The organism is Nostoc sp. DSM 114159 (genome assembly GCF_053470285.1).
In genome coordinates this window covers 2,886,070-3,116,755 of record NZ_JBPFEH010000001.1, presented here as the reverse complement: position 1 = coordinate 3,116,755, position 230,686 = coordinate 2,886,070, and the positions used below count along the sequence as shown (strand labels likewise).

Genomic DNA, 230,686 nt, shown 5'->3' with positions numbered 1-230,686 from the left:
GCGTTAATCAACAGCATGACTCCTCAAGAAGCGATCAACAACCTCAAGTCTCTCCAGACTAGAGGTGCAATGGATCATCCAGAAGTCAAGAAGCTGATTGATTCCAAGCTGGAAGCAGCTTCTAAGAGTGGGCGTGTCTCAGCATTTAAAGCACAGGTTGCCACAGATGCAGGAGATTTTGACGCAGACACCGTTGCCCAACTGGAAAAGGTGACTAACGAACAGGTAAAGCGGCGTGGTGCGATCGCTCGTCCAACTGCTTTATTGGTGGACAAATCTGGTTCAATGGAAAATGCGATCGCGACGGGTTTGCAACTCGCTGCCCTCATCTCTGGTATCACAAAAGCAGAACTGTTTGTCTACGCCTTCGATACCATTCCTTACGCTATTACAGCAAAAGGCAAGGAGTTGAGCGACTGGGAACGCGCCTTCCAGCACATCAAAGCAGGCGGTGGTACTAGTATCGGCTGTGCATTGGAAGCAATGCGGAAAAAGAAGCAGGTAGTTGACCAGATTATCCTGGTGACGGATGAGGGCGAAAATGCTGCTCCTTATTTCGGTGAAGTCTACAAGAACTACTGCCGGGAGTTGGCGATAATGCCCAATGTGGTGATTGTCCGTGTGGGTACTTATTACAACTGGGTGGAGAGCCAACTGAAGCAGCAGCAAGCACCTGTAGATACGTTCACCTTTGCAGGTGACTACTACAGCTTGCCGAACATCGTCCCACTCCTGACGCGCCCCTCTCGTCTGGATTTGCTAATGGAGATTCTGGATATGCCGTTGCCTGTGCGAGATGATAAATAGAGTGTATCAGGGTGTGTCATAGTTATTTCTAACGCATCCTGATAAAGATATTAAAACTAAGCTTTGAGACAATATGTCAGAAAATACTAGCTTCGCTTTTGTAGCTAACCTACTTGATGTAAACTGCAATCTACCTTTTGAAGTTATTGAAGACTGCTACTTTCAAAAAGCTGATTCTATCCAAATTGGTCAGATTAGAAAATCTTTGTTAGACTCAGGATATTTTTATGAACTTTCTAGATTTAATTTATCTCCTTATGAATTAGTGTATGTTGAAGATTTGAATACACCCAACAAAAGAATTAAAAGTCAGCAGCTTGAACCACAAAATTGGAAATACTATATACTAACTTTTAAGGAAAATAATTCTATAATTCATGATTTAGCACAGATAGCAAATTTAGCAAAAATAGAGCTAGAATTCGGATTACAGTTTTTATATCATAAAGAATCAAAAGGGGTTGGAATTCTGAAAAATCCAATACATACCTTCAATTATTTTAATGAAATGAATAGTGGTTTATTTTTAACTCAATCTATTGATGATATAATATTACAAGATATAGGAGCAATATACTTAGATTATAAGCAATTAAATGAGACTAAATATCCAGAGATAAAACAAGCTGTTAATATGCTACACGAACTGAAGAATATTCCTCATAATTCTAAATTCAAGATTCTTGGGCTATTTACTATTATTGAATTTTTGATTACACATAAGCCAATTGATACAGGAGACTCCATTACGCGACAAGTTACAAATAAAATCAATTTATTATCAAAGCGTTTTAGTCATCAATTGGATTACTCTCAGTTTTTTGTAAATACATCTGAAAGTGCAATTTGGAAAAAACTTTATGCTTATAGAAGTAATATAACACACGGTAGTCAACCAGATTTTGCAAAAGAGTTATTAGTGTTAAAAGATGATTTCACTGCCCAAAATTTTCTAAAATTAGTTGTAAAAATGCTTTTGCGACACTCTCTAATCGAACCCCAACTATACACTGATTTGAAAGAATGTTAAATGAATGTTGTTTGCATATCAAACTTGAAACCTTTGATTCCTATCTGACTAAGAAGGATTCTAGCTTAATTTCCTTTATGGCAATGACAACAGCGATCGCTGTTCCATTTGTTTTGTAGCATATTGTATTATATAAATATCCTGCGTGCCCCAACTCTTGGAGCCTACATACTAGTACGAGAGGAAAAGTAACACTGCCAAATGCAGTGGGCGTGTGTGAACGGGGAGTACGAAGAACCTGGGAGGTAGGCTTAAAAGTAGCCATCCTTAAAAGAGTGTGTAACAACTCACCAGCGGAGTCCCTTTAGTAACTGAGAACACGCAATGCTCCACCAACTTGCACGCAGGAATTTTACTACTTTCTAAGTAGGAGGCTATTGATTAACAAAATTAAAATTAACTTCAAGTTTTTGACTTTAATACTTCTATAGCTTTAAATCCTCCTATAGTCTGACCTAAAAATATCATGGGAATAGCCAAGCCAAACGGTTTACCAGTTTGAATCATATTAAAAATGCCTGTTAACACATTTAGCGACATCAATCCTACTGCAATACCGAGTGCAATTTTTGATTTACGTTGTACAAAAAAACCTAGAACTAAATACAGTAAACCAATAAATAAAGAACAAAAAACCAATATTAGATGATCGGGCAATCGACTACCAGCAACAAAGAATATTATGCTTAGAAAAATACTCAAAACTCCAATTGCGTAAACTGCACGGTAAGCAGATGCTAACTTTTTTCGGGACTCTGATATTTGTTGTATTTGGGTAGTCATTATTTTTCTATTTATTGGGTTTACTGTCAGACAATTATGTTTTTTTATATACTCTAGTTTTAGGAATATCTTGAGTAATTATGCGTAAATAGAGATAATGATGACTGACATCCGTAAGCTAATCAACCAAATTGCGATCGCACAAGCACAGTTACATACCACCCAATTTCTCGCACCCTGTGTCAAAGGCGGACGAGTTCGCACACGGGTAGCTGGGATGATCTACACCTTCAGTCCAAAGCCTAGTAAATTTCAAGGTTGGGGCATCTTTCAGGCTGTGGATGAGAAAACAGCAACGGTTGTAAAAGAAGCAGATTTACCCCAAATTGCAGAATACCTGCAACACTTTCCCCAAATACGACTGCGGTTAGCACATCAACTGCAAAAACAAACTTGGTTAGCATACCCCGTGAATGAAGCAGATATGCGTCAACGGTTGAAGGTAGTTAAACCGATCGCAGTTCATTTAGTTACCGAGGGTATCGCCTTTGAGCAAATCATTACCCGATGGAATGGACAGTCATGCTGGTTCGAGGAAGTAGATCGCCGTACCGATCCGGTAATTGTTGAAACACTGCAATCTGCCGTTAAGCAAATCATTCCAGTTGAGGAATTACAGTTTAAAGGCATTACTCCAGAAATCCGCACAGTGTATGAATTAGCAACTCGGCGTATTGAGGGATTTACTCAACCCCAACAGGATGAAAAGCGATTGAGAAAGGCGTTGCAAATGGGTGGCGGTACCTTAAATCAATTCCACGATCGCAGCGACTACTGGACAGTCGATTGGACAACTGCTGATGGTGTTCGCCATAGTAGTGCGATCACTAAAACTGACTTGACTGTTGTCAGTTCTGGCATTTGCTTAAGTGGACGCGATCGCGATTTTGACTTGCAATCCTTAGTAGGTGTGATGGAACAACAAGAGTATTAATTACGAATTACGAATTATTATGAGTGTCTTTTTTCACGAACAGCTTTACCGCACTAATGCTGTGATGGCAAAGCTGAAAAACTATCCTGTAACCATTTGTGGCGCGGGAGCATTAGGAGCTAACATTGCGGAAAACTTAGCTCGGTCTGGTTTTGATAAACTTACAGTAATAGATCGCGATCGCATTGAGGAGCGTAATCTTTCAACTCAGCCTTACTACCGTTCCGATGTGGGAGCGTTCAAGGCGAAAATCTTGGCGAACAATTTATATCGAGCAATTGGTACTAAAGTTGATGCCAAAACAAAGGAGTTAACACCAGCAAATACAAATCAATTACTTCAAGACAGCCAGCTAATTATCGATGTCTTTGACAATAGCGTGGCACGTCAAGCAGTGAAAGATTATGCTGATCAATTAAGCGTACCCTGTCTTCATGCTGGACTATCAGCAGATTATGCAGAGGTGATTTGGAATGACGTTTATCGCGTTCCTTCCGATGTGAATGATGATGTCTGTGATTATCCATTAGCACGAAACCTGGTGATGTTAACCGTTGCTGTGACGTGTGAAGCGATCGTTTCATTCATTGCCACAGCAGAACAGCGTAACTTCAGTATCACTCAGAAGGATCTGACTGTTCAACCTCTGTTTTTGTAGATTGCATAGACGTTTGTGATTTTAACGCAACTCTTGGAGACGCTGCGCGAACGTTGATGGTTGAAAATTCGGTTTCAGGTGGAGAGGGGTATTAGTGAAGTAGAATAATACCAATTTGAAAAAAGAATGGGACAAATAAACCATTTGTAGAGACGCGATTCATCGCGTCTTTACCCAAAGATGTGTCGCAAAATTGAATTGGTATAAGTAGCGATCGCTCTCAAACTCTTTCCCACTGTTAACACCGCGCTGTTTCTACCATTCCGTTATCTCCCTACTCCCCTATATTCAGCAATTTCGCCATCGTTAACCGTTGCAGTTTACCGGTAGCACCACGAGGTAGTCGATCTAAAATGTGAATTTGCCTGGGAACTTTGAAGTCTGCCAGCATAGTTGCACAGTGAGCTAAAAGTTCTTTTTCGCCAGCTTCTGCTTTCAGAACCACAGCCGCGTGGATATCTTCTCCTAAAGATTTGTGGGGGACGGCAAAAGCTAGAGCTTCAGCGACGGCAGGATGGCGTAGCAAGACATCATCCACTTCTAAAGGAGAAATTTTTTCCCCACCCCGATTAATCAATTCTTTAATCCGTCCAGTCAAGCGGAGGTAGCCGTCTGCATCCACAGTACCTTGATCCCCTGTACGGAACCAACCATTCACAAAAGCAGTGGCGTTAGCTTCTGGATTGTTTTCGTAGCCATCTATAACATTGGGTGCTTTTATCGCCACTTCCCCCAAGCTTCCTTTAGATAATAGGTTGCCTTCAGAGTCCATAATGCCCACTTCTACACCGAAGCCATAACCGACAGTACCTGGTTTCCTGACTTTTGGCGGTAGGGGATTGGTAGTCATTAAGTGAGATGCTTCAGTCATGCTGTAAGATTCCACCACAGGAGCATTCAGAGTTGCCTCTAGCTGTTCAATGATAATCGGCGGCAAAGAAGCGCTACTAGAGCGAATGAAACGAAAGCGGTTTGCTTTGACAATTTCTGGGTTACGGCTAGCACGCGCCAAAATTGTCTGGTGCATGGTTGGCGCTGCGGAGTACCAGGTGGGTTTGTAGGTATCTACCAACTTCCAAAACTCCAAGGCATTAAAACCATTGGGACAAACTAATGTACCACCCGAAGCCAGAGTTGCCAGCAAACAGCCCACCAATCCGTGAACATGGAACAAGGGCATTAGACAAAGTGTAGTATCGGCTGCTGTGAGTGAGTAAGCACTAATCAGGTTGCCGGCTGAAGCGATTAAGTTGCGATGACGAATCGGCACACGCTTGGGACGACTGGTAGTGCCGCTAGTGTGGAGAATCATCGCTATATCATCAGCGTTGGGGGCTGTGGGATTCGCGGATTCTCCTGGTTCTGAACCTGTTTTGACTAATTCAAAGCTTAATGTGCCGTCAGTGTTTACCTTGGCATTAATCAGCGCCATATCAGGTGTGACACTAGCAATGGCTGCTTCTGACCCCTCAGACAACGTAATCAGTGCCTTTGCTTGGGTATCTTGGTAGTAAAAGGCAAATTCTTCTTGTTTGTATTTGGGATTTAAGGGTGCAGCAGTGCCACATAAAGCAGCAGCCAAAAAGGTAATCGCCATTGGTGAACCGTTAGTCATGGCAATGGCAATACGTTCTCCCCGTTTCAATCCAAAGCTGTTGAGTTGAGATACCAGTTCAATAACATTCTCGCGTAATTGCTTATAAGTTAGCGATCGCCCTTCAGGGGTAACTAAGGCTGGATGATTGTCTTCCCCTACTAAAAGCTCAAATAAATTCATTGTTTTTCCGACCTGTAAATATATGATTTAGCTTAAACAAAAAATTGTTACTTAGCTTTTAGTTATGAGACAGTGCTAGAATGCTGTTATTAACAACAATGTTTTAAATAACCCTCATAACAATTTCTCTGAAAGAATTTTGTTATGGAGATCATCCTGTAAAATCATAAAAGTGTACATTAAATAAATTTAAGGATCTGCGCTCAAGCAGATAAAGTTATTAGCATTAATTCTCAAGATCCCTTGGGAGTAGTCCTTTGGATATAAATAGAAGAAATTAGTTCAATAGTTTATAAAAATAGCCGTATACTCAATTTCCAAAACATATTAATTTAATAGCAATTATGAGTTTCATAAAAATTACTATGTTGGGCGAAAGCTTAGAGCGCCAAGGCGGAATAGTTTCAGTGGAAAAGCTGATTCTTGAAGAAACTACCTCTGATATTCAAATTGAACACATTACGACTTTACCAAATGGTTCTACTGTCTATAAAGTGTTAGTTTTTTTGCAGGCAATAGGTGAGTTATTTTGGAACTTATTAAACCAAAGAACTGACCTAATTCACATCCATGTTTCAGATAGAGGTAGCGCTTTTCGTCATTCAATTACTACTCTTATTGGTTGGCTATTTCAAAAACCAGTAATTATTCATACTCATAGTGCTGATTTTCATTTGTTTTACTCTAAACTACCCCAATGGCTTAAGCAGTGGCTAAGTTGGTCGTTTTGTAAATGTACGCGTTTCATTGTTTTATCAGATAGCTGGAAAAAATTCTATATTGAGAATCTTGGCTTGAAATCTGAGCAAGTTATTGTTCTGCCTAACCCAGTAAAAATTCCCGCACAAATTCCACAGCGAATAGATTCCAAACAGATATTTTTCTTATTTTTAGGGCGCATTGGTGAGCGCAAAGGCACTTTTGATTTAATTAAAGCATTTGCTGCTATGCCTGTTGCTCAACAAAGCCAAGCCAAGTTAGTTATAGCGGGGGATGGAGATGTAGAAAAAGCTCGTAGTTTGCTCCCAACTTTAAATCTTACTGACTATATCACTATTCTTGATTGGGTAGATCGAGAAAAACGTGACGATCTTTTCACTAAGGCTGATGTCTTTGTGTTACCTTCCTACAACGAAGGTCTGCCTATGGCACTATTAGAAGCAATGAGTTGGGGTTTGGCAGTTATCACTACCGCAGTAGGAGGAATACCCGAAATAGTTACTCAAAATCAGAATGGTTTATTAGTTAATCCGGGGGATATTCAACAATTGTCAGAGGCAATGCAATCTTTAATTGCAGACGAAAATCTGAGAATATCTTTGGGAAATAATGCCCGAGTCAAAGTCAAGCACTTGGACATCAACAAATATCTTACATCTTTAAGAGAGATTTATACAGCAGTTATCAATTGATAACCATCTTGATGAAAGTAGGTTTAAGTTACTTGCCCTATGTATTAAACACCAAATTCAAAAACGACGTAATTTATTCTGTATGCAAAGATGATAGGTGTTACCAAGTAGAGATTTAATTTAAAATTAGGAAAGTTTAAGGTAGCGATAAAGGGATTATTATTTTGTTGTTTTAATTCTTCTAAACTTGGTATACTGACTAATAAGTAAAGGAGTGCAGAAATGAAAAATTTCCCGGAAGTTAAATTGTTTGATACAAGATTCCATAAAGTTAAAGTACAAGAATTAGTTGATTATTTAATAGAAGCAGCAAAAAATAAAAAAAAGACAGTTGTAGGACATGTCAATATCAGAGCAATGAATTTCGCTTATGAAAAGTCTTGGTATCGAGATTTTTTGAATAAGGCTGATTTAGTATTTTGTGACGGATTTGGTGTAATGGTAGGAGCTAGAATCAATGGTTATTCAATGCAATCTGCACATCGAATGACAGCACCAGATTACATAGAAGATTTAGCATTAAAGTGCGATCGAGAAAACATTTCTTTATTTTTGTTAGCTGGAAAACCTGGCGTAGTAGATAAGGCAATTACTAAGTTAGGATCTATTGCGCCTAATTTACGCGTACAGGGACATCATGGTTATTTTGATAAATCAGGAAAAGAGAATGATTTGGTAATAGAAAAAATTAATAAATTCCAACCAGATATTTTATATATTGGTTTTGGTATGCCATTACAGGAACGCTGGATTTTAGATAACTTCAATAAAATTGAAACTACTGTATTTTTACCTTTGGGTGCTTGTCTAGATTTTTATACTGACTCTATATATCGCGGCCCGCGTTGGCTGACTGATAATGGTCTGGAGTGGTTAACACGCTTAATTACTGAACCTACTCGTCTAGCAGACCGTTATCTTGTAGGCATTCCATTATTTTTTTATCGCTTAGTTAAACAGCGAATCGCTCAAGGAATGATAACAAATCGCTAAATAAATTTTTTCTAAATTTCGCATTTGTTATAACCATGACTGCCCAAAAGAGGCAAATTGTTTCCCCTACCTCTGCTGCCAAGACTAGAATTAGAATTGATGTGACATTCTTCTAGTAGCCAAAGTGCCAGACTCTCTGCCATTAAGCGATCGCTATCTTGCCTTAATCGATGAAATTGTAGAAACCACCCTCAAGGGCAAAATTAGCTCTGTAGAACAGGTGTATCAAATGCTGCTTAAAGGAATTACTTCCGGTACAGGGGAAGTGTTTGAGCTAGCTTTGAGCGATCGCCTGAATTCCCTCCAAAGTCAAGTAGATAGCGAAAAAGACGAACTCAAGAAAGCCAAGGCGACTCGCTCTTTGAGAGCTGTTAAGACGATTCAAAATCAATGGCAACGCTGGCAAGAGCAAAACAAAGCAACAGAAGCGATCGCCTCCGCAGTTACAGAAATCACCAGAGCCAGCGCTGCCGAGCGTCTAGCGACATTTATCCGAGTTACTGACCCGAATCAGAAGTATCCGCTAAATTTACAACAGTTACAGCAGTTGTCCAAAGCATTACTGCAATTTGCTCAGGCAGATGCTGATTTACAACAATTTTCCGAAGGGATTACCCGTGGTTTAGCTTCTTGGCAGCGATTGCAAGACAACTTGCTCAGTTGGATGTACGAGCAAAAAGAATCTCTGGGGTTTGGCGGTGTACCGGGAGAACGCGGCCCTTGGGCAAGTTGGGCGAAACAACTTAATAGTGAATTACCCCAAGCACTCCTTCGCACCTTAGCTAGGGAAGAATCCGCAATTGAGTTTGCCGAACGACAGCGTGGTATTACCCTCAGAGATTGGGTGGAAATGGCATTAATTTTACAGTTCTTGCAACGGGGACTAATTAGCTGGTTTGACCAACAAGCTTACGATATTAAGGCTGGGCCAAAGTTATCCATTTCCACTTTTTTGACCTTTGCGGTGATTTGGAGTCAGTTAGCAAGTGGTTTTAGGAGCATTGGGACAATATACAGCGATGCCTGTTCTCAAATCATGCTCCAGATTTTACGAACCTTTGCCCAGCGTCCGTATTTTCCTTTTTACGGCGGAATTTTTGCCTCTTTTACTGGCACTTATTTACGAGATGCCCTAGATTATTTAGATGAACCACTGCGGCGAGGCGAAGGAACCCAGGAAAAGGCGCGGATTTTGACCCTTTTAGGCTATTCTCAACGTGCTTTGGGACAATACCAGCGCTCAATTGATTTTCATCAGCAGGCGCTAGAGATAGCCAGAAATGCAGGCGATCGCACCTGTGAAATTGCCAATCTCAACCACCTCAGCCGTACCTACGTACAACAGCAAAATTACGCTGAGGCAATTAACTACAGTCAACGAGCATTAATACTGAGTCGGCAAGCAGGCGATAGGACAGGAGAGGCAAACGCGCTGGTAAATTTAGGTTACAGCGAAGTCATGCAAGCTCAGGAATTGGAAAACCTAGAACCCGAAATATATGAAGCCGCAATTAATTATTTGGAACAAGGTTTAAAATTATCAGAAAAATTAGGCGATCTTCAAAGTAAAGCTTTATGTGTCAGTAGCTTAGGAATTGCCTATCTAGTAATCGGAGAATACCAAACGGCAATTAAGTATCTGGAAGATGGTTTTAAAACAGCGCAAGTTTCCGGTGATTTGTATCTCCAAGGGCGGAACTTAGCTTATTTAGCAGAAGCTTATTATCATCTGCAAAATTCTGAAAAAACTGTTTACACAGGTTCTTTGGGAATGTATCTTTTAGAGCAAATTGCTTCTAATGAGTGGCGTCAACCAGCAGGTTTACTGACAATTTTACAAGGACAAATCGGGGCAGAAGCTTTCCAAATGTTCTTACAGCAACATCGCCCGAAAATTATTGCGATTATCGGTGTAGATGGGTACGATCACATTCCGCAATTGTTAGAAGAATATCAGCAAGATATGTAAAAAAAATAAGGATTCAGACTTAATTGTTTTCAAGTTTGAGAAGAAAAGCAACAAATGCGATCGCACTTCCGACCGCCACATCATCAAAGAAGCGAGAGTCAATATCGTCTCATCAACGGCTTTGGGTTGTAACCGGAGGTCAAACAGGAGTTGATAGGGCTGCGCTCGATACAGCTTTATCACTTTTGTTACCAGTTCGTGGATGGTGTCCAAAGGGGCGGCTTGCAGAGGATGGAAAGATACCATCTGTATACCCGCTTCAAGAGACGACGAGTACAGACTATGCGTTACGTACCGAGTGGAACGTTCGAGATTCAGATGGGACGCTCGTCCTAGCGTATGGATCGCTTGAAGGAGGAACAAAGTTTACGGCTGACCTAGCGCATAAGTACGATCGCCCCGTCCTGATTATTAACGCGCTGTCGTTCAGTGGAAATGACGCTGCTCGTTTCTGGAGTTGGATTCAGAAGCACAACATTCGCATTTTGAATGTTGCTGGTCCACGAGAAAGCTCACAACCGGGTGTTATTTATAACCGTGCCCGATATGTTCTTAAGCAGCTCTTGGAGTCGTAAAAAGAAAGAGATAAAACTTTCCCCGGTATATTTTTTTAGCATAAATCCATATTGAGCTTGCTTATTTAAATGAATTGTGGTAGCTTCATTGTAATTTAAATACTTTAAGTCGATTGACTTACCGTAGTTTACTTGATAGTATCATTACTCTAGTTAAGAAATTTGTTTTCACTAGGTAGTTTAAAAACCGTAAATAGTAAGGTATTCATGGCTATCAGCCAAAAATTATTTATAATATTTTATACTGAATTAAATGAAATGATACGTATTTGCAGCGATAAAAACTGCGTAGTTTACCGCCGTAGGCATCGCCCACCGAGCCATAATCCTTTATTGCGATCGCTAATTTAATGGTGAAGCAGTGTTTATCGATAAACCTTGAGGCTTTCAGCAGCAGTGATGCAGCATAGGTCTACTTAATCCATACGTAGGAGTTGGAAATTATGGTGCAAACTTCTCTCGTCCGCCCCAGCAATCCCTTTCAACCACCGACTTTTGTTTCTATTGAATCAGAGCGTCGCCATCGTCAAGAACGCTTGGCAGCAGCCTTTCGGGTATTTGCGCGTTTGGGTTTTGCTCAAGGATTGGCAGGACACATCACTGCCCGCGATCCCGAACTTACCGATCATTTTTGGGTAAATCCCTTTGGGATACACTTCAGTCGCATTCGGGTATCAGACCTGATATTAGTGAATAGTGAAGGTCAGGTAGTCCAAGGTGAAGGCAAAGTTAGTCAAGCAGCATTTGCCATTCACTCTCAAATCCACGAAGCCCGCCCCGATGTCATTGCAGCGGCTCACGCCCATTCTTTCTATGGTAAAACTTGGTCATCTTTGGGTAGGTTGCTCGATCCGATTACCCAAGATTCCTGTGCTTTTTACCAAGATCATGCTCTATTTGATGATTTTACAGGCATTGTTTTAGAGACAAGCGAAGGAAAACGCATTGCTCAGGCACTAGGCAAGAGCAAAGCGGCGATTTTACGCAACCACGGAATATTGACCGTAGGGCATAGTGTGGATGAAGCAGCTTGGTGGTACATCAGGTTAGAGGATACTGCTAAAGCGCAATTGCTAGCAGAAGCCGTAGGAAAACCCATCCTGATTGACCACGACATCGCCTTAAAGATCCAACAACGCGGTGGTACTCACCAAGCAGGCTGGGGTGGATTCCAGTATTTATGGGATGAAATTACCCACGACCAACCAGATTTGTTTGATTGATTAGGGAATGGGGCATTGGGCATTGAGAAGAGACAAGGTAGACAAGGAAGAGGGGGGAGATAAGCGAGAGAGTTGTTGAATAATTGCCCCTTGTCCCCCTTGTCCCCCTTGTCTCCCCTGCTCGCCAACATTTTTAGGAGAATTAATTATGCCCATTGAATTTATTGGATTGATTCGGACAAAACGGACTTCGGAATTAAATAGTGCATCAGGTGGTCTGGGCGATGACATCATCGATCCAGCTTATGTTCGTGAATTTGCCAAAGCTCATGAAGAAGGAGGCTTTGACAAAGTATTGATTGGCTATAGTTCTAGTAGCCCTGATGGTTTGACTGTTGCAAGTTTTGCTGCTTCAGCAACCGAACGATTGGGCTTTTTAATTGCTCATCGTCCGGGTTTTGTCGCACCAACTCTGGCAGCTCGCAAGGCAGCTACCCTTGACCATTTTACCAACGGTCGGATTGCAATACATATTATTACTGGTGGTAGTGATGTTGACCAACAAAAAGATGGTGACTGGCTAGATCATGACAGCCGTTACCGTCGCACCGATGAATATTTAGAAATTGTTCGTCGCGTCTGGACAAGCGACACTCCCTTTGATTACGAAGGTGAATTTTACCGCATCAAGGATGCTTTCTCTGCGATCAAGCCGCTGCAAAAGCCCTATATCCCGCTTTACTTTGGTGGTGCATCTGGCCCAGCCGTACAGGTAGGAGCCAAACACAGTAATGTCTATGCTTTGTGGGGTGAGCCAATTGCCGCAGTTAAAGAACGAATTGCAGAGGTACGTGCTGCCTTACCACCCGATCGCTCCATTCGCTTCAGTGTCTCTCTGCGACCGATTCTTGGTGCTACAGAACAAGAGGCTTGGGAGAAAGCACATAGTATTTTAGCACGAATTCAAGAGTTGCGAGGAGGCGCAAAATTAGCTGCCCCAGCTAGACCCCAGGCGGTAGGATCGCAACGTCTGCTAGATTTTGCTGCCAAAAATGAGATTTATGATAAGCGTTTATGGACACCGATCGCCGCAGCTACTGGTGCGGCAGGTAACACTACTGCTCTAGTGGGTACACCAGAACAAGTAGCAGAGGCTTTGGTTGATTATTACGATGCAGGTGTGACTACCTTGTTAATCCGGGGCTTTGATCCTTTAGAGGATGCGATCGCTTATGGGCGTGATGTTATACCTTTAGTACGTGCAGAAGTCGCACGACGAGAACGGCAAACAGTTGGAGTAAGGAGTTAATACCCCGGTAAACAAAGATAAACTAGGCTAAAACCCTCTTGCTTCTTGCTTGATTCCAACTACAAATTTTGACGCTAACCTACTTGGAATAATTTACTCAATACTTAAAGAAGTCCTGCTGATTCATATAATCGTTTAAGCATTGCTGAAATCTTTGTACCATAATCTAAATCTGCTGACCATCGCCCTGATAGCTGATCGATTAATGGCGCAATCCCGCGTGTGACAAAACGAAACCTGGGATCTACTACTTCCTGTACCAAAGGTTCTAAACTAGCGTAAGCTTTCAAATGTTGAACGTGCGCTCTAACTCCAATTCTTGCACTTGGGAAAGACGCAGCCTCCGAACCGCCACCGATCGCACCTAAGCCTGCAAAGTTATTTTGCTCAGGTTTAATATCACCACCAAACCGTAAAAATCCCGTTTCTACACACATTTGGCAAAAGGCAATATCATAGTTCACTCCCTCTATACCTGCTTCTTCGCGATAAAGTTTGGGGATATCAGGAAACTTTGTTATCGCATTTTCATTATTATTTCTCAGGAATAATTGTAACTGGACTTCGGAAGTATTACCGTTCGACATTACGCGCGAAAATTGACCAGGGCAAACCACCAAATTCGAGCGCAAGCTAACAGTACGCGTCGCCGCATCCCAATTAACTGCAATATTAAAATCTCGGAGTTCGATTGCTTTGACATAAACTACTTTGTGATAGGTAATGCGATTGACATTAGCCGCTTTTGAAAGGTCAATTCGGAGAAGGTCTACTAAATCAATAGGGATGTAAGCATTCCCATTAACTAAAATTCCTTGCTCGGTGTAACTTTGTCCATTAATATTAATATTAATCGGTGGATAATTTGCTTCAGCTGGAGTTCCGGGAGTGGGGTCAATTACACGACTCCAAGTCACCAATCCATCGACAATTCCTAAAGCAAAATCGCGGCGACGAGTTTGCAGCAAAGCCCGATCCTCTGGATTGCTGAGAAACCCCACTTGCATCACCAAAGCTGGCAGCGTTGTCTGACGACAGAATGCTAAACTACCCAATCCACTATCTGTATCTGGCTTGACTCCCCGATTCGGTAATTGGGGTACGCGGCGTAATAACCCCACCAGCAATTGTTCGGCATTACTCTTGCGATCGCTATTATTAGCTATGTAGAAAACGCTAGCCCCACGCACAGAAGGACTGTTAGCCGCATTAGCTGCAATTTCTAGGGCGACATCACCCCGACGGCCGCGGGAATTGATCCAAGAGATAGTTTGGGCGGCGCTCAAGTCATCAGGAACCGCTAAAATTTCCAAACTCCGCGCCCTCAGTTCCGTGACAATCAAATCCCGCAGCAAAATCATTTCTTTTGCTTCAGTTGTACCACCTGCGATCGCACCCCAATCTATTCCTCCCGCTTCTTTGCCTCCATGAGCCGCTGATATAAAAATACGCCCCATTTTCAGTATTTCCTCTGATAAAATTAAGTCTAAGCAATTCTATACATCATTCTTGGTCTAGCAACAAGAATATAATAGCTATCAGAAGTCATTTGTCCTTTGTCCTTTGTCCTTTTTTCAAAGTTAATGCCCAATGACTAATAGACTTCTTGCAGAAGTAGTGAAAAGGGTAAGGGGGAAAGGGAAAAGGAATAAAAAAACCTTTCCCCTTTGACCTTTCTCCTTTTCCCGCCTCTTGCAAAAGTAACTTTTGCAAGAGGTCTAATGACTAATGACCAATACTTCGACTACGCTCAGTACAAGTGACTAACGACTAATATATGCAAATCCCCCGCTTGCACCCAGACACAATTGAGGAAGTTAAACTACGGGCTGATATTGTAGATGTCGTCTCGGAATACGTAGTTTTACGCAAACGAGGAAAGGATTTTGTCGGTTTATGCCCCTTCCATGATGAGAAATCTCCCAGTTTCACCGTTAGTCAAACCAAGCAAATGTATTATTGCTTTGGCTGTCAAGCTGGGGGAAATGCCATTAAGTTTGTCATGGAGTTGGGAAAGCGTTCTTTTGCTGATGTGGTGCTGGATTTAGCACGGCGTTACCAAGTACCCGTGCAAACTCTTGAACCCGAACAACGTCAAGAATTACAGCGTCAGCTATCTTTGCGCGAGCAGTTGTATGAAGTTCTCGCTTCTTCAGCACAGTTTTATCAACACGCCTTGAGACAATCCCAAGGACAAAAGGCACTTCAATATTTGCAATCTAACCGCCAACTCAAAGAAGAAACTATACAGCAATTTGGTTTAGGTTATGCCCCCGCAGGTTGGGAAACTCTTTATCGTTATTTAGTGGATGATAAACATTATCCAGTGCAAATACTGGAAAAAGCGGGATTGATTAAGCCACGCCGGGAAGGTGGTGGGTATTATGATGTATTTCGCGATCGCTTGATGATTCCCATCCGTGATGTCCAAGGGCGTGTTATTGCCTTTGGTGGCAGAACTTTGACTGATGAACAGCCTAAATATCTGAATTCACCCGAAACCGAACTTTTTAGTAAAGGTAAAACCTTATTCGCCCTCGATCGAGCCAAAGATGGTATTTCTAAACTCGATCGAGCCGTGGTGGTAGAGGGATATTTTGATGCGATCGCTCTCCACGCTGCTGGTATTAATAATGCCGTAGCCTCACTCGGTACAGCTTTAAGCTTAGAACAAGTCCGGTTAATATTACGCTACACCGAATCGAAACAATTAGTACTCAACTTTGATGCTGATAAAGCTGGAACCAATGCCGCAGAACGAGCGATTGGTGAAATTGCCGAACTGGCATACAAGGGCGAAGTTCAGCTAAAAATTCTCAATTTACCCGATGGCAAAGATGCTGATGAATATTTGCATAGCCACACTCCAGAAGATTATGGAGAACTGCTAAAAAATGCGCCACTTTGGCTAGACTGGCAGATTCAGCAGATTATTCAAGACCGTGATTTAAAACAGGCTACTGATTTTCAGCAAGTAACTCAGCAAATAGTCAAATTACTTAAAAATATCGCTAACAGCGATACACGCAACTATTACGTTTCTTACTGTGCAGAAATACTCAGTTTAGGAAATACCAGACTTATACCCCTAAGAGTCGAAAATCTGTTAACTCAAATTGCTCCGGTTGCGGCGACATATTCTAAGCCTGTGTTAGCGAAGAAAGCATGGGGAGGTGGCAAATCCCCACTGTCCATTACTTCGGCGTCGCTCAGTACAAGTCCCAACTCCTCACTCCCGACAGAACGCAGTCTTTTAGAACATGCAGAGGCATTATTATTGCGAATTTACTTGCATTGTCCCGAACAGCGTCAAATGATTGTTGACGAACTAGAGAAGCGAGATTTGCAATTTAGTCTTTCCCACCACCGATTTTTATGGCAACAGATTTTAGAAATTTCATCCGATGATGGAGAGACGAAAAACTTTGCGTCTTTACCAAATTTAATTTCCCGCCTGCAAGATCGGTTCTTAGAATTTGACAGCGAAATCGGGTTAATTTCTCATTTATTTCATGTGGATGAAAAAAACCAAAAAGAAATACTGCGGACTGGGCAAGTAGTTCAAGCTGCGATCGCTTGTATGGATTTAGTGATGCTTGAAAAACGCTATCGTCACTTTTTGGAACTATGGCAACAAACCGATCCAGAAGCGGAACCAGAGCGCTATGAATATTATTATCAGGCTTTCTACGCTGAAAAAATCAAGCTTCAACAAATAGACCGACAACGGTTATTTTCCATCACCGAGCTTTTGTAGGCTTGCACTCACGCTCAACCTAAATCTTGATTAGACCTCAAGATAGTTCAGTAGACTTCTTGGCATTGTGGGGAAAAGGTTAAAAGTTAAAGGGTAAAGGTGGGCACTAATAAAAGCCCAAAGGCTTGTGTCGTCTTGTTCCCAGCCTCCAGGCTGGGAATATATTTAAAGTGGGCTTCTGCCTCTTGTCAAGCTACCTCTAAAGCAATACGGTTCGGTTAAAGGGGAAAGGGGAATAAAAAACCTTTAACCCTTACCCATTTCCCTTTTCCCCAAACCCTATTTTGAGTTCAAAATGCTTATCTGAACCGTATTGACCTCTAAAGTGGTTGTATCCCCAGCAAACCTGGTAAATCCAGAGAGGCGAGGTGTTGATAAGCTCGATCTATAACTCGCTTACCTCTAAGAAAGCCTGTATTAGCTCCAGGACAAATATACTGGAGAGTTTCTGGTGTAAAACGTTCTAACAATAATCGAATGCTCTGAATTTGCCTTGGCCAGTGAAAGGTTTTAGCTGTCCGTAATGGTACTGGTTGACCGTGCTGATTAGGGAGTAAATGGCGACCAGAAAATAATATACCCCCAAATTCGCTGTAGTAGAGACAAGATGAGCCAGGAGAATGCCCTGGTGTCCAAATCACTTGCATAGCTGCATCAAGAGTAAATTCTTGTCTAAAGGTAGTTACGGTTAAGCCTGGTAATAAATACGCTTCTTGCTCTTGAATCAGCACCTCGCAGCCAAAAGCTTGCTGAAATTCAGCAGTCTTGCCAATAGCACCGCGATGGGTGAGAAATAACCAACGCACGCCTCCATGCGCTGCTAAAAAATCTTGATTTGTTTTTTCTAGTGCAGGGCAATCTATGAGGATATTGCCTTCATTTCTTACAATAAAATAAGAGGTTCCCCCTAATGTGTCCCGATTGGGTGGAAAGGCAAAAATGCTCTCTTGTGCGAAGTCCGATTGCAGAGAACCTCCGCTGAATACTTCGTTAGGGAAGACAGCCCGTGGTGGCTTAGTTGTATGACTTGGCTGTTGAGGTAAAGGGCACATAATCAAAGAACCGAAACTGAGGAGTTGTGGACAATTTGATGACAGTGCGGAAATTCTCAAGAATTGCAACTTGAGCGTTAACCAGCACTGTTAACCGTTGTGAAAAAAAATTGAGATTTGAGGTCTGCCTTGTAGTTAATGCTATGGTGCTGAAGCTACTGGTGGGGCGTTTTGTCAAAATTACTGAAGAGAACATGGCATTTTGGTTTCTGTTTATCCTCCTGCTGGGGCTTGCTACTTATCTAATGGTGCAGCGCAGCGTTGCTCTCATTACCCGCACACCAGTATGGTTGTTGTGGCTGGTTTTAATGACACCAGCATTTCTGTTGAGTGGATGGACGCTAATCTACGGAGCGAAACAACCTCCACCGCCAGAGCTGATCCTCTGGTCGGTATTTTTCTGCACAGTCTTGTACTGGGTGTTGTTTCAATGGGGGCGTCAAGTACCAAGAGATACACAGACTGACGAAGCCCAAACCCCAGCCTCAGAATCACAACCGACTATCCAGCCTACCCCAGAACCAATAGTGCGTCCCATTGAACCAACGGAAGAAACCCAACTACGAAATTGTTTTCCTTGGTCTGTATATTACATTCAAAATATTGAGTATCGACCCCAATCTGTGATTTGCCGGGGTCAGTTGCGAACTAAAGCCAGCAACGCTTACCAGCAGATTAAAACTAATATTGAAGCACAATTTGGCGATCGCTTCTTGCTGATTTTTCAAGAAGGCTTTAATGGCAAACCTTTCTTTGTCCTTGTTCCCAATACTCAAGCTGCTGCTAAACAGACAGATACACCACGACGCAACCAAGAACGATTAACTCGACCAGGATTAGCGCTGATGCTGCTAGTAGCTACTTTGATCACTACTACCTTGGTGGGAGTGCAAAATGCTGGTGTGACTCTGCCGCCTATCTGGCAAATTGGATCTTTGTTCAAACTTCTATCTAACCCAGATGTCCTATTCAAGGGATTGCCTTATGCTTTAGGACTGATGGCTATTTTGGGCACTCACGAACTTGGGCATTATTTAACAGCTAAATTTTACAAGATTCGCTCGACATTGCCTTACTTTATTCCCGTACCTTTCTTTTTGGGAACTTTTGGCGCATTTATTCAGATGCGTAGTCCTATTCCCAACCGCAAAGCTTTATTTGATATTAGTATCGCTGGGCCAATTGCAGGTTTTGTTGTCACCTTGCCACTACTAATATGGGGTTTGGCTCATTCTGATATAGTTTCCCTGACTGAAAAAACCCGACTTTTAAATCCTGATGCGCTCAATCCCAAGTATTCAATTTTACTGGCTATACTCTCGAAGTTAGCTTTGGGAAGTCAGTTAACGGCAAAATCAGCCCTCGATCTGCATCCAGTTGCAGTAGCAGGTTTTTTAGGACTAGTTGTCACAGCGTTAAATTTAATGCCTGTGGGACAATTAGATGGAGGTCACATTATCCATGCGATGTTTGGACAACGAACTGCGATCGTAATTGGTCAAATTGCTCGCGTGTTGTTGCTATTACTTTCTTTAGTTAGGGAAGAATTTTTGGTGTGGGCGATTATCTTATTATTTATGCCGTTGATTGATGAACCTGCACTGAATGATGTCACTGAATTGGATAACAAACGTGACGTTTGGGGGTTACTGGCAATGGCTTTGTTGATTGTAATTATTCTGCCATTACCACAGGCGATCGCTAACTTTTTGCAAATTTAAAAAGATTCAGGAGTCAGAATTCTGAAGTAAAACAGGCTTTATACCTGGATTTGAGGCGAATCGTTGTGTACTTTACTTCCCCTGAAATTGGCTGTATCAAAGATCGCGATCGTTATCTCTCAGCAGCCCATAGATTTGTCTATGAGGTTTTCCCCTTGTCCCCTTGTCTCCTTGTCCCCCTTGTCCCCTTGTCCCCCTTGTCCCCCTTGTCCCCCTTGTCCCCTTGTCCTCTTCCATGCTAATTCTGGAGTCCGTCCCTTTAAGCCAATCATCAATTTCAGCATAAATACTTTTAATACAGGTACTCGCTGCAAAAACCATAAACCCAAACGACGAACCACCACCACAGGGAAGAAATTATTAGAGAACATCCGATCTAACAAATCGGTGAAACCTAAAATTGTCAGATTCTCTAGCTTGCGCCAGCGTTCATAACCTTTGAGAATCTGAATGTCACCAATATCTTTACCCGTTTTGTGCGCTGCTTGAATTACTTGCGCCAAAGCTGCTGCATCCCGAATGCCCAAATTTAAACCTTGTCCGCCGACGGGATGGCAATTGTGCGCCGCATCACCAATTAATGCCAGTCGCGGGAGAACGTAGCGATCGCTTTGCATAAGTTGTACCTGAAAAACAAAGCGATCGCCGAGTAATTCCAGTTTGCCCATTTGATCGCCATAGCGGCGGCTGAGTTCTGCCAAAAATTCCTCATCATTTAAAGCACATAAAGCTTTTGCTTCTTCGTGGGGGGCTGTCCAGACAATGCGGCAACGGTTTCCCGGTAAAGGTAAAATCGCAAGGGGGCCGCTAGACCAAAATCTTTCGTAAGCGGTGTTATTGTGGGGTTTTTCTGGTTTGACAAATGCCACAATGCAAGATTGCCAATACTTCCAGCCCGAAGTTTTGATGCCAGCAGCTTGCCGAATTGGCGATCGCGATCCATCTGCGGCTACAACTAATTTGCTCTTGACTGTCTTTAGGCGATCGGCAATTTTTATCTCGATGGTGACTATATTCTGCTGGTATTGCGTATTTACCACTTCCGCCGGACACAAATAAGTCACGTTGGGGCAATTTTGGACGAAATCTTGCAATGGCTGCAACAAAGCTTGGTGTTCCGCCACATAACCCAACTCTGGGGTATTTATATCATCTGTGGTAAATTCCACTACATCGGGATAATCGGCATCCGAAAGACGGACTCGGCAATATTTAGCGATTTGCGGCAACATTTTGTCCCAAACGCCAATTCCTTGATAAATTAGCGACGAAAGCTGATGAACTGCATAAGCTTGTCCTTTGGCTACCGCCGCAGATGCTACTTTCGCCTCAATCAGCAAGATACTCAAACCAGAATCTTTTAAAGCAGAGGCTAGAGTTAATCCAATAATCCCACCGCCGACAATTACCAAATCATATTCATATCCTTGCTCATTTGGCGGTGTTAGTTGAGGGGAAATTTGCTCAAGCTGCGTTATGGTCATTGTTAAGTTAGATTACAGCGTTTTAACTCTTATTTTGACGCGATCGCGCCTTCTTGAGCAAGTTAACAATTCAAAATTGTATCCATAACCCTTGTAGAGAGGCGAATTTTCGCGTCTTTACGAATTATTTGCTGACTCGATAGACTGGTCTAATCTGACGATAAGTATTAAGCAAGCTGAGAAATTTAGGACCATCAAAATTTATCGGGTCAACTTTTTTACCAGAACGATCTACTAAATGATGCGTAGTGATGCGATCGTCTGGGACTTGACTTTGAGCAATTAACCAAGCAAGAGAATGATATTGAGCTTCCGTATAGCCGCTATGGGTTTGTTGACTATTACTGTCATAACTATCTGGTGGTGTTTCCAAAGAGACGTGATAAGCAAAATTATTCACAGACGCGGGTAAAGTCGGATTAGTCTGTACAGTTTCCACTCCCTGCGAACCATCAAACACAGAGTTAGCTGCACCAAAAGCCCGCTTGTCTGGCGGTACTAGATAAACCACTGTGCCGTCTAACTTGATTAAGGCGTGGTAACTTGCTTGCACACCTTCATCGCTATGGGCTACTTGAAAGAAATTAATGGCGCTAGAAGCAGAATAACCAGTTTCATGGATGACGATAATTGGTTGATTGTTGACAGGAATGCCGTTAACATCTTGGGTGTAACGTTCACCATAGTTACTTGGATCGACTGAAGCAACTTGATAATTAGGTCTGTACTGTGCAAAAGCTTGAGTGGTTATGTACCTTGCTACAGGCTGGTTAGTCTTGACTGGGGACTTGATAACATTTTGAAATTTCTTCTCTGGCTCTTTGGCTGATTGAAATTGCGCCTGGGGATATTTACTGAAAGTTGTAACCTGTGGATTGGATGTACGGGATATTGTCGGATTGTTGTGTAATTTTGTTGCTCGTCCAATTAGCAGTACTACAGTTAGAGTGGCGAACATTAGCCAGATTAGTAGTACTCTAGTCACCCAGTCTGTAAACTTCATTTTTCTAATACCCGTAAAACCGTAGATATTAATTTATAGCTAAACTGGCGTGTCAGTTGTAGAGGCGCACTTCTGTAAACCACTACCGCTTATGGTATCCAAATAATAATCGCTATAATACCTTAATTCTAGTCAAATATACCTTGATAATCCCTGCAATGGTGCTGTTAAAAGCTATTTAATTTCAATGCCGTGGGTAGTGGATTCGTGGGTGTGAAAGTCTTCATCGTGTAGCGCTCTTAATGATGTTTTACCCACATCCTCTTCACCAACTACTAGCAGTTTAGAAAAATATTATCCTTTAGCTTCTAACCTGGCTCGAAGATAGGTCAAAATTACCTCCGTTCCCTGCTCAACAATTTCAGGCGGCGGCGATTTTAATTGTGGATTATTATTTACGGATAGCTCAGTCAAGTTGGAGAGTCGACAGATTTCTAGCGGCAGGCTGCTGAGTTGATTGTAAGAGAGGTCTAGCCATATTAAGTTTGAGAGTTGGCTGATTTCTGGCGGTAGACTGCTGAGTTGATTGCCAGAGAGGTCTAGCCATTCCAAGTTTGAGAGTTGGCTGATTTCTGGCGGTAGACTGCTAAGTTGATTACAAGAGAGGTCTAGCCATGTCAAGTTTGAGAGTTGGCTGATTTCTGGCGGTAGGCTGCTGAGTTGATTACCAGAGAGGAATAGCTCAGTCAAGTTAGAAAGTTGGCTGATTTCTGGCGGTAGGCTGCTGAATTGGTTACCACAGAGGAATAGCTCAGTCAAGTTAGAAAGTTGGCTAAATTCTGGCGGCAGGTTGCTGAGTTGATTGTTATCGAGGTTTAGCCATGTCAAGTTGTAGAGTTGGCTGATTCCTGGCGGCAGGCTGCTGAATTCATTACCAGAGAGGGATAGCTCAGTCAAGTTGGAGAGTTGGCTGATTCCTGGCGGTAGACTGCTAAGTTGATTGTTCTCAAGGGATAGCTCAGTCAAGTTGGAGAGTTGGCTGATTTCTGGCGGGAGGCTGCTGAGTTGATTTTTATCGAGGTATAGGTGAGTCAAGTTGGAGAGTTGGCTGATTTCTGGTGGCAGACTGCTAAGTTGATTTTTATCGAGGTATAGGTGAGTCAAGTTGGAGAGTTGGCTGATTTCTTGCGGCAGGCTGCTGAGTTGATTGTTATCGAGGTCTAGATGCGTTGCTTTTTCCCTGGCAGCTTTTTCAATAATTTGCAACAGTTCTTCGTTTGTCATCAGCAAATCTCACCAACTCTGTAGCGATATTTACTCAAGTAGTATATCGTAACTAAGCATTACAGATTGGATTTGTGTGTTCATGTCCATAAAAACGGCTGTAATGTTTAAATTAGTAGGGTGCCGCAGCTACGCCCGTCGTAGACATCGCTACCCTTGCAATAACATTCACTTATTCATGAGTATCAAAGACTCGCTCACAAGTATAAAAGACTCGTCCGCGAATATCAAAGACTCGTCCGCGAATATCAAAGACTCGTCCACGAGTATCAAAGACTCGTCCACGAGTATCAAAGACTCGTCCGCGAGTATCAAAGACTCGTCCACGAGTATCAAAGACTCGTCCACGAGTATCAAAGACTCGTCCGCGAGTATAAAAGACTCATTAATGGAGTTCAAAGGGTGCGCTACGCTTTCGCGCTAACACACCCGAAAACTGCGATCGCCTTATAATAAGGATGTCTACGACGGGCGTAGCTGCGGCACCTATAAAACAAATCCATAACTACTTACCCCAATTCTCTTGATGGAGAGACGGTTTCATTAGTTTGAGAAGATGGTTTATTCAAGAAGAAATTCCAAATTCTTTGAATAGCTATTATTAGAAAACCAATCACGATCGTTCCTGCTACCACTGGTAAAGCTAGCGCCAGCACAGAAAGTCCGATGGCAACGAGCAATTCAATGGTTGACACAACTGGATTGGTTAATCCACCGGAAACGCCAGTAGAACTTATCCGCAATAAATTCGTTAATCCCTGAGTTAATCCTGCGGTTCCACCACCAGCAACTAAAGCTAACGTCCATTGCACCAGTGGATTCATCTCTGGAGCAACAGATGCTGTGACGATTGTCCCGGCGATAAATGCCGCAGGAGTGGCTACAATATCCAGCAGATGATCCAACCAAGGAATGTAATAACCGATAATTTCTAGGGAACAAGCGACTGCAAATACAATTACAGCTTGAGGTGTTTCCACCCAATCAAAGTTAGTCGGCAAATCTAAATGTCCAAAAACTGAAGCCACACTCAATGCTAGCAGTGGTACAAATACTCGAAAGCCAGCCGCCGCGCTCAAACTAATCCCCAGTAATAATTCAATAAATGTATTGAGATTGAACAAAGAATTTAGATCCATAGTAGGACTCAAGTTATACTCCTGTGTTTTTTGCATCTTTGAGCTGAACGGAGTAACAACTCTCAGCTGTAATCCCAAGATAAGAAACTTGATGAAAATATTTCATCTGACTATGTGTAGAATCAGTGAAACCCTACCTATGTCAATACTGCGTAAGTTTTGCCTAAAAAATAACTCCAATGTAGGTTGCGTTTCGTTCATCAACCCAACATTTTCAGGGCTTTGTTTGTGAGCCAGCGACCTCTAGAGTAATATCATGTCCGCATAATTAGTTATGCTAACCACAGTCATTACACCCTACCCGCCGATGCTTTGGCTACGGTGTACACACAAGTCACCAGTTTTATCCCAATACGCTTGGGATAAGTCAGAAACCCCTCATGTAGAGACGCGATTTATCGCGTCTAAAAGACTGACACGTTAGAGAGACGCGATAAATCGCCGTCTCTACAAAGAATGGACTCGTCAATTATTCCTTGACAGCTTTTGCATAATTCTTTCCTCGCCAACCTTGAGAAATCAGGCCAAAATGAGCGAATAGTAAGTTTCAGCAAAACAGACTTTATTAAAAGGATGCCGAAAATATCACAATCTTGGAAAATAATAAAGTAAGTCGAGTATCACATGACTCACTTGATATCCTCATTTATTCTAGGAAAATATGACTCATTCTTTCCTTGAACGCCTGCGTAGTCCAGATAGCCCAGTCCTCGTCTTCGACGGGGCGATGGGAACCAACTTACAAACCCAAAACCTGACTGCTGAAGACTTCGGCGGCCCGCAGTATGAAGGTTGTAATGAATATTTAGTCCACACGAAACCGGAAGCTGTCGCTAAGGTTCACCGCGACTTCCTCGCTGCTGGTGCAGATGTCATTGAAACCGATACCTTTGGCAGCACGTCTCTGGTGCTGGCAGAATATGACTTGGCAGACCAAGCCTATTACCTCAGCAAGACAGCCGCAGAATTAGCCAAGCGTGTGGCTGCGGAATTTTCCACGCCAGAAAAACCCCGGTTTGTGGCAGGTTCCATCGGCCCGACAACGAAACTTCCTACCTTGGGACATATTGACTTTGACACCATGAAAGCAACTTTTGTCGAACAAGCAGAGGCGCTGTGGGATGGTGGTGTTGATTTATTTTTGGTAGAAACTTGCCAAGATGTGCTGCAAATTAAAGCGGCGCTGAATGCCATTGAAGAAGTGTTTGCCAAAAAAGGCGATCGCCGTCCGTTGATGGTGTCTGTGACAATGGAAAGCATGGGCACAATGTTGGTAGGTTCAGAAATCAGTGCTGTGCTGACAATTTTGGAACCTTACCCAATTGACATTCTCGGTCTAAATTGTGCCACTGGCCCAGACTTGATGAAACCACATATCAAGTATCTATCAGAACATTCACCTTTTATAGTTTCTTGTATTCCCAACGCGGGTTTACCTGAAAACGTTGGCGGTCAAGCGCACTACCGCCTGACACCGTTGGAATTACGGATGGCGCTGATGCATTTTGTTGAAGATTTGGGTGTCCAAGTGATTGGGGGTTGCTGTGGGACGCGTCCAGAACACATTCAACAATTGGCAGAAGTCGCTAAAGGTTTGAAGCCAAAAGTTAGACAGCCAAGTTTAGAACCAGCAGCAGCATCAATTTACACTACTCAGCCTTACGAGCAAGATAATTCTTTCTTGATTGTTGGCGAACGTCTCAACGCCAGTGGTTCCAAGAAGTGCCGCGATTTGCTTAATGCCGAAGATTGGGATGGACTGGTGTCAATGGCGAGGGCGCAAGTCAAAGAAGGCGCACACATCCTTGATGTTAACGTCGATTATGTCGGACGCGACGGCGTGCGAGATATGCACGAATTAGTTTCGCGCATTGTTAATAATGTGACATTACCTTTAATGCTTGACTCCACCGAATGGGAAAAGATGGAGGCGGGTTTAAAGATTGCCGGTGGTAAGTGTTTGCTGAACTCCACCAACTACGAAGATGGGGAACCGCGCTTTTTGAAGGTGCTGGAGTTAGCGAAAAAGTACGGTGCTGGTGTAGTCATTGGTACTATTGATGAAGACGGGATGGCACGGACAGCCGAGAAAAAGTTTGCGATCGCCCAACGTGCATACCGTCAAGCTGTAGAATATGGCATACCACCCACAGAAATATTCTTTGATACCCTAGCGTTACCCATTTCCACCGGAATTGAAGAAGACCGAGAAAACGGTAAAGCCACAATTGAAGCGATTCGGCGGATTCATCAAGAATTGCCTGGATGTCATGTGATTTTGGGTGTTTCCAATATTTCCTTTGGTTTGAATCCAGCAGCGCGGATGGTGCTGAACTCGGTGTTTTTGCACGAGGCGACGACGGCGGGAATGGATGCAGCCATTGTCAGCGCTAACAAAATTTTACCGCTCTCGAAGATTGACGAACGCCATCAAGAAATTTGTCGTCAGTTGATTTATGATGAGCGGAAGTTTGAGGGTGATGTTTGCGTTTACGATCCCTTGGGAGAGCTTACCACAGTATTTGCTGGGGTGACAACTAAGCGCGATCGCTCTTTAGATGAAAGTCTCCCTATCCCAGAACGTCTCAAGCGTCATATCATCGACGGCGAACGCATTGGCTTAGAAGAACATCTCAAAAAAGCCTTAGAAGAATATCCCCCCTTGGAAATTATCAACACCTTCCTGCTAGATGGGATGAAAGTTGTCGGGGAATTATTCGGTTCTGGACAAATGCAGCTACCCTTCGTCTTGCAATCAGCAGAAACCATGAAAGCGGCGGTAGCGTTTCTCGAACCGTTCATGGAAAAATCCGAATCAGGTAACAATGCCAAAGGAACCTTTATCATTGCCACAGTCAAAGGCGATGTCCATGACATTGGTAAAAACTTGGTAGATATCATCTTGTCCAACAACGGCTACAAAGTGATTAACCTGGGAATTAAGCAGCCAGTAGAAAACATTATCAACGCTTACGAACAGCACAAAGCTGATTGTATAGCCATGAGTGGTTTGCTGGTAAAATCCACCGCCTTTATGAAAGAGAACTTGGAGGTATTCAACGAAAAGGGAATTAGTGTCCCCGTGATATTAGGTGGTGCAGCATTGACTCCCAAGTTTGTCTATGAAGATTGCCAAAATACCTATAAAGGTAAAGTTGTTTATGGCAAAGATGCTTTTTCAGACTTGCACTTCATGGATAAATTAATGCCAGCAAAGGCTACTGGTAACTGGGAAGATTTGCAAGGATTTTTGAATGAAGTCGAAACGGCTGAATCGACTAATGGTCACAAAGAAGCAAAAGCTAAGACTGCTGAAGAAACATCTGCTGAACCAAAAGAAGTAGATACGCGGCGTTCTGATGCTGTGGCGATAGATATTGAACGTCCCACACCGCCTTTCTGGGGAACGAAATTATTGCAGCCGAGTGATATTCCCATCGAGGAAATATTCTGGCATTTAGATTTACAAGCTTTAATTGCTGGACAATGGCAATTCCGCAAACCAAAGGAACAATCTAAGGAAGAATATCAGGCTTTCTTGGCTGAGAAAGTGTACCCAGTTTTAGAAAGTTGGAAACAGCGAATTATTGAAGAAAATCTGTTGCATCCCCAAGTGATTTACGGGTATTTCCCTTGTCAAGCCGAGGGGAATTCTCTACATATATATGACTCAGAGAACCAATCACAACAGATTGCAACTTTCGAGTTTCCCAGACAGAAGTCATTAAGGCGGCTGTGCATAGCAGATTTCTTTGCACCAAAAGAATCGGGAATTATTGATGTCTTCCCGATGCAGGCGGTAACTGTAGGGGAAATTGCCACAGAGTTCGCTCAAAAGCTGTTTGCTGCCAATCAATACACCGATTATCTGTATTTCCACGGCATGGCAGTGCAGGTGGCTGAGGCTGTAGCTGAATGGACACACGCTAGAATTCGCCGGGAGTTAGGCTTTGCTGCTGAAGAACCCGACAATATTCGGGATATATTGGCACAACGCTATCGTGGTTCGCGGTATAGTTTTGGTTATCCAGCTTGTCCAAACATCCAAGACCAATACAAGCAACTGGAGTTATTGCAGACTGACAGGATTAACTTGTATATGGATGAAAGCGAACAACTTTATCCAGAACAGTCTACCACTGCGATTATTACCTATCACCCGTTAGCGAAATACTTTAGCGCGTAGAATCCTACTCGTTAACTCAATACGCTTGATGTTAGTGATATTTTACCCTTAAAGATCCCCTTTTAAGGACTCTCTCCTTCTAGGCTAGGGTGTGCATACAAGTCCTTCTCACCCCCTCTAACTCCCCCTTGCTAAGGGGGAGAACCGGATATTTCCCCCCTTAGCAAAGGGGAGAACCGAATATTTCCTCCCTTAGCAAAGGGGAGAACCGAATATTTTCTCCCTTAGCAAAGGGGAGAACCGAATATTTCCTCCCTTAGCAAATGGGAGAACCAAATATTTCCCCCCTTTACAAGGGGGGATTAAGGGGGGTAAATCCAGAGTTTGGCCTTCATTACCAAGATGTGTGTACACCGTAGCCATCTAGGAGATGTAGTGTATACAAACGAAACAAGGTACTGTTACTTTGATGATTGTTCCGGGAATCCTGTAGTTGTATACCCACCAAATTTATTAATCTCTCAGCTTAGGTAGGCAAGTTTTATGCAACTCATCACCTCCTTAGATATTAGAAATTCAGAATATTTATCAAAAAATCGCCTCATCAGTTACCATCACCAGTTGCGTCTAATTTTTTCGCTGGGTAATCAGGTAAAAAACGTTCTGGAAATTGGGATTTTTAATTCTCTGCTAACAGACATCTTGAAGAATAATGGATACAACGTCTCCACTGCTGATGTTGACCCCAGCCTCAAACCAGAAATCATTTTGGATTTGACTACAGATTTTTCATTACCAAAAGATAAATTTGATGCGATTGTCCTGTTTCAAGTTCTGGAACACTTCCCCTACGAACAGTCAGAAGAAGCATTGAGAAAACTTGCTATTGCAACCAAGAAATTTTTGGTGATTTCGATTCCCTATTGCACTCAATACCTCTCGTTTCAGGTGAAAACCTCTTTCTCAGGTAGACCAAGGCATTTACTATTCAATGTCCCCAAATTCTGGAGTACAACGCCAGTCTGTGACGAACACTGCTGGGAAATGGGTTTGAAAGGTTATCCGAAAACGCGGATTTTAAACTCTGTTGCCAAAGCTGGGTTAACTGTTAAGCAAGAATTTATCGATCCTACTTATCCATACCATTATTTTTTGGTGCTGGAAAAGAATTCTAGTAATACTTAAACAGCAATCTGTGGGGAGTGGCGAGTCGGAAGTAGGGGAATCCGAATCAGAAAATGGCGGCAAACAATGCTCAAAAAAGGTGCGATCGCCTAAGCTATGCTTTTAAAATCCTAATTGGTATCATGCCCTTCTGTGTTCTCCGGGTTTATCCTGGAAAGCAGAGGGCTAGGTTGTATTACCTACTATCATCATTTCAGATACTAACATCGAAAATTACCAATTATGCTAGAACAAGGCACTATCAGTATTCATACTGAGAATATTTTCCCGATCATTAAGAAGTCGCTTTACTCAGACCACCAAATCTTCTTACGGGAACTGGTATCCAACGCTGTAGACGCCATCCAAAAGCTAAAAATGGTATCCCGCGCCGGCGATTATGCTGGTGACATCGGCGAACCAGAAATTGAAATCGCCATTGACAAAGATAAGAAAACTCTATCCATCTCCGATAACGGTATCGGAATGACCGCAGATGAAGTTAAGAAATATATCAATCAAGTTGCCTTCTCTAGTGCGGAAGAATTTATTCATAAATATGAAGGCAAATCAGACCAACCGATAATCGGTCACTTCGGTCTTGGTTTCTACTCTTCCTTCATGGTGGCGCAAAAGGTAGAAATTGATACCCTATCCTATCAAGAAGGGGCACAGGCGGTTCACTGGACTTGCGATGGTTCCCCAGCTTTCACTCTCGAAGAATCTTCTCGGACAACTCGCGGTACTACTATTACTCTCAGCCTAGAAGGAGAAGAAGAGGAATTTCTCGAATCAGCACGAATTAAAAATCTTGTCAAGACATACTGCGACTTTTTGCCAGTCCCGATTAAACTAGATGGCGAAGTAATAAATAAGCAAAAAGCACCGTGGCGAGAGTCTCCAAATAACCTAACTAAAGAAGATTATTTAGAGTTTTACCGCTACCTGTATCCTTTTCAGGAAGAACCTTTGTTATGGGTACATCTAAATACAGACTATCCCTTCATCATCAACGGGATTCTGTATTTCCCGAAAATGCGACCGGATGTAGATGTTACCAAAGGGCAGATCAAGCTATTTTGCAATCAAGTTTTTGTCAGCGACAACTGCGAAGAAATTATCCCGCAGTTTCTGATGCCGATGCGGGGTGTGATTGATAGTACCGATATTCCCTTGAACGTATCGCGGAGTGCCTTGCAAGGCGATCGCACCGTGAAGCGAATTGGTGATTACATTGCCAAAAAAGTAGGCGATCGCCTCAAAGAACTTTTCCGCGATAACCGCGAACAATACATCAGCGCCTGGAAGGATCTTGGTACTTTCGTCAAATTCGGCGTTCTCAACGACGAGAAATTCAAAAAACAAATCGAAGATATCATCGTCTTCCGCACCACCGCCAAGTTGACAGAAAAACCTGCTGCTGAAACGCCAGTGGTTGAAGTCCAATCTTCAGACGGCGATGCTTGGCAAGATGTCACTCCTTCATCCAGTTCTGACTCAGCACCCAGCGCTCCCTATACTACGCTGAAAGAGTATCTAGAACGCAACAAAGAACGCCACGAAAACCGAGTTTTCTACAGCACCGATGAAGCAACCCAATCTACATACATAGAATTGCACAAAAATCAAGGCTTGGAAGTCCTGTTTATGGACTCCTTCATCGACACTCACTTTATCAACTTCCTAGAGCGGGAATATCAGGATGTCAAGTTTACGCGGGTAGACTCAGATTTAGATAATACTCTGCTAGAACAAGATAAAGATAAGGAAATTGTCGATCCCAAGACGAATAAAACTCGCAGTGAGACAATCAAAGAATTATTTGAGAAATCCCTCAACAAACCCAAACTCAACATCCGTACCGAAGCTTTGAAATCAGACGATCCTCAAGGAACACCACCTGCGATCGTGCTTTTACCAGAAATTCTCCGCCGCCTGCGGGAAATGAACGCCATGATGCAGCAGCAGTCAGCAGAGTTTCCCGAAGATCACATTTTACTGGTGAATACTGCTCACCCACTGATTCAAAATCTGGCTAATTTGAACCAAGGTAGTATCATTCAAAGTAACGGTGAATCGTCTACAGATCAGTTAGTCAACTTGATTTGCCAACACGTTTACGATTTAGCGCTGATGTCTCAGAAAGGATTTGACGCTGAGGGAATGAAATCCTTCGTCGAGCGATCGAATGAGGTACTCACTAAGCTGACGGAACAAGCGAGTAAATAGTGCTGAGTGGGAAGTTAGGAGTTAGGAATTAGGAGTTAGGAGTTATTTCTCCCCTGCTTCCCCTGCTCCCTGCCCCCTGCCCCCTGCTCCCTGCCCTCATCTCTCCACTTCTGCTGCCTAAGACCTAAAATGGAAAGGCTCTATTAAAATAACAATCTGGAGATAGTAGCTATGTCCCGTCGCTGTGAACTAACTGGTAAGAAGGCAAATAACGCTTATTCTGTTTCCCACTCCCACCGCCGTACTAAACGCCTTCAGCACGCTAATTTGCAAGACAAGCGGGTTTGGTGGGAAGCTGGAAATCGCTGGGTAAGACTAAAGTTGTCTACCAAAGCAATTAAAACCCTACAAATTAATGGGTTAGAAGCAATGGCAAAAAAAGCTGGCATTAACCTAAATCATTACTAAGTAATCTGGATTTCATAACCTGAAACTTTTGTAGTAGCGTGGCAAGCCTTAAATGTTGTAATAAATTTTCTTGTGGGACGGGTGTCCTCAACCGTCTGGGCGGGCAAGATGCCCACCCCACAAGAGCTAAATTTTATGCACTATTTTAACGTGAGTTCGACAAGCCCTTTTTTGACCTCTCTCCCAACCCCTCTTGGACACCCAGAGGGGAGCCAAAACCCTAATTTCTCGTTGCTCCTCCCTTTCCCTGTGGGAGAGGGAGGTTGTCCGGGAGAGGTTCATCGAACTCACGTTATTTTAGCCTTGCCACGCCAGTAGGTTGCAATATAGGTCAATACAGTTCAGTTAGCGCCAAAAAACTTAAGTTGTGTAGGTTGGGGAGCCACTGCGTTGGGCGGCTATGCCGACTTGTAGCACGTGGCGTTTGAGGAACGAAACCCAACATTTTCATAGCTTTGTTGGGTTGCGCTTTGCTTCACCCAACCTACAATTTTTCTTAACTGAACTGTATTGGCTTATCTGTTGGCTTCCATGCCCACCCGGCAATAAATTTTCTGGCTTTTAGCTTAAGTCTACTTCAGTAGACTGGAGATTTTTGGCGATATTTAGTCATCTTCAGATGACTTTAGCGATGAGACGGGAATTTCAATTCCCGGCGGACAAGCGGTTTGGCGTTAAGTTCACACCTATGAGCATTGGCATTGCTGTGCCCCTACCGCGTGGTCTATTTACCTGAAAATAGCTGTAACCCAAGCGTATTGCTCTATATTTTGAATTATGTTGCTAGTAAGAGAGAAATATAGGAATCCATTTTGATTTGGAGAACTAACTTGATTTTTTAGGCAAAAGGCAAGAGCAAAAAGACTCTTTGAATTATACTGAGCTTTTTGACGCAATCAAGATGAGTTCTTTATGTAATTTTTACACTACGGATAAATTCCAGTGTTTCTGAATAAAAATACTTATCATTTTTCTATTTTTCATAATTGAAGTTAGACGGCTCTCCACCCAAAATTAATGATGAATTGATTTTGTAATTGCTCGACACTCTTAACAAGAGGCCGAAATAGAGATTAACTGAATAAATAGAAAAACTGCCTGACCTCAAACAACTATCAACGAGGCAAAAGAAGCCTTGATAGTAAAGCTATGAAAGAAAATCCAGAAACTAAAAAACGCACAGTAAACTAAAAGTAATCAAGACTCTCCAATAACTAAGACTAGTTGAGCAATTACAAATAAACAAGGGAATACTGAAAATAGGTAGTCTATTTTATTTATAATTTATGACAACGAACAGTTATGAAGCGTCGAACCACTTAGATCGGCAAGAGTGTCACAAACAGCTACAGCTAACGGTTCAATATCAAAAAATATTGGCGAGGATTCTGGCTAAGATTCGCGCATCTGTAAATATAGAATCTCTCTGTTCGACTTCTTGTCAAGATATTTGTCGGCAATTGAAGATTGAGCGAGTTGCAATCTACCGTTTCAATGAAGATTGGAGCGGTAGTTTTCTCAATCGTTTTGGCTTTGCAGAACATCCTTGGGATGCATTGACTGCCTTTGGACAGGATTTAGTTTGGGAAGATTCACATTTGCAAGAAACTCAGGGAGGGCGATATCGCAAAAATGAGCCGTTTGCTGTAGCTGATATTTACGATGCAGGGCACGCTCGTTGTCATATTGAAGTATTAGAACAGTTTCAGATTCGGGCGTATGCGATCGCACCCATCTTCATCGGGCCAAAATTGTGGGGAATGCTGGCAGCCTATCAACACTCCGCTCCTCGGCAATGGTATCCTCACGAAGTTGAATTTTTCGCTCAAGCTGCCAGCCATCTTGGTGTGGCAATGCAGCAGACAGAAACCCTAGAACAAACCAAACAACGCACAGCAGAACTGCAAGATGCGATCGCGCGGCAACGGGCTTTGACGGAAGTGGTAGGAAATATTCGCTCCTCTGTAAATACCGAAATTATTCTAGATACTGCCTGTCAAGAACTTTGCAAACTCCTGAAGTTAGAGCGGGCAGCAATTTACCGCTTTAATGAAGATTGGAGCGGTGAATTTGTCAGCCAATTCGGGATGGTAGAGGCGCAGTGGGATAGAATCAATCCTTTTGGCAAAAATCTCGTTTGGGAAGATACCCACCTCCAAGAAACGAAAGGTGGACGCTACCGCAATAACGAGAGTTTTGTTGTCAACGACATCTACCAAGCCGGACACTCGCGTTGTCATATCGATATTTTGGAGCAATTTAAGATTCGGGCATATACCTTAGCACCCATCTTCATCGGCCCAAAACTGTGGGGACTGATAGCAGCCTATCAACACTCCGGGCCGCGCCAATGGGCAAATTACGAAGTGGAGTTTCTCGGACAAGTAGGGGCACAATTGGGAGTCGCGATTCAGCAAGCCGAGAATTTAGCTCAGTCGAAACAACAGGCTTCTGCCCTACAAGATTCGCTTGCTCGACAACGAGCATTAACTGAAGTAGTCGGTAAAATTCGCTCCTCTTTAAATATTGATTTAATTCTAAAAACTACTTGCCAAGAAGTATGTAAACTGCTACGAGTTGAGCGGGTTGGCGTTTATCGCTTCAATCAAGACTGGAGTGGCGAATTCGTCAGTAATTTCGGTATGGTTGAGGCACACTGGGACAGTATCAATCCCTTTGGCAAAAATCTCGTTTGGGAAGATACTCACCTTCAAGAAACCAAAGGCGGACGCTACCGCAACAACGAAAATTTTGCTGTAGAGGATATTTATCAAGCTGGACACTCGCGCTGTCATCTCGATATTTTGGAGCAGTTCAAAATTCGCGCTTATGCGTTAACCCCAATTTTTGTAGGACGGAATTTGTGGGGATTGTTAGCTGCCTATCAGCATTCCGCACCGCGCCAGTGGGATAGTGTGGAAGTGGAATTTTTGGGACAGGTTGCTAGCCAACTAGGAGTGGCACTGCAAAGTTCTCAAATGGTGACTCAAATTCAAACTCGCGCTGATGAACTGCAACAATCGGCTGAACAGCGCCGAATTTTATTTGATTTAGTCGTCAAAATTCGGGAATCTTTGGATTTAGAGACGATCCTTAAGACTACAGTACAGGAAGTTAGGCGATCGCTAAATACAGATCGAGTTGGCATTTTCCGCTTCGATCCGAATGTCGGTTTTTGCAGCGGTGAATTTATTGCTGAAGATGTCTTACCCAAGTTCGATTCTGCCCTCGCCGTGAAGGTGCAAGACTATTGCTTTGGCGATCAATATGCACCGCAATATCGCCAAGGGCAAGTGCAAGTAATATCTGATGTCAACAGCGTTGGCTCCAAAGTACCTCATCTGGATATAATTGAGCGATTCCAAGTCAAAGCACAGATTATTGTGCCATTGATGGAAGGGGATGAACTGTGGGGGTTGTTGTGCATTCACCAATGCACCCATACACGTCATTGGGAAGAAGCGGAATTGGAATTTGTCACCCAAGTGGCGGCTCAACTCAGCGTAGCACTGCGTCAAGCCAATTTATTTCAACAATCCAGTTTGCTGGGTCAAACTCGTGAAGAAGCGAATCAACTCGCCCAAGCACTGAATGAACTGCGTACTGCCCAAATGCAAATTATCCACGCTGAAAAAATGGCCAGTTTGGGGCAATTGGTGGCGGGAGTTGCCCATGAAATTAATAACCCGATTAATTTTATCCACGGCAACTTAGAACACGCTCATCAATACACGCAAGAATTGCTTCGCTATGTGCAACTTTATTGGCATCATTATCCTGATGCCGCACCAGAAATCCAAGAGTTCTTCAAAAAAGCCGAAATAGCGTATTTGGTCGAGGATTTACCTCAATTATTCCAGTCCATGCAGGTCGGCACTGAACGCATTCGGGAAATTGTCACATCTTTGCGGAACTTCTCGCGCCTAGACGAAGCTGACTTCAAACCAGCAAATATTCACGAAGGCATCGACAGTACATTAATGATTTTACAAAACCGTTTGAAGTCCTCAGCTGATAGTCTCACCATTCATGTGAGCAAAGATTATGGTACTTTACCTCTAATAGAATGCTATCCCGGTCAGTTGAATCAGGTATTTATGAATTTGCTTTCCAATGCCATTGATGCTCTAGAAGAACGAACCACAAAGGAATCTTCTGAAGCACTGGCAAAAAACCCGTGCAAAATCCGAATTTCTACCTCCTTGCTCAATAAAGATTGGATTGTCATTCGCATCGCCGACAACGGACTTGGCATAGATGAAAAAGTCCTCTCTCGACTGTTCGATCCATTTTTTACTACTAAGGTTGTCGGTAAAGGTACAGGTTTGGGACTGTCTATCAGCTATCAAATAGTTACAGAAAAACACAACGGTAAAATATACTGTCAATCTGAACTTGGCAAAGGTACAGACTTTGTGATTGAGTTGCCGATCCGTCAGGTAACAAATAAAAAACAGTAGCTAAAGTCAACGGATCAAACCAGGAATAAGTATAGAGGCAAAGTGATGATTTTTACGCATTCATCTGAAAAATTATCACTTTTTTACTCGGCACTCACTACTGTTTTAGTAACAGCATTATTACATAATTGTTTTACCTTTTCTGTTACCCAATCAACACGATCCTTTCCCCAAAACCTCTCACCTTCGACTACCCAAGTCGGCACTCCGGGACAGCCAAACTGTTCGTATTCTGCCAAAGCTGCCACTGCTGCAAGTTTTGCTGCTTCGCCGTGGATTAATTCAAGAATGCGATCGCCATTCAACCCAACATCATTTGCAACTTTCTTAATCACAGACTCATCGTTGACATCAAGTTGATCGATGTACGTCGCTCGAAAGAATGCGGCATCAAGCAGATGCTCCTTCCCTGTTCCACAAGCAGCGTAATAGGCTCTCGCGGGAAGTTCTTCACGACCAAACTTCATTTTCTCCCAGCGCTTGACCCATCTACCAAATTCTTCAAACTCCTTGAGCCGAATTTCAATGCCGTACTTTTTCGCCCACCGCAGACAATCTTCTTTGTGATAGGACGATAACACGGCGGTTTCACTTCGTCCTTGGAGATCGGCTACCTTTATCCCGCGCTCCTTCGGTATGTAAATTGGTCGTCGTTCAATATCAACAGGTAAACCCTGCAAAGCTTTTTCGGCAAGAGCAATACCAATATATGAATTTGACGAGTGGTATATCGAGTATGAGTATACTTTGATTCGCTGCGACATCTTGGCTACCGTAGCTACCTAACTCATAAATAATTTTTGAATTTATTTTTGCTGAAGCTTGTCAATTATACCTAAAATCAAGTCAAAGAGAAAGACTTTCCCAGTAATTTAATGCCCATTCAAATGAACGCTTATCAAACCTTTTACTAATTTGATATATCTCTTCCCAAGAATATACTTTTTTTGAAACTCTCTCTTGTGTGCCTGCTAAGTTGGAGATTACTATGTAGTATTTACCTCGTCCATGAACCTGCTTTTTGACTGTATCTACTACTCTACCTGCTGGTCTAAAAGTTATTTGAACATCATCAAGTGCTGGTTGCTTGCTCAGTGTTACTGCGGGATGACCTTCTGAGCATACACAGTCTCCTTCATCTTCAGGGTCTTGTTTATCCTTGAAAAGAGTCCACTGATGCCCAAAATCACACATATATGCTCTATATTCTTTCATATATTTTTGCTCTCCTACACTTTCTTAACTATTCACACTAAAGTACTTACTTCATCTGTAGTGTTGGCATTTTCCCTTTGAAAAAATCAAAATTTCCACCTAAAGGACAGTTTGCCAGTTCAATAAAGGAAGGTATCTGATTGCTACAGTCGCGGTGAAAAATACTAAGCTGGTAGATAGCACGTTAAAACTTTAGCGGAAATTCGCGATCGCATTCATCGGCGGTTTAGAGTTCCACATTGGCGAACTACCTGTAATTACATTATGTTTGATGCATTATCTGACCGTTTAGAAGCCGCCTGGAAAAAACTGCGGGGACAGGACAAAATTTCTCAATCCAACATTCAAGATGCATTGCGCGAAGTGCGCCGCGCCCTGTTGGAAGCAGATGTCAATCTCCAGGTAGTCAAAGATTTTATTAGCGAAGTCGAAGCCAAGGCACAAGGAGCCGAGGTGATTACCGGCGTGCGACCTGACCAACAGTTCATCAAAATTGTTCATGATGAGCTGGTGCAGGTGATGGGAGAAGAAAATGTTCCCATCGCAGAAGCCCAGGAACAGCCTACCATCGTGTTAATGGCTGGGTTGCAAGGTACTGGTAAAACCACAGCTACCGCTAAGTTAGCCTTACATTTGAGAAAATTAGAGCGTAGCTGCTTGTTGGTGGCGACAGACGTATATCGCCCAGCAGCGATCGATCAGTTGATAACGTTGGGTAAGCAAATTGACGTACCAGTATTTGAACTAGGAAGCGACGCCGATCCCGTAGAAATTGCAAGGCAAGGTGTAGAACGCGCCAGGGCAGAAGGTGTCAACACAGTAATTATTGATACTGCTGGACGCCTGCAAATTGACGAGGATATGATGGCGGAATTAGCCCGCATCAAAGCAACCGTCCAACCCGATGAAACTCTGTTGGTGGTGGACGCGATGACTGGTCAAGAAGCAGCCAATCTTACCCGCACCTTCCACGAACAGATTGGAATTACTGGAGCGATTCTCACCAAATTAGATGGTGATAGCCGTGGCGGTGCAGCGCTTTCAGTGCGAAAGATTTCGGGAGCGCCGATTAAATTTGTGGGTGTGGGTGAAAAAGTCGAGGCACTGCAACCGTTTTATCCCGATCGCATGGCATCGCGGATTCTCGGTATGGGCGATGTTCTCACTTTGGTAGAAAAAGCCCAAGAAGAGTTTGACTTAGCCGACGCTGAGAAAATGCAGGAGAAAATTTTGTCAGCGAAGTTTGACTTTACTGACTTTCTCAAGCAGTTGCGGATGCTAAAGAACATGGGTTCTCTGGGAGGCTTGATCAAGATGATTCCAGGGATGAACAAGCTTTCAGACGATCAACTCAAGCAGGGAGAAACCCAGTTAAAGCGCTGTGAGGCGATGATTAACTCCATGACTCGCCAAGAACGCCACGACCCCGATTTATTAGCCAGTTCTCCCAGTCGGCGGCGGCGGATTGCTGCTGGCTCAGGCTATAGAGAGTCAGATGTCAGCAAACTGGTGGGTGATTTCCAAAAAATGCGATCGCTCATGCAGCAAATGGGTCAAGGTAGCTTCCCTGGAATGCCGGGAATGTTCGGCGGTGGCGGCATAGGCAACGCCTTCGCTGGTGCTGGTAATCGTCCCGCAGCCCCCGGATGGCGAGGGTATGATGGTGCCTCAGCCACAAAAAAGAAAAAACCCAAAGATAAAAAGAAAAAAGGCTTTGGCAATCTTTAGTCATTCGTCATTAATAACCAATAACAAAGGACAAATGACAAAGGACTAATGACAAATAGCAGCAAATGCTAGGCAGTGCTAAAATTAGCATTTCGACCTCAGAATTTATTAGCAGAGGAAACTAACCCTTAATTTCTCGGCAGCAGCCAAATTTAGGTTACTTCCTCACCAATTAGTTGCTAACTAATATCTAACTACAGGAGAATGATTCTTCAACCATGATCAAACTGCGCTTGAAACGATTCGGTAAAAAGCGGGAAGCAAGTTACCGCATTGTCGCTATTAACAACCTTGCTCGCCGCGATGGCCGTCCCTTAGAAGAATTGGGATTTTATAACCCCAGAACTGATGAAGTGCGACTAGACGTTCCCGCCATCGTCAAGCGACTACAACAAGGCGCTCAACCTACTGACACCGTTCGTCGCATTCTAGTAAAAGCTAATGTTTTTGAGCAGGTCAGTGCAACAGCCGCATCATAATTTGAAAACAAAACTCCCAACAGCTAGCCCCAACTATGTTGAGCTGGTTCGGTTTTTGGTACAACCGTTTTTGGAATCTCCAGAAACATTAAGCGTCGATTGTGAAATTTCTCAGACCCTCAATCGGGTTTGGGTTCGCATCGCCTTTGAAAGCACAGATAAAGGAAAAGTGTTTGGTCGAGGGGGACGCAATATTCAGGCGATTCGTACAGTAATTGCCGCAGCCGCAGCCGCAGCTGGGCAATCAATATACCTGGATATCTACGGCAGCACCACGCCGGGCCGCGAGGGTATGTCTTTTGATGAAGAGACAGAAGAGCGATCGCCACCGCCGACTAAGAGAGAACCGCGAAATGATGGGCCTAAACCCATTGTTAAACCACGCCTCCGCTAGGTTGAAACCAGAGAGTAAATCTGAGCGGTTGTTGTTACCTCCGCTCAGAATTTTTATAAAAATGGAAAGTAACAAAAAGATTTTTAAATCTTTTTTTGAACTCTTCACCAGTAGGGGCTATGCCCTCACCCCCAGCCCCTCTCCCATGTTGGAAGAGGGGAGTAAATTCTCCAGTTCCCCTTCTCCCAACATGGGAGAAGGGGTTAGGGGATGCGGGCAAGCTGTACGCCCCTACGGACGATTAATCTGTTGCAAATCTTTTTCACAATGTAGGTAATAAAAGCATAATTTCGCCGTTAGCGAGAAAAATTAACCTTTGTCAAATACAGATCCTCACCAATTAAGAAATACTATGGCAGGTGCCTTAACAATTCAGCTGCCGAATATTACCAGTGCGATCGCTCTCGCTGGAGATGGAGAAGAAAATCTCAAAATCCTATCTCGGCAAACAGGAGCCGCTTTAGTACTACGCGGACAGGAATTAGTGATTTCTGGTACTGAAAAGCAAATTGATTTGGCCTCTCGATTAGTGCGATCGCTTGAAGACCTCTGGATTAAAGGCAATACTATTTCCAGTGCGGATATTTTAACAGCCCGTCAAGCCATAGATAGCGATCGGCAAGGGGAACTGCAAGATTTACAGCGAAATGTCCTCGCCAAAAGTCGCCGGGGTGAAGAAGTCCGTGCCAAAACCTTCCGCCAGCGCCAATATATTGACGCACTCCGCAAACGCGATCTCACCTTTGGCATTGGCCCTGCTGGTACCGGCAAGACTTATCTCGCTGTTGTTGTTGCTGTCCAAGCACTCCTTGCTAACCAATTTGAAAAGCTAATCTTAACTCGCCCTGCCGTCGAAGCTGGTGAAAAACTCGGTTTTTTGCCTGGAGACTTACAACAGAAAGTTAATCCCTATCTTCGCCCACTTTACGATGCTATTTATGAATTCATCGATCCAGAAAAAGTACCTAGTTTAATGGAACGCGGTGTGATTGAAGTCGCACCACTGGCCTATATGCGGGGACGCACCCTCAATAACGCCTTTGTAATTGTAGATGAAGCTCAAAATACTACACCTGCCCAGATGAAAATGGTTTTGACTCGTTTGGGTTTCCGTTCGCGGATGGTGATTACAGGCGACATGACACAAACTGATTTACCACTTCACCAACAATCAGGTTTAGGAGTGGCTTTACAAATTTTAAAACACGTTGAAGGTATTGCCTTTTGTGAATTTTCCCAAAGAGATGTTGTACGCCATCCTCTAGTTCAGCGTATTGTTGCTGCTTATGAACAATATGAAAAATAGTCATTAGTCATTGGTCATTGGTCATTAGTAAAAAAATTAAGAAATGACAAATGACAAATACTTCTCTACGAGAGGCTGCGCCAACGACTTCGCTCAGTACAAGTGACAAATGACAAATGACAAATGACAAATACTTCGACTTCGACTTCGCTCAGTACAAGTGACAAATGACAAATGACTACAACATTAAAAGAATTTTTAGAAGCTTGCGAGACTTTGGGAACTTTGCGTTTAATTGTGACTAGCAGCGCTGCTGTATTAGAAGCACGAGGCAAAATAGAAAAATTATTTTATGCAGAATTACCTAAAGGTAAGTATGCGAATATGCACACCGAAGGCTTTGAGTTTCACTTGAATATGGATAAAATCACTCAGGTGAAATTTGAAACAGGTGAAGCGAAAAGAGGTAACTTTACAACCTATGCCATTCGGTTTTTAGATGATAAACAGGAGTATGCTTTAAGCCTCTTTTTACAATGGGGTAAACCAGGAGAATATGAACTAGGACAAGTGGAAGCTTGGGAAACTTTAAAAGAGAAGTATGGGGAAGTTTGGCAACCTTTACCAGCAGAAATTTAATACAGCTAAACTGATAGGGGTGGAGGAAATCGGATATCTGCACTGAACTGCTCGATATTAACGCTGCGATGAATCGGTAAAACATATTCTAAATTTTCGTGAGGGCTGGGAATAATGTGATTAGAAAGTACCTCGCCACCGTTAACTCGCAGCACCGCCTTTAATCCTGCTGTCACTGCTACATTCACCTCGCCTATAGCTCCTCGAATTAAAACAGTAATTCGTCCCAAATCAGTGTTTTCATAACCAACAAGGGTTACACGGGCAGCTTTACACATAGCATCTCCCACTTCCACTGCTGTGGGAACGCCATAAACTTCAATCATGCCTAATGCCAATGTCATGCTATCACTATAAATTCGGGATAGGGCTAATTATCTCACTACAAAGTTTTAATTTATTACAGAAAATTATTTAATTTTTAATCGATAAACAATAACCATTAAATACAAAACTGCTAATGCTTGTAATGAAGGTAATTTGGAGTTTTTGCTTGCTGTTTTTATTCCTTCTGTGGGGTGGTGAAGCTTTTGCAGGAGAGTTGTCTCAAAGGTTAGCAAATTTTCCCCAATGGGAAAAACTAACTTCAGTGCAACCGGCTTCAGGTGATTTAGTTTACCCTGAATGGATGGCTGGAACTTGGAAAGTTACAAGTACCTTAGTAGATTTAGCTGCGCCTTTAGCACCAGAGATTGTAACTCCAGGATTTGAAGGTAATCGCCGACAATTAAATCAACCTGTGAGTTTTGTAGTAAGATTTGTGAAACAGCAACCATCTATTTCTGGATTAAAAATACTTCCTCAGATAGGTTACAAATCCCCAATTTTAGTAGCGGATAGAGCGTTTAATAGCTTGAATTTGGCAAGAGCTTATTTAGGGGATAAAGCAGTGTTATCAGTCAAAGTAGATCCAGATTCACCTAATCGTCAAATTACGTTCTTGCGTAGCAGTCGCCAACTAGTTTCTATTGTGACTGCACGTGCTACAGAAACTACTCCTGATGGCAAGTTCATCACCACAGAAGTGTTTCAACAACTATTTAAAGGCGGTTCGCGCCCCTATTTAAACTCTGTAGAATCGACTACGGCTTATCATCAAGTTTCAACATCTAATCCGGCGATTGAAGCAGATCAAGTTACTGCTGTCTATCTTTCACCCCAAGATCCAGATTACTTTAAAGCTGGTTCTCGACCAGTTGCTCTCTATCGCTATCGCCTCGAATTTTTCCCTCAAGAGCTACCAACTACTCCCAAAGAGTGATTTGTCATCTATCTCTTGATCGCTTTGTAATACAGTTGTAGTATATAAATTCCAAGTTTTCGATCGCGCTCTTGGACGGTGTGCATCATGGCCAAATTTCAAGATATTGTCAATTACTTTCGCTCTTACTGGAAAGTGAGTGTTTTCAGTATTACAGCATCCAGCGTTTACGAAATTATTGATTTGGTTGTTCCTTATGCGATCGGGCAGATATTAAACGTTTTGTCTGCTCAACCCTTGGACAAACCACTTCAAAGTGCGATCGCAACTTTTTCGGACATTACCAATTACCCAGTTAATAAAACTCTATCTTTGGGTGTATTACTGGGTTTAATTTTCGTTGTCACTGTAGTGAGAGCGCCAACACAACCCTGGTTAACCAATTGGTTTCATTGGGATATAGCTTTCAGGTCGCGTCGAGAAAAAAACGAAACAGCGATCGCTAAAGTTCTGACTCTGCCACTAGAATTTTATGATGAAAATAACCCTGGACGCATTGCCGGCAGAGTAGCTAGAGGTGTTGCTAACCACACTTGGGTATATCCCGAAGTTACCGGACAGTTGATTCCTAAATTGGCTCGTGTGCTGGGTATTTTTGTGTTTATCTTGTTCATTGAGTGGCGGATTGCAATTTTATATCTAATTTCCTTTGTAATTATTCTCAGCTTCAGCTTGAGGAGTTTACAACAGCTCATTAGGTACGAAAGTCGTCTGGATAAGTATGCAGAGGACACCGAAAGTCGCACTTCCGAATTAATCACCAATATCAAAACGGTAAAAGCATTTGCTACAGAAGCTAGGGAACTGAAGCGGCAAAAGCAACGTTTGGATCGAGAATTAACGGTGCTTGATTATCGCATCCACAAAGGTTATACGATATTGGGTACTTGGCAAAGAACCGTAATTCAGTTTTGTGTGTTTACAATTCTGGGTTTGACTTTAGCAGCAACAGTAAATGGGAAAATTTCTCTCGGTCACTTTGTCATGACCTTAACTCTTTCTAGCATGGCTTATGCCGAATTAGAACCTATTGGTAGCTTGGCAGAAGTTTTTGCCCGTCGTTATTCTTCTATGCTGCGGTTTCACGAATTTCTCCAAGAGCCAACTGCATCCGATTCAGCTAGTCTTTTAGAAGAAAGCTACCAGACAGAATCACCTTATAAATTTACTGGAAAAGTTGAGTTATCTCATATTAGTTTTGGATATGATGCCAACCGTCAAGTTTTGCAAGATATTAACTTGTTGATTGAGCCATACCAAACAGTAGCATTAGTGGGGCGTTCCGGTTCTGGTAAGTCTACTTTAGTGAAATTGCTGTTGCGATATTTTGAACCTCAAGCAGGTCAAATTCTGATTGATGGTCAAGATATTCGCACTTTGGATGTGGGTAAGTATAGACGAAGGCTAGCGATCGTTCACCAAGAAGTAGACGTTTTCAACGGTACTATCTTGGATAACCTCACCTACGGCAGACCAAATGCCACTTTCGAGCAGGTTCAGGAAGCCTGTAGAATTGCCAGAGTCGATGAAGTAGTGCAGCACTTACCCAAAGGTTATTACACTGTCGTGGGAGAACGAGGTGTCAGGTTATCTGGAGGACAAAGACAACGTTTGGGAATTGCTAGAGCGTTGTTAGTGGAACCAGACGTGCTGGTTTTTGACGAAGCTACCTCTAGTTTAGATTATGAGTCTGAGCGTTCAATTCAGCTAGCGATGCGATCGATTCAAGGCACTTGCACCACCATTGTTATTGCCCACCGTTTAAGCACAGTCCGGGAAGCTGATAAAATTGTCGTTCTAGAGCAAGGAAAGATTGTAGAAATGGGTAGCCACGATGAACTCTTGCGTCACGAGGGTATTTACCGCCGCTTGCACTCCCTACAAGAAACAGGAGAACTCCTGAGTTAGGGGACATACACATTTTGGATTTTTGATTGGCCCCACAAATGAATCTGCCTGATTAAATCGACTTTATTCACAATAAGGTCGATTTTTTATAGATATCTTCAGAAATTAAATATGTGTTATCTAAAACTCTTTCGCGCTTATTCGGTGGTATAACTAATATTATCAAGTGGGGAATTTGCTCCTATTCCCCAAGAAAAGCGTTAGCCATTGAAATTAGTTTTACGCCCTTTCGTGAAGCGTGATAAGTAAAGTAAATAATCCATTCCCTACTGCTGGAATACTAATCACTAATCGAAGTCTTCCAATCAGAAAAAACTAAGATTTGCTCTTATCTGCTTCTTTCTGTGCCGCCTCACTGTATTTTTTATAAAGTTGAGTACGAATTTTAGCTTCTTGATAACGGCTGTGGGTTTGTGGTACAGTACTCATTAAATCTGAAGCCCGTTGCCACTTAGCAGCAATCTCTAACCACTGAGTTGAGGTTGTAGCTGTTTTTCCAGATGCAGAAGCTTGGTTGGCAATTCGCACAGATATTTGAAATGGATCGTCAGAAGGCTCAGAAAAGCTATTGTTAGGAGCGCGAGATGATGTTTGGGCTTTGCTATCGTTAGTGTTTTCTGTAGTTAAAGATTTGGAAGTTTCTGGTTGTATTAGGTTTTTCAATTTATTACCTAGCTGGGCATAAACAACCCAACTAAGCAATAACAGCGAGCATAAACCAGCTGCTGCTAATATCTTTGTTTTAGGTTTATTTTTGTATTTTTCTTTGTTGATGAGTACTAAAGGACGAGAAACTTGAGTTTTCGGATAATTTGGTTTTCCTAGTTCAGCTTGAGCTTCTGTGAAATCTTTAATTAATTGCTTTACAACATTTGGCTGAATTAATGTAATTTCCTGTGACCAAAGCAATTGATTTTCGCGATCGCTATCTATTTCTTTTAACCATAGCAATTGTTGTTCTCGAACAATCCGACTGTTGATTTTAACACGGCGAATGTGACGCGGGGCGATAGACTCAAGAATTTGCTGGATTTGTTCTACCAGGGGAGATTGCTCAAGTTGCTCTACTTTAGCTGCCTCACACAGAATTTGTAAGACACCATCAGAAAAAATGGCTCTAGTTCTGACACAAGACTGAGCTAGCTTTTCGTTCAATAGCTGAATAATCGCCGCAACGCTGCCTTGGTGAGCTTGCCAAGCGATATCGTTTATCCGGTCTACCACCTGAAATTTAGTGATAGCTCTTCCACCCTGAGTGATTAACGTATTCATTAATTTAGGGACTCTTTTTTACTGACCTCGATCTTGTCTTCGATTTTACGAGTAAAAAGATGAGTTGCCAAATAATATCATAAATATGGAAATCTGGAGCCTTCCTTTTTGGTTTGCTAAGGACGCTTGCTGATGCTCAGTTAATTTGTACGCTTCTGAGCCTTGAAAACGTGCAATTCTCCGGCTGAAACTCTGCTTTTCAGGTAAGGGCCATGCTGACGGAGGAGTTACCTGTTTGACATAATACACGATCGCGTCTTTTTGGGTAGGCATCGCCTTTAATCAGAATATACTCTGTTCCCAATGCGAAGCGCCGACGAGCAAGCGATCGCAAAGTTCATAAACTAAACAAAATAGTCGTATCGGGATACTTTTGTGAGGAATTATCGTTTTTTTTAGCTTTTTGCCACAATGGCAATACCAAATAGCACAGCGATCGTTACATTAGAAGATATATAAATAAAAATCAACAATGATTTTTTTTCGTTCGCAGTTCACACAAAATCATGAGTGCAAGTACCATTATTTCCGATAATCCCTTACTCCAAGGCACTGGTTTACCTCAATTTACAGAGATTAAACCAGAACGAGTAGTACCCGCCTTCAATCAGCTGCTAGCAGAACTTGACCAGCAACTTGCCACTTTAGAAGCTAATGTACAGCCGACTTGGAGTGGTTTAGTAGAACCCTTAGAAAAGCTGACGGAACGGCTTACCTGGAGTTGGGGGGTGGTAAATCATTTAATGGGTGTTAAAAATAGCCCGGAACTGCGCGAAGCTCATGAAATCGTACAGCCACTAGTCGTACAATTTATCAACAAACTCGGTCAAAGCCAACCCATCTACAATGCTTTTAAGGCACTCCGTAGCAGTGATAATTGGGCAACTTTAGAATTAGCTCAACAGCGCATTGTGGAAGCCGCCATTCGAGATGCAGAACTTTCTGGTGTTGGCTTAAAAGGAGAGATCAGAGACCGTTTCAACGCCATTCAGATGGAGTTGGCAGAACTTTCTACTAAATTCTCTAACCATGTACTTGATGCTACGAAAGCCTTTAGCTTAACCCTGACAACAAAAGCGGAAATTGACGGTTTACCACCAAGTTTGGTGAGTTTAGCTGCTCAAGCTGCACGTGCGGCAAAAGAAGAGAACGCCACACCAGAAAATGGCCCTTGGCGCATTACTTTAGACTTTCCCAGTTACGGCCCTTTCATGCAGCACAGCACCCGTCGAGATTTGCGCGAACAGCTCTACAAAGCTCATATCACTCGCGCTTCTAGTGGCGATTTAGATAATAACCCGTTAATTGTGCGTATTTTGGAGTTACGGCAAGAACTCGCAGAGATACTTGGCTTTAAAAGTTTTGCCGAGTTGAGCCTTGCAAGTAAAATGGCTCCTAATGTTGAGGCAGTCGAAGCACTATTAGAAGAACTACGCCAAGCCAGTTATGATGCTGCTGTCAAAGACTTAAAAGAACTTCAAGCTTTTGCTGCATCTTATGGAGAAGAATATCAAGATTTAAAACATTGGGACATCAGCTTTTGGGCAGAACGCCAACGAGAAGCAAAATTTGCCTTTACCGCTGAAGAATTACGTCCCTATTTTCCCCTTCCCCAAGTGCTAGATGGCTTGTTTGGACTTGTTAAGCGGCTATTTGGTGTTACAGTAACCTCTGCCGATGGTCAAGCCCCAGTATGGCATGAAGATGTCCGTTATTTCCAAATAGCCGATGAAACTGGTTCTCCTATTGCTTATTTCTACTTAGATCCCTATAGCCGTCCAGCAGAAAAACGTGGTGGTGCTTGGATGGATGTATGCATCAATCGTGGCAAAACTGAAAATGGTGCAACTGCCATCCGGTTGCCTGTGGCTTATTTGATATGTAACCAAACTCCCCCAGTAGATGGCAAGCCGAGTTTGATGACTTTCTATGAAGTAGAGACTTTGTTCCACGAGTTTGGTCACGGATTGCACCACATGCTTACCAAGGTTGACTATGCTGGAGCCGCAGGTATCAATAATGTGGAATGGGATGCAGTGGAACTACCCAGTCAGTTTATGGAGAACTGGTGTTATGAGCGACCGACTTTGTTTGGTATGGCTAAACATTACGAAACTGGAGAAGCCCTACCAGAGCATTATTATCAAAAGCTGCTAGCGGCGCGTAATTATATGAGTGGTACTGGTATGTTACGGCAAATTCACCTTAGCAGTGTTGATTTAGAACTACACTACCGCTATCGTTCCGGCAGCAATGAAACTCCAGCAGATGTGCGTCATCGCATAGCTAAGACTACTACTGTTTTACCACCACTTCCAGAAGATTCAATATTGTGTTCTTTTGGGCACATTTTTGAGGGTGGCTATGCAGCAGGTTACTACAGTTATAAATGGGCTGAAGTCCTTAGTGCTGATGCTTTTGCCGCTTTTGAAGAAGCTGGGCTAGAAAATGAAGAAGCTATAAAAGCTACAGGTCGGCGTTATCGGGATACGGTATTAGCACTCGGTGGTAGCAAGCATCCAATGGAGGTGTTTAAAACTTTCCGGGGTCGTGAACCAAGTACGATCGCTTTGCTCAGGCACAATGGTTTAGTAAGTGCTGCTGCAAACTAAGTAACACATCTGTGGAGATGTTGTATTGCAACGTCTCTACACCAAAATTTTTGCTTATACCAATTCAATTAATGATTGCAACACATCTGGCGTCAAGTAAAGACGCGATGAATCGCGTCTCTACAAGTGGTCTATTTCTTGCATTCTTTTTTCCTCGTTTAAGGTGTTCCTGGAACAATGGGTTCTCCGGCAACATCATCTAAGCGGATGCTGCCTAACAAATTTCGCCACTCTGCTTTCAGGGCTGCATCTTGAGGATTTTTTTGACGCAGTTCAGCTAACGTCGTCAGTGCCTCGTACCATATCCCATTTTGGGCGTAGATAGCATAGCGCTTTAGAGGTTCTGCCGTTTCTAGTTGTTTGACTGTTGCTTGACTAAGGTTAACTCGTTTTATTACCCCTTCAACAAAACTTGGGGGAGCATTCTTTTCTTTGTCACAGTTAATGGTGAAAAACCAACGGTATTGTTGGCCTACTGCTAAAGTGGGGGCAGTGCTAGGCAAAGAAACGCGGATGATTCCGGGCTTATCCGGTAGAGCGATCGCTTTTTTGTATACCTCGTTAGCGTCTGGATCTTGCAGGACAAATTCAACTGTATAGGGCGAATCTTTGGTATATGGCACATAGAAAAACCAACTTGGATGTTCTACTGTTGTTTGTCCCCAGACATTAATCACTGAGTTAGCTTCCTGAGTAAAGGGTACTAAAGCAGTCAAGTCAATTTCAGGTGAAGGACATCCACTAGGCCCCCCGCGCTTTGCTCCACCACGAACGCGACCTCCCGGAGGTGAGCCAGCTGGAATTGGAGGTTGAGTAAAAGTTGTGGCTTGAGCAAGGGTTGTTTTAGCGTCAGAGCGATTAGGAGTTGTTTTTGCCAGTATTGGAGTCAGACTAACTAATAAGCTTGTACAACTAAAAGCTACTACTAAAAACAGTTTTATCGGTTGTGAATTTAAATTCATAGAAACCTGACCTCATAGGATTTTAGATTTTAGATTTTAGATTTTAGATTTTAGATTTTATATTGGGCACAAGAGGCACAGGGGCAAAGGGAAAAAACTTACTGCAACTTCTCCCCTGCTCCCTTGCCCCCTGCCCCCTGCTCCCTTGCTTCTTCCCCATTCCCCGCCCGGACTTTTGTTTTTGAATTATTATAAATTGACATCAAAACCCCCATAGCTACTAACGATAAAGCCGACGGTACGAAAGGCACCCAAGCACCCGAAATGAACAGACCAAAGCAAAGTACATACAAAACGCTAGAAGCAACACCCATTGCCAACGCCAACCAGGGTAATGAAAGTCTGCGCCAAGCTAACACTCCCCCAATCAAAGACCATCCCCAAATCCAGACGACCTCAGCCCACAATGACCAAGCGCGCAGCAACGGCCGTCCATCCTGAACTGCACCAAGGATCTGGCTGACCATGTGAGCTTGTACTAGTACTCCTGGCATTTGCTCATCTAAAGGAATGCCATAAGGTGTAGACCAAGTGTCTGGAGAATCCCCCTTTGCAGTCACACCAATCAAAACAATCCGGTTTTTGATGGCGTTAGGGTTAACCGGACCAGATAAAAATTGCGTTAGCGTTACCTGTTCGGCTATTTCTTTTGAAGAACGATAGTTGAGTAAGATTTGACCGCCATTAGCATCGATACCTTGATAGCCACCAGTACGAGACTTCAGATTCTCAAAAATAGTCTTACCCAACTGCAAATTTCCTTCAGGGGTGAACTTTGTTTGAATTCCTAAAGGGCGCAGATAAAGGGATGCTAGTTGTAAACTGAAGGAATATGGAGTAAAACACGATGATGTCGTCTCTTGATTCATGAACAGAAGATGCCGACGAATAACTCCATCGCGATCGTGAATAAAGTCACTGAATCCCAGATTTGCTGGAGGGATTTCTGGTGGCGGCTTAATGCCTTTGATATTTCCTGTGCGATCGCTTCCCTTGCATACGCCAACCAAGTTCTGAGTTTGCTGGAGACGAGTAATTAAATCTGGCTCTTTGGCCTGAAAATCACGGTAGACATCCAAGCCGATCGCGCGGGGTTGGTATTGATTCAGTTTTGCTAAGAGTTTATTCAGAGATTTTTCAGAAATAGAAGCTCCAATTAAGGACTCGCCATTTTGTCTTTGAATTGCTAAATCCTCATCGTCAATTGTAATAATTAACAGTCGGGGATCGAGTCCTTCGGCGGGGCGCGATCGCATCATTAGGTCATAGGCTTGAATCTCTGGATTTTCTAGCAATCCCACCAATCTCACGCCAAAAACCAAAGCTGTAACTGCCAAGCTGGATAATACAATTCTCTTAAATTTGCGTCTGTTAGACAAAGGTAAATTTGCTGGCTCTTCATCTTCAGATTTTGTAGACCTTAATTCATCCCAAGTCGGTGGTATCTGCGCCGGATTTTGGCAAATTACTGGTAGCCAAGTCGCACAAGGAAATCTATCTTCAAGTCCTTGCAAGCGTTCCCGCGCTTGGCGTACCGCTTGATATAAAGACTCGCCACCGGCAAAGCCTTGGAGAAAATATTTTAAAAACTCCTTGGCAACCTGGTCTGGGACGGGTTCGCGCATGACAATTATTTGAGGAATTTGCAAATCAGCTAATTCTCGCGCCAATCCCAATCCATCACAGGAGTTGAATATAGCTAATTGCAAACCATTTTCAATGGCTTTTTTGAGAGCGTACTTTAACTCGCCAATGGTAAGACTATCAGTTCTATTCAGATAAATTCGTCCGCTTTCGCCATTTCCTTGACTGGAACTGTGTCCGGCAAAGAAGAGAATATCCCAGTTTTTTCCCCAGAGATGCTCAGTCAAGTCCTTACGTTGTGGTTCTACCAAAAAGCTCACCTTTGCGTTACTACACTGTTGCAGTAAAGCTCGATCGGCTTGGGTGTCAATCCCTTTACTATTGCCGACAATTGCCAAAATATTGACTAATTGATTGAGAGTGCGTGGCTTGTGAATGCGATCGTAGGATGGTGAAGAAAGGGCAATTTCAGCTTTGGGATAGCGTTCTAACAAGTCCCAAAGATGCCAAGGTAATAGCTGCAATTGGCTATTTTCTGTTTGCAGAATTACCCGTACTTCGTCGCTGGATGATAATTTTTCTAACCATTTTTCCCTCAACGGGCGAAACTCCTCTGCTCGCAGCCAGGTATTAAAGCGTGCGCGCAAAATATGAGAAGCGTTTTCGCAGTCTTGCACCATTGATACATTCGTCACCTGCATTTTGTCAGCATGGAGGCGATAACGATTGCCTATTTGCCGATAACTAGACTGCCAATGACTATAATAGAGCGGCATTTCCGGGAATGAAGGGAGCCTCCCGGTGATTTCGGTTGTAGCACGCTCGTGTTCTTCACCAATTTGGAGGGTGACAGCAAACCCCTGCTCAAAACTACCCTCTCCAAATTTGATCGCCACTAATTTACCCATAACCGTCGCTATTTCCCCATGCAAGATCGTGCCCTGTTCTCATGTCCGATCGCAAGCTTCACAAGTCTCCAAAAGCTAGCTTGGATTTTTAATTTTTAATTTTCAATTAATGAATTATCACTTAATAAATTACCGACAAACAAGGAAGATAGTTACATATTTCAAATTCGGAAATATTCGGTAATACTGGTATTATCCAAGGCTACCCTAACACTAAATTGCTCTCTAGGTTCACCACGAAACTGCAATTGAATGTAGTTGTCTGATTTTCTAGATTGAGCGTCAAGAAATATTGCTCCTGAACTATCTATAACAGTGAGATGAACTCCTGGTGGCAAGTAAATTTGATTTCCAGTGGCGTGCAATTGGAGATGAATACTAGTTTGTCGATCTTTTTCGGGACTGATTTCCACAATCAACATCACAGGTTGGTTGTAGATTTGGATACCTAAATCAATCACTTTTGCCCGTTTAGTAATTGATTCTGGTTGTTTGAGGGTATCTAATTCCAAAGTTTCAATACTGCGAAAGGCATAAGTTGGCATGAGTTCCGGCACGTTCCACAGCGATTCAATAGTTTCCCAACCAGTCTCAAATATACCAGCAAACCATTGACTCAAATTTACTAATGAATTAAGTGGGGATTGACGCAGTTCCCAGATGTGGTCAATAAACGCTTCCAATGGTTGCAGTTGCGCTAAAGGAACTGTTTCAGTTGCCACACTAGGGACAAAACCAAGCAGCCTTGCTTCTTCGAGCGATTCATCAAATTGAACTATTAAATAACCCACCCGTTCTTCCCAAGTTTCTGGAGGAATAAAACATATTTGCTGATGCAAACGGACAGGGCGACACTCCAGACGGCCAATTGAGGGCAGTTCTAAATCAGCGACATCCCCACAAAGGCGCACAATTGGGTTCCAACTGTCACTAGCATGAAGATCGGTAGGAATATCCATCATCTGCAAGTAGTCATTCACCACCCATACAGCTAAAGTATTCAGCCGGACTTGCTCTGCTTTTTCAAGATTTGGTTGCTGGTTAGCAAATTGCTGGGCAGTTATGCGAGCTGTTTGGGAAATCGGCAATGTTAAAGCGAAATCATCTAGCTGATAGGTGGAGTTATTCATAAGTCAATTTCTAGGGTTCAATGCTGCTATGTATATATCACCCGCATTCAATAAATTTATGCCACAAAACTGAACACTGGAAAAAAAAACTGAATACTGGAAAAAGAGAATTGGGGACTGGGGATTAGGTAAAAATATCCCATACGATTAAAAGATTGTATATTGAAATCATCTGAGAGATAGATATTTTGAGTATTTATACCTCGATAAAATAGCTTAAAGCTGCTAAAAGCGGCTTATCAACTAGCAGATAGTTTGCCAAATTTTGAGCGGACAATTTGAGCGATCGCTTACAAAGATCGGCCCCTCAAATCACAACCAATTGCCAATCAAAACATAGGCAGACCAAAAGCTTGGCGCTCTGTAATTGGGATGTTTCAGCAGTTGTAGTTGGGCACGATGGACTGCTTCGGCTTTGGTGATTTTGCCACTTTTGAGTTCTCGATAGAAGGCACTAACAAACATCGCTGTTGATTCATCATCAATTTGCCACAGGGAAGCGATGGTACTACGCGCCCCAGCTCGGACAGCTGCTCCTGCTAGACCGAGTGCTGCACGGCTGTCTCCTGTTGCTGTCTGGCAAGCACTCAAAACCAATAATTCTACTACGGTTTTATTCTGGCTGTGGAAGAGAGTATCAAAATCTTTGACATTGATCTGACCATCGAAATCTAAAATAAAAGTGTCTTCGAGGCGGGAACTAAACTGACCGTGGGTTGCCAAATGCACTATGTTGAATGAAGCAGCGTCAATTTCACTTTCCAAATTCTTTTTCTTAAAATCTCCATCCAATAGGCTGGTTGTCGAAACTCCTGCTTTGGCAATACCGTCAAATTCAGATTTGATCGCCAGCAATGGTGCAAACTTGGGAAATCCTGGCGGCGGCATAGTCAGTCCTGCGGTTAGCGCTCTGAGCTGCTGTTTAATTAGCGGTTTCGGGTCGAGAAGTTGTAGACCAACGCTGAGGGCGATCGCATATTTCTCTACTAAATATTGTTTACCATCGTAGAGAGCTGCCATTGGTAAATTGCGTAATGGCCCATCTAGGACGAACACTAACGTATCGACGCCACTTTGTTGCAATTGTGACTCAATGGGTTTAAGCAGCCAGCTGTAAACTTCTTGCGATTGGGTTTGGACGATCTTAGTAGCAGTTGGATCGACAAGATTTCTTCGCAGTTTTATTAAGAGTTGCTCTACTTCTCTTTGGGAAATTTTGGTACTGTAGCTTTCCAAAGGTTGTTGAGGAATTTTGACAATTACCTGGAGTTCGTCACGAAGAATAATTGGATAAAGAATGGCAGCCTTGGAATTATCTTTATCTACTACTCGATCGAGGGCTACTTTCTGACCTTGCAGACAAGCTTCCTGAAAGAAGTCGTCTAATTCTGCTAGTTGGAGTGCTTCAATTCGCTGGCGTGCTTTATCCAATATTTCTTCATTTGGTTTTCCTTTTTGAGATTGCAGCAGTAACTCTACTGACTGGCGGTAGACAGGTTCTACACTGTCCCGGAAATCAAATTGCACATCCTGGTTCACTACATCTTTATTGACTACTAAATCTCTCCGCAGAGACTCAAGAGTGTTTACAGCAGCATCATAAGCCGCGATCGCACCATTAATATCTTTTTGTGCCCAAAGCAATCTACCTAACTGCCACTCCAAGCTATAGGTAATTTCTGGTGCATTGCTACTCTGTGCCAAAGCTAATCCTTGCCGAGTCAGGTCTTGCGCTTCTGACAACTGTCTGGTTTCTTCGTACAAGCTGCCTAAACTCTTTAGAGCATAAGCCTCTGCCCGCTTGTCACCTAAACTACGGGATTGCTGAATGGCACTAGCGAGTAATTTTGCTGAATCTTTTGTACTCGATCCTGAGTAAAAACTCTGACTCGATGCTTGTAATACACCACTCTTGACTTTTGCCAAACTTTGTGAAAAGTTAACCTGAGCGTAAATACTCGCACGGCTGAGGGGAAGTTGCTTGAGGTGGGACTCAATCAACGGCAAAAGAGTTTGAACCTTTGCCCATTCTTTATCTTTAATCAGTAGTCCCAGGTGATTGAGTTGTGCTTGAACTTTTGTGAGGGGTGAGGGAGATACTGCGACTGTTTTTTGATAATAGGCGATCGCCTGTTCCTTTTGATTTTGTTTGCGGGCATTATTCCCCAAGCTGAACAGACTAGCCCCAATATCAGCGCTTGATTGGAGATTTTGAGCAATTATCAGACTTTCTTCTAGCGCTTGGCGTGACTTTTTCAAATCGCCCAATACCAAAAGGGCATCACCGAGCGATCGCAAACTCACTGTCTTTTCTAGAGAATCTGGTTGAGATTTTAACGTCTGACTGATTCGATCGAGGGTTTTGATCGCTCGCGGGTAAAATCCTTGGGTGCGCCACGCTTGTGCTTGATTGATTAGCGATCGCACCACGCCACTTTGATTATCTGCTTGTTTGTAAATTTCTTCTGTCTGCTGCCAAGTTGCCAAAGCCGCCTCGGACTTTCCCATTGTCAATTGCAGACGACCTTGAATATCTAATGATTGGGCAAATATTTGCAAATTTTGGTTTTTATCCGGTTCTTGGAGTAAATTTAAGCTTTCTGTAATTGCCTGCTGCGCCTGACTCCATGCACCAAGTTGCTGGTAAGCTAGGGAAAGATTACCCAATGTGACTGCTAGTCCAAGGCTCTCCCCTTGCTGTTTATATATTTGGACAGCCTGTTGTAAAACTTCTACAGCTTTGGTAAAGTTGCCATTAATGTATAAAACTTCGCCCTGCTGTAAGAGTGAGGCGGCATCAGTGGGCACAGCCTGCGATATTGTACTATTTATTGGCAGTTGGGATAAAGAATTGATAGAGCCAGGAACTTTTGCTAGCACTGGTGAACCGACAATGCATAGCAAAGCGACCAGGAAGTACAAAGGCAAACGTAAAAAGTGAATTAGAGGAGTGAGCCAGCGCCTCCTTGCCGTTTCTCGACCCCTGCTTTTAAACTTTAGAGAATTTGCGCTAAAAATCCTAGTTGTTTTAGCCATAAGCATGACGAGAGGTAGGTGATAACCACGAACACATAGGATGAACTATTAAGCTAACAGGCTAATGTTACCATCCCCATTCCTCATCCTTTGAGCTTCCACAATTTTCTTATTTATGGCGATCGCTGTGAAACTTGATTAGCAAAGTAAATGAAGTACGCGGGTAGGGGCACAACATATTGTGCCCCGACGATTATCTCTACCTCATCATGCAATCTGTTGTAGTTAAAAAGCGATCGCTAACCTTAATCAAACACTCACTGAAATCGCCTTCTCCAATAATCAGGTCTGCGCTTGCTATGTGCTATTGCAACAATCCAGATAAACTCTTCAAATTCTGCATAGAAAATGAGATAAGGAAAATGCTGAATCACATAACGACGCAGCCCTACAATTTTATACGGCGCTCCTATGTTCGAGTTTTGCTGAATCTTGCTAATAGACTGTTCCACTTCAGATAAAAAATCTAGCCCTAGACCTGCTTTTTGCTTCTCGTAGTAGCCGACTGAATTATCTAACTCTTCTCGTGCTTTGGTGTGGATAACGATCGGCTTCACGAATACTTGTCTCGCAGTTCAGTGAATACCTTATCTGACTGTTCACCAGAAACTATTCCACTACTAATATCTTCCAACCTTTGTGTTAACTCAATATCCCAAGCAAGGTCTATATCTTTATCCACTTCTTTGTCTAAAGAATGGATCAAAAAGTAAGCAAGCTCTGCACGCTCTTCTATGGATAGCTGAGAAAGTTCAAGCCTAAGTTTCTCTACCGTTTCAGTCATAGTGTATGATCTCCTTGCGGTCTATAAGCGTGTTCCCAGTTCTCGAATGGGTGCTGAGTCAGCAGATTAAGTGCTATACCAGCAGTATCTTTTACGCACAATGCTAACGCATCGGTTTAAAATGCTGAACCTATCTGACGTTTTCACGATTTGATTTTAAGTATTGTATCTTTTCAGTCATAGACTGCCCAACACCAATCAATACCCCGTGACGATTTTCACCCAGTAGCCACTCAAACTTTTTCGAGACTATGTAATATTCAAATCCATACATTTCTCCTATTAAGTCGGCAATTACCTCGATCTCACCCTCATAGAGCCAAAAATTACCATGCTGTTTAGTTCTTTTCCAGTCTTCAGCCACAAACCACACTGTCTCTTCTAAAGGTACAAGTTCTTTCAAAACATCGGGTGCATATTCGAGATGAATTGAGCAAGATGGTTCTTTGAATGAACCCCACCACCAGGGATAATTTAGTCCTTTTTTACCCAAGCTTGTGAATCGCTCAAGAATTGACACCAATATCTGTTCGTATTCATGAAGGCTAACTAACCTGAAATCATTACAAGAAAGGTTTAGCGTTTTTATGGCTTCTTCAATATCTACTCTGAAATCTAAGCGTTGAGTCATAAAATCTACATTGCTCTAATACCAATTCTCTATAAATGATGACGATCCGTTTCCTTGGCGTTCTTAGCAAGTTCGCTTCTATTTATTAATATGAGTATTTTACACTTTTGACTTCACTACTGGCTGTGATGCTTGTAAAAGCTGAGGCAAACTCCAGTCGGGACGCAAGCTAGCGACGTTGCGTAAATAGATATGATGAATTGAGGCAAAAGCTGGCAGATAGGCGTGGATTAAGAACCGAATGCAGGGCTTTAAGCTACCTTCTACGTGTATTTGCTGCACATCCAAACATTACTACATTATCCCAACAGGCAGGACGCGCTCTAGCAATCGCATCTGGAAAAATAGCATCCAAATCGCGTGTCACTAAAAAGTACTTTTTGTGCCATTCCCAATGCCCAGAATTTAAAATCCAGCCAAATGATGTGAAGGGTTCAAACTCAGGGATGATGAGTAATTAGCAATTAAATTGACAAAATCACACTATAAAGAGTGATATTAACCGATAAATAGCGCTTGTAAAGGACTAACGGGCATGATTAAATCTTGGATGGTGATTGGGGGCGTGGCTTTCTTGGTTGCTTTAGCCGCGAACGTGATTACGCCTAGCGATCGCCAATGGTTCAAGCGTTTACAACGACCGAGATGGCTAACTTTTGAGGGCGCAATTCCGATTATTTGGACTGTAATATTTATTTGCGGTGCTTGGTCAGCTTATATTGTCTGGGAAAAAGACCCAGGAAGCACCTCAACTTGGTTAATCATGGGTTTATATCTGCTATTAGAAATTGTTACCATTGCCTATACGCCTGTAATGTTTAAGCTTCGCAGTCTGAAAGTGGGTACAATTCTCGGTGGCACAGGTTTGATTATTGATGTTTTATTGATACTTGCAGTCTTAGGTTTTTCTGGTTGGGCAGCCCTATTACTAGTTCCTTATTTACTCTGGAGTCCCATTGGTACTTATACCACTTGGCAGATGATGAGTCTCAATCCTCAAGATGCCTAAGAATCGCACCAGAGAATGATTAAACATATAGCCTAAATTGTCACACTTGCAGTGTATGAATTGACAAAATACACAAAGCTTGAGTGCATTATGATTCCATCTTGGATAATAATTGGGGCTGTAACTTTCTTAGTCGCCCTTGGTAGTTTCTTCATCACGCCGCGTGATGTTAAATGGTTTGCAAATCTAAGTCGCCCTCGCTGGTTAGTTTTTGAGCCGCTGATTCCGGTTATCTGGACTGTGATTTTTATTTGCGGTGCGGCTTCAGCTTATATTGTCTGGGAAAAAAATCCCGGAAGCCTAATTACTTGGCTAATAATGGCTTTGTACCTTTTGGTGGAAATTATCACCGTCGCCTATATACCTACAATGTTGAGGTTTCGCAGCCTCAAAATTGGGGAAGTTCTTGGGCTAATCGGTTTGATTTCAGGCGTTGTTTTGGCAATCTGCGTTTTGCCGATTTCTCTAGTGGCGGCGCTGTTACTCCTTCCTTATCTAGTTTGGACTCCCATTGGTACTTACACCACTGATGAGTTAAAAGAATTGAATCCTCAAGATGCATGAAGAAGTATTCAGTAGTCTGAATTCAGTAGTCAGAAGAAGAAAGTGTAGGATGAACGCTTATTTATTCCTTATGGATTCCGTAAGAAAGATTTCGCATTTAGTATCACCATTTATTCAGCATTAGATTGAGCAAGTCTGCCAGTTAGACTCCAATTCAATTCTGAATTCTGAATTCTGACTCCTGAATTCTTTTGTAATAACGCATCTATACAAGCCGACCATAACGTGCTGTGGTAGGATTGGCTGGATTAGATTGATTCTTCAGCCAAGCCCACATTTGATCGCCGACAGAAAAATGCCACCATTCTCTAGGATTGCGTTGAAAGCCGGCTTTTAACATTACATCTCGCAATAGTTGACGATGAGTATGATACTTTTGCGTTTCTGAGCGATCGCTATTGGCATAATAATCGGGATGCGATCGCTCTGACATTTCATCAATCGGCGAACCCATATTCACTATTTCGCCAGTATCATCTACCAGCGTCACATCCACCGCCGCACCTGTACTGTGAGGAGGCGGAGTTTTTTCATCTAAACTCGGTGCAGCCCAAATTGCATAAACCGCTTCCCAAATCTCTTGGCGCTGGTTTGCTGATAAGTCTACTTCAATCAGTCCTCTTTCTCGTACTGCTTGGGCGAAGCTGTAATCTACCATAAACTGTTGGACTGCTACTGGGCGATAGGCATCAAAAATTTGAATTCGCCATTTCGGACGCAACAATTCCAGGTAATTTTGCGCTTGAATCAAATTTTCAATGACGCTTTGACGGAGATAATAAGGAGAGCGATCGCCATAAGGCGCACCTAACTTTTCATAAGGATGGGGAGATTCCACCGCAAACAATTCTAAAGGAATCTTGATTAGCGGTTCACCACACTCAAAAATCGGGATTTGATGATAAGGTCTCATCTAGTCAGCTACATAGGACTTACGGATTTTAACGCAAGCATAGCATTGTGCGTAACGATTCTCTTCTTCCTCTGTGTTCTTTGCGGCTCTGCGTGCAATACCAATTTTTCTCAACCCTGAACAATTTGTTATTTCGGGGTACTCATTTGTTATTTCGGAGTACTCATTTGTTATTTTGGCGTTCGCATTTGTTATTTTGGCGTTCGCATTTGTTATTTCGGAGTACTCATTTGCTATTTCGGAGTACTCATTTGCTATTTCGGAGTACTCATTTGTTATTAGGACTTACGCACACTCTACGAATTCTTGGCGTTCTTGGCGTCTTGGCGGTTCGATAAATTAAGCTTTTCGGCAATTTTTGCGTAAGTCCTGGTTATTTTGGAGTGCTCAATATGCCCTAGCAGACTTAAGATTCTATCATTAACGGTTTGTTTTCTCAAAAATGCTCAATCAAAACCAAATACCTTTATTAGATGCCTTAAAAGCTAATGCAGCAAGACCTCATGCACCTTTTTACACTCCAGGACATAAACTAGGTGAGGGAATTTCTCAACCTTTGGCCGATTTACTTGGTAAAGCCGTCTTTCGCGCTGATTTAACAGAATTAGCAGATTTAGATAATCTCTTTGCACCCCAAGGCGTTATTCAAGAAGCACAACAACTGGCGGCTGAGGCGTTTGGTGCTTCGCAAACATGGTTCCTTGTCAATGGTTCTACCTGTGGAATTGAAGCGGCAATTCTCGCTACCTGTGGCACAGGCGATAAAATCATTCTGCCTCGTAATGTGCATTCTTCGGCGATCGCAGGTTTAATTCTCTCTGGTGCAATACCAATTTTTCTTAATCCTGAATACGATCCAGTTTTAGATATTGCCCACAGCATCACGCCCAATGCTGTACAATCTGCACTCCAACAACATCCAGATGCGAAAGCAGTGTTGGTAGTTTATCCAACATATTACGGTGTTTGTGGAGATTTGAGTGCGATCGCCAATATTACACATCAATATAATGTCCCTCTACTTGTAGATGAGGCCCACGGCGCACACTTTGCCTTTCATCCCGAATTACCCACTCCAGCTTTAGCCGCAGGTGCTGATTTAACTGTACAATCCATCCACAAGGTACTCGGTGCGATGACACAGGCATCGATGCTGCATATCCAGGGTGATAGGATAAATGGCGATCGCATCAGTAAAGCTTTGCAACTCTTACAATCTACTAGTCCTAGTTATTTACTTTTAGCTTCTTTAGATGCAGCGCGTCAGCAAATGGCACTCCACGGAAAAATGCTGATGTCTCGCACTTTGCAACTTGGTGAGGAAGCTAGAACAAAAATCAGTCAAGTTCCGGGATTATCAGTTTTGGAAATGCCTCAGTTGGGGGAATCTCCTGGCTTTGTAGCTTTAGACAAAACGCGACTAACTGTCACTGTTTCTAGTTTAGGTTTAACTGGATTTGAAGCAGATGAAATTTTGGATGAAAAATTTGCCGTTACTGCTGAATTCGCCTCATTACAACATCTCACCTTTATCATTAGTTTGGGCAACACCTCAGCCGATATTGAACAATTAGTGCAAGGTTTCACCACCCTCGCCAAAGAATATTGCCGAAGCAACTTGACTGTTAAAAACCAGGTTTGGCTAAATCTAGACAGAACCCTAGATTATGCTTTACAACTTTCTCCCCGCGAAGCTTTTTTTGCTGTCAGTGAAATACTACCTTTGACACAAACCAATAAACGCATCTGTGCTGAAATCGTCTGTCCCTATCCCCCAGGAATTCCTGTGTTAATGCCAGGAGAAGCCATCACCAAATCTGTTCTTGAATACCTACAACAAATCCAGGCTATGGGTGGATTTATCAGTGGTTGTAATGACATTAGCCTCAAAACTTTGAAAGTTGTGAAATAACTTTATAACTCCTGAATTCTGATTCATAGACATTTAATTCATGAAGTCAATAGTAAATGTGCGGCTTTTCAAATAGATTTAGGGAAAAATATACAGTAGTTTTACCAGTGTGAAACTTCAATAAAATAGCTAGCTAACTAGTGCAATCTTTGATTTATACTCATAGGATCATCTTGATGATTCCTAAACTAGAAGATGAAATCAAAAACCTATTATATTTGGGGGCAAGTAGCAGCTCCGATTGTAGTCACTTTAGCGCTGGGTTTTTCAGCAAGAGCGAATGCAGTTGAGTTAGGCGCTGCCTCTGATTACAATGTATTTGTTTTGGGAGATATCTTTCAAAAATATACAGATATCGAAGGAAAAGTTGCTGCTGGCGGTAACATCAATTTCGTCGGCGGACTTGGAAGCAGACTTTCTGGCAATAGCGGCAACGTAGTAGTCGCTGGACAGAATTTAACTTTAAGCAACGGTCAAGTCTACCACGGAAATGCTGTCTATGGAGGCAGCGCCAATGTATCCAGCAATGTGGGATTTCCCCAAGGAACTCTCAGCCAGGGTAATCCCATCGACTTCAATGAAGCAGGGAAACAACTGCGAGGGTTATCTGAATATTTGGCAACCTTGACTCCTACTGGTAACACAACAGTTCAACCTTGGGGTGCTATTAACCTTAGTGGCAGTGGTACCGCTTTCAATGTTTTTAATCTTGCAGGCTCATCTGTCTCCAAGACCAACTATTTTGAAATTAAAGGAGACGCAAATTCAACTATCGTTGTCAATATCAGCGGTAAGGATGTGTCACTGCAAAACTTTGGGTTTAATATCATTGGCGCAGATAAACAAAAGGTAATCTACAACTTTTATGAAGCGACAAATATAACTGCTAGTGGAATTGGCATCCAAGGTAGTATCCTTGCGCCTTTGGCGAATTTCAATTTCAATAATGGTCAAATTAACGGCAATGTAGTAGTAGCTTCTTTGACAGGAAATGGCGAGTCTCACAACTATCTATTTAATGGCGATCTGCCAGATGTCCCAATTAGGTACTACACTCCGCCTAAGCCTCCCATTCGTAGGGTTCCAGAGCCTGCAAATCTTCCAGGTTTAGGATTAGTTTCTGTAGTATTTGGTTTGTTTCGCTACAAACGCAATCGAGCAATTTGTTTAGAATAATTAAAAATTTTTGGCAGCATAGCGCATGAAGCGAATTTGTTTACAGATTTTCGCTCATGCGCTATTTCCTTGCTCTCTACCTTCTACAATAAGGATAGACTTTATTGAGATTTGTATAGTTGGGGATCGGCTGTCATGGCTCCCGCCGTTTTCATTCAAAATTTGCAAAAGCGCTACGGTACAGTGGTTGCCGTTCAGGATGTTTCTTTTCAGGTAGAACAAGGAGAAATTTTTGGTTTGCTTGGCCCCAACGGTGCTGGGAAAACTACTACCTTACGTGCTTTGTGTACGCTGACCACACCGGATGCAGGCATTATCGAAGTATCTGGCATCTCTGTGTTAGATAATCCCAGAGTCGCAAGACAACGACTAGGCTACGTAGCTCAAGAAGTCGCTATAGATAAGGTGTTGACTGGAAAAGAACTGCTGCAATTGCAAGCAGCACTTTATCACCTTCCAGGCGCAGTAGCCAAACAGCGAATTGAGACAGTATTAGATTTACTCGGTTTGCAAGAATACGCCAATAAAAAGACAGGTACATACTCAGGCGGTTTACGCAAGCGCCTAGACTTGGCTGCTGGATTGCTCCATGCACCGGATGTTCTGGTATTGGACGAGCCAACTGTAGGGCTTGACATAGAAACCCGTTTTGTGGTATGGGATTTCCTGAGAAAATTACGCGCTTCTGGGACGACGGTAGTAATTACCAGCCATTACTTAGAAGAAATTGACGCTTTAGCCGATCGCGTGGCAATTATAGATCGCGGCGTTGTCATTGCTAGTGATACACCTTCGCAATTGAAAGATCGAGTAGGGGGCGATCGCATCACCTTGCGAATCCGCGAGTTTTCCCCGATTGAGGAAGCTGAAAAAGCCAAAAACCTCCTGAAACCTTTGCCTTTTGTCCAAGAAATCATCATCAACAGCGCTCAAGGTAATTCACTCAACTTGGTAGTGACACCTCAAAATGATGTTCTCATTAACATACAGCAAGCGCTGAATACCGCTGGCTTGCCCATATTTGGCATCGCCCAATCTCGCCCCAGCCTCGATGACGTTTATCTCGCTGCCACAGGACGCACCTTGTTGGATGCAGAACTCGCAGCCGTAGCTACCCGCGATCCCAAAGCTGAGAAGAAGCAGAATATGAGATAGAGAATGGGGAGTGAAGAAGGGAATAGGTGACAGGTTACAGGGTACAGATTATTCCTTGTCACCTGTAACCTCTCCCCTAATCCCAATCCCCAATCTAAAATCCAAAATCAAAAATCCAAAATTGCTATGAGTGTTACTCCTAAGTCTGATATCAATTGGCAGCAATTAGCATCGCCGCAAGCTGATGCTAATACTGCACCTAACTTTTTCGGTGAATTGGTACAAGAGACGTTGGCTTTAACTCGTCGCTTGTTTATTCAGTTGCAACGCCGTCCCTCATCTTTGGTTGCTGGAATTATTCAACCAGTAATGTGGTTAGTGCTATTTGGTGCTTTGTTCCAAAATGCTCCCAAGGGTATATTTGGCAATACAACAAATTACGGTCAATTTTTGGCGGCTGGCATTATTGTGTTTACAGCCTTTGCTGGGGCGCTGAATGCTGGTTTACCTGTAATGTTTGACCGCGAGTTCGGCTTTTTGAATCGTTTGCTGGTAGCACCGTTGGCATCGCGGTTTTCCATTGTCTTTGCCTCAGCCATTTTCATCATCAGCCAAAGTTTGTTGCAAGCAGCCGTAATTGTTGCAGCAGCAGCATTTTTGGGCGCAGGACTACCCAATATAGCTGGTTTAAGTGCGATCGCTTTAATTGTCTTACTCTTAGCTTTGGGTGTAACAGCCATCTCCCTCGGTTTAGCTTTTGCTTTACCCGGACATATTGAATTGATTGCAGTGATTTTTGTCACTAACCTACCACTATTGTTTGCGAGTACTGCTTTAGCACCCCTATCCTTCATGCCTCAGTGGTTGCAGGTTGTAGCTACTCTAAATCCTCTCAGTTATGCGATCGAACCAATTCGCTATCTCTATTTCCACAATAATTGGGGACTAGGTAGTGTAGTGATGCAGGCTCCTTGGGGCGATGTTACCTTTGGGGGAGCGTTGCTGGTGTTGTTTGGCTTTGCCTTAGTCGCCTTGCTGAGTATTCAACCCCAACTGCGGCGTACTCTGGCTTAAAAAGATAAAATAGATCAATTTTAGGTAGGGTCAAAACCCATGAAAAAACCATTTTTACAAATTACTAGACTCTTTGTAGCTACGGCAGCAGGAATTAGCTTTGCTTCCTTGCTCGCGGCTCAACCAAGTTCTGCTCAAATCAGCAGCCCAACGGATGCTTTCCCCAGTAATAGTACAACAGACCAAAATACCGATCCTTTCGCCCGTTCCAATTCAGACAATTTCAACATGTTCGATCTGATTCATCGGGCAAATTTCGGGACTCTCAACTGGGATTCTAACCAACAGAACGAAGAACTAAACTCAGCAGCAGCAGCCTTTAAAGCAAGGCAGCAAAAACTAATTCAAGGTCAACAACAGCAACCAACCCTCAGTTTGCCAACGGTTAGACAACCATCAGTGACGCCACCATTGATTACACCACCATCAGGTAACTGAATCAAACAAAGAACCCCAAGTCTCTAGAGGCTTGGGGCTGAAACTATTAAAAAAAACCTGAATTATCAGGTAAAAAACTACAGCCCAAGTGCAGCTAAAATATCGTTAGCATGGTTGCTGGTATTTACATTGGCGTCAACATGGGTAATTTTGCCGCTGGGGTCAATTACGTAAGTGACGCGCTTGGCATAACCACCGCCATCCACATCGAAAGCTTTGATGAGGGATTTGTCGGTGTCAGCCAGTAGGGGAAAATTCAAATTATATTTTTGGGTGAATGCTTGATGGGAGACTTCATCATCTGCACTCACTCCCAAGATGACAATATCTTTACCTTGATATTCAGACTGGGCATCCCGGAAACTACAGGCTTGTTTGGTGCAGCCTGGCGTGTCATCTTTGGGGTAAAAATATAAAACAACCGTCTTCCCTCTCAAATCAGATAGCGAGACTGTGTTGCCGTTTGTATCTTTGGCGGTAAATGCAGGTGCATCCGTACCAACTGCTAGAGGCATAATTAACCTTTCCTGTTTCAGATTGTTGATGCACTTGAAATTTTACATTAATTTATAATGTTTAAATATAATTACTAAAAAATAGGATAAATACACTTTAGGTAACTAATTTTGGTTTAATGGGGTATTTGGTACAAGAAAAAATATATTCTTAAATTAATCTTTGTTAGAAGAAAAATTTATACCAATACACAATGGCTGCTGTTGATTCCCAAAACCCAAATATTTTTGTCTATCCTCAAAGCACAGTAGAAAGAGCCGAGCGATCGCTAGTGTGTTCGCCTTTTAATGTATCTTTATTTGAAGTGATGAGACACCAGAGTGTGTCATTAACTGCGATCGCCCTGGAAAATGGACTCAAGCAGGGCTATACTAAACGCCCTTTATCAGAATTAGCCTGTAATGACGCTTTGGGGTGGTTGATTCAAGTAGGTGTATTGCGCCGAGAAGTTGATGGTCAGGGAATTACAGATAGTTTTCGCCTCACTCCCTTGGGACGCCAGTTAGTAGAACAGTACCAGGGAAAAAATTGGCGTACTCCTTCATGGCGCGATCGTTTGTATGATTCTGTAATTCGTTGGTTACGGATACCTTTTTAGAATAAAAAATCCAAGAGTTAGGATTAGGGAATCAAAGGGAACAATATATACGGAAACATCACATCTATTCATGAAGTCTTTACCATAACCATCTAATTGCAATTTGTGATGGTTATGGTGAGCATTGGGCACTTGTACTGAGCAGTTCGGCAGGTTTTTACAGGTAGCTCTGTCGAACTGTTTACTGTGAGATGTTGCCATTGGCGCAGCCTCTCGTAGAAAAGTGTTGGGCATGGTGTATTATTTCTTCTCCCCTGCTCCCCTGTTGTTCGCTCTCAAAATTAACCCTGTATCTTGAAAAACTAAATGATAGCAACTATGAAATCAATTATGGTGGTGGGGACAACATCCCATGCAGGGAAATCACTTTTAACTACAGCTATTTGTCGCATTCTGTCGCGGCGTGGTTGGCGAGTGGCTCCCTTTAAAGGTCAAAATATGGCTTTAAATGCTTATGTCACTGCCAGTGGTGGAGAAATTGGCTATGCCCAAGCAGTGCAAGCTTGGGCTGCGGGAGTCGTGCCTTGGGTAGAAATGAACCCAATTCTACTCAAACCGCAAGGGGATATGACTTCTCAAGTAATTATTAAAGGTAGGTCTGTAGGTAAAGTCAGTGCTTCAGATTACTACGAGCAATATTTTGAACTGGGGTGGCGGACAATTGAAGAATCGCTACAGCATTTAGGAACAGAATTTGACATGGTGGTTTGTGAAGGTGCCGGTAGCCCTGCGGAAATTAACCTCAAGCACCGCGACTTAACTAATATGCGGGTAGCAAAACATTTAAATGCACCAACCATATTAGTAGTTGATATTGACCGGGGTGGTGCTTTTGCCCATGTCGTTGGAACCCTAGAGTTATTAGAACCAGATGAACGCGCTTTAATTAAAGGTATAGTAATTAATAAGTTTCGAGGGCAGCGATCGCTCTTAGATCCGGGGATAAAATGGCTAGAAGAACGCACAGGTATCCCCGTTATCGGTGTTATACCCTACTTGCAAGAAATGTTTCCAGCAGAGGATTCTCTTGACCTGCTAGAACGTCAATCGTCCACGAATAAAGCCCAAACTGACCTCACCATTGCCGTCATCCGCTTACCAAGAATTGCCAATTTCACCGACTTTGACCCACTGGAATCAGAAAGTACAGTTTCAATTAAATACTTAAGCCCTAAGCAAGATTTGGGACATCCTGATGCCGTAATTATCCCAGGTACAAAGACTACAATTGCTGACTTGCTATTGCTGCAAAAGAGCGGTATGGCAGAAGCGATCCAAAACTACGCTGCTTCTGGGGGAACGGTTTTAGGTATCTGCGGTGGCTATCAAATGCTCGGTCAAATCATCGCTGACCCAGAAGGGATAGAGGGACAAGCTGGCAGATTTCAAGGGTTAAATCTTTTACCAATCAGAACTGTAATTACAGGGCAAAAAATCGCCCGTCAGCGCCAAGTTAGCTCAAATTATCCCCAACAAGGCTTGCCAGTTAATGGCTTTGAAATCCACCAAGGGCGATCGCGTATCGAACAGCAAGGCATAGATCCCCAATCGTACCATGCCCTATTTGACGATATTAATTTAGGGTTAGTAGATAGTTGTCAATCGGTGTGGGGTAGTTACCTCCACGGGCTTTTTGACAATGGGCCTTGGCGACGGGCTTGGTTAAATCGCCTCCGTCAACAGCGCGGTTTAAAATCTTTGCCTACCGGTGTTGCGAACTATCGAGAACAGCGAGAGCAGATTTTGGACTCTCTAGCCATTGAAGTTGAAAGCCATTTAGACTTAAGTCTGTTTTTGTCTTAAGCTAAAATCCCTTGAAATGTCATTAGTCATTGGTCACTTGTACTGAGCTTGTCCTGAGCGTAGCCGAAGGGCGTAGTCGAAGTATTAGTCATTTGCAAAGGACAAAGGACAACTGACAAATGACAACTCTATTAAAAGCGTAATATTGATGATTGTTCGTGTCCGTTTTTTACCAGATGATGTCACAGTAGATGCCGAAGTGGGAGAAGCCCTCTTAGATGTAGCAGACCGGGCTGGGGTATTTATTCCCACCGGTTGTCTCATGGGGTCTTGTCACGCTTGCACTGTCGAATTAGAGGATGGAGAGATTGTTCGCGCTTGTATCACCGGAGTACCGCCACGCGAAAAATTGACGATTAATTTGTTTAGCGATCCTACTTGGTAATTTTTTAATCCTCTAAGTTCAAAATGTCAGATGAGGAAGTAGAGGAGAAGAAACAAGATGAGTAAGGAAAATTGTAGGTTGGGTTAAGCAAAGCGCAACCCAACAAAGCCCCGAAAATGTTGAGTTTCGTTCCTCAACTCAACCTACATATTTCAAAGTTTTTGGCACTAACCCAATCTTGGTAGTTTTTTAACCTCTAAGTTCAAAATATCAGATGAGGAAGTAGAGAAAAAGAAACAAGACAAGATGAGTAAACTTAAATACCAAATGCTTATTCAATGGTCTGATGAAGATGATTGCTTTTTAGTAGGATTCCCTGATTTTCCAGGACAACGCTGGCGGACTCATGGAGATACTTACGAGTTAGCTGTAGCAAATGGAATTGAAGCTTTAGAGTCTCTAATTATTGCTTACGAAGCTGTAGGCGAGTTACTTCCAGAACCATCTTATGAGGCTGGATTATAAGGAATTGAACTACCAAAAAGACTTGCACTAAAAAGATTGTGCAAATTCACAATTTCTATATCACCATTATCAAACTGAGCAACAACGTCATGAGATGAAGTCTCTTTCAGAATTGTTGCAATCCTACCGAGTGGATAAACTATGCATTTACCACCAATATAAAAATCGTAAGTTCCTGTATCAGCTTTAAAGCAAAGTGCTCCTTTTGAAAAAAGTGTCTTTACTTCACCAGATTCATTGATGACGTTCAAATTAATGTGACGCATTTAATTCTCCAAAAATTTACAATAAACTCATAAAAAATTATAACCTTTTCTAAGAAGTGTCATATACACATTGTTTTCTACTGCCTGTTTTTACTATGTATATCAATTAGCTTTAACATTCAGCGCGTATTCTTTAAACCTTTCCAAATCAGCTTGAATTGTTGATTCAACTATCCGCCCCAAAAACAAATTATCCATAATTTTGCCAAGAATGCCAGGGATAGCGTAGGAAATAGTCATTTTCACAATGCTACTATTGTGGCGATCGTAAAAGCGAATCGCTCCCTGATTCGGCAAACCATCAACCGATTCCCATTGGATAATTTGGTTAGGAATAACTTTGAGAATTCGGGATTGCCAATTAAATTCTAGACTGCCAGTTTTTAATTTCCAAAGAGATATATCTGGATTATCTGGCGGAATTTTCACCGAATCAATCCACTTCATCCACCGGGGCATTTGCTCTAAATCAGACCAGAGGCTCCATACTAAATCTATGGGAGCCTCTACTTCTACCTGCACAGTATGCTCTAACCAGTCTGACATTTCTTTTGTTCCTTCTCTACGAGATGCTTTGCGATCGCGTTCTTTGCACTCTTTGAAGTAGCCTGCGGCAAGCCAGTGCGTGTCTACGTTATTTCTTTAAACTCTCCAAAATCACTTTTGCCGCACGTCGTCCAGAAATAGTAGCACCTTCCATGCTGTCGATGTAGTCTTGCTGAGTATAACTGCCGGCAAGGAAGAAATTATCTACTGGTGTTTTTTGGTTGGGACGGTACGCATCCATCCCTGGCGCTTCTCGGTAAAGAGACTGAGCAAGTTTTACCACACTGTACCAAGTCATATTTAGCTCCCGCGACGAGGGAAACAGTTCATGGACTTGCTTGAGAACATGCTGGGCGATCGCTTCATTACTTTGGGTAATAAACGGATCTCCCGGTGTCAGCACTAACTGTAACAATGACCCCTGTCCTGGGCGATAATAATCAGCAGGACTAGTTAATGCTAAATCGGCAAAACAAGAAAAGTCAGCATCGGCTGTGTAAAGTAAATTATCAATTCCAGCCGCCTGATTTAGCTGTTTACGTTGCTCTCCATCGTTCAGTTCTGTTACCCAACCGTCAAAGCGTAACTGCACTGTAGCTACTGGCACTGCATCCAGTTTGTAAATATTGTCAAATTCTGACCACTTACGCCACTCTTGGGGTAGGATGCGTTGAATTCCTGGAACATCACAGGCAAAAACGTAAGCATCAGCTGCGATCGTTTCGACTGCATCACCTTGGGCAACTACTATACCAGTGACACGGGTTTGTTCGGCTGACTCAGCAAACTGAATTTCCCGAACTTGGCGGCGCGTGTAAATTTTGGTGCCTCTAGCTTCTAGATATTCCAGAATTGGTTTGTGTAAATATTCAGATGGAGAACCTTCCAGCATTCGCAAAACTGAAGCTTCAGTTTTAACTGCAAATAGCTGAAATATGGTTAACATACAACGGGCAGACATATTTTCGCAATCAATAAATCCCAATGCGTAAGCAATGGGGTTCCACATCCGCTTGATGCTGCCATTACTGCCACCATGACTGCGAAACCAATCGGCAAAGCTAACTTTATCTAAATTGCGGATAGTTTTCATCGCCCCATTAAAGTCTACCAATCCGCGAACTACCGGACTAGTACCCAAAGCGATCGCATTTTGCAATTTATCCTGCAACGATAGTTGGGAAGTAGTGAAAAATGCCTTTAACCCATTGAAAGGCGCACCTGTAAGAAAGCGAAAATCCAAAGCACCAGTGCGCCCCCCTTTATTGATAAAAGTGTGAGTATGTTCCTTGAGGCGTAAGTTTTCTAACACCCCCACTTTTTTCATTAAGTCAAATAGTTGGTAGTAGCACCCGAAAAATACATGCAACCCCATTTCTAGATGGTTGCCATCTCCATCAACCCAACTGCCAACTTTACCACCGACAAACGGACGAGATTCAAAAATCTCTATTTCACAACCAGCATCAGCTAGATCCACTGCGGTTGCTAGCCCAGCCAGTCCCGCACCTACGATTGCAACACGCATTCCGTCGTTCCTTTTCAGTTTCTTTACAGATTGTAACTGGGTTGGTGTCGGAATTTGCTACTTAATATCAACTCCAGCAGCATATTAATGCTTGCCAATATTGATACTAAAAACTCTTTGATTACTTCTTTTAGTTCCGGTAAATGACCAGACGCGATCAAAACGCGTCTGTATCATCTAGACAAACTTTTGTCCATAGCAGCGGACTCTCAAAAGTATCAGAGATATTTTTTTGGTGGCAAAGCAGTTTTCTGGATAAGTTGTGAAAGTCACTTCTTAGTTGTTTGCATCTTTACTGTCGTCGGAGACAGGCAAACTTCTAATCAGTTCGCGAATCACATCAGTTGCAGGTCTACCTGTTTGTTGGCAATATTTTTCTAGTTTTTCCGCTTCCTGCGTTGCAAGATTAACTGTTATGCGTTTAACTGCCCATTTTTTATTTGTCATTATCATGCTATCTGCTGTATATTTAGATGGTCGAAAGGGTCTAAATTAAAGAGGGAACCGATAAGATTATCAGAGTTTGTCTCACGAAACAAGTAATACCATTAATATTAAGAATGTTTGTTTTGTCAAAGGATCGATCATTTTCTAAAAAAATCAAAATACTACACTTTATTTGTTACTATTGTGACAGCATAAATAGCACATCGTTGCTTTTGAAGATAATAACCCTACTAACAGCATGAGTAAACCCTAACAATTAAATTTTATAAAGGAATTCAAGATACCTACTGTTGACTCAATGAAGATTTCCAAAGTTATTCTCCATTGAAAGCATTTGACCTTCACTCTTAACTAAGTTCGTCAAACCCAGTTAGAGAGAACATCTGTTAGAACATCAAAAAATAAAGCTTCAAAATCATTATCATACTGAAATGCTGCTTTACAGGAGGGTTGAAGTGGTGTGTGTAGAGCGTTAATAGTGACTTAGAAAGTAGACAAATAAGCGATCGCCTTAAAACAAACACCTATATCTAACCAGACTGTAACCAAGAACTTAAGAGCTACTTGAACTGTTATCAATTTTGGCTTACTTCGATCAAGCTGATTGCTTTTCACTGTCAATATAGTAGCCCGAAAAAAAAAGGACAACGCTCAGTCTACTGAGTCTAAATTGCCAATTATCTTGGTAATTTTTGACAACAACATCTGTAATTTCACACAGACGAATTCATCCAGAATATATGTGATGTTATTTGACTGTTGCCGATAAGATTTTAGTTTTGTTTCATATTTTTACAATAAATCATCGTCAGAATGTTATAAAATATTCCATCTTTTTTATCTTCTTTCTAGCGATATAGTTTGCTTTGAAAGCAGCAAGATTTTTACGATTTATCGTCTTCATTTATCTAGAGGTTATATAAATCCTTTTTAGCCAAGTAGGGCGTTAGAAGTTTGACATAAAAATTTTTCCTCATCTGTAAGCTAAGATATAAATTCCTGCAAAGAAAATTTTTGTCACAACTATTTTTATCTGGTAAGTATACCCGTAAAAAGAATCGTATATTTTATTTTTTTTAGCATTGTGTTTATTATAGCTATTATTTACGCACTTTAAATAATCTTCATTTAGACACTAGCAAACCTATTTTTTATCCTTTATAAAAAAATTACAAAGAAAAACATATTATCTGAACTTTTGCTTAATGATATTGATATATAACAGTTAAAAAAAAGATTTTAATATCTCAATGCATCAGTTAGGTTTGATTCAAGCAGTGTTTGGAGATAAAATTTTAGTGTGTTGTAGTTATTTATACTTAGCTAACTTAGATAAAATAACTAGAAAACTATGAAAATATAGGTACTTCATGAAATTTAGGTAAAGTTAGCTTCTTAAGATTGGTCGCGTATTCGTATTGACATATACGTGAATATTCATGAAAAAGTGCCGCATGCTGATAGGTACGCAGATCGCCAAGACTGAGTAGAACCGGAAATACTCTGCCTCTACTTAAAAGACTACCTACCAGGGATGGGTTGCATACTAATAGGATTTAGTTAAGGGTTAGTGGTGTAGACAATTGGTCTTTCAAGACGCGACAAAACGCCTGTCTACATCTGGGTTTTGTTGCTCATTCTGAATTGTATTGGGGTATATACAAAAGTGAAAATCCTGAACCTGTTTACTTCCCTGAAACAGTTACTCCTGAATTCAGAATTCTGAATTCAGGAGTAAAACACGCTTGATATTTAGGTAACAGACTTAGCTTGTCTAATTCACTTTCCTGGAAATCTGCTGTCAATGATGCGCCCTTACTTTCATCCCCACGTTTTGCTATGGGGTAAGACAGTACTCAGCACTGGTGAATCAACACTCTGTTGGTAAAAAGAACAGGGGTAAACGTTAAAAGGTAAAGCCTTCCCTTTTTCCCTCTCAAATGCAGTTTTAATCAATCAAATACACATCAACTTAATTTCTCATACCGATAATTTGAGATTGAGGATTGCGGCAATTCGTACAATTACTCAAATTTAAGTTGGGGCATCAGTTGGAGAGTGCCAATACCTAAATCTTTAGGTGAAAGCGATCGCCCTTCAAACAAAGCCATCATATCTCGTAACTGAGGATTGCCACGGGAGGCTCCCGTTAGTCCTTTGGCAATGATTAAGCCACAGTAGCCCTTAGTATTTTTACACCGCTGATTCCATTTTTTTCGGGCTTCGACATGAATCGGATCTTCATCTAAAAATTCCCCGAATAGGAACAATTCGCCATTTTGAGTTTGCAATAAACCTAAGTCGTAGCGATCGCCATCAAAAGGATCGGCACCTGGATTAAAGCAAATTGCTCTTAGTCCGCCCGCTGCTTCAATTCTTTCAATTACAGTCTTCGCCTTGGGCCGGGAAGTTTGAATTAGAATCACCGGCAAACCGTCACCCACTTGTTTGATTTCACTAGCCTGGTGGTAGCTGACCCCCTTTCGTAGAGAATCCAACATTTCCCAGGACACTACACCTAAGCTGAGGAAGGAATCTTCTGGTATCAAGTCATCTCGCAATGATTGGAAATCAGGGTTGTTAATCTCCTCGTCATCAATACCAAAGCCTGCCATTTCCTCTAATTCTGCTGCTAACTGCGGCATGGTAGAGACTGTTACCGACACTGATTTAGTTGATTCTTCCGACTGCGGTAGAGAAATGCGATAGCGACGGCTCAGAGTTGGGAAAATGTGTTCGTGAAGTTGGCGACGGTGATCGCGAATAAAGCGGCTCAGGCTTTCGATCGCAACCAAGATTACCAATGCTTCTTCGTCATACAAAACAGACCGTAGCCCTTCTAAAGGATGAATGTTACCAAAAGTAGGGTCAATTTCTGATAATGGCAGATCCGCCAAATCATCTTCTTCATTCTCATCTTCATCGGTTTCGTCAACGCTCTCGAAAGTGAGAAACAGGCAATCTTGCTTAAGGAACGCTTCTTCTAGATGCTCTGTTGATTCTTCATCCGTTAAAACTGCGGCGCGAAACTGTTTTAAAGACTCTTCTGAGCGATAAAACAAAATCCCATACTCCATTCCCAGCATTCCCATAACTGAGGCGTAGAGTGTGCCAACATCCCACCGATTAATCTCGATTGACAAAATTTGCTGTTCTTCCAAAAATTCCCAAGGTGCTGCTTGCCAAATTGCAAATGCTTTCTCTCGCAAGATTTGCGCATACTGTGGGGGTAAATCGGGGGTTTGACTATCGAGGATGTCGGCGAATCCCCGAAATAGTTCGTCAATTAAAGGCAGTTCTGGTGCGTAGTCAATAGCGATATCCAAATCTTGCAGCACTCCCCGCAGGTAAAATTGGATCTCGCGGTCTTTGACTACAATTCTTTGGGGTCTAGCAGGTCTTGCCGGACTTTGGGGATGCTCCATTGCTTGCATTAAGGTGCGAACTATTGCTTCTGGGCCGGTATCAGAAGCTACCACGTCCATTCCTCGAACAACACCTTGAGAGTAATCTACCCAAAGAATGCATTCTCCCTTTGCCTCTGAGTCTGAGTGCTGGTTTGGTGATGACAACGGACGGCGATCGCCCTCCCATACAGAAGGAATTTGAGTTAATTTCTTCAACCGACGACTGGTAGAGCGATTAAAACTTGTCATAGAAATCAAAAGAAGCAATTTGGAAGTAAACTTTGGGGGCTAGCTAGCCTCGGATTAAATTTTTATGGCTGCACCTGAAGGGTGGTTGCTTCTGTTGCTGCCGTAAGGCTTGAATTTTAAGAATACCGAATGTATAAACACATTGAGTCTCTCAATTCTAGAATAAAAATCTTTGGCTACTTTTGACGGAGTGTTTACAATTTGGTATCTAGCAACATCTAAGCCGCTAGAATGAATACAAAAACACTTAACGAGCAACCCAGAAGCATTACAAGCCGATATAGGGTAACGCTTATACTAATTAAGGAGTTGAAAAGCAGATGACACAAGCAATTGAAGCTCAACAACGCGGAATTCTGTTGAGCGAAGCCGCATTGCACCAGGTAAAATCCCTCCGGGACAAGCAAGGCACAGACTTGTGCTTACGGGTAGGAGTGCGTCAGGGTGGGTGTTCTGGGATGTCTTACATGATGGACTTTGAAGATACCAGCAAGATCGCTCCTGATGATGAAGTTTTTGATTATGATGGCTTCAAAATTGTCAGCGATCGCAAGAGTCTGTTATATCTCTACGGTTTAATGCTTGATTACAGCGATGCTATGATTGGCGGTGGTTTCCAATTTACTAACCCCAATGCTAATCAAACTTGTGGTTGCGGCAAATCATTTGGGGTGTAATATTGTCAGTTGTCATTTGTCATTTGTCTTTTACAAATGACCAATGACTAATGACTAATGACTAATGACCAATGACTAATGACCAATGACTAATACAGTTGAATCCCTGTTTGATACAGGTTTAGAACGCTATAAAGCAGGAGAATCAGCAGAATCTTTAATCCCTGTATTTAAAGAAGTGTGCGATCGCGCTCCTAAAACTAGTGCAGCTTGGGTTTGTTTAGCGTGGTTGTATCTACTCGATAACAAACCCAATTTGGCTTACAAAGCCGGACAGAAGGCAGTCAAGCTAAATCCACAAGATCCCCAAGCTAGAATCAATCTCGCCTTAGCAATGTTGGAAACAAAGCAAAAAGGTTTGCGGGAACATATTGACATAGCACAACATTTGATTTTTGTCAACGAAGAATGGAGTGATGAAATAAAAAATAGTATTGAGGACGGTTTAAGTAGAAAACCAGATTGGCAAAGTTTAACAAAAGTCAAAAGTTGGCTGTTTGAAAAATAAAAGATGGGGAGTGGGGACTTTTAAGAGGCAGGGGGGCAGGGGGAGATGTGGTTCGACTGCGCTCACCAACCGGGAGATGAGGGAGATGAGGGGACAAGGAGATAAACAAAACTCCTAACTCTTAACTCCTAACTCCTAACTCCTAACTCAGCACTCTTAACGCCCAATTCCCAATGCCCAGTACCCAATCCAATCATGAAAGATAAATTGTTAAATTGGCTAAACATGGTTTTAGTCGCCGATGTTTTTTTGGTTTTATTTGGCTTTGGCTGGTTAGCGATCGCTGCGATCGGTGATGCCGCAGGAGTAAACCTGGGTTTGGATTTGTGGCATCAACTGTGGCAACCCTTGTTTAACCCCGCAATTGGCATTCTCATGGGCGGTGCAATTCTCAGCGGTATTATCAGTTGGGTTTCCAAAAAATTTCTTTCTAGCCAATAGTCAAAAAATCAGGTATGGGGCAATTCAATTTTGGATTTTGGATTTGAGATTTTGGATTAAATTTCAATCTAAAATCCAAAATCTCAAATCTAAAATTCTTACTCCCCACTCCCTTTTAATTAAGAATTTGTGTTAATGCCGATTGCAAATTAGGATATTTGTACTCAAAGCCTGTTTGCACAGTGCGTTTTGGGATAACTTGTTGACCTTCTAAAACTACTATTGCCCCGTCTCCTAAAAGAGCTTCAATCGCAAAAGCAGGAACAGGCAACCAAGAAGGGCGATTCATCACTTGTCCCAAAGTTTGGCTTAAATCTGCCATCCTAACTGGGTTGGGAGCAGTGGCATTATATACGCCTTCTATTTCCGGTTTAGTTAAAGCTTGCAAAATCAGGTTAACTAAATCGTCTACGTGAATCCATGAGAACCACTGCCGACCACTGCCAATAGGCCCGCCAGCAAAGAGTTTGAAAGGCGGAATCATTTTACCTAAAGCACCACCATTACCCAAGACAATCCCAAAACGCAGAATTACTAGTCGCACACCAGCATCTTTTACTTTTCTCGCTTCAGCTTCCCAGGCTTGGCAGACTTGGGCAAGAAAATCGTTACCAGATGGACTGGTTTCATCAAAGGTAGCCGTTTCACTGGTGCCGTAGTAGCCAATAGCTGAAGCGTTAATTAACACTGATGGTTTAGGATTAGCGTTGGCTATTGCTTCAACTATTTTTTGTGTACCTAACTTTCGGCTATTGAAAATTTCTTGTTTCCGTTCTGGTGTCCAGCGTCCTTCACCAATAGGTTCTCCTGCCAAATTAACTACGCTATCACAACTAGCAATGACACTTTGCCAAGAACCAGATGCATTTGGTGTATGGGCAACAATTTCTACATTAGGAAAAGCCTCAGATGGAAAAACCTTTTGAGCAAAAGTGGTATTCCGAGTTAATGCTACTATCTTATGACCTTCTTTGTGTAATCGTTGTACCAAACGACTACCGACAAATCCTGTTGCTCCGGTAATTGCGACTTTCATTTTCTACCTCAGCCAAACCTTTATTGTAAAGTTTTCGATCGAACTTTCAGCTTACCAAAGAAGGCAGGAGGCAGAGGAGCAGAGGAGCAGAGGAGCACTTCGGCTACGCTCAGTGACCGAGGAGCGGGGGAGCAGAGGAGATATGTTTTAGAATGCAATGTTAGTGTCACTATACATTAATGAGGCTTTGAACTCCTTTAATGAGCTTTTGATACTCATTAATGAGGCTTTGATACTCATTAATCAGCCTTTGAACTCCTTTAATGAGGCTTTGATACTCATTAATGAGGCTTTGAACTCCTTTAATCAGCCTTTGAACTCCTTTAATGAGGCTTTGATACTCATTAATGAGGCTTTGAACTCCTTTAATCAGCCTTTGAACTCCTTTAATGAGGCTTTGATACTCATTAATGAGGCTTTGAACTCCTTTAATCAGCCTTTGATACTTGCAGACGTAGCTTGGAACTTTTCCCCCTGCTCCTCTGCTCCTCTGCCCCCTGCCCCCTGCCCCCTGCCCCCTGCTTCCTCACTGACTGTATATCTGGTAATACCTGCTCTCAAAAACTTTGATTTTTTAATGACTTTATATTTAGATACTTCGGTATTATAGGATGGACGGAGTGTTGCAAGGCTTGGGGCTATTATGGCTCGCTATACCTGTTCATTTATTATTTCTGTTCCTAGTGACCATCTGGTGCCGTTACTTGTAGAACTTCTACAGGACTGTCAGTTGGATATTCAGTATCACACAGCCGAATATATTATCGGTCGTGAGGTTCCTGGAAATGTTCCTTTTCCTAAATTAATAACAGTAGAAGTACTGATTGACAAATCAAAATCTACTGAAACAGAAACCCGGATGAGTATTGTGATTAAAAATGAAGAACTACCAATTCACCTAGATAATTACTGCCGACAAATGTTTGAGTTAATCAAGCAAGCTATTGAAAGTAGCCGCCATTGGCATTTGATTGAAAGTATTGCAGGATAGTTTTGGTGATTGAATTGATACTTCCACGGACTCAAACCGTGGGAGTACCAGACTGTGATTGGTAATTATAATTCACTCTCCTAGTCCTCTAAATCCTCGGCCATACCGGGGTTTATCAGTGTAATGTCGTACTCGCTCGAATCCGTTTGTCCTAAACGCTGAGTGTTTCTTAAAAGGTAATAAATGGCACGTACTTGAGGCCCAAAAACGATCTCGTCTTCATTTTTGAGATCGTGGGCTGGTATCTTGCGTCCATTAATCATCAAACCATTGGAACTAGGCTTACCTTTGGCATCGCCATCTACAATCCGGTAATAGTAGCTATGACTATTATGCTCTCGTGGCAATCTCACTAATGTGGCATGGCGGCGGGAGACAAACTGCGACATCAAACGGATATTACATTCGCGGTCTCTACCAATAGAGTAGACAGGGTGCTCCAGAGAAAATTCTTTGCGACCTTGATCGTCTTCAATAATTAGTAGATGGTTTTCATTGGTTTCTGCTGCCATTGACAAATCGTGGAACTGTAATTGATTAAACTTTGTTTAGTATCGTATCTTGCCATTTTTGCGCACCATAAGTTTGTGGTGCTAATCTAAATAAGCTTTAAAATTGCATAATACCTTGAAAGAGTAGAACATGGCCGTTCTACTCCAGTAGCTATGATAGCTTTGGTAAGTGTTTTAATTTGACGACTGACTCCTGAATTGTGCTTTGATAACCAAGATTTGTGGTGGCAAATTGAATATGTAAAGGAGTATTCTACGGGCGATGAGCAAATCGCCGTAATAATATTGAGTTGGTGACGACGCTAACAGAGCTAAAAGCCATTAATGCAGCAGCACCAGATGGGTTAAGCACAAAACCCAGACTAGGAAATAAAACACCTGCTGCTAAAGGAATGCCAAGTGTATTATATGCAAAAGCCCAGAATAAATTTTGGCGGATTTTGTTGAATGTGGCGCGACTAAGCTGAATAGATTCGACGACATCGTTTAGGCGATCGCGCATTAAAATAATTTCAGCAGTTTCCATTGCCACATCTGTCCCGGAGTGTAAAGCAATTCCGACATCAGCTTGAGATAAAGCTGGAGCATCGTTGATTCCATCTCCTACCATTGCAATTATTGAGTGTGTAGAGACGCGATTAATCGCGTCTCTACGAAGTGAGGAGTTAAGAGTTTTCTTTGCCTCCTTGTCTCCTTGTCCCTCTTGTCCCCTTGTCCCTTCTAACTGGAGTGCTTGTATTGCCGCCGCTTTTTTAGCTGGGGGAACACCTGCGATTACATCAGCGCTATCTAATCCTAATTGTTTGGCTATGGCGCTAGCTGCTTCTTGGCGATCGCCACTGAGCAACATTACCCGTAGGCCCATCTGACGCAATTTGTCTACAGTGGATCGAGCATCCGATCTAAGGGTATCAGAAACACCAATTAGTCCGGCGAAAGTTCCGCCAATTGCGACACAAACGACTGTTTTACCATCTGTTGCCAAATCCTGTGCTAACTGTTGTGCGGTTTCGTTAATGGCAATGCCGTGCCAACTCAACCATTCCCAGTTACCTAACAATACAACTGTGCCTTCTACCACAGCAGATACCCCTAGCCCTGGTTCCGTGTGAAAGTCTACAGCCTCTGGAATAGATAACTGTTGCCGTTGTGCTTCTTGTTGAATCGCTTTTGCTAGAGGATGGTAAGTACCGCTTTCTACGGCGGCTGCTAGTTGGATTAGGGAGTAGGCTTGCCGTGAGCGTAGCCGAACGGGAGTAGGCTTGCCGTGAGCGTAGCCGAACGGGAGTAGTGAGTGAGGTTGACTACTCCTTATTCCCCACTCACCATTCCCCATTTCCTCAATTAGCAGACAATCTGTAACTATGGGATTACCTGTGGTAAGAGTGCCAGTTTTATCAAATACTACGGTGTTTAACTGGTGTATTTTTTCTAAAACATCGCCACCTTTGATTAACAAACCTCTTTCTGCGCCCATAGCAGTTCCAACCAGAATGGCTGTTGGTGTGGCAAGTCCCAAGGCACAGGGACAAGCGACTACCATAACTGCGATCGCTAGTTTTAAACTGATTAGGAGTGATGAGTGCTGAGTGCTGAGTGCTGTTAGCGGTAGCGGGGCGTTTAGCCCGTGGTGGGCTTCATGTGTAGCGTGGCTCATCATTTCCATATCACCAGACATGGTGATATTAGCCCAGATGTGAGTACCGAAAAAATACCAAAAGAAAAATGTTAAGACAGATGCTGTTAGTACTCCGTAGGTAAAGTAACCAGCTACTGTATCTGCTAATTTCTGTACTGGTGCTTTCCGAGTTTGAGCGGCTTCTACTAAGGCGACAATTCGAGCTAGAGTTGTATCACTTCCAATCCGGGTTGCCCGAATAGCGATCGCTCCTGACTGGTTTAGTGTTCCCCCTGTCACCATATCTCCTGGTTTTTTGATTATTGGCACTGCTTCCCCGGTTAGCATTGATTCATCAACCGTTGTTTGACCAACCACCACTTCACCATCAACGGGGATTTTATCACCTGGCAGCACTTGTAAGCATTCACCGACACGCACCTGTTCAGCAGGAATCTCAACACTAGAAGAATCCATTCCGGCTTTCTCTGGATTGGCTATCAATCGCGCTAAGAGTGGCTGGAGTGCTAGCAATTTCCTAAATGCAGCCGCCGCACGACCTCTAGCTTGTTGCTCTAATGTCCTTCCTAAGAGAATAAAGCCCAGCATCATTACTGGCTCGTCAAAGAAGCACTCCCAACCCAATTGGGGAAAAAGCAGTGCTACTAAACTAGCAATGTAGGCTGTCAGCGTTCCCAATCCTACTAGGGTGTTCATGTTAGGCGCATTTCGCCGCCAGCCCAGCCAGCCATCTACTAAAATTGGACGACCGGGAATTAACAGTGCTACTGTCGCTAGTCCACAGTGAAACCAGATGTTATTTAGGACTGGCAGCACTGAGCTACCAAGATTACCAAAATGTCCACTTCCCGACAATATCAGCAATACTGCTGCGATCGCTAACTGCCATAGAGAAGAACGCATTTCTCGGCGTTGTCGTTCTGCTGGATCTGGTAAGGTTGATATTTCGCCTGCTACTGTGCCATTAGCTTTTCGGGGTTGAGTCGGGAATCCAACGGCTGTTAATCGCTGTGCCAGTGCATCTGCATCTATTGCACCAACTTCTGACTCTACAACTGCTACCTCTGTGGCCAGGTTCACACAGGCACTCTTGACTCCTGGATGTTGGGTCAGCTGTCGCTCTACTGCGTTCACACACCCAGCACACTTCATACCCCCAACATCTAAAATAATCTTCTCTAGGATTGGGTCAGGTTCTAGGGCTGGCTTAGTTTTCGGGACAAGTTGCATGGCTTGTGTTTAGATTCGCTACAGAAATTCAACGCCTGACTAAAAGCGTCTCTAATTCGAGCGTAGGCTAAATATGGAACTATGACTCAATGTCAACCATATTAAAATTATTAATTTATCGTACTTCGTTGAGCATCAAGACTATCGCTGCATTTTAATTCAACGTTCCAAGTTCTCAGATTTTTCTGTAGGGTTCTGAATTTGAAATTTGAAATTACCCTACAGGGGGTTGACATTTCCAACGTCTATAAGTGATATAAATAATTGCTGCCACCTGTATTGGCGCGATCGCAATCAGGTTTTTGAAGAAATAGTTGATTTCTAAATGAGATATAACGCTGAAATATCCTAAGCCTAACAAGAAGAAGATTGCCCAGTTAAGCTGTTTAGGTTTGAAATTGAGCATATTAATAAAAATAAATATAGAAGGTAAAAGTGCTGTATAACTTTTGTTAAAGGTAAAAGGTGAAGCGAAAGGGAAAAAGGATGTTTTTTTTGGTTGCTAACCTTTATCCCTGCGCTTTTGCTGCAATCCTAAACTTGGTAGCGGTTATCATCCTCAGCTTTCAGTAAGAAAGCTATTCTTGCACTAGAACCAGCCCTGCTTATTCACAAAATAAGTATTTACAAATCCTTCAGGGGATTTATTTAAGTAGATCATGCCTTCAATTAGACCTACAAGTTGCATAACTAACAAAGCAACGCCGTAGGTAAAAGAACCCCCAACGACAGAAATCACTAACATGATAAAGCCTTCCGAAGCGTATCCTAGAATAAACTTATGAACCCCAAACGCTCCCAGAATAATGCCACAGTAACCAGCTAGAAGTTGTTTGGTAGGGTGACTGGGGTTAAGATTTGCCATATAAGTGCTGCTCCTTGATAAGTGAGTATAAAAATAAAGTCTTTATTGTAATGGAAGCAAATACATTTACTTGCTTAATAAATAGATTTTTAATTTTTTCAGTCTGAGTAAGTCTCAAGATGAATAATTAAAATCAGCGTGCTTTTATTCCAGAGGAGACGCCAAGATGTCTTGCGCTATAGGCCGAACTGGCGCTCCTTGATAACTTTTGCTGGATTTGACGATCGCAAACCCTGATGCAGCAGTTTTGCAGATTTTTCGCTCAGGCGTTTATCTTGAGCAGAATCAATCTTAAATAATCAGCAAAAGCTGCTACATACACCACTTTTTACAAGTCCATCAGTATTATTTCCGGATTTTTTTGCGATGCTTCCAGCGAATGTGAAATACCATCGCACCAATGGCAAGACAACTGTGTGGCTAGTGAGAGTCTAGAAGCGCAAAAGGCATCTTCTATATCTTTGCTAACCGTTTTTTAGTTACCGATCCCCACTTCCATGAGCGCAAACCGGAATTGCATTCCAATTTATGACAGCTAAAAATGGTTCAAGAAGACAATTAACATCTCGAAAAATGGCTAAAATCTACCTGAATCAGAATAAATGCTTAACTAGATAGTTTGTTGTCTATGTTAATAGCATTCTTTAATTTGCTTTTGCCATTATCCTAATTGGGTTTTCAGCTAGTATTTATGCTTATAACCAATTGTTACTAGTAAATTGTCTCTATCTATGGAGATAAAATCAGATATTTCTGTTTTTGGCAACAGTACTATACTTGTATTAATTGCTTCCCAAAATAAACAGACTTAACAGTGTACCACTATTCCAAAGGCTGTGGAGAAGCATAGGAGCGAGGAGATTGCGCGATCGCGTGTAGACCACTCCCAACACAATGCCCAATGCGGTCAGGGGGAGAATTTCCGATAAGCTGAGGTGAGCGATCGCAAACAACAAACTACTAATCAGAATCGATCCCCACACGGGTAAGTAACGAGTTAGAGAGGGTAACAAAAAACCGCGAAATAGGATTTCTTCAAAAAATGGAGCTGCGATCGCCGCTGTGGAGAAAAATATACCAAGTGCGATACCATCTTGGCTTTCCAGGGCTAATTGCAACAGAGGATTACTCCCACCCTGTCCTTGCCATAGCTGCTGATTAATCAAAGATACCACCACAACTACTGGTAAAGCCGTGCAATAACCTCCCAGTCCCCACAAAAACCAGTTATCTTGAAAACGGAAGCGAAACCAGAATTCTGGTAGTGGAAAAAAGCGTTTGAGAGAGAAATACAGTACTAACAGCGCACCTAATGCTACCAAGAAGTAACTAACCAACACAGAAAATGCCTGAAGTCGCACATCCACAATGGGACGCGGAATGGGTAGCAACGATATTACTAAGGGCACAAAAATTTGCCCCATGAAGAAAAAGCCGATGATAAAAACCTGCAAAACCGTTTCACCTCCCCAAGGCGTTGACCAAGGGATATCAGCATTTTGAGCTAATAACGAGGCTTTTCCTTTCAACAAGCGTTGAGCAAATAATAAAATCAGCAGTATTAGACCAATTAAAGCTGCCAAGGTGGGAATAGTGCCAATAACTGCCAATTTAATCACTGCTTGAGCAGAAGATTCTTGTTGTGCGGCTTTTACTGCTGATAACGCATCTTGTCGTTGCTGGAGTTGGTATAACTTAACCAAAGCAGTAGAGCGAAACCAACCTTCTAAATTCTTTTGAATTGGTTCTTGAGCATTTGGGAGGATACGCGGAGGATTGCTCCATAGTCCAGTCAATACAGCGGCGGTTTCCCCAAACCCTGGATTAATATCTGAGCGTTGTTGTAATTCGCTCCAAGTCTTGAAGGCTGTATCCGTCTGTCCCTGCTGTGCTTGTAAGATTCCCAAGCGCAGGTCTAATTCAGCCAGTAATTTTTGTAATTGCTCAAAAGACTGCTGTAACTGTTGCTGTCCCTGTTTAGAAGTTTTAATAGTGGGAGGAGCGTCCGGTAGAGGTTTCGGAGGTGTGGGAGTTATTTCCGCTTGAGAGCGTAATTGTGCAAGTTTATTGTTAACTTTGTCTAAATTAGCTTGAACTGATTGACGCGCCTCCTGATACTGCTTTGTAGCGCTTTCTAGGGGTTGTTCGCCAAGTATTGCTTCCCGAATCGCCTGGAGTTTGTCATCACCGCTATCTTCTGATTGCCAAGCTTGAGCTTGTAAAGCAATATTTGTTTGGTATAGTTCCAAACGACTTTGAAATTGAGGTTCTTGCCAACTACCGAATAAAGCCGAAACTGCTAACAGAACTGCTATCGGCGTCATCACAAAAAATAAAACCAACCGCTTGAGTGTCATCTATCCCCCTTTAACTGACCAGTGGAGAGCGCGTCCCCCTTGGGAATTATCGCAATAAAAAGTCAGAGGTGGATAGATATCATCAATATTATAAGTTTGCGATGCCTGCGGTAAATGCTCGCCTATGCACCCACGATGTTAAATATACAGTTAATGCGTGCCCCTACAATGCCATTGCATCCCGATACAATGTTAATGCGTGTCCCTACAATGCCATTGCATCCCGATACAATGTTAATGCGTGCCCTTACAATGCCATTGCATCCCGATACAATGTTAATGCGTGCCCTTACAATGCCATTGCATCCCGATACAATGTTATTGCATCCCCCTGCATTAAAAACGCTACGCTTTTTAGCAAAATTGTACTTAGAGGAATTCAGAATCGAGAAGTTGTTCCATAGTGAAAGGACACTCAAGGGGAAAAGTTTCTATTGGCTTTTGAGTCTCATTTACTGCGTCTCTACGAGCGCGGCGATAATATTTCTGTATCCACTCCCAGTTTTCTAGAAGGCGCTGCAAGCTGGGAGTATCTTCCAAGCAATCTTGAATTTGGTTTTGGCAGTTTGAGATTGTGTTAACCCAACTTTTAGTTTTTCGTGGTTGATATTGGCATTTGAGTAAGTACATCAAAAGCACTTGTAAATAACTTCCAAGTTCCTTTTGTTCACTCCGACCCAAAGCCTCTAGTTCCTCTACCAAATGTTCAACATCTAATTCAGCCCAGCGTCCTTTCTTCAGACACTCAGCTTGTTGCTGCGTCCACACCAGAAAGTCCTGATTGTAGAGTGTAGTTTTACTCATCAACAGTTACCCCTTTGTTTTCAGCAGCATTTTGCCTATTTTTGCTCAATGCAGTGCTTTACTAGACATTTTACAAACAAAGTAGGGCGAAAGCGCTGACTACAAACCTTTAATTATTTATGCTGTCCTATTTAATCCTCCAAAAGGAATCTAGCAATTACTCCTTTGATTAATTTCAAGTTGTGTATTTTTTAGTACTCAAAATTCAAAAATAATGAAGAGTGAAGAATCAAAATTTTAATCCTTCACTCTACCTCATTGCATATTTCTACGATTCTCTTCCCGATGCCCAAGTATCACGCCATTTGACAGTACCTTCTTTTGCAATCACCCAGCGGCGATTTACGAGATTTTCGCGTAGAGGCGATCGCCCTTCCCGCCACATGGCATATTTGTAAGCTATGAGATTTCCGGCACTCTCATTAAAGGGAATTTCAGCAAACCAAGTATTGGTGTTGATGTACTCTAAGGGATAGGCTTTGCCGATATCCCAGTTACCTAACTCTGGGCAATCTCCTGTCACCACAATGATTTCACCAGGTTTGGTCTCCACACCATTGAGTTGGACGCGGACAATTGTTTGTCCTTTTATCCGTTCGCCAACGTGGCTGAAAACAATCACTCCCCGTTCTTCTAGTACTAGGTCATAAATCTTGCCATCTTTCACTTCATACTTGTTGCGAGTCACCACGCAGGTATGTTCGCCATCGGGCAATTCTGTTTCTACTTCTGGTAAAGTAACTTCTCCTCCCCGATTTAAAGCGACAAAACACACAGAGTCACGATAGCGGCGTACATAGCAGTAAACATCAGCTGTTAAGTATTTTTGCCAGTGGCTACCCATTGAAACGGCTGGATTCAATCGTCGTAAGCCAGACAGCAGCCTGATGCAACGATAAATCTCACTCTCAGTATCCCAATTTTCCATCATTGGGCGGTTATATGGGTCGTTACCGCCATCAGTATCGTTATGCAGATATTGTTCTGTGCCGTAGTAAATGCAGGGAATGCCGCGACAGGTCATAATTAAGGCGATCGCCACCTTCAGCATCGCTGGATCGGGATTCAGCGATTGGAAACGGCACATATCATGGTTATCAATGAAAGTAATTAGCTCTGTTGCCCCCTTGTAGCGATAATCCTGATCGAAAATATATTGAATTGTTTGGAATCCGTTTTCTGAACCTTGCCCTAGTGCAGCTCGAATTGCCACGCACAACCCAAAGTCTAGAAGTGTCATGCCTGAGTGATTGGCAAATTCCACTGAGCGATCGTCACTGGGATTACTATAAATCCATTCACCAAAAATAAATACATCTGGTTTGTGATTGGTCATCTCGCCAGTGAATTCTTGCCAAAACCAAATCGGCATGTGCTTGACAGTATCCACCCGCAGTGCATCCACACCCCGGTCTAGCCATTGTTTAATTGCTGACTTAATATACTGCCGATATTCAGTATTATTTTCATTAAAGGTTGCTAGACCAGCTAGTTCGCAGTTTTGTACTTGCCAATCGTCTTCCCAATTTTGCACTTCGCCATAGTGGTGATACCAATTATTGACATCATTATTGAAATCAGCAATTTTGACACCATCATCATACAATTCACCTTTACTACCGCTAGTATCAGGTGTACTATGGTTGCAGACAATATCTAGCACTAGCTTCATATTGCGCTTGTGCATTTCTGTAATTAACCGATCGAAGGTTGTATTTTTTTCTTCTTGAGTGGCGTTTAAAGAAGGGTTCTCTCCCTCCGCAATGAATCGAGGATTAAGCCGTTTAAAGTCTTTTGTCCAATAACCATGTATCGCTGCATTGCCAACAAATAATTCTTCAACCTGCTCGAACAGGGGAGTTAACCAAAGAGCGGTAACTCCCATATTTTTGAGATAATCTAATTTATCGATGACACCTTGCAAATCGCCACCCCAGTACTTACCCCAATCTTGTCTAGTTGGATCGTACAGTTCTGAGTTTGCACCTTCGCTGTTATCTGGATCGCCATCATAAAAGCGATCGACTACGAGAAAATAAATTGTTTCCTGACGAAATTCAATATCTCTGGTGTAAAGGAACTCTAGAGCAATCTCAATATCTAACTGCGGTTCTTGTATAAGAGCTTCTACATTTTCCTTTGCAGGATCTACTTTATATTGATCCGGTGAAAACTGAGATGGTGGGGTTTGTACCATAAAAAACTCAAAATTTCATCTAATTCACACTTGCAGAACCAACAGTACAACGTTTCGAGTATTGTGTGTCGCTACAAACTTCGGTATTGTGACATCCTGCCTACGGTGTAAGTATCTATCGCTAGCTAGTTTATAATTCTATCGGTAGATATAATTCATTTGCTAGAGGATAAAAATAAAAGAATATAGCGGTTATTAAAGATAATTGCTGGGTTACAAAAATTTACAAGATTTAATTAAACTAACCTGTAGTAAATACTGAGTTTATCTCGTACTTAGGTGTATATTCGAGAAAAGATTTTAGAACACCTCAACTCCTTGGAGATTAGTTGTCAATAAGGTTTAGTTACACCTGAGTAATACTGACTCGACCACTATCAGCCAACTTTTTCTCTAGAAGATTCGCTCCATTGGTAAACTGACCATTGTCACTTTCAATCTGTTATTACTATCAAGGAATTAATTTAGGTAGCAATTATGACTAAATATGACAAGGTTTTTAATTCACCAAAGACATCAGAGGAATCACTAAGTCCAGAAGAAGCGGTGGCGGCGATCGCAACTGTGACTGCGATCGCTGATTCATTTATTGAAGAGGTAGATGCAGAAAGCTTGGCGGGTATCCTCTGGGAATTCGAGGTTTTCGAGGAATACTCAGAAGATGATATTGCAGAAATAGTTGATAGACTCATCTCCATTGCCGAAGAAGAGGGAATTGGGCCTTTGTTTAATGCCGCCAAAGTATCTCTCTCAGATGAATTAGTGCTAGATGGTTTTGCCGCTGGGGTAATAGTGCTTTTAGACGATGACCTCGCCATCCCCAAATCGAAACAAATCTACCTGAAAAAGCTACAAGCAGCCTTAGAACTGGAAGATGAAGAAGCAGAGGAAATCATCAAGGAAGTAATTGCAGCTTTTAAAGAAGCAGAAGATGAAGAATATGCAGACGATGAAGATGAGACAGTAGTCATCGAAGATTTTAGCGAACAGACATATCAATCTCCTTTAGGTAATTTTACCGTACCGATTCCGGTCGATCCGCAGCAGGGTGGTAGAATTCAAAGCCAAGAAGGAGTAGTTGGCTTTTCTGATGACATTGGTACTTTACTGAGAATCGATTATTATCCTTTTCCCCTAGAACAGTTAGAGGAATTGGAGTCTGTTGGTCAAGAAGAATATTTACAAACAATTTTAGTAGACAAGTATGTACCCCAAGCGATTTTTGCCAATGTACCAGATGCTTCTGTGGAATATACCGAATATCTGGAAAATACTTTGCGAGGCGCTTACTACGTGTTAATTGATATGCCCAAAGGTTCCACAATTTCTAAGCAAGAAAATAATGGAACTGCAATCAGATTAGATGCGTACCGGGGTTTGCTCACCTTTATCAGTGGTGAATTTTTGTATATAGTTAGTAGTCAGCACAGTTTTATTAATGGTGAAACTCCCGATTCTCTTGAAGAAGAGGCTGAAGACATCAAAGAAAGTATTTTAGAGTTTGTTGAGACTATAGAGTTCACTTAGTAGAGTATTTCATAAAGTAGCGAAGTAAATTTGGCAGGATTCTGCGATATCAATGCATCGGCTGGCATTAGACATCAGAATGGAGAGACGTAGCAGTACTACGTCTCTTCTACAAGAATTCTGGATAACGCATATTTAATTTCACCAGAGTATATTCGCCCTAGCTTCGCTTATGTGATGTACATTTGGAAAGGGCAATGTCTGACGACAAGTTTGGAGAAGACAAGAAGTCTCCGGCTTTGCACTGGGTGTCTACGCTTATAATTTTTCATGACAATAACCCTGCTGAACAATCGCTATCAAGTTATCCAGGTAATCGGCGCTGGTGGGTTTGGCGAAACCTTTCTAGCAGAAGATGTCCACATGCCTTCTCGCCGCCGCTGTGTAATCAAGCAACTAAAACCGATAACCAATAATGACCCGCAAACCTACCAACTTATCCAACAACGGTTTGAACGGGAAGCCGCAACCTTGGAGTATTTGGGTGAAAGTAGTTACCAAATTCCCAAACTCTACGCCTACTTTTCTGAGAATGGACAATTTTATCTCGTCCAAGAATGGATTCACGGTCAAACCCTGACAAAAATTGTCGAAGCCAAAGGATTTGAGAGTGAAACTGCTGTTCGGCAAATTCTTTTGAGTCTGCTTTCAGTTTTAGATTATGTTCACAGTAAAGGCATTATTCACCGGGATATCAAGCCAGATAACATTATTCTGCGTTCTGTTGATAACGCGCCAGTTTTGATTGATTTTGGTGCAGTCAAGGAAACAATCCGTTCAGTGGTGAATTCTCCAGGATACCCCACGCGATCGCTTGTCATTGGTACGCCGGGATATATGCCTAGCGAACAAGCCGTTGGCCGCCCAGTTTATGCCACTGATATCTACAGTTTAGGTTTAACGGCAATTTATCTACTGACTGGCAAACACCCGCAAGAATTAGTAACCGATCTAAAAACTGGGGAAATACTTTGGCAGCAGCACGCCCGTAACGTCTCTTCTCAATTGGCCGCGGTACTCAATCAGGCAATTAAACCTCATGCTGGCGATCGCTACAGCACTGCCAGTAAAATGCTATATGCCTTGCAATCTGGTAGTAATATACCTCCTGAGTTAGCTGCAAATACTTCTACAGTTAGTTTTTCTCCCACCGCATCGACTCGGCAAACTCAGCCATTATATTCTCCACAAAATAATTCTACGATTCCAGGGTCTTCCAATCCTAGAAACTGGCAAAAACCTGCTGTGATTGTTGGTAGTTTGTTGATAGGCGGCTTGATTGGTGCAGTAGCAATTCCTAGCATCATTCGTCAGCAACAACCAGAAACAACCATTAGCACAAATCCCACGCCATCGCCAGAATCTTTTCCAACTTCTGCATCTACCGAACCGCCCGTTTCTTCTCAAACGTCTCCAGTTCCAGTTATTCCTAGCTCACCACCACAACGGCGACCAACCTCTAATTCTCCAGTTGTACCCATACCACAGCCAGACAAAGAGCCTGTCACTTTAGATACTCCAGCACCGATAGCAGTATCCACACCACAGCCAGAACCAAAGGATAAGGAAAGCGCAATTCCCAAACCAGAAGTTCGTTCCACACCACAAAACAGCGATCGCTCGCCTAGTAAATTAGCTACCACTCGCCAAAGCGTTCCCGCATTTCCTACAGGTACATCAAGAAGTGACGTAGAAGCTACCCTCGGCAAGCCAAATCAAGATTTAAGAGGCGCATGGGGCAAGACTCGTGCTGTCGTTTACAAACTAGTGCCAAACAAAATTGACCTTGGCTACTTATTCGATCGTAATTCTAAAACGCTGCGTCAAACTGAGGTATCTTTTGCTCAATCGGTAGATCCACAAGTAATGGAGACTACCTTAAATGGAATGTTAGCAGGGCAAGCCACTGAAGAAATTAAGCAGGGACTCAAACAGGTACAACAGCGCCAATCTGATAATTTTAGTTTTAAAAATGGCTCAGTCAAGGGTCAAATTATCCGCCAACAATGTGATTTTATTTACATCAGCATTTGGGATGCAGATTTACATGATTTTGTAAATCCATCTACAGCCAAACAGTGTTAACTTTCTGGCAAACACTGTTCTCAAAAGTTAGATTTTTGTATCCTCCAAGACAGACTTAGTATTCAACATAGTGATTCAAAAACTAACTTTATTCAGGTACGATCGAAATAATTTCAGTCTTCCCAAACACAAAAAGCCAATTTTTAGAATTAGTGCATTTGTTTTCTAGATTTTGCAACTAAATCCCTAAAAACCTGTTTTTCCCATTCCCTATTTCCGATTTTCAATTCTTAATCTTCATAAAGTTATAAATACCATTATTAAGTTTTTAATAATACTTGTCTCAGCTTCTACATTCATGTCGTAAATTGCGATCGGAATTGTGTAATCTGAAGACAGCAAAGCTAAATTATTCAATCGAGGTCTGATGACTCCTACAATCATACGTCAGCTTTGGTCAGTGGTTGAAACCGCCCAAGCCAAGCTCCTCTTACAACTGGATGATGCTAGCTTGGTACAGTGGTTAGTAAAACAAACCGAAACGCAAGTGTTGTTAGATTCTAACGAAACTGATTTTCTTAGCCACTACATTCAATCTCGGCTAGCCCTCATACGCGATCTTGCCCATGAACGCCAATGTTCATGATGCCTACGGCGGTCACTGAGCTTCTTGCCTTGAGTTTCGACTGCGCTCAACTACCGCGAAGCCGAAAGGTGTCGAAGTGCGAGCTACGCCAACGCAAAATCAAGATAAATAGATCGCTCGTCAAGCGTTATTACTGTTGACTATTAGCTTTTGGGGAAAAATAACCTTCTACTAAGCAGTCAGAGCCTACTACACGCCAACGAACACGTTCTAAAGACAACGCCTCAGTCATGGTAGTAAAACCTAAATCGCCCACTGGTGTGGGAGCAATACTACCACCAATGATCTTTGGGGCAATAAATGCCAAAACTTTTTGCACTGCTCCTTGAGCGATCGCACTAGCAGCTAAAGTGCCACCACATTCCCACAGCACGCTACAAAAACCTCGTTCATATAAGTACGCCATTGCCTTATCCGGTGTCAGCGATGCTAATTCCACCACCTCCACACCCTGGTTGAGCAACAGGTTTTGAAAATCGGGGTTAGCACCCTTCTGTGTCAACACCAAAGTTGGAGCATCCGCGGTTTGCCACAGATGGGCACTGGCCGGTAAGTTAAGATGGCGACTCATCACCACTCGTAGGGGATTATGTGCCCCCACCTGATGGCTGGTTAAGTAAGGATTATCTTGTCGGACTGTATTACCGCCGACAATTATGGCATCACAAGCCGCCCGCACTAGATGTACTTCACTGCGGGCTTCTTGACTTGTTACCCAAGCGCTATGACCAGAGGTAGTAGCAATTTTGCCATCTAAAGTCATGGCATATTTTAAAATTCCCAAAGGTCGCTTATAGAGAATGCGATGCACAAAAGCTTCATTTAGCTGACGACAGGCTTCCTCTTCTACTCCAACCAATACTTCAATTCCTGCCGCTCGTAAACGGGCGATGCCACCTCCAGCCACCAGTGGATTGGGGTCAACCATACCCACTACTACTTTTGCCACCCCTGCTTCAATCAATCCTTCCGAACAAGGGGGAGTACGTCCGTAGTGATTGCAAGGTTCGAGTGACACATAGATTGTTGCACCACGCGCGCGATCGCCTGCTTCCCTCAAGGCAAACACTTCTGCATGAGGCTCACCTGCGCGAGGATGAAATCCTTCGCCTACAATTTCGCCATCCTTGACAATCACCGCTCCCACTAGCGGATTTGGCGAAGTCCGCCCTAAAGCGCGACGGGCAAGTTCTAAACACCGCAGCATCATGCGAGAGTCAAAGTCAGTTCCTACCTTTGGCTTCGGTGGTGAATTCGAGCCAGCTGCTGACTCCACTATTGATGTATTTTCCTGAGTGAAATTTGGTAAGGATGCATCTGCTTGAGCGACCACTGGGGAATTATCCATAATTTTAGGCAACACTGTAAATATTCTGCACGCGATCGCGCAGCCTCTCCACAAGAGAATCGCGCTTTGCTCCTGATAATTAAACAGTAATATCTAGGCGCTATTATTGGCTGTCTCAACTTACATGAGTCTGTAATATTCACACTTACAGTTCACTGTAGCTTGAATCCATATTGCCAGAGGTTGCCCAAATTCCATAAAGATTTAGGTTACAGGGTACAAAAGATAATTTTCTTGACTCTCCACCTGTAACCCTTCTTAACTCCTAACTCTTGTACAGACAAGGGTTAACCCTTGTCTCTACTCCTAGTTTTTGTACAGACAAGGGTTAATCGCGCTTCTAACTTTACTATTGCTCCAATAATTTCATCCGCTGCCACCAAAGATTCAACGGATAATAGACGACAGGCGCCCACAGACTACTCAGAATGGCAGAGGCCAGAGCGACGCGCTGATAATATGTCCAAATATCTGTCACCTTACGCTCATTGCCCAGCAAAGTTAATTGCAACCCAAAGATAGTTTCTGCCAAAACTGCTAAAACAAAGACAATTACAGCAATCGAAATAAAATCTTCTTCGATAAAACGCTGTTTCTGGAGCAGACCAGTTAAAGCCCCCACTATACCTAAACTGATGGCATGAGTCGGGCTAGGTGATGTCATCGAATCTTGAAGTAGCCCCAGAACTATACCAGCTAATGCTCCGGCAAACACCGTGCGCTTCACACTCCAAGCTACCACCCAAATTAACAGCCAGTTAGGGCCAATTCCTAACAATTCCATACCTGGAAATCGGGTTGGCAATAATAGCAAACATAACAGTACAGAACTAGCCGTCACTATCCAACCAAACAACTGACGTATACCCGGATGCCAACGAGCCAGCGGCTGAATTCGGAATTTCGATTTTTGCTGTGACGATTTTGGCTTTTTCTGCCTGCTACCACCAAATGCAGGAATCTTCATTTTTCTATTTTTTCAAAGAATTTACTTAGACTTTTGCGGCACTTGATTTGCCGACTCCTGGTTTTCTGGTTTGGGATAAACAGCTACCCAATCGAGAGAGCGGATTGGCGGAAAAAGCTCAATTTTTGCCACTGATGCCGGGAGTTTCTTTAAATCCAGCGACTTAATTCGTCCTACTGCCAAACCGGAGGGAAATTTCTGACTATAAGTAGATGTGGAAACTAAATCTCCTACTTTGACATTTGGAACTTTTTCATAAAACTCCAATACAGCTTCAGCAGAAGAATCTCCTCGTAAAACGCCTTTAGCTGCTGTGCGGCTAACCGATACACCCACTTGACTCTTGAGGTCACTGATTAACAACACGCGGCTAGTATTGGGAGTTACACTCTCCACCAAACCCACTAATCCGCCTTCTGCCTTGACTACGAAGCCTTCCTGAATCCCCGCATTTGCACCACGATTCAGCGTCACTTGTTGCCACCACTGGTCAGCACTACGTCCTACCACCCGTGCTGGAATTGGTCGCGATGCCAGCGGCTCTTTTTCTACATAGCCTAATAAATCTTGTAACTTTGTCTTTTGACTTTCCAAATCTACTATACGGGTTTGCAATTCCATTATCCGGGCGTCTCTAAGACGTTCTTCTGGAGTTGGCCCTGACTGCAACATCTCTAATGGACGCGTAATTGCCTGGTATGTCTCAAGCACTAGTTCACCTTGAGTCTGTCGCAATATCCAAGCACTACCAACTACTAAAGCTAATAACCCAATTTGCAACCCTTTACGATCCCACCAACGCCGTATTGTCACCATATATACCTGTATGTACTTATATAAATTAAGTTCTACTTGGATTCTATGTATATAGAACCCAAATAGAACTCAAATAGAACTCAAGTCTGATATTTTTTTTGTTACATATTGCGAGAGCTTTCGATAACAACTCGTTCCAACTGTTTAAAGTTTTCTAACACACGACCTGTTCCCAGCACAACACAGCTCAAAGGATCGGCAGCAATATGGGTAATAATCCCTGTTTCATGACTAACGAGGGTATCTATGCCTTTGAGCAAAGCACCGCCACCAGCTAACATAATACCTCTGTCAATAATGTCTGCCGCCAGTTCTGGCGGTGTGCGTTCTAGTGTCCGCTTCACAGCTTCGATAATTACTGATAGCGGTTCCATCATACTTTCACGGATTTCCGGCCCTTTGATTGTCACAGTTCGCGGTAGACCAGAAAGTAGGTGTAAGCCTCGAACTTCCATCATCGCGTCATTATCATCATTAGTTGGATAGGCAGAACCCATCCGAATCTTGATTTCCTCGGCAGTACGTTCGCCAATGACTAAATTATGAACTTTCTTAATATACTGAACGATCGCATCAGTCAGTTCATCTCCAGCAATGCGTACTGATTCGCTGATTACCGTACCTTGAAGACTCAGCACTGCAACTTCTGTTGTCCCACCACCAATATCGATGATCATGTTGCCAGTTGCTTCAGCAACAGGTAGTCCTGCACCAATGGCCGCAGCTACAGGTTCATCGATTAAATAGACTTTTCTGGCTCCTGCTTGGTGAGCTGCATCCATCACCGCTCGTCTTTCTACTCCTGTGACACCACTGGGAATACCAATGACAATCCGGGGTAGGATTAGAGATTTACCTTCATTTACACGCTGAATAAAGCTTTTGAGCATCAGCTCGGCGATATCAAAGTCAGCGATTACACCATCCCGCAAAGGACGCAGAGCAATCACATTCCCCGGCGTGCGACCGAGCATTTTTTTGGCTTCTTCTCCTACTGCTAGTGCCACCTTTTCGTTGACATCGATAGCAACTACAGAAGGTTCTTGTAGTACAATACCTTTACCAGATACATAAACCAGGGTGTTTGCAGTACCAAGGTCGATACCCATATCCCATGAAGTGCGAAAGTTCCTAAAAATACCCACGCGTCTGTAAGCCCCCTATGTGCGATACTTCTTGACTACAACGGTAAGAGTTAATCGTGCTTGATTCGATTATGTTTGTATCCTAAGTTGAGTAAATTAGACAATATTTTTATATGATTCCCAGAAATATTTAGTATGTCTCAAGCCGCGTACTTTTTGATATTCTCTGGTTAGATTAGTATATCCGTATATTTTTATGTGTTTCTCCAAATAATGTGTATAAATTTTCAAGTCAATTATATTGTTAACTGTTTAACACATTATTTTCAAGTCTTTCACAATTCGCTATGATGAAAGTCGAAATTGCTAAGTACGTTTGTACTGAAAGGTAACGCACATGAGTATTAATATTGTCACCCTTGTGGGTCGTGTAGGTGGCGACCCTGATATAAAGTATTTTGAGTCTGGTAGTGTGAAGTGTAGATTGACACTCGCGGTAAAAAGGCGATCGCGCAACAGCGATGAACCTGACTGGTTCACGCTGGAGTTATGGGATAAGACGGCTGAGGTAGCAGGTAATTATGTGCGTAAGGGAAGCTTAATCGGCATCAAAGGTTCCTTAAAGTTTGACACATGGAGCGATCGCCAAACAGGAGCAAACCGTTCTACACCAATTATTAGAGTAGACCAACTAGATTTATTAGGCTCTAAGCGTGATGGAGAAGGCGGTACAGGAGATATGTCTTCAGAACATTTTTAATTGGGCATCCCTTCTCTGCGAGACGCTACGCGAACGGCTCCGCCCTTCGACTACGCTCAGGACAAGCTCAGGGCAAGTGGGAATTGATTATTAGTCCTTTGCCTTTACAAATGACAAAGGACAAAGGACTAATGACAAATGACAAATGACAAATGACAAATGACAAATGACAAATGACAAATGACTAATAACTAATTTGCAACGTCACCGATGCTTCTACTTGCTGTTCACCACCAACAATCGGGGTGGAAGCATCAGCTGATTTCGCAGCCTCAGCCCGTAAAAACATTGGTGGTGGTGGAGGCGTATTAGCATTATTAACTTGAATGCTGACTATTTCTTTGGATTTAAAACCCAAAGCACTAAAAACGGCATCAGCTTGCTGTCGCGCGTCTTGAGTAGCTTCTTTTAATGCTTGCTTTTGAGCCGCGGCGATCGCTTCATCATTCGCAACAAAACTAATGCCGTTAATTTGTGTTGCACCGGCTTTGACTGCATCATCCAATAATGTCCCAGCTTGTTCAACAGGAATACTAAAACTTACAGTGTTAGTGGCAGCATAGCCTGTAATCCGTTGCACATTATTGGTGTAGCTGTAAACCGGATTGAGACGAATACCGGTAGTTTGTAATTTTTCAACATTTTTGCTCTTGAGAAACGCAACCACCGCCGATGACCTCTGAGCGGCTTCTTGCTGTACCTCTTGAGCTGTTTTCCCTTGAATCTCCACTCCTAAATTGACTTGTGCCAGAGTTGTCGGAATTGTTTCCACTCCGCGACCACTGACACTAAGGGTTCGCCACAATTTATCTTTTTCTTGTGCGAATGCAGGTAGTGCAAAAGTTGCACATACAAGAATTGCTAAAGGCAGTATTTTCCACAAGTTTCCAGACGGAAATTGAGAACCGGGTAAAGCGGCTCTAGTCATCATATTTGCACTCCTCAAAGTATCCACAGATGTTTTAAATAAAGGTATGTAGCAATCTGCTGGTGGTCGTTGAGAGCCAACAGCCACCACAAGTTTTTCACAACTTAAGTGCGATCGCTAAATACGATTTGTATGTTCTTACTTTGACACTGCGATCGTCAAAAGCGGAAATGGTTACATTTTTTGAAACTAAAAAAATTACACTAGTACTGCACAGGGTAAATGAAACGTTTACGCTGTATTCCTTTTGAATTCGGATTGCTTCACCATAGGATGTTTTTCAGAAACGCGTCAGAATCAAAGAGAAGGATTTTCAGAGAACCTAATGCATTTGTTAGAACCAATCAACTTCTCTTTTCCTCTGCTGGCTAGCGCAACACAAGCCGCAGACAGTTCAATGGTAGTAGCAGCAGTGCTACTAAGCTTAGTAGTTATTTATCTCGCCAGCAAAGTTGGTGGAGAGTTATCAAACCAAGTGGGTTTGCCGCCTGTTTTAGGCGAACTCGTTGGCGGTGTGGTAGTTGGCATCTCTGTTTTCCATCTTTTAGTCTTTCCAGAAGGCGGCACAGACAGTTCTAATTCTTTGATTGTGTCCTTTCTTCAAACCACTGCTGGTTTAACGCCTGAAGCTGCTCCAGCGGTGTTTGCAGCCCAGTCCGAGGTCGTTTCCGTTCTGGCAGAATTGGGTGTGATTATTCTGCTGTTTGAAATCGGCTTGGAGTCGAATTTAAAAGATTTAATGGCAGTTGGTATCCAAGCCACTGTCGTTGCAGTCGTGGGGGTAGCAGTACCCTTTGCCGCTGGGACTGTGGGACTGATGACTTTGTTTGGTATTAGCGCTGTACCTGCAATTTTTGCAGGGGCGGCTTTGACTGCTACTAGTATTGGTATTACTTCCAAAGTGCTGTCAGAACTGGGGCGACTCAATTCTAAAGAAGGGCAGATTATTTTGGGTGCTGCTGTAATTGATGACGTACTAGGAATCATCGTTTTAGCGGTAGTTGCCAGTTTAGCTAAAGACGGCGTGGTGGATGTCAGTAAAGTCATTTATTTGATTATCAGCGCCACTGGTTTTATTTTGGGAGCAATCCTACTAGGCAATGTTTTCAATAAGTCCTTTGTAGCGATCGCCGATCAACTCAAAACACGCGGTGGACTAGTTATCCCAGCATTCATTTTCGCCTTTGCTATGGCATACCTGGCCGCCGTCATCCACTTAGAAGCAATTTTGGGAGCTTTTGCAGCTGGTTTAGTCTTAGAAGAGACAGATAAGCGTAAAGAACTGCAAAGGCAAGTCTGTCCCATTGCCGATATGTTAGTGCCAATTTTCTTTGTGACTGTTGGGGCAAAAACCGATTTGGGAGTGTTAAACCCAGCAATTCCCGACAATCGAGAAGGTCTAATTATGGCAACTTTCCTGATTGTAGTAGCCATTCTCGGTAAAGTAATCACAGGTTTAAGCGTGTTTGGTCAACCGGAAATCAACCGTTTAGCGATCGGTGTGGGGATGATTCCTAGAGGCGAGGTTGGGTTAGTGTTTGCTGGCGTCGGCGCTGCTAGTGGCGCTCTCTCGAAACCATTAGGGGCAGCAATTATTATGATGGTTATCTTGACAACCTTTTTAGCTCCTCCATTGTTACGATTTGTGTTTCCAGATCCAAAAACCGTGGACGGAAATTCAGAGCAACTAATTTTAGACGGTTCCTCTGGGACTTCATTAGTAATTGAACCACCTCAATCGAGGGTGCCAGCATCAAATGACAGCAGCAATTTGGGAGTAACTCCAGATTCTGGCGATCGTTAATTATTGGGAATGGGGCATTGGGCGTTAGGAGTGCTGTTAGCGATAGCGGGGCGTTTAGCCCGTGCTGAGTTAGGAGTTAGGAGTTAGGAGTTAAGAGTTAGGAGTTAGGAGTTTTGTTTATCTCCTTGTCCCCTCATCTCCCTCATCTCCCCCATCTCCCCCATCTCCCCCTGCTCCCCTGCCCTGCTCCCAATTGTGCAGTGGAAACTTCTATCCTCAAATCTCCGTCCCGTGTGATTGTAGAATAATCATTTGTTTATAATTTCTACCAGCATTCAGAATGTTACTTAATTTCTAGTCTCCCCTAGCTTGTGAGCCTTTATATGAATATTTTCCACATAATTGGGGAGTAACACCCATAAATCTTGCTAGATCGTTTGACAGTAATGGGAATTATTTAATCAGTGCATCGATGGCAGCAAAGAACAAACACTAATCAGTAAACAGCTATCAATTATCAGTTTTGTAGCCTTATTGGGAGTCAGAGTTTTCCACCTGTAAAGGTGGAATGTTTCGCATGGGGATTTAAACTTAATTTGAAACCCGATCGATGATTTTAAGTGTGTCTAAATACTAGTTTAAAAATCAAACAAGGGATTCAGAAGTCAAGTTTAGGTGGTGATAGTGTGATGATGATTTACCAATGAGTTGAGATATTGACGGCTCCCATGAATGTGAATTAGGAGAAAGGACTGTGAAATTACATTGGTTACTAGCCAGCACTATTGGAACTATCTTCATGCTATCGTCGCCAGCAATGGCCGCGAGACTTGAATCTTGGCGCTTTGATGCCAATCAAAACAGGCTGGAAATTAATACTGTGGGAGCAGTTCAACCCCAAGCACAACTAATTTTCAACCCAACTCGGTTGGTAATTGATTTGCCGGGAACTACATTTGGTCGTCCACAGTTAACCCAACAGGTGGGTGGTGGAATTCGCTCAATTCGTGTTGGACAGTTTGATGCAGATACAACACGCATAGTTGTCGAATTGACTCCTGGTTACAGTTTAGATCCGAAACGAGTGAAATTTGTTGGTACAACTGGCGATCGCTGGACGGTGCAATTACCGAAACCAGAAGTCGAAAAAGTAGCTTCATCTCCTAGAAGTGCTTACAGTGTAGTTACCCCAGACTCCGAACGTCAATCTAATATTTCAAGAGTTGCTACTACTACACGAGGGGCAACTCAAATTGAGAGCTTACAGGTAACAGGTGATGGGTTGTTCATTCGTACCAGTGGTGGTAATCCTCCGATTCAGGTAATTCGTAGCCGCGATCGCGCTACCATCTTCGTTGATATTTCTGGTGCATCTTTATCATCACGTCTGATGCAGCAGAGGAATATACCCGTTAACAAATATGGTATTAGCCGCGTCGAATTCACCTCATTGCAAAGCCAACCTCCTAGTGTCCGCCTCACATTGCGGGTAGATAAAAATAGCCCAGATTGGCGAGCAAGTAATAGTAGCGATGGTGGTTTGATAGTTCTACCTAGTCGAGTTGTCAGATTGCCTGGAAGTAATAATTCGGACAATCAGTCAGAAGCCGTTTCCTTTCCCAATAGAGCATCTACCAATAACTCGTCAGCAACAATTGAGTCTGTGCAACTTGCTGATAATGGCAAACAACTGCTAATTAGAGGCAACCAACCTTTATCTGCTACGGGAACCTGGGATAGATCCTTAGGTATTTTCCGCGTCACAATTACCAATGCTAAGTTAGCTCCCAGAGTTATCGGGCCTACTTTTGCTCCCAATAGCCCCATTCTTCGGGTACGTCTCCAACCCCAAGCATCCAATACAGTGGTTGTTTTAGTTCAACCCGCAGGAGGAGTGCAACTTGGGCAACCCCAGCAAATCGGCGAGCAGCTTTTGGTACCAATCCAAGGTTCTCGGCGAGTTGTCACCCTTCCTGGAAGACCACCCTTTGCTTTACCTGGGCTACCACCACCGAACCGCGGGCCATTCCCAGACCCAAACAATCCAAACCCTCGACCCCTAATACAACCACAACGCCGAGTTACCAATGGGCGAGTGGTAGTTATTATTGACCCCGGACATGGTGGTAAAGACTCAGGAGCGCTTGGCATTGGGGGAGCGCGCGAAAAAGATGTGATCTTGCCTATTGGTAAAAGGTTGGGTGAGATTTTGCAACAACATGGTGTACAAGTGATTCTGACGCGGGATTCTGACTATTTTGTTACTCTTCCGGGACGGGTGCAATTAGCAGAGCGAGCTAATGCTGATGTGTTTGTGAGCATCCACGCTAATTCCGCAGGTGCGAGTCGTCCCGATGTTAATGGCTTGGAAGTCTATTATTACGACAGCGGACTGGATCTAGCTCGTATTGTCCGTAGTAGTATTCTTCAAAGTATTAGTACTATCAAAGACAGGGGAGTGCGGCGAGCCAGATTTTATGTCCTCAGAAAAAGTTCTATGCCTTCCATTCTCGTGGAAACAGGTTATATGACTGGTCGACAGGATATGGCTAGGCTCAGAACTTCAGCTTACCAAAATCAAATGGCAGAAGCGATCGCTCGTGGCGTTCTTCAGTATCTAAAGAGAAGATAAGTAATTTAGTCTAAATTTCTAAATTGTTGAGTAAGTACATCTAATCTTTACCATTTTTATCCAATTTAGTAGTAAAACAATTTAAGTATTCTTGCGGCGGAATAAGAGCAGCTTCTTTGTTATTGTCATTTGATACTTTGCAAGTCAACAAATTTTGAATTTTAGACTGTCCTGCGGAATGCTACGCGTAGCTTGCTTCTTTGGAGGATACGGCTACGCTCAGTCGAAGGATTTTAGATTTTGGATTTGTATCACTTACAACAGGTGTTAGTGTAGCAAGACCCTAGTCTGGCAGAAAACTAAAATCGGGAATCTAAAATCTAAAATTGGCAGTCAAATTTATATAGGCTAATGGCATGGCAAAATCAGAGGAGCGTGCTATATTTTACGCCATTAGCTGTGTCTTAATAACAGCGCAAAACTCAAGTGTGCGCGGTGACGGTGTGAGGATTGCCAATATGTTGAGATGTTGACGGCTCCCATAAATGTGAATCAGGAGAAAAGACTGTGAAATTACGCTGGTTACTATCCAGTACTATTGGAACCATCTTCATGCTATCGTCGCCGGCAATGGCCGCGAGACTTGAATCTTGGCGTTTTGATGCCAATCAAAACAAGTTGGAAATTAATACTCAAGGGGATGTTCAACCCCAAGCACAATTAATTTTTAACCCGACTCGTCTAGTTATTGATTTACCAGGAACCTCATTTGGTCGTCCGCAGCTAACCCAACAGGTGGGCGGTGCAATTCGTTCAATCCGTGTTGGGCAGTTTGACGAACAAACAACGCGCATAGTGGTTGAACTAACTCCTGGTTATAGTTTAGACCCCAAACGAGTGCAATTTGTGAGTACAACTGGCGATCGCTGGACAGTGCAATTACCTAGGCCAGAAGCCGACAATGTACCCGCAAGAAACACTGAAGGGCAACCAGAACAAGCTATAGCCTCTGATACTTCACCCAGAACATCTACACCAACATTCCCCCCAAGGAATATTTATAATGTGGTGACAAGTGGCTCTGTAAATCCACAGAACACCAGATCGCTGAACAACAGAATGATTGTCGCCAAAGTTACTCAAATTGAGAACTTACAAGTCACTGGTGATGGTTTTTTTGTCCGTACCAATGGTGGTAATCCTCAGATTCAGGTAAATCGTAGCAACGATCAAAAGGCAATTAACATCGATATTACTGGCGCAACTCTATCACCAAGTTTAGAGCAGCGAGATTTGTCAATTAATCGCTATGGTGTTAGCCGTATCCAGTTCAGCCAGCTGCAAACTAGTCCATCTGTTGTTCGCCTGACTTTACAAGTAGATGAAAATAGTCCAAATTGGCGAGCAACCACTAGCAGTGTTGGTGGTTTTGTGGTTCTACCCAGTCGTGGAGTTGCCCAGTTGCCTGGAAGTAAAAGTCCACGTCCCATACCACCAAGTAATACACCTGCTAGCATTCAGTCTGTACAACTGGCTAATAATGGTACACAACTGCTGATTCGAGCCGACCAAACTTTGTCTGCTACAGGAGGATGGGATAGAACCTCTGGTCTGTTCCGCATCACTATCAACAATGCTAAGTTAGCCCCCAAAGTCACAGGCCCGACTTTTAATCCTAATAGCCCAATTTTGCGGGTACGCCTGCAACCACAAGAATCCAATACTGTCACCGTCTTGGTTCAACCAGCCGCTGGAGTACAAATTGGGGAACTCAACCAAGTTGGCGACCAGCTTTTAGCTTTAGAATTACGGCGTAGTAGCAGCATCACACCGCCCATTGCTTTACCTCCTCTGCCATTACCAGACCAAGGACAATTACCAAATCCCATAGATAATCCCCGTCCAATCTCCCAGCCACAGCCACGCCCCTCAGTTCCCAGAGGGAAATTGCTAGTAGTTATTGACCCAGGACATGGTGGAAAAGACTCAGGTGCCCCTGGTTTGGGAGGACTTTTAGAAAAGAATGTAATTCTGCCTATTGGGAAAAGGGTAGGAGCAATTTTAGAGCAAAATGGTGTACAAGCGGTACTAACGCGGGATGCCGACTTTTTCGTAGAACTTCAGGGACGGGTAGATATTGCCAAGCGGGTTAATGCGACTTTGTTTGTCAGCATTCACGCTAATTCTGTTGATAATCGCCCTGATGTCAATGGGTTAGAAGTATATTATTTCGATAGTGGTTACAATCTGGCTGAAGTAGTTCGTAAAACCATTCTCCAGGACATCGGTACTATTAAAGACCGGGGAACCCGCAAAGCGAGATTCTATGTTCTGAGGAAAAGCTCCATGCCTTCGATTTTGGTAGAAACAGGCTATATGACTGGTTACGAGGATAATCCCAGATTGGGAACACCTGAATATCAAAATCGGATGGCAGAAGCGATCGCTCGTGGCATTCTAAAATACTTACAGCAGAGGTAATATAGTACAAATTACTAATTAAAGAGGTGGTATTTAAACTTCTTTGACGCGCAGAATTTAGTGGTCAATTTGGAGATTGTCTGCTAAATTCTGTATTTTAAATCTCAAAACCTAAAAATATATCTGCCTGTGTATTCATCTTCCATTTTTGAAGGGAATCTTGACGATTTTTCCAATCGAGAACCCCAACGTGCCCCAATTGGCATCTTTGATAGTGGTGTGGGTGGGCTAACAGTACTGCGACAAATTTATCGACAACTTCCCAATGAATCAATAGTTTACTTTGGGGATACAGCTAGACTTCCTTACGGAATTCGTTCACAAGCAGAAATTTTACGATTTACACGTGAAATTATTACCTGGCTACAACAGCAGGGGGTAAAAATGGTGATTATGGCTTGCAACACCAGTTCTGCCCTAGCCCTAGAAACCGTGCGTCAAGAATTCAGCATACCTATTTTGGGAGTAATCCTACCGGGTGCAAAAGCTGCGGTGCAGCAAGGAAAACGGATTGGTGTAATTGCCACTCCAGCTACAGCTAAAAGTAATGCTTATAAGCACGCTATTCTTGAAATTGCTCCCGATGTCCAAGTCTGGCAAGTTGGATGTCCGGAGTTTGTGCCATTGATTGAGCAAAACCGCATTCACGATCCTTACACTGCACAAGTCGCACGAGGCTACCTAGAGCCTTTATTAGAGCAGGAAATTGACACTCTAGTTCACGGCTGTACCCATTATCCCCACCTGACACCAGTACTGCGATCGCTCCTCCCCTCTCAAGTCCAGTTGGTCGATCCAGCTGTTCATGTTGTGGCAGCTTGTGCGCAAGAACTAGACTTACTAGGCTTAAAAAATACTCATCTACCATTACCAACTCGCTTCGCCGTCAGCGGTTGTCCGCAACAGTTTTCTCAGTCAGGAGTGCAGTGGCTAGGCTATACCCCAATGGTTGAAGAGGTTTCTTTCACCGATATCGCTATTTCCCAACTCCAATAAAACTATTTCAAAAGTGAGAAGTTAGGAGTTAGAAGTTTTGAATTAATAACTCCTCACTTCTAACTCCTAACTATTGACTATTAACTGCTTGAGTCACCTTTGTCCTTACTGATATCTCCTGCTTGTGTTTTCCTTCGGTAGATGAAGGGAAACTTGTAGGAACAGTCTTTGTACCCGTTCGCTTCGCCAGTGCTAATAACAGGTAGACTGTGAACAAATATCCAGAGGCTAAAATAAAAATCATCATAGGTATACTTCCGTAAATCATTGTTCTACTAGCACCCTTCTAAACGAATATAAAATTTCATAAAATTAGTAGAACCTCAGCCAAGCAAGTACATTCTTGATGACTGTAGTTTCCTATGGTAAAATTACCTATAGAGATAAAATCCTCTACGGACAAAGAATTTATGACCTAATGCGATTTCTTGCAAACCATAGATCCGACAGCAGTTAGCTTGCCGTTTAGCAATCTAAAACTACGATTCTCAGCGGTCTACTCGATCTGCTTTATTTTTGCTCAAACTGCTGGCAAAAGAGCAATGCTTGCGCTCTACGTGCGCTAAGTACGTGTAGCGGCTTCCCATAGGGATATCACACAGCTCCAAACCAAGAGTTTTACATATCGTAGGAAAAATTAAAGAATTTATTCCCTTAATCTAACCGACGAATATTTATTTTAGACTCACAGCCCCAATTAAGTAAAATCAACTAGTAGCTGACTTAACTTTTAGGCTGCGAATATCTTACAAAATTTAAAATTCCTATATTTTAGCGTAACACAACGACCCTAAATTTTGAGCTTATTGGGCTGCTAAATTTCAAATTTTTTGGAGAGCTACACCTCAATCTAGAGAAATTTAGCCTTGCCTCTTGGCGGCAAATTTGGATTACTTCATTTTTGTCAATAAGTAATATTGCCTAAATTATTTTTGGAACTGTGGCAATAAAGGTGAGATGAGAAACTACTTGACACAATTTAATGTAACCTGTGTTCCGTGTACTGAGAATTCATTTTTGAAGTTAGTTGAAAGTTTGAGTAACGACAAATTAAGTACAATTGCTTATTGACAAAAACCTTAACAACCTTAATTATCACCCATAGACTCATAAAAACGGGATTACCTGATGAAAACTTTGCGCTGGCACAGGGTTATCTTAAAATGAGTATAGGATATGTAAACTTTCGTAACCTAAGTCAGAGTCCGCCCATCCATGACCCCAGCCACCTCCCTGTTTACCCCTGTGGAAGCAGACCTGCGATTACTAGCAGATAACCTAAAACAGCTAGTTGGAAATCGCCACCCCATTCTGTTTGCAGCAGCCGAATATTTATTCGGAGCTGGGGGAAAGCGTATTAGACCAGCAATTGTCCTGCTAATATCGCGGGCAACAATGTTAGAACAAGACATTACACCGCGTCATCGCCGCCTTGCTGAGATTACAGAAATGATTCACACAGCAAGTTTGGTACATGACGATGTAGTAGATGAATCAGACGTGCGGCGAGGCGTTCCCACTGTTCATAGTTTCTTTAACAGTAACCGCATTGCCATCTTAGCAGGAGATTTTCTCTTTGCCCAATCGTCCTGGTATTTAGCAAACTTGGACAATTTGGAGGTAGTGAAACTGCTCTCACAAGTCATTATGGATTTGGCTACTGGGGAGATTCAGCAGGGACTTAATCGTTTTGATGCTGGTATCTCTATTGAAACGTACATTGAGAAGAGTTATTACAAAACAGCTTCGTTAATCGCCAATAGTTCTAAAGCTGCTGCGTTACTTAGTGAAGTCTCGCGAGAAACTGTTGAGCATCTGTATAGCTACGGTCGTCATTTTGGTATAGCATTTCAAATTGTTGATGACATTTTAGATTTCACCAGTACAACAGATACCTTGGGTAAACCAGTGGGGTCTGATCTCAAAAGTGGTAATCTGACTGCACCGGTTTTATTTGCTTTAGCCCAAAAACCATCCTTGGAAGTGCTGATTGAACGAGAGTTTGCTCAAGAAGGAGATTTAGAGCAAGCACTAGCATTGATTCAAGATAGTCAAGGTATACAGCAAGCGCGAGAGTTAGCTGCTCATCATGCTAAGTTGGCAATTGAACATCTTGCAGTTCTCCCATTCTCAGAATCCCACCAGGCATTGATTAACATCGCTGAGTACACACTGAGTCGCCTCTATTAAATCAGTTCTCAGTTCTCAGATAGAAAGTGGGAATTTAGATGTAGGTGTGTTGTGGCTTCTGTAACCCACGGAAAACCTGAAATGTTGTGTTATGCAACGCCTTAACACACTAAGGTAGCTTTATGTTTAATTTAATCCACTTATTTAGCAAGTAGAAAGTGGGGTTTTGATTTGGAAGTTCTTAGGGATTTCTAAAAAATAAATTACTACTACTTCTGGGGTGGATAGTTTTGACTGAGCGTTCACTCTAAAGACTTGTCCGCTTTTGGTTACTGGCCACCTCACAATCAAGAATGAGATATTTTTTGATGTGAAAGTTCTTAAGTATAAAACTCTGCTTCACTAGGAAACTAAAACTTAAAAACGGAAAAATGTTCACTGATAACTATTTTTTAATCAATTTTAGGTTTCACCAAAAGTTGAGTCAGTCGTATGGTGTAACGGAAAGAAAAAATTTCTTTTTTCACTGATTTAGAAAACTTTTTTAAAGAAATTTGAGATTTAAAATTTTGGATGTGGGGTTGTATCTAAAAAATCCCACATCCAAATTTTTTCTATGCAATATCAGGGGGTATCTGTTTAGGCGATCGCTTTTGTCGTAACTGTTTCTGCATGAGTTTTTCTAGTTCAGTTCGTCGAACTTCGACGGTATGAGTGGTCTTACCCGGCGTCTCCAAAAAAACGATACTATCTACGGGTTCTAATGCCACCAATTGGAACAAAATATGGGTGACAGGAGTAATTTTAGCTAGCATTTGAGGGTCAAGCCCATCAGGGGAAATTAGAGAGACATCCTGTATGGTAGGGAAAGCGTAAATCACACGTTTTTCTAATCCTGGGTTAGCACGATTGCTCAATGTAGTTAAAACCCAGCTTGACTCCGAATTCTGGAGAATATAGTACTGGGAGTAGCGTAATTTTTGAGCGATCGCTCTCAGGGCAGGAGTAATTGCTGCAACAAGATGTGGTGTAATACCATCGCGGGGTGCATTGTCAATCAGCAATTGAATTTGTGCTTCTAAATCCATAATGACTTGTATACGACTCTTGGGTAATGGCAATAACATCTATCAAGTGTGAACAATCCCATCAGAATTGGGAATAATAAAATCAGCCATATCCTCAATATAGGATTGGCCTGCGTTTAGCTTATACGTAAAACCAAACTAGCCAATACCCACAGTCCTACAGGTTGTATTTAAGTTAAGTTAGGGTCTTTTGAAAACTGAGACTATGAATTCAGCCGCAACCGCAACTATTCCATCTGCAACTATTCTGGGAGAAAATTCTACAGGCGTGGAGGCGATCTTTCAACTCCTGTCCAAGGAGTTTCAGCAGTCAACCAAAGCTTCGGAACAGAATTGTCACGACGTAGCAAGACGTATTACCACCGAAGTCTACCGGATTTGTCATGAGAGTAAACGTATCCAAGCTTCTGGATCTGTAGAAAGCTCGGCGATGACCTTGGCTCGGCATCGGCTGCAACAGTGTCTCAGGTACTATCAGTTGGGTTCAAATCGGGGCAGAGTCGAATTACACAGTACTTTGAGTGCAATTATTTATCGATACATTAATCCTCCTCAGAGACAATTGAGCTATCAAGGGCGGCTGACAATCATCGAAGATTTCCTCCAGAGTTTTTATCTAGAAGCGTTGAACGCTTTCCGGCGAGAAAATCAACTTGGTGCCACTTATCGCCCGCAGACGCTCTTGGAATTGTCCGAGTATATGGCATTTACCGAGCGCTACGGCAAGCGACGCATTCCCTTACCAGGCCGTCAGCAACAGCTAATTATCCTGCGGGCACAAACTTTTTCCCAACAGCAGCCCCCAGAAACCAGCGTCGATATAGAACAAGCCGCAGAAGGTAGCAATAATGAAGGTGACGGTTCTTGGGAAGAACCAGCAATTCACCAATTGCGCTCTACAATGGCAACGCAAGCCGAACCTGAACCCGAAGAAGACACCTTGCGTTCCGTTGTGGTTACAGAATTAATGAATTATCTCGAACAAAGACAACAATCTGACTGTGCTGATTATTTTTCTCTCCGCCTCCAAGATTTATCAGCACAGGAAATTGAATCGGTTTTAGGTTTAACCCCTCGTCAGAGAGATTATTTGCAACAGCGCTTTAAGTATCATTTAATTCGGTTTGCCCTGTTGCACCGTTGGGAATTAGTTCACGAGTGGCTGGAAGCTTCTTTGCACACCAATTTGGGTTTAACTCCCCAGCAATGGCAAGTATACACAGCACAGCTGGACAATAAGCAACGCTCTTTATTAGAGTTGAAACAACAAGGACAAGCTGATGAAAAAATAGCAAAAATTTTAGGGCTGTCAATGGCACAACTGCAAAAACGATGGTTTAAAATTCTTGAGCAAGCTTGGGAAATTCGTAACTCATTAGTTTCCGGATCGGGTGCATCTACTCATGAATAGTGACTCAGAATCCTTACAACACCGGTGTCTCGATTGGTTATTGACAGATGATGTCAAAAATAACGAGCAATCGGTAGAAAGTGAGGAAAATGACGGGGTAAAAAACCTCCTCAAAGAAGCCACTGCTTCAAAAAGCAGTGAGCCAAAATTAGGAGGAACGCCCCAGACCTTTCAACTGGGAGAAATTCCTACTGTGCAAGATCGTTTTCAAGCTGTCCTTAAGAATCGGTTACAAATCCAAGCCCAAGAACACCCACCGTTGTTTCCTTGGGAAACACAATTAATCGAATATCCTGATTTTGTTGATGAGCCTTCAATGACACTCGTTCCTAGCTGGGGATGGATGGTACAACAGTCAAAGTTGACCTTGCCAACCCGCTTACCGGAAAGAGTTTTCCAGCAATTGCTAGAACAATGTCAGGCTTTAGTGACATCTTCAGTGCCATTGGGGGCAAAATTAGTTCAAGTGGTGGAGAACTTTTTTCCCAATGAGTCTCAAGCACTAAATGACATAGCTGGATTGGTGCTAAGAAGCACCTATCGGTCTGCAAGTACTCTGGAGACAATGCCTGCTATTGAGAGTGATTACTCAGATTTACAACCGCGTCAACAGATGGCTTTGTCGTTGCTAGCAGCTAAACAACTGTTAGAAAATCTGACTCTACCAGTTTCAGTAACCAGTCCGGTGGTAGAAAGACAATGGCTAACCAGTGTTGGTGCTTTGAACATCAGAGTAGAATACCAGTCTCTAGGTAAACTTACGAAGTTGCTTGTTCAAGCTGAGTTACCTGTTAAAGGAACTTTGACGCTGCGGGGAAGTGGCACTTTAGCAATGACAACATCTTCGACTTCGGGATACTTAAATGTAGAGTTAGGCTGCGAGCAACTTAACCCAATTTATACCCTGGAAGTTGAATTTCCAGAAATAGACGAACAGTCGTTGTTGTTTGTGATTAATCCCACGATCTAGTTGAAATTGCCACCGCTAGCACACTATCTCAATCAACGCCGATATATATTAAGAGGATTTTCCTGGTTTTGAAGCTTATCCTATTTTTCAATAAACGGTCATTAGGGTGTCTACGAGAAGCAGTTATTACAAAGACACAGGGACACGGGGATACGGGGACATAGGGATATTGAGAAAGTATTTGATTTCTCGATTCGCCGCGTCACCCATTTCTCGTGTATTTCCATCTCTACCCCTTAGATATGATTTTTTTAACACAGTGCTAGGGTAGCAAATTACGTCCCCTGCATTGTGTTTGTTGCATCTACATCATTGCTTCTACTAGACTCAAATGTTTAACTTATCCAGGATGAATCGGTTTTGGCGTCTCCCTGTAGATAATTTCTGGCGGCAAAATCCGCAGGGGTCGCCTTTGATTGAAGTGGAAGATTCTATTTCTTTGCGGGTGCTGGTGCTAGCGTTGGTTATTTTGGGAATTGTAGCGACGGATATTGCTGCTGAAACTTCATTTAGTTTTTGGGCGTTACCCCTGAGTGTAGTGGGTGCAATTTGGAGTTATTATCGTCGCCGCGATCGCAATGTTGCAATTAAATTCTGCATCGCCATTGGAATGTTAGTAGCACTGGGTGCTTTCTTTGGGCGATTAGTGGGAGAGTTGAATGATACGCGGTTGGGTTTGGCAGAGTTATTAATTCAACTCCAGGTGTTGCACAGCTTTGATACACCCCGCCGGAAAAATTTGGGCTATTCGATTGTTATCGGACTGATTTTATTGGGTGTGGCAGCAACCCTAAGTCAGACTTTAGCATTTGCACCTGTGTTGCTGTTATTTTTGGCGATCGCTCTGCCAACTCTAGTATTAGATTATCGTTCGCGCTTGGGTTTGCAGCCATTAAAAACTCAAAAGAAAAAATTCAATCAGAAGAATTCCTCAAGTCTTAATTTTAAATTTTTAATTCTAACTTTTTTGCTAATTGTCGGTTTGGGACTGGCAATTTTTGCTGTTTTACCGAGATTCCCCGGCTATCAGTTACGGAATTTTCCTGTAAGTTCCGCTATTCAAGTAAAAAATAATTTCACAGGACGTAGTATCATTAATCCCGGTTATGTCCGCCAAGGTAAAGGTGAGAATCAAGGCAGTGGTAGCGGTGGTACGGGACAAAATAAAACAGGTGAACCAGGTAAATTAGATAATAATTTTTATTACGGCTTTAATAGCCAAATGAATCAAAACCTGCGGGGCGAAATGAAACCCAAGGTTGTGATGCGGGTGCGATCGCAAGCTGAGGGTTTTTGGCGAGTATTAGCATTTGATCGCTATACAGGTAAGGGATGGGAAGTTTCTCGCAATGAAAATGTTACGACTGTTAGGCGAGCGCCTTGGTCTTACCAAATTTTTCTTTCCCCATCTGTGCTTACTGGTAAAACCCAAGAAGTAGTACAAACTTATACAGTGGTGTCGGATTTGCCTAACCTGATTCCAGCGATGACTTATCCCAAGGAAGTTTACTTTCCAGCACCAGTAATCGCTGTTGATAAAGAAGACGGATTGCGATCGCCTGTAGAATTATCAGAAGGTTTCACCTACACAGTAATTTCTGAAGTACCATACCGCGATCGCACTAAATTAGGTGAAGCTTCTACTAAATATCCGCAACAGATTAAAAAGCATTATCTGCAAATTCCTCCTGAAATTGCCGAAAAAGTCCGGCAACGTACTGAAGAAATCCTCGCTAACTACAATCAAGAAAAAGTCGCAAAATCTGCTAAAAGCCTGGATTCACCCTACGAAAAAGCTCTCTATTTAGCTCAATATTTAAAGCAACGCTACTCTGTTCCTCAAAATCCCTTAGAACTACCTTATTTGAGTGAAAAAGAAGACTTGGTAGAAACTTTTTTGTTTAAGCAAAAAGGAGGCTATCCAGACCATTTTTCAACAGTTCTCACGGTGATGTTGCGTTCCATTGGGATTCCAGCGCGGTTGGTAGCAGGGTTTAGTTCAGGAGAGTTTAATCCATTTACAGGGCTGTATGTTGTCCGTAATACTGACGCTTATGCGATGACGGAAGTGTATTTTCCGAAATATGGTTGGTTTGCCTTTGATCCTATTCCCAATCATCCTCTAATACCACCTTCAATAGAAGATACTCAGACTTTTAGCGTATTGCGCCAATTGTGGCATTGGGTTGCTGGCTGGCTACCTTCTCCGCTGACAGGTTGGTTGAATAATGTATTTGAGACAATATTTAAGTGGGTGATTAGAGCGATCGCTTGGTTTTTAGCTTTATTCTCTCAAGGTTGGTTTGGTGTATTAACTGGCTTAATCTTGTCAACTACAGCAGCTTTCTTCGCTTGGCTGGGTTGGGGTCAGTGGCGAGAGTGGCGCAACCGCCGATGGTTAAAGAAATTGCCAGCGATGGAGAGCCTTTATCAACAAATGCTGCAATGGACAACCCAAAAAGGTTTAGGCAAACATCCAGCACAAACACCTTTAGAGTATGCCAGAGTCTCATACCAGCATCATCCTATAGCAACTGCTGAGGTTATAGATGAAATTTGTCAAGCTTATGTTGGCTGGCGTTATGGCGATCGTACACCTAACTTGCAGCGATTGCGCCAAAGATGGCAAGGTTTGAAAAAAGCTGCTAAGTAGATTCAAAATATTGTTTATTTGTATCGAGGTGTACTCTCACATTTTGAATATGTCCATCTAACAGGACTTATAAAAACGATAGCCTCAACCCTGATTGTCAGGTAGTGGCAATTCATTAATTGCCCTACAGTGTGTAATTTTGAGTAAGTCCAGTATTTAGAGTCATCGGTAGAAATCATCAATTGGCGACTGTTGGATATGTAGCCCTCCAGTGTGCGGTTCCTGCACATAGGTTTTTGGTGGTCGAGGAAGTCTGTCGATACAGATTTGTGAACAAGCATTAACAAGAAGGGGCAAAACATCCGTAGCTACCGGAAGAGATATCCATACTTGATGTAAATTTGGAGCTATGACAGGAGCATTACATACACTGCACTTTATGGAGGAATCTGCCTCCACAGTTTTTCCTACCGGAAGCTTGGGAAATGGCGGGCGAAACTTGTAATTCCCATAAAGAGTACGAGTACTGACAGTACTATGCTTTAGTTTTTTGCAACGAGTAATTTCATAGGGAAACCAATGTAATCGATGGGATGTGTAGGGAGTAAACGTTTCTAAATTCGTCATCTCACCGATTTCTGGAGGTATGCGAACAAGATTGCTCCCGTACAGCATCAAGTGCTTAACAGATTTTAGTTTCGATATTGTCGAAGGCAGCGTGATAATCTGACTCCAGTCATCCCAGCCTATTTCACGTCCAGGGGCAAATTCTTCTCGCTCATCTGCGGATACAACCTCCACAAGCTCTAATAATCGCTTCCATGCATCGCACTCAATATCTTGATGCTCTTGATGCAGCTTTATCTCAGACCATTTCTTGCCCAAGTAGTAAGCTTGGAAACACTTGCATGAAGGGCGGTTATTCATGTGTTCCTTTAGAGGACATAAAGCCTAGATATTATAATATGACCAACATTGAACTCAATCTCGCATCTGCATTAAATTCCTTGAAGAGTAGCGAAGCAAACCTTAGTAAAACACACCTGCACCAACCAACAGCACAGTAGTTGACCCAGCCACTGCTAGCACAGCATGAATTAAAGATAGCGATCGCAATGCCTCAATTGGCAAATAAGTCACCAATCCAGCCGGAATCAACGTGTACAAAAGTAGTTTCACCGTTCCCTCAAACAAAGTTGCTCGATAAGTACTGAAGGTAAGAATGGCATTTCGCCACTGTTGTGTCAGTCCTTTGGAATTGCGTAGATAAAAGCTGAGGCTACCCTTCAAAATATTAAAGCCGACAACATCGCCACTGAAACTGTCAATCCAGTAAACAACGCCAAATGCACCGCATCAGGCTTGACAAAAAACCAATCAATTCCATATCCAAAAAGCAATTCTGCTAAGTGTGCATTTCCATAAATCTAGCAATAGCTAGATGCTGAAATTCTCTCAAAGGCTATAATTTACATCTGTTGCACCGAGAGATTAACTTGTGGATGTCATATTAGAACGATCGCACGAATTAAAACAAGCCTTAGTTGATTTTGTCCTTGATGCTGAAGGCGAACTGGCACAAGCGCTGGAAACTTATGCAGCAGAACAGTTGCGCCGTGGAAGTGGGGATAATACGCAGCAGGACTTAACCATCGATAGCTTTTTGACAGACGGGAAAGTTGGTGATAAGTCACCATTAGACTTGTTTATCGAAAGCCATCCAGATTTAGCAGAAAGCGATCGCAGACTGATAAACAGTTGGCATCATAGTTTTATTGGCTTGTTTGCCATCACTAATATTTTACCTGATGGCTTTGAATTGACAAACTGGTTAACAGATAAACGCTACATTGTCAAGCCAAACAATACTCAAACATTACAGGCAATATCTCGGTTAAAAGTTGGAGAAATCCTGCTAACTCGCATTTCTCCCGTTACCGATAGCTACTGGACGTTTTCTGGCCCCTACACAATAATGGGTAAATTAGGTAAACCAAAACTTGCCGTAGCAATTGGTAATTTTAAGGAAAACTATAAAAGTAATCTTTATAGCGATGCTCCAGACTTGCTAGAAGAAGCTTGGCAGTCAGTAGAAAAATATCATCAGCAGTTTGTGGACTTTTTTGGCACTGATGAAATCACACTACCTGGATACCAGCTGAATAAAAAAATAGCGGAATTTCAAGAAGTAATTACTGAGAAAACCTTTGCAGCCGCAGGAATTGATACTTCTAAATCTCTGGCGGAAGTAGCAGAAGCAGCTGGAATTGGCGACGAGGAAATCAAAGCAGCCGCACAAGAATTTGGTGCAGATTCAAATGTAGTCTCTGAGATGCTTAACAGCAAAAGCAGCAAAAAAATGGTGATGCCAAAGGTTGATTTGCCTGCTGAACTCAAGAAAGCAGAACAGGTAACGGCTCTCTCTCATCCTCGTTGGGGACAAATGTTTTTACCAACATATAGTAAAGTACAAGCAATCTTATCGGCAGAGGATTGGCAAAGTGTTCAAGGAGCGGAAAAACTAATTCGCTACTACCTCGAAGATAAAAGTATTAATGCTTTTATTTGGCATCGATTAGCGCAACAGTATCCAACTCAATTAGAAAATGTGTTGCAAACATTTTTGCAACGTCCATTTAGGCTTGAAAGTGACTTGGATACACTTTTGCAAGAATTCCACAAACCTATCGAGCCAGAGTTGCCAGACATTGCCAGTGTACCCATACATTTGCATAACTTATTTCAGGAAGCTTTAGGAGAAGTTAACAAATCTAAGCCCAAAGGTAAGGGGCAACAAAAGCCAGCAAAGGGTTTTCAACGAGGTTAATAAATATATGCAACATTTTACCCTACTCATTTAGGGTTCTATGGTTTCTTTTCTTAAAATCGTTTTTAGGAGTGTATAGCTAGCTGTGCGCTCCCACAGAGTATTGTCTGAAATCACGATCAAAAACGAGATCGAGGCTAGCTACTTATATTTAAAGATCGGAAGATAACAGGTAAACAATCTCATCTACAATTTCTTCTGGACTCTCAAGCTTGACTAGAAATCGATTAAAACCAGCATTCAAAGCTTTATAGCTTGAGACTTCCCGTGTATAAGAAGTGATAGCGATCGCAGGCAACTGTCTTAAGGATGGGCAAGAATGTACTCGAATTTGCTCAATTAACCAATTTCCATCGCGATCGGGCAACTTCATATTGCACACCAGAATATCGGGATGGAGCAATTCAACTAAGGCAAGGGCTGCTTCTGCATCGGTTAAAGCCATAACCTCCGCACCAGCTGCTTCCAAAATGAAAATGAGCAAATCTGCAATATCTGGCTCATCCTCTACCAGTAAAATCAAGATTCCAACAAGCGGCTGAAGCGAATTTAACTCAGTTTCTTGATTGATTTTTTGATTCGTTGCCATATCGTCCTCTTATTAGCTATCTACTTAGTCTGCTATTTCTATTGCAATGCATAGAACAAAATAAGTATTCAGCCTAAATATACAAACTTGGAGTGAAAAGCTTGAGAACAGGCTTTAATTATTTTTTGGTAATAGGTACTTGGAGATTACCCATTACCCATAACTCATCACCGAGGTTCAGCTTGAGTTAAGACTGTTAATACTTGCGGAGGTGTAGCATCTGGCGGATAGAGAAAGTCAACTTCTACTAAAGAGCGATCGCCTGGTTTCATCTTTAATAAAACTAACGGTTCCCCTGGTTGACCTCTCTTTTGTACTAAATGCACAAATTGAGTTTGCAGCTGATTTTGGTCATTTTTGTAACGTACTCGCACTGTCCCTCGAAAAAATACTTGAGGATCTGGTGTACTCAAAAAGCGTAATCCTGGTTTGACTAACCGATCTTCCTTTAGTGGTGTTTGTATGGATACACTAACAGTTTGAGAACTTTGAGTATTGTTGTATAGTGGCAACTTGAGATTATATTGAATTCCATAGTTACCATGAGCGCGATATGCGGTGTCAGGATAGCGCACCAGCATAGGTGCACTTTGAATTTGACCAGTTCCTAATGTACCGCCATGCACGGTATTCAGAGCGTAAGAAAACACTTGACCAGACTGGGGAATAGTTAAATACTTGGCTTTAGGATTATCTACTAATAAGGCTCTCCATCGCGAACCACCAACCACTCCCGCAACACGCCCATAAATTCTTGGCTTGCCAGTTTCTTCTAAGGGAGTGGGAGTTTTATCTCGCGGCACAGCCAAATCGCCATTATCTAGTAAATTCTGCCACTCTTCTAAAGTGGGCGATCGCTCGCTGCCATCAGGATTCTCGCGTGCAAACATCGCTAGGCTAGCTGCATAGACAGTGCCATCACTTTGCAGTCGGATGAATGTAGACCGACCATTTAAAGGTGGTGTCAATCCCTGTACAGGAATTGGTAAATTGAGTAACATCCGACTTTGCTTTGGTGGAATCTCAATTTGGGCAGGAAAAATCTCTTGTCGCACTCCCCGAAGCACATCAGACATAACGCGATCGCCAGGACCTGCAAAAATTTTACCTAAAAGATTTTGGCTAAAGGATGGTAATTGAATAAATGGTGCATCCGGTTGACTTAAATAACTCGCCGCCTGCCAAATATTTACTTTCACCGGTTCCGAACCAGGGTTATGCAAAATTATCCCTAAATAAAGAGAACGCAAATTCTCTGGTGGTTCAGCCTTCGCAACATGATGAGCAAAAATATCAAATCGTCCCCGAAAGGGAAAATTTAGATGCGCTGTTGGCACTTTTTTCCCATCTGGTGGAAACGTGGAAAGTAAAATTCCTTCTTTCAAAACTAATTCTGGACTATTGCTGTTAAAGGTTGGCACTGTATCCAATTGACCTGGTAAAGGACGTACTTCTTGTGGTTGTACGACTTCTTCAGGTGGTAGCGTGGCAGGAGTTGATTGGGCAATTGGGAAAATTAGTAACAATGGCAACATATACATAGATATTTCTTTCACCATACAGACATTAACAACTTGATGAAAGTGCCAGTTTGTTAATAATTAATACGAAATCGGCAAGAATCCCCATCAAATTTTCTTGATTGAGAACCGGAACGTGGACAAAAATACAACGTGCCGTGAGTTTATTTTGGCTTAAGTATTCCAACACTGAATAGTAAAGACCTTCGCAAACAAATTTCCCACAGTCGTAGCTAATTTGAATTTTTGCTGCTCCCGCCACTAATTTTTCTAAATCAACTTCTGTCTGTAAAACAATTTCTTCGCAGCTAGCACCTGCTTCCACACTTAATTGTGTACGGCTTGCAGCCATGCCACAACAGATGATGTAATCAGGTTGGATTGCCTTGATTTTTTCCATTACCTGAGTACTGGCAAGTTGCACATCTACGGGTAACTGGCGTAAAAAAGTTAAATCATGTGGTATCAACTCAAGTTTGCTCACTTCAAGTAATAAATCATCAGAAGAATTTGACTGTTGATCTTTTAGCCAAGTGTCAAAAGAAGTTAATAGAATTCTTTTCTTCATAACAAATATTATTTAGAATAGAAAAACCCTCCATAATAAATTTACAAGGAGCAGGTAAATGCCAGTAATTGCGGTCGTAGATTATGAGATGGGAAATTTGCACTCAGTTTGCAAAGGCTTGGAAAAAGCTGGGGCAACTCCTAATGTTACTTATTCTCCAAAGGAATTAGAGCAGGCAGATGCTATAGTCCTACCGGGAGTGGGAGCATTCGATCCAGCAGTGCAACACCTGCGATCGCGTGGTTTAGAACAACCTATTAAAGAAGCGATCGCATCTGGTAAGCCTTTTTTGGGAATTTGTTTAGGATTACAAATTCTCTTTGAATCAAGTGCAGAAGGTACCCAACCAGGACTAGGAATTATCAAAGGAAAAGTGCGGCGGTTTCGTCCAGAAGCTGACATAACTATTCCTCATATGGGGTGGAATCAACTAGAAATCACTCAACCAAAAAGTATTTTGTGGGAGCATTTACCGTCCGATCCTTGGGTATATTTTGTCCATTCCTACTATGTTGACCCAATAGACCCGTTAATCCGTGCAGCAACTATCACTCACGGTACTCAAACCGTCACAGCTGCGATCGCTCACGAAAACCTGATGGCAGTACAATTTCACCCCGAAAAATCCTCTAATATCGGATTGCAAATTCTGTCTAATTTCGTTGCTCAAGTCCGCGAAAAAATTCCTGCCTAATTATTTTGTCATTTGTCCTTTGTCATTTGTTAATAAATGAAAATGACCATCTACCTTGAATTAATGCCAATGCCCTATTTGGCCTATGCCCCATGCCCAATGAATAATGAGCCTGAGAATTTACGGTAATCGCCAGCTAAAAACTTTACCAGGGAAAGAAACTAGACCCACTAGTGCGCGAGTCAGGGAGGCAGTCTTTAATATTTGGCAAGGAGAAATTGCTCTTTGTCGCTGGCTAGATTTGTGCGCCGGTACTGGTTCAATGGGCGCAGAGGCTTTGTGTAGAGGAGCCAGCGTAGTAGTGGGAATTGAACAATCGAGCCGAGCCTGTGCCACCATCCAACAAAATTGGCAGCAGTTAGCTAACGCTGACCAAGAATTTCGAGTATTGCGGGGAGATATTACCCAGCAGTTAAAGACTTTATCAGGTAAACAGTTTGATAGAATTTACTTCGATCCACCTTATGCCAGTGGATTGTACCAGCCAGTATTAGAAGCGATCGCTCACCATCAACTTTTAGATTTTAGCGGCGAAATTGCAGTTGAACACGCCTCACAAGGTTGGACACCGCCAGAGATTCCCGCTTGGGAAATTTGCCGCCAGAAAGTTTACGGCAACACATCACTTACTTTCTACAGAATTCGGAATCAGGAATTAGGAGCAGATAAAGGAGATGAAGAACAATATGACTCCTAACTCTTGGAAAGACTTGGGTTAATCGCGTCTCTACTCCTAACTCTTGTACAGACGCGATTAATCGCGTCTCTACTCCTAACTCCTAACTCCTAACTCAGCACTCCCTCATCCCCCCAACTGATTGGGGCGCTTGTATTGCTTATATGCAGCGTAAAAAAGTCCAGCGAGAGTTACGAAAACTAGACCAAGGACAATACCTGATAGCAGGGGTTCAACCACTGTAAATCTCCTCTTTGTAATTATTAAATATTCGTTGCCTGTTTTTGATTTTACCAAATTTCGTATGAATCCTGCGCCCTACAGCCCTTTGGAGTGCGACTGGTCACAAAAAAATAGTCTTCTGTGCTTGCAGACACAATCAAGAACTTTTAAGCTATGTGTAGGAAATGAAAACTTTTTAGCACACCTAGACTTTCAGAGCAAACCTTTTGGATAACCAGATTACCAAACCTGAAATTTTGATTCAGCGGATCGTTTTATTGACGCTGGCTATACTGCTAGCAGTCCCTTTGGGCTTTTTTGGTGTTCAGTTGGTTCAAGCCTCCGATCCATACGTCAAGAGTGTTCTATCCCTAACAGGAAACCCAGTTCAAGGACACGCGATATTTCAAATTAACTGTGCGGGTTGTCATGGCTTGGAAGCAGACGGGCGAGTGGGGCCCAGTTTGCAAGCTGTTTCAAAGCACAAGTCTCGGTATGGACTGATTCACCAAGTGATCAGTGGCGAAACACCGCCAATGCCAAAATTCCAACCTAGTCCTCAAGAAATGGCGGATCTTTTGAACTATTTAGAGTCTTTGTAGACCTAAGAATTTTTGGTTCAGGACTTACGCAACTGACACAAGCAATGGTGTGCGAAGCGCACCAAGCACCCAAAAACTACACAGAAGACATAGCAATATCTGGACGTTTTAGTTGCTCAATTAAATAATTAAAAAGCAATTTGTGCTTGAGCTTGTAAATATCAAACACATTCTGGGTAATTAAATACTTATGTACTACTGGCTAGCGATCGCACTGTGCCAGTTGCGTAAGTCCTGTTTATGAGCAAATTCCGTTAAGATACTTAGCCTAAGTTACAGTTTATGAAATTTAGGTTTTTTGTCGATTCGCGCAATACCTGCGGCGGCTATGCGTAAGCAGATCGCAGATTTAGCTGAAGAGGCGAGAAACATCAACGAAACCTTCATGAAGACTTACAATATTTGAAACTTCTGAATACATGTTTCCGACTTTACCTGATTGATGGGTAAATAAATTATGGCAACCCACAATTATTAGTAGTTCTTGAGCGCGAGAAAATGCAACATTTACCCGTTCTGGTTTCTTCGCAAATCCCACATCTCCATTGTTATTATTGCGAACCATACTGACAATTACAACAGGTCTTTCCATACCTTGAAATCTGTCTACTGTACCAGTACGAATTTCTAGCGAAGGAAAAAGTTCAGATTGCAGACGTTCATCGATTTTTCTCAATTGAGCGCCATAAAATGTAATTACGGCAATTTCTTTTTTTGGTTCTCCATTAGCAACTTTAGAAACCCAAGTATTTTCAAACTGATGACACAAACGTTCAATCGCATCAATTTCTGGAATATTAAAGTATGAAGTTCCATTTCGTTGCTCTAAAAACTGATTTTCTATAGGGGTTTTTACCCAAATAAGATGCTGAGATTCTTGGATAATTTCGCTTGCTAAATGATGTGCGCGTTTTGTGTCCGCCTCTAAAATCCCAGATTCTAGTTTACCGTCATAAAACTGATTGATTGCACCCATAATAAATGGATGCATTCGATATTGTGTAGTTAGCATTTGTTTGATGCTTTCATCAGCAGATTCAAACTGACTTTTAAATAGTGATTCTTCTAGGAATTGTAGTTCGTCTCGTGTATTGCCAATTGTTTGAGCTACTTCTTCTAAAGTGCTAGTATCAAGCATGGGTGGTAATTGGCGATGATCGCCTACCATTACTAGCTTTTTGCCTTTTAATGCAGGGATTAGTAACTCTGGTGGAGTACACTTACTAACTTCATCAATGATGACAACATCAAAAGATTTAAATTCTTCCGAAAAACCTCTATTTGCAGCCTGAACACAGGTGATACCGACGACATTGGCATTATCTAAATATATGCGCCTTAAATCGTCCCTATCACCTTCAGTTGGCTCTCTTAATTTTCCTATCCAATCTTGAACAAAATTCTGATATTTATTAAGATAATTTTCCTCTGTCTGGAGTTTTTGCTGCCAAGATTCAAACTGAGTATTGATATTGCGTAAAAAATTTATACTAAATAAGTCTGCTTGGGAAATTTCTGGTTTAAACTTATCAGGTATTGTTTGCCATTTTGTCAACCACCAGCTTCGTTCTCGTCTTAGGTTTTCTGATAGCTGTGGTTGTGATTTTTGTTCTAACTCACATAGATTAGTTTGTAACTTTTGTAAATGCTGTAGAGAATTTTCAGTTTTTTCTTGTAGCTTTGATAAATGCTCATTTAGAGAATGTTTAATTATTTGCAGTACAGCAAAAGGTTCTAATGATGATATTAAGGTTTCAAGCTGACGAATGGAGGTTTCCCAGTAATTTACTTGATTTGCAAATTCTTGGGGATGCTCCCAAATATTTGATTGTGTTACCAGATATTTTTCAACTAGAATACGTAATTTAGAAGGGATATTTTTTTGATTAAGCTCTTGCAAGATATTAATCACTTGCCCAAGTTGGAAATTAGCATCCTGCTGTGCTTTTTCTACCTCAGCTTGAGTAATAGATATTTGCTGTTGGCTAACTTTATTTTTCTGAAGTTCATTTAATTGTCCTTGTAGATACTGAAGTTGTTGCTCGGTTTCCGTTTTGACTTTTAAAACGCATTGACGCGCATTTGCAAGGATAATATCTAACAATTCTTGTGTAATGCGGGTGAGAGTAGAGTCGATATTATTCCATTCCCATGATGTACCATAAGTCCGTTGCATTCTAATTAAGAAAACCTGGGTATTCTCAACCAGTAATTTTCGTTGTTTGGGGTTGAGTAGCTGATAATTGTTAAATTGTTGATAGGTTTCTTGCCATTGGGTGCGATCGCTGTTTGATAGCACCATTGGAATCTGGCTAAAATTTTCTTGTAAAAAATAGCTAAAATTATGCTGTTTACCCCGCCTGTCGGTAAAACCTCCATCTATTTCATAAGCGATCGCCTTTGCTAATACTTCCCAGTCAGGGAGGTTAATTTTATAAGTTTTTGGTACTATTGGGAGTTTTAATGTATTAGCAAACATCAACAAACCTAGTGGTAAGTCCACTAAATTTTCTGTAAGTGGTAAATCTGATTGATGACATTCTTTTAAAGTTTGATAGAGATGAGAAGATGCTGTAGATTTCCATTCTTTAACTGCTGAGATAATGTAATCTATTTCCCGTTGGCGATTTTGCCATATCTGGATTGTTTGCTGTATATTTTGCAGTTTGGTAAGATATTGCTGATAATCTGGTTGTAACTGATTCAACGAGGCGAAATTTTGTTTGACAACCTCCACTGATGCCGCAACTTCTAAGATGGCTTTACTTGCCTCTTGAGCATAAGTCAAAGAAGTTTTAAATCCAGAAATTTCTATTGCTACAGTTTCACGCAACCAAGCGGCTAAACCAAAAGCACCAAGCGCCGGACGCACAAAGCCAAGTTCATTAGTATATTTGATGGTTTGACGAACATTTGCTAAAAACTCTTCTACTAAACTGTTACCTTCTGTGTAGGGTTTAAGAAGTGGCAAAAAATCTGTAACTTCTGAAGCTTCCCAGTTGATATTTGGGAAAGTATTTAATATATCTCCTAATTTTGCAATTAGTGATTCAACCTCGTTCTGTTTTTCTACAGTTTCATTGTAAGATTCTTCCTGATTTTTAAAGCTTGTCTCTACCTTTAACTTATTTTTATTAAATTTCGCTTGTAGCTGATTAAATTCTTCCTCTGCTTGGAAGTAAGCTGTGAATCTTTGTGATGATGCCAGTAAGTGAGTGAAAATTTTAATATTTTCTAGCCGTTGAGTCAGATTATTTTCGCAGTCAGTTGCAGTATTTTCTAGCCATCTGCCAATCACTTGGTCTTCTAAAAAAGGCTGTCCTTCTTCCCCAACTTTTTCTGTTCTACCCTTGCGTACAGCGCGAATTACTGGGTTGTGAACTAATCGACTCAGGGCGTTATCTACTGCTAAATTGGCTTGAGAAGCAATTAGAGTGCGTCCACCGCGAAGGGCAATTTGATAGCAAATCTCGGCAATTACGGTAGTTTTCCCAGTACCTGGCGGCCCTTGGATAAGAACAAGATCCTTAGCGGCAAGTACCTTTTCTACTGCTGCTTTCTGTCCAGGATTTGCAGAAGATAATAATAAATCTTGTGGTTGAAGTTCAACAGTTGTTTTGATTTCTCTAGCCTGAGAAGCATCGAATAAAAAGTTACCTAAGTAGGGATTTTGGGTATAACCATTATTCAAATCATCTAAAGCTTTTTTCTTGCGCTGAATCTGCTGAATATCACCAACTGCCTCGAAACACAAAAATCCGCTAGCTGGTAATTTATAACGCTCTGTTGCCATGAATTCAGCTAAGTCGCGTTCTAGTCTGAGGCTGATAATACCACGGTTGATATCAACTTCTTCAACAGTTCCTAATTGACGACCGCTAATCCAATTTTTGCCTACAGGAGCAGTTTCAAAAAGTTTTAAATCTTCGTTTTTTGTGCGGATTGCTCGTTCCCAAAAATTATCTACATCAAGGGAATTTTGATAAAAGCCGTCAAGGGTAGCTGAGTTTACATCAATTTCAAAACTGATTCGCCTTTTAAAGTTATAGTTATGATTTACGTAACGCACACAAAATTGACGAGCTTTAGCAATTTTTTCCTCAATTTGCAAAAATGCTTTCCAAGCTTTTAGCTGATCTTCTGTAGGTATATGGTCGCCACAAACTGGTGCGGTAGCGATGCGCTTCAATGTCGCTGGCGGAATATCGAGATGATGCTGATGATTAGCCAGTAAACGCAAGCGACAAGGTATAGCATAGCTGTCGGCGTGTCCCCGTGAGAGTTGTAACAACTGAGCCGAAAGTATTTTTATACCATCGCGTCCATCTTTTTGTACAGCCGCTTTAAATCCTAATGTTTTTCTGAGCTTGTCAAGTCTTGCGGGTAATGGAAAATCATCGGAGTCTGTTGCTATTGTCAAATCCCAGATTTCCTCTCTTGTTTCTTTCCCCGCACCTTTGCGACGCACATAAAATAGAGAAGGCTTTTTACCGACACATTCATACATTAACTGATTGGCGCGATCGCGCCGCTCCCTAAAATCGGAATATGATTTCAAGGCAGCCTCACCTTCAAGATGGCGGATAAAGCTATCAATTGCTGAAGCTATAAATGTATAGCCCCAATCTTCAGAGGTGGTTTTAGTTTTCGAGGATTTTGCTGTTAGTTTATTTATCGCTATACGAATACGTTCTGCATCGGATTCTGGAATTGCACTGGTATGGCTTTTGACTGCAATTTTGAGTTTTTCACAAATTACTAATAGCTTCTTGCTATCTAAATTTAATTCTTTTGCTAGTTCGTAGACTCTGATTTTGCCGTTGTTCATCCAGTTAACAATTAAGGGTTTTGATTTAAAATAGTTTGTATTGCTGATAAACTTCACTAGCGGCCCGATGCAAGAGGGAATGCCGCCATACTAAAGATTTCATATCATCAGAATAACCGCCGCCAATAACGCAGGCGACGGGATAACCCCTACTCATACAGGTACTCAAAACCTGCATTTCCCGGCGAAAAATGCCAGTATCTGTAAGGGCTAATTTTCCCAAGCGATCGCCTATATGAGGGTCAACGCCTGCATCATAAAATACTAAATCTGGCTTGACTTTAGACAACAAATCTGATAGATAATTCGCTAAAGTTTGTAAATAAGCGTCATCTTCCATTCCCACCGGCAAAGGAACATCCAAATCGCTGTTTTGTTTTGTACCGGGGAAGTTGACTTCGCAGTGCATAGAGAAAGTAAAAACGCTGTCGTCGTCTTGGAAGATAAAAGCGGTACCGTCTCCTTGATGCACATCTAAATCTACAATTAAGATTTTTTGGACGAGTCCAAATTTTTGTAAAACGCGACAAGCGATCGCTAAATCGTTGAAAATACAAAAACCAGACCCATAACTGGGAAAGGCGTGATGAGTTCCACCAGCCGTATTACAGGCTAAACCCTGACTTAGTGCCAGTTTTGCAGTGAGTATCGTACCACCTACCGCTACACAAGTACGATTTGCTAGTGCTGGACTCCAAGGCAAACCAATGCGTCGCTGTGCTTTGGCATCTAGGGTTCCTTCACAGTAGGCTTGAACGTAGCTTGGAGTATGGACTAACTCTATTAATTCTGATGGCGGACGTTCGGGAGTGTGAAATTGTTCTTGATTTGCTACACCATCAGCTAACAGCAATTCGTAGAGTTGTCGGAACTTAGACATCGGGAAACGATGTCCTTCAGGCAGGGGAGCAATATAATCTGGGTGGTAAATAATTGGCAAGTCCATAAGGAAAGAAAATCTCAAGCAGGTAATCCAGCAAATAACAAGGTAAAATTTAGCCATAATCGCAGCAATAGTGCTGTTATCCTAAATGTAAAATTCCAAATTTAAAATTGATATGATCGAATGGATTACGCCAATAGTGTTTATTCTATCTGGCTTTCTGGCTGGAATAATCGGTGAAAAAGTTATCTTCAAAAAACTAGAAACATTCGTGACTAATAAACGAGTTGTCGGGAGTAAAATTATATTTCACTCTCTACACCGGATGACTTTTCTTTGGTTTGTCATTGGCGGTTTTTTTTGGGCAGTTCTGAGCGCTCCCCTCAAGCCAAATGTTGCCATAGTACTGCAAAAAATTCTGACGATGGCATTTCTATATTCAATAACTTTAGTCTTAGCCAAACTGACTGCTGGTTTTGTGAATTTATTTATTCGCAGAGCCGAAGGGGTTCCCACATCACTAATTTCTAACCTGGCTAAAATTACTGTTTTAGTTTTGGGAACATTAATCATACTGCAAACTGTGGGTGTTCAAATTACCCCGATCGTCACAACTTTAGGTATTGGTGGTCTAGCAGTTGGTTTGGCACTTCAAGACACACTTGCAAATTTATTTTCTGGTTTTTACTTAATTATTTCTAAGCAAGTTAGAACCGGTGACTATGTAAAATTAGATGCTGGACATGAGGGATATGTTATAGATATTTCTTGGCGAAATACGACCATTAAAGAAATTTCCAATAATGTAGTCATTGTTCCCAATTCTAAGTTGTCTTCGGCTATTTTCACCAACTATCATTTACCTGCAAAAGAAATCACTTTAACAATGGATGTAGGCGTAAGTTATGATAGCGATTTGGAACAAGTTGAAAAAGTTACTGTAGAAGTTGCTAAAGAAGTCATGCAAGAAATTGCACCGGAATTAAAAGATAGTGAACCATATATCAGATTTCATACTTTTAATGATTTTAGTATAGATTTTACGCTTTATATGCGGGTAAGCGAATATTTCGATCAACGAATTGGTAAACATCTATTTGTCAAAAAATTACACAAACGCTATCGGCAAGCAGGAATTCAAATTCCTTTTCCGATAAGAGAAGTGTATATGCAAGATAATTCAGCTATGGAAAAAAATTAGTAGTTGCCATGTTATTAAACTAACATGGCAAGCAATATCTATTCTCGAATTTAAACTGCCAATGCTCGTTTTTCTAATGGTAGTTCAAAGCGATCGCCTGGTTTTGGCTCAAGTACCTGCGTCGAAAGATTATTCTTTTCTAATAACGAACGAAATTCCTCAGCAGTTCCTTTAGTTTGAATGAGTTTCATCAGCAAGCCCTCAAAGGACACATCTCCACCAGCAGCAGTAGGTATTATTACTTGAGGCTGTAATGATTTGACGACTTCTAAAGCACTATTTTGCCCTTTAATAATCGACCCAAGAAAAGGTAGCGTCATATCAATAAACGGTGTAATCACTACATCGATAGGTGCAGATTGCTGAAGTTGTGGAGAATGATACCCGTGAGGCTCATAGTATACAGTTAAACCACTCTCCAATTCTTTGAGGAGATAACTATTTTCTACCAGAGTCGGGCCAATTGGAGAGCCAGGGAAAGCCTTGATTTCTACTTGATTATTTAAAGTGAAAGTTTCACCATGAGCCAATACTGTTACTTGGGTGTAATCTAACTGCTGTACTACCTTAGCGGCATTGGGAGAAGCTACAACCTTGATGCTGCGATCTAACAGCTTGAGCGTTGGTGGGTGAGCATGGTCTTCTAAACCCTGAGATAGCAGGATCAAATCAATATTATCTGGGATTGGGCGATTTTGCGATCGCGAACCTTTAAACAACCATTCCAAATTGCTGAAAATCAACGAACCAACCAGCCAAGGGTCAATTAGTATTCGTTTCCCGCCGATTTCCAGCAGCCAAGAATTACTGTCGAACCAAGTTAAAAACATAAATTTTGTGAAGATAACGCCTATCTTCATTATCAATCGTGTCAGCTTGCTTAGTAAGCACTCAGTCCAATACCTACATTCGTCCGGTCAACCTCTATATACGGAGTTATTTTAATGTCCGATCTTGGTTTTACTCACATTGCACTTGCAGTTAGTAATGTTGATGCAAGTATCTCATTTTATGCAAAGTATGCCCAGATGACAGTCGTGCATCATCGCATCGATCGAGCAACTCAATCAGATGTTGCTTGGATTAGTGACTTGACTAGACCTTTTGTAATTGTCCTAATTAAAGTACCTAAAGTAGAAGGCGCACTCTTACCACAATCCCATCTTGGGGTAGCTTATCAGAATCGCGGGGAAATCGATCGCCTCTGCAATGAGGCACGCAATGAGGAAATACTGCTGGCTGGGCCAAATGACTGGGGTTATCCAGTTGGTTACTGGGCTTATCTTCGAGACCCAGATGGTCATACACTAGAAATTTCCTATGGTCAGGAAATTAGTTTTACAGTTGAGCGAGCTAGAGATGCGATTAATCGCGTCTCTTAAAAAAATGGTATTACTTCTTACCAGGAATTCGTCCATCTTCATCGTTACTACCACCGCGAGGAGGAGAATTACCTGGGTTACAGCTTTCAGCAGTGAGTGCTGAGTTATGACGTTATGAGTTAGGAGTTATCAGTTCAGGAGTTCTGAGTGTGATTATTGCTTTTTTAGTCGTCAGCATAGGCTAAACGCCTCGCTATCCATCTACAGCACTCGTTACTCAGCACTATTTCGCTCAGAGAACATTACTATATTTGAAGAAACACTTTATGAATCTTATTAATGACTGTAACTACACAACAACTTCCAACTCAAGATGCCTTTGAAAAATTCATTTGGAATTGGCAGGGTTACAAAATTCAGTACACTGTCATGGGTACAGGACGCCCTTTGGTTCTGGTTCACGGCTTTGGCGCTTCCATTGGACACTGGCGCAAAAATATCCCGGTTTTAGCTGATGCTGGCTACCAGGTATTTGCCATAGACCTTTTGGGTTTTGGTGGTTCCGATAAAGCGCCCATTGATTATAGTGTAGAAGTTTGGGTGGAACTGCTGAAAGATTTCTGCACAGCACACATCCAGGAACCAGCTGTATTTATTGGCAACTCTATCGGCGCACTTTTGAGCTTAATAGTACTGGTAGAACATCCAGAAATTGCTGCTGGTGGTATTTTAATTAACTCTGCGGGTGGTTTGAGCCATCGTCCTCACGAATTGAACCCACCGCTACGGATTGTGATGGCAGCTTTTAATCGGTTTGTGCGATCGCCAATTACAGGTAAATTTGTCTATAACCGCATCCGCCAAAAAGCCCAAATTCGCCGCACCCTCTATCAAGTTTACCGAAACCGTGAAGCCGTCACCGATGAATTAGTTGATTTACTTTATACTCCCTCTTGCGACCCAGGAGCGCAACAAGTCTTCGCATCTATTCTCACAGCGCCTCCTGGTCCAAGCCCAGAGGAACTTTTGCCCAAAGTAGAACGTCCTTTATTAGTAATTTGGGGTGCTGACGACCCCTGGACACCAATTACTGGGGCCAAGATTTACGAAAAGGCACGGGAGAATGGCAAAGATATCAAAATTGTCCCCATTCCCAATGCCGGTCATTGTCCTCACGATGAGGTTCCAGATGTTGTCAATGCCCAGATTGTCGATTGGCTAGCGCAAAGGTGATAATAATTTCACCTTTTTGCCTATATGTCTTAGCCCAGGCAGGGTAAAAATGGGGCTAACAATCTGGGTGAGTGGATCTTAATCTTTTAATTGCACCTTGACAGAATCAAACTTGTATAATCTGTGAAATGGAGCTTGATGTGCGTAGTGGTTTTCAATTGAATAGACTATACGCGTAGGGGCACAATATATTGTGCCCCTAAAATTATGTGTATTCCACGCTTGTAAAAATTGCTGTCATTTTCACGAGTATCAAAGGCTCATTAATGGAGCTAAAAGACTCATTAATGGAGTTCAAAGGCTCATTAATGGAGCTAAAAGACTCATTAATGGAGTTCAAAGGCTCATTAATGGAGCTAAAAGACTCATTAATGGAGTTCAAAGGCTCATTAATGGAGCTAAAAGACTCATTAACGGAGTTCAAAGGCTCATTAATGGAGCTAAAAGACTCATTAACGGTAATGCACTATCAGTAATTGTGTAGTTATCTGCTGTAGTAAACTACATCTAAGCCAGAAGACTGCATTCAATAGTTGATAGCGCTGTGAAAAAAATCCTGATTGTGTCAGCTAATCCCACAACGACAGACAAACTCCGCTTGGATGAGGAAGTAAGGGAAATTCAGGAAGGGTTGCAACGCTCTCGCAGCCGAGATAAGTTTGAACTGATTACTAAATGGGCAGTACGCCCTGACGACTTGCGGCGGGCGCTTTTAGATCATAATCCTCATATTATCCATTTTTCAGGACATGGGGGAGGAAATCAAGGTTTAGCCTTGGAAAATATTACAGGGCAAATGCAGCTGGTGAGTACAGAGTCACTAGCAAGGCTATTTAAACTATTTAAAGACAAAATTGAGTGTATTTTATTAAATGCTTGCTATAGCGAGGTACAAGCTGAGGCAATTCACCAACACATTAATTGCGTGGTTGGGATGAATCGGGCAATTGGCGATCGCGCCGCAATTAAATTTGCGGTAGGCTTTTATGATGCACTGGGTGCTGATAGGTCTTATGAGGATGCTTATGAGTTTGGCTGTAGTGCGATTGATTTAGAAAGTATTCCAGAGTCTTCCACCCCAGTGCTGAAAAGTCGGAACAATCCCCAAGCTGCTATCTCTGCTAACGAAACGATTCCAAATACCGAGATAAAACCAGCAGTCTCCTTAGAAAATCCAGAAGGGCAGGTATCTCTAAACTCTGCTTTTTATGTGGAGCGATCGCCTATTGAGGTAGACTGTTATGAAGCGATTCTTCAACCAGGGGCCTTAATTCGCATCAAAGCTCCCCGGCAGATGGGCAAAACTTCGCTCATGTCAAGGGTTCTCCATCATGCTAGTCAACATGGCTATCACACTGTACCCGTGAATTTCCAATCAGCCGATGCAGAATTCCTTGGCAATTTAGATCGGTTTTTGCAGTGGTTCTGCGCCACCATTACCTACGAACTGAATCTATCCGATAAATTAGACGAGTATTGGAAAGGTGTTTTAGGTAGTAAGAATAAATGTACAAATTACTTTCAACGATATTTATTACCCACAATTAATAACCCCGTAGCTTTGGGTTTGGATGAAGTTGATGAAGTCTTCAAGCATCCCAAAATTGCGGCTGATTTTTTTGGATTGCTACGAGCTTGGCATGAGCGGTCAAAAAATGAGACAGTTTGGAAAAATCTCCGGTTGGTAATTGTGCATTCTAAGGAAGTTTATATCCCGCTCAATATTAATCAGTCACCTTTTAATGTCGGTTTACCTATTGAGTTACTAGACTTAAATCAAACACAAATACAAGACTTAGTACAGCGTCACGGACTCAATTGGACTGACTCACAAATTGAAGAATTAATCACACTCGTGGGAGGTCATCCTTATTTAGTGCGGGTAGCGCTTTATGAAATTGCTCGTGGTCGGATAACGCTGGAAAATTTGCAAAAAATCGCGGCAACTGAGGAAGGCCCTTACAGTGACCATCTGCGCCGCCATTGGCTGAACTTGCAAGAGGATGCAGAATTGCTAGCTGCGGTCAAACAAGTGATGATGGCAAATCGGTCTGTGGATGTCGGTATAACTGAAGCATTTAAACTCCGCAGTATGGGGTTAGTTAAGTTTCAAGGTAATCAAGTAGTGCCACTGTGTGAATTGTACCGTCAATATTTTCGGCGATCGCTTGGGCATTAAAAATTAAAAAACTACATTAGGAGTGCAATATGACTTTCATCTCCAATTAGCATTTAGCAAAAAGGATCAAAAATGGTTCAAGTTATTCAAGGAAGAGATATCACCCTAGCCCAATTAATCGATCAATTTGGGCTACAACGTGCAGACAACGAACAGTTTTTTTTAGAGTGGCAGCAAGATTTACCTGAGTTGAGTGACTTAGAAAAGCAATCTCTCAACGAAGTCAAGGCAGAATATTTGCATTTATCCCGCTACCAAATTTTAGAACCTGTAGTCAAAATGGTGGTGCTATCTCCACTATTGCGTCTAGCAGGTTTTTATCAAGCGCCTTTTTACATTGCGTCGGAAGAAGAGGTCAGAATTTCTTCTGAAGACGAAGGCACAATTATTAGAGGACGTATTGATATTTTGGTGTTTCATCCTCCATTTTGGGTTCTCGTTATTGAGGAAAAACGAGCAGAATATTCTTTGGAGGTAGGAATTTCTCAAGCATTAGCTTATATGTTGGCTAATTCTGGTAATGATAAACCTACATTTGGTTTTGTAACCAATGGTCGAGAATTTCAATTTATTAAGTTGACGAAACAGGATACACCAAGATATGCATTATCTTACACACTGTCGCTCAATCGTGGAGATGACCTACATACTGTTGTAAAAGTGTTAAAACGCCTAGCTGGTTTAATTCGTAATTCGTAATTCGTAATTCGTAATCTTGTAGTTAATAATAATTGTAGGTTGGGTTGAGGCTTTGCGAAACCCAACAAACCCCGCAAAATGTTGGGTTTCGTTCCTCAACCCAACCTACATAATTTAATTTTTTGTTTATGACCCAGTACCAATATCAAGTCGGTGGTAGTCTACCTCAAAATGCACCAACTTATGTTAGACGGCAAGCTGATCGTGACCTCTATGAAGGCTTGAAGGCTGGGGATTTTTGTTATGTACTCAATTCCCGGCAGATGGGGAAATCTAGCTTACGGGTGCAGGTAATGCAGCAGTTGCAAACAGAGGGATTTGCTTGTGCTGTTGTTGATTTTACAGCTATTGGGACGGCAGATATTACCCCAGAACAGTGGTATGCCGGGGTGATTGATACTCTGGTGGGAAGTTTGAATATTTTTACAACTTTTGATTTAGATACTTGGTGGAATGATAATGGGTTGCTTTCACCAGTGCAGCGTTTGAGCAAGTTTCTTGAAACTATTTTATTAAAAAAAATTGCTGAAAAGATTGTTATTTTTATTGATGAAATTGACAGCATTCTGAGTCTTTCATTCAACTTGGATGACTTTTTTGCCGTTATCCGCGATTGCTATAACCGACGAGCAGACCATCCTGAATATAATCGCCTCACCTTTGCTTTGATTGGCGTATCTACACCTTCAGATTTGATTCAAGACAAACGCCGGACACCTTTTAATATTGGACAGGCAATTGATTTAACTGGGTTTAAACTCCTAGAGGCGGAACCATTGGCACAGGGATTGGCAGAACTGGGTGATTCTCAAGAGTTGATGCAAGTGGTGCTGGATTGGACGGGGGGACAGCCGTTTTTGACGCAAAAAGTTTGTAAGTTGCTGGTACATGGGGGACTGGAGACTAGGAATTGGGGACTAGGGGATGCGGACTGGGTGGAAGAGTTGGTACGCGAGGGGATTATTGAGAATTGGGAGACGCAAGATGAGCCGGAGCATTTGAAGACAATTCGAGACAGAATTTTGCAGAGTGGGGAACAGAGGACTGGGCGATTGTTGGGGTTGTATCAGCAGATTTTGCAGCAGGGAGAGATAGTAGCTGATGATAGTCCTGAAGAAATGGAACTGCGGCTGACGGGTTTGGTGGTGAAGCGGGAGGGAAAACTGCGAATTTATAACCGGATTTACACAGAGGTGTTTAAGCAGGAATGGTGCGACAAGATTTTAGCAAACTTGCGCCCCTACTCCGATACATTTAATGCCTGGGTTGAGTCGCAACGTCAAGATGAGTCGCGGTTGTTGCGGGGAAAGACTTTGCAAGATGCCCAAGAATGGGCAGTAGGTAAAAGTTTGAGTGATTTGGACTATCAGTTTTTAGCTGCTAGCCAAGAGTTAGAAAAGCGTGATGTGCAGAAAAGGCTGGAAGCAGAGGAACAGGCAAAGAAAGTTTTAGCAGAGGCGAACTACAAAGCTAATCAACGGATTCGCATTGGTTCTGTGGTGTTAGGACTGACTGTGCTGGGGGCAGTTGCATCATTAATATTGGTTCAATATCAATTAGGGCAAGCGCGAACAGCAAAGGCACAAACAGATAAAGCCCAAACAGAATTAGAAAAAGCAAAAACAGAAACCGCAGCAACTAAGCAAAAGAACCAACAGATTTCGGCAGACAATAAAAAAATTTCACGCGACAATCAAAGCATATCAAAACAGGCAGCACAGGTAAAACGGAATCTTAGTAACGCAACTTCACAACTGAATGCAGCAAATGTCAAAGTGAATCAGGCACAGCGAAATCTGAAACTAGCCCAAAACAAAGTGATAGCAGCTAGCGCAAAGGCTAGTCAAGCTGAAGTACAGGCAAACCAAGCAATTCAACAACGGCAAGAGGCACAACAGCAGCGTGAAAAAGCTATTGCAGAATTAAATCGGGCAAGGCAAGAACAACAGCAGGCGCGACAACAATTACAAAAAGCTCAAATTGATCTAAATGCGGCTGTCAATGCCCGTAAAACTTCTCTTGAGGAACTAAAGAAGGCAGATGCTGCCAGAAAAATTGCTTTAACGGCTACGCGATTGGAACGAGACGGAACTGCTGCATTGCGGGAGTTTGTACTTTCAAGGGAAATAGAGGGGCTGCTGTCAGCAATGCAAAGTGCGGAAGAACTAAAAACTCTGGTTAAGGATCAAAAATCTCTAGCAGATTATCCTGCTTATAGTCCTTTGTTTAGTTTACAGAATATTCTGCTAAATATTCGTGAACAAAATCGCCTTGAAGGACATAGCAATTTGGTCAACAGCGTCGTCTTCAGCCCGGATGGCAAAACTTTAGCTTCCGCCAGTCTTGACAAGACGATCAAATTGTGGAATCGGGACACAGGCAAAGAAATTTCCACCCTGAGTGGGCATAGCGATTCGGTCAACAGCGTCGTCTTCAGCCCGGATGGCAAAACTTTAGCTTCCGCCAGTTGGGACAAGACGATCAAATTGTGGAATCGGGACACAGGCAAAGAAATTTCCACCCTGAGTGGGCATAGCACTGAGGTCAACAGCGTCGTCTTCAGCCCGGATGGCAAAACTTTAGCTTCCGCCAGTTGGGACAAGACGATCAAATTGTGGAATCGGGACACAGGCAAAGAAATTTCCACCCTGAGTGGGCATAGCGATTCGGTCAACAGCGTCGTCTTCAGCCCGGATGGCAAAACTTTAGCTTCCGCCAGTGCTGACAAGACGATCAAATTGTGGAATTGGGACACAGGCAAAAAAATTTCCACCCTGAGTGGGCATAGCGATTCGGTCAACAGCGTCGTCTTCAGCCCGGATGGCAAAACTTTAGCTTCCGCCAGTGCTGACAAGACCATCAAATTGTGGAATCGGGACACAGGCAAAGAAATTTCCACCCTGAGTGGGCATAGCGATTCGGTCAACAGCGTCGTCTTCAGCCCGGATGGCAAAACTTTAGCTTCCGCCAGTGATGACAAGACGATCAAATTGTGGAATCGGGACACAGGCAAAGAAATTTCCACCCTGAGTGGGCATAGAAGTTTGGTCAACAGCGTCGTCTTCAGCCCGGATGGCAAAACTTTAGCTTCCGCCAGTGATGACAAGACGATCAAATTGTGGAATCGGGACACGGGCAAAGAAATTTCCACCCTGAGTGGGCATAGAAGTTTGGTCTACAGCGTCGTCTTCAGCCCGGATGGCAAAACTTTAGCTTCCGCCAGTAATGACAACACGATCAAATTGTGGAATCGGGACACGGGCAAAGAAATTTCCACCCTGAGTGGGCATAGAAGTTTGGTCTACAGCGTCGTCTTCAGCCCGGATGGCAAAACTTTAGCTTCCGCCAGTCTTGACAAGACGATCAAATTGTGGAATCGGGACACAGGCAAAGAAATTTCCACCCTGAGTGGGCATAGCGATTCGGTCAACAGCGTCGTCTTCAGCCCGGATGGCAAAACTTTAGCTTCCGCCAGTTGGGACAAGACGATCAAATTGTGGAATCGGGACACAGGCAAAAAAATTTCCACCCTGAGTGGGCATAGCGATTCGGTCAACAGCGTCGTCTTCAGCCCGGATGGCAAAACTTTAGCTTCCGCCAGTGCTGACAAGACGATCAAATTGTGGAATCGGGACACAGGCAAAAAAATTTCCACCCTGAGTGGGCATAGCGATTCGGTCAACAGCGTCGTCTTCAGCCCGGATGGCAAAACTTTAGCTTCCGCCAGTGCTGACAAGACCATCAAATTGTGGAATCGGGACACAGGCAAAGAAATTTCCACCCTGAGTGGGCATAGCGATTCGGTCAACAGCGTCGTCTTCAGCCCGGATGGCAAAACTTTAGCTTCCGCCAGTGATGACAAGACGATCAAATTGTGGAATCGGGACACAGGCAAAGAAATTTCCACCCTGAGTGGGCATAGAAGTTTGGTCAACAGCGTCGTCTTCAGCCCGGATGGCAAAACTTTAGCTTCCGCCAGTGATGACAAGACGATCAAATTGTGGAATCGGGACACGGGCAAAGAAATTTCCACCCTGAGTGGGCATAGAAGTTTGGTCTACAGCGTCGTCTTCAGCCCGGATGGCAAAACTTTAGCTTCCGCCAGTAATGACAACACGATCAAATTGTGGAATCGGGACACGGGCAAAGAAATTTCCACCCTGAGTGGGCATAGAAGTTTGGTCTACAGCGTCGTCTTCAGCCCGGATGGCAAAACTTTAGCTTCTGCCAGTGGTGACAACACGATCAAATTGTGGAATCGGGACACGGGCAAAGAAATTTCCACCCTGAGTGGGCATAGAAGTTTGGTCTACAGCGTCGTCTTCAGCCCGGATGGCAAAACTTTAGCTTCTGCCAGTGGTGACAACACGATCAAATTGTGGAATCTGAATCTTGATGATTTATTAGCACAGGGTTGCAGTTGGCTTAAGGGTTATTTGGCTAGCCATCCTAATGCGGCTAAGGTGTGTCCAAGGCAGTAGAGATGAGGGGGATGTGGTTCGACTTCTCTACGAGACGCTACGCGAACGCTCACCAACCGGGGAAATGAGGGAGTTATGGCGAGTTAATATTCAAAAAGAGCGATCGCTTGGTAAATTAGAAATGCGATCGCACTTTATAACCTAATTGTTGCAGTGATTCTAAGCTGAAATCTACAGCCAAAGGCGATCGCTCGGTAAATTAGAGATGCGATCGCAGTTATAAACTTGGTGTTTCAAGTTCTGAACACAAACGGCCGAGCAAAAAGGTCGAAGTTTCGAGTTCCAAACAAGAATGGCCGAGCAAAAAGGTCGAACTTCCGAGTTCCAAACAAGAATGGCCGAGCAAAAAGGTCGAACTTCCGAGTTCCAAACAAGAATGGCCGAGCAAAAAGGTCGAACTTCCGAGTTCTGAACACGAACGGCCGAGTAAAAAGGTCGAAGTTCCGAGTTAAACCTCCGGTTCTACTCCCAGCGCTTTTAACTGAGCGGTTAATCTCTCTGCACGCTGCCGTTTTTTTGCTGCTAACTCCAAACCCCACAGTAATAATTCGCCATCGTCCCTTGTATTTCAGGGCGGGCGAGACGCCCACCCTACAAGAATCATGCCTTGATTCAGCAATGCCCCCGATTAAAAAATTTCACGCGGCACTACTCCTGAGAAAGGGTTCGCACTTCTTCCACTGACAATCCCAAAGCTTGGGCAATCTGTTCAATGCTCAAATTCATTTGCAACAATCGGGGTATGGCATCTCTTCTGGCTTGTTCTGCAAGTTCCGCCCGTTGTCGTTCTTGTTCAGCCCGTTGTCGTTCTTGTTCAGCGTTGCGAGAAATTTCTGTGTAAGTTAAAAACCGTTCTCCGTCAGGGCGATATAACTGTAAACCCTCTGATGATGGAGCAAAGCGAATTTTTAACCGAGGACTGACCCAATCTTCCATTTGGGGGATGACATCTAAACCGTCTTCATTACGCAACCATCCATGCAAATTATTGCGATCGGGATCGTAAATGTAGTACTCTTCCACGCCATAGCGATCGTAGAAAAGTAATTTCTTGTCCATTTCAGTTTGGGTGTTGCTGGGAGAAAGAATTTCAAACACCACTTGTGGTGCAATTCCTTCTTCTTTCCATTGTTGGTAGCACAAGCGATCGCCTTTTGGTCTACCCAATACCACCATCACATCTGGGGCGTTAACAATTTTGTTGCGTCCCTCTACCGGATACCAAAATAAATCCCCGGCGACAAATACATTTGGATCGTCGGCAAATAGCCAGTCTAAATTCTGCTTAATTTCTACAATCCAGCCAAACTGTATGGTATTATTAGCTACTGGTTGTCCGTCACTATCTGGGTAGATGACCTCTGGCTGGGTCGGCGGTTGGATTTGCGATACCATAGCTTCGCCCTCAGAAGGATATTTAATCAGGATGCTTTAAAATTAGCAGACTCTTAAGGATGTCTGCGCCATGAATCTGGAACAATAACTAACTAAAACAGTACGATTGTTCTACTATAAACCAATTAAAGATAGTATTATTAAGGACTGTTTCATCAGAAACTCCCTCTTCGCCGCCCAATATGTCAGACCAACAGCTAGTAGCATCCTTGAATGGACATCTTCCGTACCCCAGCCACAACAGCCAGAATACCATTCGGATTCGGGGTGCTAGGCAGCATAATCTGAAAAATATTGACTTGGAATTGCCACGCGATCGCCTAATCGTATTCACTGGCGTTTCTGGTTCTGGTAAGTCTTCCTTAGCCTTTGATACCATTTTCGCTGAAGGGCAACGTCGTTATGTGGAATCCCTCAGCGCCTACGCACGGCAATTTCTCGGACAACTAGATAAGCCGGATGTAGAAGCGATTGAAGGCTTAAGTCCAGCAATTTCTATTGACCAAAAGTCAACGTCTCATAACCCCCGTTCCACAGTTGGTACGGTGACGGAGATTTACGACTATTTGCGGCTGTTGTTTGGTCGGGCTGGCGAACCCCATTGTCCGATATGCGATCGCTGTATTGCACCCCAGACAATCGATGAGATGTGCGATCGCATCATGGAATTACCAGATCGCACCCGCTTCCAAATTCTTGCACCCGTTGTCCGGGGGAAAAAAGGCACACATCGGAAGCTTTTGTCAAGTCTGGCTTCTCAAGGTTTTGTCCGCGTGCGGATCGATGGCGAGATCCGCGAACTGTCAGATTCCATTGAATTGGATAAAAATCTTACTCACACCATCGAAGTGGTAATTGACCGCTTGGTGAAAAAAGATGGTATCCAGGAGCGTTTGGTTGATTCTCTGTCTACGTGTCTCAAGCAATCGGGTGGGATTGCCAGTATTGTCATTAGTCATGAGTCATCTAAGGAAACCCACCCTGGGGGGGGTGCCGAAGGCGGGGGGTCTAATAACGAAGAAGAATTAGTATTTTCAGAAAACTTTGCTTGTCCAGAACATGGCGCGGTAATGGAAGAATTATCACCGCGATTGTTTTCGTTTAACTCACCTTATGGTGCTTGTCCGCACTGTCATGGAATCGGGACTTTAAGAAGATTTGCGCCAGATTTGATTGTACCTGACTGGGAAGCGCCAGTTTACGCTGCGATCGCGCCTTGGTCAGAAAAAGATAATTCTTATTACTTGGAATTACTCTATAGCGTGGGGCAGATTTATGGATTTGAGTTACAGACAAATTGGGGCAAGCTGACAGAAGAACAGCAGCAAATTCTTCTGTTTGGAGAGAAAGATGAACGAGCCGCAGAGGCAAAAAGAAAGCAGAGCTTTAAAGGTGCTATTCCAATTTTGCAACGGCAGTATGAGGGTGGTTCGGAATTAGTTAAGCAAAAATTAGAGCAGTATTTGATCGATCAACCGTGTGAAGTTTGTCTGGGAAAACGGTTAAAACCGGAAGCCTTGGCGGTGAAGTTGGGACAATATGGAATTTTAGAATTAACTAGTGTTTCGATTCGGGATTGTCGCGAGAGAATTGAGCAATTTAAGTTGAGCGATCGCCAGTTACAAATTGCTGATTTAGTCCTGCGAGAAATCAAAGCCAGATTGCAATTTTTGTTAGATGTAGGTTTAGATTATCTCACCCTTGACCGTCCAGCCATGACCCTTTCTGGTGGCGAAGCCCAACGAATTCGTCTAGCAACGCAAATTGGTTCTGGATTAACAGGAGTTCTCTACGTTTTAGATGAACCGAGTATTGGTTTGCATCAACGAGATAATGGCAGATTGCTGAAAACTTTAACGAAATTGCGCGATTTGGGTAATACATTAATTGTCGTTGAACACGACGAAGAAACAATTCGTGCAGCTAACTACATAGTTGATATCGGCCCTGGTGCAGGAATTCACGGCGGAAATATTATCGCCCAAGGTGATTTTCAGGCATTATTAGCAGCAGAAGATTCTTTGACGGGTGCATATTTATCAGGAAGACGAGTAATTACCACACCAGCAGAACGCCGAGAAGGAAATGGGCGCAGTTTAGGAATTAAAAATGCCCATCGCAACAATTTAAGAAATATCGATGTAGACATTCCATTAGGTAAACTCGTCTCGATCACTGGTGTGTCTGGTTCTGGCAAATCTACTCTGATTAACGAATTACTGTACCCATCTCTGCAACACCATTTAACAAAGAAAGTTCCCTTACCCAGACATTTGGATAAAATTCAGGGATTGAATGCGATTGATAAAGCGATCGTTATCGATCAATCTCCTATTGGACGCACACCACGTTCAAACCCTGCAACTTACACAGGAATTTTCGATGCGATTCGGGATGTCTTTTCCCAAACCGTAGAAGCCAAAGCTAGAGGTTACAAACCCGGACAATTTTCCTTCAACGTCAAAGGTGGACGTTGCGAAGCTTGTAGCGGACAGGGTGTGAATGTTATTGAAATGAACTTTCTCCCGGATGTTTACGTACAATGCGAAATTTGTAAAGGTGCAAGGTATAACCGCGAAACTTTGCAAGTGAAGTACAAAGATAAATCAATTTCTGATGTACTGAGAATGACAGTTGAGGAAAGTTTAGACTTTTTTCAGAATATACCCAAAGCGATCGCGCGTTTGCAAACTTTATTTGATGTCGGGTTGGGTTATGTCCAACTAGGACAACCTGCGACTACCTTATCTGGTGGTGAAGCGCAACGGGTAAAATTAGCAACAGAACTATCTCGACGCGCTACAGGTAAGACACTTTATTTAATAGATGAACCGACAACAGGGTTATCTTTTTACGATGTTCATAAATTATTAGATGTGTTGCAACGATTGGTAGATAAGGGGAATTCAATATTAGTCATTGAACACAACTTAGATGTAATTCGCTGTTCAGACTGGGTGATAGATTTGGGGCCAGAAGGTGGCGACAAAGGCGGAGAATTAATTGCTGTGGGTACACCAGAGGAAGTTGCAAAAAATCCCAGGTCTTATACTGGGCAATATTTGCAGCAAGTTTTGAAGCAGTATCCGGCGATGAAATCTTAGTCTTTTGCAATTAGGGTACATTGCATAAAGGTCATATCCAAGTCAAAAAAGCGGAGAAAGTTGTAGCAAAAGTATTATGAAACTTCCTAACCGTGAATGCGCTATTGTTGAAATAGATAAAATCGCGGGTTACTGTCTCAACCCCGAACATCCAGAAGGAAAACACAAAGCCCGTGTATTTAAATCTGCACTAGGCTTAAATTTAGATGATGCAGAAGAATTACAAGCGATCCTTTTACAAGCAGTAGCAAATTATGATGCTATCCCTGGTAAAAGTAATGCATACGGTCAAAAATATATCATTGATTTTCCCCTGAATCGTTCAGATAAACAAGCAATTATTCAAAGCGTTTGGATAGTGCGTAATAATGAAGGCTTCCCCCGCCTAGTCACCTGTTATGTAATCTAAGCAATGAGGTAATACTAATGAAATTATTAGATGTGGTTGCCCTAACTGAAGACTTATTAGAATTGGGATTGCATCGCGGTCAAGTAGGAACGATTGTAGAAGAATATGAACCTGGAGTTTTTGAAGTAGAATTCAGCGACTTAACAGGAAAAGCTTATGCCGTAGAAACTTTAAATGTTAGTCAGCTAATGACTTTATATCATCAACCAATTGGTGGAAAAACATTATTAGTTTAACTGCCCTCCCTACGGTACTTTTGAAGTCGGTTCAACACCCACACCACATTTGCTTGTGAGAGGGCAAAATTATAGCGATATAGCTAATTCTCTACAGTAAAACCCTCAGAGTGCTTATACACCAAAGGTTTTGTTAGTTCATAAAAACTCTGAGGGTTCTGTCGAGATTTGGCGATATAGGGAAAATAAAATCAACAAATAAACAAACTTGCATCAACATGAAAACACTTTCCCAAAAGCCTCAGCTTGTTTTTTAGTGACTTATAGTCGACAAAATCCCCAACTTATTTAAGAAGTTGGGGATCTACTGTTTGCAATTATTACAAATAAAATAGGATTGCAATAAATGTTTATCAAGTTGTAGCTAAAGCTGGTTCTGCCAAAAAATATTTCAGATTTTCTTGCTGGGTAGCAAATTTCAAATATTGAGATGCCATTTCTGGTGTCAGCAATTCAATCATTAACCTGTTTTCCACCCAGAACTCAATCACATCAAAGAAAGAATCGCGGTTACAGCGCACTACACGCCAACCTTCACGAACACCAATTTTTTCAATTTCTTGCTGACTAATTGGTACAGAGATAGCTGCATGAATATCTGTATACCTGGAAGTAATAGCAGTATGTACAAATACGCATTCTTCATCACCTTCACCAGGTTCTATTTGAGAACCTAAAGGATAAAGTTCAATACCTGTACCGTATTCATCAAAAGGTAGAACCATATAACTTCCAGGATTAGGAGGAAAGGGAACAGCTTGCGCTTTTAAGATTTCCCCCAGAACTTGAGCAACATGACTAGGGTTTCTAACAGCAATTGAAATATGGTGAATCATAGAGTAACCTCAGTTCGATATTTTGTAGATTAGAAAACAATCGGGTAGAACTAGGGGAGGCAGGGGAGAGAAAAAATTCTTAACCTCAGCGTATTGGCTTCTATGCAAATTGAATGCTCATTAGCTTATTGAGGTCGTCCATAATGAGCGCGACCCTGACCATCGGCAGTCTCAAGTACTAAAACTTGCTGCCCATAATCATTCGTCTCAATCGACCACTGGTAAGTCTCAGGCTTTGCTGTGTTGCGGCTGGAGTAGGTGCGCCCGCTATTGCAGATTTGCCCTTTAGATGTGCTGTCGCTGGGTTGAAAAGTCAGGCGTTGAGCCTCAATCTTAACTTTGCCTTTTTCCTCTATGAAGAGGTTAGACGCACAGTTGTAGGTGTTAATTTGAATCAGTCTATTTCGCTTGTAGTTGCCATTAGATGCAAGTTGGAATTGGTCGCTAGAGCCATTTGGGGCTGCGGACTGCCCTGTGTAACTGTCTTGGTATTGGATAGATGAAATCCGGCCATACCGCCACTCGCCCTGGAGTTCAGCAGGCACTCCAGTGTCATTACCCGCCTGACTCGCGCTTGGATAAAAAGCAAGGCTAGCGGTGAAACCCAAACTTAGGGCACTAGCAGCGAAAAAGCGGACAGTTTTTGGCATGGAATAGAATAGCCTATTGGTTATTGAGTGCATAGCATTTTTGTAGAAATAGATTTATTTATCAACGAAAGCGATTTCCAACGCGAACCCTGCATGTTTCTATATCGCCTTTCCGAATAGGGGTACACAAATGTGCATCCAAATCCATCCAAACGAAAACTTCATGCAATAAACTGCAATCCATATTTGTTCAAAACAGGCTGTACTTGTTCCATATTTAGCGATGGACTATCTGCTACTTGACCCATTTCTTCATAAAAGTTTTTCGCACCCTTCGGCGAAATTAAAACCAGGAATTTCGCAGTAGCAGAACGAATCTTAAAGCCGTGTGCTGCATTGTGAGGAATATTAATGAAAAAGCCTGGTGATGCCAAAATTGTTTCTGTACCAATTTGGATGTCTAGTTCGCCTTCTAGAATATAAAACGCCTCTTCCCAAGGGTGAGTATGAAGTGGTGGGCCATTTTCTTCTGTATCTGTAATTTCATAAATGGTCCACGCTTGATTAGTCTCTTCTCCGGTTACTTTTGTTGTGAACTGTGCACCAATAACTGAAAATTTATTTCCTTCTCCTGATGCAAGAATAGTTGGTTTCCGTACGGTTGTACTTTGCATACAAGTTACTCCTTGTTGTGTAATGTAGGAAGTGATTCACAAACTTGATTTGATGTTTTTAACATTAGAAATTAATCGGGGAGAACTAGGGTAGATAAATAGGTAATTGCTATTTTTTTTGTAACTGATTATTAAGACATTGAACTAAGGTTAAAATCTCTAGAAAGAATTAGTAGCTTATTGTGGCTAAAGTCGATATTTCCATGCCTAAAGAGTCACCCAACTTCCCCAAAGCAGACATACTGGTGATTGATGACACGCCAGAAAACTTGAATCTCCTATCTGCCATGTTGACGGAACAGGGATATAAAGTTAGGAGTGTAACTAAAGGTTCTACAGGTTTACGGGGAGCAAATGCAGTTCCTCCCGACCTAATTTTGTTGGATGTGAATATGCCTGAGATGAATGGCTATGAAGTCTGCCAACACCTAAAAGCAAACGATCGCACCCGCGAAATTCCAGTAATTTTTATCAGCGCTTTGGGTGATGTGCTAGATAAGGTAAAAGCTTTTACAGCTGGTGGGGTAGACTACATCACTAAGCCTTTCCAACTAGAAGAGGTCTTAGCACGAATTGAAAATCATTTGACCATTTGGAAACTGCAACGACAACTCCAAGCTCAAAATGAGCGGTTGCAGCAGGAAATTTCTGAACGCGCCAAAGCAGAAGAGAAGTTTGCTAAGGTTTTTCGCTCTAGTCCCAACCCGATCGCGATCGCTACAGTTTCCGAAGCTCGTTTTATTGATGTCAATCCCAGCTTCTTGAAGATGAGCGGCTATTGTTTAGAGGAAGTAATTGGAGATACTGCTACCGAACTTAATTTAGGTAAAAACACAGTCGCGATCGCTCAAACAATTCAACTTCTGCCGGAAACTGGCTCGCTGTACAATCTAGAATTTGAATTTTCTACAAAGTCTGGAGAACTCAAAACCATACTGATATCTCTCGAATTAATTGACTTAGGTGGAGTGCCATGTGCTTTATTAATTGCCAATGACATCACCGAACGTAAACGCCTAGAAAACGAATTTATCTCTTTAGTTAGTCATGAGTTGCGTACACCTTTAACTTCCACAATGGGAGCATTAGATTTATTGAGTTCAGGACAACTGGGAACTTTAACCGAACAGGGACAAAAAGTCCTCAGCATTGCCACAACTAATACTGAACGCTTGATTCGTTTAGTGAACGATATTCTCGATTTAGAGCGGATGAAATCGGGCAAAATCTTTACACGGAAGGCGAAGTGCAACGCCGCAGACTTGCTAATTACGGCAACGGAAGCAATGCAAGCAATGGCAGATAAATTACAAGTTCGACTAATTATAAATCCCGTACCAGTAGAACTTTGGGCAGATCCCGATCGCCTCTTGCAAACCCTCACCAATTTACTGAGCAACGCAATTAAGTTTTCTGAACCAGGTGACACTGTGTGGATAAGTGCCACTCTCTCAGAATCTAAAGGCGTTGAGTCTGAAGAAAATCAGCCTTCATCATTCAACTTTCTTTTAATTACGATCCAAGATGAAGGGCGAGGAATTCCTGAAGATAAATTACAGATCATCTTCGAGCGTTTTCAGCAAGTAGATGCATCTGACTCCCGCAACAAAGGAGGAACAGGTTTAGGACTTGCTATTTGCCGAGATATCATACAGCAACATGATGGTAAAATCTGGGTTCAGAGCATTTTAGGCAAAGGTAGCACCTTTTATGTACTGTTACCTTTAGTAGACTCTCAATAGCAGCCTTTAATTACCCAAATCTCCCCTACTTCTACCCGATTGCATTCTAAAATAGCTGAATACTAATCAAGCTAATCAGCATCACATATCATGCGAGAGTGACAATATGAGCAGAAATATCTTGATTGTTGATGATGAAGAAGATGTGCAGGCGATCGCAAAATTGGGATTAGAAATGGGTGCTGGTTGGAACGTGTTGACTGCTTGTTCTGGTTGGGAAGCGTTGAATCTAGCAGCCAACTCTAAGCTTGATGTAATTTTACTAGATATGATGATGCCTGATATGGATGGGCGTGCCACTTTGCAACAACTCAAGGCTAACCCCGTCACTAAGTCAATTCCCGTAATTTTACTAACTGCCAAAGTGCAGGAGTCCGCTCAAGAGGTGTTTACTGGCTTAGATGTAGCTGCTGTCTTTGCCAAGCCTTTCCGTCCCTTGAAACTAGCAGCGCAAATCAGTGAAGCATTAGGTTGGAACTGATTGTTTTGAGTGGTTATAGCAAATTTTGCTCTCCATATAATATGGTGACTGCTTTTCTTATTCACATTGATACAGAAGTGGGCAAAAGTGTGTACAAAACGATTCGGCGTTGGATACCATCTGTCAGATTGAGCCGCAAAGCAATTGATCTATAAATAATTTACGCTATGGGAAAGCGATCGCCCCTGCCAATATCCTCCAGCAACCAGCTACGCAACAGAGGATCTAAAACTAGTCTTGGCGGCAAAACAGCAGAATAGCTCACAAATTTATTGCTTCCTTAGAGACTTCCAGCAATACTATAGCCTAAAGCCCTTATCTTGCAAGGCTTTGATAGTGATGCCGAAGTCGTCCAAAAATATTTTGGAAAAAGTAGTTGACACTAGGAATTAGGTTCGCTATATTGAATAAGTGCTTGAAGCGGAGCGAGAAAGAGCAACGCTTAAAGAACACCGAACCTTGAAAATATTATAGTTTGAAAGCGATTATACAGCAAGTGTATTGCGTCAAGCAAATAAAAATAACTAAGCTGAAGTTAAAAAAGAGCAGCTATTGAGCTAAAGAGCTTTCCAATTCAAAACGGAGAGTTTGATCCTGGCTCAGGATGAACGCTGGCGGTATGCTTAACACATGCAAGTCGAACGGTGTCTTCGGACACAGTGGCGGACGGGTGAGTAACGCGTGAGAATCTGGCTCTAGGTCTGGGACAACCACTGGAAACGGTGGCTAATACCGGATGTGCCCTGTGGGGTGAAAGGCTTGCTGCCTAGAGATGAGCTCGCGTCTGATTAGCTAGTTGGAAGTGTAATGGACTCCCAAGGCGACGATCAGTAGCTGGTCTGAGAGGACGATCAGCCACACTGGGACTGAGACACGGCCCAGACTCCTACGGGAGGCAGCAGTGGGGAATTTTCCGCAATGGGCGAAAGCCTGACGGAGCAATACCGCGTGAGGGAGGAAGGCTCTTGGGTCGTAAACCTCTTTTCTTAGGGAAGAACACAATGACGGTACCTGAGGAATAAGCATCGGCTAACTCCGTGCCAGCAGCCGCGGTAATACGGAGGATGCAAGCGTTATCCGGAATGATTGGGCGTAAAGCGTCCGCAGGTGGCAATGAAAGTCTGCTGTTAAAGAGTCTAGCTCAACTAGATAGAAGCAGTGGAAACTACATAGCTAGAGTACGTTCGGGGCAGAGGGAATTCCTGGTGTAGCGGTGAAATGCGTAGAGATCAGGAAGAACACCAGTGGCGAAGGCGCTCTGCTAGGCCGTAACTGACACTGAGGGACGAAAGCTAGGGGAGCGAATGGGATTAGATACCCCAGTAGTCCTAGCCGTAAACGATGGATACTAGGCGTGGCTTGTATCGACCCGAGCCGTGCCGTAGCTAACGCGTTAAGTATCCCGCCTGGGGAGTACGCCGGCAACGGTGAAACTCAAAGGAATTGACGGGGGCCCGCACAAGCGGTGGAGTATGTGGTTTAATTCGATGCAACGCGAAGAACCTTACCAAGGCTTGACATGTCGCGAATCTTGATGAAAGTTGAGAGTGCCTTCGGGAGCGCGAACACAGGTGGTGCATGGCTGTCGTCAGCTCGTGTCGTGAGATGTTGGGTTAAGTCCCGCAACGAGCGCAACCCTCGTTTTTAGTTGCCAGCATTAAGTTGGGCACTCTAGAGAGACTGCCGGTGACAAACCGGAGGAAGGTGGGGATGACGTCAAGTCAGCATGCCCCTTACGCCTTGGGCTACACACGTACTACAATGCTTTGGACAGAGGGCAGCAAGCGAGCGATCGCAAGCAAATCCCGCAAACCAAAGCTCAGTTCAGATCGCAGGCTGCAACTCGCCTGCGTGAAGGAGGAATCGCTAGTAATTGCAGGTCAGCATACTGCAGTGAATTCGTTCCCGGGCCTTGTACACACCGCCCGTCACACCATGGAAGCTGGTAGTGCCCGAAGTCATTACTCCAACCATTCGTGGAGGAGGATGCCTAAGGCAGGACTGGTGACTGGGGTGAAGTCGTAACAAGGTAGCCGTACCGGAAGGTGTGGCTGGATCACCTCCTTTAAAGGAGACCTACACCCCTTAGAGATCGAAAAGCAAACAGCTATATAGATACTAAGTTGGTCATTCCTTAGGTCAGTCGCAGACATTTGCAAATGTAGAAAGCTTTCAAACTATGATGAAGGTTCGATATGGGCTATTAGCTCAGGTGGTTAGAGCGCACCCCTGATAAGGGTGAGGTCCCTGGTTCGAGTCCAGGATGGCCCACCTGAATCAATTAAAAATGTAAAATGCAAAATTAAAAATTTATTTCACTTTTAATTTTTAATTATCAATTTTTAATTGTATCTGGGGGTTTAGCTCAGTTGGTAGAGCGCCTGCTTTGCAAGCAGGATGTCAGCGGTTCGAGTCCGCTAACCTCCACCTGATGGCGATTGCCAGAACACAAAAGTGAGTGAGAAATCAGCAACATGACATTTGTCAGACTGCTGAGTAAATTCTCAGCCAGAACCATGAAAACTGCATAGGAACGCAAATTAGCAGGCAGACACAGACATTATCGAGTGCTGAGTGCTTCGGCTTAGAGTGCTGAGTAAAATCAGTGTGAAGTGACGAAGTAAGCAGAACTAACTATAAGTGATTGTGAATGCAATAGTTAAAAGACCAAAAAATTTGAGTGGTCAAGCGAATAAGGGCTAACGGTGGATACCTAGGCACACAGAGGCGACGAAGGACGTGGTTACCGACGATATGCTCCGGGGAGTTGGAAGCAAACATTGAGCCGGAGATTTCCGAATGGGGCAACCCTAGATACTAGCTGCTGAATATATAGGCAGTCAAGAGCCAACCCAGCGAATTGAAACATCTTACTAGCTGGAGGAAGAGAAATCAAAACAGAGATTCCCTAAGTAGTGGTGAGCGAAAGGGGAAAAGCCTAAACCAAAGGGTTTACCTTTTGGGGTAGTGGGACAGCGAGATCGAATCTGGAGGCTAGACGAAGCAGCTAAATACTGCACCAAAGAAGGTGAAAGTCCTGTAGTCGAAAGTTAAAGGATAGTAGCTCAATCCCGAGTAGCATGGGGCACGAGGAATCCCATGTGAATCAGCGAGGACCACCTCGTAAGGCTAAATACTACTGTGTGACCGATAGTGAACCAGTACCGCGAGGGAAAGGTGAAAAGAACCCCGGAAGGGGAGTGAAATAGAACATGAAACCGTTAGCTTACAAGCAGTGGGAGGACTATTAAAAGTCTGACCGCGTGCCTGTTGAAGAATGAGCCGGCGACTTATAGGCACTGGTAGGTTAAAGCGAGAATGCTGGAGCCAAAGGGAAACCGAGTCTGAAAAGGGCGAAACGATCAGTGTTTATAGACCCGAACCCTGGTGATCTAACCATGGCCAGGATGAAGCTTGGGTAACACCAAGTGGAGGTCCGCACCGACTGATGTTGAAAAATCAGCGGATGAGTTGTGGTTAGGGGTGAAATGCCAATCGAACCAGGAGCTAGCTGGTTCTCCCCGAAATGTGTTTAGGCGCAGCGGTAATGATTATATCTGGGGGGTAAAGCACTGTTTCGGTGCGGGCTGGGAGACCGGTACCAAATCGAGACAAACTCAGAATACCCAGAGGAGACATTGCCAGTGAGACAGTGGGGGATAAGCTTCATTGTCAAGAGGGAAACAGCCCAGACCACCAGCTAAGGTCCCGAAATCATCGCTAAGTGATAAAGGAGGTGAGAGTGCACAGACAACTAGGAGGTTTGCCTAGAAGCAGCCACCCTTGAAAGAGTGCGTAATAGCTCACTAGTCAAGCGCTCTCGCGCCGAAAATGAACGGGGCTAAGCGATGTACCGAAGCTGTGGGATTAATAATTAACGATTAATCGGTAGGGGAGCGTTCCGTCGTAGGTAGAAGCAGTAGCGGCAAGCAGCTGTGGACGAAACGGAAGTGAGAATGTCGGCTTGAGTAGCGCAAATATTGGTGAGAATCCAATACCCCGAAACCCTAAGGTTTCCTCCGCCAGGTTCGTCCTCGGAGGGTTAGTCAGGACCTAAGGCGAGGCCAAACGGCGTAGTCGATGGACAACGGGTTAAAATTCCCGTACTGATTGTAAGTTGTGCAGAGGGACGGAGAAGATAAGTGTCAGCCGGATGTTGGTTACCGGTTCAAGCGTCAAGATGTTGAGAGACGGCGAAAACGTTTTGAGTTGAGGCGTGAGTACGACCCACTACGGTGGGGAAGTGGCATAGTCTAGCTTCCAAGAAAAGCTCTAAACACGTTAACTTACAGTTACCTGTACCCGAAACCGACACAGGTAGGGAGGTTGAGAATACCAAGGGGCGCGAGATAACTCTCTCTAAGGAACTCGGCAAAATGGCCCCGTAACTTCGGAAGAAGGGGTGCCCACCGTAAAGAGTGGGTCGCAGTGAAGAGATCCAGGCGACTGTTTACCAAAAACACAGGTCTCCGCAAAGTCAAATCGACGCAGTATGGGGGCTGACGCCTGCCCAGTGCCGGAAGGTTAAGGAAGTTGGTCAGGGGGCAACCTTGAAGCTAGCGACCGAAGCCCCGGTGAACGGCGGCCGTAACTATAACGGTCCTAAGGTAGCGAAATTCCTTGTCGGGTAAGTTCCGACCCGCACGAAAGGCGTAACGATCTGGATGGTGTCTCAGAGAGAGACTCGGCGAAATAGGAATGTCTGTGAAGATACGGACTGCCTGCACCTGGACAGAAAGACCCTATGAAGCTTTACTGTAGCCTGGAATTGTGTTCGGGCTTGGCTTGCGCAGGATAGGTGGGAGGCGATGAAGTATTCCTTGTGGGGAGTATGGAGCCAACGGTGAGATACCACTCTGGCGAAGCTAGAATTCTAACCCATGACCGTTATCCGGTCAGGGAACAGTTTCAGGTGGGCAGTTTGACTGGGGCGGTCGCCTCCTAAAAGGTAACGGAGGCGCGCAAAGGTTCCCTCAGCACGCTTGGAAACCGTGCGGCGAGTGTAAAGGCATAAAGGGAGCTTGACTGTAAGAGTGACTACTCAAACAGGTACGAAAGTAGGCCTTAGTGATCCGACGGCGCAGAGTGGAATGGCCGTCGCTCAACGGATAAAAGTTACTCTAGGGATAACAGGCTGATCTCCCCCAAGAGTCCACATCGACGGGGAGGTTTGGCACCTCGATGTCGGCTCATCGCAACCTGGGGCGGAAGTACGTCCCAAGGGTTGGGCTGTTCGCCCATTAAAGCGGTACGTGAGCTGGGTTCAGAACGTCGTGAGACAGTTCGGTCCATATCCGGTGCAGGCGTTAGAGCATTGAGAGGAGTCCTCCTTAGTACGAGAGGACCGGGAGGAACGCACCGCTGGTGTACCAGTTATCGTGCCAACGGTAAACGCTGGGTAGCCAAGTGCGGAGCGGATAACCGCTGAAAGCATCTAAGTGGGAAGCCCACCTCAAGATGAGTGCTCTCACCACAATTAGTGGGTAAGGTCACCTGAAGAACACAGGTTAATAGGCGGTAGGTGGAAGTGCAGTAATGTATGTAGCCGAGCCGTGCTAACAGACCGAGGGCTTGACCTCACAAATAATTTGGTTGATTGGCGTTCCTGTGCAGTCTTCAGGGTTTTGTGAACAAGGGTAAAGGTTAAAGGTAAGTTTTTTCCTTTTTTCCCTTCCCCTTTCCCCCTTGCCCTCAAAGTTTTCCTGGTGTCTATTGCGCGGTGGAACCACACTGAACCCTTCCCGAACTCAGAGGTGAAACGCTGCTGCGGCAACGATAGTTTAGGGGTCGCCCTACGCAAAAATAGCTCGATGCCAGGTTTCATTTTTCTCACATCAAGCCCCACACTCATCTGGCGTGGGGCTTTTTGTTGCTCATCAAAATCCTAAAGTTTTAACTGTGCCACTATTTATAGCAAATGAAGGGATAGTTAGTGGGACTTAGACAAAAATTAAGCCCAAATAAAGCCCAAATTAGCTTTATAAGCAGTAAACACTCACGGTTAAGTAAGGGTCAACCAATCGAAGAATTGATAAGACATAGCCGTTCTAAAGCCATCCATTGCTTCAGTAAAGGTGTTCAAAGGTTTGTTTGCCCACCTCCGTCTCAAGCCTCCTGTCATCTAATGCCAAAGAATAAATAGTTGGCACAGGAAAACCAAAATAAAATGGCGTACTTTTTCTTCCATCATATAAATGCGTGTTATCACTACTACAAAGAGAGGGGGTAGATGCTTATTTTATGCTGTATTGCTAGATTTAGGTGATGCTGTAGCTGATGAACTTTCCTTACCCTTTGACCAGATTTCTTTAGAAATGATTTATCGTGGTCTTTATCATTTTTACGTTGCTCATCAAAAAGGTCTAGCATCTGAGCCTATCAAGTATTTTACTGCTCTTGAAAATCAGGACTTGCATTGTTAAACGACAACGAAAACCAAACATGAAGCTGATTGTTGCACCTTTCCCTGAGAAACAACGAGGAACCAAATAATTTTTCTTTCAAGCACCTTCTAAAATCCCCTTGACAACTTGCTCACAACCTTAACTTGTGACCAATGATATATAGGTTGATTGAAATGAGGTATTTTCCCAAGACTTGACTAGATTGCTAAACTTCATGATTCTTAACGATGCTAGCTTTATCGTGTAGCTGACAGAAGTCCCATAATCCAATAGGCTGATCTTAAAGTGGTTATTTTTAACCAAGTTTATCTGCACAAGAAGGTAGGCTTCGTTGCACATCACATTTGGATGATGTGTAACATGTTGCTTATCCTCTATCATCACTTAGTCGTTAATAACTAGTTATTAATACAGAAAATGGCCCTTAAAATTGTTCAGAACTTTGATGGAAGTTTTACTCTTGAAGCACAAGCTCAAGAAACTCTATTCAATTTATTGACAAGCGTTGCTTTCTTGAATCAAATTTGCCAACAGTTGGAGTGTGAGCAACTTAATTTTACAAAATTACTTTTCCAACCAGTTCCTTATAGCTTAACTACTACTAAAGGAATGCCAGCAGAATTTGAAAAATATCATGAATCTGATGAGTATGTCATCATTAATGTGCCACCAAATTTCATGTTCAGTGCTAAAATTTTTAAACCCAGCCGCCTTTGTGCAATTTACCAAAAATTAAGTAATGAATAATTTTAAAGATAATTTTTTTCTAATTCGCAATTTTCAATCCTGAAGGCAAATAATAAGTTTGATATTTGATGTATGGCTTCTGAAACAAATCTTTCTTCTTTGGCAACTCTGGAATATATACCTTATATAGACGATCGCGGCCAATTACCCGAACAATTTCAGGGTAAAATCGGTGTATATGCGATCTTTGACCAAGAAAAAGTGCTGCAATTTGTAGGATACTCTCGTGATGTTTACCTCAGCCTCAAACAGCATTTAGTTCGTCAGCCACAGCAATGCTATTGGGTCAAAGTTCAAACTATTGAACGCCCTAGTCGCACAATTTTAGAAAATACTGAAAATGCTTGGATTGCTGAAAATGGCAGTGTGCCTTGGGGTAATGGGGATCAAAAGGAAAAATGGACTCATCCCATTGATGTCAAAGTTGCAATGACAGTTGAAGAACAGGCAAAATATGAAAATCCAGCTAATGATGAATTAGCACAAATAAAAGTTCTTAAAAATGTGGCACGCAGAGTAGAAGCAGAAATTTCAACGCAATTGTTAGAAGTGCGCGGTTTGCAAATGCAAATTCGCTTCAATCCTAAATTGAAAGAAGAAGGTTTACTAGATTTGAAATGAAGGTAGTTTTGGGGAAAACTATCTTATGAATATCGCTTGTAATCTCCCATGACAATACAGCTGCTAAACGATCGCTATCAAGTTATCCGCACACTGGGTGCTGGTGGGTTTGGTGAAACCTATCTAGCTGAAGACACCTATATGCCTTCAAAGCGCCATTGTGTGGTTAAACAGCTAAGACCGATTCACAACAATCCCCAAATTTACCAGTTAGTACAAGAGAGGTTTCAACGCGAAGCAGCTATTTTAGAAGAACTCGGTGGCACAAATGACCAAATTCCGGCATTATATGCTTACTTCTCTTCTGGTGGACAATTTTACTTAGTTCAAGAATGGGTTGAAGGGGATACCTTAACCGCAAAAGTCCAGAAGCAGGGGCTATTTAGTGAAGGCGGTGTCCAGGAATTGTTTATGAATTTATTACCTGTCCTGGATTACGTTCACTCTAAGCATATCGTTCACCGCGATATTAAGCCAGATAACATTATTGTGCGTCATCGGGATGCTAAACCAGTGCTGATTGATTTTGGTGCTGTGCGGGAGTCAATGGGAACAGTAGTAAATTCTCAAGGTAATCCTACTAGTTCCATTGTGATTGGTACACCTGGCTATATGCCGAGCGAACAAGCCGCAGGTAGACCAGTTTATTCTAGTGATTTATACAGTTTAGGAATGACGGTAATTTATTTGCTGACTGGTAAACAGGCGCAACAACTAGAAACCGATTCTCAAACGGGTGAAATTGTCTGGCGGCAATATGCCAGTCATGTTAGCCCAATTATGGCAAGAGTAATCGATCGGGCGATCGCTTATCATCCACGCGATCGCTATCCCACAGCTAGAGCAATGCTGGATTCTTTGCAGAGCATAGCAAATCCAATTCCACCGACGCAACCCCTGTTGACTCAACCAACTATAGTCTCTGCACCGCCACCTCAGACAGCACCTGTCAAACCACAGCCTAGCCCTCAAAGTAGTCATAGTCAGAATAATATTCTCATGGGCAGTTTGATTGTAGGTGGGTTAATTGGTGCATCTGTGATTATTAGTCAAGTGTTATCCAAATCTTCTCAACCTACAGCAGACAAAACGGTATTACCTTCAGAAACACCGTCAAATGTTACAAGTCCAGTGATAGAAACTCCCACATTGACACCAACGACCCCATCTGTTCCAACTCAATCATCTTCCTCAACTACATCAATACCACCTGTTGATAGCACGAGCAACAATTATTTCTGGCTTTCTCAAAGACTTGTAACTGATGCAGATTTGGATGGTAAAAGCGGTTTTGAACTCGATATTATGCGAAATTCGATTTTTGCCAGTCATGGTCGCCGTTTTGATAATATTGAATTGCAAAATTACTTTAATAACCAACTTTGGTATCGTCCTATATATTCACCAAAGACATTTCCAGTTAAATCGCTCACAAAATTAGAGCAACAGAATGTAGAATATATCAGTAAATATCAGGTTAATACTGGGTTAAGACATTTTAAATAATTAAGTTTTTCATCATCAGGGAGTGAGGACTGAGGAGAATAACCAATACTTTTCTACCAAGGCTGTGCTAACGGCTAAATCTCACTGTGAGTAGTTAGACAAAGTGGATTATAAAAACTGGAGAATTCTTCAGTACAAATGCTCTTTAGATTTGTATAAATAATTGCATTAATTTTGGCTTATCAATCGATTTATCATTACTTATTAGATAATATTTAGGTTAGCTGGTGTAGCATATCAGACAAAATGAAGGATATTCAATACCCTAAAATCGAAAGATATTAGGGGCTAATCCTAGCGAAATGTATGTGGGGTCAGAACAAAACTGTGTTTGTGTGCCATAAACTACATCTTTAGATACTAGTCAGTTTCCGAACCAGGCATTTATATTTAATATATAAAATTGCTATTTTTAAGATTAGAAATCCATAAGTTAAAGAAATGCCATTTTTATATTTTCTTTGTTATTTTGTATTTAACGGGACAGTTCTTCATGATTTGGTGGGCTTAAATAACAATTAGCTAAACCATTTCTCTTCCCAAAGATGCATGTAAATTGTTTGCATTATGCTCACTTTGCTTCTTAATCTACAAGCACAGTGCAAATTGACTAAACATATTACATGGTGATATTGTCAATCGGCAAATAGTTCATATTCACAACGATTAACCTTGCCTAAAACTATGCTTAAAACACAGAATCAACGTATTTTTCTGTCTGCTTTTATTAAACCTTTAGAAGAAAAGAATCAAACAGTTAGTAAAAAGCAATTTGCTCAACCAAAATTAGATTTACTGCAACCATTACGTCAATGGCTTGACAAAATTGAGATTCAGAATCAGAAATTAGCTAAATTTATTGCTAAACTAATTCCCGCCCAGTGTCCTTTTGAGCGTGATGTCATGCTTTTTGGTCGCAAAATAGGACACATTCCGCCAATGTGCAAACTGAATCCGCTTTATAACGAACTTGTCTACTTGCGTTTTCGCGCTTTGTGTTATTTAGTAGATCAGTGTGGAGAGGATATTCAATCTTACTGCTGAATATAACGAGAAATAACCAATATGGAAATTAAAATTGAGCAGCAACTTAAGACTTGAATATCTCAATAAATTAGGTGTATTTAAATGGGAAATTTGGAAAAAAGAAGTTTCCAAATTCCCTTGGACTTATGATTCTCAAGAAACTTGCTATTTTTTGAAAGGTGACGTAGTTGTTACTCCTGATGGCGGAGAACCAGTGCAAATGGGTAAAGGCGATTTAGTGATTTTTCCTGCTGGTATGTACTGTACATAGGAAATTACAAGGAACGTAAAAAAGCATTATTACTTCGAGTAGTAAAAAATCAAAATTGAGCGACTTTTTTCTTGATTATCCAGAAAAGCAAAATTTCATAAATCAATTTTGATTTCTATTATGGAAACTTACCGACGAGTATCGTAGGATAAAATGGCAGAATCGGCAAATTGTTTATATCAATCTCTGTCAAAACTCGTTGCGACTCCATTATCTAAACAATATTCGTAGAAATAGATCGTCTAATTCTCTCCAAATTTGGCAGTAAACAAAGATCCCCGATTTCGCAAAAGTTGTCGGGGATTTTGTGCGATCGCCAGCAGATAAAATCTAGAGAGTTCATAATCGTGTTAGTGGGAGTTGAGTTACAGAAGATGCTATTTAGCAGCAAAAGGTTTGATCCCACCGCAATTTTATTGAGGAAAAATCATTAAATGTTACTGCATTTAAGTACTTGGCAAGAAGTTGAAGCTTATTTACAGCATTCAAAGGGGATTATTTTCCCTATTGGTTCCACAGAACAACACGGACCAACGGGGTTAATTGGTACAGATGCTATTTGTGCAGAAGCGATCGCTCGTGGTGTGGGTGATGCAACCCAAGCGATCGTTGGCCCTACAATCAACGTGGGGATGGCACTACACCATACTGCTTTTCCTGGCACAATCAGTCTGCGTCCCAGCACTTTAATTCAAGTAGTGCGAGATTATGTAACTTGTTTAGCCAAAGCTGGTTTTAGCAAATTCTACTTTATTAACGGACACGGCGGTAATATTGCTACCCTTAAAGCTGCTTTCTCCGAAACTTATGCTCATTTAGAAGATTTGCAGATTGCCAATGCTCAACAGGTGCAATGTCAAGTGGCAAACTGGTTTATGTGCGGTTCTGTATATAAGCTAGCTAAAGAATTATATGGGGATCAAGAAGGTTCTCATGCAACGCCAAGTGAAGTAGCCCTCACCCAGTACGTTTATCCAGAGGCGATTAAGCAAGCACCCCTTTCACCAGAAGTTGCAAGCGGACATCGGATTTATAGCGCTGCTGACTTTCGAGTACGTTATCCAGATGGACGTATGGGATCAAATCCGGCTTTAGCAACGCCAGAACATGGTAAACAATTTTATGATTTGGCAGTTAAAGAACTTAGCAATGGATATTTGGAATTTGTGAACGCAGAATAAAACTCATCAAAAGACATTGTAGAGATGCGAGTAAAATCGTGTCTCTGCATAAAATCTCTTGAGAAAGGTTATTAAATATCTGGTTAAATTAAATATGCGTTATCCAGAATCTTTGTAGAGATGCATTAACCTAGCAAGATAAAGCTCAGTCCAATTTTGTGTCTTTATATACTACTTGCGATTCAAAAAGATAAAAAAAGCTGTAAATTATTTTAGCTGTTAATAATTTGTTCCACTGCAACAGAAACATCTGGGAATGCAAGCGGTTGAATTATTCCTCCGGTCAATGTCAGTTTTGCCGCATACTCTCCATCTAAGATTTCTCGATACACCACCAAGTGTAACTTTTTTAGATTGACAACCCAATATTCTAAGATACCTGCTTCTGCATAGATTTTGCTTTTTGTCTCTAAATCCTTTTCTAAACTAGAGTTAGCGTACTCAATCAACCAGAAAATATTTTCTGCATAGGGATGATGCTGTCGATACTCGCGTCCTAAAGGTTGGACAATAGCAATATCTGGTTCGGGTTCCGAGTTGTTGGGTAGAGTAATTGGTTTAGCATAACGAATTTTAGCGCGTCCAGCTAATAACTTTGCTAAATAGTCACCAGCTTCACCACTACTATAAGCGTGAGGTTCTCCTTCTGGTGACATTTCGACAATTTCTCCTTTAAGTAGTTCAACTTTGCGATCGCTCAAAATGCCAGCGTCAATCATGCGGTGATATTCGTCAATCGTCCACTTAGCAACTATCACACTCATGACGATTGATTCCTCCCAATAATTCTTAATATTCTCCCATTTTAAAGGCACTTCAGGTGTAATTCAGAATAAGTCGATTGATTAAAGAGAAAGATATGCCAGAAAGCATGTGATAATACTGATACACAGGCTGAGGTAACAGCTTGGTAAGTATAAAATAGTCGAGTATGCAATTATGTTAAGAGAAATTTCGTTAGTGTTGGCGCAGTCCGCCGTAGGCATCGCTACTTTTGTTATTCCCTTGACTAGCTACACCCATAGTCAAGTAACTGCTACCACCACTAATTATCAAATTTCTCAGAATCTTAATAATCAATCAACAGGAATAACTATTGAACGTCTAGGAATAGGTGGCATAAAACTTTCTATGTCCGAAGCACAAGTCAGAAAAATTTTAGGTAAACCTGTAAAAGTAGAAAATGGCTTTATAGCTGCTATTGGTAAAGTTCGTACTCTGAAATATGCAGGCATCACAGTTGATTTAGATGAAGGTGCTAAACCAGGTAATTTTACCGTTTATCAAATCAAAGCAACTCGTTCTAAATATTCCACCATAGATGGAGTAAAAGTAGGTGACAAACAATCAAAAGTGATTAGAACCTATGGAAAAACTGAAATTTCTCAAAATGGTAAAGTTACTAATTTAAATTATATAGTTGAAAAACCCAGCCCTGGAGGTTTAAATTTTACTGTTGAGAAAGGCAAAATAACAGAAATTTTCTGTTTTTACGTGATGAATTAAGCAATTTTTACAAGAGAATGCTTTGCAATATCCAGGTCAATAGTAACGGCTTCTATTTATTTTATAGAGTTATCTTACCCCTGTATTTGAGCAACGTAGTAGATTGACCAATTTCTAAACTTGGTTCGCTGATGCGTATTTGCACTAATTACCTATAAAAGGCGATCGCTCAAAATGCCAGCCTCAATCATCTGGTGATATTCTTCAATCGTCCACTTCGCAACAATCAAACTCATGACGATTGATTCCTCCCAATAATTCTTCATATTTTTTCATTTTAAAAGCACTTTAGGTCTGATTCCGAAAAAATTTTAGGTAAACCTGTAAAAGTACAAAATGACTTTGTACGTGCTATTGGTAAAAATAAGTTCTGGAATCATGACTCGAAGCTTTTGCGTGAGAATTTCTATACTAGAAGCTTCTGTTACTAATCCTGGTACATCTGAACTAGTTGCAACCCAAACCTCAGCATCTTTATCCCAAAATGCTTGGACTTTGAACGTGATTTGTGTCATTATCAAGCTTTTTGTTGAATTTGCAACGGTTTTGCCCTAATTAAAACTATCTAATATCTTCCTCAAATCTATTATATGATATAAAAGTTTTACTTCGAGAACGAGGTTCATAAAGAGGGTCATCTTTATCAAGCATTGGCGGTACTTGCACTAGCAAGCCTGGAACTTCTTTAGCCTGTTCTCCAATGCAGAAATCGCAAATAAATTTGAAAAAGTCTCTACCAAGATAACTAATAAATCCAGAATAAAATTGTAGTGCATAAATATCATATCTTTCATCTTGTTCGCTGTAAGTTCTTAAGTCAAAAATGAAAGAAAGAAAATTATTTCCTCCACCAAATAAATAAGCGTTATCAAGCAATTCTTGAACTTTCAATGACCAAGAAAAGCTATCTTTGCAAGATTCAAGAATAATTTCATTTGAGGTTAATCCACCTTCTATATCTTCACAATTTGGAACTTCAATAAAAAACTGATTGAACCCAAATTCTCCAGAACCAAAAACTTGACAAAAATTTTTGTATTCTTGTGGAAGAGCAAAGCCAGCTTGAGATTCAAAGTTTTTGAGAGTTATTTCATTTAAAGTTGAAAGTTCAGTAGTATTATTTGAAATAACTTCTACTTGAGTAAGGAGTAATTTCCATTTACCTATGTCAATTTTATTCATGTGATATATCCTTAACAAGGAATTGAATTGTAGTTATTCTTATCAGTATGAAATTTTATTAATAATAAAAAACGGTAAAGGAATTCAACCCTTTACCGTTTTCTAATTTTTGATTCGAGACTAAAATCCCAAATTTTAAATCTTACTCAACACCTTGGGGTAACAATTCCCGACGCTGTTGAGAACTAACTTGGACAACGCCATTTTCATCCACATCAACAAGGGCTGTATCGCCATCCTTGATACGACCAGACAGAATTTCTTCTGCTAGGCTATCTTCTAACAGGCGCATAATTGCCCGACGTAATGGCCTTGCGCCGTAGCTGGGACTGTAACCTTCTTGGATCAACCGATCCTTGAAGCGATCGCTAACTTCTAAAGTGATACCCTTTTCCGTTAGACGACCAAATACTTCCTTGAGCATAATTTCGGCGATTTGGGTCACTTCTGGCTTGCTCAACTGACGGAAGACGATAATTTCATCGAGTCGGTTGAGGAACTCTGGACGGAAGTACTGCTTGAGTTCTTCGTTCACCAACGAGCGAATCCGGTTGTAAGCTGACTCGGTGACATCTTCGGCAAATTCAAAGCCGATACCGCTGCCACCTTTTTCAATTACCTTAGAACCAATATTGGAAGTTAAAATCAGCAAGGTGTTCTTGAAGTCCACCGTGCGACCTTTAGCATCAGTTAACCGACCATCTTCCAAAATTTGCAGCAGCATATTGAATACATCCGGGTGGGCTTTTTCGATTTCGTCGAACAACACCACGGTGTAAGGACGCCGCCGCACGGCTTCGGTCAGCTGACCACCTTCGTTATAACCAACATAACCTGGAGGCGAACCAATCAGCTTGCTGACGGTGTGACGCTCCATGTATTCCGACATATCTAAGCGGATCATCGCTTCTTCGGAACCGAAGAAGTAAGCAGCTAAGGACTTGGCCAACTCGGTTTTACCTACACCAGTAGGCCCGGAGAATACAAAGCTAGCTATGGGTCGGTTGGGATTCTTCAAACCAACACGAGCGCGACGAATTGCTCGTGAAACTGCTTTCACAGCTTCATCCTGACCAATTAAACGCTGATGCAAGGTGTCTTCCATATGCAGCAGCTTTTCAGATTCAGATTCGGTGAGTTTGTTCACCGGTACCCCAGTCCAAGAAGCGACAATGTGGGCAATGTCTTCTTCTGTAACTACGGGTTCTTCATGTTCAGAGCCAGTTGCATTGGTCTTGCTTTGAGCGATCGCCCGGATTTCGGCTTTGATTTCCATTTCGCGATCGCGCAATTCTCCAGCTTTGTCAAAGTCTTGAGAGCGCACTGCGTCATCTTTTTCTTTTAATATCTGACGCAGTTCTTTGTCTAACTCTTTGGCTGCGGGTGGCAATTGAGAGTTAATCAAGCGCACTCTAGAACCAGCTTCATCAACTAAGTCGATGGCTTTATCTGGGAGGTAGCGATCGCTAATGTAACGGTCTGATAATTTCGCCGCCGCTACCAAGGCTTCGTCGGAGATTTTCAGTTTGTGGTGTTGCTCGTAGCGTTCGCGCAAACCATATAAAATTTCAATTGTTTCATCAACTGTAGGTTCGCCAACCATTACTGGCTGGAAACGTCGCTCTAGCGCTGCATCTCGCTCGATGTGCTTCCGGTATTCATCCAAGGTTGTAGCGCCGATGCACTGCAACTCACCTCTAGCCAAAGCTGGCTTGAGGATATTTGCTGCGTCAATCGCACCTTCTGCTGCACCCGCACCAATTAAGGTGTGTACCTCATCAATCACGAGAATGACATTACCCGCCGAGCGGATTTCATCCATGATTTTTTTCAAGCGTTCTTCAAATTCACCCCGGTACTTGGTTCCTGCTACGAGCAAACCAATATCCAAGGTGACGACGCGTTTATCTTCCAGGATGTCAGGGACATCTTTGGTGGCAATGCGTGAAGCTAAACCTTCAGCGATCGCAGTCTTACCAACCCCTGGTTCCCCAATCAGCACTGGGTTATTTTTGGTTCGGCGACCCAATATCTGGATCACTCGCTCAATTTCCTTGGCGCGTCCTACCACCGGATCGAGCTTATTGTCTATTGCCATTTGGGTCAGGTTTGAACCAAATTCATCCAGAGTAGGAGTTTTTGTGCGCCCGGATGAACCGCCTGGTGAAACTTCAGCAGTTTCTCCCAACATCCGAATGACTTGGGTTCTTACCTTAGATAGATCCACACCGAGGTTTTCTAGCACCCTGGCTGCGACGCCTTCCCCTTCGCGGATTAGGCCCAACAGCAGATGCTCGGTGCCAATGTAGTTATGCCCCAGTTGGCGTGCTTCTTCTAGGGAAAGTTCTAAAACTCGCTTCGCCCGTGGCGTAAACGGAATTTCCACGGCAACAAAGCCCGATCCCCGTCCTATAATTTTTTCAACTTCAATTCGGGCATCTTTGAGATTGACGCCCATTGATTTCAGCACCTTAGCAGCCACTCCAGTGCCTTCGCCAATCAGACCCAGGAGGATCTGCTCGGTTCCGACAAAGTTGTGACCTAAACGGCGGGCCTCTTCTTGGGCCAGCATGATTACCTTAATGGCTTTTTCTGTGAAGCGCTCAAACATGGCTTTATCCCATCATCTGCGGTCGTGCCGGTATGCTGATTTTAGCACAGGCAAAGCTTTTGGATGCCTGTATAACAGATTATAGACATCCTGAACCTATGACTTGGGTTGATGGGCTAATTGTTAACTATTGACTACTTCTATATTGCTAGTGTACTGAGGAGCTTTAGTTTACCAGCGTTTTTGGGATTTATGATAAATAGTTGACTGTTTAGATTAAGGGTTTTTTGACTCAATCCCAAACATTTATATCTAACATATATATTTTTTAATATCAAGCAAAAATAATTAACATATGGTTTATTTATCAAAATTTCTTTTTAGATAAAATATTTAAATAAAAATAGGTGCGGCAAAGTTACATTTTTTTGCTGAAGCCGATCGCAAGCCCTAATAATTCAAAATTACTCATACCCAACTAAATAGGTAGGTACAAATAAAGCTAACTATATAACAAAATGTAAAACCTTCAAAACCCATGTAATTACTTCACTTTGCTTTGCTGCGTACCCTTCAAGAACGCCAGGGGCGAACGCAATAATATAGTTGTAAATCTTCTCGCGGACTTACTTAAAAAGCAAGTGCCAAGAAGATTTTTCGAGGCGATCGCTGACAATGGAATACCACTGGTCTAAAGTTGCTTGAAATTTCGGGTGTTGTAAATCTGGAAGCCAAAGGATTAAAGCGTCCTCATCGTTATCTTGGTAGTAACGCCGCCGCCGCCCAGCTGTTTTGAAGCCAAATTTTTGATATAAAGATATAGCCCCCAAATTGGAAGCTCGCACTTCGAGGGTAGCTCGCTCCATTTTGCGATCGCAAGCTGTCTTAATAAGTGAATATAATAAAGCCGCACCCATTCCTTGACGGTGATATTGAGGATGAACCGCCAAAATTGTAATGTGAGCTTCCTCTAAAATTGACCAAAAGCAACCCATTCCTAGCAAACTTGTGCTGGAGGAGGGAGAAAATAAACCGAGTAAATCGCTGTTGGGACTATCCAATTCTCGTTTGTAGCCCTCCAGAGTCCAAAGTCCACCAAAACAAGCTCGATCGAGTTCCAGAATAGCACTGAGATTTTCTAGTGTCAGTAATTTAATTTCTAAGTCTAATGCGATCACATTTATTGAATAACGTTACAAACCCTTTGTACACTGGGAATCGGGAAACAAACTCAAAGCCCGTAATTTGAACAAGGAAAACTTTTATAGTTATGGTATCGACTCACCCCACTGGGGTTCAACATTCTGGAAGTCAATATTTACCTCAAAGTTGGGACACCAACACAAATCCATCGCCTAATCAACAACTTTTACCCTTGACTGCCAGAGTTCATCATCATGACCTCTTAGAAATTGGTGGGTGTGATGTCACAACCCTAGTTGAGCAGTTTGGTTCACCTTTATATATTTTAGATGAAGAAACCCTACGTTCGGCTTGTCAGCAATACCGAGATGCTTTCAAGCAATACTATAAGGGCGAATCTCAAGTATTGTATGCTTCAAAAGCTTGGAATTGTTTAGCAGTTTGTGCGATCGCCGCTTCTGAGGGTCTGGGAATCGATGTAGTTTCTGGAGGCGAACTTTACACCGCCTTACAAGCTGGTGTTAGTCCCCAGAAAATTTATCTTCATGGAAATAATAAATCTCGTGAAGAATTAATTTTAGCGATCGAGTCTGGTGTTACCGTTGTGGCGGATAACTGGTATGAGTTGCATACCCTTGTGGAAATCGCCCAACCCGATCGAGCAATCCGCATTATGCTACGGTTAACTCCCGGTATTGAGTGCCACACTCACGAATATATTCGCACGGGACACTTAGATAGCAAATTCGGCTTCGATCCCAACGATTTAGATGAAGTTTTTACCTTTGTCAGTCAACAACCTGCGCTTAATTGCGTAGGAGTACACGCTCATATTGGTTCCCAAATTTTTGAGCGCCAACCGCATCAAGATTTGGCCGCCGTTATGGTTCAGTGGCTCCGAGATGCCGGGAAGTATGGTTTAAATATTACAGAGTTAAATGTTGGTGGCGGTTTAGGGATTAAATATATAGAATCAGACGATCCCCCCAGCATTGAAGAGTGGGTGAAGGCGATTTGTGAAGTAATTCAAGCAGCTTGTGCAGCCGAAAATCTGCCTTTGCCGAAATTACTTAGCGAGCCGGGGCGATCGCTAATTGCCACAGCTTGCGTCACTGCTTATACTATTGGTTCATCCAAAGTTATCCCAGAAATTCGTACCTATGTAGCGATCGATGGGGGAATGTCTGATAATCCCCGACCGATTACTTACCAATCAGTTTATCGGGCTGTAGTTGCCAATAAAATGTCTTCACCTTTAACCCAAACAGTCACAATTGCTGGTAAACATTGTGAATCAGGAGATATTCTGATTAAAAATGCTCTACTTCCAAAGACTGAACCAGGGGATATTCTCGTAGTTATGGGAACTGGTGCGTACAATTACAGTATGGCATCTAACTACAACCGCTTGCCTCGACCGGCAGCAGTCGTAGTGGCAAATGGCGAAGCAAATTTAATTTTGCAACGTGAAACTTATGAAGATTTAATTCGACAAGATCGCCTACCAGAAAGACTAAAGAAATAGTCATTTGTCCTTGGTCATTAGTCATTAGTCATTGGTCATTTGCAAATGACAAAGGACAAATGACAAAGCGCAAAGTCTGAGCGCCGGCTTCCGGCGAGCAGAACTTTGTAAGAGAGGACAAATGACAAATGACCAACTGTAAATTAGAGGCAAAAGTTTAATCCAGATGTCATGAGAGATTGGTGGAAGCAATGGCTGACAAACCTGGGGTGGTCACAGTCCTTGCTACTTGGGACTCTGGATATTGTGTTAGTGCTGGCGCTGACGTACATGATACTAGTTATTATTAGTGAGCGCCGGACACTATGGATGGTGCGGGGATTCATTATCTTAATGCTAGCCTCAGCACTCAGTGGCAGATTCGGACTACCTCTGCTAAGTTTTGTACTAGAAAAGTTGGTGATTGGTTGTGCTGTGGCGATGGCAGTTGCTCTACAGTCAGAGTTTCGGCGGTTTTTGGAGCAATTGGGGCGTGGCGAATTCCGCCAGCTGTTTCAACCTGACCGTCTGGCAATCCCCAAATCTGATAGCGTAATTGATGAAATTGTTGAGGCTGTTAAAGAATTGTCAAAAAACCGCATTGGAGCTTTACTAATTGTGGAAACCACAGGGCCAATTGATGAGCGAGATTTTTCTGTGCCAGGAGTAAAGCTAAATGCGGAAGTTTCTAAAGAACTAATCCAGACAATTTTTCAGCCGAAAACTTTGTTACACGATGGAGCGACATTGATTCGTGGCTCACGGATCGTGTCATCAGGTATAATTTTACCACTTTCGGGACGCACAGCCTCGCGCCAGCTGGGAACACGCCACCGAGCAGCAATGGGAATTACTGAGCGGGTCGAAAATTGCATTTGTGTTGTTGTCTCTGAAGAAACGGGTTCTATTTCCTTAGCGGAACGGGGAACCCTAAATAGACCGCTGACGATTAGGAAACTGAAAGAGTCATTAGAGGCTGTTTTGTCCCCAACCGTGGATAGGGAAGCAGTTGCTCCTGGTCTGTTGAGTTTTGTTCGTCGGATAGGTGGGAAGACACTAGCACTAGTTTCACGTTTACTCAGATTACCATCGACTGCTTCTCGAGATAAAAAATGACACTACAACAAACTAAACTGCAAGATTTACCTACTGATTTAAAACGAGAATTATTGCCGCAGCACGTTGCGGTGATTATGGATGGTAATGGTCGATGGGCTAAACGTCAGGGTCTACCCCGAATTATGGGTCATAAGCGAGGAGTAGATGCTCTCAAGGATTTACTTCGCTGTTGTCAGGATTGGGGAATTCAAGCGTTGACAGCTTATGCTTTTTCAACAGAGAACTGGAAAAGACCGCAGGAAGAAGTAGATTTTTTGATGACTCTGTTTCAAAGAGTTTTGCGTCAAGAACTGCGGGAAATGGTTGAAGAAAATGTTCAAATTAAGTTTGTAGGGAATTTGCAAGACCTGCCACGATCGCTCCAACAAGAAATTTCCCGTTCAATGGAAGAAACCAAAAACAATCGTGGTATCCGGTTTTCGGTGGCAACTAATTATGGCGGACGGCAAGAAATTTTACAAGCTTGTCAGGCGATCGCTAAACTTGTCCAGCAAGGTATGCTACAACCCGATGAAATTAATGAACAGGTGTTTGAGAACCACTTATACACAGCCGGAATTACTGACCCAGATTTGTTAATCCGCACAAGTGGAGAAATCCGCCTCTCAAATTTTCTTCTCTGGCAAATGGCTTATGGAGAAATTTATATTACAGATGCTCTCTGGCCTGATTTTGACCGTGCCGAATTTCATCGTGCCTTGTGTGCCTACCAGCAACGGGAGCGGCGATTTGGGAAAGTCTAAATCTGTTTACGTAATTAGACTAAGTAGGTCGGCGGAAAAATTTGTCGTTGGCATCAGACAGGAGGAAAAAGGGTTTTAGTCTAGTTTATCTTTCTTTACATGTTTGGTTTTATTGTGCCAACTTATACCAATTTTAAAAATGTTTGCGACAGATGGAAAACTGAAACATTTATCCAATGGATGTTTCACAATCCAAAATCTAAAATCTAAAATACAAAATGGTATTACTTATACAAACAATACCTAAATTAATAAAAAAGTAATTAAATAAAATCAAATATTTTTCGGTCGTCGCAGTTTCTTAGAATTCATTGGGCCGAGAATCTGATTTAGGTTGCGCAACTGCTCTGCTGTACCCATACCAATTAGACGATCCCCCGGCATTAAAATCGTATCGCCAGTGGGACCACCGATTAAAGTTCCATCAATGCGGTGAATTGCGAGAACCAATGCCCCAGATTGCGATCGCAATCTCGCCTTTTGCAAACTTTGACCCACAACGGGACAGAAAGCGGGGTCGAGTAAAAATTCTTCCATATACAACTGGCGGTCTGCACCAGTCAAAATCCCATCTACAAAGTCCAATACCTGGGGTCTGAGAGCCGCAGCAGCCATGCGCTTCCCACCAGTAATATAGGGGGATATCACTTCATCTGCACCACCGCGTCGTAACTTCTGCAAAGCTTCTTCTGTACTTGCCCGTGCGATCACCCGAATTCCTGAATTCAGCGTTTTTGCTGATAACACAATGTATAAATTTTCAGCATCAGAGGGAAGGGCTGCAACAATACACATCGCCCGTTCAATACCAACTTTTAGGAGTGTGTCATCTAGGGTAGCGTCACCTTGGTATGCTGTATAACCTTCAGCTTGCGCCCTTTGGATTGATTCCGTCTCCGAATCAATTACTACAAAAGCTACACCTTCTGTCCGAAATTCCTTGGCAATTTGCCGACCAGTCCGACTAAATCCACAAATGATGTAGTGTTCTGTTAAGGATTCCATTAACCGCCTCTGTTGCTGTAACCGAATTCCTTCTTGAAAGTACCCTTGAATAATTGCTTCTGTAAATCTGTTGACAATGTAACCGATATTGACTACACCCAACAAAATCAGGGCAATTGTAAATAATCGTCCTCGACTACCGAGTGGGTGCGTCTCTCCGTATCCCACAGTGGCTAAGGTGATAACTGTCATGTAAGCTGCATCTTCCCATGACCAGCCCTCCACTAACCAGTACCACAAAGTGCCAATCAAGAAAACACCACCAAGAGCGATCGCCCCCGCCATCAACTCTTTTTGGATACGTTGATATTTTTGCTCAAGTGTTGAGAATGACGTAAAAATAGTACTTTTAGCCTACTTTTTCTAGTTTTCTACCAACTTTAAAATTATCTATACTAATAGTCCAATAACTCAGAACTACTTACCTTTTTTCTTATCTAGTGCTTCTTGGATAGCACGTCTACAGAATTCTGGAGGGTCTTCTTGTGCTTTCACCTCTTCCTTCATTTCCTTAGTAACCCGGAAACTGAGATTATCGGTTAACTCTCTACTTGGTTGAGAGGATTCAAAATTTTGAGGGTTACCCTTGGGGTTAGGCATTGTTGAGAGATATAAATAAGGCTTGATTTGATGTATACAAGGAAATAAAGGTTAAATCGGTAGGTATCATCCCTGGAAAAGTTGTTACCTACCGATACCACTTTTACAAGAGGTAACTCTATTTTATGTTCACGCGTTCCGAGTTAGAAATCAAAACCATCCCAGAATTACGTGACTTATGCCGTCGATACGGTGTTAAGCCTACAGGGAGTGCAGCATATAAAGTCAGCTACATCAATTCTCTGATGGTATTCCCTCAGCTAGCACTTGGGCAGCTAAGAGAAGGAAGGGGATTAAAATCTCCTGGACTTAGCGCCATTCAATTTTTTGAAGGGGTGATAGATGAAATGAATTCACCCACAGATGAGCAAGCAGCACTCATCAAAATAACCTTGGAAGGTAGGAGAATGGCTTACCCCGATAGGTTTGACCAAGAGAACCTGCTGAATTTGCACAAAGCTAAGATGCACCTTGAAATGGTTGTTGGGCTACTCAGTCAATCGCGATAGAGAAGCTCCCCGACTTTGTAAAGAAGTCGGGGAGCTGTGGCTTTAACTTGCTCAAGTGTTGAGTACAAAGTTTTTTTCATCACCACCAGGCCTTTGAGGTTACATAAGCGTTAGCTTAAGAAGAAGTACGAGTTGTGCTAAATAAAAAGTATTTTTTAGGGATTTCTAGGAAACTAGTAAATAACTATATAATGAAAAACTTTCAGGAGGAGCGGTAGTGAGCCTACAAACTCTCGTTGACCAAGCCACCATCCCCCCATCAGGGTCTGTAGCATCTAGTCCCTTTGATACAGATAGCTTTAATGAAGCTGTCATGTCTACCTACGCTCGGTTTCCCTTAGCCCTAGAACGGGGTGCTGGATGCCGGGTTTGGGATACGCAGGGGCAGGAATATCTGGACTTTGTAGCGGGAATTGCTACTTGTACTTTAGGACATGCCCACCCAGCGATGGTAGAAGCGGTAACACGCCAAATCCAAAAGCTGCACCATGTCTCTAATTTGTATTACATTCCTGAGCAAGGTGAATTGGCAAAATGGCTTGTCGATCGTTCCTGTGCCGATCGCGTATTTTTCTGCAACTCTGGTGCTGAAGCTAACGAAGCCGCAATTAAACTGGCGCGGAAATACGCCCACACAGTATTAGACATTGAAAAACCGATTATTTTAACCGCCAATGCCAGTTTCCACGGGCGGACTTTGGCAACCATTACCGCCACTGCCCAACCGAAGTATCAAAAGTATTTTGATCCTTTGGTTCCTGGGTTCCACTATGTAAATTACAACGATATTAACGCTGTGGAAGTAGCGATTAGCGAGTTGGATGAAGGCGATTATCGGGTAGCAGCAATTCTGATCGAGCCATTGCAAGGAGAAGGCGGTGTACGTCCAGGAGACGTTGCCTATTTCAAAAAGCTCCGGCAAATTTGCGATGAAACTGGCGTTTTGTTGATTTTCGACGAAGTGCAAGTTGGTATGGGGCGTAGTGGCAAATTATGGGCTTACGAACATCTCGGCGTTGAACCGGATATTTTCACCAGTGCCAAAGGCTTAGGTGGAGGTGTCCCCATCGGTGCAATGATGAGCAAGAAATTTTGCGATGTTTTTCAACCAGGGGAACACGCTAGCACCTTTGGCGGAAATCCTTTTGTGTGTGGTGTAGCACTCAGTGTTTGCCAGACATTGGAACGGGAAAATATTTTGCAGAATGTGCAAGACAGGGGCGAACAGTTGCGATCTGGATTGAAGGCGATCGCCGCGAAATATCCTCAGCACATTGGCGAAGTTCGGGGTTGGGGGTTAATCAACGGTTTGGAGTTACGAGCCAACATCGAGATAACCGCAGCCGATGTCGTTAATGCTGCTATCAAGGAGGGTGTATTGCTGGTACCAGCCGGGCCAAAAGTAGTCCGGTTTGTGCCACCGTTAATTGTTACAGAGGCGGAAGTCAATACTGCTTTGCAAGCTGTGGACAAGGCGATCGCAATTCTCGCCAAATAAAACAGGAGTCAGAAGACAGAATTCAGAATTGGTGAATACTCTACCCATAAAGAGATAGAATTTTAAGGCGAGAATATTTTAATTTTTTTCGCCCACTATTCCACTCGCTTTTAACCAATATTCGTCACCCACTCGTACAGAATTCATACTGAATTCTGACCGGAGCTTTCCGAGTCTCCGGCTTTGCTTCTGAGTTCTGAATTCTTCATATAAAATATTGTTTGTTTTGTGTAAAGACGTTGCAATGCAACGTCTCTTTTTCATTCCGGGGAAATTTCTCGATAAGCTTGCCGACATTGCTCATAATTGTCTGGCAAAATCTCAGCATTATTAAAACATAATTGCTCGTGAGTAGTAATTAAAGTTTCATAAGGCTGTATGGGAGTCACAGACGATCGCAGCAATTGCAAATATTCTCCATCAGTACGGCTGAGTTTGTGGGGTGCGATCGCATTTTTATCCAACTGCTGCAACATCGCTAAATAAACACAACGGCAAGCCTCACGGTAGTTACCTTGACGGTAAAATTCTTGCGATCGCTCCAACAAAAGGGCTATGGATGACTCATTGGAGCGAGTTTTGACACGAAAATCAGTGAGATTGCCACTTCTATTTAGCCAAGAATATATATAAGGACTGAATTCTCGCCATAATCGCCAACCCACCCACGCTACAAATAATCCCAGTACCAGCCAAAACAAGAATTTCAGCAATTCACCAAGCCAAGGACTAATTGACCATCCAGTAGGCAATTCTGGTAAAGCCCGTTCAAAGCGGTAAAACTGGTATTCCCACCATTCACCCGCTTGTTGTTGGAATTGAGACAAATGCCAACTCCAGCTAGTTTTTTCAAAAGTATCTGTCATAGAGGAGAGTGGGGAGCAGGGGAGCAGGGGAGCGGGGGAGCAGGGGAGCAGGGAGATGTGGTTCGACTGCGCTCACCAACCGGGAGGTGAGGGAGTGAGGGAGTTAGGGGACAAGGGGACAAGGAGATAAACAAAACTCCTAACTCTTGTACAGACGCGATTAATCGCGTCTGTACTTTTAACTCTTAACTCCTAACTCAGCACTGGCTCAATGCCGAGCTATCGCTAACAGCACTCCCAACGCCCAATGACCAATGACCAATGACTAATGACTAATGACTAATGACTCTTGACTCTTTTTTTATCATTAGCCAGCCGATAAGAACAAGTAGCGCACCGAATGCCAGAAATCCTAGATCCCAAGCTAACTCATTTGGGCCTGGTTTAACATGATGGACACCGAGAATTTGGTGGTCAATTAAACCTTCAATCAAGTCAAACAATCCACTACCAATCAGTATCGATCCAATAAAGGTCTGTGATGACCAAGGAACATCATCACGTCTTCCAGCACGCCATAGTAACACAAGTCCAGCTGCGGTGAATACCCAATCTAAGGTATGAAATAATCCATCCCACACCATGTTCAAATCTATATTCGCCCTGTTTGTCAGAGGTCTAATGTTACTCAGCATATGATGCCACTGGAGGATTTGATGTAGTAATATTCCATCAATAAACCCTCCAAGACCCACACCAAGAAAAATTCCAGCAGTGATTAGTGGTGCGCGTCGGTTGAGGATTTCACTTTTCGCCTCCATTGTCAACCTCATAGATAGGCTTTTTTACCAAAATACAACTCTTGTGAGAGAAATATCTTCTATCTTGAGGCAAGTGCGATCGCTTAACTTAAATTAATCAATCTTCAAATTTAATCTGCATACCCGCTTTCACCGGGTCGAAATCTTGGGGAAAATGGGTGTTGCGATCGCAATCTGCTTTTTCCAGGTTCGCTCCTTTAAGAGCGGCTTGGCGGAGATTTGCTGACATCAATAATGCTCCCCTAAGATCGGCATCCTTCAGATTAGCTTGACTAAGATCGGCAAAGCTCAAATCAGTTCCCCTCAAATTAGCGCTACTAAGGTTAGCTTCACTCAAGTCAGCATAACTCAGGTCAGATCCTTTCAAGTTAATGCCTTGCAAATCAGCATTACCCAGTTCTGCTTTACTAAAGTTCCGTTTTCCTGCTGCATAACTCTCCACAAGAGTAGCAGCACTATTTATCGGCTGTTGAAAATTGACTTCAGGCATATAACAGCGTCACAGATTGCTCGTTCTTACTTTCATCTTCCCTTTTTAATTACGAATTACGTAGCTTGCTTCTGGCATGAAGGCGAGTATTCCGAATTACGAATTAGTAATTATACTTCCTAAATGTAATACATTAGTTCCTTCTGTTGTCGGCTCGATCTTCGGTCACAAAGGTCTTGGAGTGTATATTTTTCCAAAACAGAGTTAGCAGCCTGACGTGCTTCTTGCCAAACTTCCTGAATTAGCTCACCTTCTACCGTGTTGGGAGTCGGTTCACAGGGAGATACAACAATATCTGACCCTTCCATACAACTAAAAGCATCCAACACTGTAATCTTTCCGGGATCTCGTGCCAGAACATAGCCACCTTTGGCTCCGCGTATACTCTTAATTAAACCTCCACGTCTTAACGTTGCCAGGAGTTGTTCCAAATAGCGGTTCGGGATGTCTTGCAATGCCGCTATCTCTCGAATTTGTAGGGCTTCACCCTTAGGGTAGCAGGTTGCTAACTCTAACAGGGCTAGAAGTGCGTATTCTGATTTGTTAGAGATTACCACAGGCGTAATATTTTAAGCTCATATTTAAAGATACAAAGTCTTTGAGTTTGTTTCCCTAAGCTACTGCGAAGAAAAACTTTACAATCAACCTATTGTTGACCGGCTTACTCCACTTTAAAGACCTTCTAGCATACAAGCAATTACTTTTGTTTTTAAATTCGATAAATAAAAGTGATTAGACTTTTTGCAAAAATATATTTTTGCACTCTTAGGGTAAAGGGAAAGGATTTTGAGTTTCTTTACCCTTTTCCCCTTCACCTTTACCCCGACTTTTGCAAAAAGTCTATTAATTAGCTATACATGGAAATTTCTTGAAAATGGCAGAATGACTGTAAAGGTAGTTCCCGCATCGATCGCACTTTCAACTGTAATCTCGCCGCCGTGTAAATCTACAGCCTGCTTGACAATGGACATCCCTAATCCCATTCCTGGGATATTGGCTGTATTACTAGCGCGATGGAAGGGTTCAAAGATGTGTTCAATGTCAGCAGTGGGAATGCCAATACCAGAGTCTTGAGCCTGAAATATAGCTTGCTCGTTGGCAGTGGTTACAGAAAACCTAACTGTACTACCAATGGGAGAGTATTTTAGACAATTCGAGAATAAATTACTCAAGATTTGGCGCAGTAGTTTCGCGTCTAAGTTAGCTTCTGTGCATTGGCACTCACTGCTAAAAACGATCGTATGTTGGGAGCGATCGCTCTGTTGTAATTCTTCTAATAAATCTCGGCAAAATTCCACTAAATTTATCGGTGTTGGATTAAACTCTAACTTGCCTGTTTCATCCTGACTCACCACCAATACATCATTTAATAAGTGGGTTATATGCATAACTGATTTTTGAATGCGACGCAGGTGGGTCTGTTGTCGCTGTTCGCTCCAAAGGTGGCGATAATGTTCTAGTAGTTCCGCAGAAGAGTGGATAGTAGCCAAAGGGGTGCGAAACTCATGGGAAGTGATGGTGAGCAAGCGGGATTTAAGTTCGCTAAACTCCCTTTCTTTGACAAGCGCTTGTCGCATCGCCTCTTCTGCCCATTGCAGCTTGGCTTGGGTTCGCTTGCTTTCGCTAATGTCGCGCAATAACCAGCGCAGACTAACTAACTCACCAGATTGATTACGGATAGCAACCACCTTAACCGCAGCCATAATAGGTGTTTTGTCACGCGGTCGCAGGGTTACTTCCCATTCTTGCATTTTCCAGTCTGGGAATTGGGCGCGATCGCGCAGATGATTTAGTTTCAAATGAAAAGCAATTATTTCTTTCTCAACTACAAAAATCCCTATGGATTTGCCCAACAACGAACTTTTAGAAATGTTAAGTAGAGCGGTGGCGGCTGAGTTAGCTTCCTGAATTATTCCTTTTGTATCAGTCACAAAATAAGCGTCTGGTACTTCCTCAAATAATTCTTGGTAGCGTTGACTTTCTGCTACCAAAGCCTGTTGAGTTTTGGATAATTCTTCATTCTGCTGCTTTAAATCTTCATTTACTAGTTGCAGTTCTTCCAAAGCTAGGTAAACTTCTTTAAATACTGCGGTAACTAGTTCAATATCTGCTTGTGCTTTTTGCTGTTCGCTCTGGCGTTGCAAGAGGGCGACGCGCTTACGCATGTTCTCTATCTGCAAAGCTAAATCGTCCAAATTCACGCTCTTGCTCCTAATTTCTAAAGTGGGGTTTTGTTTTAGATTCCCTACTTAGACGATCTTAGCTTTTGGAGCTTAACAGTTATCAGCAATTACAGCGTAGTTTTAGGTAGTTTTAGTTCTTTGGGCTGATTAGGACTTAATACAGCAGAATTCAGGAGTAAAACATACTTTATACCTGGCTTGAAGACGAATCGTTGTATACTTCACCTTCCTTCAAATCTGCTGTAAGTAATCAAGCGGTTCTCATTTGTTCACTGTTTTTGTCTAGAAATGTTACTCAATTGCTCTCGAAGGTCAGCCCATTTAATACCTTCTAGGCTGGGTAAAACAATATGAGCGGCTCCAACTCGCTCAACAGGGCCGAGTCCTATTGCCCACATCCCGGCAGCTAGAGCGGCTTCAACACCTGCTGCGGCATCTTCTACAACCACAGATTGCGCTGGTTCGATTCCTAGTTGCTTGGCTGCGTACAGAAATAGGTCGGGTGCTGGCTTGGGTTCTTGGACGCTGTAACCATCAGCGATCGCATCTACTTTGTCGGCAATGCCCAATCGCTCGATTACTGTCTGGGCATTTTTGCTCGCTGAACCAATACCGATCTTAATCCCAGCTTGCCGCAGTTCATCCAACAAGGCGATCGCACCTGGCAATAAATCCTGGGATGTCATGTTTTGGATTAATTCCACATAGTAGCGATTTTTACGCTCCATCATCTCCTCAATTTGTGCTTCCGAATACGCTCTATCGCCAACAATCAGCATCAGGGAAGCACGACGGGATACACCCCGCAGGGCTTCGTTAGCTTCTCGATTAAACGGTATACCCTCTTCATCAGCTAGCTTTTGCCAAGCGAGATAGTGAAGTTCTGCTGTATCTGTTAGCACACCATCTAAATCGAAAATGAATCCTTGGATGTTGGGCGTGGGAGATGGGGCATTGGGCACAAGAGGCAGAGGGGCAGAGGAGCAAAGGGGCAGAGGTGAAAAATTTCCTCCAACTTCTCCCCTGCTACCCTGCTCCCCTGCTCCCCTGCTCCCCCGCTCCCCCGCTCCCCTGCTCCCCAGTTCCTCATGCAAATCGAAGTCGTGCCATTTCCCGCGCCAGTGCAGTCTAAACTTTAGACGCGTCCAGCCAGGGGGTAGGTGGGGGTTGGCTACAGGGCCATTTTCAGTTAATTGAATGCCGCCGAATCCAAAAATTACAGCTTGCCAAATCCCACCAGCACTAGCGCCGTGAATTCCGTCGTTGGTATTACCTCGGTTATCTTCAAGATCCACCATTAACGCCTGCATAAATTGTTCGTAAGCTTCAGCCGATTTGCCCAAATCGGAAGCTAAAATGGCTTGAACTGCTGGGCCAAGGGACGAACCATAAGTAATATCGGTGCGGGGTGCGTAGTAGTCCCAGTTTGTCTGCAATGCTTTTTCGTTGTAGGGAAAATCTGCTGATTCCCGCATTAAATATAAGAGCATTAATACGTCTGGCTGTTTGAGTACTTGAGATTTGTTGGTTTTATCAATACCTAAAATCGGTTGCATGGAACGATCGCGTGGTTCATAATCTGCTAAGTTGATATCTTCCAATTGGAAAAATCCCTCGAATTGCTCGATTAGTCCTGTTGATGGGTCATAGAAAAACAAGATTTTGGCGACGATCTCTTGCCAGTGCGATCGCTCCTCTGGGGTCAGCTTTAATTTCTGTTCTAGTTCGGTGGCTCGTTCGGGGAATTTGTCAACCAACCAATCATAGATGGCGATCGCTTTCTCTAGATGCCATTGCGCCATCCGGTTTGTAAAGGCGTTGTTGTGGACTAATTCATGGTATTCATCTGCTCCGATTACTCCTCGAATTTCATACTGTTCGCGCTCAGAATTGAATTCGACTCGACTACCCCAAAAGAGCGCCGCATCTAAGATAATCTCTGCACCACACTTTTGCATCCAGTCATCATCACCAGTGGCTTGCCAGTAGTTCCAGACTGCGTAGGGGATATCTGCGTTGATATGAATTTCGCGATCGCGACACCAAATCCGCACGTCTTCACCATAAAAATCACTACCAATAGCCCAACGTGGTGTTACTTCATCTCCAGTATCAGCACTTTCCCAGGCAAACATTGCCCCTCTAGAGCCGTAATGGCCTGCCTTGCGTCTAGCTCCTGGCAAGGTGTGCCAACGGTAACTGAGTAAGTGGCGGGCGATCGCTGGTTGAGTAAACAGAAACAAGGGCTGCATAAAAATTTCTGTATCCCAAAAAATATGACCGCGATAGCCAAACCCCGAAAGGGTTTTAGCAGGAATGCTCACTCTATCATCATCCCGTGAGGCAGCAATCAGCAGTTGAAACAGATTGTAGCGAACAGCAAAAGTAGCTGTGCTATCCCCCTCAATCAGGATGTCACTTTGCTGCCAAACCTCATTCCATGCCTGCTCATTGGCTTTTTGTAATGTTACATAGTCTGGCAGCTGTGCGAGTTTTTCTCGAGCTGCTGAAACTGGTGCTTCAATCTCCCGCGAGGTAAAAACAGTCACAAGTTTTTCTACCGTTACGGTCTGCTGCGCTTTCGCCAAGAAGTTTGTACTCAAAGTAGGATAACCGGGTGCGGTATTGACTTGCAAAGATGCTTCAGTGCCTAATATTGTCAACTTAGCTGCCATACCGAGTTCAATTCGAGAGTTGCGCGTGCGGCGTTGCAACCAGATTCCTTGATTAGTCTTGCCCTGGTCTAATTCTTCCCAGTGATTGAAACCTTGATTTTCGGGATAGCCATTGATGCTAGCTTGAACTTCGATTAACCCCTCAAAATCTATTGGTGTTAAATGGCAGCGTAAAGCCAACACGTGCGGATCTGCAAGACTAGCAAAGCGTTCAAAGCTAATGTCTATGGTGTTCCCACTGGGAGAGCGCCAACGCAAGGCACGCAAAAGTAGTCCTTGGCGTAAATCAAGCTGGCGCTCGTAGCTCAATATCTCACCTCGATCGAGACGGAAGCGATCGCCATTTACAATCACTATTAAGGGTAGCCAGTCAGGGCAATTTACCAGTTCAGTGTACACCACAGGCACATCATCGTAGACACCGTGGATAAAAGTAGCTGGCAATGCATGAGGATAACCTTCCTCAAAACTGCCTCTGGTTCCCAGGTATCCATTGCCGATTGTAAAGACGGTTTCTTTAGAGTGCAATTGCTCAGGGTCAAACTGGGTTTCGATTAATATCCAGTCTGTGTAGATAAAATGGCGATAACGACCTTTTGTTTGCATAAGTTGGACGATTAAGAATTTTGAGTCTTTAAGCTAGATGAACGGAGTTCCGAGGTGGATGAATCCAGTTCCAAGGTGGATCAACGGAGTTCCGAGGTGGATGAATCCAGTTTCGAGGTGGATCAACGGAGTTCCGAGGTGGATGAATCCAGTTCCGAGGTGGATCAACGGAGTTCCAAGGTGGATGAATCCAGTTCTAACTCTCCCCTGCTCCCCTGCCCTCTGCCCCCTGCCCTCTGCCCCCTGCCCCCTGCCCCCACTCCCTCATTCCTCATCCCCCCTGATGCTTTTCCAAAATCTTTTCGACTCTGGGTTTATAAATGAGATGGAATAAGGTTTCCATGTAGCGATCTCTAGCTTCGTTATTTTCGGGAGCAACAAAGTTCCAAAAACTAAACATTTTCGCAAGCAGTAGTAATTGATTACTATGTAAATGCCAATTATATTTGTGATGAATTCGTTGACTCATCCATTCTGAAACTTCGTACCAGTATTTAGCATGAGTATCACATTGTTCCAGGAAATCTAAGATTTTCGTTGCTGTTCCTTCTAAGTCTGTAGGATTAAGATTAAATTGGTTTTCTTTGTTCTCGATAATTTCTAAAGAACCGCCAAATTGGGTAGCAAAAGTTGGCAAGCCAGAAATCATCGCTTCCAAAATACTCCGACCGAAGGATTCAAAACGGGCAAAATGGACATAAATTCCTTGAGAATCGGCAACTACTCGGTAGGCTTCGCCGATGTCCCGGCTAGGAACACGCATCCCCACCCAGCGAATCTTGCCATCGAGATGATATTGGTCGATAATGTCGTGGAGTTTTTGAATTTCTTCTGCTTCTTCTGGGTTGCTAGCTTCATGTAAATGCAGTTTAGTAGTTAATAAAATCAGGTTACAACGCTCTTGCAACGCCTGACTTTTACCAAAACATTCAGCTAGACCAGTGAAATTTTTGATTGAATTGATGGTATCAAGGGCAAAAATTGGTCGATGATTGGGGCGTTCTAAATAACCAAGAATTTGTGGATCTTCGCGGGTAAAGAGTAAATCGTGGATTTGTGTGCCAAGTTTGGAATCTCGGTTTTCTTTTTGGCTGTAGGGAAAGAAAATATTTTCATTTACTCCCGGCGGCACAAAGTTAAATTTAGGACTAAACAAATCAATGCCATCAACTACATGATACAACTGCGGCATCGTAAACCACTTGTATGACTCATATTGACCTATGGTATCAGGCGTGCCAACAATTTCTTGATAGGACGATGTGATGATAAAGTCAGCTGCATTCATGCTAATCAAATCGGCGGTAAATTGTGCCGAAAAATGATATTTATCTTCTAAATCTTGCCAATATAAATTGCTAAATAGATATTTAGGTTTTTCCAAAGAATGGGCAATGTTACACTGGGTGACTTTCATGCGGCGGGATAGCAGAAAGGCTACTAAATTACCATCGCTGTAATTGCCAACAACTAAATTAGGTTTGCCTTGGAATTGAGCTAGTAATTCTCTTTCTGCATCGATCGCAAATTGTTCTAAATAAGGCCAAATCTCAAATTTAGAAATCCAATTATTCGTAATCTCTGGATTGAATTCACCAAAAGGAACGCGCAATATCCAAGCATTTTCGGTATCTTGAACTTTTTCTAAGGGCAGGTTACAAAATGTGCCTTCACAGTTAGGAATTAATCGAGTCAGAATAATTACATGGGGTTTAATACCTAGCTGGTCGAGTCCAGCGAGTTTGATTTGTTCGCGCAGTTCGTTTTCTAGACTGCGAGCTTGTTCGAGGACGTAGATAACTTGACCGAGTGTTTCATCTCTTCCCAAAACATCCTCCTGTCCAACCCAGCCGTGGACAGAAACAAGGACGAGGCGAAAGATGGCGGGGACGCGGGCCACAAAAGCTTCTAAAATGGCAGGTTCGGGAGAGTAAATGAGTCGGTCGAGGAGTTCTAAAGTTTCAGAGACTCGCGCCGCAGTATTACCCCAACCCGGCTCAAAGCCGAGTTCTTGGAGATCAAAGCGGAATTTTTCATAAGGTTCATCAGGCGATCGCTCGCTCAGGAATTTGAGGGCTAGCTTAATTTGTTTGGCTAACTGAATACCGGAAGGAATGCGATCGCTCAACAATAGACGAATACCATTGCATTGCAGCCTATGTAATGCTTTAAATAACATTTCTACCCAATATTCAGAGTCAGTCAACAATTGATTGCATAGGTAACGGTTGAGGAAGGCTAAACCTTGACCAATATTTCTCGCATCATCAATTCTTGGAGAACTCTCATAAAAGGGGTGGAGGTCGATTTCGAGGATATGGGGTTGGTAGCGGTTGACTAGACGATCTCTCACATCTAACAGCGCTTGAGGCGTCATCTGCTCGAACCTGCTATCGGCTGTCAGTTGCCAAACTTCTTGATTAGCAATCCTCGGTCGAATCACGAACCAAGTTCTTTCCTCTTCGAGAATGATTTCGTGGGTATATTGTATTAGTTTGCCAACAGAAGAAGAGTGGTAAAAATAGGCTGGCTTTTGCGATTGATGACAGTAATCAGCAAAGAAAAGCAAAATCTCATTTCTTAGGAAGTAATGCTTACCTGAAACACTCAATGCATAAATCAACTGATGCAGAGCAGTTTTTTCATCACCGTTGGAGAGAGCTTGAACTAGTTCATACATGATGACGAATTCCAGAAATTTAGCTAGGTGATAACCTCATTTTTCTTTCCAGTTTTCGGTTTGCTGAGGTATATTCCCCAAATGATCGTAAATTACTATAAAAATCTTTGCGTCTAGCTCTGGGATGAAAGGCTGTGAGAACTTCAAATCTATGGGATGAGGAAGTAGAGAAAGGCAAGGTATAAAACACTATTTTCAATTAAGTACTAAAGCCAAATTGGAGCGATCGCTAGTAAGCTTGAAATATAATTATTTTGACTTTGAGCTTTTGACTTCCACCTGGCGTTACTAGTACAGTTCGGCGTAAATTAGCTACCTATTTGAAATGTCTAAAACCCTTACACAATGGGAATTACGAATTAAGTGAAGCGTTACTAGTCTTATATCAAGCCTATATTAATAACTTTTTGTAGGGCTTTTTCAAAGCCTATACCCTGTTTAAGAGCAATATACAAAAATACTATTGCAGCTGAACGAATTGAATTATCACAATGTATCAAAGTCGGTTTAGGTAGTTCAGTGATGAGTTCAGATATCTGGAGCATACATTGATGATTAATATCTTCAGATTTAGTTGGGAAATTAACATAATACAATCCCAAAAGCTCAGTTTTTTCTTGTTCAGTAGCCAGCAAACCTGTTTCGTCAGCCATACGTAGATTCACTACAGACTTATAACCATCATCAGCTATTTGTTGTAGCTGATCTGGTGTAATTTGCCCTGCGATCGCTAACTCATGATTAATTTCCCTAATAATGTTCATCAGCCGGATTAACTCCATTTTGCCGACATTGCCCTAGCTTTAACCCTAGCAAAGCAATTTGAGGAACTTGTGAGGAAAGCATCAAAGTCTGCTATAAAGCCCAAAATTCAAGCAGACGCGACTTTTGACTTTTGCCTTGTGCTAGTAGTAGTCTGGCAACCCAAAAATGTTAGGTGGAGGTTGGGTAAAGGGAAAAGGGTAAGGGATAAAAAACATGAGTCCCTTTCCAATACTTGTCGGGTTTTGGGGAAAAGGGGTGGGGTACTGGGTTTGGGATTTAAAACCTTTCCCCTTTCCCCTTTCCCCTTTACCCCGCCAAGTGAACTTGGCGAACTACTAGCCTCTGAATAAATTGTGTAAGGTTTTTAATAATTCTCTACCCGTATAGGGTTTTAATAAAACTGCTTGTACATTATCATCAGCAGATTGAGCAAAGATTTCCATTGAGTTGAGTCCGCTACAGGCAATAATTTGAACTTGCATATTCATTCTTCGCAAGGTGCGAATGGCGATGATTCCATCCATTTTTGGCATTATTAGATCCATCAATACGGCATTGATTTGATGCTCGTATTGGGCGTAAAGCGCGATCGCCTCAATGCCATTACTGGCAGTTAGTATCTTATAGTTATGCTTTTCCAAGATGATTGTGACAATCTCCCGAATTTGGGGTTCATCATCCACAACCAAAATCAATTCTCCCTCTCCTGGAAGCAAATCCAGGTCTTCTATGTTGAACGCTTGGGTTGCTTCCACTGCTGGTAAAAACAGGTCAAATTTGCTGCCTATATCAACATTGCTAGACACTTTGATAAAACCGTCGTGGTTTCTGATGATTCCCAGCACTGTTGAAAGTCCAAGTCCGCTACCTGCATTGACTTGTTTTGTAGTGAAAAATGGCTCAAAAATTCTATCTATTATGTCTGGCGGTATCCCAATTCCGTTATCGGCAACGGTAATCACAATATAATGCCCAACCTTGGCATCAAGATTCATTCGCGTATAAGCTTCATCAATAAACTTATTTTCTACAGAAATATTGATATTACCGCCATCTGGTAGAGCATCGCGGGCATTTACTACCAGATTGATCAATACTTGATGCAGTTGTGTGATGTCTCCATTTACAGCCCAAATTTCTTCTGGGATAAACGTGGAAAGTTCAATAGATTTGGGAAATGTCTGTTTGGCAATTTGGACAATTTCTGAAATCAGATGCTGGATTTGGATAATTCTTCGCTCTCCTTTATTTCCTCGCGCAAAGGACAAGATTTGCTTTACTAAAGCTGCTCCGCGTTTGGCGTTGGTTTCTACAAGTGCCAAAAGTTGCCCAGAACGCTCCTCATCTTGTAAAAATCTTCCCTGTAGCAATTGAGCCGCTGCCAAAATTGGTGTCAATATATTGTTCAAGTCGTGGGCAATTCCACCTGCAAGAGTGCCAAGGCTTTCCAATCGCTGGGTGCGAAAAAACTGCTCTTGGAGTTGTTTCTTTTCGGTGATGTCAGTGTCAACAGTCAGGATGGATTTGGGTTTTCCCGCAGAATCGCGCATCAATGTCCAGCGGCTTTCCACAAGAATTTTCTGACCAGATTTTGTAACTTTATTTAACTCACCTTGCCAAGAGCCACTCTCAATTACTCTTTTCAGGGGTACTTCCAATTGCTGCTGAGTTCCTGCTGTGTGAAAAATCTCCTGGAGGTTTTTTCCGATCGCCTCTGTAGAAAGCCAACCGTACATCCGCTCTGCACCTTGATTCCAGAATAAGATTTGAGACTGGAAATCTCGAACTAATATGGCATCGGTGGCAATATCAAGTAAAGCGGCTTGTTCAGAGATTTTTTGTTCTGCCAACTTGCGCTCAGTGACATCCCTATTTGTGCCGACGATCCGGATCGGCTGACCGATTTCGTTATAGTAAACCTGACCTTTGCAGTTTAACCAGTGTAAGCTGCCGTCGGACCAGACAATTCGATACTCTATAGATCCCTTTCCTTGCTCAATCATCCGCGCTATACTCGCAGCCACAGATTCGCGGTCTTCTGGATAGATTAAATTGAGATAATCTTCATAGGTTGGACACAAGCTGTTGCTCGGTAGACCATAAAGTGGCCCCATATTGGCAGACCAAATACCAGTATTAGCGATTAAGTTCCGCTCCCAGATGCCAATTTGGGCTGCTTCGGTAGCTAAACTCAATCGCGCTTCACTTTCTTGCAGTGACTCTTCGACCAGTTTGCGTTTGGTGATATCTTCGGCGATACCACCATAGTATTGAACTTTTCCTTGGTCATCATAGACAGTAAAACTCCGATCCCAAATCCAGCGCATCGATCCATCAGGTCGGAAAATTCGATATTCTATTGAAGCGGATTCACCACTAAGCTGTTGCTTTGCTGCTTTAGTGGTTAGACCGCGATCGTCTGGATGAACGGACTCTATCCAAGACTCAGGCCGCTCCAATAAACTTTGGCAAGAGCGACCCCAAATTTTTTCATAGGCAGGACTAACATACAAGGTTCGGAATGAATCAGTGCTGGCAATCCAGATAACTGCGTGGGTGTTTTCGGCAAATTTGCGAAATTTTTCTTCACTTTGGCGCAGTGCTGCTTCGGCAAGTTGGCGTTCGTCTAGCGTAGATTGCTGTTCGGTAATATCTCTGCCTACCTCTTGGATTTCAACAACCTCTCCTTTGTCGTTACGAATTGCGATCGCATTCCATTGAAACCAGCGGATACCGTTGACTGTCAATGCACGTTGCTCGCGATTCATCAAGGGATACAATGAAGATCCTAAAGCTGCCACATCTTCCATCGCTTCAGGCAAGTCATCTGGATGAAGAAATTGGAAAATTGACTGACTGCGAAACTCATCTTGTTTCCAACCGAAAATTTGACAAGCAGCTGCATTGGCAAAGGTAATCTGCCCTTGCAAATCAATGCGGATAATTATGTCAGTTTGGCTTTCCACGAGTTGGCGATAGAGGTTTTCGCTCTGGCGTAATGCAACTTCTGCGCGTTGGCGCTCAATAATTTCTTGTTGCAACAGAACATTGGACATCACAAGTTCTGCTGTCCGTTCCGCCACTCGTTGTTCTAACTCCTCGTAAGCTTGGCGCAGTGATTCCTCTGCCTGGTGGCGTTCGCTAATATCGCAGAGTAACCAGCGCCAGCCAACTTGCTTACCCTTTGAATCGTACATGGCAGCGGCTTTAATACTAGCCGGAAAAGCTGTACCTCCCCGTGGTTTTAAGTAAGCTTCCCACTTCTGTTCCTGCTGTTTATTAATTAGTCGAGTGTTAAAAGTGTGACGGTCTTGCTCAGGAATAAATAAAATTAATGGTTTGTTTAGCAAATATTTTTGGCGTACAGCGAGCAAGATTGTTGCTGCTCGGTTAGCCTCTTGGATAATACCTACTGTATCAGTTACCAAATAAGCATCTGGAGCGAACTCAAACAAATCCCGGTAACGTTGACGCTCCAATTCTACTAGTTCGCGGGCAACGCCCAACTCTTCATTTTGTTCGCGCAGTTCTTCTTCCACAACCTGGAGTTCTTCGAGGGCTTGCTGAAGCTCCTGATTAACTTGCATAATTTCAGCCGATTGTGCCTCAACCCATAGCTTTAAGTTATTTTGAGTCTGGCAGCACACTTGCTGTATCTCTGTATACTGATTAACCTGGCTAAATTCATCTCTGGGTTTTTGTAAATATTGCTGCAAGCCTTCAACGACCCCTACCATTTTTACCAAGTCAAAGGCTTGTAGCAAGCTAGTCTCGTTAATGACTCCTACCAATTGTCCGCGATCGTCTAAAACGGGCAAATAGCCAGTTTGATGCTCACGCAATAACGATAAAGCGATGAAAATATCTTGAGAATCTGATTGTCTAAGGGTAATTACTGGCTGCGTCATCACTTCAGCCATTGTCACCCCAGATAAATCTATTCTCGAAGCTATAAGTCTAACTACATCTCTTTCAGTAAAAATACCTAATAAATTTCCTCCGTCCATAACCAAGACACAACCAGATTTTGGTTGATTTCCAAAAGTTAAGTTCAGCGAAGAATTTAAGTTGCTAGATGCATAATTAATACATCCTTGTTGACTCATCAATAAAATAGCTTCGATTACAAAACTATCAGGATTAATCGTTAATGGAGAATAATTTATAACATGATTTAAACTAGGTAAGTTAATCAGTCGATCGTTAAATTGCATAGTTAATTTATCAATACTAATAAACTTTTTGACATTCAGGACAAATTAGCAGAAGTCAGCAACAGGCAAAACGAGTCAGCTATTGAACATCAGAAATTATTGTGGCGGAATAACTATCAAGCAACTAGCAAGCGGCTAAAATGTAATTATAAATTAACTATAAAGCAACTATAAATTAATTGTATTGATAAATACAGGATTGAACTATTATAATGACTAATACATACAATACAAGTTAGTAACTAAACTAGAAAGTAAATAAAATTTTACAGCCGTCAAATTCATTCTATTGTCAAATTTATAAATAGATGATTTGCGAACTCAAGATATTACCTTAAGTGATAGTTTTGATAGTCTTATTACTGTGAAATATTTGAAATTAATTGATGAGTGCAAATATTAAACCCTTGGTCTCAAACATTGACAGAGGCTCAGAATTTCGGCTTTCTTAATAAACTCCAGCAAGACTTCAATAAACAATACAAAAAATAGACCTCTTGCATAAGTCGAATAGACCCCCCTTAATCCCACGCCACTTGCTACCCTGCGGGTTCCGCTTTAGCGGTACAAGTCGGGCATTGCCTGCCCAACGCAGTGGCTCCCCTTTATAAGGGCTACGGTGTACACACAAGTATGACCAGTATAGGTTTCAACTCTTCTAGGACTTACGCACTGAAGCCTGAAACCTTGATCCCCCCTAACCCCCCTTAAAAAAGGGGGGAACCTCTAAAGCCCCCTTTTTAAGGGGGTTGGGGGATCTGAGTGCGTAAGTTCTGTCTTTTAGTAATTTCGTAGTAGTAGCTCGGTCACACTAGTAGGGTGCGTTATCGACACGCCGAAATAGCAAATGAGTACGCCGAAATAACAAATGAGTACGCCGAAATAGCAAATGAGTACGCCGAAATAGCAAATGAGTACCCCGAAATAGCAAATGAGTACCCCGAAATAGCAAATGAGTACCCCGAAATAGCAAATGAGTACCCCGAAATAGCAAATGCGTACCCCGAAATAGCAAATGAGTACGCCGAAATAGCAAATGAGTACGCCGAAATAGCAAATGAGTACGCCGAAATAGCAAATGAGTACGCCGAAATAGCAAATGCGTACCCCGAAATAGCAAATGCGTTCTAGCTTTGTCAGCCAGCGTAACGCACCGCAAATCTTTGGTGGATGAAGTTTTTTCGACTTGTGTGTACACCATTGCCTTTATAAGGGGAGCCACTGCGGTCTTCTCCCAAGGGGAGAGGCTAGCGCCAAGGGGTTTCCCCAAGTGGAGGAGGCAGTGCGGTCTTGGGGTCTCCCCAAGTGGAGCAACTGCCGTCAAGTGGCGTGAGGGTTAGGGTGGGGTAAAACCCTGGTTAACCAGCTATTTCAGACTTGTGTGTACACCGTAGCCCCAACACATCGGGGAGGGTTGGGGAGGGGTGATTCAAAGATTTTTGCAAGAGACTCCACGAGCTGCGCTCACAAGGAACAATGAAAATGTCTTTTTCTCCAGCATAGCTGCCTTCTTCAATCTATTCATAAGTAGGTGGCACGCTAGCAGTAACATCGCTCTGAAGCCCCACATTTATAGTTATAAGAATTTATACGAAGATAATTTGAGGAACTTGTGAAAAAACCGCTAAATTAGCCGGAAAGTCTTACTTAAGAATTGTGTATAAGTTTTGCAAAACCATTAAGTATTTTGACTATCCTCACAACTTCCTCATATTTAAAGACTATAGTCAAAATATAGACAGTTTCTTTTTAATATCTACGGGCTTCTCAAATAGCTGCCCTGAATCGCAATAACACTTTTATGAACAGGATTTGAGAAAAATATGAATTACTGTCCTTGCTGCTCAAGTTTACTTTTAGAACATATACGCGGTGCAGAGACTTATTGGTTTTGTCGTCACTGCTGGCAGGAAATGCCTATTTATAATAGGAATAATAGGAACGAATCCAGTTCATTCGCTGATGTTGTCATGGGAAAACTACCTAGAAAGCCTCAGAAAGAAAAACGTAGTAGTACTATTGTTTACGCAAGCCAATGGCAATCGATTACCGAATGGATTGGGCTAGAAGAGTTATCTACCTAATCCAATTTACTGAAACGGATTAGTATAATTGTTTTTCTTGATTTCAGTAATTAATTGCTCAAGAATGTGAGACTATAGCCTATTTATTAGGTATTAATTGACACAGTTAGATAAAGAAAACAGAAAAATTTCTCAAACCCACAGCCAAAGAGGTGAGGTTGCTTCTGAGGTTAGGCTATGTCTGACTGGAGGTAGCAACCCTTAATTAACCATTCCTATGCAGAGTAGGCAAACAAGAGGACAATGGTAATATCATTTTGGATTTTAGACTTCCGCTCCTTTCGGCTTCTCTACGACACGCTACGCGTTAGCGGAGCTTTCCATGAGAGCGATACGTTCAAGGCAAGAAGTCGCTCAGTCGAATGATTTTAGGCTTTGAACCTTGTTTATTTTTCTTCACACAGCTTGATTTTATTGTACCAACTTATTTAACAGAGAATTATTACGCTAGCAATGGTTCTCTTATCTTTTCAAACCAAAGCTATCCATCAAGATTTATTGCTTACTTTAATAATCTCTTGCTTATAGCCCCCGATTAATTCGAGAGCTTTTAATGTTGAAAACTGAATTTGTAATTTTGATTTTATGGAATGCAGCTAATAGGGTTTAGCCTTATGCAGCCTCAATCATCTTCCCAAGATTCGTGATTCAGTAAATCGATAATTCTATCTCTGAGTAGAAATTCATTTTTTTCTAACTCCAGTTCAAAATTAATCCAGTCACGATGAGGAATATATTTACAGAGGGTGTAAATTGGCTGTTGACGGTTAACAAGTCTCTTTTTAACAAGTTGAAGTGCTTCTTCTTTGATAACTTGGATGTCATATTTTACCGTAGTATTCATAAGTCGTTCCTTTATTTTCAATCAAGGAATTAAGACTCAAAACAATAGTTGCTTTGACTCTCCCTTAAACTTATCAAATAAAATTGACGAGAATTGTGAAGAATCAAGACATTAATAGTTGCTGAAAGTTAAATACAGGAGATTTCAACTTCTCGTGCGATCGCGAACAGAGTGTTAGAGGCAGAGGCTACGCTAACATGAGATACACAAAGACCCAACCACTTTCCCATTTATAAGGCTTGTCACTACGTTGGTTGTCCCGGCTGACTTGTTCGCTCTTAACCTTCTTGCTATGAAAGCAAGTGGAGTGAGGGTTGCTCATGGAATCTCTTGCAAAAGTCTCTAACACCTCATCCCCAACCCCTCCCCAAAGCATAGGGGAGCGTTTGCTTTACTCAAATGCGGGGTGGGGTTCTTTATTTTTGATTTATGCAAGAAGTCTAATCTAGATGTTCTCTGGGCGACTTGTCAGAAGGTAGGCTAGGGTAAAGAACATTCTCTAGAAAACTTCTATTATGCTCCTGAATCTTGATAAAGTTCGTCAATATTTTCCGGCTCTAGCTGGTGAATGGACTTTTTTTGATAATGCTGGTGGGTCACAAACCTTGAAAAAAGTAGTAGATAGAATTAGCGAATTTCTCCTAAGTTCTGATGTCCAGTTGGGAGCTTCTTATGGAATCTCTCAACTGGCTGGAGAACGATTGGCTTTAGCAACTAGGGAAATGGCTACTTTCATTAATGCCAATTCTTATAAAGAAGTAGTCATGGGGCCATCGACTACAATGATGTTGAAAGTTCTTTCAATTTGTCTCGGTAAAACCTTCACCTCTGGTGATGAAGTTATTGTTACTAATTGTGACCATGAGGCTAATATTGGTGCTTGGGTCGCTCTTGAAAAACAAGGAATAAAGGTTAAAGTGTGGCAAGTTCGCCCAGATACTTTAGAACTTCATTTAGCAGATTTAGAACCATTGATGAGTCAGCGCACAAAACTGGTAGCCTTGACTCATGCTTCTAATGTTCTGGGAACCATCAACCCAATCAAAGAAATTGCTGCATTTGTACACGATCGCAACGCTATGATTTGTGTAGATGGTGTAGCTTATGCACCTCACAGATTAGTTGATGTCCAAGATTTAGATGTTGATTTTTATACTTTGAGTTTTTATAAAGTCTATGGGCCGCACCATGCCTTACTTTATGGCAAAGAAGAACATTTATTAAGATTGCCTGGTCTTAACCATTATTTTATTGACCAGACAGATATACCTTATAAATTTCAATTAGGGAATGTCAATTTTGAATTAAGTTATGGAATGTTAGGTTTATGTGATTATTTAAGTGAATTAGCACAACTGCACTACGGAAATGAAACAGCACCGGATTTAAGAAATAAAATGGTGCAAGCATTTGATTTAATTAGCATACATGAAGAACATATTAGCGATCGCCTCCTAAATTACCTCAACAGTAAGCCGAATGTGCGAGTGATTGGTCAATCAAAGGCTGACCGTAAATTCCGTGTACCAACTATATCTTTTGTCGTCGATGGAATAAATAGCTCAACCATTCCGGCAAAAGTTGACCAACATTATATTGGGATTCGCTATGGGGACTTTTATGCTAAACGGCTGATTGAATACCTGGGGTTAGCATCCCAAGGTGGAATAGTCCGGGTGAGTATGGTGCATTACAACACCCTTGAGGAAGTTAACAACTTGATTGAGGCTTTTGAGCAGATATTTTAAGATTGGGCATTGGGCATTGGGTATGGGGCATTGGGGATTGGGGATTGAAAAGAGACAGGGTAGACAAGGAAGAGGGGGAAGAACAGGAAAAGATTTATTCAATAATTCCTCCTTGTCCCCCTTGTCCCTTGCTCCCCTTGTCCCAATTACCCATTACTAAGGTGCAAAACTTGCACTTCTTCTTGTGGGGAAATTAATGTTTTACCCACTGAGAGAACAGCTAAAGCATTGGTTTGAGCTAAATTAATTAAATTGCCGGAACTGTGACTACCAGCAGCTTTGTGAAATTCATAAACTCCATCAATTAAATGCAATTTACCCCAAAGGTAAGTTTCACGTTTACCATTTGATCGCAATTCATCATGCGATCGCACTTTCAAAAATGCTGGTTCCCAACCTTCAGTAATTCCCGAAAGTTTCTTGATTGCTGGTAGTACAAATCGCCAAAATGTCACCAGTACAGCAGCAGGGTTTCCTGGTAAACCAAAATAAAGCGGGGAGTTTGTAGAGACGCGATTAATCGCGTCTGTTGGATTAATCGCGTCTCCACTAGGGAAAGTGGCGACAGTCAAGGGTTTTCCTGGACTGATTTCTACAGCCTGAATGTGGATTTTTGCTTGTAGTGACTCTAGAATTTTGTCAATATAGTCATAATCTCCCACTGAGACGCCACCAGAAGAGAGAACTATATCAGCGATCGCAATGGCGTGAGCAATAACTTTCTCCAAAGCAACTGGATCGTCTTTCACAATGCCTAAAATTAACGGTTCTGCACCACTTTGTCTCACCAAAGCTGCCAGTGCATACTGATTAGAATCCACAATTTGCCCTGATTGCAGCGGTTTATCAGCTGTCACCAACTCATCACCAGTGGAAAAAATTGCCACCCGCGGACGGCGGTAAACAGTTAATTGCGGACACTGTGCTGCTGCCAATACGGCAATTTCTGAGGCATTTAACTTAATTCCTGCTGGTAGTAGTTGTGTTCCAGCTTGATAAAAAGATGCTTTGTGTCTAACAAATTCTTGCGGTTTTGATGCAGCTAGAATAAATACGCGGTTTTCCTCGCGGCGTGTTTTTTCTTGCATAACTACAGTATCCGCACCTGCTGGGATTACCGCACCTGTAAAAATTCGTGCGGCTTGCCCTGGTTGAATCGTAGACTTGGGTTGATAGCCAGCCGGAATCTCTTCAACAATTTCTAAAACGGTTGGTTGTTCGGTGCTGGAGTGTTGTACATCTTCGTAGCGAACTGCGTAGCCATCCATTGCCGAATTATCCCAATGGGGAAAATCTAGCGGACTGGTAACAGGCGTTGCCAAAATGCGACTATCTGCTGTCAATAAATCTACAACTTCTGTATCCCGTTGACGATCCAACGGCTGCACCAAATTTAAAATAATTGCTTGTGCATCGCTGACTGATAACATAGCGATCGCCTCCGACTTTTTTCTTTTATTCTTGGGTAGCTTTGTCTAGATTTCTATAAGCGGTAAATCCCAAACTACACACTGTTAGTAAACCGATAATTATGCTTCCTTCGGGGACTTTGGATACCTGAACTGAATTGTTACTTAAATCTAGTATTTGCTCTGTGCGTGCTGCATCTCTATTGATCAAATGAAATTCTTTAGCTAGAACCTGATTGCTAAAACCTTCATCTATTAGTGCGAGATTATTATTAAGCCATGTGTCGCCAGGAAGCTCATTATCCTTGCCAACATCAAAGGGGCCAAAGATTTCCTCGGTAGTGCTATCAAAGTTGAATCTCAAATAGCCGTAGGTAGATATCCCATTAAGCACTGGAGTGAAACTATTTATCAGATTACTCAAGGGATCAAAGAAGGAAATTGAGAGAGATTGCAAGTTCTTCGTAGCTCCCAAACCAGCTTCAGAAATGATGCTGGGAGCAGTTCTTGTATCGTAGTTAAACGAACCTTTCGCTGAATAACCTGTGTCTCCTTTCCAGTTAAATTTGAACTCCGCAGCATGAGCTAGGTTGTTCGTGTTTATGGCGATCGCTAATGCTAAAGTAGTAGTCGTCACCAGACTAATAGCTGTTTTGGTAAACAGATGTGTCATAGATACAACTTCCAAATTAATTAAAATGAAGTTTCTACAACAATACAATATAGATGTACAACCCTACTGTATGTTGCATCCATGACGTGTAGCAGCTGCTCTATGAGATGCCAACTAAGTACTAATAGGGTATTAAAATTACTATATCTGCTTAATCCGATTTTTGAGTCGTGCAGTTGGTAGTTGTACAAATATTTTGTTGGCTGGTTTTTGTTCCTTTACAGCGCAGCAACTAGCCGAGTCGTCATCTTAATATTAAAAACAGGAGCGATCGCTATTTCCCAACCCCTAAATAAAAATACCTATTTTGTATGACTATCGAACGACTTCCCCAAAAACACTATCCCAAAGCTGAGATTGGGCGGCGAGGTATGGCATTGGGACTTGATTTCCTTGGTGTCTGGTTAGTCAGTTCCCTGTTGGGAGGCAGCGATATTGGGATTCAATTTATTGAAATCTTAGTTTTTGTAATACTTTGGCTGTTTTTGCGGGTAGTGGTGGTATACAACAATCAAGGGCAAAGTTTAGGGCGTTGGGCTTTCGATTTAAAGGTACTGGAAGTCGAAGATGGGGAAGTAGTGGGCAGAATTCCCGATTTGCTCTCACTAGTTAAGCGAGAGGCGATTATCGGCTTGGGTGCTTTATTAGTGTCAATTGCCCTGAGTAATATTAGAGCCAATCCCACTGCTATACTGCTAGTAATTCCCCTAGCAATTGATTGTGGGACTGCCTTCTCTGATACCCAGATGCGGCAGGCTTTACACGATCGCTATTGTGGAACTTTTATCGTTTCGTCGCGTCGTGGCTACTCGCTCGATATAAAAATTAAAAGATTAGTTGAAAATATACGGCGGAATGTGAGAAGATAGTCATTTGTGTTAATTCTCTTCAGGCTTCACTTTTTGTAAGATTATGGCTAAGAGTAAAGGTGCCCGCATTATCATCACACTAGAGTGTACCGAGTGCCGGACAAATTCAGATAAGCGTTCTGCTGGTGTTAACCGTTATACCAGTACTAAGAATCGTCGCAACACCACTAACAGGCTAGAACTGAAAAAGTTCTGCACCCACTGCAACAAACATACCGTTCACAAGGAAATTAAGTAGAGATGAGTTATTTCCGTCGTCGTCTTTCTCCAATCAAGCCAGGAGAACCAATCGATTATAAAGATGTTGATTTATTGCGTAAGTTTGTCACCGAGCGGGGAAAGATACTGCCACGTCGGATTACCGGGCTAACATCTCAGCAACAGCGAGAGTTGACATTAGCAATTAAACGTTCGCGGATTGTGGCTTTGTTGCCATTTATCAATGCCGAAGGCTAAAACAATTTTGGATTTGGAATTTTGGATTTTGGATTATTTAAAGAGAATGTCCAAAATCTGAAATCTGAATCAGAGAGTGTAAAATAGATTGCTGCATGAAAAACCCTTGGACTTAGGATTTAATAGCTGTCGGTTATAAAATCGAAAATCCAAGTTGCGCTTCCAGCGCACCAAAGGTGAGACTAAAATCTAAAATTATTAGAGTGCGAGAGTTGTGGAGAAGGGGACGCTAGTTGAATTTAGGGTTCAAGGCGATCGCCGTCTGGGCATCGTAGAACGTCCAGACGGTAAAACCCGCTGGTTTGTGGTAGACGAACGCGGTCAATCCCACAGCCTCGCGCCTAGACAAATAACCTATACAGTTACCAAACAGACTTACAAGGCTTCTGAAATTGCCAGCTTTTTGGAGCAGATCGAGCCTTATTTAGACCCATCTAGTTTAGAAGTGGCTTGGGAATTACTGGTTGAAGATGGCGAAACAGTTACCCCAGACCAAATGGCGAATCTGCTATTTTCAGAATCAGCCGCACCTGCTTGTTACGCCGCCTATTGCTTGTTATCAGACGACAAACTTTATTTCAAGCAAAAAGGAGACGCTTACGAGCCAAGAACTGCTGCTCAAGTGGCAGAACGCAAGCACCAACTAGAAGTAGAGGCACTAAAAGCTAAAGGACAGCAGGAATTTTTAGCTCGTGTAGAACAGGCGCTCAAAGGTGAAGCAGTAGAGTGGCAGCGCCACGATCGCCAGCGCTTAGAAGGACTAGAAAAATACGCGGCGCTAATAGCTGACACGGTGCGGACGGGGGTTAACTATGACTCCTTAGCTCGCGCTTATCCGCCCAGCGCTCCAGTATTAGAAACTATGACCATGCTGGGACGACCCACAACACCCCAAGGAGCCTTTCAACTATTGGTAGATTTGGGTTGCTGGAGTCCTAATGAAAACTTGTTCCTGCGGCGTTCTTCAATTCCGATCCAATTTCCTCATAAGGTATTAGAAGTGGCGCAACAGCGTTTGGATTTCCCGCCGATTGACTCAGATACAAACCGCCTTGATCTGACTCACCTGAAGGTTTACACCATTGATGATGAAACTACCACAGAGATCGACGATGGTCTAAGTTGGGAAGTACTACCCGATGGACGGGAACGCTTGTGGGTGCATATTGCCGATCCTACTAGATGGTTAGTACCGGAAGATGAATTAGATTTGGAAGCTAGAAAGCGCGGTAGTACAGTCTATTTACCGACGGGAATGATTCCCATGTTTCCAGAAGTGTTGGCAACTGGGCCAATGAGTCTGATCCAGGGAAAGGTTTGTTGTGCCCTCAGTTTCGGGATTATTTTAGGGACAAGTGGAGTAGTAGAAGATTACAGCATTCATACCAGCTTGATTAAGCCGACTTATCGCCTCACCTACGAAGATGTAGATGAAATGCTGCAATTGCGGGTGCAAGCAGAACCGGAAATTGCTGCGATCGCCACTTGGGCACAGCGGCGCAAAGCTTGGCGTTACGCTCAAGGGGCAATTAGCATCACCATGCCCGAAGCAGCGATCAAAGTCAAAGGTGAGGAAATCCACATTGATATTTTGGACGATTCCCCATCGCGGCAACTGGTAGCAGAAATGATGATTGTTGCCGGTGAAGTTGCGGCTCGTTATGGTAAAACTCATAACATACCTTTGCCCTTTCGCGGTCAACCGCAACCAGAATTACCTCCAGATGAGGAATTGCTGCTACTTCCAGCCGGGTTCGTTCGCGCTTGCGCCATGCGTCGTTGTATGCCCAAGAGTGAAATGAGCATTACGCCTTTGCGCCATGCTGGTTTAGGCTTGGATACTTACACTCAAGCAACTTCTCCCATCCGCCGCTACAGTGACTTACTCACCCACTTTCAAATTAAAGCCCATTTGCGGGGTGAAGTTCTGCCATTTTCCGCAGATCAACTTAAAGAAGTAATGATGACTGTCACCAGCATCACCCAAGAAGTGACGATGGTGGAACGACAAACTAATAGATATTATGCTCTAGAGTATTTACGCCGTCATCCAGAGGAAACTTGGGATGTAACAGTGTTGATGTGGTTGCGAGAAGACAGCAACTTAGCCCTAATTTTATTAGAAGATTTGGGCTTGCAGTTGCCAATGGCTTTCAAACGTTCTGTGAAGTTGGGCGAACAAATAGTAGTGAAAGTTAGCCACGCCGATCCACAAAAAGATATGATCCAGTTCCAAGAAATAATTTATCAAGAAGCTCAGACAGCAGCGAATTAACTAATTTGTCATTTGTTATTTGTCACTTGTACTGAGCGAAGCCGTAAAGCCTGCGGCATAGCTACGCTTCGGGCGCAGCCTCTCGTAGAGAAGTATTTGTCATTAGTAATAATCGCCTAGTATTATCAATTACGAATTATTTTATACTAAGCGTGAAAAATGATTGCGACAGATGGAAAACTGAAACACTTATCCAATGGATGTTTCACAATCCAAAATCGTTCGACTGAGCGACTTGCCTTGAGTTTCGACACTTCGACTGCGCCCTTCGGCTACGCTCAGGACAGGCTCAGTGCATCGCTGCGCGGTAATCGAGCGACTTGTACTGAGCGTAGTCGAAGTAAGTCGAGATTCAACTACCGCGTAGTCGAAGTAAGTCGAGATTCAACTACCGCGAAGTCGAAAGGAGCCGAAGTCTAAAATCTAAAATCCAAAATGGTATTAGCCTTGCTCCAATTGCTTTCGGTTACTATATAGAGTAAATGGAATGAGGTAATAATTGTGAATGTATCTTTGACCCCAGAATTGGAGCAGTTGGTTAAGGATAAAGTTAATAGTGGTCGATATCACTCAGTGAGTGAGGTGATGGGCGAAGCATTGAGATTGCTAGATGAACGCGATCGCGTTCAAGAACAACGTTTAGCAGAATTGAAAGCTAAAATCCAAGAAGGTATTGAAGCCTCAGAGCGTGGTGAAGTAGTTGATGGTGAAGAGGTCTTTGCAGAAATTGAAGAAGATATCCGACGTGCTGAAGCTCAAATACAACAAGCAGAGGCCGCTAAATAATAATGAGTCGGTACGTTTTAACAATTCCAGCCAAGCAAGACCTCAAAGAGATTAATCGCTATATTATCCGCTACAATCCTGATGCGGCTCGAAGACTCAACGAAAAAATTAAACAGCAGTGCAAACTGTTGGCCGATTTTCCTAATATGGGGCAAAGTTCCGATACTTTTGCCCGCGGTTTACGGAGTTTTCCAGTAGAAGATTACTTAATATTTTATCGCCCTATTGATGGCGGTGTGGAAGTTGTACGTATTGTCAGTGGTTATCGAGATTTAGAGACAGTTTTCTTAAGTGAGGATATTCCTTAATATTGCATTTGATGTAAGCGATCGCTATCTCTAGCCAATATGTCAGAAAATAATCATAAGAGGATGTTTTAAAAGAGAGGGGCTGTTGTAAGAAAGCTCACAAGGCTTATGCTGAGATTTGTAGAAAACAGCACCTTGTGAGCGAATGACTAAAGCATACCGTAGCAATTTGACATGGGAACAGTGGGAATTAATTGCAGACCTATTCCCAGGAGCAAAGCCAGGTGGTCGTCCCCGAAAATTAGCCTTATTTGCGGTGGTGAATGCGATTCTCTATGTATTGTGTGAGGGGTGTACGTGGCGAGGTCTACCAGGTGATTTTCCCGCCTGGTCAACGGTTTATGGTTATTTTTGGAGATGGGGTAAAGATGGTACATGGTTGAAAGTTCACGATCAACTCTACCAGTGGGTGAGAGTAGACGCGGGGCGTGAACCTAGCCCATCAGAAGCAGCAGTTGATAGCCAGTCAGTAGAAACAGCAACGATGATCTCTATTGATGTTGGTTACGACGCAGGTAAAAAAATTCATGGGCGTAAACGCCATTTGAGTGTAGATTTACTGGGTCTAGTTTTACGGGTTTTGGTAACATCGGCTAGTTTTCCAGAACGTGAAGGCGCGAAAAAAGTCCTCAGCCGAGTTCACAATACAGGCAATCAAGTAAAACGGTTGAACACTATTTGGATGGATGGAGGATACCGAGGAGAAGAATTTATGCGGTGGGTGATGGATATGTTTCGCTGGATTGTAGAAATTGTTCTTAGACCCTTGGAAAAAAAGGGTTTTGTTCATTTACCAAAGCGCTGGGTTGTTGAGCGAACTTTCGGGTGGCTTAATTGGTGTCGGCGTTTAAGCAAAGATTATGAAAGATTACCTGAAACTTCCGAGATATTTATCTATATTGCCATGATTCGTATTATGGTCAGACGACTGGCATAATTTTTGACTGGTTTTGACTTTTAAAACATCCTCTAAAGTAATTATTTTTGATACCACCATGCGTGATGGAGAATTGACGCCTGGTGTAAAGATGAATTTGCAACAAAAAATTATCATTTCGCAATTGCTCGAAGAAATGGGAGTCGATATTATTGAAGTTGGTTATCCAGCAAGTTCTCAAAAAGATTTTGATGAAGTCTTTAATATTTCTCAAATAATTAAAAATTCTACTATTTGTGGGCTAGCTAGTTCCAATTCAAATGAAATAATCACTCTTGCTGAAGCAATTAAACCAGCAATCAGAGGTAGAATTCACACTTATACTCCGGTAAATCTGAAAAATCAATCTAAATTAACCAAAGAAGAAGTATTAGCAACAATCAAAGAGAGTGTTTCTTTAGCACGCAATTACTGTGATGATGTAGAATGGAGCGCTTTTGATGCTCCTAGAAGTGAGCCAGATTTTTTGTGTAAATCTATTGAAACTGCAATCAAGAGTGGTGCTACTACTATTAGCATTCCTGATAGCTTAGGTTTGGCATCGCCAGAAGAGTTTTCGCAACTTCTGCAAATGATTTTTAATCGAGTACCCAATATTAACGAAGTTGTCGTTTCAGTACACTGTCATGATGATTTGGGTATGGCAGTAGATAATTCACTGATTGCTTTAAGTTGTGGTGTGAGGCAAATTGAATGTGCAATTAATGGTTTGGGTGCGAGGAAAGGTAACGCAGATTTCAGTCAAGTTGTGATAGAGATTTTAAAAGAGGGGAATTATCAACTTGATATTGACACTTCGCTAATGAGTAAAGCGACAGAGTTGATTTTTCAAATAACTGGGATTGCAAAAGCAAAATAGTTTTTATAGTAGCGTGGCAAGCTTAAAATAGTGCATTAACTAAGTCTAACATTCTCCATTCTAGGAGAATTAGCATTACCTTGCCAATGAGTGGAATTGGTGTTTTTGCCATTCAGGAAGTGTCAATTTATGACTATCATACTTTGAATAGCATACTGGTTTTAATAACGGCTAATAAGTAATTTTTTCACTTTTACCTATTAACCGTTACTACATTTAACTAACTGCGGCTTCAGTTTTTTCCTCTGCTTTTTCCTGTACTGGTACATAGGGTTTTTCTACACCCTGCGCCAGATATTCTGCTAGCTGGCTTTCAATTTGATCGCGGACAATTTGGCGATATTCAAGAAAATGTTCGTTGTGAGCGCAAGCTGCGAGGTAATGCTCAAAAACTCCGGGGTTACGTTTGAGAATGCTGAACAAATGATGCCAGAATTTCCAGCGGGTTTCTCGTTTGATTCCTTGTCGCCAAATCACAAGTAACAAGGCTTTCACAACTACCCACTCTGGCATTTTCGCGGGTGCTTTCCAACTCGGCAAGCCCATCATCAAGAAACAACGATAGGTGCGATCTAAGTACTGTACTGGGTCGTATAAACTACAGAATGCTTCAATATATTCTCTGGCAAGTTCTTCCAGGGGACGGGTGGGCAGGAAGTTCATCAATGTTGTTTGGTTGATGTTTCCATCTTGATTTTCCCGTAATCTTCCTTCCTTTTTCAGGCGATGCCAAAGCGCAGTGTTAGGTAACGCTTGTAACATGGCAAAAGTAGTTGAGGGAATTGCTGCTTGTTCTGCAAAGCGGACAATGCGATCGCCTGCGCCTGCTTTTTCGCCATCAAACCCGATAATAAACCCAGCCATTGGGCGCAATCCCGCTTTAATAATGGTTTGCACCGCCTCAGTTAGAGAACTGCGAGTATTTTGAAACTTCTTAGTCATTTGCAAACTATCTTCATCCGGCGTTTCGATTCCCAAAAACACCGCCGAGAAACCACACTCAACCATCAACTCCAACATTTCTTGGTCTTGTGCCAAGTCAACTGAAGCTTCCGTGTCAAATCGGAAGGGATACTTATGTTCTGCCATCCAGACTTTTAACTCTTTCAGCAACAATTTCACATTTCGCTTGTTGCCAATAAAGTTGTCATCCACCATGAATACACCCCGCCGCCAACCCAATTCATAGAGGTAATCTAACTCTGCTAACAATTGCGCTGGGGTTTTGGTACGCGGTTTGCGCCCATAGAGAACAATAATGTCGCAAAATTCGCATTGGAAAGGACATCCACGCGAAAACTGCACCGACATCATGTCATAAGCGTTCAACTCTAACAAATCAAAGCGGGGTATTGGTGTGCTGGTGACATCAGGTTTTTCTGTGGCGCGGAAAGTGCCAGATGTTTCACCGCGTTTAATTGCCTCAATAAACATGGGGAGAGTGATTTCCCCTTCATCCAAAATCAGAAAATCTGCGCCAACATTTTCAACTTCGTGAGGTACAGAAGTGGGGTAAGGGCCGCCAACCGCAACTAACTTGCCACGTTTTTTTGCTTCCTGAATTTGCTCAAGTAAATCTTGTTTCTGGACAATCATCGCAGAGAAAATTACTACATCTGCCCATGCCCATTCTGCTTCTGTTGCGGGGCGGATATTGCGATCGACCAGCTTGAATTCCCATTCTTGGGGCAAAATCGCGGCTACTGTTACTAAACCTAGAGGTGGTAGTAAAACCTTGCGATCGACTAACTCTAGGATTTTTTCATAAGACCAAAAGGTTTTGGGAAATATTGGATACACTAACAAGATTCGCATGTAGTATCAATCCTCACACTTTGATTGTTATCCCACTCTAACGAAAATAAAGAGTTATTGACTTTTTATTAAAGTTGTTTTATTTTTCCATTCATATTTTTAACTCAAATGGGCGACTAGTACAGCACGGCGTAAATCCAAATACCATCTCAATTAACCAGACAAGTTGCTCTGAGCAACTGGTTAAAGGTAGGTAAACTTTCGCCACAGTTTACTAGGATTTCCTTAAAAAGACTCCCACATATATAAGAATTATTGTCATTTAGCTGTATCGTGAAAAGAGAAGCAAATTAGAAAACAAGTGTAGGCTTCCGAATAAATCAATCAGATGATCGCACAATGGCTCTCAAAAGCTTTTGCACAAAGTTTCAGGATTCTCCTTACCGTTACTTTTGTCAGTACTACATTTCCTGTGGTTGCATCCGAAGATAAGTCTAGTTCTAGTAATCAACGTAACCTCCTTCAAACTGAGATTACACAGCAGGACCTCAAAATCATCGATCGACTAGTAGCTATTGCTGAACGTAACTCAGCCCAAGTGCTGGAAACAAAAGCTGCAATGGGATTGAATGCTTTTAAAGATGTCTTAGCTATCGAATTATCTCCGGCTCTAAGTACGATCTCAACATCACCGGATTCCCCATCTGAGCGCTCAAACAGTTTTTCCTTAACCGTCACAATTGACCCGATTAAATTCATTAGTACTTTTGGGCAGCTTCCTGTTTTGCAAGCTCGTTGGAAGGAAGCTAGACAGCAAAAAAGATTAGCTATCGTGCAATGTTATGTTGCCTATCTTCAAGCCCGTCAAGCAGCTTTAATTGCCACTTATCAAATCCAAAAAATTACTGTAAGTTCTGACATTGCCAATCTTTATTCCCAAATAAATTTTCCTAAGAATGTCAATCATCTTGCTAATCCTGATTACGTTGCAGCTGCAACATCTTTGTTAGAAGCAAACACACGCGAACGATTGACATTGGAAGAATTGGCTGCTTGTGTCGGCTTATCTTCGCAAGAAATGACCGCTATCATTAGCAAATAATAGATATTTTTTCATACACGTTTAACACCGCTAATTTTCAAAACATCACTCATGGTTGCACAGTAATTTGGTAAGCCGAAACTATCAGGATTGATGAATTTTTCGTATGTAAAATGCCGATAGTTCATGCAAAACCGATCCCAAGCAGCCATGCGAATGCGGAATAGAACAATAATCAAATTAGCCAAAGCTATAGATATAGGAATACGAAAGTAAATCTTTTTGCCCAGATAAGCACAAACTTCTTTCACTGCTTGATTAGCAGTTAATGGTGCTTGACCTAAAACCAGCCGACGTGGTTGATTATCTTTAGCAGGACGATCGATCAAATATCGCACGACAGTGGCAATATCTCGTCCGTGGATAAAGTGAAAACTGCCATCTGCTTCTAAAAAGCGAATCAAATTGATATATTTCGTCACTTCTGTAATACCAGATGTGACAGCAGAATAGGGTTTATTCGCATCACCGCCCAATACTACAGTCGGAAATACTGTGGTAATTTTGGGTGCGATCGCTAATTTTTCTTTTTTCTCTAAGCACTCATATTTAGAACGGATATAATCTGTCCCAATTTCCCCAGCTTCTTTTAATGGTTGATTGTAGCGATCCAAAACGCTAGCTGTCGAAAAATAAATTACCTGTTGGCAACGTTCTGGATCTAGCAGTTCGAGTAACTCTATAGTCTTGACGACATTAATATCAAATGTTTGCTCGCCGCCCCAAGCTGTGGCTGTGAGTACGGCTGTATCAATTGTGGATAGCAAATCGGCAAATTGGCGAATATTTTGCATATCACCTTGCAAAACGTTGATGCCTGAACGAGCATTAGTATCAACTTGCAGTTTGCTTGGGTTCCTAACTAATAGATACAGTTCGTGATTTGTTTCTTTAATTAAGGCTTCTGTTAAATAATGACCTACACAACCACTTGCACCAGTCACTAAAATCCGCTTCTGGCTCATAGAGAATTTATAAAACGTTAGGAGTTAAAACTAAAGAATTAAGAATAAAGTTAAAAGTTCCGAATCGCAACTGAATAACTCTGGAAATTTTAGATTTTGAATTTTGGATTTTAGATTGCAGGAAAAATCTAAAATCTAAAATCTAAAATCTAAAATTGTATGACTTCTAACTCTTAACTCCTGCAAGATTCAATTCCTTCGCAGTTTCAAAGAAGAAAGCGACATTTTCTTCGGGAGTTTCTGGTAAGACACCGTGACCGAGATTGAGAATGTGACCCCAATTGCCAGCTTTGCGAACCGTATCAAGAATGCGATCGCGGATAAACTGTTTAGAGCCGAATAACACGCCTGGGTCAAGATTTCCTTGCACTTTCATTTGTTTACCCAATCTGGCTCGTGCATCTGCCATATCCACGGCCCAGTCTACAGTGACAATATCAGCCCCAGATTGTCCCATTCTTTCTAACACACCTGCACTACCGCTAACTAACAAAATCAAAGGTGTATCGGGGTGGGTTTGCTTAACTTGCTGGAAAACTCGCTGCTGATAGGGGAGAGCAAAGGTGTCATAATCTTGAGGACTCAATTGACCCGCCCAAGAATCGAACATTTGCACAACTTGAGCGCCACAGTCAATTTGGTAGCGGGCATAGATGGCGATCGCATCTGCTAATTTAGCTAATAATTGATGCAATATCGCCGGATCTGAAAATGCCATATTTTTGATGATGGAGTAGGTTTTAGAACCTTTTCCTTCGACTGCATAAGCTGCTAACGTCCACGGCGCACCCACAAAGCCCAACACCGTTGATTTATCGCCTACTTCCGAACGTAGCGCTTGCAATATTGTTTTGATAAATGGTAGAGCTGCTTCTGGTTCTAAAGGATGCAAATTATCAATTTGTTCTTGAGTGCGCAGAGGTGAGTGAATGATTGGCCCTTTACCTTCGGCGATGTCCATGTCAATCCCCAAACCAGGTAGTGGGGTGACAATATCAGAAAATAAAATTACTCCGTCTGGTTGGAAAGCTCTCCAGGGTTGCAAAGAAACTTCAATTGCTACTTCTGGAATTTCGGAGCGATCGCGAAACGAAGGATACTTATCTCTTAAGTCTCGATATGCTTTCATATATCGTCCCGCTTGTCGCATCATCCATACAGGGGGACGATCTACTACTTCACCACGAGCAGCCCGTAAGAGATGAGGAGTCGTTGAATAAACACCCATTTATCACTTCATCCTAAGTCACAACTTTTATGCCACTGTTTAGCTTATCATTCTGGGATTACGCTTTATTAGCAAGTTATCAGCAAAAGCCCTAGTCCCTTGACACCAAAGGAAAATCGGGTCGGAAATGCGATAAAACAAGAATTAATAAAGAAAGTGGAATATAAAAGAATTTCGTCACTCTTTTGTGTTGTCTCCACTATCTACTTTTTTAATTCCCTATGGAAACTGACTCTAACAGTCCCGATCGTGTTGCATCTGCTAATAATGAGCCTAATCCAGGAAAGTATTTGATTCCGCGATCGCAGCGACAGAGGTTCTTTATTCAGTTTACCTTAATGACCCTCATCGGATGGGTTGTCGGTGGCGTTGCCAGTATCGCTTTAGAGAAAATTATTCTCCAAAGTCTTTCATCTAACCTTGCTAATCAACCACAAACATGGAGCATTTTGGTTAGAAGCCTTAGTAACGTTGTATTTGCCGTGATTTTCGCTGCCGATCAAGCTCTTGTCCTTTACCGATATTTACCGGGTTGGCAGTGGTTATTTGCTACTAGTGTCGGTTGGCTGATTGCCAACGGCGTTTCTACAGCCTGGATTAACTACATTTCAACCATTGCCTCATCAGCTTCTGAAGATACTTTGATTTTTGGATTTTTGTCTGCGATCGCATATATAATTTCTGGAATTTGGCTAGGGATTTGCCAATGGCTGGTGTTGAGGCGATATACAGCAGGTATTTGGTGGTGGAATTTTGTACCCTCAATCTCTTTTTTCTGGATTACTATTTTGGTTTGGTTGCTTTTTATTATGCAAAATTTGATTCCAGAAACCTACCGTACTCCCATACTATATTGGAGTGGACAAGGATTGACAGCAGCGATTTTAGGAGCTATACCAGCAATTGGTTTGTGTACGTTAAAAAGAAATTTACATTCCAAAACTGGAGTTTCTTCCTGACTTTTATCGATATATTTCATAACCTTAATATTTATGACTCGCCCGCGCATTCTCCAACCCGGCCAAAGTTATACATTTAGTAAGTATTTTGAATTACCATATACCCCAGCAGATATCTTGGCGGAACTGGGATGTAGTTACGAACGCGCATCGCTACAACTACCACAATATTCAGGCGTAATTGACTATTTAGATTTTTTACAGCGTTACTTACGGCGCAATATCATGCGCGTAAATCCTATCAGTGAAGCTGCAAAACGTGAAGTTTTAATTGCTCCTATTTTGTTGGAAATTTGCGACCAAACGCAAACTCAACTAAACATTGAGTACCCCATTAATGTTAGCGAACAACTCAAAGGAAGTTTTGATTACTATATTTCATCTTTCAATTCTCTGTTAGTGGTTGAAGCCAAGCAATCCGATTTAAGCCGGGGATTTACTCAACTTGCAATTGAATTGATAGCACTCGACCAATGGACAGATTCGCAAACACCAACTTTGTATGGTGCTGTAACAAATGGAGAAGATTGGCGATTTGGAATATTTTATCGGCAAGATAAACGGGTCATGCAAGATATCAAACTTTATCGCGTTCCTGAAGGTTTGGAAGAATTAGTGCGAGTGCTTGTAGGAATTCTTACCAATGCTGGTAGTTAATTATATACTCAAGCCACTGCACCTCAAAGGAGACCACGAGTTACCCAGTCCCATTTAATTGTTATCCCAAATACTTTCTAAACGCTCTTGTGCTATTTTGAGAGCTTTGTCGGGAGATTCACCCAGCAATGTAGCCTCGATAGCTCGACCAAGACTGTCAGAAAGACGGCTATATCCGGCGATAATCGGTCTAGCACCAGCTAGAGGAATTTGTTCTATAAACACTTTTAACCAAGATTTTTGGTTGAGGAATTGCTGATAAGCTTCACTTTGTGCAGCTTTAAGATTAACTGGTAAAAAACCGGTACCGATACTCCATTCTTTTTGGAATTCTTCACTCAAAACATATTCTAAAAACTTGAGTGCAGCTTGCTCTCTGGCTGGTGTAGTCTTCATCACATAAAGATTTCCGCCACCTGTCACCGTAGCTTGACCAACATTTGTAGGTATGGAAAATGCGTCGTAATCAACGTTAGATTTCGTGATATAAGTCCAAGGGCCCGTAATTTGCATAGCAACCCGACCCGCTATAAAGGCATCCTCTTCATAACCCCGTTCTGGAGAAGAAAGCATTGCTGAACCATCTTTCAACAGCTGCTGCCAGAATTGTAAAGCTTTCAGCGCTCCAGCATTCGTTAAATTCGGTCGGTTATTTGTCAGTACTTCTCCGCCAGCGCTCAATAAAAAAGGAAACCAGCTAAAAACAGTCCATTCTCCCTTCCCTAAAGGCAGTAGAATTCCGTACTGTTCTGGTCGGTTGTCGCCATTGCGGTCTATGGTTAATTTTTTGGCAACTTCTCTCAATTCTTCCCAAGTCTTGGGCGTTTGTGTAATTCCCGCAGCTTCAAAAAGCTTAGGTCTGTAAAAAATACCGATGTTACTTGTATATAATGGAGCCGACCAAAGATGACCATCTAATTGCAATTCTTCAAGTAAGTTAGGGGTGATTTCTGACTTTAGAGGCAATTTTTTCAACCAATATTCTAAAGGTATAATTGCCCTTAAATCTGCTAACTGACCTGTAATTTGCGGATAGAATGCCAAGATATCTGGAGGCACATTACCCACAACAGCTGTTAATATTTTTGGCAAGTGGGGTTGAGCTAAAAAGACAGATTCTACCTGCACATCAGTATGAGTCTGATTAAATTTGTCTACCAGTTTTTCAAACACATCCCGATTAGCAGGGGGATTGATTGCTTGCCATAGGGTTAAATGAATTACTCCATCATCCTTCTGTACTAGTCCCTGACAACCAGATAAAAATATTAGGAACGAACTTAGAACAATCCCTAGAAGTAATATCCGCCAACCAGAAGCGATGAATCGGCGAGAATAATGGCTTATTTGGGATAGAAAAAGGATAATCTTCATACCAGATAGTTAATCAGATTAAGAAATATTCTCCAGAACACTTTTGGTAATACTAGTTTCTGCTCTTGTGTAAATATAAGTTTGGGGTTCGGTTACTTTTTCAGTTCTAAATATTTTTGCCGCCCGATACCAAAAGTCTGTATCCTCTCCGTATGCAATATTATTAAATCCTTTCACCTCAAAAAATACCTGTCTCTTTCCAAAAAATGTTGGCCCTAAAACACATTCTCGGAGATTAATTTTTTGACCTGGTTGAAAATAATCTGCAACCCAAACTTCTTCTTCTGTGGCAAATCCACCTTCAATCAAATCAATTTCTGGATTAGCTCTCATATATTCAATTCGCGCATCCAGATGATTTACTTTGTACGCATCATCGCTATCTAAGAATGTTATATATTTGCCGAAAGATGCCTGTATTCCTACATTTTTAGCATACCACAGCTTCCTATTTTGGTGTTTCAAATATCGGATATTTTGAAATTTTTGAATATAATAATTTACAATTTCAAAAGTATTATCTTGGCTGCCATCATCCACTATAATCAGTTCCCAATCTTGAAAATTTTGAGCAATCACACTATCAATGCAATTGTTTAAATATTTTGCCCGATTATAGGTACAGAGGATAATTGACACTTCATGATTGAAATCAAAAACTACAGTTTCCATTTTTAAATCATCATCGTAATTGTTCGCACAAGAATCCCACTAATAAAAGAGGGATTTTTAATTATTGAGGGGTAAAGTATTAAGCTGTGTTGAACAGAACCAAGTTATTAACAGGCTGAAAAATTACTCCTTAGCTGTGTAAGTTTATAAAATCGTGCATGATATCATTATAATGAGAAATTATCCGGCTATAATCAAAGTTTTCTCGAACATATTCTAAAATTTGTGCACGATAATATTGGTTTTTCTCAATCATCTCGCTAATTGTATCGGTAACAATTTTGTGAGCTTCTGGTGTGGTGTCAGTTAAAATATTATCTGGCAAAATTTTAATGAATTCTTGGTGATGCAAATTAGCGCTAGCAGATTCGGAAACAACTATACATAAACCTGCTGCCATTGCTTCTAATACTACGAGTGGTGCAACTTCTCCTTCACTAATTAAAACTAAACAGCTATAATCTGTGAGCCGAGAATAAACCTGTTCTAAACTCCATACACCTAAATATTTTGTGGTTGTTCCTTGAATAAAATCAGGATCGTCTAGAGGACCAACAAAATCTATTGCAATCTTTCCATCTATAATTTTTGCCAGTAATTTCTGCTGTTTTCTTGGCTGAATCCAACCTAAACAAATAGCTTTATTATTCCCTTTAGGTTGAAAATTTACTTTCTGAGTATCAATACCATTTACTTGCACTGCGATGTATCCAGAATACCCTGCGTTCAAGAAAAAATCTTTTGTTAAATGAGAAAGAGCAATTATTCCAGGTGCATTAAAATAATGTTGATATGCTTCTCTAAATTCCTCATTCCATTTATCTGTTTTAAACAAATAACCATCATGGCAGCTAAAACAATACTTCTGTTTAAGGTTTCGATTAAACTCGCTGACAAAGCTGTAGGCGTGTAAATGCACAAAATCATAATTATTATTATTAATATATTCTATAACTTCGTTAACATCTTTCTTGTTTAAGATATCGGCTTGATGTCCAATTGTTTCTAAAAAATTTTTGTATTCAGTTATCACAGTTAAAACAGAATGTGATAGAGGGGGTTCAGGGATATAACCCCAAGCTACGAGGGCAATTTTCATAAAAAAGCTTTAGTTTTATAATCAGGAGAATGACTTGGTTATTATAAGCTATTTTCGATTGTATTTATAATGCGATCGCATTTATTTTAAGCTTGGCTGAAAATGACAATTTAGCGTTTCTGAAAGATTTTATTTTCCAATCCTTGCTCGGTTGCAAGAGGCAAGTGTTGCTCTACTTATCTGGTAAGTAAGCAGTCTGGAAGGTTAGGTTTGTGATTTTTGAATCGATGCTCTGCTCTAATTGCCGCAGTCCCACACTAGAGGCGATTACCTTTATTTGGATATTCGAGTTGGTCTTAGTATTAACTATTGAACCATAGTATGTTACTGTTAATGCTAATTTCCGTAATTTATAGGAGTTACGCAAAAATTGCTAAAAAGCTTAATTTATCGAACCGCCAAGAGCGCCGAGAATTCGTAGAGTGTGCGTAAGTCCTAATTTAATTGGTAAAGCTAACAAAATTAGTACATAATTAATCTTGGGAGAAAAATTAATAATGGCAAATACTAATGAAGTTGTTCAAAATATCTCTTTGTCTAGTTGGGACTATATTTCACCTGAATTTGAGATAGTTCATCCTGATTCAGCTTTCCCCAATATGATTATTGGAGACATTAATAACTGTTATTGGTCTTATTTACGTCGAGATATTCCCCATAAATGGTATGTGGATATAGATGAGCCATTTATAGGGTTCCTCAATAGAGATGAAGCACATATTTTATATAATACGGCACTCAGATTTGCCGGGAAAAAAGCTTTAGAAATTGGTTGTTTGCGCGGTTGGTCTGCCTGTCATCTGGCATTGGGTGGAGTGGAATTAGATGTAATCGATCCTTTTTTAGCTAGAGAAGATGTTTATGAAAGTGTAAGTAATTCCCTACGACTTGCTAATGTTCTTGACTCAGTTAATTTAGTAGCTGGTTATAGCCCACAAAGGGTAGAAGAGTTAGCTAAAGAATTACAACACAAGTGGTCATTGATTTTCATTGATGGCGATCATGAAGCACCTGCTCCGCTCAATGATACTATTGTTTGTGAACCATTGGCAGAGGATGATGCTTTAATTTTGTTCCATGATTTAACTTCTCCTGATGTAGCACAAGGTTTAGACTACTTAAAGGAAAAAGGTTGGAATACAATCATTTACCAAACTATGCAAATTATGGGTGCTGCTTGGCGTGGGAATGTTAAGCCAGTAAAACATCAGCCAGATCCGAAAATTCATTGGAATTTACCAAAGCATTTAGAACATTATTCTGTGAGTGGATTATGACTGTTTGACCAGAAGCGGATCTGATTTTAACTTAATGGGGATGCGCGATCGCTAATATTCCGGCATCCCCATCTAAAGTTACTTCTATACCCACTGGTAAGGCTGCATTGGGACTATCATGGCCAAAAGGCAAATCGGAGACAATGGGAATCCCTAAATCGCCCAAGCGATCGCGCAATACTTCTTCTACGCTAAAACTAGATATAGTTGGCGGCGCTTCACAGCGAGTAAAACCGCCCAATGCAATACCGCAGACTTGAGACAAAGCACCACTCAAACGCCACTGCGTCAGCATCCTATCGATGCGATAAGGTGCTTCGGTAACATCCTCGAAGGCCAGAATTACATCATCAAGATGTGGCAAGATTGGTGTACCCAAAAGGTGAGTAGCCACCGTCAGATTACCTGGCAATAAAGTACCATGAACCACACCACCACCCCAACCGCAACCTTTGAGAGGGGTAAAAGAACTACCTTCTACCCAATCGAATAATCGCTTAACTGACCAATCTGACTCATCTGCCAAAGTTGTCATTACCGGGCCGTGAACGCCGGAAATTCCTGCTGTATAAAGGCTCCATAATAAAGCTGTGATATCAGAAAAGCCTATGAGCCACTTGGGAGGCTCTGAATTTGCCCAATTCCAATTTTCTAAGATGCGGGTGCTGCCAAAACCACCTCTGGCACAGAGAATACCACGACAATCAGGATCTTGCCATGCTGCTGCTAGCTGTTGACGGCGGGTTTCATCTTTTCCAGCTAGATAACCCCATTTGTCATCTATCTGTGGGCTGATTTCTAGTTGATAGCCACGCGATCGCCAAATTTCTAGACTCTGTTTAAATTCTTCAAATTCTCGCAAAGCACCACTAGGGGCAATTACTCGTAATAAGTCTCCAGGTTTTAGGAGCGGTGGTAAGATTTTGGCTGGCATTAAAAAAGTTATGAGTGAAAAGTATAATAGACTTCTTGCAGAAGTAGGGTGTATGTTAAGGGTTAAAGGGTAAACGTATGGAATTTTCCCAAACCCAGTAACCTTTACCATAGACCCCAATATCTTGCCAAAGTTACTTTTGCAAGATGTCTAATATTAACAATGCTGCAACTGTGTTAACAACACAACAACTTCATCAATTGCCTGCCGTATAACTGTTGCAGATTGATCCGACTGATTGACGATAATACTAAAAACTAGCGGCTCATATTTCGGCGCATTCAGATATCCAGATAGAGAAACTACACCCGTTAACGTACCTGTTTTTGCTTGCACAATGCCCTCAGCAGGTGTATCTTGAAAGCGGCCTTTCAGAGTTCCACTTTTAGCCGCGACGGGTAAAGATGCGCGATATATAGATGCTGTTGGGGTTTTTGCCATTCCCCGCAGAGTTTGGACAAAAGCTTCTGGTGTCACTAAGTCACGACGTGATAAACCTGAACCATCGACCAAAATGTAATTAGCTGGATCGACCCCCAATTTAGTTAAACTTGCTTTGACAACTTCTAAACCGACATCAGCAGTAGTCTGATTTTTAAGTCTAGTCTTTTTCACAGCTAATGCTCTCAGCAATGCTTCAGCATAAAGATTATTACTATTTAAATTAGTTTCTGCTAATAATTCAGCTAAAGGTGGCGACTCTACAAATGCTATTTCCTGTTGATTCACACCACCATTTACTACTAATGTCTGTCCCAAAGTAATTTTTTCTGTTGCTAAGGCAGTACGAAAACGTCGTAAGAAGTAATAATTAGGGTCAACTACAGGCAAATCTATTAAAGATTCTTCAGAATTAGTTGCCAGTTGTCCTTGAATTCGTAATACTGTTCCTGATAATTCGCGGGTGACATTGACGTAGCTCGGTTGATTTTGAGGGATGGTTATTGACTGATTAATTATCCGCCACTGTTTGGCTTCGCCAGGATCGATCCACAGCACTTGCAAAGATTTACCTACAGCCTGTGGTGCAAGTTTAAAGCTAAAAATATTTTTATTCAGAATAAAGCTGCTAACTGGTACGCCATCACTTGATTGCACATCTTCCCATTGCCAGGTGGGGTTAACAATATCACCTTGAATATAACTATCATCAGCATTCAACTGCTGAATTTGAGTAATACCTTTCTGTTTTAACTGCTGTGCCAATTTTTGCAGTTCAGTATCACTTAAACTAGGATCTCCCCTGCCGACAACACGTAAAATACCATTGCCATTCTGATAAATAGAGGTGCGAATCCGAAAATTAGCACCCAATTCCTGCAACGCGGCTGCTGTTGTCAGCAATTTCAGGTTAGACGCAGGAGTAAAATATTTTTGAGCATCTCGACTGTAAAGAGTTGGCCCCGTTGACAGAGGTTGTATCAAAATTCCCCAGCGTCCCCGACTAAATAAGGGACGATTGATTACAGCATCTATAGCTGTTCCCAGTTGGCTAGAGCAAATTGATTTTGTGGTAGTTCTTGGTGCAACTGGGGTTTGTGCTTTCGCAAGCCTAGAACTAAATCCTATCTGACTAGTCAAAAATATTAATAAAACACCCAGTGGTTGATTGAAAGTCTTAAGTCTCACCAATTTTCCTTATCCCAAAGACAGATATTTTTACTTTGCGAACAATTTCTTTCCGGAGAGAGAAGAATTGGCTCAGTAAAGTTACTTAATTAGTATAGGGAAGATGTTCACATGTTTCATACATAGGCGATTGCATAAACATAATTTATGGGACTACAAAATCGAAACCTGAGTCAACCTGCATATACAGAAATACGAAATCGAGGCAATGGTGTGAGTACATTTTTATCTGGTGTAGCTGTATTACTCTCTACTTTGGCTTTGGGATGTAGCGGCTATGTAGCTTATGAAGTTTTTATGTTACGGCAAACACTAAATACTATTAGTACAGCCAGTAACACCATTCCCACTCAAGTCCCAAGTCCTACAGCTACAACTTCTCCACAAGCAACTGTCTCACCATCCCCAGCTAGTGCTACAACATCAGCAATTAATCCTGGTCAATTTGTGCAGCCTGCTTTTGGCAAAAAGGCAGAAGTTGAGTTACTTTCAGCAAAACGAATTAAAGACCCGGAAACAGGAAACCGTGATGTGGTGAATCTGCAAATGCGGATTCGTCGCCTTGCCACAGACGGAGTTGTTGGTAGCGATATTATCTCGGTTGCTAGTACAACAGCTCGCAATCCTGACACTAGCGTAACCTACAAAGGAGTTGCTCTTAATCGCTCAACAGGAAGCGTTTCTTTATTCCAAGTACGTCCACAAGCCTCCGCAGATGCTTATATCTGGCTAAGAGTTCCCGATGGTATCAATAATTTGGACATTTTTGTGCCAGATACAGCCGCATTTAAAAATGTACCAATTTCATCTTAGCTAGCTAACTAATATCAAATAACTCCCCATCAAGGGGAGTCATTAGTTGTTGATTATACAAAATAATGCTTTCGTTCTCTAAACAGTAGCCTTGCAACCATAAGCAGCAGTCTGAAAGATAACCAAATTTCCAAAACCCTTTTTAATTACTTTCTCTTTCGCTTCATTAGTGTTGCTTCTAACTGTGGTTGAAGTTCTTTATTAACCATTGGTAAGAACTTATTTCAAAATAATTTGAAATATTCTAAATAAATAATAATTTAAACGTCACAAGATTAGCGAATAGGTAACAAGGGATTCTAATTAGTATCAATTTTCCAGTATAGAAAAGAACCGAATGCACTAATATCAGCAGTTTTGCCGCATAACTGTAATTTTCAGCAGTAATCAGGGAAATATAAGTTTGATTAACTTTGCAATTATCGCAATGCTGATTTGGGGTGTTATCAGAAATGTTAACTCAAGGTTAAGGATTTAAACTATGTTGGCAATACATAGCATGACAAATGCTAATAATTTGAACTTGCAATTAGAGTCCACTTTGCAAGAATTACCACTTTGGTCTGTTTATGTCGAAGCAGATAGTCCAGCAAATGATTTGAATACACTCTTTAAGCAAGAACCTTTATTACCAGGAATTATCCTGGTGAAAAATCATGACTATCTAGGGATGATTTCCCGGCAAAGATTTTTTGAACACATGAGTCGTCCTTATAGTTTCCCACTATTTTCTAAACGACCTGCAAGAAATTTGATTAACTTTCTTCAGCCAGATGTGTGTGTAATTTCAGAGGATACGCTCATTGTAGAAGCAAATAAGGTAGCATTGCAGCGAGAACCTCAATTTGTATATGAGCCGATTTTAATCGAAACTCAGTTAGGTAGTTATAAGCTACTCGATTTCCATCATTTACTTTTAGCTTATTCCCAAATTCATATTTTAACATTAGCTCAACTAGAGCAAGCACAAGAACAATCTAGAATCACCAAAGTAGGTTTTCGTACCCTTAAGAATAACTATGCGCGATTAATTCAAAATGAAAAAATGGCTGCTTTGGGACAACTCGTTGCTGGCATTGCACACGAAATCAATAACCCTGTGAACTTTATCGCTGGCAACCTTGTTTATGCGATTAACTACACTCAAGATTTACTACAATTAATTAGCTTATACCAACACCATTATCCTGCACCAGTAGCAGAAATTCAAGCTGCGATCGCAGAAATGGAACTAGAATTTTTAACTGCTGATTTCCTCAAGCTTCTTGATTCTATGAAATTTGGTACTGAACGTATTCAAGAAATAGTTCTTTCATTACGCAATTTCTCTCGCCTTGATGAATCTGATAAAAAGATAGTTGATATTCATGAAGGTATTGATAGCACTCTAATAATATTACAAAGCCGTCTCATAAATCAAGAAACAGGTCAGATAATTACTATTGATAAAGAATATGGAAATCTCCCTTTAGTAGAATGCTATGCTGGGTTAATAAATCAAGTATTTATGAATATTCTATCAAATGCAATTGATGCGATATTCGCGAGTTTTGAGTCAGCTTATTCAAATCTCAAATCACCTGTAATTCGTATTCGTACTGAAGTTACAGACAATCGGCAAGTAGTTATTCGCATTGCCGATAATGGTAGTGGAATTCCCAAAGATATACAAAAGCGATTATTTGACCCTTTCTTCACTACTAAACCCGTCGGTAAAGGCACTGGATTGGGGCTATCTATCAGCTATCAAATTGTTGTAGAAAAACATTGTGGTCAACTGCAATGTATATCTAGCGTAAAAGAAGGAACCGAGTTTATTATTACAATTCCTGTCCAACTTAATTCATGACAAGTTAGTGAAAAAATCTCTATTTTGGGTAAATACTAATCGCTCTAGGCTTTTTTGCGAGTACTTCGACGCGTAGGAGCTGGGATAGCTGGTTCATAAGCCTTGAGTCCCCCATCGCCCGTAAAAATTTCTACTTGAAATGTGCTACTGGTTTTGGCGTAATATTCAGCCACAGTCTTAATTGTCGCATCTCCAATAGAAATTTTTCTCGATGCCAGAGTAGGCCATTCAGTAGCTAACTGTTTCAATTGTTCTGAATTCCAAAGTTCACCCACTTGAGTTTCAAAAACTCCCCAAGGTATAACTCCATCTGCTACTTTCACTAAAATATTACCAAAAGCTTGAGCAATTTCATATCGCTTAGAGTTAGCTTGTGCAATATGATTACCAGTTTCTATAATTGTCGCTATTGGTAGTATAAACTTTGCACCTTGTTTTTCTTCTTCCTGAAAACGGGCTTCAACTCTTTTTTTATCCCATTTATTGTTATCAGAACCGCAAGTCTCTTTCCCAGGTACACCTAAATAAACGCAAAGTATAGATGTATCAATAATCAAAACCTTTCTCATATTTAAATTTATTTATTATCAGAAAGGCTCTTTTCAATTGCACCTTTAGTTGCTAGTTTGCCTAAAGTCCCTGATGCTAACAAAAGAGGAAGATTTTCAATATCTTCTAAAAGAGTAAGTTTGCTTTCTCCAGTTTCTTTATCGCGGTGTGCGACAACTACAAAAGGAACTATTTCTGGGCCTAAAGCATCAAGTAAAGCTGGGTTATGAGTAGTAAGTAAAATATCAATTTTTCTTTTGCTACCAATTTCTCGCAGTATTCTTACCAATAATTCTGCACGCGAAGGATGCAGCCCATTATCTATTTCTTCAATTACTAGCTGACTGCCTTCTGGTCGAGTAAGTAATGCTGTGAGGATTGCTAAAAAGCGCAAAGTTCCATCTGACATAGTTCTAGCATCAATCTCTGTAATATGGCCAGGTTTCCATTCTTCTTGACAGTAAAGCATAGCATCAGTGCCGAATCTCCCAACTTTTTCTGCCCATACTTTTTGAATATCGCCTTCTGGGAAATCTTTGATGTAGGCCGATAAAGTTGATTCTAATTCATTTTTTCGTTCATCGGGTAATGCTGCTAGGACACCTGCAATATTAGAAGCATCGCTTTCTAGTGTATCAGACAGTAGTGAATATGATCTCATTGTAGAAGGAATGGGATTTAAAACAAAAGTTTTTTCTAATGCTTTAATAACTAAATAGGTGATATTTCTAATCATTTTAGAAATATCATCAATTCTCTTTAAATTGTATTTTTCAGTAATCTTAATTATCCCTAAACCTGAAGCCATACCACTTCCCTCTAATGTATTTAATGCACTTCTAATGGGAAGGGAACTATCTGATTCTCTAATTGAAAATTTACTTAACAAATCTGAATTTTTCGATTTTACATCTAGTATTTGTATGAATTCTCCTACGATTATTACAATAGGTTGTGTTTGTATTTTGATTTCATATAGATAATCAGTATGTTCATCATCACCTTGAACTAGAAATTTTAATGTAAACTCAGTTTCTGGTTTAAGTGCAGCCCATTCTACACCACCTCGAATCGAGGGAAGTATTTTATCACCTGCTAAAGCTGCTTCAATATTCTCACCTTGTGTTACTCTTTGCAAAAATTCAAAAGCTTCAACCACATTAGACTTTCCACTTGCATTTGTACCAATTAGAACAGTCAAGGGATCAAGTGGAAGCTCTGCATAACGGAAACTTTTCCAATTTTCCAAGATGAGTTGCTTAAGCACGATCAACTCCAAAACTCTACCTACTTAAATTTAGCTCTTAACTGTAGCGATCGCACAATTTTTTTATCCTTCCAAATCTTACCCAAAAAACAGCAAAGCCAGCAGACAAAGTAAAAAATTGCGTAATTACTTTATCTAACTGGCTACATCTCACTATGATTTTGGCGATTTATTTTTCTGGCGGTAAATCTACACTGTAAAGAGTCTTTCCAGCCAAGTTACGCAATGTTACCGTCATCACCTTTGTGTTTCCATCAATTTTTACTCCTCCAAAGAATTGCAAACCTTCACTTGGCGGTCGATTTGCTTTTGTACCTGGAGGAAGACTTTGAAATACTAATTGTGGCCCAAAGGTATTTTCCAATTCGTTTGGCCCAAATGTACCAGAGTTAAGCGGCCCAGCAACGAACTCCCAAAAAGGCTTAAAGTCGGTAAACTGTGCTTTAGCGGGGTCATAATAGTGAGCTGCTGCATAATGTACATCAGCAGTTAACCAAACAACATTCTGGATATTCTTGTTTTTGATAAATCGTAGTAAATCGGCAAGTTCTAATTCTCTTCCTAAAGCTGGGCCATTCCCATTAGCCCAAGCTTCAAAATCCGTACTACCGTCTTTAACTATCAACCCCAAAGGCATATCACTAGCAATCACTTTCCATGTTGCTTTTGATGACAGCAATTGCCTTTTCAACCATTGCAATTGTTTTCTGCTCAAAAAGTCTGTTTCTTTACTTGGTACTGGCTGATTATTCGGGGAATTTGGCCCCCGGTAGGTGCGCTCATCCAGCATGAAAATGTCTAATAATGGCCCATAGTTGAAAGAGCGATAAATTTTCGCTTTATCTGGATTATTGCTTTCATATCTAATAGGCAGATATTCTAAAAATGCTTGTCTTGCCCTTTCGGCTAGTAAGTTAACATCCTTAACTGTATAACGGTCATCGTTGAGGATAATTTGCCCAGGATACCAATTGTTTCTGGTTTCGTGGTCGTCCCACTGTGCCAATATGGGAACTTCAGCATTGAAACGCTTGATATTTTTATCCAGCAAATTGTAGATATAGTTACCACGAAATTCTGTAAGAGTTTCTGCTACTTTTGATTTTTCTGGTGTGGTAATGTTTTTCCAAATAGTGCCGTCGTCTAAAGTTACTTCTGATTGAATCGGGACATCAGCATAAATATTATCGCCCGAATGGATGAAAAAATCGGGATGAAGTTGGCGCATAGTTTCGTAAATTTTCATCCCACCAAAATCAGGATTAATTCCCCATCCTTGACCGGCGGTGTCGCCACCCCAAACAAAGAATATATCTCGTCCAGATTTGGGGGGAGTGCGGAAAGTACCATAAAAAGGAGCGCTGCAAGTCCGTTGATAATCTAAATCTTGAAAAATCACCCGATAAAATAATTTTTGGTCTGGTGGTAGATTCTTCAAATAAAGTCGGGCTGTAAAGTCGCTATTTTTTAAAGCATTAGGCCCCAGAACTCGCCGGACATTTTTAAAAGAATCGCTGGTAGAATATTCTACAATCATTTTGGCAGGGCGATCGCTCCGACTCCAAATCACGATGCTATCGTTAGATATATCTCCGCTTGCTACGCCATAAGGTATGCCAGGACGCATTTTATCAGAGGTGATAATTGCAGGTGCTTTGCCAAAAACTGGTGATTTAGCGACAAAATTTGTGGAAATAATTCCGCCAGCTGTGATAGCTGAATGTAGCAAAAACTGACGCCGATTTAGCTTCAATGGGTGATGGGATTCCATACTAAATAACAGCAACCTTTAACTAAAGTATTACAGGATAAGTGTTTACCACACGTTGTTATGCCAACAAGTAAAGATTGAGTTATCTAAGGGTTAATAAAATATATTTAGTTTGATGTAATCAGAATGGTAGTCTTAATTATGAACTGGTGTGAGCAAATTTATCCATGACCGAACAGAAAAGGATACAGAGTAACTAAATTTATTTAAAAGTTGGTTAATTTTTAATTTTTAATTTTTAATTCGGAGCGAAGCGACGTGACTGCTGCTGTCTTTTTAAAAAACGTCTACAAGTTTTACAACAATGTACCTGTAGTCAATGACCTGTCATTCCAAATTGAAGCGGGGGAGATATTTGCTCTACTTGGCCCGAACGGTGCGGGTAAATCCACCACAATTCGGATGCTGACTACACTTACGAAACCGTCCCAAGGACGCATAGAAGTAGGTGGATATGATGTGATGCGCCAAGCAACGTTGGCAAAACAGAGTATTGGTGTAGTCTTGCAACAAGTCAGTGTGGATAACGATTTAACCGTCTGGGAAAATATGGAACTGCACGGGAGACTACATCACATTAGCAACCCGCAGCGACAAAAATTGATTAATCAATGGCTAGAGTATGTTGAGCTAGCAGAAAAACGTGATGATTTGGTAAAAACCCTGTCTGGGGGTATGAAACGACGGTTGCAGATTGCGAGAGCTTTATTGCATCAACCGCAAATTTTGTTTTTAGATGAACCAACAGTAGGACTAGACCCCCAAACCAGGCGACGCCTCTGGGAAATTATTCGGGATTTAAATAAACAAGGGATGACGATGCTACTGACGACCCATTATATGGATGAGGTCGAATTTTTGTGCGATGCCTTTGGCTCTACCAAGCCAGGACGCATCGGTATTATGGATAGCGGTAAGCTGATCTCTTTGGGAACTTTACAACAGCTGCGTTCTGCTCACGGTGAAGGTTTAGTGATGAAACAATTAGGTGTATCTAATGTGGGAAGTGATAGCGCTCGTAATTGGGAATATCTCTTTTTCCCATCATTGGAAGCAGCAAATATCTACTTGAATGAGCAGCCCGATAAAACTGGAATGATGGTGCGTCCCTCTAATCTGGAAGATATTTTTGTGGAATTAACGGGACGCCAGTTAGATTAACCTCATCCTCCTAACTGCCGTAGCATGGCTTCTACCCTTTCTACGCCATCTGAGTCATTGCGCCGCTTATACAAGTCACGGGCTTTCTGAAGCAAGCTGTTTGCTTGTTTGGCTTGTCGTCGCTGTTTATACATCGAACCCATCAACTCATAAGTCTGGGCGTTGTTTTTATCCAAGTCGATTGCTTGTTGGTATGCCCAGGTAGCAGCATTATAGTCTCCCATACGGGATTGGGTCACAGCCAATCCTAAATAGGCATTGACGTTGTTACGGTTCAGCTGTATGGCACGACGATAACCTTCCTTTGCCCCACGCGTGTCGCCCAAATTGGCTTTAATGTAACCCACAGCGTAGTAAAAATCACTATTGTTAGGACTGATACCGATTGCTTTACGATAAGCTGCTAATGCTGCCTGGTAATTTCCCTGTTGAGCGTATAAATACCCAATACCTGAATGGATTTTAGCATTCTTGGGATCTATACTAGCTGCTTGCTGATAAACAGCGATCGCACCACCATAATCCCCAGCATTCACTAACCTCCGTCCTTCCTCCAGTAATTGCTTTAACTCTGGGTTTTTGGCTTGCGCCACTAATACCTGAGCCTGAGCTACTGAAGGTATGGTGAAAGTAAAACATCCTAGTAACACCACACTAAACACGAATGATGTTGGCTTGTACACAGTAAATTTCCTGAAATTTTAGAGGACTTTTTTCTTGTACATTAAAACAAAAATATGGACTTTTGAAAACTGTATTTCTTCGTATTGATTCAGATGTTAATAGTTCATTTTCTTTTCTTTTACATTTAGCACTACATAACAGAGTTTTTACTGAAGGATGAAGTGTCAGCGATCCCAGGCAGATGAAGATACCTACATATAAACCAGTACTATAGCAAAAATACACATTTTTTAATCAGTAGTTATACGTGTTACCTAGAAAAAATCAACAGAAATCTGACTTAATCCTAGATTCTGATACAGCAAGCTTATAGGTTTTTAAATTTATTCCTATTTTTATTTCATTTCAGAGTTTGCTGACTCTGTATCCAAAGTTATGACATTTTTAATCCTTGATATTAGCCTTTGAGAAGTTATCATCCAGGCATTTACATCCTTTTTTGGTCATTCAAAGATAAGATAAATTTAAACTGTCAAATGTTGCATTAATCTGTTTAGGACAAGACTAACCCCAAAGTGCAATCTAAAATTGGATGAGAGGATGTTTGTCAAACCTGTATTCTGTAATAATAGTGACAATTATTCAAGTGTTTATCAAAATACTGTAATAATAAATATTAAGATATATCCCATATAGGAGGTTAATTTATGATTATAACTACCACTGATGTCATTCAAGGAGCCGTGATTGAATCATATTTAGGCATTGTGACAGCAGAAGTCGTCTACGGCAGCAATTTCTTACGAGATTTTTTGGCTGGGATTCGAGATATTATCGGTGGACGCACTGGTAGCTATGAGCGTCTATTTGAGCAGGGTCAACGCAAGGCACTAGAAGAATTAGAACAACGCGCACAACGTTTAGGAGCAAATGCTGTAATTGGGATTGAAATTGATACTGGCACAATAAATGTTGACCAGTCAGGAGTGCTTTTGCTGATTACTGCCACAGGCACTGCTGTGAGGATGCGTTAGTTTTTGATGATTTTTACTTTTGACATTCATTACACAGCTTTAGTTAGATTAAGGCTAATGGCATACATCTTTAAAGCTGGTTTATGATAGCTAGCTAATAGTTATATCTTAAGTTAAGAGTTTTTAGATGGAAATTTTAGAAAAAATACATAAATAGACACTAAATTATATTAAAAATTGTTAAACAAAGTTTGTTTTTTTCTGGCTAAAGATAGACGTATTAAATCTTTCTATCGATAGAGATTAAAACAGAACATTTAGTTATTTAATTTGAAGCATAAAGATGAATATACCCGAGCAGAAACGTTGCTGAAATAGCACTGGAGAAAATAAGCGATGTCATACGTAAATCGGACAGGAAATGACGTTATATCTACCGATCCTGTGGTAGCAGGTCGAGTAGCTGAATATCACGACCGTGTTCGCTGGGGGCCAATTATTGCTGGTTTGTTGGTTTCTTTGGCTACACAATTAATTTTGAGTGCGATAATTGGTGCGTTTGCGGCAGGTGCAGTTGAAAGTTCAGGTGCGCCTAGAACAATTGCTCCTAACGCTGCAGGTAATGCGGGGCTTTGGTCAACTATCGCTCTACTAATTTCCCTGTTTACTGGTGGTTGGGTTACAACCCGTGCTTGTGGGCCGATGAACCGCAATACAGCTCTTCTGAACGGCGCAATTCTTTGGGCAACGACTTTGGCAGTTAGCTCATGGCTTTTAGCAAGTGGAGTATCTGGTGCTTTTGGTGTTGCTGCTTCTAACGCTGGGGAAGTCATAAACCAGGTACAACAGCAAGGTGGTGTTAATGTACCACAAGCAAATATAAGTGCCCAACAAGCTCGTGATGCAGCAGCTAATTTACGTTCGGGATTGTGGTGGTTTGTGTTTGGTTCTTTGTTGGGTTTAATAGCCTCAATGATTGGAGCTGTAACTGGCGCTCGTAGTCCTCGGACTAACACTTACAATACTTAAATAATTGTTTGAAAAATCAAATGTTATTTATTTTTTAATAAAAGCACCTTTTGCAAGGTGTTTTTTGTTTATTATTTCAGGTTGGCGTTTCTAGTACAACACGTGTCAACATATCTTCTTATCTGTGAATATCGCGCTTCTAAAAAACATTGCTGTTATTTAAAAGCGCGATATTTTTATGGTTATTTTTTTCTAAGTAAATGCAACGCCAAATTTTACTACCGCAGATTACCATTTCAGATATGAACCTTCAATGCCCTGCTCGCGACGAATTTTGCCATCTTTTTCAAACCAGGCAATTACTTGCTGTGCTGTCAAATCTTCAATAGCAACACCGTACTCTTGGGCAATATGTTTCAAAAGCTTCAGTGATGAAATTGTCAATCTTGTTAAAAACTTTTCTGGGGAAGACAACAACGCCGCATCTACTTTTGCTGACTCTTCCAGGGTTAAAAATTGTGTTGATGGTTGCTGTGGTGATACATCCATAAATGAAAAAATGAAATGCTATCTCAAAGTTAGTTGGGTATTAGTTATTAAAAAAATGACAAATACTTCGACTTCGCTCAGTACAAGTGACAAAGGACAAAGGACTAATGACTAATGACGAATTTGTACTAAATAGCCACAACGATGTTGACCATCAATAATCCAGTGGGTGCGTTCTACGATACAATCTGGTAATACGGCAGCAAACATTTCTAATTCGTGGCCGCAGATACTAGGAAAAGATTCGGCAACGTTAGAAATTGCACAGTTATGCTCCATTAAGATAAAGCGATCGCACTCAAAGGAGTCACTCACATCAACAGGATGATACTCCGCCATGAAGCCTTCCGCTTTTCTCAACTCGACTAAGTTGGCTACCCGTTCTCGCAGCGAACCATTACCGACGCGATCGCGGTATTCTTTGGCTTTGCGCTGCCACTGTTTCTCTAAAATCGATTTAAATTGATCGTGTCCTACCGTTTCGGCTAAGGTGTCTAGCAGCGAAACCGCAAAATTCCCGCTTGCATCACCAAAGCGATCGCTCATTGTTCGGTGCAAGCGATCGCGTCCCTGACGACTCAGCTGATAAAGGTGCTGCGGACGCCCCATCCCCGCCGCCTGCACTGATGTTGAATACAAAACTAGCTCCTCCGTCTCCAAATCTTTGAGATGGCGACGAATTGCTTGAGGGGTAACGTCTAAAACTTCAGCTAGCTCCAAAGCCGTTGCTTTTTCGTGTTTGTGCAGATATTCTAGGATATCTTGCTTGGTTGAGGACTGGTGGGTAGTCGCCATCTTCTGGTGCGAAACGTTCAGCGAACGTCCCAAAAATTTATTTGAAAATTTGACCGTGCCGATTTTGGATTTTGGATTTTGGACTTCGACTTCGCCCTTCGGCTACGCTCAGGACAAGCTCAGTCGAACGATTTTGGATTAAAAAAGTTTTCTGGTATGTGCCCCACTACGCGATCGTCAATCTAAAATCCTTGAGCCAAGCACCCTTGTGACCTCTTTCAATCCCAAATTGCAAATCTAAAATCCAAAATTGTTTGACTTTGACAACATTGTTGTTGTTAATTTAGCGTAAAATGAAGATAGATTAAACAACATAGCTGTTGTTTTACTCTCCACCACTATTCTAGCAGCCGTGTAACCATTCCGTAACGGGAGATGGGAATCGGTTAGCCGCAGCCCGTCTCCCATCCTAAAAGAGTTCCGAACACGAGAGATTATTACTGATGAGTGCCACTGTCAAAACCTTAGTCAACCAACCTTACAAGTACGGCTTTGTCACCGATATTGAAGCCGACACAATTGAGCGTGGACTAAACGAGGACGTTATCCGCTTGATCTCCTCTAAGAAGAACGAGCCGCAGTTCATGCTGGACTTTCGCCTCAGAGCTTATCGCCAGTGGCAAAAAATGACGGAACCAACTTGGCCCAATGTCAAGTATCCGCCAATTAATTATCAGGATATTATTTATTACTCAGCGCCAAAACGCAAGAAAGAAAAGCTCAACAGCTTGGATGAAGTCGATCCAACCCTTTTAGAAACCTTTGAAAAGTTAGGCATTTCCCTATCTGAACAGAAACGACTGGCAAATGTCGCTGTCGATGCAATTTTCGATAGCGTTTCTGTCGCTACTACATTTAAAGAAAAGCTAGCGGAAGATGGGGTTATTTTCTGCTCAATTTCTGAAGCGTTGCAAGAACACCCAGAATTGATCCAAAAATACTTGGGTAGCGTTGTTCCTGTAGCTGACAACTACTTTGCCGCTTTGAATGCCGCCGTTTTTAGCGATGGTTCTTTTGTCTATATTCCTAAAGGCGTAAAATGTCCGATGGAACTGTCTACCTACTTCCGCATCAACTCTGGTGATACGGGACAATTTGAGCGGACTTTGATTGTCGCCGAAGAAGGTAGTTATGTTTCTTATCTTGAAGGTTGCACCGCACCAATGTATGACAGCAACCAGTTACACGCCGCCGTTGTGGAACTTGTCGCTCTGGATAACGCGGAAATTAAATATTCCACCGTGCAAAATTGGTACGCTGGAGATGCCAATGGTAAAGGCGGTATTTACAACTTTGTCACCAAGCGCGGTTTGTGTCAGGGCGTTAATTCCAAGATTTCCTGGACTCAAGTAGAAACAGGTTCGGCAATTACTTGGAAATATCCTAGCTGTGTGTTGGTGGGTGATAACTCTGTGGGT

The 230,686-nt window shown here is 42.2% G+C and carries 190 protein-coding genes, 2 tRNA genes, 3 rRNA genes, 6 pseudogenes and 1 other annotated feature (2 of these 202 running past the window's edge); of the genes and pseudogenes, 110 read left to right on the top strand and 91 right to left on the bottom strand.

Going from position 1 to position 230,686, the window contains the following annotated elements; translation table 11 throughout:
• A protein-coding gene (locus ACR5KR_RS12790; protein ID WP_448266779.1) for a vWA domain-containing protein crosses the window boundary here: on the top strand, nucleotides 1-807 show its 3' portion. The gene continues 627 nt to the left of window position 1, outside the view; only the last 807 of its 1,434 coding nucleotides appear in the window; the start codon falls outside the window, past its left edge; it ends in the stop codon at nucleotides 805-807.
• Nucleotides 808-880: 73 nt separating this feature from the next.
• Entirely contained in the window at nucleotides 881-1,837 is a 957-nt protein-coding gene (locus tag ACR5KR_RS12785; protein WP_448266778.1) for a hypothetical protein, read from the top strand.
• Between the two features lie 238 nt (nucleotides 1,838-2,075).
• Nucleotides 2,076-2,131, top strand: a sequence feature (23S ribosomal RNA rRNA prediction is too short).
• 108 nt (nucleotides 2,132-2,239) lie between these two features.
• On the opposite strand, the gene ACR5KR_RS12780 is transcribed toward ACR5KR_RS12785, so the two are convergent.
• Nucleotides 2,240-2,620: a hypothetical protein gene (locus ACR5KR_RS12780; protein WP_448266777.1), complete on the bottom strand. Its 381-nt coding sequence runs from the start codon at nucleotides 2,618-2,620 to the stop codon at nucleotides 2,240-2,242.
• A gap of 100 nt (nucleotides 2,621-2,720) precedes the next feature.
• Between ACR5KR_RS12780 and ACR5KR_RS12775 the strand changes: the two genes are divergently transcribed.
• Nucleotides 2,721-3,554, top strand: a complete 834-nt coding sequence (locus ACR5KR_RS12775; RefSeq protein ID WP_448270184.1) for a hypothetical protein — start codon at nucleotides 2,721-2,723, stop codon at nucleotides 3,552-3,554.
• 19 nt (nucleotides 3,555-3,573) lie between these two features.
• Nucleotides 3,574-4,212 (top strand): ThiF family adenylyltransferase, encoded by a 639-nt coding sequence (locus tag ACR5KR_RS12770; RefSeq protein WP_448266776.1) that lies wholly within the window; start codon nucleotides 3,574-3,576, stop codon nucleotides 4,210-4,212.
• A 274-nt stretch (nucleotides 4,213-4,486) separates the two neighbouring features.
• Here the strand turns inward: ACR5KR_RS12770 and ACR5KR_RS12765 are convergent, their stop codons facing one another.
• Nucleotides 4,487-5,989 carry an acyl--CoA ligase gene (locus tag ACR5KR_RS12765; RefSeq protein WP_448266775.1) on the bottom strand — a complete coding sequence of 501 codons (1,503 nt, stop codon included), beginning with the start codon at nucleotides 5,987-5,989 and terminating at the stop codon, nucleotides 4,487-4,489.
• Nucleotides 5,990-6,333: 344 nt separating this feature from the next.
• Here ACR5KR_RS12765 and ACR5KR_RS12760 point away from each other — a divergent pair, with 344 nt between their 5' ends.
• The 6 genes from ACR5KR_RS12760 to ACR5KR_RS12735 all read left to right on the top strand — a co-directional run bounded on the left by ACR5KR_RS12760 (nucleotide 6,334) and on the right by ACR5KR_RS12735 (nucleotide 13,410).
• Entirely contained in the window at nucleotides 6,334-7,401 is a 1,068-nt protein-coding gene (locus ACR5KR_RS12760) for a glycosyltransferase family 4 protein (RefSeq protein ID WP_448266774.1), read from the top strand.
• Nucleotides 7,402-7,623: 222 nt separating this feature from the next.
• On the top strand, nucleotides 7,624-8,394 hold the full coding sequence (locus ACR5KR_RS12755; RefSeq protein WP_448266773.1) for a WecB/TagA/CpsF family glycosyltransferase: 771 nt from the start codon (nucleotides 7,624-7,626) through the stop codon (nucleotides 8,392-8,394).
• A gap of 124 nt (nucleotides 8,395-8,518) precedes the next feature.
• A complete protein-coding gene (locus tag ACR5KR_RS12750) occupies nucleotides 8,519-10,363 on the top strand; it encodes a tetratricopeptide repeat protein (protein ID WP_445626217.1) in 1,845 nt (614 codons plus the stop codon).
• Between the two features lie 35 nt (nucleotides 10,364-10,398).
• On the top strand, nucleotides 10,399-10,938 hold the full coding sequence (locus ACR5KR_RS12745; protein ID WP_448266772.1) for a putative molybdenum carrier protein: 540 nt from the start codon (nucleotides 10,399-10,401) through the stop codon (nucleotides 10,936-10,938).
• A gap of 443 nt (nucleotides 10,939-11,381) precedes the next feature.
• Complete coding sequence (locus ACR5KR_RS12740) at nucleotides 11,382-12,161, top strand: class II aldolase/adducin family protein (protein WP_445626218.1); 780 nt, start codon at nucleotides 11,382-11,384, stop codon at nucleotides 12,159-12,161.
• A 148-nt stretch (nucleotides 12,162-12,309) separates the two neighbouring features.
• Nucleotides 12,310-13,410 (top strand): LLM class flavin-dependent oxidoreductase, encoded by a 1,101-nt coding sequence (locus tag ACR5KR_RS12735; protein WP_448266771.1) that lies wholly within the window; start codon nucleotides 12,310-12,312, stop codon nucleotides 13,408-13,410.
• Nucleotides 13,411-13,514: 104 nt separating this feature from the next.
• Here the strand turns inward: ACR5KR_RS12735 and tftA are convergent, their stop codons facing one another.
• Nucleotides 13,515-14,867 carry a hormogonium tapered terminus morphoprotein TftA gene (gene tftA / locus ACR5KR_RS12730; RefSeq protein WP_448266770.1) on the bottom strand — a complete coding sequence of 451 codons (1,353 nt, stop codon included), beginning with the start codon at nucleotides 14,865-14,867 and terminating at the stop codon, nucleotides 13,515-13,517.
• Nucleotides 14,868-15,187: 320 nt separating this feature from the next.
• Here tftA and dnaG point away from each other — a divergent pair, with 320 nt between their 5' ends.
• Nucleotides 15,188-17,167: a DNA primase gene (gene dnaG / locus ACR5KR_RS12725; protein ID WP_448266769.1), complete on the top strand. Its 1,980-nt coding sequence runs from the start codon at nucleotides 15,188-15,190 to the stop codon at nucleotides 17,165-17,167.
• Nucleotides 17,168-17,487: 320 nt separating this feature from the next.
• Here the strand turns inward: dnaG and ACR5KR_RS12720 are convergent, their stop codons facing one another.
• A complete protein-coding gene (locus ACR5KR_RS12720; RefSeq protein ID WP_448266768.1) occupies nucleotides 17,488-18,219 on the bottom strand; it encodes an MBL fold metallo-hydrolase in 732 nt (243 codons plus the stop codon).
• A gap of 194 nt (nucleotides 18,220-18,413) precedes the next feature.
• Between ACR5KR_RS12720 and ACR5KR_RS12715 the strand changes: the two genes are divergently transcribed.
• Entirely contained in the window at nucleotides 18,414-19,940 is a 1,527-nt protein-coding gene (locus ACR5KR_RS12715; protein ID WP_445632122.1) for a site-2 protease family protein, read from the top strand.
• A 236-nt stretch (nucleotides 19,941-20,176) separates the two neighbouring features.
• On the opposite strand, the pseudogene ACR5KR_RS12710 reads toward ACR5KR_RS12715, so the two are convergent.
• From ACR5KR_RS12710 to ACR5KR_RS12695, 4 genes and pseudogenes are all read right to left on the bottom strand, one after another.
• Nucleotides 20,177-21,424 (bottom strand): annotated as a pseudogene (locus tag ACR5KR_RS12710) (FAD-dependent hydroxylase); the annotation flags it as partial.
• A gap of 124 nt (nucleotides 21,425-21,548) precedes the next feature.
• A complete protein-coding gene (locus ACR5KR_RS12705) occupies nucleotides 21,549-22,427 on the bottom strand; it encodes an N-acetylmuramoyl-L-alanine amidase (protein ID WP_448266767.1) in 879 nt (292 codons plus the stop codon).
• 294 nt (nucleotides 22,428-22,721) lie between these two features.
• Nucleotides 22,722-23,651, bottom strand: coding sequence for a leucine-rich repeat domain-containing protein (locus ACR5KR_RS12700; protein ID WP_448266766.1), 930 nt, complete (start codon nucleotides 23,649-23,651; stop codon nucleotides 22,722-22,724).
• Between the two features lie 509 nt (nucleotides 23,652-24,160).
• Nucleotides 24,161-24,790: a DUF4126 domain-containing protein gene (locus tag ACR5KR_RS12695; protein ID WP_445626226.1), complete on the bottom strand. Its 630-nt coding sequence runs from the start codon at nucleotides 24,788-24,790 to the stop codon at nucleotides 24,161-24,163.
• A gap of 661 nt (nucleotides 24,791-25,451) precedes the next feature.
• Between ACR5KR_RS12695 and metH the strand changes: the two genes are divergently transcribed.
• From metH to ACR5KR_RS12670, 5 genes are all read left to right on the top strand, one after another.
• Nucleotides 25,452-28,976, top strand: coding sequence for a methionine synthase (metH, locus tag ACR5KR_RS12690; RefSeq protein WP_448266765.1), 3,525 nt, complete (start codon nucleotides 25,452-25,454; stop codon nucleotides 28,974-28,976).
• Between the two features lie 483 nt (nucleotides 28,977-29,459).
• Nucleotides 29,460-30,101, top strand: a complete 642-nt coding sequence (locus tag ACR5KR_RS12685; RefSeq protein WP_420758441.1) for a class I SAM-dependent methyltransferase — start codon at nucleotides 29,460-29,462, stop codon at nucleotides 30,099-30,101.
• 222 nt (nucleotides 30,102-30,323) lie between these two features.
• Nucleotides 30,324-32,309, top strand: coding sequence for a molecular chaperone HtpG (htpG, locus tag ACR5KR_RS12680; RefSeq protein ID WP_448266764.1), 1,986 nt, complete (start codon nucleotides 30,324-30,326; stop codon nucleotides 32,307-32,309).
• Between the two features lie 171 nt (nucleotides 32,310-32,480).
• Nucleotides 32,481-32,717, top strand: coding sequence for a 50S ribosomal protein L28 (rpmB, locus tag ACR5KR_RS12675; protein ID WP_322708983.1), 237 nt, complete (start codon nucleotides 32,481-32,483; stop codon nucleotides 32,715-32,717).
• Nucleotides 32,718-34,003: 1,286 nt separating this feature from the next.
• Nucleotides 34,004-37,177 carry a GAF domain-containing sensor histidine kinase gene (locus ACR5KR_RS12670; protein ID WP_448266763.1) on the top strand — a complete coding sequence of 1,058 codons (3,174 nt, stop codon included), beginning with the start codon at nucleotides 34,004-34,006 and terminating at the stop codon, nucleotides 37,175-37,177.
• Between the two features lie 83 nt (nucleotides 37,178-37,260).
• Here ACR5KR_RS12670 and ACR5KR_RS12665 read toward each other — a convergent pair whose 3' ends face one another.
• Together ACR5KR_RS12665 and ACR5KR_RS12660 are read right to left on the bottom strand one after the other, a co-directional pair.
• Nucleotides 37,261-37,941 carry a 2-hydroxychromene-2-carboxylate isomerase gene (locus tag ACR5KR_RS12665; protein ID WP_448266762.1) on the bottom strand — a complete coding sequence of 227 codons (681 nt, stop codon included), beginning with the start codon at nucleotides 37,939-37,941 and terminating at the stop codon, nucleotides 37,261-37,263.
• 82 nt (nucleotides 37,942-38,023) lie between these two features.
• Nucleotides 38,024-38,392: a hypothetical protein gene (locus ACR5KR_RS12660; RefSeq protein ID WP_445626233.1), complete on the bottom strand. Its 369-nt coding sequence runs from the start codon at nucleotides 38,390-38,392 to the stop codon at nucleotides 38,024-38,026.
• A gap of 264 nt (nucleotides 38,393-38,656) precedes the next feature.
• On the opposite strand from ACR5KR_RS12660, the gene ffh reads away from it, so the two are divergent.
• From ffh to ACR5KR_RS12635, 5 genes are all read left to right on the top strand, one after another.
• On the top strand, nucleotides 38,657-40,120 hold the full coding sequence (gene ffh / locus ACR5KR_RS12655) for a signal recognition particle protein (protein ID WP_448266761.1): 1,464 nt from the start codon (nucleotides 38,657-38,659) through the stop codon (nucleotides 40,118-40,120).
• Nucleotides 40,121-40,338: 218 nt separating this feature from the next.
• Nucleotides 40,339-40,599: a 30S ribosomal protein S16 gene (rpsP, locus tag ACR5KR_RS12650; RefSeq protein ID WP_292783039.1), complete on the top strand. Its 261-nt coding sequence runs from the start codon at nucleotides 40,339-40,341 to the stop codon at nucleotides 40,597-40,599.
• The gene (locus ACR5KR_RS12645) at nucleotides 40,562-40,993 is read left to right on the top strand and encodes a KH domain-containing protein (protein ID WP_445626235.1); all 432 of its coding nucleotides are present in this window, start codon (nucleotides 40,562-40,564) and stop codon (nucleotides 40,991-40,993) included. The genes rpsP and ACR5KR_RS12645 overlap by 38 nt, the downstream gene beginning before the upstream one ends.
• Nucleotides 40,994-41,345: 352 nt before the next feature.
• Nucleotides 41,346-42,299: a PhoH family protein gene (locus ACR5KR_RS12640; RefSeq protein WP_445626236.1), complete on the top strand. Its 954-nt coding sequence runs from the start codon at nucleotides 41,346-41,348 to the stop codon at nucleotides 42,297-42,299.
• Between the two features lie 174 nt (nucleotides 42,300-42,473).
• Entirely contained in the window at nucleotides 42,474-42,878 is a 405-nt protein-coding gene (locus ACR5KR_RS12635) for a ChuX/HutX family heme-like substrate-binding protein (RefSeq protein ID WP_448266760.1), read from the top strand.
• Nucleotides 42,879-42,883: 5 nt separating this feature from the next.
• On the opposite strand, the gene ACR5KR_RS12630 is transcribed toward ACR5KR_RS12635, so the two are convergent.
• Nucleotides 42,884-43,222 (bottom strand): carbon dioxide-concentrating mechanism protein CcmK, encoded by a 339-nt coding sequence (locus tag ACR5KR_RS12630; protein WP_448266759.1) that lies wholly within the window; start codon nucleotides 43,220-43,222, stop codon nucleotides 42,884-42,886.
• A 116-nt stretch (nucleotides 43,223-43,338) separates the two neighbouring features.
• Between ACR5KR_RS12630 and ACR5KR_RS12625 the strand changes: the two genes are divergently transcribed.
• Nucleotides 43,339-44,139 (top strand): DUF6816 family protein, encoded by an 801-nt coding sequence (locus ACR5KR_RS12625; RefSeq protein ID WP_448266758.1) that lies wholly within the window; start codon nucleotides 43,339-43,341, stop codon nucleotides 44,137-44,139.
• Between the two features lie 87 nt (nucleotides 44,140-44,226).
• Complete coding sequence (locus tag ACR5KR_RS12620; protein ID WP_448266757.1) at nucleotides 44,227-46,047, top strand: ABC transporter ATP-binding protein; 1,821 nt, start codon at nucleotides 44,227-44,229, stop codon at nucleotides 46,045-46,047.
• A 315-nt stretch (nucleotides 46,048-46,362) separates the two neighbouring features.
• Here the strand turns inward: ACR5KR_RS12620 and ACR5KR_RS12615 are convergent, their stop codons facing one another.
• Nucleotides 46,363-47,319 (bottom strand): hypothetical protein, encoded by a 957-nt coding sequence (locus ACR5KR_RS12615; protein WP_448266756.1) that lies wholly within the window; start codon nucleotides 47,317-47,319, stop codon nucleotides 46,363-46,365.
• A 45-nt stretch (nucleotides 47,320-47,364) separates the two neighbouring features.
• Nucleotides 47,365-47,592 (bottom strand): hypothetical protein, encoded by a 228-nt coding sequence (locus ACR5KR_RS12610; protein WP_448266755.1) that lies wholly within the window; start codon nucleotides 47,590-47,592, stop codon nucleotides 47,365-47,367.
• A gap of 233 nt (nucleotides 47,593-47,825) precedes the next feature.
• Between ACR5KR_RS12610 and ACR5KR_RS12605 the strand changes: the two genes are divergently transcribed.
• A complete protein-coding gene (locus tag ACR5KR_RS12605; protein ID WP_448266754.1) occupies nucleotides 47,826-49,931 on the top strand; it encodes a M3 family metallopeptidase in 2,106 nt (701 codons plus the stop codon).
• Between the two features lie 158 nt (nucleotides 49,932-50,089).
• On the opposite strand, the gene ACR5KR_RS12600 is transcribed toward ACR5KR_RS12605, so the two are convergent.
• From ACR5KR_RS12600 to aroH, 8 genes and pseudogenes are all read right to left on the bottom strand, one after another.
• Nucleotides 50,090-50,893 (bottom strand): DUF928 domain-containing protein, encoded by an 804-nt coding sequence (locus ACR5KR_RS12600; RefSeq protein ID WP_448266753.1) that lies wholly within the window; start codon nucleotides 50,891-50,893, stop codon nucleotides 50,090-50,092.
• 98 nt (nucleotides 50,894-50,991) lie between these two features.
• Complete coding sequence (locus ACR5KR_RS12595) at nucleotides 50,992-53,385, bottom strand: CHASE2 domain-containing protein (protein ID WP_448266752.1); 2,394 nt, start codon at nucleotides 53,383-53,385, stop codon at nucleotides 50,992-50,994.
• Nucleotides 53,386-53,546: 161 nt separating this feature from the next.
• On the bottom strand, nucleotides 53,547-54,515 hold the full coding sequence (locus ACR5KR_RS12590; RefSeq protein ID WP_445626245.1) for a DUF1822 family protein: 969 nt from the start codon (nucleotides 54,513-54,515) through the stop codon (nucleotides 53,547-53,549).
• A 312-nt stretch (nucleotides 54,516-54,827) separates the two neighbouring features.
• Nucleotides 54,828-57,551, bottom strand: coding sequence for a CHAT domain-containing protein (locus ACR5KR_RS12585; RefSeq protein ID WP_448270181.1), 2,724 nt, complete (start codon nucleotides 57,549-57,551; stop codon nucleotides 54,828-54,830).
• Nucleotides 57,552-57,808: 257 nt separating this feature from the next.
• Entirely contained in the window at nucleotides 57,809-58,108 is a 300-nt protein-coding gene (locus tag ACR5KR_RS12580) for a type II toxin-antitoxin system RelE/ParE family toxin (protein ID WP_448266751.1), read from the bottom strand.
• Complete coding sequence (locus ACR5KR_RS12575) at nucleotides 58,105-58,335, bottom strand: addiction module protein (protein ID WP_448266750.1); 231 nt, start codon at nucleotides 58,333-58,335, stop codon at nucleotides 58,105-58,107. The genes ACR5KR_RS12580 and ACR5KR_RS12575 overlap by 4 nt, the downstream gene beginning before the upstream one ends.
• 130 nt (nucleotides 58,336-58,465) lie before the next feature.
• Nucleotides 58,466-58,966, bottom strand: a complete 501-nt coding sequence (locus tag ACR5KR_RS12570) for a DUF6756 family protein (RefSeq protein WP_448266749.1) — start codon at nucleotides 58,964-58,966, stop codon at nucleotides 58,466-58,468.
• A gap of 99 nt (nucleotides 58,967-59,065) precedes the next feature.
• Nucleotides 59,066-59,339, bottom strand: a pseudogene (aroH, locus tag ACR5KR_RS12565) (chorismate mutase); the annotation flags it as partial.
• A gap of 162 nt (nucleotides 59,340-59,501) precedes the next feature.
• On the opposite strand from aroH, the gene ACR5KR_RS12560 reads away from it, so the two are divergent.
• On the top strand, nucleotides 59,502-59,975 hold the full coding sequence (locus ACR5KR_RS12560; RefSeq protein WP_322701606.1) for a TspO/MBR family protein: 474 nt from the start codon (nucleotides 59,502-59,504) through the stop codon (nucleotides 59,973-59,975).
• A gap of 90 nt (nucleotides 59,976-60,065) precedes the next feature.
• Nucleotides 60,066-60,539, top strand: a complete 474-nt coding sequence (locus ACR5KR_RS12555; protein WP_448266748.1) for a TspO/MBR family protein — start codon at nucleotides 60,066-60,068, stop codon at nucleotides 60,537-60,539.
• 205 nt (nucleotides 60,540-60,744) lie between these two features.
• On the opposite strand, the gene ACR5KR_RS12550 is transcribed toward ACR5KR_RS12555, so the two are convergent.
• Nucleotides 60,745-61,452: a M15 family metallopeptidase gene (locus ACR5KR_RS12550; protein WP_448266747.1), complete on the bottom strand. Its 708-nt coding sequence runs from the start codon at nucleotides 61,450-61,452 to the stop codon at nucleotides 60,745-60,747.
• Between the two features lie 442 nt (nucleotides 61,453-61,894).
• Here ACR5KR_RS12550 and ACR5KR_RS12545 point away from each other — a divergent pair, with 442 nt between their 5' ends.
• The 5 genes from ACR5KR_RS12545 to ACR5KR_RS12525 all read left to right on the top strand — a co-directional run bounded on the left by ACR5KR_RS12545 (nucleotide 61,895) and on the right by ACR5KR_RS12525 (nucleotide 67,147).
• A complete protein-coding gene (locus ACR5KR_RS12545) occupies nucleotides 61,895-63,364 on the top strand; it encodes an aminotransferase class I/II-fold pyridoxal phosphate-dependent enzyme (RefSeq protein WP_448266746.1) in 1,470 nt (489 codons plus the stop codon).
• 195 nt (nucleotides 63,365-63,559) lie between these two features.
• Nucleotides 63,560-64,540 (top strand): choice-of-anchor A family protein, encoded by a 981-nt coding sequence (locus tag ACR5KR_RS12540; protein WP_448266745.1) that lies wholly within the window; start codon nucleotides 63,560-63,562, stop codon nucleotides 64,538-64,540.
• Between the two features lie 135 nt (nucleotides 64,541-64,675).
• Entirely contained in the window at nucleotides 64,676-65,695 is a 1,020-nt protein-coding gene (locus ACR5KR_RS12535) for an ABC transporter ATP-binding protein (RefSeq protein WP_448266744.1), read from the top strand.
• 126 nt (nucleotides 65,696-65,821) lie between these two features.
• A complete protein-coding gene (locus ACR5KR_RS12530; RefSeq protein WP_448266743.1) occupies nucleotides 65,822-66,709 on the top strand; it encodes an ABC transporter permease in 888 nt (295 codons plus the stop codon).
• 39 nt (nucleotides 66,710-66,748) lie between these two features.
• Entirely contained in the window at nucleotides 66,749-67,147 is a 399-nt protein-coding gene (locus ACR5KR_RS12525; protein WP_445626256.1) for a hypothetical protein, read from the top strand.
• Between the two features lie 77 nt (nucleotides 67,148-67,224).
• On the opposite strand, the gene ACR5KR_RS12520 is transcribed toward ACR5KR_RS12525, so the two are convergent.
• Nucleotides 67,225-67,662, bottom strand: coding sequence for a peroxiredoxin (locus tag ACR5KR_RS12520; RefSeq protein WP_448266742.1), 438 nt, complete (start codon nucleotides 67,660-67,662; stop codon nucleotides 67,225-67,227).
• A gap of 194 nt (nucleotides 67,663-67,856) precedes the next feature.
• Between ACR5KR_RS12520 and ACR5KR_RS12515 the strand changes: the two genes are divergently transcribed.
• The 4 genes from ACR5KR_RS12515 (at nucleotide 67,857) to ACR5KR_RS12500 (ending at nucleotide 70,914) form a co-directional block, all read left to right on the top strand.
• Entirely contained in the window at nucleotides 67,857-68,261 is a 405-nt protein-coding gene (locus tag ACR5KR_RS12515) for an Npun_F0494 family protein (protein ID WP_448266741.1), read from the top strand.
• A 318-nt stretch (nucleotides 68,262-68,579) separates the two neighbouring features.
• Complete coding sequence (cobQ, locus tag ACR5KR_RS12510) at nucleotides 68,580-70,064, top strand: cobyric acid synthase CobQ (protein WP_448266740.1); 1,485 nt, start codon at nucleotides 68,580-68,582, stop codon at nucleotides 70,062-70,064.
• Between the two features lie 148 nt (nucleotides 70,065-70,212).
• A complete protein-coding gene (locus ACR5KR_RS12505) occupies nucleotides 70,213-70,449 on the top strand; it encodes a 2Fe-2S iron-sulfur cluster-binding protein (RefSeq protein ID WP_448266739.1) in 237 nt (78 codons plus the stop codon).
• Between the two features lie 246 nt (nucleotides 70,450-70,695).
• Nucleotides 70,696-70,914 (top strand): type II toxin-antitoxin system HicB family antitoxin, encoded by a 219-nt coding sequence (locus tag ACR5KR_RS12500; protein ID WP_445626260.1) that lies wholly within the window; start codon nucleotides 70,696-70,698, stop codon nucleotides 70,912-70,914.
• Here the strand turns inward: ACR5KR_RS12500 and ACR5KR_RS12495 are convergent.
• From ACR5KR_RS12495 to ACR5KR_RS12475, 5 genes are all read right to left on the bottom strand, one after another.
• The gene (locus tag ACR5KR_RS12495; protein ID WP_445626261.1) at nucleotides 70,896-71,180 is read right to left on the bottom strand and encodes a hypothetical protein; all 285 of its coding nucleotides are present in this window, start codon (nucleotides 71,178-71,180) and stop codon (nucleotides 70,896-70,898) included. The two genes, ACR5KR_RS12500 and ACR5KR_RS12495, sit on opposite strands and share 19 nt — an antisense overlap.
• Before the next feature lie 102 nt (nucleotides 71,181-71,282).
• Nucleotides 71,283-71,726, bottom strand: coding sequence for an SRPBCC family protein (locus ACR5KR_RS12490; protein WP_322701381.1), 444 nt, complete (start codon nucleotides 71,724-71,726; stop codon nucleotides 71,283-71,285).
• An 88-nt stretch (nucleotides 71,727-71,814) separates the two neighbouring features.
• The gene (zds, locus tag ACR5KR_RS12485; protein WP_448266738.1) at nucleotides 71,815-73,254 is read right to left on the bottom strand and encodes a 9,9'-di-cis-zeta-carotene desaturase; all 1,440 of its coding nucleotides are present in this window, start codon (nucleotides 73,252-73,254) and stop codon (nucleotides 71,815-71,817) included.
• Nucleotides 73,255-73,530: 276 nt separating this feature from the next.
• A complete protein-coding gene (locus ACR5KR_RS12480; protein WP_292857258.1) occupies nucleotides 73,531-73,707 on the bottom strand; it encodes a CopG family transcriptional regulator in 177 nt (58 codons plus the stop codon).
• 2,018 nt (nucleotides 73,708-75,725) lie between these two features.
• Complete coding sequence (locus tag ACR5KR_RS12475; protein WP_445626263.1) at nucleotides 75,726-77,357, bottom strand: DUF6930 domain-containing protein; 1,632 nt, start codon at nucleotides 77,355-77,357, stop codon at nucleotides 75,726-75,728.
• Nucleotides 77,358-77,677: 320 nt separating this feature from the next.
• On the opposite strand from ACR5KR_RS12475, the gene ACR5KR_RS12470 reads away from it, so the two are divergent.
• From ACR5KR_RS12470 to ACR5KR_RS12460, 3 genes are all read left to right on the top strand, one after another.
• On the top strand, nucleotides 77,678-78,034 hold the full coding sequence (locus tag ACR5KR_RS12470; RefSeq protein ID WP_445626264.1) for a HesB/IscA family protein: 357 nt from the start codon (nucleotides 77,678-77,680) through the stop codon (nucleotides 78,032-78,034).
• Nucleotides 78,035-78,119: 85 nt separating this feature from the next.
• On the top strand, nucleotides 78,120-78,542 hold the full coding sequence (locus ACR5KR_RS12465) for a tetratricopeptide repeat protein (protein WP_448266737.1): 423 nt from the start codon (nucleotides 78,120-78,122) through the stop codon (nucleotides 78,540-78,542).
• 195 nt (nucleotides 78,543-78,737) lie between these two features.
• Complete coding sequence (locus tag ACR5KR_RS12460; protein ID WP_094352470.1) at nucleotides 78,738-78,983, top strand: hypothetical protein; 246 nt, start codon at nucleotides 78,738-78,740, stop codon at nucleotides 78,981-78,983.
• A gap of 115 nt (nucleotides 78,984-79,098) precedes the next feature.
• Here the strand turns inward: ACR5KR_RS12460 and thyD are convergent, their stop codons facing one another.
• Nucleotides 79,099-80,019 carry a thylakoid membrane protein ThyD gene (gene thyD, locus ACR5KR_RS12455; protein ID WP_445626267.1) on the bottom strand — a complete coding sequence of 307 codons (921 nt, stop codon included), beginning with the start codon at nucleotides 80,017-80,019 and terminating at the stop codon, nucleotides 79,099-79,101.
• Between the two features lie 157 nt (nucleotides 80,020-80,176).
• Between thyD and ACR5KR_RS12450 the strand changes: the two genes are divergently transcribed.
• Together ACR5KR_RS12450 and ACR5KR_RS12445 are read left to right on the top strand one after the other, a co-directional pair.
• A complete protein-coding gene (locus ACR5KR_RS12450) occupies nucleotides 80,177-80,629 on the top strand; it encodes a hypothetical protein (protein WP_448266736.1) in 453 nt (150 codons plus the stop codon).
• A 33-nt stretch (nucleotides 80,630-80,662) separates the two neighbouring features.
• The gene (locus ACR5KR_RS12445; protein WP_322693640.1) at nucleotides 80,663-81,010 is read left to right on the top strand and encodes a hypothetical protein; all 348 of its coding nucleotides are present in this window, start codon (nucleotides 80,663-80,665) and stop codon (nucleotides 81,008-81,010) included.
• 80 nt (nucleotides 81,011-81,090) lie between these two features.
• On the opposite strand, the gene ACR5KR_RS12440 is transcribed toward ACR5KR_RS12445, so the two are convergent.
• From ACR5KR_RS12440 to ACR5KR_RS12410, 7 genes are all read right to left on the bottom strand, one after another.
• On the bottom strand, nucleotides 81,091-81,528 hold the full coding sequence (locus ACR5KR_RS12440) for an FHA domain-containing protein (RefSeq protein WP_445626269.1): 438 nt from the start codon (nucleotides 81,526-81,528) through the stop codon (nucleotides 81,091-81,093).
• A 247-nt stretch (nucleotides 81,529-81,775) separates the two neighbouring features.
• Nucleotides 81,776-84,391 (bottom strand): heavy metal translocating P-type ATPase, encoded by a 2,616-nt coding sequence (locus tag ACR5KR_RS12435; protein ID WP_448266735.1) that lies wholly within the window; start codon nucleotides 84,389-84,391, stop codon nucleotides 81,776-81,778.
• A 214-nt stretch (nucleotides 84,392-84,605) separates the two neighbouring features.
• Nucleotides 84,606-84,797, bottom strand: coding sequence for a hypothetical protein (locus tag ACR5KR_RS12430; RefSeq protein ID WP_448266734.1), 192 nt, complete (start codon nucleotides 84,795-84,797; stop codon nucleotides 84,606-84,608).
• A gap of 183 nt (nucleotides 84,798-84,980) precedes the next feature.
• Nucleotides 84,981-85,256 carry a TM2 domain-containing protein gene (locus ACR5KR_RS12425; RefSeq protein WP_289798872.1) on the bottom strand — a complete coding sequence of 92 codons (276 nt, stop codon included), beginning with the start codon at nucleotides 85,254-85,256 and terminating at the stop codon, nucleotides 84,981-84,983.
• Between the two features lie 782 nt (nucleotides 85,257-86,038).
• Nucleotides 86,039-87,613, bottom strand: a complete 1,575-nt coding sequence (locus ACR5KR_RS12420) for a CPBP family intramembrane glutamic endopeptidase (RefSeq protein ID WP_448266733.1) — start codon at nucleotides 87,611-87,613, stop codon at nucleotides 86,039-86,041.
• 369 nt (nucleotides 87,614-87,982) lie between these two features.
• Nucleotides 87,983-88,417, bottom strand: coding sequence for a DUF29 domain-containing protein (locus tag ACR5KR_RS12415; protein ID WP_448266732.1), 435 nt, complete (start codon nucleotides 88,415-88,417; stop codon nucleotides 87,983-87,985).
• Between the two features lie 268 nt (nucleotides 88,418-88,685).
• Nucleotides 88,686-90,614: an alpha-amylase family glycosyl hydrolase gene (locus ACR5KR_RS12410; protein WP_445626276.1), complete on the bottom strand. Its 1,929-nt coding sequence runs from the start codon at nucleotides 90,612-90,614 to the stop codon at nucleotides 88,686-88,688.
• A 477-nt stretch (nucleotides 90,615-91,091) separates the two neighbouring features.
• On the opposite strand from ACR5KR_RS12410, the gene ACR5KR_RS12405 reads away from it, so the two are divergent.
• From ACR5KR_RS12405 to ACR5KR_RS12395, 3 genes are all read left to right on the top strand, one after another.
• The gene (locus tag ACR5KR_RS12405) at nucleotides 91,092-92,141 is read left to right on the top strand and encodes a hypothetical protein (RefSeq protein WP_448266731.1); all 1,050 of its coding nucleotides are present in this window, start codon (nucleotides 91,092-91,094) and stop codon (nucleotides 92,139-92,141) included.
• Nucleotides 92,142-92,411: 270 nt separating this feature from the next.
• Nucleotides 92,412-94,226, top strand: a complete 1,815-nt coding sequence (locus ACR5KR_RS12400; protein WP_448266730.1) for a protein kinase domain-containing protein — start codon at nucleotides 92,412-92,414, stop codon at nucleotides 94,224-94,226.
• A 367-nt stretch (nucleotides 94,227-94,593) separates the two neighbouring features.
• Complete coding sequence (locus ACR5KR_RS12395; protein WP_322674241.1) at nucleotides 94,594-94,812, top strand: hypothetical protein; 219 nt, start codon at nucleotides 94,594-94,596, stop codon at nucleotides 94,810-94,812.
• A 130-nt stretch (nucleotides 94,813-94,942) separates the two neighbouring features.
• Here ACR5KR_RS12395 and ribD read toward each other — a convergent pair whose 3' ends face one another.
• The 4 genes from ribD to ACR5KR_RS12375 all read right to left on the bottom strand — a co-directional run bounded on the left by ribD (nucleotide 94,943) and on the right by ACR5KR_RS12375 (nucleotide 99,052).
• Entirely contained in the window at nucleotides 94,943-96,160 is a 1,218-nt protein-coding gene (gene ribD / locus ACR5KR_RS12390; RefSeq protein WP_448266729.1) for a bifunctional diaminohydroxyphosphoribosylaminopyrimidine deaminase/5-amino-6-(5-phosphoribosylamino)uracil reductase RibD, read from the bottom strand.
• A 349-nt stretch (nucleotides 96,161-96,509) separates the two neighbouring features.
• Nucleotides 96,510-97,127: a rod shape-determining protein MreD gene (gene mreD, locus ACR5KR_RS12385; protein WP_322693628.1), complete on the bottom strand. Its 618-nt coding sequence runs from the start codon at nucleotides 97,125-97,127 to the stop codon at nucleotides 96,510-96,512.
• A 21-nt stretch (nucleotides 97,128-97,148) separates the two neighbouring features.
• The gene (gene mreC / locus ACR5KR_RS12380; protein WP_448266728.1) at nucleotides 97,149-97,943 is read right to left on the bottom strand and encodes a rod shape-determining protein MreC; all 795 of its coding nucleotides are present in this window, start codon (nucleotides 97,941-97,943) and stop codon (nucleotides 97,149-97,151) included.
• 101 nt (nucleotides 97,944-98,044) lie between these two features.
• Complete coding sequence (locus tag ACR5KR_RS12375; protein ID WP_322693626.1) at nucleotides 98,045-99,052, bottom strand: rod shape-determining protein; 1,008 nt, start codon at nucleotides 99,050-99,052, stop codon at nucleotides 98,045-98,047.
• 373 nt (nucleotides 99,053-99,425) lie between these two features.
• Here ACR5KR_RS12375 and ACR5KR_RS12370 point away from each other — a divergent pair, with 373 nt between their 5' ends.
• Entirely contained in the window at nucleotides 99,426-99,788 is a 363-nt protein-coding gene (locus tag ACR5KR_RS12370; RefSeq protein WP_069071395.1) for a single-stranded DNA-binding protein, read from the top strand.
• A gap of 184 nt (nucleotides 99,789-99,972) precedes the next feature.
• Here ACR5KR_RS12370 and ACR5KR_RS12365 read toward each other — a convergent pair whose 3' ends face one another.
• Nucleotides 99,973-100,716: an SIMPL domain-containing protein gene (locus tag ACR5KR_RS12365; RefSeq protein WP_445632125.1), complete on the bottom strand. Its 744-nt coding sequence runs from the start codon at nucleotides 100,714-100,716 to the stop codon at nucleotides 99,973-99,975.
• Between the two features lie 62 nt (nucleotides 100,717-100,778).
• Between ACR5KR_RS12365 and ACR5KR_RS12360 the strand changes: the two genes are divergently transcribed.
• The 5 genes from ACR5KR_RS12360 (at nucleotide 100,779) to murI (ending at nucleotide 108,509) form a co-directional block, all read left to right on the top strand.
• Entirely contained in the window at nucleotides 100,779-100,967 is a 189-nt protein-coding gene (locus ACR5KR_RS12360) for a hypothetical protein (protein ID WP_448266727.1), read from the top strand.
• 74 nt (nucleotides 100,968-101,041) lie between these two features.
• On the top strand, nucleotides 101,042-102,520 hold the full coding sequence (locus ACR5KR_RS12355; RefSeq protein WP_448266726.1) for a cation:proton antiporter: 1,479 nt from the start codon (nucleotides 101,042-101,044) through the stop codon (nucleotides 102,518-102,520).
• A gap of 694 nt (nucleotides 102,521-103,214) precedes the next feature.
• Nucleotides 103,215-105,092: an N-acetylmuramoyl-L-alanine amidase gene (locus ACR5KR_RS12350; protein ID WP_448266725.1), complete on the top strand. Its 1,878-nt coding sequence runs from the start codon at nucleotides 103,215-103,217 to the stop codon at nucleotides 105,090-105,092.
• Nucleotides 105,093-105,599: 507 nt separating this feature from the next.
• Complete coding sequence (locus ACR5KR_RS12345) at nucleotides 105,600-107,513, top strand: N-acetylmuramoyl-L-alanine amidase (protein ID WP_445626284.1); 1,914 nt, start codon at nucleotides 105,600-105,602, stop codon at nucleotides 107,511-107,513.
• A gap of 129 nt (nucleotides 107,514-107,642) precedes the next feature.
• On the top strand, nucleotides 107,643-108,509 hold the full coding sequence (murI, locus tag ACR5KR_RS12340; RefSeq protein WP_448266724.1) for a glutamate racemase: 867 nt from the start codon (nucleotides 107,643-107,645) through the stop codon (nucleotides 108,507-108,509).
• A gap of 70 nt (nucleotides 108,510-108,579) precedes the next feature.
• Here the strand turns inward: murI and ACR5KR_RS12335 are convergent, their stop codons facing one another.
• Nucleotides 108,580-108,777, bottom strand: a complete 198-nt coding sequence (locus ACR5KR_RS12335) for a hypothetical protein (protein ID WP_448266723.1) — start codon at nucleotides 108,775-108,777, stop codon at nucleotides 108,580-108,582.
• A 947-nt stretch (nucleotides 108,778-109,724) separates the two neighbouring features.
• Here ACR5KR_RS12335 and sds point away from each other — a divergent pair.
• Nucleotides 109,725-110,699, top strand: coding sequence for a solanesyl diphosphate synthase (sds, locus tag ACR5KR_RS12330; RefSeq protein WP_448266722.1), 975 nt, complete (start codon nucleotides 109,725-109,727; stop codon nucleotides 110,697-110,699).
• A 554-nt stretch (nucleotides 110,700-111,253) separates the two neighbouring features.
• On the opposite strand, the gene ACR5KR_RS12325 is transcribed toward sds, so the two are convergent.
• A complete protein-coding gene (locus ACR5KR_RS12325) occupies nucleotides 111,254-111,727 on the bottom strand; it encodes a hypothetical protein (protein WP_448266721.1) in 474 nt (157 codons plus the stop codon).
• A gap of 205 nt (nucleotides 111,728-111,932) precedes the next feature.
• On the opposite strand from ACR5KR_RS12325, the gene hetZ reads away from it, so the two are divergent.
• The 3 genes from hetZ (at nucleotide 111,933) to ACR5KR_RS12310 (ending at nucleotide 116,761) form a co-directional block, all read left to right on the top strand.
• A complete protein-coding gene (gene hetZ, locus ACR5KR_RS12320) occupies nucleotides 111,933-113,138 on the top strand; it encodes a heterocyst differentiation protein HetZ (RefSeq protein WP_445626287.1) in 1,206 nt (401 codons plus the stop codon).
• Nucleotides 113,131-114,108, top strand: coding sequence for a PatU (locus tag ACR5KR_RS12315; RefSeq protein WP_448266720.1), 978 nt, complete (start codon nucleotides 113,131-113,133; stop codon nucleotides 114,106-114,108). The genes hetZ and ACR5KR_RS12315 overlap by 8 nt, the downstream gene beginning before the upstream one ends.
• A 349-nt stretch (nucleotides 114,109-114,457) precedes the next feature.
• Nucleotides 114,458-116,761: a transglutaminase TgpA family protein gene (locus tag ACR5KR_RS12310; protein ID WP_448266719.1), complete on the top strand. Its 2,304-nt coding sequence runs from the start codon at nucleotides 114,458-114,460 to the stop codon at nucleotides 116,759-116,761.
• A gap of 162 nt (nucleotides 116,762-116,923) precedes the next feature.
• Here ACR5KR_RS12310 and ACR5KR_RS12305 read toward each other — a convergent pair whose 3' ends face one another.
• Both ACR5KR_RS12305 and ACR5KR_RS12300 read right to left on the bottom strand, forming a co-directional pair.
• Nucleotides 116,924-117,628, bottom strand: coding sequence for a hypothetical protein (locus ACR5KR_RS12305; RefSeq protein ID WP_448266718.1), 705 nt, complete (start codon nucleotides 117,626-117,628; stop codon nucleotides 116,924-116,926).
• A gap of 102 nt (nucleotides 117,629-117,730) precedes the next feature.
• Entirely contained in the window at nucleotides 117,731-117,991 is a 261-nt protein-coding gene (locus ACR5KR_RS12300) for an ABC-2 family transporter protein (RefSeq protein WP_445626291.1), read from the bottom strand.
• Nucleotides 117,992-118,199: 208 nt separating this feature from the next.
• On the opposite strand from ACR5KR_RS12300, the gene ACR5KR_RS12295 reads away from it, so the two are divergent.
• A complete protein-coding gene (locus ACR5KR_RS12295) occupies nucleotides 118,200-119,528 on the top strand; it encodes a hypothetical protein (RefSeq protein ID WP_445626292.1) in 1,329 nt (442 codons plus the stop codon).
• Nucleotides 119,529-119,679: 151 nt separating this feature from the next.
• On the opposite strand, the gene ACR5KR_RS12290 is transcribed toward ACR5KR_RS12295, so the two are convergent.
• The 3 genes from ACR5KR_RS12290 to ACR5KR_RS12280 all read right to left on the bottom strand — a co-directional run bounded on the left by ACR5KR_RS12290 (nucleotide 119,680) and on the right by ACR5KR_RS12280 (nucleotide 122,205).
• Nucleotides 119,680-120,117: a response regulator gene (locus ACR5KR_RS12290; protein ID WP_448266717.1), complete on the bottom strand. Its 438-nt coding sequence runs from the start codon at nucleotides 120,115-120,117 to the stop codon at nucleotides 119,680-119,682.
• A 167-nt stretch (nucleotides 120,118-120,284) separates the two neighbouring features.
• Nucleotides 120,285-121,652, bottom strand: a complete 1,368-nt coding sequence (locus ACR5KR_RS12285) for a DUF3370 domain-containing protein (protein ID WP_448270179.1) — start codon at nucleotides 121,650-121,652, stop codon at nucleotides 120,285-120,287.
• A 31-nt stretch (nucleotides 121,653-121,683) separates the two neighbouring features.
• Complete coding sequence (locus ACR5KR_RS12280) at nucleotides 121,684-122,205, bottom strand: pyroglutamyl-peptidase I family protein (protein WP_445626295.1); 522 nt, start codon at nucleotides 122,203-122,205, stop codon at nucleotides 121,684-121,686.
• A gap of 58 nt (nucleotides 122,206-122,263) precedes the next feature.
• On the opposite strand from ACR5KR_RS12280, the gene hisH reads away from it, so the two are divergent.
• Together hisH and rsmD are read left to right on the top strand one after the other, a co-directional pair.
• Nucleotides 122,264-122,899, top strand: a complete 636-nt coding sequence (hisH, locus tag ACR5KR_RS12275; RefSeq protein ID WP_322674225.1) for an imidazole glycerol phosphate synthase subunit HisH — start codon at nucleotides 122,264-122,266, stop codon at nucleotides 122,897-122,899.
• A gap of 106 nt (nucleotides 122,900-123,005) precedes the next feature.
• Nucleotides 123,006-123,596, top strand: a complete 591-nt coding sequence (gene rsmD, locus ACR5KR_RS12270; protein WP_448266716.1) for a 16S rRNA (guanine(966)-N(2))-methyltransferase RsmD — start codon at nucleotides 123,006-123,008, stop codon at nucleotides 123,594-123,596.
• 105 nt (nucleotides 123,597-123,701) lie between these two features.
• Here rsmD and petG read toward each other — a convergent pair whose 3' ends face one another.
• Complete coding sequence (gene petG / locus ACR5KR_RS12265; RefSeq protein ID WP_063721252.1) at nucleotides 123,702-123,815, bottom strand: cytochrome b6-f complex subunit V; 114 nt, start codon at nucleotides 123,813-123,815, stop codon at nucleotides 123,702-123,704.
• 209 nt (nucleotides 123,816-124,024) lie between these two features.
• Here petG and ACR5KR_RS12260 point away from each other — a divergent pair, with 209 nt between their 5' ends.
• Nucleotides 124,025-124,399: a c-type cytochrome gene (locus tag ACR5KR_RS12260; protein WP_445626297.1), complete on the top strand. Its 375-nt coding sequence runs from the start codon at nucleotides 124,025-124,027 to the stop codon at nucleotides 124,397-124,399.
• A 349-nt stretch (nucleotides 124,400-124,748) separates the two neighbouring features.
• Here ACR5KR_RS12260 and ACR5KR_RS12255 read toward each other — a convergent pair whose 3' ends face one another.
• A complete protein-coding gene (locus ACR5KR_RS12255; protein WP_448266715.1) occupies nucleotides 124,749-129,227 on the bottom strand; it encodes a translation initiation factor IF-2 N-terminal domain-containing protein in 4,479 nt (1,492 codons plus the stop codon).
• Between the two features lie 25 nt (nucleotides 129,228-129,252).
• The gene (locus tag ACR5KR_RS12250) at nucleotides 129,253-130,173 is read right to left on the bottom strand and encodes a histone deacetylase family protein (protein WP_448266714.1); all 921 of its coding nucleotides are present in this window, start codon (nucleotides 130,171-130,173) and stop codon (nucleotides 129,253-129,255) included.
• A 112-nt stretch (nucleotides 130,174-130,285) separates the two neighbouring features.
• Between ACR5KR_RS12250 and ACR5KR_RS12245 the strand changes: the two genes are divergently transcribed.
• Nucleotides 130,286-131,311, top strand: coding sequence for a mechanosensitive ion channel family protein (locus tag ACR5KR_RS12245; protein WP_445626300.1), 1,026 nt, complete (start codon nucleotides 130,286-130,288; stop codon nucleotides 131,309-131,311).
• Nucleotides 131,312-131,361: 50 nt separating this feature from the next.
• Here ACR5KR_RS12245 and ACR5KR_RS12240 read toward each other — a convergent pair whose 3' ends face one another.
• Nucleotides 131,362-132,141, bottom strand: a complete 780-nt coding sequence (locus tag ACR5KR_RS12240; protein ID WP_448266713.1) for an MBL fold metallo-hydrolase — start codon at nucleotides 132,139-132,141, stop codon at nucleotides 131,362-131,364.
• A 114-nt stretch (nucleotides 132,142-132,255) separates the two neighbouring features.
• On the opposite strand from ACR5KR_RS12240, the gene ACR5KR_RS12235 reads away from it, so the two are divergent.
• The 7 genes from ACR5KR_RS12235 to ACR5KR_RS12205 all read left to right on the top strand — a co-directional run bounded on the left by ACR5KR_RS12235 (nucleotide 132,256) and on the right by ACR5KR_RS12205 (nucleotide 141,370).
• Nucleotides 132,256-132,693, top strand: coding sequence for a VOC family protein (locus tag ACR5KR_RS12235; protein WP_448266712.1), 438 nt, complete (start codon nucleotides 132,256-132,258; stop codon nucleotides 132,691-132,693).
• Nucleotides 132,694-132,972: 279 nt separating this feature from the next.
• Nucleotides 132,973-133,866, top strand: coding sequence for an alpha/beta fold hydrolase (locus tag ACR5KR_RS12230; RefSeq protein WP_448266711.1), 894 nt, complete (start codon nucleotides 132,973-132,975; stop codon nucleotides 133,864-133,866).
• A 266-nt stretch (nucleotides 133,867-134,132) separates the two neighbouring features.
• The gene (locus ACR5KR_RS12225; RefSeq protein ID WP_445626304.1) at nucleotides 134,133-134,342 is read left to right on the top strand and encodes a hypothetical protein; all 210 of its coding nucleotides are present in this window, start codon (nucleotides 134,133-134,135) and stop codon (nucleotides 134,340-134,342) included.
• A 68-nt stretch (nucleotides 134,343-134,410) separates the two neighbouring features.
• Nucleotides 134,411-136,045 carry an AAA-like domain-containing protein gene (locus tag ACR5KR_RS12220; protein ID WP_448266710.1) on the top strand — a complete coding sequence of 545 codons (1,635 nt, stop codon included), beginning with the start codon at nucleotides 134,411-134,413 and terminating at the stop codon, nucleotides 136,043-136,045.
• Nucleotides 136,046-136,117: 72 nt separating this feature from the next.
• Nucleotides 136,118-136,744: a type I restriction endonuclease gene (locus ACR5KR_RS12215; RefSeq protein ID WP_448266709.1), complete on the top strand. Its 627-nt coding sequence runs from the start codon at nucleotides 136,118-136,120 to the stop codon at nucleotides 136,742-136,744.
• A 128-nt stretch (nucleotides 136,745-136,872) separates the two neighbouring features.
• Nucleotides 136,873-141,225 carry an AAA-like domain-containing protein gene (locus ACR5KR_RS12210; protein WP_448266708.1) on the top strand — a complete coding sequence of 1,451 codons (4,353 nt, stop codon included), beginning with the start codon at nucleotides 136,873-136,875 and terminating at the stop codon, nucleotides 141,223-141,225.
• Nucleotides 141,226-141,238: 13 nt separating this feature from the next.
• Complete coding sequence (locus tag ACR5KR_RS12205; protein ID WP_448266707.1) at nucleotides 141,239-141,370, top strand: hypothetical protein; 132 nt, start codon at nucleotides 141,239-141,241, stop codon at nucleotides 141,368-141,370.
• A gap of 503 nt (nucleotides 141,371-141,873) precedes the next feature.
• On the opposite strand, the gene ACR5KR_RS12200 is transcribed toward ACR5KR_RS12205, so the two are convergent.
• On the bottom strand, nucleotides 141,874-142,620 hold the full coding sequence (locus tag ACR5KR_RS12200) for a Uma2 family endonuclease (protein WP_448266706.1): 747 nt from the start codon (nucleotides 142,618-142,620) through the stop codon (nucleotides 141,874-141,876).
• Nucleotides 142,621-142,802: 182 nt separating this feature from the next.
• On the opposite strand from ACR5KR_RS12200, the gene uvrA reads away from it, so the two are divergent.
• The 3 genes from uvrA (at nucleotide 142,803) to ACR5KR_RS12185 (ending at nucleotide 146,369) form a co-directional block, all read left to right on the top strand.
• Nucleotides 142,803-145,724 (top strand): excinuclease ABC subunit UvrA, encoded by a 2,922-nt coding sequence (gene uvrA / locus ACR5KR_RS12195; RefSeq protein WP_448266705.1) that lies wholly within the window; start codon nucleotides 142,803-142,805, stop codon nucleotides 145,722-145,724.
• Nucleotides 145,725-145,800: 76 nt separating this feature from the next.
• The gene (locus ACR5KR_RS12190; protein ID WP_445626312.1) at nucleotides 145,801-146,133 is read left to right on the top strand and encodes a DUF6883 domain-containing protein; all 333 of its coding nucleotides are present in this window, start codon (nucleotides 145,801-145,803) and stop codon (nucleotides 146,131-146,133) included.
• 17 nt (nucleotides 146,134-146,150) lie between these two features.
• The gene (locus ACR5KR_RS12185; RefSeq protein ID WP_448266704.1) at nucleotides 146,151-146,369 is read left to right on the top strand and encodes a DUF4926 domain-containing protein; all 219 of its coding nucleotides are present in this window, start codon (nucleotides 146,151-146,153) and stop codon (nucleotides 146,367-146,369) included.
• Nucleotides 146,370-146,722: 353 nt separating this feature from the next.
• On the opposite strand, the gene ACR5KR_RS12180 is transcribed toward ACR5KR_RS12185, so the two are convergent.
• From ACR5KR_RS12180 to ACR5KR_RS12170, 3 genes are all read right to left on the bottom strand, one after another.
• Nucleotides 146,723-147,205 (bottom strand): hypothetical protein, encoded by a 483-nt coding sequence (locus tag ACR5KR_RS12180; protein ID WP_322682373.1) that lies wholly within the window; start codon nucleotides 147,203-147,205, stop codon nucleotides 146,723-146,725.
• Nucleotides 147,206-147,330: 125 nt separating this feature from the next.
• Nucleotides 147,331-147,855 carry a hypothetical protein gene (locus tag ACR5KR_RS12175; RefSeq protein ID WP_445626314.1) on the bottom strand — a complete coding sequence of 175 codons (525 nt, stop codon included), beginning with the start codon at nucleotides 147,853-147,855 and terminating at the stop codon, nucleotides 147,331-147,333.
• Nucleotides 147,856-148,016: 161 nt separating this feature from the next.
• Nucleotides 148,017-148,469: a cupin domain-containing protein gene (locus tag ACR5KR_RS12170; protein ID WP_448266703.1), complete on the bottom strand. Its 453-nt coding sequence runs from the start codon at nucleotides 148,467-148,469 to the stop codon at nucleotides 148,017-148,019.
• Between the two features lie 182 nt (nucleotides 148,470-148,651).
• On the opposite strand from ACR5KR_RS12170, the gene ACR5KR_RS12165 reads away from it, so the two are divergent.
• Both ACR5KR_RS12165 and ACR5KR_RS12160 read left to right on the top strand, forming a co-directional pair.
• Complete coding sequence (locus ACR5KR_RS12165; RefSeq protein WP_448266702.1) at nucleotides 148,652-150,211, top strand: ATP-binding response regulator; 1,560 nt, start codon at nucleotides 148,652-148,654, stop codon at nucleotides 150,209-150,211.
• 106 nt (nucleotides 150,212-150,317) lie between these two features.
• Entirely contained in the window at nucleotides 150,318-150,692 is a 375-nt protein-coding gene (locus tag ACR5KR_RS12160; RefSeq protein WP_448266701.1) for a response regulator, read from the top strand.
• A gap of 175 nt (nucleotides 150,693-150,867) precedes the next feature.
• On the opposite strand, the pseudogene ACR5KR_RS12155 reads toward ACR5KR_RS12160, so the two are convergent.
• Nucleotides 150,868-150,957, bottom strand: a pseudogene (locus ACR5KR_RS12155) (carboxylating nicotinate-nucleotide diphosphorylase); the annotation flags it as partial.
• 311 nt (nucleotides 150,958-151,268) lie between these two features.
• On the opposite strand from ACR5KR_RS12155, the gene ACR5KR_RS12150 reads away from it, so the two are divergent.
• The 5 genes from ACR5KR_RS12150 to rrf all read left to right on the top strand — a co-directional run bounded on the left by ACR5KR_RS12150 (nucleotide 151,269) and on the right by rrf (nucleotide 156,511).
• Nucleotides 151,269-152,759: ribosomal RNA gene (locus ACR5KR_RS12150) — 16S ribosomal RNA — on the top strand.
• Between the two features lie 130 nt (nucleotides 152,760-152,889).
• Nucleotides 152,890-152,963: transfer RNA gene (locus ACR5KR_RS12145), tRNA-Ile, on the top strand.
• A gap of 83 nt (nucleotides 152,964-153,046) precedes the next feature.
• Nucleotides 153,047-153,119 (top strand) — tRNA-Ala (locus ACR5KR_RS12140).
• Between the two features lie 255 nt (nucleotides 153,120-153,374).
• Nucleotides 153,375-156,271: ribosomal RNA gene (locus ACR5KR_RS12135) — 23S ribosomal RNA — on the top strand.
• 122 nt (nucleotides 156,272-156,393) lie between these two features.
• Nucleotides 156,394-156,511 (top strand): 5S ribosomal RNA (gene rrf, locus ACR5KR_RS12130).
• Together the 16S, 23S and 5S rRNA genes with 2 tRNA genes alongside form the textbook arrangement of a ribosomal RNA operon.
• 131 nt (nucleotides 156,512-156,642) lie before the next feature.
• Here rrf and ACR5KR_RS12125 read toward each other — a convergent pair.
• A pseudogene (locus ACR5KR_RS12125) lies at nucleotides 156,643-156,867 on the bottom strand (IS701 family transposase); the annotation flags it as partial.
• Nucleotides 156,868-156,916: 49 nt separating this feature from the next.
• Here ACR5KR_RS12125 and ACR5KR_RS12120 point away from each other — a divergent pair.
• From ACR5KR_RS12120 to ACR5KR_RS12090, 7 genes and pseudogenes are all read left to right on the top strand, one after another.
• Nucleotides 156,917-157,184, top strand: a pseudogene (locus ACR5KR_RS12120) (IS4 family transposase); the annotation flags it as partial.
• Between the two features lie 329 nt (nucleotides 157,185-157,513).
• Nucleotides 157,514-157,843, top strand: a complete 330-nt coding sequence (locus ACR5KR_RS12115) for a hypothetical protein (protein WP_445626318.1) — start codon at nucleotides 157,514-157,516, stop codon at nucleotides 157,841-157,843.
• Nucleotides 157,844-157,915: 72 nt separating this feature from the next.
• Nucleotides 157,916-158,464 carry a GIY-YIG nuclease family protein gene (locus tag ACR5KR_RS12110; RefSeq protein ID WP_445626319.1) on the top strand — a complete coding sequence of 183 codons (549 nt, stop codon included), beginning with the start codon at nucleotides 157,916-157,918 and terminating at the stop codon, nucleotides 158,462-158,464.
• A gap of 48 nt (nucleotides 158,465-158,512) precedes the next feature.
• The gene (locus tag ACR5KR_RS12105; RefSeq protein WP_445626320.1) at nucleotides 158,513-159,970 is read left to right on the top strand and encodes a protein kinase domain-containing protein; all 1,458 of its coding nucleotides are present in this window, start codon (nucleotides 158,513-158,515) and stop codon (nucleotides 159,968-159,970) included.
• A gap of 684 nt (nucleotides 159,971-160,654) precedes the next feature.
• Nucleotides 160,655-161,014, top strand: coding sequence for a Mo-dependent nitrogenase C-terminal domain-containing protein (locus ACR5KR_RS12100; RefSeq protein ID WP_445626321.1), 360 nt, complete (start codon nucleotides 160,655-160,657; stop codon nucleotides 161,012-161,014).
• A 21-nt stretch (nucleotides 161,015-161,035) separates the two neighbouring features.
• Nucleotides 161,036-161,267 (top strand): annotated as a pseudogene (locus ACR5KR_RS12095) (cupin domain-containing protein).
• A 434-nt stretch (nucleotides 161,268-161,701) separates the two neighbouring features.
• Entirely contained in the window at nucleotides 161,702-162,448 is a 747-nt protein-coding gene (locus ACR5KR_RS12090; protein WP_448266700.1) for a creatininase family protein, read from the top strand.
• A 212-nt stretch (nucleotides 162,449-162,660) separates the two neighbouring features.
• On the opposite strand, the gene ACR5KR_RS12085 is transcribed toward ACR5KR_RS12090, so the two are convergent.
• Complete coding sequence (locus tag ACR5KR_RS12085; RefSeq protein ID WP_448266699.1) at nucleotides 162,661-163,212, bottom strand: Uma2 family endonuclease; 552 nt, start codon at nucleotides 163,210-163,212, stop codon at nucleotides 162,661-162,663.
• A gap of 175 nt (nucleotides 163,213-163,387) precedes the next feature.
• Between ACR5KR_RS12085 and ACR5KR_RS12080 the strand changes: the two genes are divergently transcribed.
• Entirely contained in the window at nucleotides 163,388-163,954 is a 567-nt protein-coding gene (locus ACR5KR_RS12080) for a hypothetical protein (protein WP_445626324.1), read from the top strand.
• 311 nt (nucleotides 163,955-164,265) lie between these two features.
• Here the strand turns inward: ACR5KR_RS12080 and ACR5KR_RS12075 are convergent, their stop codons facing one another.
• From ACR5KR_RS12075 to rimI, 4 genes are all read right to left on the bottom strand, one after another.
• A complete protein-coding gene (locus tag ACR5KR_RS12075; RefSeq protein WP_448266698.1) occupies nucleotides 164,266-164,469 on the bottom strand; it encodes a DUF1902 domain-containing protein in 204 nt (67 codons plus the stop codon).
• A gap of 46 nt (nucleotides 164,470-164,515) precedes the next feature.
• Complete coding sequence (locus tag ACR5KR_RS12070; RefSeq protein WP_448266697.1) at nucleotides 164,516-165,136, bottom strand: SMI1/KNR4 family protein; 621 nt, start codon at nucleotides 165,134-165,136, stop codon at nucleotides 164,516-164,518.
• A gap of 142 nt (nucleotides 165,137-165,278) precedes the next feature.
• Nucleotides 165,279-167,747 carry an ATP-dependent Clp protease ATP-binding subunit gene (locus ACR5KR_RS12065; RefSeq protein WP_322695365.1) on the bottom strand — a complete coding sequence of 823 codons (2,469 nt, stop codon included), beginning with the start codon at nucleotides 167,745-167,747 and terminating at the stop codon, nucleotides 165,279-165,281.
• A gap of 566 nt (nucleotides 167,748-168,313) precedes the next feature.
• Nucleotides 168,314-168,865: a ribosomal protein S18-alanine N-acetyltransferase gene (gene rimI / locus ACR5KR_RS12060; RefSeq protein WP_448266696.1), complete on the bottom strand. Its 552-nt coding sequence runs from the start codon at nucleotides 168,863-168,865 to the stop codon at nucleotides 168,314-168,316.
• A 92-nt stretch (nucleotides 168,866-168,957) separates the two neighbouring features.
• Between rimI and lysA the strand changes: the two genes are divergently transcribed.
• From lysA to ACR5KR_RS12045, 3 genes are all read left to right on the top strand, one after another.
• Nucleotides 168,958-170,355, top strand: a complete 1,398-nt coding sequence (lysA, locus tag ACR5KR_RS12055; protein ID WP_448266695.1) for a diaminopimelate decarboxylase — start codon at nucleotides 168,958-168,960, stop codon at nucleotides 170,353-170,355.
• Nucleotides 170,356-170,526: 171 nt separating this feature from the next.
• Complete coding sequence (gene cdaA / locus ACR5KR_RS12050) at nucleotides 170,527-171,450, top strand: diadenylate cyclase CdaA (protein ID WP_322695362.1); 924 nt, start codon at nucleotides 170,527-170,529, stop codon at nucleotides 171,448-171,450.
• Nucleotides 171,447-172,196: an isoprenyl transferase gene (locus tag ACR5KR_RS12045; protein WP_448266694.1), complete on the top strand. Its 750-nt coding sequence runs from the start codon at nucleotides 171,447-171,449 to the stop codon at nucleotides 172,194-172,196. The genes cdaA and ACR5KR_RS12045 overlap by 4 nt, the downstream gene beginning before the upstream one ends.
• 273 nt (nucleotides 172,197-172,469) lie before the next feature.
• Here the strand turns inward: ACR5KR_RS12045 and ACR5KR_RS12040 are convergent, their stop codons facing one another.
• Together ACR5KR_RS12040 and ACR5KR_RS12035 are read right to left on the bottom strand one after the other, a co-directional pair.
• Entirely contained in the window at nucleotides 172,470-173,486 is a 1,017-nt protein-coding gene (locus ACR5KR_RS12040; protein WP_445626330.1) for a potassium channel family protein, read from the bottom strand.
• Nucleotides 173,487-173,618: 132 nt separating this feature from the next.
• Nucleotides 173,619-173,801, bottom strand: a complete 183-nt coding sequence (locus ACR5KR_RS12035) for a hypothetical protein (RefSeq protein ID WP_229458098.1) — start codon at nucleotides 173,799-173,801, stop codon at nucleotides 173,619-173,621.
• Nucleotides 173,802-173,926: 125 nt separating this feature from the next.
• Between ACR5KR_RS12035 and ACR5KR_RS12030 the strand changes: the two genes are divergently transcribed.
• Together ACR5KR_RS12030 and ACR5KR_RS12025 are read left to right on the top strand one after the other, a co-directional pair.
• Complete coding sequence (locus tag ACR5KR_RS12030) at nucleotides 173,927-174,310, top strand: hypothetical protein (protein WP_448266693.1); 384 nt, start codon at nucleotides 173,927-173,929, stop codon at nucleotides 174,308-174,310.
• Between the two features lie 217 nt (nucleotides 174,311-174,527).
• Complete coding sequence (locus ACR5KR_RS12025) at nucleotides 174,528-175,808, top strand: acetylornithine/succinylornithine family transaminase (RefSeq protein ID WP_448266692.1); 1,281 nt, start codon at nucleotides 174,528-174,530, stop codon at nucleotides 175,806-175,808.
• A 260-nt stretch (nucleotides 175,809-176,068) separates the two neighbouring features.
• Here the strand turns inward: ACR5KR_RS12025 and ACR5KR_RS12020 are convergent, their stop codons facing one another.
• The 9 genes from ACR5KR_RS12020 to ACR5KR_RS11980 form a co-directional block, all read right to left on the bottom strand.
• The gene (locus ACR5KR_RS12020; RefSeq protein ID WP_448266691.1) at nucleotides 176,069-176,674 is read right to left on the bottom strand and encodes a DUF4129 domain-containing protein; all 606 of its coding nucleotides are present in this window, start codon (nucleotides 176,672-176,674) and stop codon (nucleotides 176,069-176,071) included.
• A 272-nt stretch (nucleotides 176,675-176,946) separates the two neighbouring features.
• Nucleotides 176,947-177,435, bottom strand: coding sequence for a DUF2243 domain-containing protein (locus ACR5KR_RS12015; protein WP_448266690.1), 489 nt, complete (start codon nucleotides 177,433-177,435; stop codon nucleotides 176,947-176,949).
• Between the two features lie 97 nt (nucleotides 177,436-177,532).
• Nucleotides 177,533-177,925, bottom strand: a complete 393-nt coding sequence (locus tag ACR5KR_RS12010; RefSeq protein ID WP_289795697.1) for a pentapeptide repeat-containing protein — start codon at nucleotides 177,923-177,925, stop codon at nucleotides 177,533-177,535.
• A gap of 119 nt (nucleotides 177,926-178,044) precedes the next feature.
• Nucleotides 178,045-178,482, bottom strand: coding sequence for an RrF2 family transcriptional regulator (locus tag ACR5KR_RS12005; RefSeq protein ID WP_445626335.1), 438 nt, complete (start codon nucleotides 178,480-178,482; stop codon nucleotides 178,045-178,047).
• A 294-nt stretch (nucleotides 178,483-178,776) separates the two neighbouring features.
• Nucleotides 178,777-180,126 carry a PAS domain-containing sensor histidine kinase gene (locus ACR5KR_RS12000; protein WP_448266689.1) on the bottom strand — a complete coding sequence of 450 codons (1,350 nt, stop codon included), beginning with the start codon at nucleotides 180,124-180,126 and terminating at the stop codon, nucleotides 178,777-178,779.
• Between the two features lie 251 nt (nucleotides 180,127-180,377).
• Nucleotides 180,378-183,389 (bottom strand): beta-phosphoglucomutase, encoded by a 3,012-nt coding sequence (gene pgmB / locus ACR5KR_RS11995; RefSeq protein ID WP_448266688.1) that lies wholly within the window; start codon nucleotides 183,387-183,389, stop codon nucleotides 180,378-180,380.
• Nucleotides 183,390-183,660: 271 nt separating this feature from the next.
• A complete protein-coding gene (locus ACR5KR_RS11990; protein ID WP_448266687.1) occupies nucleotides 183,661-186,069 on the bottom strand; it encodes a sucrose synthase in 2,409 nt (802 codons plus the stop codon).
• 380 nt (nucleotides 186,070-186,449) lie between these two features.
• On the bottom strand, nucleotides 186,450-186,833 hold the full coding sequence (locus ACR5KR_RS11985) for a beta-lactamase hydrolase domain-containing protein (protein ID WP_445626339.1): 384 nt from the start codon (nucleotides 186,831-186,833) through the stop codon (nucleotides 186,450-186,452).
• Between the two features lie 336 nt (nucleotides 186,834-187,169).
• On the bottom strand, nucleotides 187,170-191,048 hold the full coding sequence (locus ACR5KR_RS11980) for a PAS domain S-box protein (RefSeq protein WP_448266686.1): 3,879 nt from the start codon (nucleotides 191,046-191,048) through the stop codon (nucleotides 187,170-187,172).
• 819 nt (nucleotides 191,049-191,867) lie between these two features.
• Here ACR5KR_RS11980 and ACR5KR_RS11975 point away from each other — a divergent pair.
• Nucleotides 191,868-192,179, top strand: a complete 312-nt coding sequence (locus ACR5KR_RS11975) for a hypothetical protein (RefSeq protein WP_448266685.1) — start codon at nucleotides 191,868-191,870, stop codon at nucleotides 192,177-192,179.
• Between the two features lie 1,575 nt (nucleotides 192,180-193,754).
• Here the strand turns inward: ACR5KR_RS11975 and ACR5KR_RS11970 are convergent.
• A complete protein-coding gene (locus ACR5KR_RS11970; protein WP_445626341.1) occupies nucleotides 193,755-193,976 on the bottom strand; it encodes a DUF4327 family protein in 222 nt (73 codons plus the stop codon).
• 515 nt (nucleotides 193,977-194,491) lie between these two features.
• On the opposite strand from ACR5KR_RS11970, the gene ACR5KR_RS11965 reads away from it, so the two are divergent.
• On the top strand, nucleotides 194,492-195,724 hold the full coding sequence (locus ACR5KR_RS11965; RefSeq protein WP_448266684.1) for a cysteine desulfurase-like protein: 1,233 nt from the start codon (nucleotides 194,492-194,494) through the stop codon (nucleotides 195,722-195,724).
• 146 nt (nucleotides 195,725-195,870) lie between these two features.
• Here the strand turns inward: ACR5KR_RS11965 and ACR5KR_RS11960 are convergent, their stop codons facing one another.
• A complete protein-coding gene (locus ACR5KR_RS11960) occupies nucleotides 195,871-197,154 on the bottom strand; it encodes a molybdopterin molybdotransferase MoeA (RefSeq protein WP_448266683.1) in 1,284 nt (427 codons plus the stop codon).
• Between the two features lie 25 nt (nucleotides 197,155-197,179).
• Complete coding sequence (locus ACR5KR_RS11955) at nucleotides 197,180-197,806, bottom strand: hypothetical protein (RefSeq protein ID WP_445626344.1); 627 nt, start codon at nucleotides 197,804-197,806, stop codon at nucleotides 197,180-197,182.
• A gap of 311 nt (nucleotides 197,807-198,117) precedes the next feature.
• On the opposite strand from ACR5KR_RS11955, the gene ACR5KR_RS11950 reads away from it, so the two are divergent.
• The 9 genes from ACR5KR_RS11950 (at nucleotide 198,118) to ACR5KR_RS11910 (ending at nucleotide 204,296) form a co-directional block, all read left to right on the top strand.
• On the top strand, nucleotides 198,118-198,675 hold the full coding sequence (locus ACR5KR_RS11950) for an RDD family protein (RefSeq protein WP_445626346.1): 558 nt from the start codon (nucleotides 198,118-198,120) through the stop codon (nucleotides 198,673-198,675).
• 43 nt (nucleotides 198,676-198,718) lie between these two features.
• Nucleotides 198,719-198,913 (top strand): 50S ribosomal protein L33, encoded by a 195-nt coding sequence (gene rpmG, locus ACR5KR_RS11945; protein ID WP_094351774.1) that lies wholly within the window; start codon nucleotides 198,719-198,721, stop codon nucleotides 198,911-198,913.
• Between the two features lie 2 nt (nucleotides 198,914-198,915).
• Nucleotides 198,916-199,131 carry a 30S ribosomal protein S18 gene (gene rpsR / locus ACR5KR_RS11940; RefSeq protein ID WP_012411240.1) on the top strand — a complete coding sequence of 72 codons (216 nt, stop codon included), beginning with the start codon at nucleotides 198,916-198,918 and terminating at the stop codon, nucleotides 199,129-199,131.
• 214 nt (nucleotides 199,132-199,345) lie between these two features.
• On the top strand, nucleotides 199,346-201,406 hold the full coding sequence (locus ACR5KR_RS11935; protein WP_448266682.1) for a ribonuclease catalytic domain-containing protein: 2,061 nt from the start codon (nucleotides 199,346-199,348) through the stop codon (nucleotides 201,404-201,406).
• Nucleotides 201,407-201,565: 159 nt separating this feature from the next.
• Nucleotides 201,566-201,826: a hypothetical protein gene (locus ACR5KR_RS11930; RefSeq protein ID WP_448266681.1), complete on the top strand. Its 261-nt coding sequence runs from the start codon at nucleotides 201,566-201,568 to the stop codon at nucleotides 201,824-201,826.
• Nucleotides 201,827-201,907: 81 nt separating this feature from the next.
• Nucleotides 201,908-202,192, top strand: coding sequence for a type II toxin-antitoxin system ParD family antitoxin (locus ACR5KR_RS11925; RefSeq protein WP_448266680.1), 285 nt, complete (start codon nucleotides 201,908-201,910; stop codon nucleotides 202,190-202,192).
• A gap of 2 nt (nucleotides 202,193-202,194) precedes the next feature.
• Nucleotides 202,195-202,500 carry a type II toxin-antitoxin system RelE/ParE family toxin gene (locus ACR5KR_RS11920; protein WP_448266679.1) on the top strand — a complete coding sequence of 102 codons (306 nt, stop codon included), beginning with the start codon at nucleotides 202,195-202,197 and terminating at the stop codon, nucleotides 202,498-202,500.
• Between the two features lie 145 nt (nucleotides 202,501-202,645).
• Nucleotides 202,646-203,437 carry an IS5 family transposase gene (locus tag ACR5KR_RS11915; RefSeq protein WP_448265250.1) on the top strand — a complete coding sequence of 264 codons (792 nt, stop codon included), beginning with the start codon at nucleotides 202,646-202,648 and terminating at the stop codon, nucleotides 203,435-203,437.
• 13 nt (nucleotides 203,438-203,450) lie between these two features.
• Nucleotides 203,451-204,296, top strand: a complete 846-nt coding sequence (locus tag ACR5KR_RS11910; RefSeq protein WP_448266678.1) for a 2-isopropylmalate synthase — start codon at nucleotides 203,451-203,453, stop codon at nucleotides 204,294-204,296.
• Nucleotides 204,297-204,512: 216 nt separating this feature from the next.
• Here ACR5KR_RS11910 and ACR5KR_RS11905 read toward each other — a convergent pair whose 3' ends face one another.
• Nucleotides 204,513-206,111, bottom strand: a complete 1,599-nt coding sequence (locus ACR5KR_RS11905; protein WP_448266677.1) for a B12-binding domain-containing radical SAM protein — start codon at nucleotides 206,109-206,111, stop codon at nucleotides 204,513-204,515.
• A 328-nt stretch (nucleotides 206,112-206,439) separates the two neighbouring features.
• Here ACR5KR_RS11905 and ACR5KR_RS11900 point away from each other — a divergent pair, with 328 nt between their 5' ends.
• Nucleotides 206,440-207,153: a hypothetical protein gene (locus ACR5KR_RS11900; RefSeq protein WP_448266676.1), complete on the top strand. Its 714-nt coding sequence runs from the start codon at nucleotides 206,440-206,442 to the stop codon at nucleotides 207,151-207,153.
• An 11-nt stretch (nucleotides 207,154-207,164) separates the two neighbouring features.
• On the opposite strand, the gene ACR5KR_RS11895 is transcribed toward ACR5KR_RS11900, so the two are convergent.
• Together ACR5KR_RS11895 and hemE are read right to left on the bottom strand one after the other, a co-directional pair.
• Nucleotides 207,165-208,118 (bottom strand): NAD-dependent epimerase/dehydratase family protein, encoded by a 954-nt coding sequence (locus tag ACR5KR_RS11895; protein ID WP_448266675.1) that lies wholly within the window; start codon nucleotides 208,116-208,118, stop codon nucleotides 207,165-207,167.
• Nucleotides 208,119-208,284: 166 nt separating this feature from the next.
• A complete protein-coding gene (gene hemE, locus ACR5KR_RS11890) occupies nucleotides 208,285-209,346 on the bottom strand; it encodes a uroporphyrinogen decarboxylase (protein WP_448266674.1) in 1,062 nt (353 codons plus the stop codon).
• Nucleotides 209,347-209,567: 221 nt separating this feature from the next.
• Here hemE and ACR5KR_RS11885 point away from each other — a divergent pair, with 221 nt between their 5' ends.
• Nucleotides 209,568-210,305 carry a hypothetical protein gene (locus ACR5KR_RS11885; protein WP_448266673.1) on the top strand — a complete coding sequence of 246 codons (738 nt, stop codon included), beginning with the start codon at nucleotides 209,568-209,570 and terminating at the stop codon, nucleotides 210,303-210,305.
• A gap of 33 nt (nucleotides 210,306-210,338) precedes the next feature.
• Complete coding sequence (locus ACR5KR_RS11880; RefSeq protein ID WP_448266672.1) at nucleotides 210,339-210,962, top strand: hypothetical protein; 624 nt, start codon at nucleotides 210,339-210,341, stop codon at nucleotides 210,960-210,962.
• Between the two features lie 54 nt (nucleotides 210,963-211,016).
• Here the strand turns inward: ACR5KR_RS11880 and ACR5KR_RS11875 are convergent, their stop codons facing one another.
• The 3 genes from ACR5KR_RS11875 to ACR5KR_RS11865 all read right to left on the bottom strand — a co-directional run bounded on the left by ACR5KR_RS11875 (nucleotide 211,017) and on the right by ACR5KR_RS11865 (nucleotide 214,107).
• On the bottom strand, nucleotides 211,017-212,336 hold the full coding sequence (locus ACR5KR_RS11875; protein WP_448266671.1) for an ABC transporter substrate-binding protein: 1,320 nt from the start codon (nucleotides 212,334-212,336) through the stop codon (nucleotides 211,017-211,019).
• 18 nt (nucleotides 212,337-212,354) lie between these two features.
• The gene (locus ACR5KR_RS11870) at nucleotides 212,355-213,008 is read right to left on the bottom strand and encodes a glycosyltransferase family 2 protein (RefSeq protein WP_445626356.1); all 654 of its coding nucleotides are present in this window, start codon (nucleotides 213,006-213,008) and stop codon (nucleotides 212,355-212,357) included.
• Between the two features lie 130 nt (nucleotides 213,009-213,138).
• Nucleotides 213,139-214,107 carry a glycosyltransferase gene (locus tag ACR5KR_RS11865; RefSeq protein ID WP_448266669.1) on the bottom strand — a complete coding sequence of 323 codons (969 nt, stop codon included), beginning with the start codon at nucleotides 214,105-214,107 and terminating at the stop codon, nucleotides 213,139-213,141.
• Nucleotides 214,108-214,604: 497 nt separating this feature from the next.
• Here ACR5KR_RS11865 and ACR5KR_RS11860 point away from each other — a divergent pair, with 497 nt between their 5' ends.
• Nucleotides 214,605-215,384 carry a class I SAM-dependent methyltransferase gene (locus tag ACR5KR_RS11860; RefSeq protein ID WP_448266667.1) on the top strand — a complete coding sequence of 260 codons (780 nt, stop codon included), beginning with the start codon at nucleotides 214,605-214,607 and terminating at the stop codon, nucleotides 215,382-215,384.
• Nucleotides 215,385-215,415: 31 nt separating this feature from the next.
• Here ACR5KR_RS11860 and ACR5KR_RS11855 read toward each other — a convergent pair whose 3' ends face one another.
• Nucleotides 215,416-216,318, bottom strand: a complete 903-nt coding sequence (locus tag ACR5KR_RS11855; protein ID WP_448266665.1) for a S66 peptidase family protein — start codon at nucleotides 216,316-216,318, stop codon at nucleotides 215,416-215,418.
• Between the two features lie 156 nt (nucleotides 216,319-216,474).
• On the bottom strand, nucleotides 216,475-217,947 hold the full coding sequence (gene dacB, locus ACR5KR_RS11850) for a D-alanyl-D-alanine carboxypeptidase/D-alanyl-D-alanine endopeptidase (RefSeq protein ID WP_448266663.1): 1,473 nt from the start codon (nucleotides 217,945-217,947) through the stop codon (nucleotides 216,475-216,477).
• 213 nt (nucleotides 217,948-218,160) lie between these two features.
• Here dacB and ACR5KR_RS11845 point away from each other — a divergent pair, with 213 nt between their 5' ends.
• Both ACR5KR_RS11845 and ACR5KR_RS11840 read left to right on the top strand, forming a co-directional pair.
• Complete coding sequence (locus ACR5KR_RS11845; RefSeq protein WP_448270177.1) at nucleotides 218,161-218,760, top strand: hypothetical protein; 600 nt, start codon at nucleotides 218,161-218,163, stop codon at nucleotides 218,758-218,760.
• Between the two features lie 481 nt (nucleotides 218,761-219,241).
• On the top strand, nucleotides 219,242-220,609 hold the full coding sequence (locus ACR5KR_RS11840; RefSeq protein WP_448266661.1) for an ATP-binding protein: 1,368 nt from the start codon (nucleotides 219,242-219,244) through the stop codon (nucleotides 220,607-220,609).
• Between the two features lie 44 nt (nucleotides 220,610-220,653).
• On the opposite strand, the gene ACR5KR_RS11835 is transcribed toward ACR5KR_RS11840, so the two are convergent.
• The 3 genes from ACR5KR_RS11835 to ACR5KR_RS11825 all read right to left on the bottom strand — a co-directional run bounded on the left by ACR5KR_RS11835 (nucleotide 220,654) and on the right by ACR5KR_RS11825 (nucleotide 224,196).
• Complete coding sequence (locus tag ACR5KR_RS11835; protein WP_448266660.1) at nucleotides 220,654-221,178, bottom strand: hypothetical protein; 525 nt, start codon at nucleotides 221,176-221,178, stop codon at nucleotides 220,654-220,656.
• Nucleotides 221,179-221,186: 8 nt separating this feature from the next.
• Nucleotides 221,187-222,425, bottom strand: a complete 1,239-nt coding sequence (locus ACR5KR_RS11830; protein WP_448266659.1) for an AAA family ATPase — start codon at nucleotides 222,423-222,425, stop codon at nucleotides 221,187-221,189.
• Nucleotides 222,426-222,594: 169 nt separating this feature from the next.
• Nucleotides 222,595-224,196, bottom strand: coding sequence for an alkaline phosphatase D family protein (locus ACR5KR_RS11825; RefSeq protein WP_448266657.1), 1,602 nt, complete (start codon nucleotides 224,194-224,196; stop codon nucleotides 222,595-222,597).
• Between the two features lie 258 nt (nucleotides 224,197-224,454).
• Here ACR5KR_RS11825 and ACR5KR_RS11820 point away from each other — a divergent pair, with 258 nt between their 5' ends.
• The gene (locus tag ACR5KR_RS11820; protein WP_448266656.1) at nucleotides 224,455-225,357 is read left to right on the top strand and encodes an ABC transporter ATP-binding protein; all 903 of its coding nucleotides are present in this window, start codon (nucleotides 224,455-224,457) and stop codon (nucleotides 225,355-225,357) included.
• Nucleotides 225,358-225,359: 2 nt separating this feature from the next.
• Here ACR5KR_RS11820 and ACR5KR_RS11815 read toward each other — a convergent pair whose 3' ends face one another.
• On the bottom strand, nucleotides 225,360-226,040 hold the full coding sequence (locus tag ACR5KR_RS11815) for a tetratricopeptide repeat protein (protein ID WP_445626366.1): 681 nt from the start codon (nucleotides 226,038-226,040) through the stop codon (nucleotides 225,360-225,362).
• A gap of 648 nt (nucleotides 226,041-226,688) precedes the next feature.
• On the opposite strand from ACR5KR_RS11815, the gene ACR5KR_RS11810 reads away from it, so the two are divergent.
• Together ACR5KR_RS11810 and ACR5KR_RS11805 are read left to right on the top strand one after the other, a co-directional pair.
• On the top strand, nucleotides 226,689-227,015 hold the full coding sequence (locus tag ACR5KR_RS11810) for a YbjQ family protein (RefSeq protein WP_190938994.1): 327 nt from the start codon (nucleotides 226,689-226,691) through the stop codon (nucleotides 227,013-227,015).
• A gap of 336 nt (nucleotides 227,016-227,351) precedes the next feature.
• Nucleotides 227,352-227,984 carry a hypothetical protein gene (locus ACR5KR_RS11805; RefSeq protein ID WP_445626367.1) on the top strand — a complete coding sequence of 211 codons (633 nt, stop codon included), beginning with the start codon at nucleotides 227,352-227,354 and terminating at the stop codon, nucleotides 227,982-227,984.
• A gap of 228 nt (nucleotides 227,985-228,212) precedes the next feature.
• Here ACR5KR_RS11805 and ACR5KR_RS11800 read toward each other — a convergent pair whose 3' ends face one another.
• Complete coding sequence (locus tag ACR5KR_RS11800; RefSeq protein WP_322672636.1) at nucleotides 228,213-228,473, bottom strand: hypothetical protein; 261 nt, start codon at nucleotides 228,471-228,473, stop codon at nucleotides 228,213-228,215.
• 111 nt (nucleotides 228,474-228,584) lie between these two features.
• Entirely contained in the window at nucleotides 228,585-229,268 is a 684-nt protein-coding gene (gene sufR, locus ACR5KR_RS11795) for an iron-sulfur cluster biosynthesis transcriptional regulator SufR (RefSeq protein WP_445626368.1), read from the bottom strand.
• Between the two features lie 443 nt (nucleotides 229,269-229,711).
• Between sufR and sufB the strand changes: the two genes are divergently transcribed.
• A protein-coding gene (gene sufB, locus ACR5KR_RS11790) for a Fe-S cluster assembly protein SufB (protein ID WP_445626369.1) crosses the window boundary here: on the top strand, nucleotides 229,712-230,686 show its 5' portion. Its footprint extends 465 nt past the window's final position; 975 of the gene's 1,440 nt are visible here — the first part of the coding sequence; the start codon lies at nucleotides 229,712-229,714; its stop codon lies off the right edge, out of view.

Excerpts from the sequence above, each read along its gene's own strand:
- ACR5KR_RS12785 (WP_448266778.1), top strand. The coding sequence starts at position 881 with ATGTCAGAAAATACTAGCTTCGCTTTTGTAGCTAACCTACTTGATGTA.
- ACR5KR_RS12780 (WP_448266777.1), bottom strand. The coding sequence starts at position 2,620 with ATGACTACCCAAATACAACAAATATCAGAGTCCCGAAAAAAGTTAGCA.
- ACR5KR_RS12775 (WP_448270184.1), top strand. The coding sequence starts at position 2,721 with ATGACTGACATCCGTAAGCTAATCAACCAAATTGCGATCGCACAAGCA.
- ACR5KR_RS12770 (WP_448266776.1), top strand. The coding sequence starts at position 3,574 with ATGAGTGTCTTTTTTCACGAACAGCTTTACCGCACTAATGCTGTGATG.
- ACR5KR_RS12765 (WP_448266775.1), bottom strand. The coding sequence starts at position 5,989 with ATGAATTTATTTGAGCTTTTAGTAGGGGAAGACAATCATCCAGCCTTA.
- ACR5KR_RS12760 (WP_448266774.1), top strand. The coding sequence starts at position 6,334 with ATGAGTTTCATAAAAATTACTATGTTGGGCGAAAGCTTAGAGCGCCAA.
- ACR5KR_RS12755 (WP_448266773.1), top strand. The coding sequence starts at position 7,624 with ATGAAAAATTTCCCGGAAGTTAAATTGTTTGATACAAGATTCCATAAA.
- ACR5KR_RS12740 (WP_445626218.1), top strand. The coding sequence starts at position 11,382 with ATGGTGCAAACTTCTCTCGTCCGCCCCAGCAATCCCTTTCAACCACCG.
- ACR5KR_RS12735 (WP_448266771.1), top strand. The coding sequence starts at position 12,310 with ATGCCCATTGAATTTATTGGATTGATTCGGACAAAACGGACTTCGGAA.
- tftA (WP_448266770.1), bottom strand. The coding sequence starts at position 14,867 with ATGGGGCGTATTTTTATATCAGCGGCTCATGGAGGCAAAGAAGCGGGA.
- dnaG (WP_448266769.1), top strand. The coding sequence starts at position 15,188 with ATGCAAATCCCCCGCTTGCACCCAGACACAATTGAGGAAGTTAAACTA.
- ACR5KR_RS12720 (WP_448266768.1), bottom strand. The coding sequence starts at position 18,219 with ATGTGCCCTTTACCTCAACAGCCAAGTCATACAACTAAGCCACCACGG.
- ACR5KR_RS12715 (WP_445632122.1), top strand. The coding sequence starts at position 18,414 with ATGGCATTTTGGTTTCTGTTTATCCTCCTGCTGGGGCTTGCTACTTAT.
- ACR5KR_RS12705 (WP_448266767.1), bottom strand. The coding sequence starts at position 22,427 with ATGAAGTTTACAGACTGGGTGACTAGAGTACTACTAATCTGGCTAATG.
- ACR5KR_RS12700 (WP_448266766.1), bottom strand. The coding sequence starts at position 23,651 with ATGACAAACGAAGAACTGTTGCAAATTATTGAAAAAGCTGCCAGGGAA.
- ACR5KR_RS12695 (WP_445626226.1), bottom strand. The coding sequence starts at position 24,790 with ATGGATCTAAATTCTTTGTTCAATCTCAATACATTTATTGAATTATTA.
- metH (WP_448266765.1), top strand. The coding sequence starts at position 25,452 with ATGACTCATTCTTTCCTTGAACGCCTGCGTAGTCCAGATAGCCCAGTC.
- ACR5KR_RS12685 (WP_420758441.1), top strand. The coding sequence starts at position 29,460 with ATGCAACTCATCACCTCCTTAGATATTAGAAATTCAGAATATTTATCA.
- htpG (WP_448266764.1), top strand. The coding sequence starts at position 30,324 with ATGCTAGAACAAGGCACTATCAGTATTCATACTGAGAATATTTTCCCG.
- rpmB (WP_322708983.1), top strand. The coding sequence starts at position 32,481 with ATGTCCCGTCGCTGTGAACTAACTGGTAAGAAGGCAAATAACGCTTAT.
- ACR5KR_RS12670 (WP_448266763.1), top strand. The coding sequence starts at position 34,004 with ATGACAACGAACAGTTATGAAGCGTCGAACCACTTAGATCGGCAAGAG.
- ACR5KR_RS12665 (WP_448266762.1), bottom strand. The coding sequence starts at position 37,941 with ATGTCGCAGCGAATCAAAGTATACTCATACTCGATATACCACTCGTCA.
- ACR5KR_RS12660 (WP_445626233.1), bottom strand. The coding sequence starts at position 38,392 with ATGAAAGAATATAGAGCATATATGTGTGATTTTGGGCATCAGTGGACT.
- ffh (WP_448266761.1), top strand. The coding sequence starts at position 38,657 with ATGTTTGATGCATTATCTGACCGTTTAGAAGCCGCCTGGAAAAAACTG.
- rpsP (WP_292783039.1), top strand. The coding sequence starts at position 40,339 with ATGATCAAACTGCGCTTGAAACGATTCGGTAAAAAGCGGGAAGCAAGT.
- ACR5KR_RS12645 (WP_445626235.1), top strand. The coding sequence starts at position 40,562 with ATGTTTTTGAGCAGGTCAGTGCAACAGCCGCATCATAATTTGAAAACA.
- ACR5KR_RS12640 (WP_445626236.1), top strand. The coding sequence starts at position 41,346 with ATGGCAGGTGCCTTAACAATTCAGCTGCCGAATATTACCAGTGCGATC.
- ACR5KR_RS12635 (WP_448266760.1), top strand. The coding sequence starts at position 42,474 with ATGACTACAACATTAAAAGAATTTTTAGAAGCTTGCGAGACTTTGGGA.
- ACR5KR_RS12630 (WP_448266759.1), bottom strand. The coding sequence starts at position 43,222 with ATGACATTGGCATTAGGCATGATTGAAGTTTATGGCGTTCCCACAGCA.
- ACR5KR_RS12625 (WP_448266758.1), top strand. The coding sequence starts at position 43,339 with ATGCTTGTAATGAAGGTAATTTGGAGTTTTTGCTTGCTGTTTTTATTC.
- ACR5KR_RS12620 (WP_448266757.1), top strand. The coding sequence starts at position 44,227 with ATGGCCAAATTTCAAGATATTGTCAATTACTTTCGCTCTTACTGGAAA.
- ACR5KR_RS12615 (WP_448266756.1), bottom strand. The coding sequence starts at position 47,319 with ATGAATACGTTAATCACTCAGGGTGGAAGAGCTATCACTAAATTTCAG.
- ACR5KR_RS12610 (WP_448266755.1), bottom strand. The coding sequence starts at position 47,592 with ATGCCTACCCAAAAAGACGCGATCGTGTATTATGTCAAACAGGTAACT.
- ACR5KR_RS12605 (WP_448266754.1), top strand. The coding sequence starts at position 47,826 with ATGAGTGCAAGTACCATTATTTCCGATAATCCCTTACTCCAAGGCACT.
- ACR5KR_RS12600 (WP_448266753.1), bottom strand. The coding sequence starts at position 50,893 with ATGAATTTAAATTCACAACCGATAAAACTGTTTTTAGTAGTAGCTTTT.
- ACR5KR_RS12595 (WP_448266752.1), bottom strand. The coding sequence starts at position 53,385 with ATGGGTAAATTAGTGGCGATCAAATTTGGAGAGGGTAGTTTTGAGCAG.
- ACR5KR_RS12590 (WP_445626245.1), bottom strand. The coding sequence starts at position 54,515 with ATGAATAACTCCACCTATCAGCTAGATGATTTCGCTTTAACATTGCCG.
- ACR5KR_RS12585 (WP_448270181.1), bottom strand. The coding sequence starts at position 57,551 with ATGGCTAAAACAACTAGGATTTTTAGCGCAAATTCTCTAAAGTTTAAA.
- ACR5KR_RS12575 (WP_448266750.1), bottom strand. The coding sequence starts at position 58,335 with ATGACTGAAACGGTAGAGAAACTTAGGCTTGAACTTTCTCAGCTATCC.
- ACR5KR_RS12570 (WP_448266749.1), bottom strand. The coding sequence starts at position 58,966 with ATGACTCAACGCTTAGATTTCAGAGTAGATATTGAAGAAGCCATAAAA.
- ACR5KR_RS12560 (WP_322701606.1), top strand. The coding sequence starts at position 59,502 with ATGATTAAATCTTGGATGGTGATTGGGGGCGTGGCTTTCTTGGTTGCT.
- ACR5KR_RS12555 (WP_448266748.1), top strand. The coding sequence starts at position 60,066 with ATGATTCCATCTTGGATAATAATTGGGGCTGTAACTTTCTTAGTCGCC.
- ACR5KR_RS12550 (WP_448266747.1), bottom strand. The coding sequence starts at position 61,452 with ATGAGACCTTATCATCAAATCCCGATTTTTGAGTGTGGTGAACCGCTA.
- ACR5KR_RS12545 (WP_448266746.1), top strand. The coding sequence starts at position 61,895 with ATGCTCAATCAAAACCAAATACCTTTATTAGATGCCTTAAAAGCTAAT.
- ACR5KR_RS12540 (WP_448266745.1), top strand. The coding sequence starts at position 63,560 with ATGAAATCAAAAACCTATTATATTTGGGGGCAAGTAGCAGCTCCGATT.
- ACR5KR_RS12535 (WP_448266744.1), top strand. The coding sequence starts at position 64,676 with ATGGCTCCCGCCGTTTTCATTCAAAATTTGCAAAAGCGCTACGGTACA.
- ACR5KR_RS12530 (WP_448266743.1), top strand. The coding sequence starts at position 65,822 with ATGAGTGTTACTCCTAAGTCTGATATCAATTGGCAGCAATTAGCATCG.
- ACR5KR_RS12525 (WP_445626256.1), top strand. The coding sequence starts at position 66,749 with ATGAAAAAACCATTTTTACAAATTACTAGACTCTTTGTAGCTACGGCA.
- ACR5KR_RS12520 (WP_448266742.1), bottom strand. The coding sequence starts at position 67,662 with ATGCCTCTAGCAGTTGGTACGGATGCACCTGCATTTACCGCCAAAGAT.
- ACR5KR_RS12515 (WP_448266741.1), top strand. The coding sequence starts at position 67,857 with ATGGCTGCTGTTGATTCCCAAAACCCAAATATTTTTGTCTATCCTCAA.
- cobQ (WP_448266740.1), top strand. The coding sequence starts at position 68,580 with ATGAAATCAATTATGGTGGTGGGGACAACATCCCATGCAGGGAAATCA.
- ACR5KR_RS12505 (WP_448266739.1), top strand. The coding sequence starts at position 70,213 with ATGATTGTTCGTGTCCGTTTTTTACCAGATGATGTCACAGTAGATGCC.
- ACR5KR_RS12500 (WP_445626260.1), top strand. The coding sequence starts at position 70,696 with ATGAGTAAACTTAAATACCAAATGCTTATTCAATGGTCTGATGAAGAT.
- ACR5KR_RS12495 (WP_445626261.1), bottom strand. The coding sequence starts at position 71,180 with ATGCGTCACATTAATTTGAACGTCATCAATGAATCTGGTGAAGTAAAG.
- ACR5KR_RS12490 (WP_322701381.1), bottom strand. The coding sequence starts at position 71,726 with ATGTCAGACTGGTTAGAGCATACTGTGCAGGTAGAAGTAGAGGCTCCC.
- zds (WP_448266738.1), bottom strand. The coding sequence starts at position 73,254 with ATGCGTGTTGCAATCGTAGGTGCGGGACTGGCTGGGCTAGCAACCGCA.
- ACR5KR_RS12480 (WP_292857258.1), bottom strand. The coding sequence starts at position 73,707 with ATGATAATGACAAATAAAAAATGGGCAGTTAAACGCATAACAGTTAAT.
- ACR5KR_RS12475 (WP_445626263.1), bottom strand. The coding sequence starts at position 77,357 with ATGACAAGTTTTAATCGCTCTACCAGTCGTCGGTTGAAGAAATTAACT.
- ACR5KR_RS12470 (WP_445626264.1), top strand. The coding sequence starts at position 77,678 with ATGACACAAGCAATTGAAGCTCAACAACGCGGAATTCTGTTGAGCGAA.
- ACR5KR_RS12465 (WP_448266737.1), top strand. The coding sequence starts at position 78,120 with ATGACTAATACAGTTGAATCCCTGTTTGATACAGGTTTAGAACGCTAT.
- ACR5KR_RS12460 (WP_094352470.1), top strand. The coding sequence starts at position 78,738 with ATGAAAGATAAATTGTTAAATTGGCTAAACATGGTTTTAGTCGCCGAT.
- thyD (WP_445626267.1), bottom strand. The coding sequence starts at position 80,019 with ATGAAAGTCGCAATTACCGGAGCAACAGGATTTGTCGGTAGTCGTTTG.
- ACR5KR_RS12450 (WP_448266736.1), top strand. The coding sequence starts at position 80,177 with ATGTTAGTGTCACTATACATTAATGAGGCTTTGAACTCCTTTAATGAG.
- ACR5KR_RS12445 (WP_322693640.1), top strand. The coding sequence starts at position 80,663 with ATGGCTCGCTATACCTGTTCATTTATTATTTCTGTTCCTAGTGACCAT.
- ACR5KR_RS12435 (WP_448266735.1), bottom strand. The coding sequence starts at position 84,391 with ATGCAACTTGTCCCGAAAACTAAGCCAGCCCTAGAACCTGACCCAATC.
- ACR5KR_RS12430 (WP_448266734.1), bottom strand. The coding sequence starts at position 84,797 with ATGCTCAATTTCAAACCTAAACAGCTTAACTGGGCAATCTTCTTCTTG.
- ACR5KR_RS12425 (WP_289798872.1), bottom strand. The coding sequence starts at position 85,256 with ATGGCAAATCTTAACCCCAGTCACCCTACCAAACAACTTCTAGCTGGT.
- ACR5KR_RS12420 (WP_448266733.1), bottom strand. The coding sequence starts at position 87,613 with ATGACACTCAAGCGGTTGGTTTTATTTTTTGTGATGACGCCGATAGCA.
- ACR5KR_RS12415 (WP_448266732.1), bottom strand. The coding sequence starts at position 88,417 with ATGAGTAAAACTACACTCTACAATCAGGACTTTCTGGTGTGGACGCAG.
- ACR5KR_RS12410 (WP_445626276.1), bottom strand. The coding sequence starts at position 90,614 with ATGGTACAAACCCCACCATCTCAGTTTTCACCGGATCAATATAAAGTA.
- ACR5KR_RS12405 (WP_448266731.1), top strand. The coding sequence starts at position 91,092 with ATGACTAAATATGACAAGGTTTTTAATTCACCAAAGACATCAGAGGAA.
- ACR5KR_RS12400 (WP_448266730.1), top strand. The coding sequence starts at position 92,412 with ATGACAATAACCCTGCTGAACAATCGCTATCAAGTTATCCAGGTAATC.
- ACR5KR_RS12395 (WP_322674241.1), top strand. The coding sequence starts at position 94,594 with ATGACTCCTACAATCATACGTCAGCTTTGGTCAGTGGTTGAAACCGCC.
- ribD (WP_448266729.1), bottom strand. The coding sequence starts at position 96,160 with ATGGATAATTCCCCAGTGGTCGCTCAAGCAGATGCATCCTTACCAAAT.
- mreD (WP_322693628.1), bottom strand. The coding sequence starts at position 97,127 with ATGAAGATTCCTGCATTTGGTGGTAGCAGGCAGAAAAAGCCAAAATCG.
- mreC (WP_448266728.1), bottom strand. The coding sequence starts at position 97,943 with ATGGTGACAATACGGCGTTGGTGGGATCGTAAAGGGTTGCAAATTGGG.
- ACR5KR_RS12375 (WP_322693626.1), bottom strand. The coding sequence starts at position 99,052 with ATGGGTATCGACCTTGGTACTGCAAACACCCTGGTTTATGTATCTGGT.
- ACR5KR_RS12370 (WP_069071395.1), top strand. The coding sequence starts at position 99,426 with ATGAGTATTAATATTGTCACCCTTGTGGGTCGTGTAGGTGGCGACCCT.
- ACR5KR_RS12365 (WP_445632125.1), bottom strand. The coding sequence starts at position 100,716 with ATGACTAGAGCCGCTTTACCCGGTTCTCAATTTCCGTCTGGAAACTTG.
- ACR5KR_RS12355 (WP_448266726.1), top strand. The coding sequence starts at position 101,042 with ATGCATTTGTTAGAACCAATCAACTTCTCTTTTCCTCTGCTGGCTAGC.
- ACR5KR_RS12335 (WP_448266723.1), bottom strand. The coding sequence starts at position 108,777 with ATGATTTACGGAAGTATACCTATGATGATTTTTATTTTAGCCTCTGGA.
- sds (WP_448266722.1), top strand. The coding sequence starts at position 109,725 with ATGACCCCAGCCACCTCCCTGTTTACCCCTGTGGAAGCAGACCTGCGA.
- ACR5KR_RS12325 (WP_448266721.1), bottom strand. The coding sequence starts at position 111,727 with ATGGATTTAGAAGCACAAATTCAATTGCTGATTGACAATGCACCCCGC.
- hetZ (WP_445626287.1), top strand. The coding sequence starts at position 111,933 with ATGAATTCAGCCGCAACCGCAACTATTCCATCTGCAACTATTCTGGGA.
- ACR5KR_RS12315 (WP_448266720.1), top strand. The coding sequence starts at position 113,131 with ATGAATAGTGACTCAGAATCCTTACAACACCGGTGTCTCGATTGGTTA.
- ACR5KR_RS12310 (WP_448266719.1), top strand. The coding sequence starts at position 114,458 with ATGAATCGGTTTTGGCGTCTCCCTGTAGATAATTTCTGGCGGCAAAAT.
- ACR5KR_RS12305 (WP_448266718.1), bottom strand. The coding sequence starts at position 117,628 with ATGAATAACCGCCCTTCATGCAAGTGTTTCCAAGCTTACTACTTGGGC.
- ACR5KR_RS12290 (WP_448266717.1), bottom strand. The coding sequence starts at position 120,117 with ATGGCAACGAATCAAAAAATCAATCAAGAAACTGAGTTAAATTCGCTT.
- ACR5KR_RS12285 (WP_448270179.1), bottom strand. The coding sequence starts at position 121,652 with ATGTTGCCATTGTTACTAATTTTCCCAATTGCCCAATCAACTCCTGCC.
- ACR5KR_RS12280 (WP_445626295.1), bottom strand. The coding sequence starts at position 122,205 with ATGAAGAAAAGAATTCTATTAACTTCTTTTGACACTTGGCTAAAAGAT.
- hisH (WP_322674225.1), top strand. The coding sequence starts at position 122,264 with ATGCCAGTAATTGCGGTCGTAGATTATGAGATGGGAAATTTGCACTCA.
- rsmD (WP_448266716.1), top strand. The coding sequence starts at position 123,006 with ATGAGCCTGAGAATTTACGGTAATCGCCAGCTAAAAACTTTACCAGGG.
- ACR5KR_RS12255 (WP_448266715.1), bottom strand. The coding sequence starts at position 129,227 with ATGAACAACGGCAAAATCAGAGTCTACGAACTAGCAAAAGAATTAAAT.
- ACR5KR_RS12250 (WP_448266714.1), bottom strand. The coding sequence starts at position 130,173 with ATGGACTTGCCAATTATTTACCACCCAGATTATATTGCTCCCCTGCCT.
- ACR5KR_RS12245 (WP_445626300.1), top strand. The coding sequence starts at position 130,286 with ATGATCGAATGGATTACGCCAATAGTGTTTATTCTATCTGGCTTTCTG.
- ACR5KR_RS12240 (WP_448266713.1), bottom strand. The coding sequence starts at position 132,141 with ATGTTTTTAACTTGGTTCGACAGTAATTCTTGGCTGCTGGAAATCGGC.
- ACR5KR_RS12235 (WP_448266712.1), top strand. The coding sequence starts at position 132,256 with ATGTCCGATCTTGGTTTTACTCACATTGCACTTGCAGTTAGTAATGTT.
- ACR5KR_RS12230 (WP_448266711.1), top strand. The coding sequence starts at position 132,973 with ATGACTGTAACTACACAACAACTTCCAACTCAAGATGCCTTTGAAAAA.
- ACR5KR_RS12225 (WP_445626304.1), top strand. The coding sequence starts at position 134,133 with ATGGAGCTAAAAGACTCATTAATGGAGTTCAAAGGCTCATTAATGGAG.
- ACR5KR_RS12215 (WP_448266709.1), top strand. The coding sequence starts at position 136,118 with ATGGTTCAAGTTATTCAAGGAAGAGATATCACCCTAGCCCAATTAATC.
- ACR5KR_RS12210 (WP_448266708.1), top strand. The coding sequence starts at position 136,873 with ATGACCCAGTACCAATATCAAGTCGGTGGTAGTCTACCTCAAAATGCA.
- ACR5KR_RS12200 (WP_448266706.1), bottom strand. The coding sequence starts at position 142,620 with ATGGTATCGCAAATCCAACCGCCGACCCAGCCAGAGGTCATCTACCCA.
- uvrA (WP_448266705.1), top strand. The coding sequence starts at position 142,803 with ATGTCAGACCAACAGCTAGTAGCATCCTTGAATGGACATCTTCCGTAC.
- ACR5KR_RS12190 (WP_445626312.1), top strand. The coding sequence starts at position 145,801 with ATGAAACTTCCTAACCGTGAATGCGCTATTGTTGAAATAGATAAAATC.
- ACR5KR_RS12185 (WP_448266704.1), top strand. The coding sequence starts at position 146,151 with ATGAAATTATTAGATGTGGTTGCCCTAACTGAAGACTTATTAGAATTG.
- ACR5KR_RS12180 (WP_322682373.1), bottom strand. The coding sequence starts at position 147,205 with ATGATTCACCATATTTCAATTGCTGTTAGAAACCCTAGTCATGTTGCT.
- ACR5KR_RS12175 (WP_445626314.1), bottom strand. The coding sequence starts at position 147,855 with ATGCCAAAAACTGTCCGCTTTTTCGCTGCTAGTGCCCTAAGTTTGGGT.
- ACR5KR_RS12170 (WP_448266703.1), bottom strand. The coding sequence starts at position 148,469 with ATGCAAAGTACAACCGTACGGAAACCAACTATTCTTGCATCAGGAGAA.
- ACR5KR_RS12160 (WP_448266701.1), top strand. The coding sequence starts at position 150,318 with ATGAGCAGAAATATCTTGATTGTTGATGATGAAGAAGATGTGCAGGCG.
- ACR5KR_RS12115 (WP_445626318.1), top strand. The coding sequence starts at position 157,514 with ATGGCCCTTAAAATTGTTCAGAACTTTGATGGAAGTTTTACTCTTGAA.
- ACR5KR_RS12110 (WP_445626319.1), top strand. The coding sequence starts at position 157,916 with ATGGCTTCTGAAACAAATCTTTCTTCTTTGGCAACTCTGGAATATATA.
- ACR5KR_RS12105 (WP_445626320.1), top strand. The coding sequence starts at position 158,513 with ATGACAATACAGCTGCTAAACGATCGCTATCAAGTTATCCGCACACTG.
- ACR5KR_RS12100 (WP_445626321.1), top strand. The coding sequence starts at position 160,655 with ATGCTTAAAACACAGAATCAACGTATTTTTCTGTCTGCTTTTATTAAA.
- ACR5KR_RS12090 (WP_448266700.1), top strand. The coding sequence starts at position 161,702 with ATGTTACTGCATTTAAGTACTTGGCAAGAAGTTGAAGCTTATTTACAG.
- ACR5KR_RS12085 (WP_448266699.1), bottom strand. The coding sequence starts at position 163,212 with ATGAGTGTGATAGTTGCTAAGTGGACGATTGACGAATATCACCGCATG.
- ACR5KR_RS12080 (WP_445626324.1), top strand. The coding sequence starts at position 163,388 with ATGTTAAGAGAAATTTCGTTAGTGTTGGCGCAGTCCGCCGTAGGCATC.
- ACR5KR_RS12075 (WP_448266698.1), bottom strand. The coding sequence starts at position 164,469 with ATGACACAAATCACGTTCAAAGTCCAAGCATTTTGGGATAAAGATGCT.
- ACR5KR_RS12070 (WP_448266697.1), bottom strand. The coding sequence starts at position 165,136 with ATGAATAAAATTGACATAGGTAAATGGAAATTACTCCTTACTCAAGTA.
- ACR5KR_RS12065 (WP_322695365.1), bottom strand. The coding sequence starts at position 167,747 with ATGTTTGAGCGCTTCACAGAAAAAGCCATTAAGGTAATCATGCTGGCC.
- lysA (WP_448266695.1), top strand. The coding sequence starts at position 168,958 with ATGGTATCGACTCACCCCACTGGGGTTCAACATTCTGGAAGTCAATAT.
- cdaA (WP_322695362.1), top strand. The coding sequence starts at position 170,527 with ATGAGAGATTGGTGGAAGCAATGGCTGACAAACCTGGGGTGGTCACAG.
- ACR5KR_RS12045 (WP_448266694.1), top strand. The coding sequence starts at position 171,447 with ATGACACTACAACAAACTAAACTGCAAGATTTACCTACTGATTTAAAA.
- ACR5KR_RS12040 (WP_445626330.1), bottom strand. The coding sequence starts at position 173,486 with ATGGCGGGGGCGATCGCTCTTGGTGGTGTTTTCTTGATTGGCACTTTG.
- ACR5KR_RS12035 (WP_229458098.1), bottom strand. The coding sequence starts at position 173,801 with ATGCCTAACCCCAAGGGTAACCCTCAAAATTTTGAATCCTCTCAACCA.
- ACR5KR_RS12030 (WP_448266693.1), top strand. The coding sequence starts at position 173,927 with ATGTTCACGCGTTCCGAGTTAGAAATCAAAACCATCCCAGAATTACGT.
- ACR5KR_RS12020 (WP_448266691.1), bottom strand. The coding sequence starts at position 176,674 with ATGACAGATACTTTTGAAAAAACTAGCTGGAGTTGGCATTTGTCTCAA.
- ACR5KR_RS12015 (WP_448266690.1), bottom strand. The coding sequence starts at position 177,435 with ATGGAGGCGAAAAGTGAAATCCTCAACCGACGCGCACCACTAATCACT.
- ACR5KR_RS12010 (WP_289795697.1), bottom strand. The coding sequence starts at position 177,925 with ATGCCTGAAGTCAATTTTCAACAGCCGATAAATAGTGCTGCTACTCTT.
- pgmB (WP_448266688.1), bottom strand. The coding sequence starts at position 183,389 with ATGCAAACAAAAGGTCGTTATCGCCATTTTATCTACACAGACTGGATA.
- ACR5KR_RS11990 (WP_448266687.1), bottom strand. The coding sequence starts at position 186,069 with ATGTATGAACTAGTTCAAGCTCTCTCCAACGGTGATGAAAAAACTGCT.
- ACR5KR_RS11985 (WP_445626339.1), bottom strand. The coding sequence starts at position 186,833 with ATGAACATTATTAGGGAAATTAATCATGAGTTAGCGATCGCAGGGCAA.
- ACR5KR_RS11980 (WP_448266686.1), bottom strand. The coding sequence starts at position 191,048 with ATGCAATTTAACGATCGACTGATTAACTTACCTAGTTTAAATCATGTT.
- ACR5KR_RS11970 (WP_445626341.1), bottom strand. The coding sequence starts at position 193,976 with ATGAATACTACGGTAAAATATGACATCCAAGTTATCAAAGAAGAAGCA.
- ACR5KR_RS11965 (WP_448266684.1), top strand. The coding sequence starts at position 194,492 with ATGCTCCTGAATCTTGATAAAGTTCGTCAATATTTTCCGGCTCTAGCT.
- ACR5KR_RS11960 (WP_448266683.1), bottom strand. The coding sequence starts at position 197,154 with ATGTTATCAGTCAGCGATGCACAAGCAATTATTTTAAATTTGGTGCAG.
- ACR5KR_RS11955 (WP_445626344.1), bottom strand. The coding sequence starts at position 197,806 with ATGACACATCTGTTTACCAAAACAGCTATTAGTCTGGTGACGACTACT.
- ACR5KR_RS11950 (WP_445626346.1), top strand. The coding sequence starts at position 198,118 with ATGACTATCGAACGACTTCCCCAAAAACACTATCCCAAAGCTGAGATT.
- rpmG (WP_094351774.1), top strand. The coding sequence starts at position 198,719 with ATGGCTAAGAGTAAAGGTGCCCGCATTATCATCACACTAGAGTGTACC.
- rpsR (WP_012411240.1), top strand. The coding sequence starts at position 198,916 with ATGAGTTATTTCCGTCGTCGTCTTTCTCCAATCAAGCCAGGAGAACCA.
- ACR5KR_RS11930 (WP_448266681.1), top strand. The coding sequence starts at position 201,566 with ATGATTGCGACAGATGGAAAACTGAAACACTTATCCAATGGATGTTTC.
- ACR5KR_RS11920 (WP_448266679.1), top strand. The coding sequence starts at position 202,195 with ATGAGTCGGTACGTTTTAACAATTCCAGCCAAGCAAGACCTCAAAGAG.
- ACR5KR_RS11915 (WP_448265250.1), top strand. The coding sequence starts at position 202,646 with ATGACTAAAGCATACCGTAGCAATTTGACATGGGAACAGTGGGAATTA.
- ACR5KR_RS11905 (WP_448266677.1), bottom strand. The coding sequence starts at position 206,111 with ATGCGAATCTTGTTAGTGTATCCAATATTTCCCAAAACCTTTTGGTCT.
- ACR5KR_RS11900 (WP_448266676.1), top strand. The coding sequence starts at position 206,440 with ATGATCGCACAATGGCTCTCAAAAGCTTTTGCACAAAGTTTCAGGATT.
- ACR5KR_RS11895 (WP_448266675.1), bottom strand. The coding sequence starts at position 208,118 with ATGAGCCAGAAGCGGATTTTAGTGACTGGTGCAAGTGGTTGTGTAGGT.
- hemE (WP_448266674.1), bottom strand. The coding sequence starts at position 209,346 with ATGGGTGTTTATTCAACGACTCCTCATCTCTTACGGGCTGCTCGTGGT.
- ACR5KR_RS11885 (WP_448266673.1), top strand. The coding sequence starts at position 209,568 with ATGGAAACTGACTCTAACAGTCCCGATCGTGTTGCATCTGCTAATAAT.
- ACR5KR_RS11880 (WP_448266672.1), top strand. The coding sequence starts at position 210,339 with ATGACTCGCCCGCGCATTCTCCAACCCGGCCAAAGTTATACATTTAGT.
- ACR5KR_RS11875 (WP_448266671.1), bottom strand. The coding sequence starts at position 212,336 with ATGAAGATTATCCTTTTTCTATCCCAAATAAGCCATTATTCTCGCCGA.
- ACR5KR_RS11870 (WP_445626356.1), bottom strand. The coding sequence starts at position 213,008 with ATGGAAACTGTAGTTTTTGATTTCAATCATGAAGTGTCAATTATCCTC.
- ACR5KR_RS11865 (WP_448266669.1), bottom strand. The coding sequence starts at position 214,107 with ATGAAAATTGCCCTCGTAGCTTGGGGTTATATCCCTGAACCCCCTCTA.
- ACR5KR_RS11860 (WP_448266667.1), top strand. The coding sequence starts at position 214,605 with ATGGCAAATACTAATGAAGTTGTTCAAAATATCTCTTTGTCTAGTTGG.
- ACR5KR_RS11855 (WP_448266665.1), bottom strand. The coding sequence starts at position 216,318 with ATGCCAGCCAAAATCTTACCACCGCTCCTAAAACCTGGAGACTTATTA.
- ACR5KR_RS11840 (WP_448266661.1), top strand. The coding sequence starts at position 219,242 with ATGTTGGCAATACATAGCATGACAAATGCTAATAATTTGAACTTGCAA.
- ACR5KR_RS11835 (WP_448266660.1), bottom strand. The coding sequence starts at position 221,178 with ATGAGAAAGGTTTTGATTATTGATACATCTATACTTTGCGTTTATTTA.
- ACR5KR_RS11825 (WP_448266657.1), bottom strand. The coding sequence starts at position 224,196 with ATGGAATCCCATCACCCATTGAAGCTAAATCGGCGTCAGTTTTTGCTA.
- ACR5KR_RS11810 (WP_190938994.1), top strand. The coding sequence starts at position 226,689 with ATGATTATAACTACCACTGATGTCATTCAAGGAGCCGTGATTGAATCA.
- ACR5KR_RS11805 (WP_445626367.1), top strand. The coding sequence starts at position 227,352 with ATGTCATACGTAAATCGGACAGGAAATGACGTTATATCTACCGATCCT.
- ACR5KR_RS11800 (WP_322672636.1), bottom strand. The coding sequence starts at position 228,473 with ATGGATGTATCACCACAGCAACCATCAACACAATTTTTAACCCTGGAA.
- sufR (WP_445626368.1), bottom strand. The coding sequence starts at position 229,268 with ATGGCGACTACCCACCAGTCCTCAACCAAGCAAGATATCCTAGAATAT.